Raw genomic sequence first — 226,282 nt, 5'->3', positions numbered from 1 at the left:
CCTCTACGATTCGGCGCTGACCAATCAGCCCTGGACCTGGGACAAGATTCGCTCGCTGCTGGGCCACCTGATCGTCCCGACCCTGGTGATCGGCCTCGGCGGGACGGCGGCAATGATCCGGCGGATGCGCGCCAACCTGCTGGACGAACTTGCCAAGCCCTACACGGTCACCGCCCGCGCCAAGGGCCTGCCGCCCGTGAAGGCGCTGCTGAAATATCCGTTTCGGATGTCGCTGAACCCGTTCGTGGCCGATATCGGCAACCTGCTGCCGCATCTGGTCTCGGGGTCGGTGCTGGTCTCGCTGGTGCTGAGCCTGCCCACTGTGGGGCCGCTGCTACTGGAGGCCCTGCGCAGCCAGGACCAGTTCATGGCGGGATTCATCCTGATGTTCGTCGCGGCCCTGACGCTCGTCGGGATGCTGATCTCCGACCTGACCCTGGTCTGGCTCGACCCGCGCATCCGCATGGGGCTGCGATGACGGACGCGCTCTCCGCAGAAAGCCACTTCGTCGACCCGGCACCCTTCGAGCCCGATTCCGGCCCTGAAGGCCGCGCGGAGAGTGCTTCGGCGTGGCGGCTGATCGTCCGGAAATTCCTGCACCACCGCCTCGCCGTGGCCTCGGCCGTGATCCTGCTCGCGCTCTACGCGATCGTGCCGTTCGTGGAGCTGCTCGCGCCCTACGGGCAGGCGCGCCGGAACGGCGACTTCCTCTATGCGCCGCCCCAGGGCGTTCATCTGTTCCACGACGGCCGCTTCGTCGGGCCGTTCGTCTATCCGTACCGGGCGCATCTCGACCTCGACACGTTCCGTCGGGACTATAAGGTCGACACGGCCGCCCCGCAGCCCCTACGCTTCCTGTGTCGGGGCGACGGCTACGACTGGCTGGGGCTGGTCCATACCGACCTGCACCTCGTCTGCCCGCCGGAGAACGGCACGCTGTTCCTGTTCGGCACCGACAAGCTCGGTCGCGACCTGTTTTCGCGCCTGATCTACGGCGCGCGGATCTCGCTCACCATCGGCCTCGTGGGCGTGGCGATCTCCTTCACGCTCGGTCTCTTCTTCGGCGGCATCGCCGGCTATTTCGGCGGCATCGTCGATGCCGGGGTACAGCGCCTGATCGAAGTCGTGCGCTCCCTGCCCGAGCTGCCGCTCTGGCTCGCCCTGTCGGCCGCCCTGCCGCCGAACTGGAGCCCGCTCCTGATCTTCTTCGGTATTACGGTGATCCTGGGCCTCCTCGACTGGCCGGGCCTTGCGCGGGCAGTGCGCGGCAAGCTCCTGGCCCTGCGCGAGGAGGATTTCGTCCAGGCCGCCGAGCTGATGGGCGCCTCGCCGGCTCGGGTGATCAGTCGGCACCTCATCCCGAATTTCATGAGCCATCTGATCGCCTCGGCGACTCTGTCGATCCCCACCATGATCCTCGGCGAGACCGCCCTCTCCTTCCTGGGACTGGGCCTGAGGCCGCCGGTGACGAGTTGGGGCGTGCTGCTCAACGAGGCGCAGAATCTGGCGGCGGTACAGCTCTATCCGTGGCTGCTGGTGCCGGTGCTGCCGGTGCTCGTCACGGTGCTGGCGTTCAACTTCCTGGGGGATGGGCTTCGGGACGCGGCTGACCCGTATCAATGACGAAGAGGCGGCAGCCTCCTCAACCCGCCAGCGGCAGCGGCGCGATGCGCGTCGGCGCGGCGGCCCCTTTGCGTTCGAGCAGACCCGGCGGCGGCACCGGCGCCTCGATGGTGCAGACGACGCCAAAGGGCTCGTAGCTCAGCGCGACCGCGCCGGCCAGCTCCCGGGCGAGGCTGCGTTCGATCAGCCGCGAGCCGAAACCGGTGCGCGTCGGCTTCTTGACCGGCGGCCCCCCGCGCTCCGACCATCGCAGGTAGAGGCGTGTCTCCGCCTCGCGCCGCACCGTCCAGCTGATATCGACGACGCCCCCCTCCTTCGAAAGGGCTCCGTACTTCACGGCGTTGGTTCCGAGTTCGTGAAGCGCCATGGCGATGGACAAAGCGAGCCGTGGCGCCAGGCGCAGGGGGGGACCCGCCACCCGGAAGCGCGAAGCGCGACCATCGCCCGATTCCAGCGGGCGGATCGCGTCCGCCACCACAGCGGAGAGTTCCGCGCCCTCCCAGCTTTCCCGGGTCAGCACGTCGTGAACCCGCGCCAGGGCGAGGAGGCGCGCCTCGAAGGCGGCCCGGGCAGCGTCGGCCTCAGGGCCCTCGAGGCCGCGCAGGGATTGCGCCGCGATCGACTGCACGGTGGCCAGGGTGTTCTTCACCCGGTGGTTCAACTCATGGATCAGGAGCAGCAGGTGCTCCTCGGCGTTCTTCGCGTCGGTGATGTCGATGTTGCAGCCGGTATAGCCGAGGAAGTTGTGATCATCGTCGAGGCGCGGCACGCCCTCGCAGCGCAGCCAGCGTGCGGCGCCATCCCGGTCGATGACACGGACCTCGATGTTGAACGGTGCGCGGTCCTCGAATGCCTCCGTGAATGCATCGCGAAAGGCATCGAGCTCGTCCGGATGGATGATGCGCTTCCAGCCTTGATGGGCGAGGTCCGCAGCCGGGATCCCGAACATGTGCTCGAAATGCAGGTTTGCGAAGCTTACCTCGCCGGTTTCATCGGTCATCCAGATCAAGGCCGGCGCCGAATCGGCCATGTGGCGGAAACGGGCCTCACTCTCGCTCAAGGCCGTGAGGCCGCGCCGCGTGTCGGCGAGCGCGCGGTCCCGCTCCTCTTCCCGGGTCCGCAGCCGGTGCGAGGCTTCCGACAGGACTGCACCGAGGCGCTGGATCTCGTGGACCGGCGAAGACACCCGCGGGATCGCCTCGCCCCGGGCAAGCGCCGGGCCGGAGGCCGCGAGCAATCGGAGCGGACGCGAGACCCGCGACCACAAATTGACGGCCAGCAGCGAGGATGTGGCGAGCACCAGCAGGCCAAAGCCCGTGAAGGCCCAGACCCAGCGCCGGACACGCGCATCGACGAGGACCTGCGGGATACTGGTCGCAACCATCCAGCCGGTCAGGCGGGAGCGCGCCTCGATCACCACCACCGGCTTGTGCTGACGGTCCTGGCCCTCCCAAACGCCGGGCGTTGCGGATTGGACCTGACGCAGGCTGGCCAAACGCGGTCGGCCGATCACCGATTCAGGGTCGGGCAAGCGGGCCAGCACGATGCCGTTGCGATCGCTGATGCCCGTCGTCCAGCCCGGCACGACCTCGCGGGACAGGATTCCCTGGAGACGCGACAGCGGGACGGTGAAGCTCAAAATGTAGGCGACCTCGCCGTCGATCATCACGGGCACGCCGACCGCATAGGTCGCCTCGGCCGTGGACGGGCCCGGCACGTAGCCACTGACCATGGCGCGCTGGGTGCCGCGCGCCAGTTCCTGATCGAAGGGCAGCGCCATGACCGGCAGCGGTGCCCCCCGCGGCACGCCGGTGTTCACGACCTCCTGACCGTTCGGCCGCCGAAGCAGAACGTCGAGGTCGATCGACTCGCGAACCAGCCGGGCCTGCGCGTCGAAGGCCTCAAATTCGCTCTGGCGGATCCGCGGTGACGTGGCCAATGTCTGCAGCACCGACACGAGACCGGCCGTATCGCGGTCTAGGGACAGGCCGATTCCGCGCACGTTCTCCCGCGCGTCCTGCTCGAACCGGGCCCGCTCCGCCGACGCGTAGCGCATCAGCAAAATGCCGGTGAACAGGAGGCCCGGGCCGATCAGCGCCACAACGAGCGCGATCAGATAGACCTGCGTCGAGAAACCGTTACCGGCAAAGCGGTGAAGCCGCCGCGACAGCCAGGATCGGCGCGCGGGGATCACCGCCGGGACGCCGCCGCCCTCGGCCTGATGATCCGGACTCAAACGGGGCCCGTCCCCGGCCCGCGGTGCCCCGCGGGCTCCTCGCCGTTCCCTCGCCTCATGACCGGTCGATATGGCCGAGATCGCGCTCGGGGTCGAGGTGATCCCGCACCCGCTGCTTCAACGCCTTCACGTCGGGGAAGCCGCCGTCGCGCACCCGCTCCCACAGCAGGACCGGACCGATCTCGATCCGGAACGCGCCGCCTGTAGCCGGAATCAGCGCGACCTCACCGAGATCGTCGCGGAAGGTCGAGAGCAGCTCCTGCGCCATCCAGGCAGATCGCAGCAGCCAGTTGCACTGCGTGCAGTAGGTGATCGCCACGCGTGGCCGCTGCGCTGGGATTGCGCTTTCCGTCGTCACGTCGCTACCGGGATTCACGCCCGCTGGCCCCTCGTGCATGGGGGCACAGCGCACCGGGGCGACGGACTTGTCAACCGTGAGGCGGTCCGTTCACGGCAAAATCAGCCACCGCGGGACAGACTCGCCGTCGACTCCATATCGCCACCGGGGCCTGTGCCGGGCCGCTGAAACGTCACGCAGCGCGCTTGACGCCGGGGCCAGCCACGCCCTAGAAGGCCCCCCACCGGGCCGCCATGCTTCCAGCGGCGGACGGCCATTTGGCCCAGAGCCATGGCGGTTTCCTCGGTACGGACGGTTAGCACAGCGGTAGTGCGTTCCCTTCACACGGGAAAGGTCGCAGGTTCGATCCCTGCACCGTCCACCAGCCTCTCCTTCCCCTAATGTCCGAATGCCCGTGACCGCGCGTCGGTTTGCCGCCCGGTAGGCCCGTGCTAAGGGCGCTCGATCGGTCAATGCATAAGCTTGGGCTGGCCCGATGCGGGTCGCAGTCCCCAGGCAGGGGAAGGGCGGACGTCAGCGATGAAGGATATCCTCGACAAGCTCGAAGAGCGCCGGGCGCAGGCCCGTCTCGGCGGCGGCGAGAGGCGCGTCGAGGCGCAGCACAAGCGCGGCAAGCTGACGGCGCGGGAGCGCATCGAGCTTCTCCTCGACCATGGGTCGTTCGAGGAGTTCGACATGTTCGTGCAGCACCGCTCCACGGATTTCGGCATGGAAGCCCAGAAGATCCCGGGCGACGGCGTCGTGACCGGCTGGGGCACGATCAACGGCCGGACGGTCTTCCTGTTCTCGAAGGACTTCACCGTGTTCGGCGGCTCCCTGTCGGAGGCGCACGCGCAAAAGATCGTGAAAGTCCAGGACATGGCGCTGAAGATGCGCGCGCCGATCATCGGCATCTTCGATGCCGGCGGCGCGCGCATCCAGGAGGGCGTCGCGGCGCTCGGCGGCTACGGTGAAGTGTTTCGCCGCAACGTCATGGCCTCGGGCGTGATCCCGCAGATCTCGGTGATTATGGGGCCGTGCGCTGGCGGCGACGTCTACTCGCCGGCCATGACCGACTTCATCTTCATGGTCCGCGATACGAGCTACATGTTCGTGACCGGTCCCGACGTGGTGAAAACGGTGACCAACGAGGTCGTGACCGCCGAGGAACTCGGCGGCGCCAAGGTTCACACCACCAAGTCATCGATCGCGGACGGCTCGTTCGAGAACGACGTCGAGGCGATTCTCCAGATCCGCCGGCTGCTCGATTTCCTGCCCGCCAACAACACCGACGGCGTGCCGGAACTCACGAGTTTCGACGATGTCGACCGGCTCGATTCCTCCCTCGACACGCTGATCCCCGACAACCCGAACAAGCCCTACGACATGGGCGAGCTGATCCGCCGTATCGTCGATGAGGGCGATTTCTTCGAGATCCAGGCGACCTACGCGCGCAACATCATCACGGGCTTCGGTCGGATCGAGGGGCGGACCGTCGGGTTCGTGGCCAATCAGCCGCTGGTCCTGGCGGGCGTGCTCGATTCGGACGCCTCCCGGAAGGCCGCGCGGTTCGTGCGCTACTGCGACGCCTTCGGCATCCCGATCGTGACCTTCGTGGATGTGCCGGGCTTCCTGCCGGGCACCGCGCAGGAATATGGCGGCCTGATCAAGCACGGCGCCAAGCTGCTGTTTGCCTATTCTCAGGCGACCGTCCCGCTGGTGACGATCATCACCCGAAAAGCCTTCGGCGGGGCCTATGATGTGATGGCCTCCAAGCATGTCGGCGCCGATCTGAATTACGCTTGGCCCACGGCGCAGATCGCCGTCATGGGTGCCAAGGGCGCGGTGGAGATCATCTTCCGCAGCGAGATGGGTGATCCTGAGAAGATCGCGGCGCGGACCGGCGAGTACGAGGACCGATTCCTGTCGCCGTTCGTGGCCGCTGAGCGCGGCTACATCGACGAGGTGATCATGCCGCACTCGACCCGGCGCCGCATCGCCCGGGCGCTCGGCATGCTCCGCACCAAGAAGATGGAGCAGCCCTGGAAGAAGCACGACAACATCCCGCTCTGAGGCGAGATGAGGGGCCGGCGGCGGGTGCCGCCGGCTTCAGCTCCGGTCGCTGTGCTCGATAACGGCGCAGAGGGTCAGCGGTCCCTTGTCGGGCGAGACCATGGCCGAGCACGTGATCCGGGCGCCGCCGAGATCGACGTTGCTGTGGCGGAGCCGGACTGAGGCCGCCTGAGCCTTGTGCGCAGCTTCGGAGATCACGCGGGCATCGATCCCGGTCACGGCGTGCCCCGCATGGCCGAACAGGTCGTAGTAGGTGTCGGGCGGGTTCGCGCCGCGAAACTGCGCGCCGACGGACGACAGGTCCGGGCCGCCGCAGGCGAGCGTCAGCGTCATATCCGGGCTGGCCGAGAAGCTCGCATAATCGCTGCGCCGCTCGGTCGCCTGAGCCGATGTCTCGGCCGTGACTCGGTCGATGAGAGTCTCGCAGGATTGGGCCTGGGCGGAACCGATGCCCGAGGCGAGGCAGGCGAGGGCGAGGAGAGGCAGAAGCGCGCGCATCCCGTGGCAGGTAGCGCGGTCGGGATCGGAAAACGAGCGGCGCGGCGTTCGGGCGCGGGATCGGTCTCGCCCGCCGTCAGGCGGACCTATTTTGCCGATCGTTCAGGCGATAAACCTCGCCGGCCATGAGTTTGCGCCGCAGGTGGGAGATACCCTCCCGCTGCAGCTGACTCGGTGCCGAATGTGCGCCGGCGACTTGGTTCAACATCGCGATGAGTTCCGTGCGCTCGGCGGGTGTCAGCGTCCGCCGGAGCAGCGGCACCAGCGGATCGGCCACCCGCGCAAACGGTAGACGCGCCTGGGTATAGGTCCAAGCCCACTCGAAGCTCGCAGAAATCCGTGCGATTTCCAGCGGCGTCTCCATGAATTCCAGGATCTGGGTCTTCTCGCTCGCCGTGAGCGGGCTGCCCGTGCGCACGAGTTGGATCATCAGGATCGTCGCCGCCAGACGCGGGTCGCGCACGCGCTCCAGCGGTGTACCAGCGATATCCTCGAACGCCGATCCAACCCGGCGCTGCGGTCCCCTGATGTCCCGATCGACATCCCGCAAAGTCTTGACGGTACCGCGAACCCGCAGGATCCAGAACAGAATTGCGACGGTGATGCCGATGAGGACGATGATGAGCGGCATGATCGCTCCCGCCGAGAATCGACGGGAAACGTTTTCATGCGATGCGCAGCAAGTCAAATGCTGCCGCGTGTTGTGACGCGGCCGAGAAGGATACAAGCCGTATTTTTCTAAAGCACAAGCTTTCCAGATCCGCATACGAAAAGATGATCGTTGCGATTCTAGTCAACGGCGACCTTGGGACCTACTCCACTCTTCCAGCTTATCCGGCTGAAAACCGCGATCTAAGACGATTCGGTGCAATCGCATGGAGAGCCCCGACCTCGTATGGTGATGCCGGCGCGGCACTCGAGTGCCTCTATATGACGGCGATGACCTTTCGTCGGCGAGTGCCGCTTCGATGAATCGAGGAAACGCGGCATCGTCTTCAGGCAGCGGGCGCGATCTCGTTCCGGCCGAGTTCGAGGAGGACGATCTCCGGCGGCACGCCGAGCCGCACCGGAATCCGGCTCACGCCAAAGCCCCCGGACACGATCATGTGGCGCCCATCCTGCACGATGTGGCCATAGGCATAATCCTGGCCCCGGACCTTCCGGATCGCGGGTGAGCGTCCGAACAGCCGGACCTGTCCGCCATGGGTATGGCCGGCGAGCGTAAGGGAGACCCGATCGGGCAGCATCGCGAAGATGTCGGGCTCGTGCGCCATCAGGATCACGGGGGCCGCATCCGTGATGGCACCGAGCGTGCGCGGAACATCTGCGTAGCTGAGGTCCTTCCAAGTGTCCTTGAAGGGCTGCTGGTCGGCGAGGCCGGCGAGCCAGAACGGTCGGCCGTCCTTCATCAGCCGCACCGCGGCGTTCTCCATCACGGGGATGCCGCGATCCTCCAACAGGCGTTTGACCGCCGGCGTCCCGCGCCGGGCCGACTGAACCGCCTCGTCGTCCCACCAATCGTGGTTGCCGAGGATCGCATGGGTGCCGAGGGGGGCCCTCAGCGTCTCCATCATCCGGGCGAACTGTCCGAGCGGCAGCTTCCGCCATGCGATCCGGCCTGCCGGGTAATCGCCAAGCAGAAGCACGAGATCGGGCTTAAGCGCGTTGGTGGCATCCACGATCTCGGCGACCCGGTCGAAGGGCATGTACGGCTCGCAGATATGGAAATCCGCCAGCACCGCCACGCGCAGCCGCAAGGCCGGATCCCAGCGCGGCAAAGCTGGTGCGTAGGATGTCACGATGAGGCGATGCATCGGCTCGACATCGAAGGCGTAGACGCCCGTCGCGGCCGTCAGGCCGGCGCTGGCGCCGAGACCCGTCAGGAACTGCCGCCGGCTCGGCAGGATCAGCATCGTTTCATCCGTTGACTGTGGATTTGCCCGGTGCGTCGCTAATCACGCAGTCCGGCAAAAGCGGGGCCGTGTCGCAGACCGCCGACCGTGACATGAGTCGGGTTCAACAAGTCTGAATTTGATGCCAGACCGTGCCCTGCCCTGAGCGCGGGTCTATAAGACCCTGCTTCGTCCAGCGAAAAGAACCCGGATCCCAATGTTGAACCGTCCCCTGCGCATCGGCACCCGCGGCTCGCCGATGGCGCTCGCGCAGACCGGAATGGTGCGCGACCGGATCGTTGCGGCCAATCCGGGCCTGGAGACCGAACTCGTCGTTGTCACGACGGTGGCCGACAAGATTCTGGACCGGCCGCTCTCCGAGATCGGCGGCAAAGGTCTGTTCACCAAGGAACTGGAGCAGGCCCTGTTCGCCGGGGAGGTGGATGTCGCAGTCCACTCGATGAAGGACGTGGAGACCTGGCTGCCCGACGGGCTCGCCATCGCGTGCATCTTGGAGCGCGACGATCCGCGGGACGCCTTCCTGTCACCGCATGCCGACGGGCTTGAGGGTCTACCGGTCGGTGCGCGGGTCGGCACCTCGTCCCTGCGACGGGGCGCCCAGGTCCTGATGCGCCGGCCGGATCTTCGCGTCGTGCCCCTGCGCGGCAACGCCAACACGCGGATGCGCAAGCTCGAAGCCGGCGAATGCGACGCGACGCTGCTCGCCCTGGCGGGCCTCCAGCGCCTCGGCCTGGAGGGCATGGCGCGCAGCGTCCTGTCCGTCGAGGATATGCTGCCCGCCGTGGCCCAAGGGGCCCTTGGCATCGAGTGCCGGGACTCGGACGAGGCGATCCGCGCGTTGCTGGCCCCGATCGCTTGCCCTCGGACGACCACGGCCATTTCAGCCGAGCGGGCGCTCCTGGCCGAGCTCGATGGCTCCTGCCGGACGCCGATCGCCGCCCTGGCCCGGATCGAGGGCGAGACCCTGTCGCTCGACGGCCTGCTGTTCCTTCCGGATGGCAGCCGCCATTGGTCTGTGTCGCGGCAGGGACTGGCCGCGGATGCGGAACGGATCGGGCGCGAGGCTGGGGCCGCCCTCAAGGCGGCGGCCGGCGACACGTATGTGCGCGACCTGAAGTAAGCCCACCACTCAGGCGTCGCCCGGTTTGCGTGGGCTCTGACCGGAGGCCTCGCGGTCGCGGCGGATGCTCCTGCGGACGGCCACCAGTTGCCAGACCCCCAGACCGAACACCACGGCGAAGGGCAGACCGAAATCGAGGGCGGCGAACAGATTCTCGCCCATCGCCGCGCCTCAGGAAGGCGCAGAACGGCCGAAGGCCTCCCGTTCGCGGATGCGTTCCACCAGATCGAGGACGTGAACGACACGGCCGGCGACATCCCACCAGGGCCGCAGGGCGGGCCGCTGACGCAAGGGAGGGAGCGGATGCGCCGTCACCGCATCGATCAGGAACTGCACCTGCGGCAGCGCCGGCGCGGCGAGATCCCCGCAGACAGCCGGAGCCCGGGTCGCCCGGGCGATCAGTGCGAGCTTGCGGACGCCGCCGACGCGAGCCCGGCGGGTGACCGGATCGTGCCCACGCGCCGCGATGACGCGTCCGATCTCGCCGTAGATCAGCCCGGCGGCCCGGATGGCCGGCCGGCAGCGCGGCGGCAGCACGGCGATACCGGCCTCCGCGCGGCGGTAGAGACCATCCGCCTCGGCGAGCAGTCGGGCGACGATGTCGGCGAGCGCAGGGCTCGGCCGCGGGTCGGCCAGGAACGCGTCCGGGTCGAGACCGGCCGCCCGCATCCAGTCGAGCGGCAGGTAGAGCCGGCCCATGCGCGCATCCTCGCCGACATCGCGGGCGATGTTGGTGAGCTGCATCGCCGCCCCGAGGTCGCAGGCGCGGGCGAGCGCGTCGGGACTGCGCACGCCCATGATGAGCGCCATCATCGCCCCGACAGAGCCGGCAACCCGGGCCGCATAGGCGTGCAGCGCGCCGAGGTCGTCGTAGCGCCTCCCCGCGGCATCCCAGGCGAAACCCTCGATGAGGGCCCGCGGCAAAGCTTCCGGGATCGCGCAGGCGGCGACGATTTCCGAGAAGGCCCGGTCGGCGGGGGTATCGGCCGGATCGCCGGCATAGGCCCGGCCGATCCGGCGATCGAGGCGCGCCACCGCGTCGTGGCAGGCGGCCGGGTCCTCAGCCTCGTCCACGAGATCGTCCGAGAGCCGGCAGAAGGCGTAGAGACCGTAGGCCGCCTCGCGGACATCGCCGGGCAGGAGCTGTCCGGCCGCGAAGAAGCTCCTCGACCCATGCCGGATGGCTGTCCGGCAAGCGGTCCGGTCGGCCGCGGCGGCGAATTCAGGCGGTAACGCGGGCATCAGGAACCACGCTGTCGAGGACGCGAGCGGAGGACAGCACGCCGGGCAGGCCAGCGCCGGGATGCGTGCCGGCGCCGACCAGATAGAGGTTGCGCACGTTGCCCGACCGATTGTGCGGCCGAAACCAGGCCGATTGCGTCAGCACGGGCTCCAGTCCGAATCCTGAGCCGCGATAGCTCAGGAAATCATCCTGGAAATCCTGTGGCGTCGTCACCTTCGACGTCACAGTCGCCTCCGACAGACCCGGTAGGACGCTGGATTCGAGAATCTGGGCGATCCGGCGCCGGTACGGCTCAGCCAGCGCGCCCCAATCCTGACCGCCCGCCAGATTCGGCACGGGCGCCAGCACATAGAAGGCGTCGCAACCCGGCGGCGCGAGGCTCGAATCGGTGGCGGTGGGGCGATGCAGGTACAGGCTCGCATCCTCTGCCAGGACCTTGCGGTCGAAGATGTCGGCGAGCAATCCGCGATAGCGCGGTCCCAGCAAGATCGTATGGTGATCGACCTCGGGATAACGCCGCTTCGTACCGAAATACCAGACGAAGAGGCCCATGGAGGAGCGGGCCCGGCGGAACCGACCCGCGCTCCAGCGTTGCGCCTCCGGCAGGAGACGCGCATGCGTCACGGCTGAATCGGCGTTCGAGACCACGAGGTCGGCCGGGATCGTCTCTCCGCTCTCGAGTTCGACCCCGGTGGCCGTTCCGCCCTCGACGCGGATACGCGCGACGTCGGCGCCGAGCCGGACCCGGCCGCCCTGGCTGCGGATCAGCTTCACCAGCCCATCGACCAGTTGTCCGGTGCCCCCCTTGGCGAAATGGACGCCCCAACGCCGCTCCAGATCCGCGATCAAGCAGTAGATTGCGCTGGCCCGGAAGGGATTTCCGCCGATCAGAAGCGGATGGAAGCTGAACACCGTGCGCAGCCGCTCGTCGCGGATGAAGCGCGCCACCACATCGTGGACGGAGCGATGCCCGGACAGGCGCAGGAGGTCCGGGGCGATCTTCATCATCGCGCCGACGCGCCCGAAGGACACATGGCCAAGCTGCTCGAATCCGATGCGGCACACGGCCCTGCTGTGGGCCATGAAACGCTGGTACCCATCCACGTCGTCGGGCGAGAAGCGGGCGACCTCGGCGCGCATGCGCTCGGGATCGCCGCTATAGGCGAAGGACGTGCCGTCGGCGAAACGGATCCGATAGAACGGATCCATCGGCACCAGGGTCACGTCGTCGGAGAGTTTCTGCCCCGCCAGCGTCCAAAGCTCTTCGAAGAGCTGGGGGGCGGTGACGATGGTCGGCCCAGCATCGAACGTAAAACCGTCCTGACGGTGGACCCGGGCACGTCCGCCTGCCTGTTCGAGGCGCTCGAGAACGGTGACCCTGTAGCCGCGGGAACCAAGCCGCACGGCCGCGGCGAGCCCGCCGAATCCCGAGCCGATAACGAGCGCATGCGGTCGCCGATCGTGCCCTGCTTCCAAGCGCTGATCGACCGCGAGTGTCAACATGGGTTGACACTAACAAGCCACCTCGGCAGCGCGCAAGATCGAATTGCGTCCCACAAACGGGATGCCAGCCCTTGGCAGCGGCGCGCCGGAGGGGGCCAGCCGTTGCACCGCAGCCATGCGGACCAGAATTTCTGCGCCTGCGCGGCGATTCTTCGGGCGGACGGCGCTATAGAGCCGTCATCAAATGCGGGACAGGCGAGAAACGAGGCGGGTGATGGACGGCCGGACTCAGACCATCTTTGTCGCGGGCCATCGTGGGATGGTCGGCTCAGCGATCGTGCGTCGCTTACAGGCGCAGGGCCATGCGCACATCCTCACCGCCGACCGGGCGAGCCTCGATCTGCTCGATCAGGCCGCGGTTCGCCGCTACCTCGCCGACAATCGGATCGATCAGGTCTACCTCGCCGCCGCGAAGGTCGGCGGCATCCACGCCAACAACACCTACCCGGCCGAGTTCATCCACGACAACCTCGTCATCCAGACCAACATCATTCACGCCGCCCACACGAGCGGCGTCGATCGGCTGCTGTTCCTCGGTTCGTCGTGCATCTACCCCAAGCTGGCCGAACAGCCCATGCGCGAGGACGCCCTGCTCACGGGCGTCCTGGAGCCGACCAACGAACCCTACGCCATTGCCAAGATCGCCGGCATCAAGATGTGCGAGAGTTACAACCGCCAGTACGGGCGGCGCTATCGCAGCGTGATGCCGACCAACCTCTACGGACCCAACGACAACTTCCACCCCGAGAACGCCCATGTCTTGCCGGCGCTGATGCGCCGCCTGCACGAGGCGAAGGAGGCGGCCCAGGCCAGCGTGACGGTGTGGGGGACCGGCCGGGCCATGCGCGAATTCCTGCATGTCGACGATATGGCGCGGGCCAGCGTGTTCGTGATGGAGATGGAGGATGCGGTCTACGCCGCGAACACGCGGCCGGACCTGTCGCATATCAACGTCGGCACCGGCGAGGATTGCACGATCCGCGAACTGGCCGAGGCGCTCGCACGGGTGATCGGCTACGAGGGCCGACTGGACTTCGACGCGACGAAGCCCGACGGCACGCCGCGCAAACTGATGGACGTGTCGCGGCTCGCGGCCATGGGCTGGCGTCCGGAGATCGGTCTGGAGGACGGTTTGCGCCAGACCTACCGCTGGTTCTTGGACAATCACGCCACCCTGCGTGGCTAACCTCATCCCTGCCGAGGTGCGCGCCGGCTTGCCGAAAGAGCGGACTTCGCAGCGATTGAGAGCCGTACCCGCTCGCGGGGCAAGCGAGCTCGACTCGAAGCCGGGGCGTGCCGTGGTGGCGCTGTCGTAGCGGCCGGAAGGAGAGAGGAATCATGGCTCAACGGCCGTATGACGCTGACGAGCACACGCGACGGCAGAGGTTCCTGAAGCTGTTCCAGAGCTTCGACGCCAACACGCGTTTCCCGGCGCCGTACGTGCAGTTCGCCGGCAAGCCGTTGGCGCCTCTGGCGGACAGGAATTGGCGTTACGACGTCCTGGGCTACCGCAACGACATCCACGCCGATACGCGTCCCGCCTCGGAGACGCTGCGCGTCTTCGTGGTTGGCGACAGCACCCTCGTCGACGGACAGGTCTTCGCCGACACGGTGCCTGGTCGACTCGAGAGTGGCTTGAAGCGCATCCACGGCGAAGGCGCGCGCGTCTACAATTTCGGCGCGATCTCCGCTTGCCTGAATCAAATGATCGCCCTGATCACCACCCGGCTCATGGATCTCCAGCCGGACGTGATCCTGATCGTCGGTGGCGGCACCGACATCTTCCAGCCCTGGAGTTTCGATCCGCGGGCGGGTTGTCCATACAATCACTTCGTCAGCGAATGCCTCCACGGCTTCTTTTTCGACCAGACGGGTGCGGAAACCGACGCGGAGGAGCTGTCCTACGACCGTCTGCAGGAGATGATCTTCAATCGTCTCGAGAACCTGCGCGCTTTGACGAACTGGCAATCGGACATCTGGGAATGGGAGGTGGTACGGCAGTTTGAAGTGTCGTTGAAGCGCCTCGCCCGGTTAGCGCCTGGCATCGGTGCACCGGTCCGGTTCTATCTGCAGCCCACGATCGTCCGTAAAACCGAGCTTGCGGCCGACGAGGAAACCGTCGCCTCCGGCCCCTTCCTGGCCTATCTCGATAGGCAGTACACGCGGTTCGCAGGCGTGCTCGACCGGCTCGACCTTGCCGGCGGCGGCCAAGCGCCCTTCGCGGTGCAAGACCTCAGCAAGCTGTTCGAGGGTGAGAGCCGTCACCTGTTCACCGACATCGTGCACGTGACGTCCGAGGGCCGTCAGATGGTGGCCGACCGGCTGCAGGCAGAGATCGCGGCTTTCCTGGATACTCGGACCGGGACTTCGGTCTGAGGTATGGTGGAGCCGATCGTCTTCATCGGAGACTCGATCACCGAGCAATGGGGTTTCCACCGTGCCGAGACCTTCGCGGCCTATGGTCTGATCCCCCGCGGGGGATCGGGCCAGACGGCGCGCTGGATCACCATGCGGTTCCGCCGCGACCTCGAAGAAACCGGCGCCCGGGGCGTCCACCTCCTGTGCGGCGTGAACGATATCGGCCGTAACGAGGGGTTCTTCGTTCCCGCCGATGAAATTGCCCGCACAATCGCCGGCATGCTCGACGAGGCGCGGGCGATGGGGGTGAAGGCCTGGGTGGGTTCTATCATGCCGGCCGCCCGGATCCCGTGGAATCCGGAGGTGCGGGATGCCCCAGCCATGATCATGGCGGTCAACACGTGGCTCCGGGAGCACGCGCACGAGCACGGGGCGACCTATATCGACTACTTCTCCATCCTGGCGGATTCATCCGGCGCCCTGCGGAAAGCGTACGGGACGGACGGGCTTCACCTCAGCCGGGCCGGCTATGCGGCGATCGAGCCGTTGATGCTGTCGTCGCTTGGGCGCGGTCCGACCGGCACCGAAGCCGTCGTCACGCCCGCGCCCTCCCCATGGCGTCGCCGCGCCGTGGGCTTCGTGATCGCTGCGGCGATGCTGGCCGCCATCGCTGCCCTGGTCCTCGCCAGCCGCTGATCAGAGGCGGCGCACCGCCCCGTGGGCGGCGCTCGTCGTCAGCATCGCGTAGGCGCGCAATGCCGCGCTGACCTTGCGCTTGCGCGGGCTCGCCGGCTGCCAGCCCGCCGCCGCTTGCGCGGCCCGCCGCCGCTGCAACTCCACCTCCTCCACGTCGAGGCGGATGCTGCGGTTCGGGATGTCGATGGCGATGGTGTCGCCGTCGCGCACGAGGCCGATCAGGCCGCCCTCGGCCGCCTCCGGCGAGACATGGCCGATCGACAGGCCGGAGGAACCGCCGGAGAACCGCCCGTCGGTGACCAGCGCGCAGGCTTTGCCGAGCCCCTTCGATTTGAGGTAGCTCGTCGGATAGAGCATCTCCTGCATGCCGGGACCACCGCGGGGGCCCTCGTAGCGGATCAGCACGACCTCGCCGGCCTTCACCTTGCCGTTGAGGATGCCATCGACGGCCGCATCCTGGCTCTCGAAGACCCTGGCCGTCCCTTCGAAGGTCAGGATCGAGGCATCGACGCCGGCCGTCTTCACGATGCAGCCCTGCTCGGCGAGGTTGCCGTACAGCACCGCGAGGCCGCCATCCTGCGAATAGGCGTGCGCGGCTTCGCGGATCACGCCACCCTCGCGGTCGAGATCCAGCGCGTCGAAGCGGGATTCCTGGCTGAACGCCACCTGGGTCGGCACGCCACCGGGCGCCGCCCGGTAAAAGGTTTGGACCGAGGCGGACGGTTCGCCGCGTACGTCCCAGCGGGCGAGCGCGCCGCCGAGCGTCCCGGCCGAGACGTTGCCGACCGTGGTGTCGATCAGGCCGGCCCGGTCGAGCTCGCCCAGGATGCCCATGATGCCGCCGGCCCGGTGCACGTCCTCCATGTGGACGTTGGCGACCGCCGGGGCGACCTTACACAGCACCGGCACCCGGCGGGATAGGCGGTCGATGTCGGCCATGGTGAACGGCACCTCGCCCTCGTGGGCGGCGGCGAGCAGATGCAGCACGGTGTTGGTCGAGCCGCCCATGGCGATGTCGAGGGTCATGGCGTTCTCGAACGCCTTGAAGCTCGCCACCGCCCGGGGCAGCACGCCGGCATCGTCCTGCTCGTAATGGCGCCGGGCGAGATCCACGATCAGATGCCCGGCCTCCACGAACAGCCGCTTGCGGTCAGCATGGGTGGCCAGCACCGAGCCGTTGCCGGGCAGCGCGAGGCCGAGGGCCTCGGTCAGGCAGTTCATCGAGTTCGCCGTGAACATGCCCGAGCACGAGCCGCAGGTCGGACAGGCCGAGCGCTCGATCACCGCGACGTCGTCATCGGAGATCCGGTCGTCGGCCGCCGCGATCATGGCATCGACCAGATCGACCTTCTTGGCGATGCCCGGCAGCTGCACCTTGCCGGCCTCCATGGGGCCGCCGGAGACGAACACGGTCGGGATGTTGAGGCGGAGCGTCGCCATCAGCATACCGGGGGTGATCTTGTCGCAGTTCGAGATGCACACCATCGCGTCGGCGCAGTGCGCGTTGACCATGTACTCGACCGAATCGGCGATCAGTTCCCGGGAGGGAAGCGAGTACAGCATCCCGTCATGGCCCATGGCGATGCCGTCATCGACCGCAATCGTGTTGAACTCCTTGGCGACGCCGCCGGCCGCCTCGATCTCGCGGGCCACGAGCTGGCCGAGATCCTTCAGGTGGACGTGGCCGGGCACGAACTGCGTGAAGGAGTTCACGACCGCGATGATCGGCTTGCCGAAATCGCCGTCCTTCATGCCGGTGGCGCGCCAGAGGCCACGGGCGCCGGCCATGTTGCGGCCATGGGTGGTGGTGCGGGAACGATAGGCGGGCATCGCGGGATTCGATCGGTTCGAAGGTGGAGGGCTTCTGCGCTCGCAACCGTCCGACCGCAAGCGTCGCCGAGGGCCACGCATCCGTGGCATGCTCGCGGCAGATACCGCAGGCGGCGAGGTGACGATGGACCAGGTAGACTTCCTGCGGCGGACGATCGACCAGGGCCAAGGGCGGAGCGAGGCCGACCTCGTGCTGAAGGGCGGCCGCTTCCTCGATCTCGTCACCGGCGACCTCGTCGCCTCCGACATCGCCATCTGCGGCGATCGGATCGTGGGCACCTTCGGCAGCTATCGTGGAAGGCGCGAGATCGACATCACCGGCCGGATCGTGGTGCCGGGCTTCATCGACACACATTTCCACGTCGAATCCTCGCTGATGCCGCCGCAGGAATTCGAGCGCTGCGTCCTGCCGCACGGGGTCACCACCGGGATCTGCGATCCGCACGAGATGGCCAACGTCCTCGGGACAGACGCCTTCACGTGGTTCCTCGAATCCGCCGGGACGCTCGCCATGGACCTGCGGGTGCAGCTCTCGGCCTGCGTCCCGGCCACCGATCACCTCGAGACCTCCGGCGCGCGGATCACGGCCGCCGACCTGCTGCCCTTCGCCCACCATCCGAAGGTGATCGGGCTGGCGGAGTTCATGAACTTTCCCGGCGTGCTGGCCGGCGATCCCACGGTCTTGGAGAAACTGGCGGCCTTCGCGGGCCGGCACATCGACGGTCACGCGCCGCTGCTGCGCGGCCACGCCCTCAACGGCTACATCGCGGCCGGCATCCGCACGGAGCACGAGGCGACGACGCCCGAGGAGGCGCTCGAAAAGCTCTCCAAGGGCATGACCGTGCTGATCCGCGAGGGCTCGGTGTCCAAGGATCTGCACGCCCTGGCGCCGATCCTGACCGAGCGCACGGCGCCGTTCCTGGCCTTCTGCACCGACGACCGGAACCCGCTCGACATCGCTGAGGAAGGCCACCTCGATTACGTCATCCGCACTGCCATCGCTCTGGGTGCGCCGCCGCTGGCAGCCTACCGGGCGGCCTCGTGGTCGGCCGCGCGGGCCTTCGGGCTGCACGACCGGGGCCTCGTCGCTCCGGGGCAGCGGGCCGACCTCGTGGTGCTGGATGACCTCGACACTTGCGCCGTGTCACAGGTCTTCAGAGCCGGACGCGCGGTGAACGCATCCCTGTTCGACGCCCGCCCGCCGGTCGCGCCGATCGGACGTGGCAGCCTGCGGGCGCGACACGTGACGGCCGCCGACTTCGCCGCGCCGGGCTCCGGACCGTCGACGCCGGTCATCGGCGTCGTCCCGGGTAAGATCATCACCCTCCGCCACGATCTCACCCTGCCCTATTCCGGGGGCGAGCGCCGGGTCGATCTCGACCAGGATGTCATCAAGGTGGCCGTGGTGGAGCGGCACGGCCGGACGGCGCCGGGGGAACGCGGCATCGGCGTCGCGTTCGTGAAGGGTTTCGGCCTGAAACGGGGGGCGATCGCCTCCTCGGTCGGGCATGACAGCCACAACATCACGGTGGTCGGGGTCGATGAGGCTGACATGGCGGTGGCCGTGAACCGCCTCGGCGCGATCGAAGGCGGCTTCGTCGTGGTGGAGGGTGAGCGTGTCCTCGCCGAAATCGCCCTACCCCTGGCCGGGCTGATGAGCCTCGCGCCGTTCGACGCGATTCGCGCCTCGCTCGTGACGCTGCGGGCCGCCGCGAAGGGCCTCGGCGTCGTGCTGCCCGAGCCGTTCCTGCAGGTGGCGTTCCTGCCCCTGCCCGTGATCCCGCACCTCAAGATCACCGACCGCGGCCTCGTGGACGTCGATCGCTTCGCGCTGATCGATCCCTGAAATTAAATTGCGCACAATCTATTTTGGACCTATACAGAGCGCTGCCGGCGCCTACACGCCGACTCCCATTCGTTGGACCGGAGATTGCCCATGTCCGTTGACGTGAAGTACCGCACCACCGCTACCGCCACCGGGGGCCGCGATGGCACCGCCCGGACGGCTGATGGCAGCTTCGAGGTCAAGCTCTCCACCCCGAAGGAACTCGGCGGCGCCGGTGGTTCGGGCGCGAACCCGGAGCAGCTCTTCGCCTCCGGTTACTCGGCTTGCTTCCTCGGCGCGATGAAGGCCGTCGCCCCCTCGCTGCAGCTGAAGGTCCCAACCGACACCAGCGTCACCGCCGAGGTCGGCATCGGCCCGCGCTCCGAGGGCGGCTTCGGCATCACCGCCGACCTGACGATCAGCCTGCCCGGCCTCGACCACGCAGACGCGCAGAAGCTCGTGGACGCCGCCCATCAGGTGTGCCCGTACTCGAACGCCACCCGTGGCAACGTCAACGTCGGGCTGAAGGTCGCCTGATCGGGCAGCGGGGGGCCTCGCCCGTCCGCGGCCCCCACGGTAGGTCGCGCTGAGCACGTAAATCGGGGGCGTTGCTGCGCCCCCGTCCTTGCCCGTGCAGCGCAGGCATCACATCGGAATGTGTGATGCCGGGGCTCATCGCGTCCCTGGGTCGCTGCGCTAGGCTCGCGATGATGGCGCGGGTCGATAAGTATCCGTCCCATCAAACGTGACGCCCTCGAACCCGCTCTCAGCCTGGACCAGCGGATTGCACGGCTTCATGGCGCTGTAGGCGTGGCCGGCTCCGTCGCCGGATATGTCGACGGTGATCAGGTGCGGATGACAGGCGCATAGGTCCGAAGCCGACGCATGCTCCAGCATCAGCAAGCCGCGCTGTGTGGTAGTTACGGCGACTGCCTGCTCCGGGGCGAGGACGGTCAGTCCGCGCAACGCCAGGGTCTGGCTGATCCACGTCCTCTGGTCCGGGGCCATGCGGGCCGGCCCGGGCTCAGTTGGTTCGGAGCCCGTTTTCGCCAGGCGGGGAAGAGTGCCGAGCGCGCCGCTCGCGCAAGCTTTCATGAGTCAGCGCGAGCGCAGAGAGGCAATCCAGGGCAGCGCCAAACTTCCATTGGCGGCGTCACACCGGGGTGCCCCCCCTGCGCAAGCAAGTACAGCGGGGATCCTCGATCACTCCGCGGCGCGAAGCGCGGGTGGTCCACGGACTTCTTCGATCGGCCCGGCCTCGGTCTCGTTGAGTACCGCGTCGACCGCCTGTGGCTTGTCCTTGAACGAGAAGCGGTGCGCCAGCCGGTCGAGATAGATGTAGATCACCGGCGTCGTGAACAGCGTCAGGATCTGGCTGACCGCGAGCCCACCCACCATGGCGTAACCCAGGGGCTGCCGGATCTCGGAGCCGGTCCCGTGCGCGAACATCAGCGGGATGCCGCCCAGCAGCGCCGCCATCGTGGTCATCAGGATCGGCCGGAAACGCAGCAGGGCGGCTTTCCGGATCGCCTCCTCGGGGCTGAGCCCCTCCTCACGCTCGGCGACAATCGCGAAATCGACCAGCATGATGCCGTTCTTCTTCACGATACCGATGAGCAGGATGATGCCGATCAGCGCGATCAGGCTGAAGTCGAACCCCGCCCACATCAGCACCGCCAGGGCGCCAACGCCAGCCGAGGGCAGCGTCGAGAGGATCGTGATGGGGTGGATGAAGCTTTCGTACAGGATGCCCAGGATCAGGTAGACCACGAACAGGGCCGCCAGGATCAGCAGCGGCACGGTCGAGAGCGACTGCTGGAACGCCTGTGCGGTGCCCTGGAAGCCGGTCGCCACCGTGGGGGGCACCTGCAATTCCCGCATCGCTCGGCCGATCGCCTCTGTCGCCTGACCGAGGGCGACATCGGGGGCGAGGTTGAAGCTGATCGTCACCGCCGGAAACTGGCCCTGGTGGTTCACCACGAGCGGCGCGACCGGGACGGTCGTCCAGTGGGCGAAGGCCGCGAGCGGCACCTGACCGCCGCCGTTCGGCGCCTTGATGTAGATCTTGTCGAGGCTCTCGACGCTGCCTTGCAGGGACGGCAGCACCTCCAGCACCACATGGTAGCTGTTGAGCTGGGTGAAGTACTGCGCGATCTGCCGCTGGCCGAACGCATCGTAGAGGGTGTCGTCGATGAGCTGGGGCGTGATGCCGTAGCGCGAGGCGGCGTCGCGGTCGATGGACAGCGTCAGGGTCGTGCCCCGGTCCTGCTGGTCGGTCGCGACGTCGCGCAGCTCCGGCAGGGTCTTCAGCTTGGCGAGGATCTTCGGCGCCCAGGTGCTCAGCTCAGTGAGATTGGGGTCCTGAAGCGTGTACTCGAACTGCGTTCGCGAGGTGCGCCCGCCGGTGCGCACGTCCTGCGTCGCCTGGATGTAGGTCCGGATCCCCTCGACCTGCTCGAGCTTCGGGCGAAGGCGGCCGATCACTTGGAACGCGTTGACGTCGCGATCATCCCGGGGTTTGAGCGTGATGTACATGCGCCCGGAATTCAGCGCCTGGCCGTTGCCACCGAGCGACATGCCGACCGTCGCCACCGCCGGGTCGGCCTGGACGATGGCGCCCACCTTCTCCTGCAACGCCTTCATCGCCGAGAAGGAGATGTCCTGCCCGGCTTCGGTCACGCCGATCATGAAGCCGGTGTCCTGCTGCGGGAAGAAGCCCTTCGGGATTGCCACGAACAGGTAGCCGGTCAGGGCCAGCGTCGCGAAGAAGACGAGCAGCGTGACTTTGCGGAACCGCAGGGCGACGTCGAGGGCGTCCTCGTAGACGGACAGGATCCAGTCGAACCCGGCCTCGCTCATCCGGTAGAGGCGGCCATGGCGCGCGGCGCCGTGCGGCTTGAGGAGCCGCGAGGCCATCATCGGCGTCAGAGTCAGCGAGACGAAGGCCGAAACCGCGATGGTCATCGACAGCACGACGGCGAACTCGCGGAACAGCCGACCAATGATGCCGCCCATCAGGAGGAGCGGGATCAGCACCGCGATCAACGACACCGAGATCGACACGATCGTGAAGCCGATCTCGCCCGCGCCCTTGAAGGCGGCCTCCATGGGCCGCATCCCGTCCTCGATATAGCGGCTGATATTCTCCAGGACGACGATGGCGTCGTCGACCACGAAGCCCACGGAGATCGTCAGCGCCATGAGCGAGAGATTGTCGAGGGTGTAGCCCGCCATCCACATCAGCGCGCAGGCGCCGAGCAGCGCGAGCGGCACCGTCACGCTCGGGATCACGGTCGCCCAGAAGCTGCGCAGGAACACGAAGATCACCGCCACCACCAGCACGATGGTGAGCAGCAGCGTGAACTGCACATCCTCTACGGAGGCGCGGATCGTCTGGGTGCGGTCGCTGAGGATGTCGATCTTGATGGCGGCCGGGAGCGTCGCGGTCAGCTGCGGCAGCTGGGCCTTGATGCTGTCCACCGTGTCGATCACGTTGGCGCCGGGCTGCTTGAACACGACGAGGAAGACGCCGCGCTTGCCGTTGGTCCAGCCGGCCTGCTTCATGTCCTCGGGCCCCGCGACCGCGCGGCCGATGTCGTGCACCCGCAGGGGCGCGCCGTTCTGGTAGGCGACGATCACGTCGTTCCAGTTCTTGGCCGCGGTGAGCTGGTCGTTGGCATAGATCGTGTAGCTGTGGCTGCCGCCGTCGATGCTGCCCTTGGGGTTATTGACGGTCGTCAGGGTCAGCTGCGTGCGCACGTCCTCCAGGGACAGGCCCTTGGCCACGAGCTTGGCGGGATCGAGCTGGATGCGGATGGCGGGCTTCTGCTGGCCGCCGATGAAGACCTGCGCGACGCCGGAAATCTGGCTGATGCGCTGGGCGAGCTGGATATCGACCGCGTCGTCCACGTCGATCAGCGGCATGCTGTCTGAGGTGGCGGAAAGCAGAAGGATCGGTGAGTCCGCCGGGTTGACCTTCCGGTATGTCGGCGGTGTCGGCAGGTTCTTCGGGAGCTGGCCGCTGGCGGCGTTGATCGCCGCCTGGATGTCGCTGGCGGCGCCGTCGATGTTGCGGTTCAGGTCGAACTGAACCGTGATCGAAGAGATCCCGAGGGAACTCTGCGACGTCATCTGCGACACGCCCGGGATCTGCGAGAATTGCCGTTCCAGGGGCTGCGCCACGGAGGACGCCATCGTCTCCGGGCTTGCACCAGGCAATTGCGCGGTCACCTGGATCGTCGGGAAATCCACCTGCGGCAGCGGCGCGACGCCGAGCAGCGGATAGGCGACGATCCCGATGAACAGGATGCCGACCATGATCAGCGTGGTCGCCACCGGGAACCGGATGAAGGGCGCGGAGATGCCGCCTTTCATCGCCAGCCCCGGCGGCCCGCCCGGGCTGTCCTCTCGTCAGACGCGGGCATCAGCGCTGAGCCTCCACCTGCCGCGTCGGCATTCCTGCCTGTCCCGCGCCGGAGGACTGCGCCGCCGCGACGAGGCTGCCGTCCTGGACCTTGTACTGGCCGGCGGTGATGACACGCGCACCCGGTTTCAGATCGCCGCTCAGGATTCGGGTCCGGCCCGCATCGGAGCGTCCCGCCTTCAAGGCGATCTGATGGGCGTGATCGGTGTCATCGACCACGAAGGCGAAGAGGCCGTCCGGCCCGTGCTGGATGGCGTTGTCCGGCACCGTCAGCGCGTCGGCAACGATGCCGACGCGCATCTTGGTGGAGACCGACAGGCCCGGCCAGAGCGCGTGGGTCTTGTTCTCGTACACGGCTTTGAGGCGGATCGTGCCGGTCGCCGTGTCCACTTGGTTGTTGAACAGGGCGAGCTTGCCATCCGCCAGCTTTGTGAGCCCGTCCGAACTCCAGGCCTCGACCGGAACATCGCCCTTGCGCAGGGCGGCGGTAATCGCGGGAAGCTGGTCCTCCGGAGCGGTGAACACCACGAAGATCGGCTCGACCTGGGCGATCGTGACGATGGGGGTCTGCCCGGCCGAGTTGACGATGTTGCCGATATCGACCTGCCGGAAGCCCGTAACGCCGTCGATCGGCGCGCGGATGGTGGCGTAGCCGAGCTGCGTCGTCGCGTTGTCGATAGCGGCTTGGTCGGATGCAACCTGCGCGGTCAGCTGCGCGACCAGCGCCGTCTGCGTCTCGGTCTGTTGCCGCGACGCATAGGCGCCGAGGCCGGTGTACCGGACGAGGTCGGCCTTGGCGTTGTTCAGGTTGGCGGTGTCCTGCTCCTTCTTGGCCTTGGCCTGATCCAGGGTCGCCTGATAGGGGCGCGGATCGACCTGAACGAGGATGTCACCCTTGTGCACGGTCTGGCCCTCACGGAAGGCGACCTGCTGAATCTCGCCGTCGACGCGGGTGCGCACCTGGACAGTGTTGTAGGCCTGGACCGTGCCAAGCCCATTCGACACGAGCGCGAACGCCCCCTGCTCCACCGTCCCCAGGGTCACGGGAACGGGGCGCGGCGCGGCAGCCTTGGGCTTCGCCTCGGGCTGATGAAGGCGCGTGTAGCCGTAAGCACCGCCGCCCGCGGCGGCAAGGATCACCAGGATCAGGCCGAAGGCGCGGGATCGCCGGGGCCGCAGCCCTGTCGACACCTGCCGCGAGTCGTTCCCGCCCGGCGCCGCGTCGCTCTCGTCGGATCGAGGTGCGGCCCGATCATCCGCGTCACCGCTCAGCATGCGCGCCATTCCAGCATCCGGTCCGGTCGTGCGACCGGCCGGAATATATTGCATCCATTAGCATACAAGCCGATTGCCCGACACCGATGCGATACACCGACCCAGGGAAACCGACGCCCGGCACGGGCGTGCAAGTTCCGAGGGCACGGAGTAGTTTCCGCCGCAGTGGGTCCGCCGTGCCCGTGCCCGTGCCCGTGCATCGGCCGGGGCGGCGTCGCGCCGCCCGATCTGCGGCGGGTCGAGATCCGCGCTGTCGTATTGTTCGCACGCCGCCGTTCCGGCGACGGGCCGTCGAAACCAGGACGCTGTATGGCCCCGACGCTGGAACTGGACGGATTGAATGAACTGCGGGATGCGCTGATTGAGGAGCGGCAGATCATCGTGGCCTCCGTGCGGAAGCTGCGTGAAGCGCGCCGGCAGAAGGGCACCTTCGTCCTCGGCGATGGCTCGGAGGCCGGGCCGCGGCTGGTGGCCGTGCAGCACCAAATCGATGTGGTCGAAGCTGTCATCGCCACGCTGACCCAACCCCGAGCTTGACGCACCGCATGCCCGAACCGTTCAGCGGGAGATAAGATCGCCACTCAGGGCAGCAAACGTACCGCGCAGTGGTGTCCAAAATGTTTCTATCACGCGATCAGCGGAACGCTCACACTGATCAGCCGGCGCATCGCGCGATACGATGTTGAGACGGATCTATCTTCTCTCTAAGCGAGCGCCGATATTTCGGCATGTCCGCCGCATCAAGACTTCGTCATCCGCAGACGTCATAATTGACGGCATCGCAGGGGACTGCGCGGCGCCCGGGATAACGGTCATTTGAGAGTTCGCCCTGGATGGCGGCAGATGCCCCGCCGGGACGGGACCGATTCATTGTCGCTGCGGGTCCGAACCCGTCGGCTGGACCGCTCGGCTGCCGCTCTTAGCCCTCGGCGACGCCGAAACGGATTCGCCCCGGCGGACGCTGTCGCACCGAGCACATGGACGCACGATGCAGACGTTGGACCTCAGCCTCGTCATGCTGCTTTGACGACCGCCCTGTGGGATGCCCTCAAGACAGACCGTCGGGTGCACGGCGCGGCTTGGCGCCATGCGTCTGATCGACAGCGACGAGTCCCGTCAGTCTTGGCCGTGTTCGGCGTCTGACAGGCGCGAGGCCAGCGCGTATCCGACCGCCATCGCCATGGCTTCGGCATGGGCGATGAGAGTGGGATCGTTTGCATCGCGCGCGGCCTGAAGGAGCGCGATCGCGTGGCGTCCCAGGCGCTGATCGACCTCCGCGTCACCCGCGTGCCCGGGGCCGATGCTGCTGTCGTTCTGGCTTCGCTTAGTCATTGGCGTGGGTTGATCTGGAGGAAAAGGCTGCCGCAGGGAAAGGCGAGGAAGCGGCAATCCAGCTTTGCGTGCTCATGACATCGCCGAAGGCACGCAGGACGGCACTGACCGAGCGATGAATGTCCTCCGCGGCGATACCGTCGAGGCCGTGGCTCGCGGAAGCGTCGCTGAGAAAGGTCACGTCCTGTCCGCGATGAAACGCATCGATCGCCGTAGCGAGACAGGCTGCCTCGCCGGCAAAGCCGGCGATGACTAGCGGCGGACTGCCCCGTTCCATCACGTCGGCGAAGGACGGGCTGGCAAAACAGGACGGCCTGTCCCGGTCGAAGATCATGTCACAGCCCTGCGGCTCGAAACCCTCGATCCAGCGGGCGAAGCGGGTGCCAGCCTGGAACAACGGCGTGCCGATCCAGCGCACATAGGCCAACTGGATGCCGCTCTCGCGCGCATGGCTGAGCGCGAGCCGGCAATTCTCCAGCGCCGGGCCGATCCGTGGGAGGGCCAGCGGCCGGCCGGCAACCTCGTACTCTTGCTGCATATCGACCAGCACTAGGACCGGGACGCTGCGCGGCCGCCGGTAGAGCGCCGGATTGATCTGGCGCATCACGGCGCGGCCTTTCTGTCGACCGAGGGACGGGTCACGGCACGGGTGCGCGAGCGGTCGAGCGCCCCAGCCCGATGCCAGCGGCCCTCGGGTCGGATGATCACGTAAGGATCCACCCCGAGCCCGATCGCCTGGGGATGCGGCTGGGCTTCCATCAGCATCTCGACGTAGTCGAAATCCGAGAAGACCAGTTCCTGCGCGCCCTCGAAGACCCGGAAGCCGAAGCGGCTCCAGAAGCCGACGAGCCGCTTCTGCGCATGTCCGTACAGGCGCCGGTAACCCTTCACCCGGGCGAGTTCGATGCCGGCGCGGACGAGCGCAAAGGCCATCCGGGTGTTGCGATGCTCGGCCCGGACCGCCAGCCGCTCGATCTTGGCGAAATCGGCGAAGAAGCGGATGCGCAGGCAGCCCGCGGGCTCGTCTCCGACATAGCCGATGAGGTGGGTGGCCGAGAGGTCGTTGCCGTCGAACTCCTCTTCGTACGGGCAGGCCTGCTCAGCCATGTAGACGGCCGCGCGCAGGGCGATGACGCGGGAGAGATCCTCCATGCTGCGTGCCACCGCGACGCTGGTCCCGGTCCCGCCAGGACGGTGGCTGTCGTAGGGGGGCGCGGCCTCGCGCTTCGACCCCCGGGCGAAGTGATACAGGCCGCCCTGCGCGACGCTCGGTGGTTCGAAGCCGAGGGTGGTCAGGAGCGAGGCGCCTTCGGGCGTCGCGGCCCGGGCGTAGAAATCCACCCCCTGGTAGTTCGGGCTGGACAGTCGATCGAAGACCAAGCCGACCCCACCGGCCAGCCGTCGGCGCGCATACACCGCCCAGACATAGATGCCCGCAGGACGTTCGTGCTGCCCGGCCAGCATGTCGACCGGCGGATCCGCCGCATCGAAGGTTCCGGCCTTCAGAGCCGCGAGGCCGCTTGCGTTCAGCATCAGGCATGCGACGAAACCCTCGCCGCTCGGCGCGGCGGCATCAAATCTGTGCCGCTGCGCGATTGCCATGACACTGTCAGGATTGTGCGACATCACCCGCTGCACAGTCTTGAGCGGCGCGAGATGGGGCAGATCGGCCCGAGCTGCTGTGATGAGGCTCTCGAGGTCTGCCGGCGCCGGCATGAAGATGACCAGATGGCGGGCGATCCGGTCGATCCGGATGGCGCCGAGTTCGTGCCGCTGTCGCGATGAGACTTGCGAAGACGCAAGTCGATTCATGTTCCCAGCATCGAATTGAGAGCGAGCGATGTGCACCGTCATCGGAGACCTGTCATTCGGCTGCGGATTGACGGTTCAGCACTTCGCATCTAGCGCTCTGCCTGTATGTGCAAAATTTGGAACAGGGGTGTTCCGGAAATGGAACGGGCAGATCCAGGCTTGATGCCCGACTGGCAGAGCATCCGGGTCTTCCTGGTCCTCGAGCGGTCCGGCAGCTTCCGGGCGGCGGCATCCAAGCTCGGCGTCTCGGTCAATTCGGTGCGGCGGCGGATCGACGATCTCGAAGCCCAGATCGGCACACCGCTTCTGACGCGTCACGTCGACGGCATCCGCCTGACGGCGGAGGGGCAAGCGATCCTCGAATCAGCTGGCCGCATGGAGGCTGCGGCATTCGGCCTGATCCGCACCAGCGAGACAGCCCCTTTCGCCGAGGCGGGTGAGGTGCGGATCGCCGTCACGGAGGGGCTCGGCGCCTTCTGGCTCGCACCCCGGCTCGTGGAGTTTCAAAGGGCCAACCCGCGCCTCACCATCGATCTGCGCTGCGCGATGGAATCCGCCGACGTCCTGCGGTTGGAAGCCGATGTCGCCATCCAGCTGACGCGCCCGACGAGCCCGGACTTGCGCGTGGTAAAGCTTGGCCGCATGCATCTGCTGCCTTACGCGGCACGGAACTACGAGCAGACTTACGGGCTGCCCGCCGCGCCCGACGAGCTCGCGCGACACAGGATCGTGGTTCAAGCCAGCGGTCAGACGATCCGTCTGGAGGATTACAGCCAGGCCGTGCCGGGCTTTCCGAGTACGATCCCGATAACCCTCAAGGTCAACGTCAGCAGCGCCTATTACTGGGCGATCGCCAAGGGTGCGGGAATCGGCCTCCTGCCGACCTATGCCAGCGCGATCGGGGCGCAGGTCGTCCCGGTGGACAATCTGGGACGTTTCAGCCGGGACATCTGGCTCACTTTTCATCCGGACGTCGAGCGGATCGACCGGGTACGCCGGACGATCGATTGGCTGCGTGCCGCCTTCGACGGCAGACGCTTTCCGTGGTTCCGGGACGAGTTTATCCATCCCCGCGATCTGCCAACGGCGATCAAGGGCGAACTCCTCCCCGACCTGTTTGCCGGCTTCACCGCGATGACACCCTGACATTCGATTCGGACCGCTCCAGGCGGCCTGCCTCGCCCTTGACCGCGCCGCGCGCATGATCCTTGCTCGGGCGGTCGCGACAACGAGGTTGCCCGTGCTGCTGACACCCCGAGAAAAGGACAAGCTGCTGATCGCCATGGCGGCGCAGGTGGCGCGCAACCGTCTGGCGCGCGGCGTCAAGCTCAACCACCCGGAAGCCGTGGCGCTGATCACGGACTTCGTGGTCGAGGGTGCCCGCGACGGCCGCACCGTCGCCGAGTTGATGCAGGCCGGCGCCGCCGTCCTCACGGCCGATCAGGTCATGGAGGGCGTGTCCGAGATGATCCCCGACATCCAGGTCGAGGCGACCTTCCCGGACGGCACCAAGCTCGTCACCGTGCATCACCCGATCCGCGGCGCAGCCTCCGCGGCCATACCCGGCACGGTGACGACGCAGCCGGGCGAGATCGTCTTCAATGCCGGCGCCGAGCGTACCGTGATCGAGGTGGCCAATACGGGCGACCGGCCGATCCAGGTCGGCTCCCACTACCACTTCTTCGAAGTCAATCCGGGCCTCGTCTTCGCGCGCGAGCAGGCCCGCGGCAAACGCCTCGACATCGCCCCCGGCACGGCCGTGCGCTTCGAGCCGGGCTCGACCCAGGAGGTCACGCTGGTGCCCCTCTCCGGCGGGCGCACCGTCTACGGTTTCCGCGGCGACGTGATGGGCAAGCTGTGACCATGTCCAACACCCAGAAACCTGCCAGCCTTCCACGATCCGCCTACGCCGACATGTTCGGCCCGACGGTCGGCGACCGCATTCGGCTCGCCGACACGAGCCTTGAAATCACGGTCGAACGGGATTTCACCACCTACGGAGAGGAGGTGAAGTTCGGCGGCGGCAAGGTCATCCGCGACGGCATGGGCCAAAGCCAGATCACGAATGCCGATGGCGCCGTCGACACGGTGATCACCAACGCCGTGGTGCTCGATCATTGGGGCATCGTGAAATGCGATGTCGGGATCGTGCGCGGCCGGATCGCCCGGCTCGGCAAGGCCGGCAATCCGGACGTGCAGCCGGGCGTCGACATCGTGGTCGGGCCGGGCACCGAGGTGATCGCCGGCGAGGGGAAGATCCTCACGGCCGGCGGCTTCGACAGCCACATCCACTTCATCTGCCCGCAGCAGATCGAGGAGGCTTTGTGCTCGGGCGTCACCACCATGCTCGGCGGCGGCACCGGACCGGCCCACGGCACCTTCGCGACCACCTGCACGCCCGGCCCCTGGCATATCGCCCGGATGATCGAGGCCGCCGATGCCTTCCCGATGAACCTCGCCTTCGCTGGCAAGGGCAATGCCGCCCGGCCTGAGAGCCTTGTCGAAATGGTGCGCGCCGGCGCCTGCGCGCTCAAGCTCCACGAGGATTGGGGGACGACGCCGGCCGCGATCGACACCTGCCTCACGGTCGCGGACGCGCATGACGTCCAGGTCATGATCCACACCGATACGCTCAACGAGTCGGGCTTCGTCGAGGATACGATCGCGGCGTTCAAGGGCCGGACCATCCACGCCTTTCACACGGAGGGCGCCGGCGGCGGCCATGCCCCCGACATCATCAAGGTCGCCGGGCTCCCGAACGTGCTGCCCTCCTCGACCAACCCGACGCGGCCCTACACCCGCAACACCATCGACGAGCATCTCGACATGCTGATGGTGTGCCATCACCTCGACCCATCGATCCCCGAAGATCTCGCCTTCGCCGAGAGCCGGATCCGGCGCGAAACCATCGCGGCCGAGGACATTCTGCACGATCTCGGCGCGCTCTCGATGATGTCGTCGGACAGCCAGGCCATGGGTCGGGTCGGCGAGGTCATCATCCGCACGTGGCAGACCGCCGACAAGATGAAGCGCCAGCGGGGCGCTTTGGCGGGCGACACCTCCGGCACCGACAACCTGCGCGCGCGCCGCTACGTGGCCAAATACACAATCAATCCGGCCATCGCGCACGGGATCTCCCGGCATGTCGGCTCCATCGAGCCGGGCAAGCTCGCCGACGTCGTCCTCTGGACGCCGGCTTTCTTCGGGGTGAAACCCGACCTCGTGCTCAAGGGCGGCAGCATCGCGGCGGCGCCGATGGGCGACCCCAATGCCTCGATCCCCACGCCCCAGCCGGTGCATTACCGTCCGATGTTCGGCGCCTACGGGCGCGTGCCCTTCGCCACCGCCCTCACCTTCGTGTCGAAGGCCGCCATCGCGGACGGCCTGCGGGACCGCCTCGGCGTTCAGAAGGAGTTGGTCGCCGTTGAGAACGTCCGGGGCGGCATTTCCAAGGCCAGCATGGTGCTGAACGATGCCACGCCGGTCATCGAGGTCGATCCCGAGACCTACGATGTCCGTGCCGACGGGGAGTTGCTGGTCTGCGAGCCAGCCGAGGTGCTGCCGATGGCGCAGCGCTACTTCCTATTTTGAAATACGATCCGGCCGCGTGACAGGAGGGCCGTCATCATGAAGGCCGTGCTCAAAGCCCGTGGTGTCGGCAGCCTGTATGAGATGGATCTGTGCGCCTGGACCGAGGCGCAGGCGCGGTTGCTGCGCGAGCGTCGCTTCAATCAACTCGATGTTCCGAACCTGATGGACGAGATCTTGAGCGTGGGAGGCAGCGAACGGCAGCAGATCGAGAGCCGTCTCGATAAATCGGATCGGGCATCTGCTCGAAAGGATGTATCAGCCTGTCAACCGGAACAGCCACTGGGTCGGCACGATCTTAGAAGAGCGCAAGCGGATCGCACGGGTCATCGAGGGCAGCCCAAGCCTGGAGCGCTATCCCGCTGTTGTGTTCGAGGAATGCCATCTCGCCGGTCGCCTGCTCGCGGCGAAGGAAACCGGCAGCGATCTGACGCTCTTCCCCAGGCGGCCGCCTTTCTCGAGCAAGCAGGTGCAGGACGTGGAGTACATGCCGCGCGAGCCGAGGTCCCTGGCTCGATGACCCGATGATCCGCGCCACACGCGTCCTCCGCAGGGACGACCTCTCCGGCGGCGAAATCGTCGATCGGGTGGTCCTCGACCATGGCGACCGGCATCGCCGCCGTGTCGCCATGCGTGGCCTCGGCGGGACCGGCTTCCTGCTCGATCTCCCGGAAGCGACCGTACTGGACGACGGCGACGCGTTGGTTCTGGAGGACGGCCGGCTCGTCTGGGTCGAGGCGGCGCCGGAGCGTCTCCTGGAGATCCGGGCACCGAGCGAGCACGCGCTCCGACGCCTCATCTGGCATATCGGCAACCGGCACATCCCCGCCGAAATCGGTGTAGATGCCGTCTGGATCGCCGACGACCACGTCCTGGCCGAGATGGTGCGCGGGCTCGGCGGCAGCGCCGAGGCGGTGGAGCGACCATTCCGGCCGGAAGGCGGCGCCTATGCCGGCGGCCATGCGCACGGGCACGGGCATGCGCACGACCACGACCATGCGCCGGGCGGTCATCACCATCATGCCGGCGCTTGACGCCCACGACGCACTCCGCCTGATGGCGTGGCTGTCCCCGGGCTATCCGGTCGGAGCCTATGCCTACTCGCATGGCCTCGAATGGGCGGTCGAAGCGGGCGATGTCCGCGACGAGGCGAGTCTGACGGATTGGCTCGGTGACGTCTGCGCGCGCGGCGCCCTGCGCAACGACCTGATCCTGGCAGCCCACGCTCATCGGGCGGCGCGGACCGGTGCGGTCGACACGGTGACCGAGGTCAACGACCTCGCCCTCGCCCTCGCCCCATCTCGCGAGTTGCACCTCGAGACCAGCCAGCAGGGGCGGAGCTTCCTCGACGCGACGCTCGGTGCGTGGCCCCATCCGGCGCTGGCCACCTTGGCGGAGCATCTTCCGGGCCCGGTTGCCTATCCCGTTGCCGTGGGGACGGCGGCAGGCGCCCATGGCATGAGCCTCCCGCCGGTCCTCGCAGGTTACGGCCTGGCTTTCGTGCAGAACCTCGTTTCTGCGGCCCTCCGGGCGGCCCCGGTCGGTCAGGCAGCCGGCACCCGAATCATCGCCACAATGACCGCACGCGTCGTGGCATTGGCAGAGGACGTCGGCGATGCCGATCTTGACGCGCTCGGCGCCGGCACTTTCCGTCTCGATCTCGGCTCGTTCCGGCACGAGACGCAGTATTCCCGCATCTTCCGATCCTGAGCGCGCAGCATGATCTCATCGAACGGCCCCCTCCGCGTCGGCATCGGCGGACCTGTCGGATCCGGCAAGACCGCCTTGATGGAACAGCTCTGCAAGCGCTTCCGGGATCGCTACGAAATCTGCGCGATCACCAACGACATCTACACCAAGGAGGATGCGCGGATCCTGACGGTGGCGGGGGCATTGCCGGAGGAGCGCATCCTCGGGGTCGAGACAGGGGGCTGCCCGCATACCGCGATCCGTGAGGACGCCTCGATCAACCTCGCGGCCGTCGCAGAGATGAGCCGGCGGTTTCCGAAGCTCGATCTGGTGCTGATTGAATCCGGCGGCGACAATCTCGCGGCAACCTTCTCGCCGGAACTGGCCGACATCACCCTCTACGTCATCGACGTGGCCGGTGGAGAGAAGATCCCGCGCAAGGGCGGCCCTGGCATCACCCGGTCGGACTTGCTGATCGTCAACAAGACCGACCTCGCGCCGCTCGTCGGAGCAGATCTCGCGATCATGGAGGCTGATACGCGGCGCATGCGTGCGACGCGCCCTTACGTGTTCGCCTCGCTTCGCGAAGGGACCGGCGCCGATACCGTGGCGCGGTTCATCGAGGAGGCGGGTGGGCTGGGCGGCGACCGGAGTGCTGGTTAGCGGCCGGCCTCCGCGGAACGCGCACGCGTCTTGGTGGCTGGCGAAACGCCCATGAGGGCATCCAGCCGGCTCATACGTGCGTTGAAATCGCGTAGCGCACCCTGGCGCGTTTTGATCGCGGCACTGAGTTCAGGCTTGGCCGGCGTCCGGGCCGGTCGAGCTTCGGCGATGGGGGCCGCGAGAAGGGTGGCCACTGTGAGCAGGGTCAGCGTGCGTGCCATGGGCAGATAGCCTCACGAACTTCCGTATGGATGACGGACCACACGAGACTATGATCGGGCCAAGCGTAACCGTGTGCGACAGCGCACAATGCGATCCCGGTTCCGATCCGTGACCGAAAACCGCCGGCCGTCACGGTCTGCGTCAGGCCCCGCCCCGGCGGGCGGTCAGCCACGAAGAAACGAGCACCACCACGCTCACGAGACCGACCAGCAGGGTCGAGGCGGCGTTGATCTCGGGATTCACACCGAGCCGGACCCGGCTGTAGAGGCGCATCGGCAGGGTCGTCGAGCCCGGCCCCGAGACGAAGCTCGCGATCACCAGATCGTCGAGCGACAGGGTGAAGGCGAGGAGCGCGCCGGCTATCACCGCCGGTGCGAGGAGCGGCAGCGTGATGGTCGTCAGCACCCGAAGCGGCGGGGCGCCGAGATCCGCCGCCGCCTCTTCGAGGGACCGGTCGAGGCCGCGCAGCCGCGCGGCGACCACCACGGCCACGAAGCCGGTGCAGAAGGTGGCGTGCGCGATGACGATGGTCAGCATGCCGCGGTCCAGGCCGATGCCGATGAACATCAGGAGGAGCGACAAGCCGATCATCACCTCGGGCATCACGATCGGTCCGAGGACGAGGCCGGTGAACAGCGCCCGGCCGCGGAAGCGGCGCTGCCGCTCCAGGACCAGTGCCGCCAGGGTGCCGAGCAGCGTGGCGATCAGGCTCGCCAGAATCGCGACCTCAAGCGACACCCACGCCGAGGCGAGCAGGGGAGCATCGGCCAGCAGGGTCGCGTACCAGCGGGTCGAGAATCCGCCCCAGACCGTCACGAGGGGCGAGGCGTTGAACGAGTAGCCGATCAGCACCACGATCGGCGCGTAGAGGAAGCCGAGCCCGACCACGAGGGCAGTCCGCGTCACCCAGGTCACCGCCCCTCCCCCGTTCCCTCGCCCACGCGCAGGCTGTCGCGGAACAGCACGACCGGGACGATCACGATGGCGAGGATCAACACGGCGACCGCAGAGGCGAGCGGCCAATCGCGGTTCGAGAAGAACTCGGTCCACAGCACGCGGCCGAGCATCAGGGTCTCCGAGCTGCCGAGCAGGTCGGGGATGATGAATTCACCCACCATCGGGATGAAGCACAGCGCGGCGCCGGCGGCGATACCGGGCAGGCTCAGCGGCAGCGTCACGCTCCAGAACACCCGCGTCGGCGAGGCCCCGAGATCTGCGGCGGCGTCCCGCAGCGTCGGATCGAGCCGGTTCATCACCGCGTAGAGCGGCAGCACCATGAACGGCAGGTAGGCGTAAACGAGGCCGATGATCACCGCCGCATCGGTGTTGAGGATCGTCAGCGGTCGCGCAATCAGCCCGAGCCGGAGCAGAACGAGGTTGAGCAGTCCCTCGGGCTTCAGGATCGCGATCCAGGCGTAAATCCGAATCAGGAAGCTCGTCCAGAACGGGACGATGACGAGCGCGAGCAGAAGCGGCTGCCAACGGGCCGGTGCCCGGGACAGCGCATAGGCCAACGGCGTCCCGACGGCGACGAGGATGAGGCTGGCAAGGGCCGCGTAACCCAGCGATCCCAATGCGGCGTCGCGGTAGAAGGGATCGGCGTAGAGGGTCGCGTAATTGTCGAGGTTCAGGGCTTCGAGAAAGCTGGACCAGCCATCGAGGCCACCCCGCCAATCGAGTACCGGCAGATAGGGCGGTATCGCCGTCGCCGGCTCCGACAGGCTGATCTTGAGGGTGATCGCGAAGGGCAGGAGGAAGAACGCCCCCAGCCATACGAAGGGCGGCAGGCGGATCAGCCGGTCGAACGAAAAGCGCGATCGACCGCTCATGCCGGGAAGATCGCCGCGGCGTCGGCGGAGAACGCTACGCGGGTCTCGGACCCAGCCGGCGGATCACCCTCGGCCGGGGGACCGCTGGCGCGCAGGAACGATCCGTCCGGCAGGCGCAGGGTCCGGCGCAGTCGATCACCCAGGAAGGTCGCCTCCGTCACCGTGGCCGGCAGTCCCTGCGCACCGAGGACCAGATCCTCCGGGCGCACCGCAACCACAACGGGCGTGCCCTCCGCCAGCGAAGTGGTACGTCCCTGGACGATCCCATGAGGCGTCTCCACGGTGCGGACCTCACCCGCCGCGTCAGGGCCGAGGCGCCCCGGAAGCAGGTTCACGTCACCCAGCAGCCCCGCGACGTAGCGGTTGACCGGTCGCCGGTAGAGCGCGATCGGCGGCGCGACCTGGACCAGCCGGCCCGCCTCCATGACGCCGATCCGGTCGGCCAGCATCATCGCCTCCTCCGGATCGTGGGTGACGACCACGAAGGCGGTGCCCAGGCGGCGTTGGATGGTGCGTAACTCGCCCTGCGTCTCCTCGCGCAGACCTCGGTCGAGGGCGCCCAGCGGCTCGTCGAGGAGGAGCAGTTGGGGTTCCCGCGCGAGCGCCCGGGCCAGGGCGACGCGCTGGCGCTGGCCGCCGGAGAGCGTCTCCGGACGGCGCTCGCCAAACCCTTCGAGGCGGACGAGCCGCAGCAACTCCGCCACCCGCACGGCAGCCGCAGTCCGGCCCATGTCCTTGAGGCCGTAGCCGATATTTCCGGCCACGCTCATGTGTGGGAACAGCGCGTAGGACTGGAACATCATGTTCACGGGCCGCCGATGCGGCGGAAGCCCCGTGAGATCCTGATCGCCCAACCGGATCTGCCCGGAGGTCGGTCGCTCGAAGCCAGCAATCAGGCGCAGCAGGGTGCTCTTGCCGCAGCCCGATGGGCCAAGCAGGCAGAAGAACTCGCCGGGCTCGAGATCGAGCGTCACGGCATCGACGGCGCGGTATGTGCCGAAGCTCTTGGTCAGTTCTCGAACGGTGAGACGCGGCGGCACGTCCGACAAGGCGTCAGGAATCCTCGCGCAGCGCCTCGGCAACGCGCGCTTCCAGGAGATCTGGTCGACGCAGCACGAGGGCACCGCGGGTGCGGTCGACAAGCCCCTCCGCGGCCATGGCGGTGAATTCCCGCGTCACCTGCTCCCGGCGGCATCCGATTCGGGCTGCCAGCACGTGATGGTAGGGTGGCGGCGAGACCACCCGCTCGCCCGAGGCACCCGTCCGCGGCACCGAGAGGCGCAGCAGCTCCGCGTAGAGCCGGTGCTTCAGATCGAGCAGCGCGTGCTCCATCAGCCGGGTGTTCAACTCGCGCACGCGCTTGGCGAGCAGGCGGAAGAGCCGGTCGGCAATCGCTTCCGAGGCGAAGACCATCTGCCGGAAGACTGGCGCCGGCACGACGCAGACTTCGCCGCGGGTCAGCGCCGTGACGTTGGCGGAACGGCCGATCCCGTCGATGGCCGCCAACTCGCCGAAGAACGCGCCGCCGCGCATCTCGCCGAGAATCACCTCCTTGCCGGACTGGGTCCGGTTCAGGATGCGCACCTCGCCGGTGGCGATGAAGTAGACGTCCGTGGAAATGTCGTCGAAGTCGACGAGCACCTCATTCTCATCGAATCGCCGCCAGTGGCAGCGGGACTCGTAGGTGCTGAGCTCGATGCCCGGATCCTTGAAGAAGGGTATCGTCCCCAGCCGCGCCATCGATGCTGTTCCCTCAACGCCAGTCCGGCCTCCGTCCCTGCCCATACGGGCGCCGGCCAGCAGATCTGGGGACGGGAGCAGCCCGCACGCTCATGTCGAAGGCCGCGGCAGCGGCGCTCCATCCGGCGGACCCAACCGATCGTGACTGCCGCGGGCTGGCCGGTCAAGCCAAGCCGGGGTGAACGCGAGTTTATTAGCGTGGATCAGGAAATTTGGGCTACATGCCGAGCCTGCCGCAGCGGGCGGTTTCGATGCACCACGACTTGTCGCCTACGCTTTTCACTTCCGACAGGGCCTCGCTGGTCCTCCGCCGCCAAGCGACCTTGACTGCCCCGTTCGAGCGATCCGGGAGCAGCTTGCATTCCGGCCGGCACGCCACGGTGCGCGTCTGCCCGGCGCCGGCGGACCACGGTATCGTCTTCCGCCGCCGATTGACGGACAGACACGCCGTCGATGTGCCGGCGCTCTGGCAATATCGGGAATCGCAGCCGCTCTCCTCAGCCCTCCGGCGCGAAGGCATCCTGGTCAGAACCATCGAGCACCTGATGGCGTCCCTGAACGCCCTCCGCATCGACAACGTCCTGATCGAGATCGATGCGGACGAACTCCCGATCTTCGATGGCAGTGCGAAGCCCTGGTGCGAGGCCATCTGCGCTGCCGGCCGGAGCGAGCAGGCTCAAATCCGCCGGCCGATCCGGATGCTTCGCCCCGTCTGCGTCACGCAGGGCCGGCGTCATATCCGGATCGAACCCGGAATGGGCCTGCACGTAACCGGACACATCGCGCTCGCGCATTTCGGCGCGATCGACTGGTCGGGGTACATTACGCCCGAGACGTTCGAGCGCGAGATCGCACCATCGCGCAGCTTCGGACGGTACATGCGTGCCATGGCGGGCCGTGCCTTCGGCTACGTGACGGGCAAGGACTTCCTCCAGGGCGTCTCCCGTCGCTCGGCCGCGCTCCTCGTCCGTGACCGTGTGCTCGGCGGCATGCGCCTCCCCGGCGAGCCGGTGCGCCACCGTGTGCTGGACTTGATCGGCGACCTGTACCTGACGGGCCATCCAATCGAGGGACGGGTTACCGCCCATCACACCGGGCACGAACTCAATCACGCCCTCGTCGCGGCCCTGATGCGAGACACGGCCGCCTGGGAACTGGCCTGATTCGGGCCTGCCGATCAGGCGGAGGCGCGGTACGGCAGTTCGCACGCCGCGGCGACGGCGGCGAAGGCCCGCACGAAATCGGCATCGAGCTTGCCGCCCATAGCTTTCAGGATCGCGTAGGCTTCCTGGGCAGGCTTCGGCGCCTTGTAGGGCCGCGCTTCGATGAGCGCCGCGAAGATGTCGGTGATCGTGATCAGCCGCACGAGGTCCGGGATCTCCTGACCGCGCAGGCCATCTGGGTAGCCCGAACCGTCGAGATACTCATGGTGCGAGCGGACGACCGCCAGCGTGAGGGCGTCGTAACCCTCGTTCACCAGCATGGCGTGGCCAATGACGGGATGGCGGTCCATCTCGCGCCGCTCGGCCAGCGTCAGGGGCGCCGGCTTGTTCAGGATGGCGCGCGAGATCTTCGCCTTGCCGATGTCATGGAGCAGCGCGCCCTTGATGAGGTAGCGCGCATCGTTCTCGTTGAGACCCAGCGTCCGAGCGAAGTCGGCGGCGAGTCCGGCGACGCTGAGGCAGTGGCGATGCGTGGCATCGTCGAAGTTCGCGACAACCAGGAGCCAGTCGCGAATCTTGGCCTCTCGGATCGCGCGGTTGACCAGATCCGCACCGGAACTGACCGTCGCCGATGCCGGCGGCTCATCGGGGCGGAAGATCGCGGCGAAGACATCGCGAGCCGCCGTGGCGTGTTGCTGAAGATCGCCCCGTACCGGTTGAATGGGACTGTCCGCCAAGGCCGAGACCGCATTGGCCAAGAGGGTCCTCGCAGCCGAGGCTGGCAGCACGCGGGTTGCTCCGAGGGCGGTCGCCTGGATCTCGCCGCGGCTCAGATTGCCGTGAATAAGAACCAGGAACGGGGTATCGGGGCCGCGCGCCGCAGCGAGGGCTCGTCGCAAACGCCGCACGGATTCGGATGTCAGAGCGCTGACGTCGCTGACGATCAGCGCGGCTCCCGGCGGCGGCAGCTCATCACCGTAGAGGTCGTGGAGACTGACACGTCCGTCCGAAGCGAGATCCCGCGCCAGACGTTCGCCGCGGCCGATTTCGTCGGTGAGGATCAGGATCCGGCGCAAGACTTGGCCCCTGTCATACCCGAGCTTGGCGCGAGGTCCCGGAGCCCCTGTGCGGCGACCGACAATCCTCCGCGGCGCGCTGCGGTCCGACACTTTCGACACGCGTACGCAAGACGCGATCCGTCGGCGTGGAACCCGCACGATACCGAACTGTGGCGCGGGAAGAATGCGAAACCGTTAAAGTCGTCCCGGCAACGCTGGTCCTGGGAGCGACACCCGATCCGACGGGCCAACTCGGCAAGCGAGCGCGTGTTCCGATCACGGAGGCGCTTGCCTCTGCGCCTTCGGGCGGCCAGAACGCCGCGATGCTGCGCGTCAACGACCTCTCCTACCGCATCGGCGACCGCCTGATCTTGGATTCGGCGAGCTTCACGATCCCCGAGGGCGCGCGGGTCGGCTTGGTTGGGCGCAATGGCGCCGGCAAGACCACGTTGTTCAAGGCCATCCTGGGCGATCTGCCGGTCGACGCCAAATCGGTCTCGCTGCCCAAGGGCATGCGGATCGGCGCCGTTGCACAGGAGGCGCCGGCCGGCCCCGAGACCTTGCACAGCGTCGTCCTCGCCGCCGACACCGAGCGCGCCCGGCTCATGGCGGAGGCCGAGCATGCCGACGGTCTGCGCCGGGCCGAGATCGAGACCCGGCTGGTGGATATCGGCGCCCATTCGGCACCGGCCCGGGCCGCCGCGATCCTGCACGGTCTCGGCTTCGATGCGGCCGCCCAGGCCCGTCCCTGTTCGGATTTCTCCGGCGGTTGGCGGATGCGGGTTGCGCTCGCCGCCGTGCTGTTCTCCGAGCCGGACCTGCTCCTCCTCGACGAGCCGACCAACTACCTTGACATCGAGGGAACGCTCTGGCTCTACGATTACCTGGAGCGCTACCCGCGCACCGCGATCATCATCAGCCACGACCGCGACCTGCTCGACACCAGCGTCGATCACATCCTGCACCTCGACCGGGGCAAGCTCTCGATCTATCGCGGCGGCTATACGAGCTTCGCCAAGCAACTCTCCGAGAAGCGCGTCCTCCAAGCGAAGGCGAAGGCCAAGCAGGACGTGGAGCGGGCGCATCTGCAGAGCTTCATCGACCGGTTCAAGGCCAAGGCCACCAAGGCCCGTCAGGCGCAGTCGCGCATGAAGCGGCTCGCCAAGATGGAACCGATCGCGGCCCTTCTCGAGGACGATGTGCCGGTCATCCACCTGCCGAGCCCGGAGAAGCCCCTCTCGCCGCCAATTGTCGCCATGGAGCGGGTCAAAGCCGGCTACGGGGACCGAACCGTGTTGACCGGCCTCAACCTCAGCCTGGCCCCCGACGACCGGGTGGCGCTGCTGGGCGCCAACGGCAACGGCAAATCGACCTTCTGCAAGCTGATCGGCGGCCGGATCGGACCGCTCTCGGGCGAGGTGAAGCGCTCTTCCAAGATGGAGGTCGCCTACTTCGCGCAGCACCAGCTCGACGAATTGCGCCCATCTGAGAGCGCCTACGCGCATGTCCGCAATCTGATGCCGGACGTGCCCGAGGCGCGCGTCCGCTCGGCCACCGCCCGCCTCGGCTTCGGTGCCAACAAGGCCGACACGCCGGTGGAGAAGCTCTCGGGCGGCGAGAAGGCGCGGCTGCTGATGGGCCTCGCCGCCTTCCACGGGCCACACCTCCTGATCCTCGACGAGCCCACCAACCACCTCGACATCGAGAGCCGGCAGGCGCTGGTGGAGGCGATCAACGATTACGAAGGCGCCGTCATCCTCGTCTCCCACGACCGCTTTCTGGTGGAAGCCTGTGCCGACCGGCTGTGGCTGGTCGCGGACGGCACGGTGAAGACCTTCGACGGCGACATGGACGATTACCGTCGCTTCGTCCTGTCGGGCCCGGAGCGCGAGGACGAGCGCGAGACCGAACCGGCGGGTGGACAGAAAGCCGAGGCGCGGCGTGCCGGCGTCGAGCGCCGCGCGGCCTTGGCACCGTTGCGCAAGCGGCTGGAGGCCATCGAGGCGCGCATGGCGAAGCTGACCGCGGCGATCCAGAAGATCGATGCGGCCCTGGAGGACGGGTCCGCCTTCCGGGAGAATGCCGCCAAGGCGGGCGAGATCGCCAAGATGCGCGCGGACGCCGCGAGCGCGCTCGCCGCCGCCGAAGAGGAGTGGCTGACGGTGAGTTCGGAGATCGAGGCGGCCTGAGAGCACCTACAGGCACGTTTCCAAGGCGCGTTCCAGGATCGAGACGCCGAGATCGATCTCGTCGTCGGTGGCGGTGAGCGGCGGCGCGATGCGGAACACGCCGCCCATGCCCGGCAACTGGACGATGTTCATGCTCAGCCCGAGTTCCAGGCATCGCCGGGTGACCGCATCCCCGAGTTCCGGGGCCGGGACCTTGGTGGCGCGGTCGGCCACGAGTTCCACGCCCTGCAGCAGGCCGCTGCCGCGCACGTCGCCGATGCAGGCGAAGCGCTGCTGAAGCCCGCGCAACCGTGCGGCGAGCCGAGCGCCGACCTCCTCGGCCCGGGCGACAAGCCCGTCGCGCTGGACAATCTCCAGCACCTTAAGACCGACCGCTGCGGGGAGCGGGTCGGAGACGTGGGTCGTGTAGAACAGGAATCCGCGGTCGTGGCAGAGATCCTCGATCTCCGGCGTGGTCATGACCGCCGCCAGCGGTAGGCCCGCTCCCAGCGTCTTCGACAAGGTCAGGATATCCGGCACAACTCCGTCGCGCTCGCAGGCGAACATGAGGCCCGTCCGGCCGATCCCCGTTTGCGCCTCGTCGAGGATGAGCAGCATGCCGCGCTCGGAACACTTGCGCTTCAACGCCGCGAGGTAGCCCGGTGGCAGCTCGATGATGCCGCCCGAACTCAGGATCGGTTCGGCCAGGAAGGCTGCGAGATTGCCGGTCGACTGCCGGTCGATCAGCGCGAAGGCGTAATCGAGCTCGGTTCGCCAATCCAAAGCGCCGTCCTTCTCGAAGGCGGGGCGATAGGCGTTCGGCGCAGGAATCGCGAAGGAGCCAGTCGGGGCCGGCCCGTAACCCTTCCGGCCGGCACTGTAGGTTGCGGAGGCCGCGCCGGCCGTCATGCCGTGCCAGGACTGCGCGAAGCTCACGACCTCCCAGCCGCCCGTTGCGAGCTTGGCCATGCGCAGAGCCGCCTCGTTGGCCTCAGCCCCCGTGGTGAGCAGCAGAGTGCGTTCGAGGCCGCCCGGGGCGAGGCGGGCGAGTTCCGTCGCGAGATCCACGACGGGCCGGCTCAGCATCCCGCTGAACAGGTGATCGAGCCGGCCGACGTGATGCGCCACCACGGCGGCGATCTCGTGATGGCCGTGCCCCAGGATGGCACTCATCTGACCGGAGGTGAAATCGAGGATCTTCCGGCCGTCGGCGTCGTAGACGAAGCTGCCCTCAGCACGCTCGATGATCACCGGCGCGAAGGTGCCGCCGTAGCGCACCAGGTGCCTGCGTGCCCGCCTCCAGAAATCCGGGTCGTCGTTCCGCACCATGGCCGCTCCTGCTTTTCAATTGGCCGGGACATGGTAAGGGCGCCTCCACCCCTGTGGCAGCTTATAGTTCTGAACGGAGCGTTCAGACTCGCTGATGGCTGGAAGCCTCGACATCGACCTGTTGCGCAGCTTCGTGATGGTTGCCGAGACCGGGGTGCTCAGCCGTGCCGCGGACAGGATTGGTCGCAGCCAAGCCGCGCTCAGCATGCAGATGAAACGGCTGGAGGATCTCGTCGGCCACCCGCTCCTGACGCGCACGGGCCGTGGTGTCCTGCTGACGGTGCAGGGGGATCGGCTGCTGGTCCATGCCCGGCGCATCCTGGCCACGCACGACGATGCCGTGGCGGAATTCTCCGGCGGCAGCTTGGGCGGCAGCCTGCGGTTCGGCTGTCCCGACGATTACGCGCAGGCCTTCCTGCCGCATCTGCTGCGCAGCTTCGCGCAGCTGCATCCGGCGGCGGCGATCGCGGTGGTCTGTGCCGCGACCCCGCGGCTCCAGGCACAACTCGACCGCGGAGGGCTCGATCTCGCCCTCCTCTCGGTCTCGCTCGGCGCTGAACGCGATATCTTGCGCCGCGAGGATCTGGTCTGGGTGGCATCGCGTGATCACGCGGGGATCTGGCCCGATCCCCTGCCGCTGGCCCTGGGCGATCCGGATACGCTCGACCATCGGGCGGCTCTCGCGACCCTGGACCGTGCTGGCCGTGCCTACCGGATCGCCTATGCAAGCGGCAGCTTATCCGGGCTCCTGGCCGTCGTCAGATCCGGTCAGGCCATCGCGGTTCTGACGCGTTCCGCCGTCTCCCCCGATCTGAAGATCCTGGCGCGCACCGGCGGTTTACCGCCGCTCGGACGAATCGGAATAACGATCCGAATCGCCGAGCGGCACGCCTCGCCCCTGGCGCGTGCCTTCGCCGGCCATGTCCGAGCGGTCCTCCCGGTTCTCTGACAGAGCCCGACGTGGCTTACGCCCCCCAATCATCCTGATCAGGATGCTGCATCGGACCGCTCAAGAGCTTGACGTCGCTATGGCCGTTGTCTTTCGGCCAGAACAGGACGATGTCGTCACTGTCGACAGAGATCCAGTTGATATGTGTATCCGGATGGTTTTTGCTGATCGCTTTAAAGTTGTCATCGCTGCATAGCAGGTAGATGTCTTTCTCCAGGAATGTCAGTCCGCTCTCGGCCTTCAGTCTTTCGAAATCCGGCTTTACGTTTGTATCCGCCTGCGTAAGACCACGATATTTCCGGCTGGCCACATCGGGAAACGCGGCGCGCCAAGCCGCCATGACCCGCGGATTGTCGTACTGAACGACCGTATCGGTCCCGATCTTCCGCGTCGGAATGTGATCCAGGCGGACATCCTCGTTCCAATTTCGATTCGCCGCGCTGACCGTTTTCGTCGGCTCCGGTGAAACGACAGGAGCCGCGACCGCCGCCGTCGTCACCTCTGCGACTCGTGAAGCGTAACCGTACCGGGTGTCGAACGCGACCGCGTCAGCTGTCTGCGTTCGCGAACCGGCGAGAGACAGCACCGCGTCGGCCGTTCCGGGCGCCAGCGCGTAGGCGGGCCGGGGGTCGAGCGCGGTCGGCACCGCGGGCGATACGGTATTCGTTGCCGGCGTGACCGCGTCAATGTGTGGAGACTTCTGTCCAGCTGCGGCGAGTGCCGCCAATGAGGGCACATAATCCATCTTGGAATCTCCTGCCTGCAGGCCCAACTGAAGAACCACCTCACGAACATAATTTTTCGTTTTCTTGCGACCTCCCAATAATTGAAGCACACGCCCAGAGACGCCGATCTGTTGGTCAACCAGTGTGTTGTCTCAATAACGTTGAAATCGTGTTCGTCGAACCTGACAAAGGCGCTGATCGTCAAAAGCGGCGCTTCAGCGCAGGCGCGCGATATCTGCCCTATCCGATCCCCACGACGAGACAGAACACTTCTGGGGACGGCTGGGACGCCCAATGTTCGAGCAGCAGTCTTCGATCGCGGACCGCCACGGGTGGGATCCGGCGCGCATTCGATAAGCGATCAGCGAACGCGCATGCGTGCTTTGGCCCTCTGTCACCCAGCGACCATCATGCCCGCGGGCACAGCAAACTAGAGCTTCATACTCTATCGGTGCCAATGTGCAGGGAAGTAAGTGGGCCTGTCAACAACCACGCTGACAGGAAGGCGGCTTTCCAGATCTTTGAGTCGATCACGAATAGATACTTTCTACACTTCGAAAGGACCATTTATGAGTAGTGAAATTTTTCCAAGAAAGTATCAATTCGATATCTTCAGAGTTCTGTGCGATCTGCAGCCGCCGGATGTAAGCGTCAGCGGCAGACCGGTTTTTTCAAGCCTTTGCCGTGTACGCGGCGTGGTTGCGTCCACGACCGAGGCCAAGGACCAGCAGGCAGCCTAACCCCGACAGGACGACCAGCGGGAGCAGCCCGAGCGGGTAGCTGCCCGTGGCATCCTTGATCACGCCGAGCAGATAGGTCCCCACGAAACCACCGATATTGCCGATGGCATTTATCTGCGCGATGCCGGCGGCGGCGGCGCCGGCCGACAGCCATTCGGTCGAGAGCGCCCAGAACGGACCCTTGACCGTATAGGTCGCCGTCACGGCCAGACACAGGACCAGAATCGTCGGGAGCAGCTGCGCGGTGGCGATCGAGGCCGCGAGGCTCACCGCCAGAAGCCCGAGGGGTAGCGCCGTGTGCCAGACCCGCTCTCGGTTCCGGTCGGAGGAACGCCCCCAGAGGATCATCAGCACCGAGGCGACACCGAACGGAATCGAGTTCAGCAATCCGGTCTGGAGGTTGGTCAACCCGAAGGACTTGATGATCTGCGGTTGCCACAAGGACAAGCACTGGCTCGCACCGGACGCACCCGCGTAGATCAGCGAGGCGGCCAACACGTAGCGGTTCCGCATGACCTGCCAGACTGAGAGATGGCGCGCCGGTGCCGACCCACCCTGCACCACGGACGCGCGCTCCGCCGCAAGACGCTCCTGGAGCCACGCGCTCTGCTGCGGCGTCAGCCACCGTGCCGAGCCCGGCCCATCGGGCAGCAGGAAGAAGGCGGCGAGCCCGAGCAGGACAGCCGGCGCCGCTTCGAGGATGAACAGCCATTGCCAGCCGCGTAGGCCCAGCATGCCGTCGGTGTTGAGGATCGCGGCCGAGATCGGCGACCCCAGGAAGCTTGAGATGGGGATCGCCACCATGAACACGGCCACGATCCGCCCGCGATAGGCCCTCGGGAACCAGTAGGTCAGGTAGAGGATCACGCCCGGAAAGAATCCGGCTTCCGCCGCGCCCAGGAGCAGCCGCACGGCGTAGAAGGAATACGGCCCGACCACGAAGGCCATGACGGCCGAGACGAGCCCCCAGGTGATCATGATCCGGGCGATCCAGATCCGGGCGCCGAACCGCTCCATGGCGAGGTTGCTGGGGACCTCGCACAACACGTACGAGACGTAGAACAGACCGCCGCCCAGCCCGAACTGCGCCGCCGAGAGGCCGATATCGTGGTTCATCTGCAGGGCGGCGAATCCGGCATTCACCCGGTCGACGAAAGCCACGAAGTAGGCGAGCATCAGGAACGGCAGGATGCGCCACGTGACCCGATGCAGGGTCGCACGCTCGATCTCCGGGATCGACTCCGGAAGTTGCGTCAGGGCCATGCCCGTTCTCCTCGCCTCACCACTCGGCATGGAACAGCTGTGCTTCTCAGGCCAGCCGGGACGGGCGACAGGACGGGCCCTCTGTCACTTGGAGCCCGGGCCATCGAGGCAGATGGGTTGCGCAACAGGATCGATCCTATCGGCGGCGGCAGTTTGCCCGCGGCTCACGGACATGCGAGAGAAGCGGCATGTTGACCGTCGATAGCCTCTGGCGGGCGCGGCACCGCCTCGCGCAACTCGGGAAGAAGCGGACGGGATCGCCAAGCATCCTCGTCATCGGCGTGTGCCAAGCGGGCGCGATCGCGAAGGCGATGCGCTACCTCCTGCCTGATGCGCGGGTCGATTTCGTGTCGGCGTTCACGGCGGCGCGACGCTTTCCACGGCTCGCCGACCTGATGGCCCATGCCGACGGGTACGATCACGTCTTCTCCAGCATCTATCTGCCACGATTCAAGGGCGGCGGCACGATCGACACCTTGCGGACGCATCCCAAGGTTCGGCTGATCCCGACGATCGTCTTCAGCGCCTATCACCCCGATCTTATCCATGTCGGCGTGCAGGATGCGGTAACCCTCAACGGGCTGATTTCGGGCCCGATGGGCCATTCGCATTCTGCCATCACGTTGTACGCCTACCTGTCCGGCTTCTCGCAGGCACAGGCTCTGCGCCTGTTCGCGGAACCTGTCTTCGAGCGCCTGGGCTATTTCGACCTGTGGGACGAGTCGGTGTCGTATCTCCGCGGCCTCGGCCGGCAGGCGGATTACGACCTCGACACGCACCTGACCCGCTGGGCGCGGCGCGGCTGCTTCATGCACTCGATCAACCACACGAAGCTCTACGTCGTCTCCGATCTTGCCCGGGGGCTGCTAACCAAGGCCGGCGTGCCGTTCGAAGCCTGCGACCTCGATGCCTTCCTGCCGGACGACCTTGGCGGCCAGGGCAGCTGGCCGGTCTATCCCGAGATCGCCCAGCATTATGGCATTCCCGGCAGTGCCCTGTTCTTCAAGGCCGAGACGCGGCGTTCCGGACCCGCCCGAACGATGAACCGGGCGGAATTCGTGGCGGCCTCATACGCGAATTATGATCGGCGTGAGCGCAGCCTTCTCGTCTCCCAGCGTGTCCAGGGCTGGCGAAACGACGCGCCGACGGTGGATTTCCTGCGCGAGGCTGCGGGCCGCGGCGATATTCCGGCCCGACCGGCGGCGCGGGTTCCCTCGGTGAGCGCTGGGGGATCCGGCAGCTTGGCCGGGCACGCTTCGTAGCATCGACAGCCTCCGATCGGCACTTCCCCGCTCCATCGGCGTTGTCGCGCATCGCCCGGGTAAACGGGCGCGACGTCGAGGTCACCCGATGCGCCCAGTATCCCGGCAACGCGCCGGTCGCTCCGCGGCTGGGGTCGCCCTGGCCCTCGGCGGCTCCGCCATCGGCGTGCTCGCCTGGAGCCGGCTCGCCGGCAGGCATCGCCAGCCCCTCCCACTCGCATTGCCCGGCCGTCACGAACGGATCGACACGCGGCGCGCCGGGGTGATCTCGCTCTACAGTTCGACCGAGGCCAAGGGCGTCCCGCTCCTGCTGATCCACTCGATCAACGCCGCCGCGAACGCCTACGAGGTGCGGCCGCTCTACCTACACTTACGCAGCAGGAGACCGGTCTACGCCCTGGAGCTACCGGGCTTCGGGTTCTCGGAGCGATCGCGCCGCCGCTATACGCCACGGCTGATGGTCGAGGCGATCCACGCCGCCGTCGACACGATCCGGCAGCGCCACGGCGCGATCGCAGTCGATGCCCTGGCCCTGTCACTCTCGGCATCGTTCCTGGCCCGTGCGAGCCTGGAACGATCCGACGCCTATCGCAGCCTCGCGCTCATCAGCCCCACGGGCTTCGACAAGCAGCTCTCCGGCGAGGGGCCGCCCGACGGTCATCGGGGGCGTGACTGGCTGCTCGATCTTCTCGACCGCCCACCCTTCGGCCGCCCCCTGTTCGACGCGCTGGCATCTCGGCCGAGCATGCGCTTCTTCCTGCAGAAGACGTTCGGCTCGTCCGAGATCGACGAGGGCCTCATGGCCTACGATCATATCTCCGCGCACCAGCCGGGGGCCGAACACGCACCCTACTGCTTCATTGCCGGCCACCTCTTCCCCACCGATACGACGCGACTCTACGAGCGGCTGCGCCTGCCGGTCTGGATGATCCATGGCGAGCGCGGGGACTTCGTCGATTACCGGCACGTTCCCCTCGTCGCCGGTCGTTCCAATTGGAGGATCGAGACCCTGCCGACCGGCGCCTTCCCGCATTTCGAGCGGCCCGGGACGGTCACCGCCGCCTATGAGGCGTTCCTCGCGAGCATCACGCGCAGTCCAGGAGATTGACTGGCCTGATCGCGACCAGTCGCCGGCCGACCGTGGGAGCCCCGGCGAACCGAACCGTGATCCGATGATGCGCTCCACCAAGCCTGCGGGCTCATCATCGGATATTCCCCGCTCCAGCCGCGGACGATCGCGCGGCGGGGGGATCCCATGACAGCTTCTGTGCGGGGCCTGAGTGCTGCCACCGCGCCATGCGCAGAGCCTTGGTTCGAGGCAGTGGACCGTCCGCAGTCAGTTCCCGTAAGGAGGATTGAGCCGCCCAATACGAAACGGCATCTGGAAACCGATGATCGACCTGACCCTCGAAGCTGCCCGCACCATCGTCGATACGGCCGTTCGGGAGGCCCGTGCCCGCAACCTTAAGCCGCTGGCCGTGGTGGTCTACGACGCCCGCGGGGCGCTGAAATCCGTCGCGGTCGAGGACGGCACATCCCTGCGCCGGGCCGAGATCGCCTGCGGCAAGGCCAACGGCGCGCTGGCGCTCGGGCTTGGCTCCCGGGCGATCCACGCGCGGGCGGAGGCGCAGCCGTACTTTGTGGCGGCCGTGACGCATCTGGCCGGCCCCGCCGCCCTGGTGCCCGTCCCCGGCGGCGTCCTGATCCGCTCCGGCGACGGGCGGCTTCTGGGCGCGGTCGGCATCTCGGGCGACACCTCCGACAACGACGAGATCTGCGCAATCGCCGGGATCGAGGCGGCCGGCCTCGTGCCGGAGACCGGCGCCTGACGATGCGGCGGCGCGACTGGCTCGCCGGAGCCGCCGCGCTCGCGACCGTACGGCCGGCCTCCGCGGCCGAGCCGACCTACCGCCGCGGTAACGACGCCGACCCCGAAACCCTCGACCCGCACCGGTCGTCCTCAGTGGCGGAGGCGCATATCCTGCGCGACCTCTGCGACGGCCTGCTTACCTACGACAATCTTGGCGCTCTCATCCCGGGCGCTGCCCGGGCCTGGACCGTCTCGGAGGACGGCCTGACGCTGCACTTCGCGCTGCGGCCTGACGGGCGCTGGTCGAACGGCGAGCCGGTCACGGCGGTGGACTTCGTCTACGCATTCCGTCGGATGCTCGATCCGGCTACCGGAGCCAAATACGCCGAGATCCTGGACCCGATCCGGAATGCCGGGGCGGTCAACCGCGGCGAGAAGCCGATCGATGCCCTCGGCGTTGTCGCTGACGGTCCGCTCAGCCTCACGATCGTGCTCGAACAGCCAACGCCCTACATCCTCGAACTGCTGACCCACCAGACCGCCCTGCCGGTGCATCGTGCGAGCGTTGAACGCTACGGCGAGTCGTTTACCCGGCCGGGCAACCTCGTCACGAACGGGCCCTACCGCTTGATCGATCGGGTGCCGGGCGGTGCCATCACCCTGGAAGCCAACCCGCATCACCCGGACGCGGCCAGTTTCGCGATCCGGCGCGTCGCATTCCTGCCGACACCCGACATCGCCTCGGCAGTGCGCCGCTACGCCGCCGGAGAGATCGACTCGCTCTCCGATCTGCCGGTCGATCAGATCGCAGATCTGCGTCGCCGGTTCGGTTCGCAGGTGGTGTTGGGTCCCTCGCTCGGGCTCGCAGCCCTCGTCGTGAACACCCGCAAGCCGCCGTTCTCGGACGTGCGCGTCCGGCAGGCCCTGTCGCTCGTCATCGACCGTGAGTACCTCGCCGACGGGCTGAACGGCGGCACCATGAGCCCGGCCTATTCGCTATGCCCGCCCGGCCTCGACAATTACCGGACGCCGCCCGAGACCGCGGGCCGGCAGGGGCTGCCGATCGATCACGAGGAGACCGCACGCCGGCTCCTCGCCGAGGCGGGCTTCGGCCCCGACAGGCCGCTGACCGTCGAGTACCGCTTCAACGTCAGCGACAACAACCGTACGATCGCGGTGGCTTTGGCCGAGATGTGGCGCGACCTCGGGATCGTGACGCGCTTCGTCTACACAGATGCCAAGACGCATTTCGCCTACCTACGCGATGGCGGCGATTTCGACATCGCCCGGGCCTCGTGGATCGCCGACTACAGCGACCCGCAGAACTTCCTGTTCCTGCTCCAGACCGGCAACGCGGCCGCCATCGCCACCACGTGGTCGGACGGCGCCTATGACGACCTGCTGGCGCGGGCCGCCGGGGAACGCGACCTCGGCCGCCGGGCCGACCTCCTCTACGAGGCCGAGCGAATCGCGCTGCGCGAGCTGCCCTGGATCCCGCTCATGTTCTACAAGTCGAAGGCGCTCATCGCGCCGCGGCTGCACGGCTACCATCCGAACCTGCGCAACGCCGCCCCGACGCGCTTCATGAGGCTCGACGCGTGATCCGCTTCATCCTGCGCCGCCTCGCGCAAGCAGTGCCGACGCTGCTCGTGGTCGTCACCGTCAGCTTCTTCCTGATGCGGCTCGCCCCCGGCGGCCCGTTCGACCTGGAACGCCCCCTGGCGCCGGCCGCCCTGGAGAACCTGCGCCGGGTCTATGGCCTCGACCGGCCTCTGATCGTGCAGTTCGGCAGCTACTTGGCCGCGCTGGCGCAGGGCGACCTCGGGCCGTCCTTCTCGTTCCGCGACATGAGCGTCCTCGATCTGATCGCCCGGGGATTGCCGGTCTCAGCCCTGCTCGGCACGCTCGCCCTGGTTCTGGCGACGGGCCTCGGCGTCGGGCTCGGCATCGCTGCTGCGCTTCGGCGCGGTGGTGTGATCGACCGCCTCCTCGGGATCGGCGCTGCGCTGACCCTTTCACTGCCGAGCTTCGTCGTCGCGCCGCTCCTTCAGATCGCCTTCGGGCTCACCCTGCGCTGGCTGCCGCTGAGCGGCTGGGCCGACGGCGCGCCGAGTCATCTCGTCCTGCCGGTCATCACCCTAGCGCTGCCGCAGGTCGGCGCCCTGGCACGGCTGACCCGGGCTTCGCTCGGGGAGATCCTGCGGACGCAGCCGGTGCGGACGATGCGCAGCCTCGGCCTGCCCCCGATCCGCGTGACTCGGCACGCGCTACGCGGCGCGCTGCTGCCCGTGGTGGCCTATCTCGGACCCCTGGCCGCGTCCCTGCTCACCGGATCGGTCGTGGTCGAGACGATCTTCGGCCTGCCAGGGATCGGCCGCTACTTCGTCGAGGGGGCACTCAACCGGGATTACACGCTGGTCATGGGCACGGTGCTGCTGGTCGCCGGGCTGGTGATGACCCTGAATCTCGCGGCCGATCTCGCCTGCGCATGGCTCGATCCGCGCCTTCGGGTGGCGACGTGAGCGCGGCGTCGGCCGGTCCCGCCGGCCGAGCCGTCATGCGCCTCGCCCGGATGCCCGGCGCCCTGGCGTCGCTCACCGTCCTGATCCTCATCGCCCTGGCCTGCCTGATCGGTCCCGCGCTGACGGGTCACGATTTCGAACGGGCCTATCCGGACTTACGCCAATTGCCGGCCGGTCTCCCGGCGCAACCGGATGCCGCGCATCTCGGTCCGGCGCTGGAACGGCTGGCCTTTCGGATGCGGGTTCGGCTCGACGCGGTAGAGCGCGAGGGCGACGCCCTGCGCCTGACGCTCGCCTCGGATGCGGGCGTGGACCGGCGCAGCCTCGTCTACCTGCCGCGCTCCGCGCTGTTCGGCGCGCCCATGATCGTGGAGGAGCGCGACGGTGGGCGGACCCTCGTGGTCGCGGTGCCGCTGCGGCGGCTGTACTTTCCCCTTGGCACCGACGTGCAAGGCCGCGATCTTCTGACACGCTGCCTCGCCGCCGGCCGCATCTCCCTGGCGATCGGGCTCGCGGCGAGCCTGGTGGCCCTGCTCATCGGCGTCGCCTACGGCGCGACGGCGGGCTTCCTGGGCGGGGCGGCGGATGCCGTGATGATGCGCTTCGTGGATGTGCTCTACGCCCTGCCCTTCGTGTTCTTCGTGATCCTGCTTCTCGTGTTTTTCCGCCCGAGCCTGACCTTGATGCTCGTCGCGATCGCGGCCGTGGAATGGCTCGACATGGCCCGCGTGGTCCGGGCTCAGACCCTGTCGCTGCGCGAGCGCGATTTCGTCCGCGCGGCGCACGCGCTGGGTGTCGGCGCCCCGGGCATCATCGCGCGTCACATCGTGCCGAACACGCTCGCGCCGGTCGCGGTTACCGCGACGCTGCTTGTCCCGCAGGTGATCCTGCTGGAGAGCTTCCTGTCGTTCCTCGGGCTCGGCGTGCAGGAGCCGCAGACGAGCTGGGGCGTGCTCGTCGCCGACGGCGCCCGCTCGATCGAGGCAGCCCCCCACATGCTCGCCGCCCCGGCGGCGTTCCTGATCGCCACCCTGGTGGCGCTGAACCTCTTCGGCGACGCCCTAGCCGACGCGCTGGACCCGAGCGCCGGCTGATCTCAGCTCAATTGCCGGATCGGCCTCCCGGCGAGCCACGCCTCGATGTCCTCCACCGCCTGGGTGAAGTAGGTCCGATAGTTGCCCTGCGTGACGTAGCCGAGATGCGGCAGCGCCAGGACGTTCGGCATGCTGCGGAACGGGTCGTCGGCGGGAAGCGGCTCGGTCTCGAAAACGTCGAGGCCGGCACCGGCGATCCAATTCTCCTCAAGTGCCCGCCGCAGAGCCGCCTGATCGACGATGGGCGCCCGCGCGGTGTTCACGAGGTAGGCGTTCGGCCGCATGCGGCGCAGCTCGGGCTCACCGAGGAGGCCGCGCGTCCGGTCGCCGAGCACGAGGTGGATCGTGACGACATCGCTCGCCTCCAGAAGCGCCTCCTTCGAGGTCGCCTGCTCGACCCCGGCAGCGTCTGCCCGTTCCGCCGTGAGGTTCGGGCTCCAGGCGATCACCCGCATGCCGAAGGCGCGTCCGACAGCAGCAACCCGCGTGCCGATCTTGCCCAGACCCACGATGCCGAGCGTCGTGCCCGCGAGGTCGGTCCCGACGCTGCTCTGCCAGGGACCACCGGTGCGGAGAGTCCGGTTCTCCCCCGGGAGATGACGGGCTAGGCCCAGGATCAGCGCCCAGGTCAGCTCGGTCGGCGGTGTCGGGCTCGACTCCGTCCCACAGACCGTGATGCCGCGTGCCCTGGCGGCCGCGATATCGATGGCCAGGTTGCGCATGCCGCTGGTGATCAGCAGCTTGAGCCGCGGCAACCGTTCCAGCAGCGAAGCCGGCAAAGGGGTGCGCTCGCGCATCACGACCAGGATCTCGGCCTGCGCGATCCGCTCCACCAGCGCATCCCGATCGGCGATATGCTCGGCGATGGACGCCACGGCGACTCGGTCGGAGAGGCGGTCCCAGTCGGCGAGCGCGAGGGCCGCCCGCTGGTAATCGTCGAGGATCAGGCAGGTCCGCATGACCCTGGCGTAGGCCGCAGCCTATCGAGCGTCAATCACGTGTCGCGGATCGTCCTTCGCCGATTCGAGGGGGACGAAAAGCCGGAGTTTGGCAGATATCGCGGTTTCGGCCTTCGATCTCGAGCGTACTAAGCCCGCGCCAATGCCGCGAAAGCAACCGCGACCCCGGCGGCCCCGGGGTCCTGCACCCCGGCGAGATCCCCCGCGGCGAGATAGCTGGAACGGCCGGCCCCGGCGCGATCCATCTCCGACGTCGCCTTCGCACCCGCGTCGGCCGCAGTTGCGGCGGCGTCGAGGTCGCCGCTCCGCAAGGCTTCCACGGCCGGGATCAGCGCGTCGAGGAGCGTGCGGTCTCCACGGCTGGCGCCGCCATAGCCCTGGACCCGGGCAACGCCCTTCTCCAGCGCGTCCGCCCAGTGTGCTCCGTCGGCGAGCGCGGCGGCGGTCGCGGCAAAGAAGATCGAGCCGAGAACACCGCTCGACCCGCCGACCGCCCGGCCGATCCGCTCGGCCAGTGCCCGGCACAAAGCGGCAGGATTGGCCTGCGGCAGCCGGTCGATATCGGCCAGGACCGCGCGTGCCGCGCCCGCGAAGGTCGTGCCGGCATCGCCATCGCCGACTTTGGCGTCGAGGGCGTTGAGTGGGCCTTCGGCGGCGATCAGGGCCCGCGCAACGGCGGCAATCCGCCCGGCCGTGCCCGTGTCCTGGGACGGCGTGAAGGGCTCTCCGACCAGTCCTGCTGGAACCGGCCGCAGAAGCGGCGGGGTGGGCCGTGTTGCGGCCGGCCAAGCCGGTACCGGCGTCGGCTCGGCCAGGGCCGCTTCGAGTGCGTCGTCGAGCGGCAGCACCGAGAGGGAGGCGCCGTGCATGTCGAGCGCGGTCATCATCGGCGCGGGCCCGAGCAGCAGGCGCACGCGCCGGCCAAGAGCGGTGGCGAGCACCGCCCGGGTCAGAATCTGCATCTCCAACGCCGAGGCCGAGCCCAGATTGTTCACGAGCAGCGCCAGACGGTCGGCGTCAGCGGTCGCCCCGGAGAGGCGCGCAGCGAACATACGGGCGAGTTCACCGGCCGGGGGCAGCGTGATCCGCTCGGCACCCGGTTCCCCGTGGATGCCGAGCCCCAACTCGGCCTGCCCCTCGACCAGACGCTCGCTGCGCGGCGAGCCGGGGATCGTGCAGGTGGAGACCGCGATGCCCAAAGACTTCGCCGAGCCCGCGGCCCGGCGCGCGAGATCCGCGACCTGCTCGAGCGGAGCCCCCGACTCGGCCGTATGGCCTGCAACCTTGTGGACGAAGAGCGTGCCGGCGACGCCGCGGGGCTGCTTGGCCGTCGGCAGGGCGATGTCGTCGGAGACGATCACGGTCTCGATCCTGTAGCCCATCGCCCGGGCGCGCTCGGCGGCGAGGCCGAAATTCAAGCGGTCGCCCGCGTAGTTCTTGACGACGAGCAGGCATCCGGCTGGCCCCGTCACCGCGAGAATCCCGGCCAGCACCGCATCCACGCTGGGTGAGGCGAAGACATCCCCGCAGACGGCCGCAGTGAGCAGTCCGGGTCCGACGAATCCGGCATGCGCCGGCTCGTGGCCGGACCCTCCACCCGACACAATCACCACCTTGCCCGGGTCGATCTCGCTGCGCAGCACGACGCGAATGCTCGGGTCGCCGTCGAGCCGGGCGAGGCGTCCGCCGCTTGCCGCGACCAAGCCGTCGAGGGCGTCGTTGACCAGGGTGGCGCGGGTGTCGATGAAATGGGCCATGGCGTGACCTCGGATGGGGCCGGTCCGCGATTCTGCGTTGGCGGCTCGAGACCCATTGTCCGCGCAATGACGCCGTGCTGGCAACGACCACCGTCTCTGGGAGCGCGGCGCAGTCGCCCAGGGAGCGCTACGATCCTCTGCAACCCGCAAACGCTTCGTTGCGCCCGCGATCACTGGCTGGCACGGCACGTGAACCCGTCGTTTATTCCTTCACGGCCCCAGTAAGTGCAGACACGTAGTACTCGACGAAGAACGAGTAGAGGATCACCAACGGCAGCGAGCCCAGCAGCGCACCGGCCATCAGCGAGCCCCACTTGTAGACGTCGCCATCCACGAACTCGCTCACCACGGCGATCGGCACCGTCTTGTTCTGCGTCGAGGACAGGAAGGTCAGCGCGTAGATGAACTCGTTCCAGCACAGCGTCAGGGAAAAGATCCCGGCTGAGATCAGCCCCGGGAAGGCGAGCGGCAGGATGATCTTGGTGAGGATCTGCCAGCGGCTCGCGCCGTCCATCAGGGCGCATTCCTCCAGCTCGTAGGGAATCGTCTTGAAGTAGCCCATCAGGAGCCAGGTCGAGAACGGGATCAGGATCGTCGGATAGGCCAGGATCAGGGCGATCGGCGAGTCGAACAGCCCGTAGGCCTGGACGATCGTGGCGAGCGGGATGAACAGGATCGAGGGCGGCACGAGATAGGCCAGGAAGATCGCCGCGCCGACCCAGCCCGCCCCCCGGTAGCGGACGCGGACGCAGGCATAGGCGGCGAGCACGCTGGCGAACAGCGACAGCACGGTCGCGGCCACCGACACGTACATCGTGTTCCAGAGCCAGCGCGGATACTGCGTCTCGAACAGCAGCTTATGGATGTGCTTGAACGTCGGCTGCACCACCCAGAACGGGTTGAAGTGCTCCATGTCGATCAATTGCTCATCCGGTTTGATGGCGGTGAGCGCCATCCAATAGAATGGGAACAGCAGGACAATCAGAATGACGAACAGCGGCAGGTAGGTGGTCACGAGCCGCCGGGGCAGGCGCTCGAGATAGGCCATGCCCTCCGAATTGTCGGTGAGGCCCGGGGGCTCGGCCGCCATCAGGGGCGTGCGCAGCGGGTCGGCATGGGCGGGCGGTGCGGGCGCGCTCATCGGTCGGACCCCCCGGCCTGCCAGGCCCGGCGTTGCAGGCCGAACCACGAGATCCCGATCGCGGCGAGGAGGAACGGCACCATGGCGGTGGCGATGGCGGCTCCCTCCCCCAGCGTCCCTGAGAGGATGCCGCGCTGATACGACAAGGTCGCCATCAGGTGGGTGGCGTTCACGGGGCCGCCGCGGGTCATGGCCCAGATCAGCTGGAAATCCGTGAAGGTGAACAGCACCGAGAAGGTCATCACCACGGCGATGATCGGCGTCAGTAGCGGCAGGGTGATCCGCCAGAAGATCTGCCAGTTCGAGGCGCCGTCGAGCGTCGCGGCTTCGTAGAGCGAGGGCGAGACCGTCTGGAGGCCGGCAAGCAGCGTGATCGCGATGAACGGCACGCCGCGCCAGATATTGGCGAAGATCACGCAGGCGCGGGCCATGGCTGGCTCGCCCAGGAAGTCGATGTTGCCGTCGATGATGCCGAGGTGGCGCAACGACCACGAGATGATCGAGAACTGGCTGTCGAAGATCCACCAGAATGCGATGGCTGAGAGCACCGTCGGCACGACGAAGGGGATCAGCACGATCGACCGGATGATCGCCTTGAACGGCATGTTCTTGTTGAGCAGCAGCGCGAGGTAGAGCCCCACCGCGAATTTAACAGCCGAAGCGACGGCCGTGTACAGGCAGGTGTTGAACACCGAGAGCCAGAACACGTCGTCGTCCCAGAGCCACTCGTAGTTCTCCAGGCCGATGAACACACCGTCCCGGCCGATCCGCGTATTGGTGAAGGACAGCCAGATGCCCTTCAGCAGCGGATAGGCCAGGAACAGGCCGAGGATCAGCGCGGTGGGCAGCATGAACCAGAAGCCGGCCCAGCCGCGGCTCGCCCGCAGGCGTTGCCAGCCTGAGCGGGTCGGGACCGCGACCAGCGCGGGTTGCGTCAGGGCCGTATGCGCCATGCTGTGGCCTCTCGCGCCGCGGGTCAGGTGTTCCGGAAGATGCGCTGGGCGGCGCGCTCGGCGTTCTTGATCGCGGTCTTCACGTCCTCGCGGCCAGTGCAGTGGCTCGCGAACATGTCGACCACCACGAAATCGGCCAACACCGCTGCGATGCGCTCGCTGACCGGCGCGAGGCCGCCGGCTGCCAGCGAGCGCCGTCCGGCCTCGGCAAAGACCGCGTTTTTCGGATCGGCCGACCAGATCGGGTTCTTGGGATAGTTGGAGAGCGGCTCGCACAGGTAGCCCTGCGCCTGTTCCAGCCAGGGATTGTAGTTCGACGCCTCCATCATGAAGGCGATGAACGCCTTGCAGGCGTTGGGCGCCTTCGAATACTTGAACGCCAGGATCGGGAAGGCGAGCTGGAATTCGGTCGGCTTGCCGACCGGGCCGACCGGCCAGACCGCATGGTCCATATCCTCGGCGAGCTTCGGGTTGTCCTTCTTGGCGGCGGCATAGATCGAGATGCCATTGTTGGTGAGATACAGGTCGCCGGCCAGGAACGCCTTGTTGTTCGAGCTGTCGTTCCACGAGACGGTGCCGGGCACGAAGGTCTCGTAGAGCGATTTCACGTATTCAAGCGCCTTGGCGGTCTCCGGCGAGTTGATGACGATCTTCTCGTTGGCGTCGACGAGGTTGCCGCCATGGGCCCAGAGCGCCCAGTGGCACCACGTGTTGCCGTCGCCTGTGGCGTGGCCGAGCGCGAATCCGGCCGGGGTGTTGTTCTTCTTCATGCCGCGGCACAGTTCGAGGAAGCCGGCGGTGTCGGTGGGGAACTTGTCGAACCCGGCCTTCTTCATCGCCGAGATCCGGTAGTTCGGGTATCCGCCGTTGAACGCGACGGGGATTGCGATCCACTTGCCTTTGACCTTGCCGTAGGCCTCCGCGGACGGGAACCACGGGCCGTACTTCTTGGCGAGGGAGTCGGCGACATCCTCCAGCGGCAGGCACTTGTCGGGGAAGAGCGCCGGGAACGAGAACAGGCCCCAGACCAGATCGGGCCCCTGGCCCGTATTGGCCGCCACCGAGGCCTTGGGCTGAATGTCGTCGTAGGATTCGTTGCTGACCGTGATCTTGACGCCGGTCGCTTGCGTGAACGCATCGACCAGCTTCAGGAAGGCCTCGTCCTCGCTCGGGACGAAGCGCTTCCAGCGCAACAGCGACAGGCTGGCCCCGGGCTCGGGCTTCCATTCGGCATTCTGCGCCCAGGCCTTGGCGAAGCCGAGGAGGTCGCCGCCGGCGGCGAGGCCGGCTGCGGCGGCACCGGCGAGGAGGGAGCGGCGATCGGGACCTTGCATGGGTGGCTTCTCCCTGGATGTTCTTGTTCGCGGGCCGGTTTGCCGACCTTCCCTTTGAGGGGCCGGCAGCCGTTCAGATCGGCAGCCGACGCCCGGTCGCGGCGTCGAACAGGTGGACGCGGTTCGGGCGCAGGGAGACGATCTCCCCCGGCCGCTCGGTCACGCGGTCGCGCAGCACGCAGGTGAGGTCCTGACCGACCGCACGCACCGCCAGCATGGTCTCCGAGCCGGTGGGTTCCACGACCACCACCTCGGCGGCGATCCCGTCCGGCGCGAGGTCGAAATGCTCGGGTCGGATTCCGAGGACGAGGGGCTTCCCCACGGCACCGGCCGGCGCGTCGGTCAGCGGAATCGTCAAGCCCGTGTCGCTGACGAAGGTCAGGCTGCCGTTCGCCCGGATCTGCCCGGACAAAAAGTTCATGGCCGGCGAGCCGATGAAACCGGCGACGAACAGGTTGTCGGGGCGATCGTAGAGGTCGAGCGGCGGGCCGATCTGCTCGACCACGCCATCGTGCATCACCACGATCCGGTCGGCCATGGTCATGGCCTCGATCTGGTCGTGCGTGACGTAGATGGTCGTGGTCTTCAGGCGCTGGTGCAGTTCCTTGATCTCGGTGCGCATCGCCACGCGCAGCTTCGCGTCGAGGTTCGAGAGCGGCTCGTCGAAGAGGAACACCTGCGGATCGCGCACGATCGCCCGCCCCATGGCGACGCGCTGGCGCTGCCCGCCGGAGAGCTGACGGGGGTAGCGGTCGAGGAGGTGCGTCAGCCCGAGGATCTGCGCGGCCCGGTTGACGCGCAGGTCGATCTCCGAGGCCGGGGCCTTCCGGATGCGCATCGAGAACGCCATGTTCTCGCGCACCGTGAGGTGCGGATAGAGCGCGTAGTTCTGGAACACCATCGCGATGTCCCGCTCCTTGGGCGGCACATCGTTTACGATGCGCTCGCCGATGCGGATCTCGCCCCCGGAGATATTCTCCAGCCCGGCGATCATCCGCAGGAGCGTTGATTTTCCGCAGCCCGACGGGCCGACCAGGATCACGAATTCCCCATCCCGGATGTCCACCGACACGCCGTGAAGGATATTCGTTGATCCGAAAGCCTTGCGTACCTCGCGGATTCCCACCGAGGCCATGCTTCCTCCCGATCAAGGCCGCTCTGTCGGCGGCTCTGTCAATACAGTACACGGGAGCGTGAGCAGGAAAGCAAGGCGTCACCTTCGCGATCCTGCGGAATATTCGAGTTCTGTCATTTTGCCGTGCGGGAAGCGGTGACGAGCTTGCCCGCGTGAAACACCGCGCAAGCCTCGCACGCGTCCCAGGATGCTAAAGCCTGCGCCGCCCCGGCCCGGAAGAAGGCCGCGGCTGTCCGAGACGGGAAAGGGAGCACCATGTCGTTGTCCGATCTGAACGCGCAGGCGATCCTCCCCGCCGACGGGTGCAGCGGCGCCCTCGTCGGCCGGGTCTGGCACCCGGACGCCCGGGGACCGAGTGTCGTGGCGATCCGCGCCGACGCCTCGGGCGAGCCGCGGGTGATCGACGTCACGCCCCGCCTGCCGACGGTCAGCGATCTGTGCGAGCAGCCCGACCCCGCCGCCGCCCTGCGTGCGGCGGACGGCGAGGATCTGGGAAGCCTCGATGCGATCCTGGGTAACACGCCGCCGGACGCCCGTGATTCGAGCCGGCCGTGGCTCCTCGCCCCGGTCGATCTGCAGGCCCTGAAGGCGGCGGGCGTCACCTTCGCAACCTCGATGCTGGAACGGGTGATCGAGGAGCGCGCCCGGGGCGATCTCGCCGCCGCGGCGGCGATCCGCGCCGAGGTCGTGCGCTTGGTCGGACAGGATCTGCGCCGGTTGAAGCCCGGCTCGGCCGAAGCGATGGCGCTCAAGGAGGTGCTGGTCGCGCAGGGCGCTTGGAGCCAGTACCTTGAGGTCGGCATCGGCCCGGACGCGGAGATCTTCACCAAGGCCCAGCCGATGTCGGCGGTCGGGTGCGGGGCGGATGCAGGTCTCCATCCGCACTCCCACTGGAACAATCCGGAGCCCGAGGTGGCGCTCGCCGTCGCCTCCGATCAGCGGATCGTTGGGGCGACGCTCGCCAACGACGTCAACCTGCGCGACTTCGAAGGCCGCTCGGCCCTTCTCCTCGGCAAGGCCAAGGACAACAACGCCTCCTGCGCGCTGGGGCCGTTCCTGCGCCTGTTCGACGAGACCTTCGATCTCGATGCCATCCGGCGCACCACCGTGACGCTGGAGGTGACCGGCACCGACGGCTTTCGCATGGAAGGCACCTCGCCGCTCGCCGAGATCAGCCGCGACCCCGACGAGCTGGTGGCGGCCCTGATGGGCCACACGCACCAATACCCGGACGGCGCGCTGCTGCTCCTCGGCACGATGTTCGCGCCGATCCAGGATCGGCACGGGCCCGGCCTCGGCTTCACCCATGTCGAGAACGATCGGGTCGTGGTGGCAAGCCCGGAACTCGGCAGTCTCGTCAACCGCATGCGCCCGTGCGATGCCTGCGAGCCCTGGACCTTCGGGGCTCGCGCGCTGATGCGCAATCTCGCGGCGCGCGGCTTCCTGTGACACAGCCTCGGGCGCGTGCCACAACCCTTTCCGCCACGCCCGTTCCCGCCGAGCCCCTGCCGATCGAGACCCTGCCGATGACGCACGCCGCCCTCCTCGACCGCCTTGGCGCGATCGTCGGACCGTCCGGTCTGGTTACCGGCGACGAGCTGCGCCAGCGCTCGGCGAACTGGACGCGGCCCGCAGAACCCTGCGCGGCCTTCGCCCTGGTCCGCCCCCGCAGCACGACCGAGACCAGCGCCGTCATGGCGGCCTGCCAAGCGGCGGGGGTCGCGGTGGTGCCGCGGGGCGGCGCCACGGGCCTCGTGGACGGAACGCTCTGCGCACCCGACGACATCACACTCTCGACCGAGCGGATGACCCAGATCGAACCGGTGGACCCACTCGGCATGACTGTGGTGGTCGGCACTGGCGCGACCCTCGAGAGCGTCCAGAACGCCGCGACCGAAAGCGGCCTGTTCTTCCCCCTCGACCTCGGCGCCCGCGGCTCGGCGACGGTTGGCGGCGCGATCTCGACGAATGCGGGCGGCCTGCGGGTGCTCCGCTACGGCATGATGCGCGAGATGGTGCTCGGGCTCGAGGCGGTGCTGGCCGACGGCACGGTGGTGTCGTCGATGCGCCCGCTCATCAAGAACAACACCGGGCTCGACCTGAAGCAGCTCTTCATCGGCACGGAGGGCACGCTCGGCATCGTCACGCGGGCGGTGCTGCGCCTGCGTCCGGCGCCGGCGGGCTACGCGACCGCGCTGATCGCCTGCCCCGGCGTCGATGACGGCGCGCGGGTGCTGCGCGCGGCGCAGAGCGCGTTTCAGGGCCGCGTCTCGTCCTTCGAGGGCCTGTGGCCGGATTTCTACCGGGTGATGACCGCCCCCGGCCGGGCCACGCCACCGCTCGGTTACGACTACCCGTTCTACGCCATCATCGAAATCGAGTGCATCCCGGAGGAGTCCGAGCGGTTCCTCGGCCTGCTGGAGGGCCTGATGGACGCAGGTACCATCCTGGACGCCGCCATCGCCTCCTCCGAGGAACAGCGCAGGGGCATGTGGCGCATCCGCGACCGCGTGGAGCACCTCAACGCCGACGGGATCGAACGTGCCTTCGACATCAGCGTGCCGCTCGCGAAGATGGACGGCTACGTGCGCGGCGCGCTCGAACGGCTCGCCGCGATCCCGGGGTGCCGGGCCGTGGTCTACGGACATATCGGCGACAACAACCTGCACTGGAATACCACCCGCCTCGATGCCGCGGGAAACGCCGCGATCGACGCCGCGCTCTATGAGCCGCTTGCCCACCTGAACGGTTCGGTCTCGGCCGAGCACGGGATCGGCCTGGAGAAGCGGGGCAAGCTGGCGCTGTCGCGCTCGCCCGAGGAGATCGCGGCGATGCGGCTGGTCAAGCGGGCGCTCGATCCGGACAACCGTCTGAACCCCGGCAAGATTTTCTGAGGGTTCCGCGATGACGGTTCGGCTGGCTGTGCGGCTGACGCCCCGCGGCGGGCGCAACGCGTCCGAGGGCTGGGCCCGCGACGAGAAGGGCCAGCCCTACCTCAAAGCCCGCGTCGCCGCTCCGCCAGTGGAAGGCGCCGCCAACGTGGCGCTGGAGACGATGATCGCCAAGGCGCTCAAGGTGAGCCGCGGTTCAGTGCGGATCGTGGCGGGGGACCAGAGCCGGCTGAAGATTCTGGAGATCGACGGCGTCGCACAGGACGACATCGATCGGGTATTTGGCCGGCCCACCTAAGTGCCTGGCCTGCGCCCAATCGGCGTCTCTCCCGGAGCCGGCAGGCCTCAGAACGCGACCTTGTCGCCGCCCTTCAGCGCCAGCATCTCCCGCGCCTCATCGGGTGAGGCCACCGCGAGCCCCAGTCCCTCGATGATCGACCGGACCCGCCGGACCTGTGCGGCGTTGGTCTCGGCGAGTTTGCCCGGCCCGTCCCAGAGGCTGTCCTCCAACCCGACACGCACGTTGCCGCCCATCGCAGCCGCCATGGCGGCGATGTTCATCTGGTTGCGGCCTGCGCCCAGAACCGACCATTGATACTGGTCGCCGAACAACCGGTCGGCGGTGCGCTTCATGTGCATCACATCGTCGGGATGGGCACCGATCCCGCCCTGAAGGCCGAACACGGTCTGGATGAACAGCGGCGCCTGCACCAGGCCGCGATCGAAGAAGTATTTCAGATTGTAGAGATGGGCGGTGTCATAGCACTCGAATTCGAACCTCGTGCCGTTCGGCCCGCAGGTCGTCAGGATGTGCTCGATTTGGCCGAATGTGTTGCGGAAGATGATATCCTTGTTGCCGAGATAGTCTCGCTCCCACGGGTGCTTCAGATCCTTGAACCGGTCCAGCATACCGAACAGGCCGAAGTTCATCGAGCCGAGGTTCAGCGAGGCGACCTCTGGTTTGAACGTGGCGGCCGGGCGCACCCGCTCCTCGATCGACATGGTCGGGGCGCCGCCGGTGGTCAGGTTCACCACGCAGGAGGAGCGCTGCTTGATGACGGGCAGAAATCTGGCGAAGGCCTCCGGCGACTGGTCCGGCTGGCCGGTCTCCGGATCGCGGGCATGCAGGTGCACGATGGCGGCCCCCGCCTCTGCGGCCCCGATAGCCGCGTCAGCGATCTGTTCGGGCGTTACGGGCAGGTGCGGCGACATGCTGGGCGTGTGGATCGCGCCCGTGACCGCGCAGGTGATGATGACTTTCCGCTGAAAGGCCATCGTCAGTCCTTCTGTGAAGCCTTGTGGGCCCGCAGCGCCGCAAGCCGCCTGTCACGGCGCTGCATGCGGGCGGGCCGGTCGGCGGGTGCCTGCCATTGGGCCAGGATCGTATGCGTGGCCGCCGCCTCATAGACCGAGGGCGGGACCGGATCGGCAGCGAGCCGTTTGTAGAACCCGGCGTAGCGCGCGCAGTAATCGGCAATACCGCCCGGCGCGTTCAGCTCGATCGTCTCGAACGGCCCCATGAAGCTCCAGCGCAGACCGAGCCCATCCGCCACCGTCCGATCGAGATCCTGCGGGGTGACGTAGCCCTCGGCGGCAAGGCGGAAGGCTTCTGCCAGCAGCGCGCCCTGCAGCCGATTGAGGATGAAGCCTTCGATCTCCTTCAGCACCGTGATCGGCACCTGACCGATCGCTTCGTAGACGGCCCGGGCCTTGGTTAGTGTATCCGGCGCGGTCCAGGGCGCCCCCGAGATTTCGACCAGCGGAATGAGATGCGGCGGATTCACGGGATGGCCGATCAGGCAGCGCGCCCGGCCCCTTAGCGCCTCGGTGAACAGGGAGCAGCGGATCGCCGAGGAGGACGACGCGAGGATGGCACTCGTCGGCGCCCGGGCGTCGAGCTCGGCAAAGAGGCGCTGCTTGACGTCAAGCTGTTCAGGCCCGTTCTCTTGAACGAAGGCGGCGCCGTCGAGGGCCGTATCGAGATCCGGCACGGGCCGGATGCGGGTTAGCGCGCCGTCTGGATCGGAACAGAGCCCGTTCGCCGCCAAGTTGCGCAGGCCTTCGGCGCAGAGTCTGAGGGCCGCCTCAGCGACACCGTCGCCGGTATCGAACAGGCGCACTTCCCAGCCGGCGCGGGCGAAGATCATTGCCCAGGCCCGACCGATCAGGCCAGCGCCGACGATCGCGACGCGCTCGGTCAAGGGCGCCCCCATGCACAAGCTGACCGCTCCCGTCAGCTGTGATCACAGATCACTAGCGGCAAAAGGCTGGTTGCGTCTAGTGTCCGGCATGCGATCCGTCACGGCGTTGGCCGATCTTCCGCAGCTGGAGCGGCAGACCCTGTCGGGAACCGCCTACGCGGCTCTCTCGGACCTTCTCGCCTCGGGCAGGCTGGCTCCGGGCGAGCGGCTGTCCCTGCGCCAGAGTGCGGCAGCTTTCGGCGTCTCGGTGATGCCGGTTCGCGAGGCGGTGAGCCGACTGGTGGCCGACGGCGTGCTGGAGGTCTCGCCAGCACGGGTCATCCGTGTGCCGATGATGTCGCAGGACGCCTTCCGGGCGCTGGCAGAGACGCGCATCGCCGTGGAGGGGATTGCCGCCGCCCGGACCGCGCTGCGCCACAGCGCCGAAGATCTGTCGGCGATCCGGAACGCCGAAGCCGCGTTTCGATCGGAGGCCGAGGCCACGCAGCCCGACCGCGCCCGGGCGATCCAGCTCAACCGCGACCTGCATTTCGCGATCTACGACGCCTGCGGGCTCGCACCCCTGCGGGAGATCATCGCGCGTCTTTGGCTGAAGGCAGGACCCGTCATCAACCTGGACCTCCGCGCCCACCCGGAGCGGCTACGCCAGGGTTTCGCGTTGAGACGCCACGCCGAGGCCTTGGCGGCCATCGAGGCTCGAGACGCCCCCGCGGCCGAACGCGCCATCGCGGCCGACATCCGCGAGGCGGCCGAGTTCATACTGGCCCGCGGCGGCCTGCAGGACCATAGCGGAGGGGATTGACCATGGATCTCAAGATCGCCGGGCTGCGCGTGCTGGTGACCGCGGGCGCCGCCGGCATCGGTCGCGGCATCGTGGATGCGTTCCTCGAGGAAGGTGCCCGGGTCTTCGCCTGCGACATCGACGCGGAGGCGCTGGCCACGCTGCCCGCCACCGTCGGGCGCAGCCGGACCGACGTGACCGACCGGACGGCGGTCGCCGCCATGATGGATCAGGCGGTGGAGCACCTCGGCGGCCTCGACGTGCTGGTCAACAATGCCGGCATCGCCGGTCCGACCGGACGGGTTGAGGAGATCGCCCCCGAAGAATGGGACCGGTGCCTGACGGTTTGCCTGACGAGCCAGTTCAATTGTGCCCGACTGGCGGTTCCGCATCTCCGACAAAGTGCGAACGCATCGATCGTCAACGTATCCTCGGCGGCGGGCAAGTTCGGCTTCGCCCTGCGCAGCCCCTACGCGGCAGCCAAATGGGGGGTAATCGGCTTCACAAAATCGCTCGCCATCAAACTCGGTGAGGCTGGCATCCGGGTGAACGCGATCCTCCCCGGGCTCGTCGCCGGCGACCGACAGCGCCGGGTTCTGGAAGCCAAGGCGCAGCAGCAGGGAACGAGCTTCGCTGAGATGGAGGCGCGTGCCTTCTCGTTCGTCTCCCTGAAGGAGTACGTCACCGCCCGGCAACTCGCCGATCAGGTGCTGCTGCTCTGCTCGCCCCGCGGTCGCACCGTCTCGGGCCAAGCAATCTCCATCGACGGTGACACGCGGATGCTGTCCTGACGGCCACCCAACGCGGTCGATGCCGCCAACCCCGCGCCGGAAGCGCGCAGCCCGCACGAGCCGATTCCCGTCGCGATGAATTTTGAATACAATTGGATCCGGTGACCCCAGATCACCGCGGGAGGAGGCGGACGTGAACGGAACGAGCGCGCACATCGCAACGGCGCCGCGCGCGGCGGCGCGCCTGGCTGCCGGGTTGGCCCGCAGGCTTGCGGAGCAACTCCAGGGCGAGGCACGTTTCGACGCCTTCACCCGCGGCCGCTACAGCACCGACGCTTCGATCTACCAGATCATGCCGGCCGGCGTGGTGCTGCCGCGCTCGGCCGCCGACATCGCTGCCACCCTGCGGATCGCAGCCGAGTACGGCGCGCCGGTGATCCTGCGCGGCGGCGGCACCTCGCAGAATGGCCAGCCCATCGGCTCGGGGCTCGTGGTCGATTGCTCGCGCCACTTCAACGACGTCCTGGCCTACGATCCGGAGGCCGGGACGATCACCGTCGAGCCCGGCATGGTCCTCGAACGCCTGAACGCGCGGGTGAAGGCCGATGGCTGGTTCTTCCCCGTGGAGCCTTCCACGGCGACCCGCTGCACCATCGGCGGCATGGCGGGTAACAATTCCTGCGGCGCCCGCTCGCTGCGCTACGGCAAGATGAGCGACAACGTCCTCGCCCTGGGGGCGCTGTTCCATGACGGCGAAGCCTTCGAATTCGGCCTCAGCGACAATGCGGTCTCTGGTGTGACCGGATCGAGCCGGGCCGAAGCCCTGGCTGGCCGCATGCGCGCACTGGCCCATACGCACCGGGACGAGATCGTCGCCCGGTACCCGCAGGTGCAGCGCCGCGTGGGAGGTTACAATCTCGACGCGCTGATCGAGGCACGTCCCAATCTCGCGCATCTGCTGGTCGGATCCGAGGGGACGTTGGCGGCCACGACCGCCGTGACGCTCAAGCTGTCGCGCCTGCCGAAGCACCGGGTCATGGGCGTCTGCCATTTCCCATCCTTTCGCGCCGCCATGGAGACCACGCAGCACATCGTGGCGCTGAATCCGGTGGCGGTGGAGCTGGTCGACAACAACGTTCTGGTGCTCGGCGCCGACATCCCGCTGTTCCGGACGACGCTCGCCGACATCACCCGCGGCAAGCCCAACTGCCTGCTGCTCGCGGAATTCGCCGGCGACGACCTCGCGAGCCTTGAGCGCGACCTCAAGCGGCTCGACGCCTGCATGGCCGACCACGGCTACGCGGACGCCGTCGTCGAGGTGGTCGAGCCGCTTCGCCAGAAATCCGTCTGGGAGGTGCGCGAGGCCTGCCTCAACATCATGATGTCGATGAAAGGCGACGCCAAGCCGGTGTCGTTCATCGAGGATTGTGCGGTGCCGCTGGAGCATCTCGCCGCCTACACCGATGCGGTCACCGAGGTCTTCACCAAGCACGGCACCCGCGGCACGTGGTACGCCCACGCCTCGGTCGGCTGCCTTCATGTCCGGCCGATCCTGAACATGAAGGAGGCGGGCGACGTCCGGCGGATGCGGGCGATCGCCGAAGAGACCTCCGAACTCGTGCGCCGCTACAAGGGCTCATATTCCGGGGAGCACGGGGACGGGATCTCGCGCTCGGAATACATCGCGCCCCTGTTCGGGCCAGTCCTGACCCGCGCCTTCGAGACCGTGAAGGACGACTTCGACCCGGAGAACCGGCTCAATCCCGGCAAGATCGTCCGCCCTCTGACGATGGACGACCGGTCGCTGTTCCGGTTCAAGCCGGACTATGCGGCGACCGAGCCCATGAAGACGGCCCTCGACTGGTCGGATTGGGGCGGTTTCGGCGCAGCCGTCGAGATGTGCAACAACAACGGCACCTGCCGGAAGCTCGTCGGCGGCGCGATGTGCCCGTCCTACCGGGCTACCCGGGAAGAGCAGCACCTTACGCGCGGACGCGCCAATTCACTGCGCCTCGCGATCTCGGGCCAGCTCGGCAAGGATGCCTTCACCAGCCCGGAGATGAAGCGGACCCTCGATCTCTGCGTATCCTGCAAGGCCTGCCGCCGGGAATGCCCGACCGGTGTCGACATGGCCAAGATGAAGATCGAGTTCCTGCACCACTACCACGCACGCCACGGCTTGCCCCTGCGGGAGCGGCTGATCGCCCAGATGCCAATCTACGCGGGCATTGCCGCGAAGCTCGCGCCGCTCCTCAACCTGCGAGATCGGTATCCGGCCCTGGCAGCCCTGTCGGAGCGCTTCGCCGGCCTCTCGGCCAAGCGGACGCTGCCGCGGTGGCGTCGCCCCTGGCGCGAGCAGGGCGAGGCCGCGCATCCGAGCGACGTTGTGGGCGATTTCCGCGACGTCATCTTGCTCGGTGACACCTTCAACCGCGCTTTCGAGCGGGAGAACCTCGAAGCGGCCGAGCGGGTCCTACGCGCGGCGGGCTATCGCCTGCATCGCGCCGATCCGATGCGCGGGCGCCGGCCCCTCTGCTGCGGCAGGACTTGGCTCGCCTCCGGCCAGACAGACCGAGCCCGGCAGGAGGCACAGCGGACCCTCGATACGCTCCTCCCCTTCCTGAAGGCCGGCGCGCGGGTGGTCGGCCTGGAGCCCTCTTGTCTCCTCACCTTCCGGGACGAGTTCGCAGCCCTCCTCCCCGGCGCAGAGTCCGCCCTTCTGGCCCAGCGATCGGTGCTGTTCGAGGAGTTGCTGGCCGGCGACCTTGCCGGGGGGCGGATCGAACTCCCGCTCGCCCATCAGGGTAACCGCGTGGCTCACCTGCACGGGCATTGCCATCAGAAATCCTTCGGCCTGATGGGCGCGGTGGAGACGGTTCTGCGTGCGGTTCCGGGCCTTGAGGTGCGCGTGATCGAGTCGAGTTGCTGCGGGATGGCGGGGGCCTTCGGCTACCGGCCGGAATCGATCGCGACCTCCTTCGCCATGGCCGAGCTGTCGCTGTTTCCGGCCCTGCGCGCCGCGGCGCCGGGCGATCTCGTGGTTGCCGACGGTACGAGCTGCCGGCATCAGATCCACGACGGGCTCGGGATACACGCGGAACATGTGGCCCGGGTCCTGGATCGGGCTCTGACGCCTCGACACTGATTAGACGGGCACCTACACAAGGATGACAGGCCAGCCAGACCTGCCGTGTGTCGGGGGACCATGAACAAGATCGAACCCGGGATCGGTATCAGCCGCCGCTACCTCCATGACGAAGTGGCGGAACGGATGCGCGCGTTGATCCGCTCAGGCGAAATGGAGCCGAAGGCGCGGATCAACGAGGGCGAGCTAACCGAGCGCTTCGGCATCTCGCGGACACCGCTGCGCGAAGCGATCAAGATCCTGGCGACGGAAGGTCTGCTCGAACTCCTGCCGAACCGCGGCGCCCGCGTCGCCAGCATCTCGGACACCGAACTTGAAGAGATGATGGAGGTTATCGCCGGCCTGGAGGCGACAGCCGGCGATCTCGCCTGCCGCACGATCAGCGACGGCGAGATCGACGCTATCGAGGTCGAGCACGTCGCAATGGTCGCCGCCTGGAAGGCCGGCGACGAGGCCGGATACTTCAGCCACAACCGGCGAATCCACGAAGCCATCATGGTGGCCAGCCGGAACACAGTGCTGGCCAATATATACGAGAGCTTGGCCGGCCGCATTCAGAGGTCGCGCTACTCCGCCCATCAGACGCCGGATCAATGGTCGCGCGCAGTGACCGAACACGAGCGCATGATCGAGCTGCTGCGCGCCAGGGACGGCACCGCGCTCTCGACCCTCATGCGCGAGCATATCCGGGGGAAGAAATCCGTGATCGCGGCCAATTACGGCGCTGTCGAGCCGCTTTGAGACCTGAGGCTGCAGGCGGCTGGGCGCTCATGCGGCATCGGGGGCCCTCAAGCCGGCGACGAGATCGGTAAAGCGGTCACCCTGCACGAGGACATGGTTGCGCAGCGCCTCGGCGGCCCCCGCTGCATCGCCAGCCAGGATGGCATCGACGATCGCCTCATGCTCGGCGAGGGATTGCGGCAGGCGCTGCCGGACCCGCAATTGCAGGCGGCGGAACGGCGCCAGACGCCGGTGCAACGAGAGGGCCTGATCGGCCAGGAAGGCGTTGTGGCTCGCCCGGTAGACGACCGTATGGAACACGTAGTTCTCGGCGTAGTACGCCTCCGCATCCTCGATCGTCATGGCGTCGCGGCAGCCTGACAGGGCTTCGCGCAGGGCGGCGGCGTCCTCGGGCGCGGAGCGTCGAGCGGCGAGCCGTCCGCAGGCCGCCTCGATCTCCGCCATCGTCTCGAACATCGCGAGCAGCAGATGCGGCTCGGGCGTGCTGACGACCGCGCCACGCCGCGGCTTGGTTTGCACGAGCCCCGTGACGGCGAGTTGCAGCAGCGCCTCGCGAATTGGCGTTCGCGAGACCCCGAAGCGCGCGGCGAGCTGATTCTCATCGAGCCGCGACCCCAGGGCGAGTTCGCCCGAGACGATCTCATCCTCGATCCGCTGTTTCAGGCGCTGGGCGTGATTCATCCCCACAATTCCCCCGAACGGCGCAGTTGAGCCCGCGCCGGCCCCATAGGCCAAGCGAACGACAATATGCTTGCGCATTGACAAAATATACAAGGCAGTCCTTCATGCATACACGGACGCCACGTATTTATGCGCTGCACAAAAAATTGATCCGCAATGTTTGCGGTGCGGGAGAGTTTCATGACGCCAACTCGTCGCTCGCTTGTCGCGGCAACACTCGCAACACCGGCCATCCTGAAATTTGGTCTTGGATCCGCTTACGCGGCCACGACGCTGAAACTGTCCCACCAGTTTCCCGGCGGCACGATCGACGAAGGCGATTTCCGCGATCGCATGTGCCGGAAGTTCGCCAAGACGGTCGCCGAGCGCTCCAAGGGCGCGCTGGAGGTCCAGGTCTATCCCGGATCCTCGCTGATGAAGACGAACGCCCAGTTCGGCGCCATGCGCAAGGGCGCCCTCGACATGTCGCTTTACCCGAGCCCCTACGCGGGCGGCGAGGTGCCGGAGATGAATATCGGTCTGATGCCGGCGCTGGTGACGTCCTACGCGCAGGCGGTCGCCTGGAAGAACGCGCCGGTGGGGCGCAAGCTGACCGAGATTTTGGACTCCAAGGGCATCATTCTCGTCTCCTGGGTCTGGCAGGCGGGCGGTGTCGCGAGCCGCGAGCGGCCGCTGGTCAGCCCGGCGGACGCCAAGGGCATGAAGGTCCGCGGCGGTTCGCGCGAGATGGACATGATGATGAAGGAGGCGGGTGCCGCCACCCTCTCCATCCCGTCGAACGAATCCTATGCGGCGATGCAGACCGGCGCCTGCGATGCGGTCATCACCTCCTCGACCAGCCTCATCTCCTTCCGTCTGGAGGAGCTGTCCAAGGCCCTGACGTCGGGCCGGGAGCGCTCCTACTGGTTCATGCTCGAACCCATCATGATGTCGAAGATCGTGTTCTCCGGCCTGCCGAAGGACCAGCAGGATCTGATCATGACGGTCGGGGCCGAACTGGAAGCCTTCGGCCAGGCCGGCGCCAAGGAGGACGACACCCGCGTCGAAGAGATTTTCTCAAAAGCCGGTGCCAAGGTCGTTCAGGTCGATGAGACATCCCTTGGCGCGTGGCGGGACATCGCCCGCAATACGGCTTGGAAGGACTACGCTGCCAAGAACGCCAATTGCGCGGAGCTGCTGAAGCTAGCGGAGCAGGTCGCGTGAGCCACGGCTTCGACGCCGCTACGGCCTCTCCCGATACCCGAGCCGCCGACGAGCCGCAGCTGCCCGGGCTTCTGGGCACCCTCGACCGGGCGATGCGCCTGCTGAACCGGGTGATCCTCGGGATCGGCGGCCTCTGCCTGGTGGCGGCCTGCCTCGTGCTGACCCACAGCGTCGTCGTCCGCTACCTCCTGAAGGAGCCGACCGAGTGGCAGGATGAGATGGCGGTGTTCCTGATCATCGGGGCCACCTTCCTGTCGGCCGCCGGGGTTCAGGCCAAGCGCGGCCATGTGGCGATCGAGGCGCTGACCGGCCTGCTGCCGCCGGCTGCCAACCGGGTCCGCCTGCTGCTCGCCGACGTGATCAGCCTCACCTTCTGTCTGTTCTTCGCCTGGAAGAGCTGGTCCCTCGACCACGAGGCCTGGACCGATGGGCAGATCTCGCAATCGACCTGGGGTCCGCCGCTCTGGATCCCCTACACGCTGATGGCAGCCGGGATGAGCCTCCTGTGCCTGCAATTCGCGCTGCAGATCGCCGAGGCGCTGGCTTACGGCCCCCGGGCGGCCGGCTGGGCGAAGCCGAAGATCGGGCTCGGCGCTGATCTGAACCGCAATCTCGCGCCGGAAGGCCCCGATCCGATGGGCCAGACGGTCAGCGCTAAGGGTAAGCGATGAGCACCGCCGCGATCGGCTTCCTCTACGCGGGCGCTACCCTCGGGGCCATGCTCTCCGGCATCCCCATCGCGTTCGCGCTGGGCTTCGTGGCGCTGGCCTTCATGGTCGCGTTCATGCCGGGCGCCTCCCTCGATACGGTGGCGCAGAACGTCTACGAGGAGATGGCCTCCATCACCCTGCTGTCGATCCCGCTCTTCATCCTGAAGGGCGCGGCGATCGGCCGGTCCCGGGCGGGCCAGGACCTCTACTCGGCCATGCATGCCTGGATGCACCGCATTCCCGGGGGTCTGGGCATTGCCAACGTCTTCGCCTGCGCCCTGTTCGCCGCCATGGCGGGTTCGAGCCCGGCGACCTGCTCGGCCATCGGCTCCGCCGGCATCCCGGAGATGCGCAAGCGCGGCTACTCGCCGGGCTTCGCGGCCGGCATCATCGCGGCCGGTGGCACGCTCGGCATCCTGCTGCCGCCCTCCATCACCATGATTCTGTACGCCGTGGCGGCCGAGCAGTCGCTCGGGCGGCTCTTTCTGGCCGGGATCGGGCCGGGGCTGCTGCTGGTCAGCCTGTTCGCTACCTGGTCGATGATCCGCTTCCGCTCCGAATACGCGACCGCCAAGGCGGCCTTGGAGCGTGGCGGTCCGGCCTCGCCGATCCTGGCGGACGAACAGTACAGCATGGCGCAGCGCTTCTCGACGCTGCCGCGGGTGCTGCCCTTCGTAGTCTTGCTGACCGGTGTGATGGTGGCGCTCTACGGCGGCTATTCCACGCCTTCGGAGACGGCGGGTCTCGGCGGCCTGTTGGCGCTGGCGCTGATCGCCGCGATCTACGGCGTCTGGCGGTTCCGGGACGTCAGCCCGATCCTGACCGCGACCCTGCGTGAATCGACCATGCTGATGCTGATCATCGGCATGTCGCTGCTCTACGCCTACGTGATGAGCTACCTGCACATCTCGCAATCGGCCGCGCAGGCGATCGTGGCGATGCAGCTCTCGCCCTGGGTTCTGCTGGTGACGATCCTGGCGCTGGTGATCGTGCTGGGCTTCTTCCTGCCCCCGGTCTCGATCATCCTGATGACGGCGCCGATCATCCTGCCGCCGCTCAAGGCCGCGGGATTCGATCTGGTGTGGTTCGGCGTGGTGATGACCATCACCATGGAGATGGGGCTGATCCACCCGCCGGTGGGCTTGAACATCTTCGTCATCAAGAACATCGCGCCCGACATCCCGCTCTCGGACATCATCTGGGGCACCCTGCCCTTCGTGCTTCTGATGGCGGTGGCGATCCTGATCCTGTGCCTCGTGCCGGGCATCGCGATGTGGCTACCGGATTGGCTGCTGGCGACGACGCGGTAGGTTGCTTGCGCTGTTGCCGTCCGTAGGCCGAGTCCTGCGTGCGTTCCCTCCCCCTCCGCGGGGGGAGGGAAAGGCGCGGCGCGGATCGCGCTCCGTATTCCAAGACGGCGTGCAGATCCGCGGCTCCCTTGCGCGAGGCGAAGCCATATCTTGGTCGCGCCTCGAACAGCGTTGGCGTAGGGGAACGCCCGCACAGTTCCGCGTTCCCAGGATCCATCATGAGTCTCGCCTCCGTTCGGGCCTTCTTCGCCGAAAAGGCGCCCGACATCGCGGTTCTGGAACTCGAAACCCGCACCGCCACCGTGGCGGAGGCCGCTGCAGCCCACGGCGTCGCGCCGGCGCAGATCGCCAAGACGCTCTCGCTCCGGGTCGGCGACCAGATCGTCCTGGTTGTCACCCGCGGAGATGCCCGGCTCGACAACAAGAAAGCCAAGGCGGTCCTCGGCGGCAAGGTGCGGATGCTCGATCTCGCGGAAGTCGAGGGGATCACCGGCCATCCGGTCGGTGGCGTGTGCCCCTTCGGCCTGATCGCGCCGCTGCCGGTCTATTGCGACGTGTCGCTCAAGGCCTTCGACGAGGTGGTGCCGGCCGCCGGCAGCACGCACAGTGCAGTCCGGATCGCCCCGGAGCGGATGGCCGCGCTGACCGCCGCCACCTGGGTCGATGTCTGCGCGGCGGCCGGCTGAGCCTCAGCGCCCGGACCAGTTCGGCGGGCGCTTGCCGAGGAACGCCTCCATCCCCTCGCGAAAGTCCTGGCTCATGTAGCACATGAGGATCAGGTCATCGCCCGGATGAGCGGCACCCTCCTCCGGCGCCTCCTCCTCGGCGAGGCGGCGTAGCCCCTCCTTGGTCGCCTGCATGGTCAGCGGTGCGTGGCCGGCGAGCAGCTGCGCGAGGGTGTCGACCCGCTCGGTGAGGGCAGCGCGATCCTCCACCACCTCGCCGACGAGCCCGATGGCCAGCGCCTCCTCGGCCCCGACGAGGCGCGCGGTGAAGATGATGTCCTTGACCCGGGCCGGGCCGATCAGCCCGGAGAGGCGTTTGAGGTTGCCCTGGCTCAGGCAATTGCCGAGCGTCCGGGCGATCGGGAAGCCGAACCGGGCGTCCCGCGTGGCGATGCGCAGGTCGCAGGCCGCCGCGATGGCCGCGCCCCCGCCCGTACAGGCGCCCGCGATCGCCGCGATGGTTGGGACCCGCAGCCGCTCCAGCGCGCCGAGCACCCGGTCCATGAATCGCTCGTAGCCCAGCGCGTCCTCGGCGGTCTTGAAGTCGCGGAACTGCGCGATGTCGGTGCCGGCCGCGAAGGCCTTCTCGCCGGCGCCCGTGATGATCAGCGCCTTCACGGCCGGGTTGTCGGCGACCGCCTCGCAGCAGGTGATCAGGCCCTGATACATCGCGAAGGTCAGGGCGTTGCGCGCCTGCGGCCGGTTGAGCACGATCCGGGCGATGCCAGCGTCGTCGATGGTGAACAGCAGTTCGTCCGTGGCGGGCGTGGCACTCATCGGATGCGTCTCCAGGGGTCGCGTCAGGCCACGGTCTCGCGGACGACGCCCCGCGCGATCAGGCTGTCGATCTCGTCCGGCGCGTAGCCGGCCTCGGCCAGGATCGCCCGGGAATGCTCGCCGAGCAACGGGGCCGGGCCGTGGACGCGGCCCGGGGTGTCCGAGAACTTCACCGGCAGGCCGAGCGTCTTCATGCGCCCGACCCGCGGATGATCGACCTCGACCACCATCGCGCGCGCCTGCGTTTGTGGATCCCGATGCATGGCGTTGACGTCCAGCACCGGCCCGGCCGGGACGCCGCCGGCTTCGAGCCGCGCCAGCCACTCGGCGGAGGAGTGTGCCCGGAAAATAGGTGCCAACGTCGCGGCAAGCTCCTGACGGTTGGCCATCCGGTCGCGATTGAGGGCGAAGCGCGGATCCTCGGCCAGGGCGTCGGCGCCGATCGCCTTGAGCAGGCGCAGCCAGTTGGTCTGGTTGGCCGCCCCAATGGTGATCCAGCCGTCGGCGGTCTCGAACGCCTCGTAGGGCGCGTTCAGCGGATGGGCCGAGCCCATCGGGCCCGGCGCGATCCCCGTCGCCATGGCGATGGCCGATTGCCAGTAGGTGTGGGTGATGCCGGCCTCGAACAGCGAGGTGTCGACCGCCTGCCCCCGGCCCGTCCGGAGCCGGTTGGAATAAGCTGCGAGCACGCCCATGGCGGCGAGGATGCCGGCGGTGATGTCGGTGACCGGCGGCCCGCACTTCATCGGCGGCCGCCCGGGCCCCTCCCCCGTCACCGACATGAGCCCGCTCATGCCCTGGGCGACGAGGTCGAATCCGGCGCGGTCGGCATAGGGCCCAGTGCGGCCGAAGCCGGAGAGCGAGCAGTAGACAAGCTCGGGAAACTCTTCGCGCAGCGTGTCGTAACCGATCCCGAGGCGCTCCATCGTGCCGCCGCGGTAATTCTCGATCAGGGCGTCGGCGCCCTTGAGCAGGCGGCGCAGCACCGCCACGCCATCCGGGTCCTTCAGGTCGAGGCTGATGCCGCGCTTGCCGCGGTTCATCATCATGTAGGCGGCGCTTTCGCCCTCCAGGGCAGGCGGGACGGTGCGACGGGTATCGTCGCCGTCCATCTTCTCGACCTTGATGACCTCCGCGCCCATGTCGGCCAGCATCAGCCCGCAGACTGGCCCAGCCATGATGTGCGCGAGTTCGATCACCCGCATCCCGACGAGCGGGCCGGATCGCCCTGTCGTCCCCGTCATCGTGAGACTACTCCCCGGCCGGGACCGTCGCAGCGGATCCGAGCGGCTTCTCCGCCGGCTCGACGAATTCCCGCTCGGGGTGCATCGTGAAGGCGAGGCCGGCGCCCAGCAAGCAGAGGCCGACCGAGCCAACGAACGGCAATGTCCAACTCCCCGTCAGATCGACGATCACACCGAACACGATCGGTGAGATGATCGCCGCCACGGCGGAGCCGGTGTTCATCAGACCGCTCGCGGTGCCGGCATATTTCGGCGCGATGTCCATCGGCACGGACCAGATCGGTCCGATCACCAACTCGGCGAAGAAGAAGCCCGAGGAAAGGAGCAGCGCCACGAACGTGAGGTCGTGGGTCATGAATACGCCTGCGAGGCTCGCGGCTGCGCCGAGGAAGCCGACCACGATCACCGACAGCCGGGCGAGCTTCACCTTCCCGGTGCGATGCAGGATGAAGTCGCTCATCATGCCACCGACCGTGTCGCCGACCACGCCCGCGAAGAATACACCCGAGGCAAACAGCGCCGAGTTCTTCAGATCCAGGCTGTAATTCTCCTTGAAGAAGCTCGGCAGCCAGCCGAGGAACAGCCACAGGGTCCAACCATAGCAGAAATACGTGATGGTCACCGGCAGCATCCGGCGGGTCAGCGCTCCCCACGGCACGGACTGTTTCGCGCCGACCTTGCGCGGCGGGGGCAAGGTTTCAAGTTCGGCCTGAGTGATCGCCGGATGATCGGAGGGGTCGTCGCGGAAATAGGTGTACCAGATCGCCACCCAGACGAAGCTGATCGCGCCCAGAATCACGAAGCTGGTGCGCCAGCCGAAATGCCAGATCAGGAAGGCGACGATCGGCGGCGCCACCGCGTTACCGAGACGCGCGAAGGCGTGGGTGATGCCCTGTGCGAAGCCGCGCCGGCCCGGGGCCGTCCAGTTCTGCATCGCCCGCGTCGCAGTCGGGAAGGTCGCGCCCTCACCAAAGCCGAGCAGGACCCTAGCGAGGAACAGGCTCACCAACCCCCCGACCATCCCGGTCAGAATGGTGGCCATGGCCCAGATCATTCCGCAGACCAGCAGCGTCCGCCGGGCGCCGAACTTGTCGCCGACGGACCCACCGATCACCTGGAAGATCGCATAGGGATAGGCGAAGGCCGAGAGGATCAGGCCGAAATCGGTCTTCGACATGCCGAAATCGCGGATGATCTCGGCGCCCGCCGTGGCGATGTTCACCCGGTCGAGATAGGTGATGAAATACATCACGCACAGCAGGCCGAGCACGCCATTCGTGGCGCTGAAGCGCTTCGACATCGACCGTTCCTTCCCATCGGGGCGCCGCCGCTGACGGCCACCTGGCGCCTCAACCTGCGGTTGGGCGCTCTCTCGTAATGCATTATTCAAACGCTTCGAGACGCGATTGGCAACCGGGAATTACGCGAAGACCGAGAAACGGTGATGGGAGCGCCAACGAAAACGGGGGCCGCGAGGGCCCCCGGTCCGTTATTCGATGCGGGTTGCCGGTTTAAGCGGTGGCCGGCTGCAACTGCCCGGTCTCGCCCTCGGTCGGCGTACCGAGTGCCTTGCCGCGTGGCCCGACCCAGCGGCCGACCCACTTGCGCTGCCACAGGGCGAGGCAGCCCAGGACCAGGGCGGTGAAGGCGGCATAGCCGATGAAGCCCAGCGAGAACGAGCCGGTATACTGCTTCGACAGGCCCATGACGTTCGGCAGGATCGCGCCGCCGAGCGCCCCGATCTCCCCGATCATCGAACCGGCCACTGCCGTGTTCGCCGGCCAGCGCAGGGGCACGAGCTGGAACAGCGCACCGTTGCCGGCGCCGAGCGCTGCGAAGCAGAGCATGAACAGGAGCGTCGTGAGCACCAGCGACGGGGTCGCGGTGAGCGAGAGGAACGTCGCGATCGCTGCGAGCAGCACCACCGACAGGACCGCGATGCCACCCATCCGATCCGCGAAATAGCCGCCGACGATCCGGATGCCTGAGCCCATGAAGGCCGCCAGCATGGTCAGCCGCCCGGCCTCGACCTTCGTGACGGCGAACTGCTCGTAGAAGAAGGTCGGCAGGAAGTTCGACAGGCCGACGAAGCCGCCGAAGGTGATGACGTAGATCAGCGAGAAGGCCCAGCCGTCCTTCGTGAACAGGCAGGAGATGTGCTCCTTGAACGACTGGTGCTCGCAATCCGGCGGTTCCTTGGCGAGCACGATCATGACCACCAGCGGCAGCAGCATGACGAGGCCCGCGAAGGCGTAGGTGGTCTGCCAGCCATAGGCCTGCGCCAGTGGCGGGGCGAAGAGCACGGCCAGCACCGTGCCGGAATTGCCCGCGCCCGCGATGCCCATGGCGAGGCCCTTGTGCTCCGGGGGGAACCAGCCGGAACCGAGCGAGAGTGCCACACCGAAGGACGCGCCCGCGATGCCGAGCAGCACACCCATCGCCAGCACGTCGTTGTAGGAGGAAACGAACAGATAGCCGTACGCCATCGCGAGCATGATCACGCTCATCTCGACGATCGCTGCGTTCTTGCGGCCGATATACTGGGCGAGGACACCGAGCGGGAAGCGCATGAGCGCACCCGCCAGGATCGGCAGCGAAATCATGAAGCCGGTTTGGGCCGGCGAGAGCTTGTACGTCTCGGTGATGAACGGGCCCATGGCGCCGTTCAGGACCCAGATGGCGAAGCAGAAATCGAAGTACAGGAAAGCGGCGAACAGCGTCGGGGGGTGACCCGACTTCATCACGGTCTTGAAGCTGGCCATAGCAGGTGCTCGTCTCAAGGGGGCGAACCGTCACGCGGTCGCGCGGGCCAAGGGATCCGGACTCACACCGTCCGCTGTTTGGAGCGTCGTTGCTCCCCCGCCGCAGCAGGCGCGGCACCTGATGCAATGCAGCAAGCGTGCCAGATCCTGGGGTTGCCGCTGCGCGGCGTTCGCATTCTGGACCGGCCACCGAGTGAGGCCCCCATGCCGATCCCGAAGGCAAGCCTGCCAAGCAAACGGGCGCCGCAGTGCGATCTCAAAGCTCTCTCTACGGTGGGCGCCGCTTCGACGCACACGGGTGCCCCTGAACATTGGGCCTAACCCGTTTCCAATTGTATCGCGGGCGGGCGCGGTTCCGGATGGACGACGTATGACTTGGCGGATGTTACCGGGGGCGATGATCTGGCTTATGGTAGCGCAGAACACGGGAGCGATAGCGGCACAACGGCAACACCATCCGCAGAAGGGCCCTGTGGGTCGTTCGTGCCCGCGTGCGCAACTTGGCGGCTGTACGCGATATTTGCTAAGTCTCGGACTGAGCTGGGCCGCATATTCGTGCTGGGCCGCTCGATTGCGAGCCGCCACGACAAGCGGTGTCGCTATCCAGGGAAATCTCGCATGTCCGCCCCGATCCGCCGCCTCATCCTGGCCGGCCTAGCCGGCCTCGCCTTCGTCGCGCCCGCTCATGCACAGAGTCGTGGCCCTGTCGCCGAGACCGGCATCGATGGGTTCGGCGACGACGGTCAACTCTATCAGGATCAGAACGGCGCGTTCTACGTGCGGCGCGGCGGCCGCTACCTGCCCTATACCGGGCGCACCGACTTCATCCGCCCTGCGCCCGCAGCGCCGTCGGCCCCGCCGCCCTCAGCCTCCCTTGAGGTCGATCCCACCGTTCCGGCCCGCCCCGGCAGCGCCGTCCCGCCGGCTGAGGGGCTCTCGCCCCTGGAGGCCGCGAAGGCCAAGGCGGTGCTGCGGGCGCCCGATAACGAGCCGATCGATTACGCGAAGGCCTACGGGCCCGTGACGGACGACGTGTTCCCGATCCAGGCCTTCAATTACAAGAAGATGAACCCAGCGTTCCTGCGCCAGGAGATCGCCTATCACGGCCCGTACGAGCCCGGCACGATCATCGTCGATCCGCGGGCGCACCAGCTCACGCTGGTTCAGGAGAACGGCCGGGCGCGCCGCTACGGCGTGGGGGTCGGCAAGCAGGGCTTCTCGTGGTCCGGCTCCGCGACCGTCAACTCGAAGCAGGCTTGGCCGGACTGGTATCCGCCCAAGGAGATGATCGCGCGCAGCCCCAAGCTCGCGAGCGAGGTCGACAAGCTGCAGAGCGGACTGGGCGTCGCGGGTGGCCTGCGCAATCCGCTCGGCGCCCGCGCCATGTACCTCTGGCAGGGCAACAAGGACACGCTGTTCCGCATCCACGGCACGCTCGAGCCGTTCTCGATCGGCAAGAGCGTCTCGTCGGGTTGTATCCGGATGATCAACCAGGACGCGATCGACCTGTTCAGCCGCGTCAACGTCGGCACCAAAGTGGTGGTGCTGAACTGACGGTTCACCGCGCCCGGTGATCCGGGCGCCTCAGGTCAGGCCGCGCCGATGCTCGCCGAGGATGCGGCGGACAGTGCCGGCCTCCGAGCGATAGACCACCGTCTCGGTCTGAATCCGGTCCGGACGGAAGCGGACGCCCCGCAGGAGCGCACCATCGGTAACGCCGGTGGCGGCCACGATCACGTCGCCGCTCGCGAGATCGGTGAGATCGTATTTCCGGTTATGATCCTCGATGCCCATCTCGGTGGCCCGGCGGCGGCGGTCTGCCGTGTCGAGGATCAGGCGCCCCTGCATCTGGCCGCCGATGCACCGCATCGCGGCCGCGGCGAGGACACCCTCGGGGGCCGCACCGATCCCGAGATAGATGTCGATACCAGTCTCCTCGGGGCTCGCCGTGAAGATGATACCGGCGATGTCGCCGTCTGAGATCAGGCGCACCGCGCCCCCGGCCGCCCGCACCTCGGCCACGAGCGCCGCGTGGCGCGGCCGGTCCAGGATCAGGGCGGTGATCTGCTGCGGATCGACCCCCTTGGCCCGGGCCAGCGCCAGGATGTTGTCGGTCGGGCTCGCGTCCAGATCGACGAGGCCTGGCGGGTAGCCCGGCCCGATTGCGATCTTCTGCATATAGACGTCGGGCGCCGCGAGCAGGGAGCCGCGCTCGGCCATCGCCATCACGGCGATCGCTCCCGGCATGTCCTTGGCGCAGAGCGTGGTACCTTCGAGGGGATCGACCGCGATATCGACCTCCGGGCCCTCGCCGCGCCCGAGGCGCTCACCGATGAACAGCATCGGCGCCTGGTCTCGCTCCCCTTCTCCGATCACCACGGTGCCACGGATCGGGAGGCCGTTGAGTTCGGCCCGCATGGCATCGACAGCCGCCTGGTCCGCGGCCTTCTCGTCGCCCTTGCCGCGCAGCCGGGCGGCGGCGATCGCGGCGCGCTCCGTCACGCGGGCGAGTTCCAGGGCGAGCATGCGCGGGACCCCCCGCGATGCGGAGGTGAAACCATCAGCCATCGTTTCCTGCCTTTTCCCGCGCCCGATCTTGAAGTCGGATCCCGGATTGAACGCCGTCGCGCCTCAGTCGTTCAGCCTACGCCTCGCTCGGGCAAGGCCTATAACCTGCATTGGCTTTGTGCGCCTTATGCTCAAGATCGCATCAGACGCCGAACCCGGTTCATCTGCCTCGCGAGCGATCAGGGCGGGGATCGTCGAATGGGCGCGATCGCTATTCCCGCTCGATACGGATCACCTGCGGCGGCTCGGCCAGCAACCCGTCCGCATCGATGGCGTCGAGGGCTGCGCGGATGTTGCCCTCGGTCGCTGCGTACGTGATCAGGACCAGCGGCACCGGGCGGCCCGAGCGCCCGCGAGGATCAGTGCCTGCGCCCTCGGTCCGGCGCTGCAGGATGCTCTCCAGGGAGATCTCACGCTCGGCCATCCGCTGCGCCACGCCAGCCGCGACACCGGGCCGGTCATGAACCGTGAGGCGGATATAGTAGCCGCCCTCGTGGCGCTGCATCTCGACGCGCTCGCTGGCACGCATGGCGGCGGCCGGGATGCCGAAAGTCGGCCGCACGATCCCGCGCGCCACGTCGGCGATGTCGGCGACCACAGCGGAGGCCGTCGCGTCGCCGCCGGCGCCAGGGCCGATCAGGGTCAACTCGCCGACCGCGTCCGCGTCGATGCTGACCGCGTTGGTAACGCCCATCACCTGCGCGATCGCAGAGGATTTCGGCACCATTGTGGGATGCACCCGCTGCTCGATCCCGGCCTCGGTGGCCTGCGCGACGCCGAGCAGCTTGATCCGGTAGCCGAGCTCGTCAGCCATGCGCAGATCGAGGGGCTGGACGCGCGAGATTCCCTCCACCGACACGCCTTCGGCATCGACCGCGGTGCCGAAGGCGAGTGCCGTGATGATGGCCAGCTTGTGCGCGGTGTCGAAGCCCTCGACATCGAAGGTCGGATCTGCCTCGGCATAGCCGAGTGCCTGCGCATCCTTCAGGCACGCCTCGAAGGTCAGGCCCTCGTGCTCCATCCGGCTGAGGATGTAGTTGCAGGTTCCGTTGAGGATCCCGGATACGCGGGTGATCGTGTTGCCCGGCAGCCCCTCCCGCAGGGTCTTGATCACCGGGATCCCGCCGGCCACCGCGGCCTCGTAGGCGAGCGCGACGCGACGCCCCTCGGCGAGCGCCGCGAGACTCGCGCCGTGGCGGGCGAGGAGGGCCTTGTTGGCGGTGACCACCGACTTGCCGGATTCGAGCGCCGCCTCGACCACCGCCTTAGCGGCGCCCTCGGATCCGCCGATCAGCTCGACGACGCAATCGACCTTTCCCGAACGCGCCATGGCGACCGGATCGTCGAACCACTCGATACCCGTCAGATCGAGACCGCGGTCGCGGCGGCGGTCGCGTGAGGAGACCGCAGTGACGCGCAGGTCGAGGCCCGCCGCTTCCATCGCCGTCCGGCGGCGCTCGACCATCCGGACCACCGACGCACCGACGGTGCCGAGGCCGGCGATCCCGAGGCGAAAGCTCACTGTCATAGCCTTTTCCATGCCCGTGCGCCCGAGACGATCCGGGTGTCCGATGCCGGGGACTTCTGCAAGAAAACCGTCCGCGCTGCAAGAAAATGGCCCTGCGGGACCGTTGCCTCAACCGCCGGTTTCACGGTGCCGGATCGCCGTCGCCACGAGGGCGTAGAGCACGGCGGCGTTGAGGATGTGCCAGACCGCATGCGTGCCGATCGGCAGAGCGGTACAGGCGGTCTGATCGGCGGTGCGAGCGACGAGCGAGATCAGGAACAGCACGCCGATCCCGGCAAGGCGCCGCCCGGTGCTGACACGGCCCTCCTCGGACCGCATGACGGTCGCCGCGACCATGCCGAACAGCGCAAGCAACGCCGGGAGATAATCGATCGACCCGTTGGTCAGCCGCGACACGTCGCGCCCGGTCAGGCCATCGACGAGCGGCGTGAGGACGAAGCTGAACAGGGCGAACCCAGCGGTGGACACGACGACGTTGACCGGAGCGAGCCGCAGATACCGGCTGAGGGCGAGCGCGAGTACGCGTCGACGAACACCGCGATCGGAATGACGTCGGCGAGCATCGCCCACGTGACCGCGAGCGTGTGGAACAGGAAGGAGCCGATGCCGACGACGGCGATCAACCCGGCGAGCGCGAGGGCGGCGCGGTCCGGCGGATCCGCTCGAGACCCGCGACGCGCCGCAGCGGCGGCCGCCAGCAGGAAACCAGCATTCGACAAGGCGTTGACGGGTTCAGCCCAGAAATCGGGGCCGGTCCTCTCACAATAGGCCCGCACCGGCGCGAACCAATCCATCCGGCGCTCCCCCCGCTTTCCGCACCTGAGACTGGCAAACCCATGCGCAAGTCCCCGGCCTTGCATCGGGACGGCCTTGCCAGCGCGACGCGAAGCGCGGATGACGGCCCTGCGGCGACCGGATGCGAGGCGATGCGGATCACGACCTGGAACGTCAACTCGATCAAGCAGCGCTTGCCTCACCTCCTGGGTTTCCTCGACGAGGCAAAGCCCGACGTGGTCTGCCTTCAAGAGCTGAAATGCCAGGATCCGGCGTTCCCCCGCGAGGAGGTCGAAGCCGCCGGCTACGCCGTCGAGACGCTGGGCCAGAAAGCCTATAACGGCGTCGCCCTGCTGGTCCGCGCGCCGCTGGCGATGCGCGATGTCCGGCGCGGACTGCCCGGGGATGCCGAGGACGAACAGGCCCGCTACATCGAGGCGCTGATCACCGGCGACGACTTACGGCCGGTGCGGGTCGCCTCGATCTATCTGCCGAACGGCAATCCCGTCGACAGCCCGAAATACCCCTACAAGCTCGCCTTCCTTGAACGACTGCGGCTCCACGCCTGCATGCTGATGGAGGACGAACACGCGGTGGTGCTGGCGGGCGACTACAACGTCATCCCCGAACCCGCCGACGCAGCCGATCCGGAGGCGTGGCGGTCCGACGCGCTGTTCCTCCCAGAGACCCGCATGGCGTTCCGCGCCTTGCTGGCCGAGGGCTACACGGACGGCCTGCGGGCCTGCGATCCGCGCGACGGGCTCTACACCTTCTGGGACTACCAGGCTGGCTGCTGGCAGCGGAATGCCGGGATTCGGATCGACCACCTGCTGCTCTCGCCCCAGGCCGCCGACCGGCTGGTCTCGGCCTCGGTGCAGAAGCACCTGCGCGGGCTCGATAAACCATCCGATCACGTCCCGGTCACGGTCGAATTGTCGGCAGGCTGACACAACGCCCTATGTAGTGAGTTGGCACGCGGCTCATCGCCTGCCGCGTCCGTCAGCATAGGAGTTCCGCTTGATCGTCTACGGTACCGGTTACTCGCCCTTCGTCCGCAAGGTTCTGGTCTCATTGATTGAGAAGGGCGTCTCGTACGAGCACAAGCCCGTCATGTTCCACGCGCCGGATGCGGACTTCCAGGCGGCAAGCCCGTTCGGCAAGATCCCGGCCCTTGAGGATGACGGTTTCCACCTCGCCGATTCCTCGGCCATCCTTTGGTATCTGGAGCGCAAGCACCCGACGCCGGCCCTGGTGCCGACCGATCCGAAGGCGCTCGGCCGCGCGGTCTGGTTCGACAAGTTCGGCGACACCGAGCTGTTCGGAAAGCTGATCGTGCCCTTCGTCGAGCGGGTGCTCAAGCCCAATATGATGAAGCAACCCACCAACGAGGACGCGGTGTCCAAGGCCCTCGACAAGGACCTGCCGCCGCTCTTCGACTATCTGGAGGGCGAGATCTCGGGTCCGTACCTGACAGGCGATGCCTTCAGCATTGCCGATATCTCGGTCGCCACCGGCTTCTACAACTTCCAACTGGCCGAGGCTCGGATCGATGCCGGACGCTGGCCGAAGCTCGCGGCCTATGTCGCCGACACGCTGGCGCGGCCGTCGTTCAAGATCGCCTTGGACGCCAAGAAGGGCTGAGCCAATCCGGCGGCGGTCAGTGCCGCCGCCGGATCGAGCCTACGGTCTGGAGCTGGGTCTGTGCCTCGGCACGGTCGTCCTCGGCAGCGGCGGCCCAGTTCTTGTCGTAGAGCGCCACGATCCAGTCGTCCTTGCGGCCCTCCGCGCCCTCCCGGGCGAGGGAGAGCCACATCAGGCCCTTCACGCGCTGGATCGGGACGCCGCCGAGACCATTGATCAGCATGTCGCCGAGCAGCGCCTGGGCGGGGTGATGCCCCTTCTCGGCCGCGAGGTTGAACCAGCGCGCCGCCTGCCGGGGATCGGACTCGACGCCCGTGCCGTCGAGGTAGAGGCGGGCCAGATTGTACTGCGCGTTCGGGTCGCCGTAGTAGGACGCCGCGTAGTTGAACATGTCGTAGGCGCGCTCGGGATTCGGGCGCACGTAGGTGCCCTTGATCCCCTCCAGGAAGTAGGTGCCGAGCGCTGTAAACGCGCTGCCGAGCACCGCGGAGTTCTGCGGATCGGGCCCGTCATCGGTGCTGGCATCGGCGATTCGGGAGAAGAACTCGAATGCCTTCAGGTCGTCGTGGGGTACGCCGTCACCATCGGCATACATCCGGCCGAGCTTCCACAGGGCCAGGGCATGGCCCTGACCGGCCGCGTATTCGAGCGCTCGGGCGGCGCCCTGCTTGTCGCCGGCATTGTACTCGCGCATGCCGGCCCGGAGCGCATCCTTGGCCGAGCGATAGCTCTTGTCGGCCACCGGCACCTGGACCGGCGTACGCACATTGGCGTCGAGGGCGCGCGGCGCGTCGGTCGGCAGGGCAAGAAGCACGAGTGCCCAAGCCGCCAGGGCGGCCCTGCCGGCAGACCGGAACCGACCGGGATCGGCCCCGGCCGGCGCCCTGCGCCGGCTGAGGTCAGTCCTAGACGTCCGCATAGCTCTGCGTCTCCTTGGTACCTCCGGGGTGCGTGACGGCGCCGTAGAGCGCCGGGCCGACGCCCTGCGCGTATTTCCAGAGATAGCCAGAGGTCGCGGTGTTGCCCCGCGGCGTCCAGGCCTTCCGCCGCTCGGCGAGTTCCTCGTCCGACAGGGCGACGTTGAGCGTGCCCTGGATCGCGTCGAGCGTGATCATGTCGCCGTCGCGGATCAGGCCGATCGGGCCTCCGACCGCTGCCTCGGGTCCGACATGGCCAACGCAGAAGCCGCGGGTCGCACCGGAGAAGCGCCCGTCGGTGATCAGCGCGACCTTGTCGCCCATGCCCTGGCCGTAGAGGGCCGCGGTGGTCGACAGCATCTCGCGCATGCCGGGGCCGCCGCGCGGACCCTCGTAGCGGATGACCAGAACCTCGCCTTGTTTATAGGTCCGCGACTGGACGGCCTCAAAGCAGGCCTCCTCGCCGTCGAACACGCGGGCCGGGCCGGTGAAGACCTGCTTCTCGGTCGGCATGCCGGCGACCTTCACGATCGCGCCCTCGGGGGCGAGGTTGCCCTTCAGGCCGACCACGCCGCCGGTCTGGGTGATCGGCTTGTTGGCCGGATAGACCACATCCTGATCCGGGTTCCAGGTCACCCGATCCATGTTCTCCGCGATGGTGCGGCCCGTGACTGTCATGCAGTCGCCGTGCATGAAGCCGTGGTCGAGCAGCGTCTTCATCAGCAGCGGGATCCCGCCGACCTCGAACATGTCCTTGGCGACGTAGCGTCCGCCCGGCTTCAGATCGGCGATGTAGGGCGTGCGCCGGAAGATCTCGGCGACGTCGAACAGCGTGAACTCGATGCCGCATTCATGCGCGATCGCCGGCAGGTGCAGCGCCGCGTTGGTCGAGCCGCCGGAGGCCGCCACCACCGTCGCGGCGTTCTCCAGGGCCTTGCGGGTGACGATGTCGCGCGGGCGGATCTGCTTCGCCAGGAGCTCCATCACCTTCTCGCCAGCGGTGGCGCAGAACTTGTCCCGGATCTCATAAGGAGCGGGGGCGCCGGCCGAGTAGGGCAGCGCGAGGCCGATCGCCTCGGAGACGGTCGCCATCGTGTTGGCGGTGAACTGCGCGCCGCAGGCGCCGGCCGAGGGGCAGGCGACCTGCTCCAGCTCGTCGAGATCCTCCAGGCTCATGTCGCCGACCGCGACCTTGCCGACCGCCTCGAACAGGTCCTGCACGGTCACCGCCTTGCCGCGGAACGAGCCCGGCAGGATCGAGCCGCCGTAGATGAAGATCGACGGCACGTTGAGGCGCACCATCGCCATCATCATGCCGGGCAGCGACTTGTCGCAGCCGGCCAAGCCCACCAGCGCGTCGTAGGCGTGGCCGCGCATGGTCAGCTCGACCGAATCGGCGATGACCTCGCGCGACGGCAGCGAGGCGCGCATGCCGCCATGGCCCATGGCGATGCCGTCGGTCACCGTGATGGTGCAGAACTCGCGCGGCGTGCCGTGGGCGGCCGCGACGCCCTTCTTTACCGCCTGCGCCTGCCGCATCAGCGAGATGTTGCAGGGGGCGGCCTCGTTCCAGCACGAGGCGACGCCGACCAGCGGCTGATGGATCTGCTCGCGAGTCAGACCCATGGCGTAGAGATAGGAGCGATGCGGAGCCCGGTCCGGCCCCTCGGTGACGTGACGGCTCGGCAGCTTCGACTTGTCGTTCAAACGCGTCACCATGAACCCGGACAAAGCCTTCGCGCCACCGATTCCGAGCGGGTGCGAAGGACCGCGGCGCCTCGCCATTCGCGATGCGCCAGAGCCATCATCCACGTGCTCGGAAAACCTCGTTCGTTAACGGTAAAGCGTTGTCGAAACTGCCGTTTACCGCGGATGTTGAGTTGGGCCCGGACTATGGCGGGATCGCGGCGTTTACGGGCAGGTCTCGGGGCGGATCCGGGATCGTTTTACGGTGTTGCGACCCCGCCACAGCCACGCTTCGGCGCATTTCGCGAACCGGCGAGAGGTTAAAGATTTTACCTGCACGGCGGATAGATTGGCGCAAAGAAGAAGATCTTCGTGCCCGCCCATGCGGCCGGGGCGTCGCATGCGCCAACAATTCGCCGCCAATAGACCTTCGATCAGAAGGCATACTTACTTATAACTAATGAGAGTTATTATTATTTTCACCTGATTACAGGCATATATATACCCTAGATAGAGCGGTTTGATAGGCCGAATGTAGGCGCCCGGCGGCAGGCCGCATGTCGTGACGCCCAGAGTCTAGGGGCGCTCCCGCCCTCCGCCACGCGCGATGCGCCCGAACACGGCTTCGGATTGCCCGAGCGCGCAGCCGGTGCAATCCGAGAACCGCGCGACGGCGGGTTGTCCTTGTCGCGTCAGGCCGCTCCCGCATGCGGTGCGGGAATCTCGGTCGAGATTGCGTCAACGGTGCGAGGCATGGGGCTGCCCTGCCCGTCCGTGCGCTGGATCCGCACCTGCTGGTTCACCGGCTGCATGTTGCCGAACGGCGTCGAAAACGCGATCTCGGCGGCATCGCGGCCGACGCCGATCCGCACCAGACCATCGAGGTCGGCCTGCCGTGTGGCATCGAACAGCCACCAGCGGCCTTCGAGATAGGCCTCGAACACCGCATGGAAGTCGCTCGGTACGAGGCCGTGGGCGTAGCAGCTCACGAACCGGGCGGGGATGCCCAGCGCCCGGCAGAAGGCCGTGCCGATATGCGCAAAGTCGCGGCAGACGCCGGCGCGCTTGAGCAGCGACTCGTCCGCGGTCGTCTCACCGTCGCTGGTGCCGGGCTGATAGGTGATGTGATCGTGGATCCAATTGCAGATCTGGTTCACGCGGGCATGGCCCTTGGGCAGGGCGCCGAACTCCGCCAGCGCGAAGGGCGTCAGCCGGTCCGACGAGACGAAGCGGCTCGGCAGCAGGAAGGGGAGGATGTCGAGGGGCAGTTGCCCGACCGGCGTCTCGTTGATGCTCGCTGGATCGGCCCGGTGCACCGTCAGGTCCACCTCCGCATTGTATTCCAGCGCGAACTGGCCCGTCGGGACGTTGAGGCCGAGATAGCGGTTCTGGAGATCGGGCGAGATGTAGATGTCGCGCTTCAGGTTGGGCGTCAGGACCAGGCTCTCGCTCAGGATCTCGACGCTCTTCAGCTTGGCCACCTCCAGATTGAAGATGAAGGTGGTGTCCGAGAGGATATTGTAGGACAGGCTGCAACCAAGCGTGTAGCGCATCGGATCTCCTTGCCGGACGACGACCTCTCCGTCGTCCAAGCAAGGGACGCGCCCGATTTGCGGTTCCAGCTCAAGCTATTTTCGGCTGCATGACGACCGTGAGCGAGCGCACCCCCTGCGCCCCGTGGATCAGCACGCCCTCAATATCGGCCGTAGCCGATGGGCCGGTGTGCAGCACCGCGTAGGCCGAGCGGCCGAATTCTGGCCGCCGATAGGCCGCCTGGACGTTGCGCAGGATGTCAGCCGGATCGAGCAGGACGACGAGGTGCTGCGCGAGGTAGGCAACGGCGTTCACGATCAACTGGTCCTGCGTGAACAGCACCGAGCCCGTCTCGGCGATGCCGAACACCGCCCGGACCACCGCCACGTCGACATCCTCGACCTCCTGCGGATAGCGCACCGCCCGCAGGTCGCGGTTGCCCGTCAGCTCCGGGACCGCCGAGGCGATCACCTTCGCGCCGTCGAGCCGCTCGCGCACGCCCGCGAAGATGTCGCCTGCCTGGGGCTCGGCCACCCGGCCGCCCATGCGCTTCAACCGCTCGCCGAATTCGGCCACGAGATCGTCGCCGACGAGCGGCGTGAACAGCGGCACGTCCGGCAGCGGAAATTCGCCCGCCGGCCGGTTCCGGCGGATCTCGGCCAGGATCGCGTCGCGCGCGCTCATGGCTGCGTCCCCTTCATGCGGTTCTGCTTGTACCAAGCGTGGAAGGTCTGGCGCGGGGCGTCGGGCATCTCGCGCTTCTTCCCCCAGGTGTTGAGCGGGTTGTAGACCGCGAAGCGCGGCAGCACCTTCAGGGCGGAATCGGCAGCGCCGATCGCCGCCCGGTAGGCGGCGGGCCGCGACAGCACCGCGCCCGCGGCCTTCATCATGCCCTGCTTAAGCGCCGGGATCTGGTGCTCCTCGACCAGCACCTTGCGCCACGCAAAAATCTGCTCGTGGATGTTGATCTTCACCGGGCAGACGTTGGTGCAGGAGCCGTTCATCGTCGAGGAGAACGGCAGCGTCGAGTATTTCCGCTTGTTGAAGGTCGGGTCGATGATAAGGCCGATCGGGCCCGAATAGGTCGCCCCGTAGGAGAGGCCGCCCGAGCGCCGGTAGACCGGGCAGGTGTTCATGCAGGCGCCGCAGCGGATGCACTTCAGGGAGGTCCAGAACTCCTCCATGCCGAGCCGTTCGGAGCGGCCGTTATCGACCAGCACCATGTGCATCTCGGTGCCCTTGCGGGGCGCGCGGAAATGCGAGGTGTACTGGGTGATCGGCGAGCCGAGCGCCGAGCGCGACAGCAGCCGGATGAAGACGCCGAGATGCTCGACCTTCGGGATGATCTTCTCGATGCCGATCGAGTGGATCTGCAAAGGTGGGACGTTGCCGGAGAGGTCGGCATTGCCCTCGTTGGTGCAGGTGACGACCGAGCCGGTCTCCACGATGGCGAAGTTGCACCCGGTCATGCCGGCATCGGCCTTGAGGATGTAGGGCCGGGTCGTCTCGCGCTGGCTTTCGGCGAGGTAATGGGCGTCGTCGTTGTCGGGGTCGGTACCGAGCGTCTTCGCAAACACCTCGGCCACGTCCATCCGGGTCTTGTGGACCGCCGGGGCGACGACGTGGCTCGGCTCCTCGTTGTCGAGCTGCTGGATCCGCTCGCCGAGATCGGTCTCGATGATCTCGATGCCGTTGGCCGCCATGTGATGACGGAAGCCGCACTCCTCGGTGAGCATCGACTTCGACTTCACCAGGGTCTTGGCCCCGTGGCTCCGCAGGATCTCCAGCACGATGCGGTTGTGATCCGCCCCGTCCTTCGCCCAGTGGACGTGGACGCCGTTGGCCTTCGCGGCGGCCTCGAACTGCTCAAGGTAGCGGTCGAGGTGACTCAGCGTGTGCGTCTTGATCTGGGAGGCCAGCTCGCGCAACTCCTCCCACTCGGGGATACCGTGCGCAGAGGTGTCGCGCTTCTTGCGCAAATCCCACAGGCGCTCGTCGTGGGCCGCCTGATGGAGGGGCGCGGCGAGGAAGCGCTCGGCGGCCTCGGACTGATTGATCGGCCGGTCGCCGCGGATCTTGGCGCCGCGGGGCTGGGGCTCGCGGACCTGCGGAGCGCGGATCGGCTTCGAGGCGGCCTCGGCGTGCTGGAGCCGGACGCCGTCCTGCGAGCGCTCGCTCTCGTCGTTCGGGGCACGCACCTCCGGGTGGATGACGCCCTCGCGCTCGCGCGGGTTCAGATCCTCGACGCTCATGCGGCGGCTCCGTTCAGCACCTGCGCGATGTGGATGTACTTGAGCGGCAGCCCAAGGCGCTCGGCGCAGCCCTTCTGATGCATCAGGCAGGAGGAATCCGCCGAGACGACGTATTCGGCGCCGGCGCGGTTCTGATCGGCCACCTTGTCGTAGCCCATCTTGGCCGAGACCGCGGGCTCGAACACCGAGAAGGTCCCGCCGAAGCCGCAGCACTCGTCCGGCCGGGCCAGATCGACCAACTCGACGCCGTCGACGAGGCGCAGAAGGTCGAGGGGCTTCGAGTAATAGGGCTTCACCAGCTCCGAGGGCCGGGCATGGTGGATGCCGCGCAGGGCGTTGCAGTTGGTGTGGTAGGCGACCTTGTGGGGGAAGCTCGCCCAGGGCAGCGCCTCGACCTTGAGCACGTCGTGCAGGAATTCCACCAGCTCGTAGGTGCTGGCGCGGACGTGGCGAACTTCATCGGTCTGCGGAATCGCGGTCAGGTGCTCGCGGACCTGATGGACGCAGGAGCCGGAGGGCGCCACCACATAGTCGAAGCCCGAGAAGTTCTTGACGAACAGGGCTTCGGTGGCCGCGGCCTCGGCGTGGCAGCCGGTGTTGGTCATCGGCTGCCCGCAGCAGGTCTGGTCGAATGGATACTCCACCGTGCAGCCGAGCCGCTCCAGCAGCTCCAGCGTGGCGATTCCGACCTCCGGTTCGAAGGCGTCGACGTAGCACGGCACGAACAGGCCGACCCGCATGGTCCGGCTTCTCCCTGGATCGCCGCCCCCGGTGGTCTGGAACGGTTCGAGACTGATACTCAGGGTCTACCGGATGAGGTTGGTCTTGGCGAGGTCGAGGACCGCGTCACCGCGTCCGTCCATCACGGCGCGCAGGACATACAGGCTGAATCCTTTCACCTGCTGCCCGTCGACCTTGGGCGGCATCGACAGCTCGTTGCGGGCCGTGCGGACGTCGAGGAGCGATGGACCGTCGAAGGCCAGGAACTCGCGCATGGCGCCCGGCAGCTCGGCGGGGTCTTCGACCCGCAGGGCGAAGATGCCGGCCGCCCGCGACATCGCGGCGAAGTCGGGGTTGTCGAGGGCGACGCCCGTCTCAAGGTAGCCGGCCGCCTTCATCTCCAACTCGACGAAGCCGAGCGTGCCGTTGTTGAAGATCACGACCTTTAACGGCAGGCGGTGCTGCCGCAACGTCAGAAAATCGCCCATCAGCATCGCGAAGCCGCCGTCGCCGCACAGCGCGATCACCTGCCGGTCGGGCTGGCAGGCCTGCGCGCCGATCCCCTGCGACAGGGCGTTGGCCATGGAGCCGTGCACCCAGGAGCCGAGGAGCCGCCGCTTCCCGTTCATCGCGAGGTAGCGCGCCGCCCAGATGGTCGGCGTGCCGACATCGGCGGTGAAGATCGCGTCGTCCGCGGCCGCCTCGCTGATGGTGCGGGCGAGATATTGCGGGTGCAGCGGCCCGCCTTGCTTGCCGGTGGCGAGGTCGTCGAGCCCGGTGCGCGCCTTGGCATAGTGCTTCAGGCTGGCCTCCAGGAAAGACCGATCGGCCTTGGGCTTGAGGCGCGGCAGCAGCGCTCGGAGGGTCGCCCCGACATCGCCGACGAGCCCCAGCTCGATCCGGCAGCGCCGGCCGAGCTCCGACGGGCGCAGGTCGATCTGCGCGACCTTCGCGTCCTGCGGGTAGAACTGCTTGTAGGGGAAGCCCGTGCCGAGCATCAGCAGGGTGTCGCACGCCATCATGGCGGCGTAGCCCGACGCGTAGCCGATCAGGCCGGTCATGCCGACATCGTAGGGGTTGTCGAACTCGACGAATTCCTTGCCGCCGAGCGCGTGGACGATCGGGCTTTTGAGCGCCTCGGCGAGTTGCAGCAGCTCGGCATGCGCGCCGGCGCAGCCGCGCCCGCACAGCAGCGTCACGCGCTGGCCGGCATTGAGCATCGCGGCCAGCGCGTCGAGTTCCGGATCTGCCGGCCGGACCACCGGCTTGGCGGGGATCAGCCCGGCACGCGGCGCCAGGGCGCGCTTGGGTGCCTCGCGGAGCGCCACATCGCCCGGCAGGACGATCACCGCCACGCCGCCCTCGCCCACGGCGGCGCGGATCGCGTTCTCCAGCACGAACGGCATCTGCGCCGGGTCCGAGATCAGCTCGCAATAGTGGCTGCAGTCGCGGAACAGCTCGGTCGGCTTGGTCTCCTGAAAATAGCCCGAGCCGATCTCGGGCGACGGGATGTGGGCAGCGATCGCCAGCACCGGCGTGCGGCTGCGATGCGCGTCGTAGAGCCCGTTGATCAGGTGCAGGTTGCCCGGGCCGCAGGAGCCGGCGCAGACCGCGAGCCGGCCGGTAACCTGCGCCTCGCCGGCGGCCGCGAACGCCGCGGTTTCCTCGTGGCGCGTGTGGATCCAGTCGATCCGGCCGCGCGCCCGCAGCGCCTCGGTGATCCCGTTGAGGCTGTCGCCGACCACCCCGTAGATGCGGGCGACACCCGCTTCCTGAAGGGTCTCGGCGACGACGTCGGCAACGTTGCTGATGCGCATGATCCAGCTCCCGGTTCGGCCTCGGGCTGGAATCTGGAACCCGGAGCCCGGAAGTCACCCCAGACCTGCGCGCGCCGGCGTCTGTCCCCGGCAACCCGGCACGCGCGCTTGATTTCCGGCGTCCCAGAGTCGAAGGACGACTGGAAACGTTCCGAAGAGATCATCACCATGGAAGAACTGCTCGCCCGCGTGACCGCCCGTACCGGCCTCGACGCCGCGACGGCCCAGACCGCGATCGGCCACATCCTCGCCTTCCTGCAGAAGGAGGGGCCCGAGACGGAGGTGAACCAGCTTCTGGCGGCGCTGCCGGGATCCGAATCGCTGATCGCCGAATCGAATGCCGGCGAGGGTGGCGGAGGCGGCCTGATGGGCATGCTCGGCGGCATGATGGGTGGCGGCGGCGTGATGGCGCTCGGCCAGAAGCTGATGGCGGCCGGCGTTCCAATGGGCCAGATGCAGCCGCTCGGTCAGGAGCTGTTCGCCTTCGGCCGCGAGAAGGTCGGTGAGGACGCGATGGGACCGATCATCGGTTCGATCCCAGGTCTCAACCAGTTCGTCTGATCTCGCGCTGCGGGTGCGCGGCCACACAGAATTCGGGGCCGGCCTGAACGATCGTGAAAAAACAGTTTCCGGGCGAAAGCTTGACGGAACCTGTCACCACGATCCCCGTTATTGGGGGTGTGGTCGGAATCGGCGCCATCGGCGACGTTCGCGACCGCAATCCAACAGGCCGGCCATGCCCGTCTTCGAAGCGAAGAACCTGGACTCTGCGTTCGAGGGCCAAGCCCTCCTCGCCGCGATCCTGCATCCGACGCGCGCGGCCCAGACCCGCGCGCTGCGCCACGGCCGGCGCCGCGCCGAGCGTGCGGCTGCGATGGCCGATCCGCTGACCCTGGAACCGCGATTCCCGGTCACCGTCGACAGCCTGGCCCCGACGCCTTACCCGTCGCGCTGAACCTTCGGACCGCGCTACCAGGGCTGCGGCGTGACGAGGCCCTGACGGGTCACCACGACCCAATCCCGTCCGCGGCGCTCGATGCCCTCGACGCGACCGAAGCCCGGTAGGGTCTCGCCCGGCCCGATTTCGAGGAGCCGGTGACGGCGGTTCTCCAGGATCGCCATCCCATCGTAGACCTCGCGGACCGCCCAGGCGTCGATCACCGGCGGCTTGTCGCTCAACGAAGCCTTTTTCACGTCGGCCGGCCTGGCATCGGAGAGCTTCGCCTCGGTGATCTTGGCGTCCGTAACCTTGGGCTCCGCTGCCTTCGGCTCGACGGCGCGGGTCTCGGCGAGGCTTCCCGTCTGGGTCGGCTCGGGCTTCACGACCGTCGCGGCCCGGCGGTCGATCTGGGAAGCGAGACCAGAGATCCGGGCGTTCTGCTCCCGCTCCACCTGCTCCAGCCGTTCGCCGAGGGCCGCGGTCTTGGCGCTCAGATTCTTGTCGAGCTGCGCGAGGCGCTCGCCGAGCGCGCCGCTGCGGGTCGATGCCTCCCTGCGGGCGGTGTCGGTGGAGGCGCGCAGGTCGGCCAGAACCTGATGGAGCTGGGCGATATCGCTGCCGAGACGCGCGGTCTCGGTCCGGCCAGCATCGAGCGTCGTGCTGAGCGCTGCGACGGCGTCGCTCGACAGGGCGGACGAGCGCGTCATCGCGATGACGCCGCCACCGAGCAGGGCACCGAGCGCGAGGCAGGCGCCGGGGATCGCCAGGGTCCGCCGGTCGATCCCTTTCAGCGAACGCAGCACCGCAAGCGTCGGTGCGGCGGCCTCCGGCGCCTCGGCATCGGCTGCGGATTCGGCCTGGCCGGTCACAACGGCCTTCAGCAGATCGTCCGGCGAGACGGCCGGCTTGGTCTCGGTCTTGGTCATCGCCCCCAACTCCGGTGCAGGACGTCACTGCAAGCCTTCGTTAAGGACGTTTGTTTACGAAACCCTTACCGGCCGTCTGGGCTCACGCCGCGAGTCCGCGCTTCTTGAGCAAGGGCTCGATGCTCGGCATTCTACCGCGGAAGGCCGTGTAGGCCTCGCGCGGGTCGCGCAGGTTGCCGGCGCCGTACACGAAGGTGCGCAGGCGCTTCGCTGTCTCCGGATCGAAGATGTCGCCCGCCTCACGGAAGGCGTCGAACGCGTCGGCATCCAGCACCTCCGACCAGAGATAGCTGTAATAGCCGGCCGCGTAGCCGTCCCCCGAGAAGATGTGGGCAAAGTGCGGCGTCCGGTGCCGCATGCCGATCTCGGCCGGCATGCTGATCCGCCGCAACGCCTCGGCTTCGAAGGCCGGCACGTCGAGCCCCGCCTCGCCCTCGGCGGAGAGGTGGAGCGTCATGTCGACGATCGCGGAAGCCGTGTACTCCACGGTGGCAAAGCCCTGGTTGAAGGTACGGGCCGCGAGCAGCTTCTGAAGCAGCGCGTCCGGCATCGCCTCGCCAGTCTGGTGATGGCGCGCGTGGGTCCGCAGGACCTCCGGCTGCTCCAGCCAGTGCTCGTAGAGCTGCGAGGGCAGCTCCACGAAGTCCCGGGCCACCGCGGTGCCAGAGAGCAGCGGATAGGTCACGTCCGACAGGAGGCCGTGCAGGGCGTGGCCGAACTCGTGGAACAGGGTGCGCGCGTCGTCGAAGGACAGCAGCGTGCTCTCCCCCTCTGGCGCCTTGGCGAAGTTCATCACGTTGACGATGATCGGCGTGATCGGGCCGTTCAGGCGCTCCTGTGAGCGGAAGGCGCTCATCCAGGCGCCGGAGCGCTTGGTGGCCCGGGCGAAGTAATCGCCCAGGAACAGCCCGACCTCCGACCCGTCCGGGTTGCCGACCCGCCAGACCCGCACGTCGGGGTGGTAGCGCGGCACGTCGGCCAATTCCTCGAAGGTCAGGCCGAACAGTCGGGAGGCCGTGTCGAACGCCGCCTGGATCATCCGCTCCAGGGGCAGGTAAGCCTTGATCTCGCTCTCATCGAGATCGTGCTCGGCGCGCCGCACCTTCTCGGCGTAGTGGCGCCAATCGTGCGCCTGGAGGGTGAAGTTGTGGCCCTCGTCCTGGATCGCCGCCTGGAGGCGGTCGCGCTCGTCGCCCGCCCGCGCCCGGGCCGGGGTCCAGACGTCGCGCAGGAGCCCGGTGGCCGCGTCAGGGCTTGCCGCCATCGTGTCATCGAGAGCGAAATGCGCGAAGCTGTCGAATCCCAGCAGGCGGGCCCGCTCGGCGCGCAGCTGGATGATCTCGGCCGCGATCGCGCGGTTGTCGGTCTCGCCGCCATTCTCCCCACGCCGGGTCCAGGCCGCGTAGGCGCGCTCGCGCAGATCGCGGCGGGTGGAGAAGACAAGGAAGGGCTCGATCAGCGAGCGGGACAGGGTGATGACGTGACCTTCGAGCCCCCGTTCCTCCGCGGCGCTCCGGGCGGCGGCGCGCAGGAACGGCGGAAGCCCGGCGAGATCATCCTCGGTCTCCAAGGGAAGCGTGAAGCTGCTCTCGTCGGCGAGGAGATTCTGGCTGAACTTGGTGCCGAGTTCCGACATTCGCGCCGCGATCTCGGCGATGCGCGTTTTGGCGTCCGGTTCGAGCGTCGCGCCGGCCCGGCGGAAGCGGATGCGGTAGCGGTCGAGGACGCGCCGCTCCTCCGGACCGAGCCCCTCGGCCTCAGCGTCGACCGCCGAGATCCGCGCCCAGAGCTGTGGGTTCAGGTAGATCGCGCTGCCGTGGCGGGCGAGCTTCGGCCCGATCTCGCGCTCGATCGCCTGCAACTCCGGGTTCGTGTGGCTGCCGGTCAGGTTGTAGAACACGCCAGCGACCCGTTCGAGGGCTTGCCCCGCCCGCTCCATGGCCGCCACCGTGTTGGCGAAGGTTGCGGGCGCCGTTTCGGCTGCGATCGCATCGATCTCGGTGGCATGGGCGGCGAGCGCCGCCTCGAAGGCTGGCTGATAATGCTCCGGCGCAATCTGCTCGAAGGGCGGGATGCCGAAGGGCGTGCTCCAGCGCGCCTCGCGGAAGGAGTTGTCCTGCGGCAGGCTCGGGAGCCCGGCTTCAGCTGCGTCCGGCATTCGGTCCTCAAAAATCCATCTCGGCGGTGACGCGTCGGCTCGGCGACGGTGTCCGCGCTTGCGCAGAGAGTGTCCGGTTCGCGGCATCCGTCAACCGCGGTGGCGATCCGAATGGCCGCTCGCTCGTTTGTGTGAACCAACGCCCACGCTTCGAGGCCCTATGCCGGGACGTCCTTTGCAGATCCGCCGCCCGATGCCAGCCCTGGCGTACGGTGCCCTCACCCTGGTTCTCGCGGCAATCCCCGTCGCGCCGGGTCAGGCGGCCGAGACCCCGGCAACCAGTGTTCCCGTCCCCCCACCCCTGCCGCCGGAGCGACCCGACACGTTGAAGCCGCCGTCCGAGCCGGCAACACCACCTCCGACGCCACCGGCCCGACCGGCGGAGCTCACGCCAACCTCACCTGCGCCTAAGGAAGCACCCGCCGCCGAGAAGGCCGCCGAGCCTGGCAAACCCGAGATCCCGGTGCCGCCGCCCACGCCGCCGGGGCGACCGCCGGAACTCTCCGGCGACGCCGCGCTCTCCCTCAAGGTTACGCCTCCGGACGACACCGCCTGTCGGACCCGCCTCAAGCGGCTCGGGGTCGATTTCGAGCCGCTGCCGCCGATCGCGGAGGGCCAATGTACGGCGCCCTTGCCGCTCAAGGTCACCAAGCTCGCCGACGGCGTCGGGCTACCGCAGGGGGCGACACTCACCTGCCGAACGGCGGAGGCGCTGGCGCGCTGGGTGACGGAGGTTCAGACCGAGGCCGAACGGGTGCTCAAGCACGGCCTGACGGGTCTCGAACTCGGCGGTACATACGTGTGCCGCGGTCAGAACCATGACGTCGATGCCAAATTGAGCGAGCACGCCTTTGCGAACGCCGTCGATGTAATGGGCTTCTCGTTCTCGGGCCACGCCACCATACCGGTGAAGGCGATGCCAGAGGGCTCCGACGAAGCCGACTTCCTCAATGCTGTCCGCGGCAAGGCTTGCGGCTTCTTCCGCACGGTCCTGGGGCCGGGCACGAACGCCGCCCACGCCAACCACTTCCACCTCGACGAACGTGAGCGCACGGCCGGTCATCGCCTCTGTGAGTAGCGCCCGTGGAACGTTCCTGGGCGCATGGGCTTTGTGGGTGCGAAGCGCCCCCGCTTCCGGAGACGACGACGGCGATGAGCGCGAGACCCCTGCGGCCGGTTTACGCGGCTCTCCTGGCGAGTTGCCTCGCCGCACAGGTGGCCGCGGCCCGTCCGGGTCCGAAGGCGGCCGAGCACGAGGCTCAACCACCTGCCCTGACGGCCGAGGTCGTCAATGGGGCGTCCCTGTCATCGCAGGGGCAAGACACGTCGAAGAAGACGGACGGCGATCGGAAGCGCGAAGCCGGCAAGGGCGATGAGAAGCCCGATCCGTTGATCGTCAAGGCTCAGATCCTGCTGGACCGCGCTCACTTCTACCCCGGTGCGATCGACGGCCTATTGGGCGAGAACTACAAGCGTGCGCTGTCCGCCTTTGCGGTGGCGCAGGGGCTCCCGGCCACTCAAACGCTGACGCCGGAGGTCTGGGACAAGCTTCAGGCGACGAGCGATAAGCCGGCGGTGACGGATTACACGATCACCGATGCCGACACCGCGGGACCCTACGTCGACAAGATCCCGCCGAAGATGGAACAGCAGGCCGACCTGAAGGCGATGGACTACACCAATCCGCGTGAGATGCTGGCCGAACGCTTCCACATGAGCCGCGCCCTCGTCACCGCGCTCAACCCCGACAAGCCTCTCGATAAGGCCGGCACCAGCATCACGGTCGCGGCCGTGGATCCCATGGGGACCGACAAGCCGAAGGCGAAGGACTTGCCCTACGATCCCAAGGTCGAGCGCATCGAGGTCGACAAGACCAGCCGGGATGTCCGAGCGTTCGGGGCCGATGGGAAGCTGTTGGCCTATTACCCCGCCTCGATCGGCAGTACGGAAAAGCCGGCACCGAGCGGCGACACGAAGGTCAAGGGTGTCGCGTTCGACCCGGATTATACCTACAACCCGAAATACGCGTTTAAAGGCGTGAAGACCAAGCACAAGTTCACCATCCAGGCTGGGCCGAACAACCCGGTCGGACTAGTCTGGATTGATCTCGCGATCCCAAGCTACGGCATTCACGGAACTCCTGAGCCCGAGAAAGTTGGGAAAACCGAATCGCACGGCTGCATCCGTCTGACCAACTGGAACGCTCGCGACCTCGCAGCCCACGTGGCGCGCGGCGCCAAAGTCAGCTTCAAGGACGACTGAAACCGTGTTCGGCGGTCGAGCCGTCACCCGACGAAAATGTTTCATCCGTTAACATTCCGCTCCGTGCCGGTGCTGGAACGGCTGGCGAACGCTTGACACATTGCCCGTTCCGGGCGACGCCAAAGGCTGCCTCGTGAACCGTTCTTCGTAGCCGCACCCGGCGTTCTGGTGTGCCGAGTAAACGGTTTCCGAGCATCGATTATCGGACGGTTAGGTCCCCGGTTCGGGGGCACTCGAAGGGAAGACGGCCCGGCGTGATTGCTGACCCCAACGATGACGTCCTGAACGGCGTCCGCGTGCTCGTCGTCGAGGATGAGGCCGCGATCTCGATGCTGCTTGAGGACATGCTGCTCGACTTCGGCTGTGCCGTCGTCGGACCGGCGGCTCGTCTGTCTTCCGCCCTCGAGATGGCGGCTCAGGAGACGTTCGAGGTCGCGATCCTCGACGTGAACGTGGCGGGAGAACCGATCTACCCGGTGGCCGAGGCCATCGCGAAGCGCGATCTGCCGCTGGTCTTCTCCACCGGCTACGGCGGGGCCGGCATCCGCGAGCCATTCCGCGACCGGCCGGTGGTGCAGAAGCCGTTCAGCCAGGCCGAGTTGAAGCGGACGTTGATCGGCGCGATCCGCGCCGCGCGCGCCTGACCCGGCTGCGCCCGGCATCGGAGCCGGGCGGTGGTCGCGTCACAGGCCCTCGATCGGGAACGCATCGACGACATGCGCGGGCCAGCCGCGCGCCCCAATAAACACGGCGTCCGCCCGATAGGTCATGCCGGCGCTCCAGGCGTTGCGGCCGATCCAGGATCTGACTGCCCGTGAGAAGCGCCGCCGCTTGGCGGCATCGATCGCCTCCCGGGCATCATCGCGCCGGGGACGCGCCTTCACCTCCACGAACGCAATGGTGTTCCAGCGCTGGACCACCAAATCGATCTCGCCCCCGGCGAGGCTGACGCGCCGGCCGACCGGCCAGTAGCCCTTGAACATCAGCGCCACCAGAGCCAGCCATTCGGCGCGATAGCCGCGCCGATAGGCGGCCCGGCGCTGTTCGGTCCGGGCGGGCCGAATGCCGGTCATCCCTCGCTCCGCGCCAGGGCGAGCGCCCGCGTGTAGACCAGACGCCGCGGCTGACCTGTCTCGTCGGCCACGAGGCTCGCGGCGTCCTTGATCGAGTGACGTTCCATCGCCGTCTTGAGCAGTGCGTCGAGGGCGGCATCGCCCTCGACGGTTCGCTCCTGCACCGGGGCCGCGCCGATGATGACCACGATCTCACCCTTCGGCGGGCCGTCCTCGGCGAACCGCGCGCTCAGGGCGCCCAGCGTGTCGCGGCGGATGGTCTCGTACAGCTTCGTGAGTTCACGGGTCACCGCCGCAGGGCGATCGGCGCCGAGAATGGCGGCCGCGTCGGCCAGCATCTCCGGAAGCCGGTGCGGCGACTCGAACAACACCTGTGTGCCCGCGACCTGAACCAGAGCTTCGAGGCGGTTGCGCCTTGCACCCGCCTTCTGCGGCAGGAAGCCCTCGAAGAAGAAGCGGTCCGTGGGCAGGCCCGCCGCCACCAGAGCGGTCATCACGGCCGAGGGACCGGGGACGGGCGTGATCGGGATGCCGGCCTCGATCGCGGACTGCACCAACTTGTAGCCCGGGTCCGACACCAGGGGGGTACCCGCATCCGACACCAGGGCCAGCGCCTCGCCAGCGCGCAATCGGCCGACCATCCGCTCACGGACCGCGTCGTTGGAATGCTCGTGGTAGGCAAGGAGCGGCGTCGTGATCCCGTAATGCGCGAGAAGGGTCCGGGTCACCCGCGTATCCTCCGCGAGCACCGCATCCGCCGCGGCCAACGTCGCCAGGGCGCGGATCGTGATGTCGCGCAGGTTGCCAATCGGTGTCGCCACGATGTGGAGGCCGGGTGCGAGCGGTTCGGCCTCGCTCGCGAGCCCGAACGCCGTGAAGGTTGCGGTCCGTGGGCGCTCCCCGGCGGGCTTGCGCGGCGAGGGGGTCGTCGGGGCGTCGAATCGGCGGGTCATCGTTGACGATCTTGCCACACTGGCCGGCTCTCGTCGCGCCGAAGCCTTGCCGCGGGGGGCAAGTGCCGATCCCTGCGTTTACATTTTCTGACCGCGCTATCACGCTGCTGGGGCCAGCCCGAAGGAGACCGCGTCATGGCGCGCCCGACCGGCGCGCCGGTCGGGCGCGTCACTGCCCTGAGTGCCGTCCTCTGTTCCGCCCTCCTGTCGTTGGGCGGCTGCATCGGCGGCGACGTTGCCCGGCGGGGGCCGTCGCCCCGGGCCGCGATCGCACCCCCTACGGATGTCCCGCGCGACGCCCCGAGCTTGGCGCCTTCGACGCCCATGGCGGCGTCCAACCAGCGGATCGGTTCCGGATCGGTGAAGGTCGCTCTGGTGTTGCCGCTGACCGGACAGGGCGCAGCCGTGGGGACGGCGATGCGCAACGCCGCGCAACTCGCCTTCGACGAGTCACAGCAGCTGGATCTCACGATAGTGGTCGAAGATGACCACGGCAGTCCGGACGGCGCCCGGGAGGCGGCCCAGGAAGCTGTACGCAAGGGCGCCGAGATCATCCTCGGGCCTGTCTTCGCCGGCAGCGTCCAGGCCGCTGCCAGCGTGGCCAAGGCGGCGGGCAAGCCGGTCATCGGCTTCTCCACCGACGCGACCGTGGCGGCTCCGAACGTCTATCTGCTGAGCTTCCTGCCGCAGCCGGAGGTGGACCGGGCGGTCGAGGACTCGGTAGTGGGTGGCAAGCGCTCCTTCGCAGCCCTGATTCCCGAGACCGCCTACGGCAATGCCGTCGAGGCAGCTTTCCGCGAGACCGTGGCACGCCGGGGCGCCCGCGTGGCAGCGGTCGAGCGGTACCCGGCGGGCAATCCGGGTCCGGCGGTCGAGCGGCTGGCGCGCGTCGTCAACGGCCCGGGCGCGACGGCCGACGCGCTGTTCATCCCAGAAACCGCCGAAGCACTGCCGGCCGTCGCGGCGGCACTGACGAAGACCGGCTTTTCGCCGGCTCGCGTCCGGCCGATCGGGACGGCCTTGTGGAACGAGCCCTCGCTCTTCGCCCTGCCCGCGCTCCAGGGCGGCCGCTTCGCCGCGCCCGACCGCGGCGGCTTCTCGAGCTTCAGCGGACGCTACCAAGCGCGTTTCGGCGCGGTGCCGCCGCGGGTCGCCTCCCTCGCCTACGACGCGGTGATGCTGGCCGCGGCCCTGGCGCGCCAGTACGGCTCACAGCGCTTCGCCGAGCCCACACTGACCAACCCGGCGGGCTTCGCCGGCGTCGATGGGACCTTTCGCTTCCGCCCGGACGGGCAGAGCGAGCGGTCGCTGGCGGTCTTTGAGATCCGCAACAACGCCGCGACCGTCGTAAGCCCGGCCCCGCGCGTGCTGGGCAAGCCGGGGATCTGATCAGGCGGCGAGTTCGGCGACGATCGCGTTGAGGACCGGCGCGCCGCGCGCCGTCGCGGCGATGCGGCCGTCGCCGCGCCGCTCCAGCAGGCCGTCGCCGATCAGCATGCCGATCCGGTTGCCGTTCAGCGGCCGGCCCTTCAGCGCGGCATAACGGGTCGGATCGATCCCTTCGCGCAGCCGCAGCCCCATCACGAGGAACTCGTCGGCCTGATCGGCGGGCGCGAGGGACTCGATCTCCGTGATGCCATGGCCATCGCGCTCGACCCGGGTGAGCCATGCCTCGGGTCCACGCTCCGTCACGGTGCCGATCCGCTCAGTTGTCGTCACGAGCCGCCCATGCGCACCGGGCCCGATCCCGGCATACTCGCCGTAACGCCAGTAGAGCAGGTTGTGGCGCGACTCTGCGCCGGGGCGCGCGTGATTGGAAATCTCGTAGGGCGGCAGGCCGGCTCCTGTGCAGAGTTCCTGCGTCACGTCGTAAAGGGCTCGGCCCACATCGTCGTCGGGGATCACGAGCTTGCCCGCGTGGGCAAGGCCGTGGAACGGCGTACCGGGCTCGATGGTCAACTGATAGAGGGACAGGTGCTCGCCCGCGAGATCTAGGGCTGCGCCGAGTTCCCCCCGCCACTGCACGGGAGTCTGGCCGGGCCGCGCGTAGATCAGATCGAAGGAGGTCCGCGCGAAGGTGGCCTGCGCGACGCGGATCGCGTCGAGCGCCTGCGCCACGTCGTGGAGACGGCCGAGCACGCGCAGCGATGCGTCGTCGAGCGCCTGCACGCCCAGCGAGACCCGGTTGACCCCCGCCGTGCGATAGTCGCGGAAGCGGGAAGCCTCGACGCTCGACGGGTTGGCCTCCAGGGTGATCTCCGCGTCCGGCGCCACCGGCCAGCGCGCCGCCACGGCGTCGAGGAGCCCGGCCACCGTGGCGGGCTGCATCAGCGAGGGCGTGCCGCCCCCGAGGAAGATACTGGTGACGGTGCGGCCGGGTGTCCGCGCCGCGACGTGATCGATCTCGGCCCGGAAAGCGGCCAGGAAGCGCGGCTCGTCCACGCCACCATGGCGGACGTGGCTGTTGAAGTCGCAATACGGGCACTTCGCCGCGCAGAAGGGCCAGTGCAGGTAGACGCCGAAACCCGCATCGCGGGTCGGGTGGTTCGGGCCGGTCTCGTCCATGATGGGGGTGATGTGAGCGGCCGCGCCCGGTTTGGCAATCAGGCTTCGGACGCGAGGCAGGCGCGGCTTAGCTCCACGAAGGCCCGGGCGCGGTGCGACAGCCCCTGCCCTCGCTGCCAATCGACCCCGTGCTTCTCGTCGGCCGTCATCTCCCCGAAGGTGCGGTCGTGCCCGTCCGGTCGGAAGATTGGATCGTAGCCGAAGCCGGCCGAACCGCGGGCCGCCACGAGGTCTCCGAACACCCGGCCCTCGAACAGCTCGGTGTGACCGTCCGGCCAAGCGAGCACCAGGGCCGAGACGAAATGCGCCCGGCGATCCCGCGCGCCGCGCCGGTCGAGCTCGGAAAAGATCCGCGCCATCGCACCCGAAAAATCCTTGGTCGGCCCGGCCCAGCGCGCGGAAAAAATGCCCGGCGCGCCGTCGAGGGCGTCGACGCACAGGCCGGAATCGTCCGCGAAGGCGGGCAGGCCCGTGGCCTCGGTGGCGGCCCGGGCCTTGATCGCAGCGTTCTCGGCGAACATCGTGCCGGTCTCGTCCGGCTCGGGCAGGCCGAGATCCCCGGCCGACACCGCCTCGATCCCGAACGGCGCCAGCAGCGCGCGCATCTCGGCGAGTTTGCCGGCATTGTGGGTGGCGATGACCACCTTGCCCGTCAGCCGCCGGCTCACGCGATGGCCTCCCTCTGAAGGGCGACCAGCCGGTCGGTGCCGGCGCGCGCGAGTCGCAGCAGTTCCAGCAACTGATCCTGCGAGAACGGCTCCATCTCGGCGGTCCCCTGAACTTCGACGATGCCGCCCCGGCCAGTGAGGACGAAGTTGGCGTCGGTCTCGGCCGCCGAATCCTCGGCATAGTCGAGGTCGAGCACCGGCGTGCCCTTGTAGAGGCCGCAGGAGACGGCCGCGACGTGGTCGCGCAGCGGATCGACCGAGATGATGGAGCGCGTCCGCATCCAGGCGAAGCAATCGTGCAGCGCCACCCAGGCGCCCGTGATGGCGGCGGTGCGGGTGCCGCCATCCGCTTGGATCACGTCGCAATCGACCGTCACCTGTCGCTCGCCGAGCGCCGGCAGGTTGGTCACCGCCCGCAGGGAGCGCCCGATCAGCCGCTGGATCTCCTGCGTCCGCCCCGACGGCTTGCCGGAACCGATCTCACGGCGGGTGCGTTCGTGCGTCGCACGCGGCAGCATGGCGTATTCGGCCGTGACCCAGCCCTTGCCCGAACCGCGCAGCCACGGGGGCCCGCGCTCCTCCAGCGATGCGGTGCAGAGCACCCGGGTGTTGCCGAAGCTGACGAGGCAGGAGCCCTCGGCGTAGCGCGAAACCGCGCGCTCCAGGCTCACGGGCCGCAACTCGTCGGCGGCACGCTTGGAAGGCCGCATCGCGGGCCCTTTCTATGAGGAACGTCGAGGGCCGGGCTCTTAGGCCGCCGCGCCCGCGCGGGCAAGCAGCGCCGGCCTGCGGCATCGGACGGATTGATCCCGCCGGAACGCTTGGACATGATCGGACCACAGGATGACCCCGTGACAGACCCGACCCCCCGATTTTCCAACGGCCAATCGATGCAGGCGCTCGCCGCGCTCAATGAGCGGGCCAGGGAGATCTTTCGGCAGATCGTCGAGAGCTATCTGACCACGGGCGAGCCGGTGGGATCGCGCAACCTGGCGCGGATCCTACCCATGGCGCTGTCGCCGGCCTCGATCCGCAACGTGATGGCGGATCTTGAGCATTCCGGCTTGATCTTCGCGCCGCACACCTCGGCGGGCCGCCTCCCGACCGAGCTCGGCCTGCGCTTCTTCGTCGACGCCATGCTGGAACTGGGTGATGTCAGCCAGGACGAGCAGACCCGGATCGAGGCGCAGATGCGGGCCGCCGCCTCGGGCCACACCTTCGACTCGGCGCTGACCGAGGCCTCGACCATGCTGTCGGGGATCTCGCGCGGGGCCGGCGTGGTGCTCACCACCAAGGCCAACGTGAACCTGAAACACATCGAGTTCGTGCGCCTCGACCCGGCCCGGGCCCTAGTCGTGCTGGTCTCGGATGACGGCTCCGTCGAGAATCGCCTGGTGGATCTGCCGCCGGGCCTGCCCGCCGGCGCGCTTCAGGAAGCGACGAACTTCCTCAATGCCCGCCTGCACGGCCGGACGCTCGGCTCGCTGCGGGCGGAGATCGAGGCCAGCCGCACGGCGATGAAGCGCGAACTCGATGCCCTGACCGAGCGCCTCGTGGATGCGGGGCTCGCGACGCCGGTGGGCCCGAGCGAGGCCCGCCAGCTGATCGTGCGCGGACAGGCCAATCTGCTCGACGACCTGAGGGCCGCCGAGGATCTCGACCGCATCCGCCTGCTGTTCAACGACCTGGAGACCCAGAAGGACGTCATCGACCTCCTGGCCCGCGCCGAGGGCGGCGACGGCGTGCGGATCTTCATCGGGTCGGAGAACAAGTTGTTCTCGCTGTCGGGCTCATCGCTCATCGCGGCGCCGTTCCGGGACGGGGCCCAGAAGATCGTCGGCGTGGTGGGCGTAATAGGCCCGACGCGACTGAACTATGCCCGGATCGTGCCGATGGTCGATTACACGGCCCGCGTCGTGACGAAGCTCTTGGATGGGGGGCGGTGATGCGACCGCCGCCGTGTTAGGTGCGGCGCGACGGCCGCCGAGGCGCATCGCCGATCGCCTCGGCGCGGTATGGCATTGTCAGGCGGCTCTGACCGACTCTAGGAAGCGGGCGACCTCGTCCCCGAGATGGTCGGATTGCCGGGACAGCTCCGCGGCGGAATCCAGGACCTGGTACGCCGCCTGACCGGTCTGTGCCGCGGCTCCGGCGACGCCGGCGATGTTCGTCGTCACCTCGTCGGTCCCGGTCGAGGCCTGACTGACGTTGCGCGCGATCTCCTGCGTGGCCGCATCCTGCTGGCTCACTGCGGCAGCGACCGCCGTCGCCACGTCGTTGATGTCGCGGATGCGTGCCACGATCCCGTCGAGCGCCCGGGCGGCCTCGTCGGTCGAGCCCTGGACCCGCGCGATGTGGCCGGTGATCTCCTCGGTGGCCCGGGCGGTCTGGGCCGCCAGTTCCTTCACCTCGGCGGCCACGACGGCGAAGCCGCGCCCCGCCTCGCCCGCGCGTGCCGCTTCAATCGTGGCATTCAGCGCGAGGAGGTTGGTCTGTGCCGCGATGGAGGAGATCAGCCCGGCCGCATCGCCGATCTTGGACACGGCCTCGGATAGGTCCTGCACCCGGCGCCCGGTCTCGTCGGCCTCGTCGACCGCCGTTCGGGCGAGGCGTGACGAGCCGGCGACCTGCCCAGCCACCTCCTGCACGCTTGCGCCGAGCTGCTCGGTCGCCGCCGCGACGGTGCGGACATTGGCGGATGCCTCCTCGGCCGCGGCCGCCACACCGCTGGACTGCGCCGCCCCCTGCGTGGCGGTGACCGTCAGTGTTTCCGCGGTCGCCTGGAGATCGGCGGCGGCGGACGAAACCGAACTCACGATGGTGCCGACGACCCGCTCGAATCCATCGGCCAGTTCGGTCATGGTGCGCCTGCGCTCGGCCGCGGCCGCCGCATCGGCAAGGCGGCGCGCCTCGGCCTGCTCGTGCGCCTTCTCCGCCACGATGGTCTTGATACCCTCGACGGCCCGCCCGACCATGCCGATCTCGTCCTTCCGGCGGGCCTCCGTGATCTCGGTGTCCAATTCACCCTGTTGCATCCGTTCGAGCACGCCCACCAGTCGATTCAGGGGACGCGCCACCGTGGTCGCCATCGTCCGGCTGACCGCGATCGCCAGCGCCAGCAGCATGACGACGGTCGCAACCGCCATGTCCCGTGTCAGGTGGTCGATCGGTGCGACTGCCGCCGCGCGATCGAAGGACAGCGCGACGTACCAGTCGAGGGTGGGCGGCAGGTCCGGCACACGGGCGAAGACCGTCAGGGTCGCTCGCCCAGCCTCATGGGTCTCGATCTCGCGGCCGGCGGCGATTTCCGGTTTCGGATCGCCGGTCAGGTCCGAGAGGGGCTTGCCGACCAAATCCGCCGTGGGATGGATCAGGATCTTGCCGGCGCCGGACACGAGGTAGGCATAGCCATTGCCCCCGGGCACCACGTCGGCGATCATCCGGGCCAGGGCTGCCACATCGAAATCGCCGGCAGCCACGCCGGCAAGCTGGTGCTGTGCATCCTCAATCGGTGCGGCGGCCGTCAGGACCATGCTGCCGCGGCTGGCGGACTTGTAGGGCTCAGTCAGGATCGCGCCCTTCGTCGCCGCAACCTCCTTGAACCACGGCCGCTGCCGCGGATCGTAGCCCGACGGGATCGGAGACTTGGGCATCTTCGTGTAGAATCCATCGACGCGTCCAAGGTAGCTGACGTAGAATCCCCGTCGGACGATCGGCGCGTCGAGCACGCGGTCGGCCTCCGGCCCGACCCCGGTGCCGGCGATCTCCTCCGCCGCGAGCTGCATGAGATCGAGCTTCCCGCGCAGCCAATTACCGATGCTCCGCGCGGCGGCACCGCTCAGGTTCGACATGCTGGTGTTGATGTCTTTCCGCAGCAGCGCGGTCTGCGAGGTATGGATGTAAACGGAGCACGCGAGGAAGGCGGCAAACGCGATCGCCAGCGTCAGGAGCGTTGCACGACCCGCTATCCCAAGGCGCAGGCGCATGACCCGTGCGGATGCACGCAAACCAGAAGTCTCTGTCGACATACCACTCTCCAAACGGAGGCGATGCCTGAAGATCCCTTATTCGTATCGGACATTCACGGTCTGTGGCGTTTGGTTTTATTGTAGATCCAGACAGGTCATTCAATAGAACAGAGGTTTTTCTTATCGCCGACGCCCTTCATGCCTGGATCCAGAGATTTCTGGATCCAGGCACCCGTGTTTCTACGACATTTCTCTTACGCTTTCTTTGCACAAGTTGGCCGGATGCGCGAGAAATTCGCGCTGTCGTTCGCCCGGCATGATGACGGCGCAGATCAGGCGGGGATCACGTCGACGATCTCGTAGGTGTCGGGATCGATGATGACGATGTCGTCGCGGACCAGGATGAAGTCATAGCCTTCGTATTCCGGCACGATCTCGACGATCGCCGGCGGCAGGCGGTGCAGGGATACCGAACGCGGTATTGCGGTGCCCACCGCGAGGCCGAAGGCGACATCCCTGAGCGGCGAGACACCGAGTCGGGTGATCGAGGACCGGAACTCCGTGCGCTGCCGGGTATCGAGCCGACCCACCGCACCGCGAACGGAACGGCCATCCCGCGCACCCGGGCGGCCATCGCGCCCGCCTGCAGGCCCGCGCTCGCCGTGATTCGGTCCCGCGGCATCGCGATTGCCGCGTTCACCACCTGGGCCGGGCTCCCGCCCACCGCGCTCGCCGGGGCCGGTATTGCCCCCCGGAGCGCCGCGCTCGGCTGCCCCACCCCGCTCGGCGCCACCAGGACGGCTTGGGCCTTCGGCACCGCGGCCGCCGGGACCGCCCGGCTCGGCGCCGCGTGCACCGCCCTCACCGCCAGGCCCTCGCATCGCACCGCCCTCGGGACCGCCGGCACCACCCCGCATGCCGCCGCCGGCTCCCGGACCAGCCCCGGCGCCCGGACCAGCACCTGCACCAGCACCAGCACCAGCACCAGCACCTGGACCACCCGGGCCGCCGCCCGGCCCGCCTGGGCCGCCCTGCGCGAACGCGGTCGCCGCTCCGGCGACGACGATGGCGGCCGCGACCGTATCTCTCAGAACTCGCTTCATGGCATCTCCTCCTGGTGACGTCGGAGCGCCATCGACGCCCGCGCCGGGCCGCAACGGACCCCTGGGGCAAACCGTTCCGCGCGGGTATCGGCTCAGACGTCGCGGATGACAGGTCCGGCTCTCGTCCTCCGGAAAGCCTCTTCACGGACTTGCGATCACGATGATCACCTGTAACGTCGGACGGTACGAAGAAGAGGCCGGCCATCGCCGGCCCGATAAGTGATCGACGGAGACGCCATGTCCGCCTTGCGAAACGATACGATCGGCATCGCACCGGGCACCCACGCCGACGCGGCGGACCGCAAGCGACGCATTTGGGCGATCGTCGGTTCGTCCTCGGGCAATCTGGTCGAGTGGTACGACTTCTACTGCTACGCCTTCTTCGCGCTCTATTTCGCGCCGGCGTTCTTCCCCAAGGGCGATTCCACCAGCCAGTTGCTGCAGACCGCCGGCATCTTCGCGGTCGGCTTCTTCATGCGTCCGGTGGGCGGCTGGCTGTTCGGGCGGATCGCCGACCGGGTCGGGCGGCGGACCTCCATGGTCATCTCCGTCCTGATGATGTGCTTCGGCTCGCTGCTGATCGGCATCCTGCCGACCTACGAGCATGTCGGCACCCTGGCGCCCGTGCTCCTGCTTCTCGCCCGCATGTTGCAGGGCCTCTCCGTCGGCGGCGAGTACGGCACCTCGGCGACCTACATGAGCGAGGTCGCGATCAAGGGGAAACGGGGCTTCTTCGCCTCGTTCCAGTACGTGACGCTGATCGGCGGCCAGCTCCTCGCCTCGTTGGTCCTCGTGCTGCTCCAGACGGTGATGACCGGCCCTGAGCTGACGGCCTGGGGCTGGCGGATCCCGTTCTTCATCGGCGCCGGGCTCGCCATCGTGGCGCTGTACCTCCGGCGCTCGCTGGCCGAGACCAAGGACAGCAGCGACAAGGAGACGGCCGGCACCCTCGCCGAGCTATCCAAGCACTGGCGGGCGTTTCTGGTGGTCGTGGCCTACACGGCCGGCGGCTCGTTGAGCTTCTACACCTTCACGACCTACATGCAGAAGTATCTGGTTAACACGGCCGGGATGCCGAAGACCTCGGCCTCGCAGGTGATGACCGTGGTTCTGTTCGTCTACATGGCGATCCAGCCGATCTTCGGCGCCCTGTCCGACAGAATCGGCCGCAAGGCCAACATGCTGCTCTACAGCGGCCTCGGCACGCTCATGGTGGTGCCGCTGATGACGGCGCTCGGCACCAACAAGGATCCCTACCTCGCCTTCGCCTTGATCACGCTCGGGCTCGCCGTGGTGTCGTTCTACACGGGCATCAGCGGCATCGTGAAAGCGGAGCTGTTTCCCACCAACGTGCGGGCGCTCGGCGTCGGCCTGTCCTACGCGGTGGCCAACGCCACCTTCGGCGGCACCGCCGAGTTCGTCGCGCTGTGGTTCAAGGACAACGGTATGGAGAGTACGTTCTTCTGGTACGTGACCGTGCTCATGGCGATTGCATTCGTAGCCTCGCTGATCATGCCGAACCCCAAGGTCCACGGCTATCTCGACGGTGCCGGCACCGTCGAGGAAGCGCTCGGCAAGAAGCCGCGCTTCGCGCACGCCTGAGCGCCGCGCAACGGTTTGGGCGGCCATGAGGGCCGCCCTTAACCGGCTGCTTACCCTGCCCCGGCGAGGATGCCCCCGTCATCCGACGAGGGACTGCATGACCGATATGACCGACTCCGTGGGCGTCGCGGGCGACCGGATCCGCTCGATCATCGAGCGCGTGGAACGGCTCGAGGAAGAGATCAAGGACCTGATGGAAGCCAAGAAGGAGGTCTTCGCCGAGGCCAAGGGCGAGGGCCTCGACGTCAAGATCCTCAAGGAGATCCTGAAGATCCGCAAACAGGACAAGGACGAGCGCGACGAGCACGAGACGCTGCTCGACGTCTACCTACGGGCGATGGACGCCCCCTCCCCGGCTCCGCTGGCGGCCGCCGCCTGAATCTTTTCTGCTGGAACGATGGCATGGGGGCGGCGCCGAACGCGCCGCCCGTCAGCGCTGGGGATGGCCGGCGAGATATGCCTCGATGTTGCGGCTCACACGGTCGAGCGGCACCTCGGCCGGATCCGGCAGCGCGAAGGTTGCGCCGGTGATCGTCTCGTAGGCGCGGATATAAACCGCCGCCGTCTCGAGGATCACGTCCGCGGGGATCTCCGGGATCGCATCCTTGTAGGGGTCGCAGCGGGCGACGACCCAGTTGCGCACGAAATCCTTGTCGAAGCTTTCCGGCGCTGCACCCGCCGCGAAGCGCTCGGGATAGCTCTGTGCGAACCAGTACCGGCTGCTGTCCGGCGTGTGGATCTCGTCCGCGAGGACGATGCGGCCATCGGGATCGGTACCGAACTCGTACTTTGTATCGGCCAGGATCAAGCCGCGCTCGGCCGCCAGGGTCTGGCCGCGGGCGAACAGGGCCAGGGCGGCCGCCGATACCGTGCGCCATTGCTCTGCGGTCAGCAGGTCACGGCCGAGGATCTCGGCCTCGGTCAGGGGCTCGTCGTGGCCGCCGTCGAACGCCTTGGTGGTCGGGGTGATGATGGCCTGCGGCAGGCGCTCGTTCGGGCGCATCCCCTCGGGGAAACGATGTCCGTACATCTCCCGCTCCCCGGCCCGGTAACGGGTCAGCACGGAGGTCGAGGTGGTGCCCGCGAGGTAGCCGCGCACGACCACCTCGACCGGCAGGATATCCAGGCGCCGCCCCACGACCACGTTCGGGTCCGGATAGGCGAGGACGTGGTTCGGGCAGAGATCGGCGGTTCGCTCGAACCAGTAGCGGGCGGTCTGGGTCAGAACCTGGCCCTTGAACGGGATCGCGGCGAGTGGCCGGTCGAAGGCGCTGATCCGATCAGTGGTGATCAGGATGCGCCGGCCATCGGCGAGATCGTAATTATCGCGGACCTTGCCGCGGTAATGGTTCGGCAGCCCGGGCAGCGTCGCTTCCGACAGGATCTGATGCGCATGCGGGGCGAGAGCGGCCGAGTTCATCCGAGCGTTCCGTCAAGGTGAGCGGCGAGGCCGCGGCGAGCCCTCTGTGCGCGGACGGGCGCGAGATTTCCAGCCCCGTCCCGGGCGCCATGCTGGCCGTGGGCCCCGTCGGCAACTGTTTTGAGGAGACAATGGCAATTCGGGATCCGTCCGCTATCGGACAGTACCGGCGCCTCCGGCATCGCGATCATCCCCGGCTCGACGCGCCCCGTGCGAAGCAGGATCGGTCCGGTACACCGCGAGATCCTCCCTTCGCCGAAGGGTTTCTTGGGGGATTTGTCCGGTATGTTCTTGTCCAAGCCCTTGTCCTAGAGCGGCCGTCCCATCGATTGTTGCTATCCGCGCAGCGGGGGACATGTGAGAACGTTGCGTCAACGTCCCGTGCGGGACGGTGCAACTGGCCGGCCGAGGAGCGATGACCGGGACACACCCTCCTGCGAACAGGCATCCGTTCCTGCGCAAGACCATCAGTATAGCTCGCTTCGAGCTGACATCCGAGGAACGCGCGGCGCTCGAAGCCCTGCCGATGCAGGTGACCCAGATCGATGCCAATCAGGACATCGTGCGCGAGGGGGACCGGCCGAGCCGCTGCTTCGCTCTGCTGTCGGGCATCGCCGCCACCTACAAATCGACCCGGGCCGGCAAGCGGCAGGTGATGAGCTACCATGTCCCCGGCGATGTGCCCGATTTTCAGAGCCTCCACCTCGGCGTTCTCGACATCTCCATTGCCACGGTGAACCCCTGTCGTGTCGGCTTCGTCCAGCATGAGGCCGTGCGCGCGCTCCTGCGCGCGCAGCCGCGGCTCGTCGATGTATTCTGGCGGGCAACGCTGATCGACGCCACCGCCGTGCGCGAGTGGATGCTCAACACCGGCCGGCGGGAGGCCTACGCCCGGATGGCCCATCTCTTCTGCGAGCTGGTCACGCGGCTCGACGCAGTCGGCCTAGCGCCGGATCTGAGCTGTGAATGGCCGATGACCCAGCCCGAACTCGCGGATGCCCTCGGGATCACACCGGTCCACGTCAACCGCACCATTCGGGAGCTGAAGACCGCCGGCCTGATAACGCTGCGCAGCCGCCGGCTGACCGTGCACGATTGGAACGGGCTGGTTGCGGCCGCGGATTTCGATCCGACCTATCTGCACCTGCGAAGCTACGAGCCAACGAGCACATCGATCTTCGGTGTCAATTGAGACGCGTGCGCGCCTCGTTCGCTTCCTGGGTGGCGAGCTTGCGACCTATCTCGAACAGGAGCGCCTCGACTCGGGCCGTGAGCCCCGGGTCGTTCAGAGGAACGATGGCCTGGAACGCCGTGATGGCCGCTGCGGCCGCCTGATCTAAGGGCGTCTGGACGGGCTCCTCCGCCTGGTCTCCGAACGCCTCGTCCCCGTCGCGGGCCTGAAGGTCGGTGATGTCGACGATGATGCCATGCGCGCGGAGGGGCCGGCCAACGCTGTCGTAGGAGTACCGGCCGCGCGATAACACCCAGCGTACGATCCCGTCGGCCGAGCAGACGCGATACTCGACCACCGCAGGTCCGCTGTCTGGACTGCGATTACGAAATGCCGTCAGGACGCGAGTCCGGTCCGTGGGATGGATGCCGGCCGCATAGGCGGAAAGCGGAAGACCCGCCTCGGCTTCCTCCGGATCGACGTTGAACACCAAGGCCACGAACGTATCGGAGCGGACGTGATCCGTCCCGGCATCCCAGCTCCAATTGCCGACCACGTCGCAGGCATCGAGCGCAACCTGAAACTCTTTTAACCGGCTCGGACCAACGAGCGTCTTGAGCTTTGGCATTGGCCGATCTGCGTTTCACCCTCAAGTTGATGCATGTTAGATTGATTTCCGGGCACATCAAGGATCCCGGCATTACGATTATATGTTGTTGCCGATCCGCAACTGTACGACATTCGACGACATGGATTGACGAGGGTAATCAATCTCAAATCGATTGCTGTATTAAAAAGACGCCTCGCCGTTCGCGGGAAGACAGCGTCCGGGTTCCTGATTTCCATCGCTGCACTTAGACTGGTGCAGGCATCAATCGATGGAGTGCAGAACCGACCCAACAAGCGATTTTATCGCTTTACCGGCGGATCGACCTTGTTCGGTGATGTTGGAAACGTCTCGCCTGCGTGATCAGCGAGGAGATGGTGCCCAGGGGCGGAATCGAACCACCGACACTGCGATTTTCAGTCGCATGCTCTACCAACTGAGCTACCTGGGCATCGCCCGCGGCTGCGTGCGCCTCGGACGCCGCGGGGTATAGTCAGTGCGTGGCGGCCTGTCCAGCCTTGCCGTGACATCGACGTGACGGAAACGCAGCAAAAAGTGTCAGTGCTCCGGATCCGGGGGCGGCGGAGGGGGATCGTCGGTGTCGATCTCCTCTGGGATGGCGTAGCGTTCGTTCAGCCAGCGCCCGAGATCGACATCGGCGCAACGCTGCGAGCAGAACGGGCGGTACTCGGGGGTGGATGGCTGTCGGCAGATCGGGCAGCCCGGGCGCCGCTCCCGGTTCACGCGAGGCCGCCCCAGCCGGCCCGGATAGGATAGCCCTCACCGTCCAAGAGGCTCATGGTCTCGTAGAGGGGCAGCCCGACCACGGCGCTGTAGGAGCCGACGAGCTTCACCACGAAGGCGCCGGCGAGACCCTGGATCGCGTAGCCTCCGGCCTTGCCCCGCCACTCGCCCGAGGCAACGTAGCCCTGGATGTCGCGCCCCGACAGGCGCTTGAATCGCACCCGCGTCTCGACGATCCGCTCGCGACGGCCGCGCGGCGAGAGCAGGCAGATCGCCGTGAACACCCGGTGCTGACGGCCCGATAGGAGACGCAGGCAATCCGCCGCCTCGTCCGGGATCTCGGCCTTGGGAAGCACCCGCCGGCCAACCGCCACCACCGTATCGGCCGAGAGCAGCCATGTCGGCGCCCCCTTGTCCTCCATGTGCAGGGCCGCCTCTGCGGTGGCGAGCTTTGTGCGCGCCAGGCGGCGGGCGAGATCGCGGGGCGGCTCGGCCTTGCGGGGGGTCTCATCGATCTCGGCCGGCAGCAGGGCGGCCGGCTCGATGCCGATCTGCTGCAGCAGCGCGAGCCGGCGCGGCGAAGCGGAGGCGAGCACGAGGCGGGCGGTCGGCCCCTGAGTCGCGCCGATCGCGTGTGGTTTGGCGTCCATGATGTTCCGCTCGCACGATCGGCATGAAGGCGCGCGCCGCCTCGGCCTAGCCCTGCCCGGCCTCGATCCGCCAGCCTGATAAGGGATGGGTTGGTGCTTGTGAACCGGAAGCGGCCAGCCCGAATGCCGACAAACGATTCGCGGGAGACCCACGACCGCGCTTCGGATCCCCCGACATCAGGAACGCGGACCACTGCTCAAGATTGTCCAATCCAATTCAACTTCGCACAGAAATAGCGACGGCAAGATTTCCGAAGACGTTCGCAAGGTCTGGCCCTGCGCGGTAACCGGACGTTAACCACAGTGGCAGGAGGTTATGCCCACCGCAAAGGAGCGTAGCCGATGCTTAACGCCGATCCACTGCTGCAACGTCCGAAGCTGCTGAATACGGCCCTGGTGGCCCGGGCTCTCGACAGCCTGAAGCCTCAAGCTGGCTCACCCGTCGAGATGTGGCGCATGCTGACGGAGCATTACGTGGTCGATCTCGACGCCGTTGCGAAGCTTCTGCCGCCCAAGGAGCCGGAGACCCATTGGCTGCCGGCGCGCGAATGACTGACGGCACTTCTACCGGTCGGCACAACTGGCATACGGTGTGCTTACACCTCTCAACACCTTCGAGGAACACCCAGGCAACGACAACGCGGCGGCTCGCACGCCAGAGCAATCCGCGGACCTTTCGATCGCGCAAAGCCGAGGTCCGTCATGTCCGAACTGCTCTCCGTCGCCCTGGTCTGCGCCGGCACGCTGCTGGCCCAGGATTGCTCCCGTGATACCGCGCTCGACGTCATTGTCGCCCCGGCCCACACGCCGATGGAGTGTCTGATGCACGCGCAGGCCATGGCCGCGCAGGCCGGCTTGCCCGGGGGCGGTGACCGATATCTCAAGATCGCCTGCGAGCATCGCCGGACCGAGATCGACACCGGGGCCGAAGTTCACCGGGCGTCCTGACCCTCATCGACGGGCGCCTGGACGAACCGGCCGCAGTATCGACCGGAGATTAGGCGGGGCGCGCGTCCATCCGCACCAATGCACCGTTCGGGTCCCGAATGATGCATCAAAGCCACGTCGGTAGTCTTCTTCGCGGCTTTCGCTCCCCGACAGTTGCGGGACTTGGGAACCGCAACCATCCTGCCCGGCCAAGCTGATGCAAGTCTGATCCCGGCATCCGCCAACATTTCTGCCCCGTGAGCCCGCGTGCCGGGCAGGGCGCCGCGAGTGTCTGCCCGATGCTGTACGATGCGTTCGACCTGCAGACCGACATCGCCGCCCAGACGCGAGCTTGGGGCAAAGTGCTCAACGACGTCTGGTCGCCTTGGGTCGGCCTGGGCGAGCCGATCACGTGGATGTCGGCGGGCGCCCGGATGATGATGCGGGCCGGCCTGACCTTCGCGCGGCCGCCCTTCGGCATCGACGCGGTCGATGTCGGCAACCGGAGCGTCCCGGTCACCGAGGAGCCGGTGGTGGTCACGCCGTTCGCCACGCTCATGCACTTCAAGAAGGACATTCACGCCGAGCAGCCCAAGGTGCTGATGGTCGCGCCCATGTCGGGCCATTTCGCCACGCTGTTGCGCGCGACGGTGCGCACGATGCTGCCGGACCACGACGTCTACATCACCGACTGGCACAACGCCCGCGACGTGCCCCTTGCGGAGGGGCGGTTCGGCTTCGACGATTATGTCGGCCACCTCGTCCACTTCCTGCAGACGATCGGCGAAGGTGCCCACATGGTGGCGGTCTGCCAGCCCGCGGTACAGGCGCTGGTCGCCGCCGCCGCGATGGCGCAGGCCAAGGACGCGGCCGCGCCGCGCAGCATGACCCTGATGGCCGGCCCGGTGGATTGCCGGATCAATCCCACCGGGGTCAACGAACTCGCGACCTCGAAGCCGATCGCGTGGTTCGAGCAGAACCTGATCGCCACGGTCCCGAACCGCCACAAGGGTGCCGGTCGCAAGGTGTATCCCGGATTCATGCAGGTCTCGGCCTTCATGTCGATGAATGCCAAGCGCCATATCCAGGGCCACGCCGACCTGTTCTGGCACATGGCCAACGGCGAGCACGCGAAGGCCGAGGCGATCGAGACCTTCTACGACGAATATTTCGCCGTGCTCGACCTCGCGGCCGAGTTCTACCTGGAGACCGTCAAGACGGTGTTCCAGGATCACGCCCTGGCCCAGAATGCGGTGCGCTATCGCGGCGAGCCGATCGATCTCGGGTCGATCCGCCGCACGGCCCTGATGACCGTGGAGGGCGAGCGGGACGATATCTGCGCGGTCGGCCAAACCATGGCGGCCCACGACCTCTGTACCGGCCTCCCCCCGTACATGCGCAGCCACCACCTTCAGCCCGGAGTCGGCCATTACGGCGTCTTCGCGGGCCGGCGGTGGGAGACGCAGATCTACCCGCAGGTGCGCAACTTCATCCAGGCGCACAACTGAGCGTCACCCAGCGCCGATTTGACCCGCCGACCGGGCCGGCCCACCATGATAGCCTCACAGGGTTGGCGCCGGGATTGCCCCCGATGCCGGGACGCGAGGCGGAACGATCGGCGTGATCGGTAAAGGCGGCTTCGAGAGCGATAGCGGCGAGAACGGCCCGCGGACGGAGAGCGACGGCGCAGCCGCGCGGCTCGACCGTCTGGTCGCCCAGGCCCGCGCGGCGGCGTTGTGGGAGCAGGCCTGGCCCTTGCTCTGGCGCGGCCTCGGGGTCGTTCTGCTGTTCCTGATCCTGTCCTGGGCGGGTGTCTGGCTCGATCTGCCACCCCTCTGGCGGCAGCTGGGTCTAGCCGTCCTGGCCGTGCTGCTGGTTGCCGCCCTCCTACCACTCGTCCACGTCAGAAGGATCGAGCGGCGCTCGGCGCTGACCCGGCTCGACCGAGAGGCTTCGGCGCGCGATCCGGCCCTGCGTCACGGGCCGGCTTCGACCGCCCAGGACACCCTGGCGGTGGGTGCAGCCGATTCCGGCAGCCGGGCACTCTGGGCCCTCCACCAGAGTCGCGCCGCGCGGGCCGTGGCGGCCTTGCGGGTCGGCCCGCCCCGGCCGGGCATGACCCGGCACGATCCCTTCGCGCTCCGTGCGGGGCTGGTGGTTGCGGCGGTGGCCAGCCTGTTTGCGGCCGGCCCCGAATGGCGCGAGCGGATCGCCGCCGCGTTCGATTGGCAGGAGCCGGCAGCGCCGGGACCGAACTTCCGCGTCGATGGCTGGATCGATCCGCCGCTCTATACGCGGCTGCCGCCCCTGCTGATCGCCATGGACGGGACCGACCAGCACCTACGGGCCCCGGTCAACGCGCAGCTCATCGTGCGCATCGCCGGCCAGGGCAAGGCCGCGGCCAACACCACGCTGACGCCCAATGCCGGGCTCGTCCCGGTCCCAGGTCAGGAGCAGCGCCCAGACCTGCGCGAGGAGCGCTACCGGATCGTCGGCGCCGCGGAGCTGACGATTGTGACCCCGGCCGGCCGGCAACGCCTGACCGTGGATGCGATTCCCGACCGGCCGCCGGAGGTGACGGCCGTCGGCGGACCGGAGGTGAACGGTCGCGGGACCTTCAACCTCACCTACCGTGCCAAGGACGATTACGGGATCAGCTCGGCCGAAGCCGAGATCGCACCGATCAAGCCTGGCCGCTCGCTGGTGCCGCTGCCGCACATCAACCTCGCGCTCCCGGCCGACGCCTCGGGGGAAACCGACACCAAGACCCTGGTCGATCTGACCGACAATGCATGGTCGGGCGCCCGGGTGCGCTACCGCATCACCGTCAAGGACGAGGCCGGGCAGGAAGCCCGGACGCCGGAGACCGAGATCACGCTGCCGGCGCGGCCGTTCCGCGACCCGCTGGCGCGTGCGCTGGCCGAGGATCGTCGCCGCCTCGTCACAGCACCCGATTCGGACCGCCCCTGGGTCCAGGCGGCGCTCGATGCGCTGCTGGTCGCCCCCGAGATGTTCACGCCGCAACCCGCGGTGTTCCTGGGGCTGAAGACCGCCACCGAGCGCCTGCGCCGCGCGCGTTCCGATTCCGAGCTCGTCGCGGTCGCGGACCTGCTCTGGGAAATGGCGCTGAAGATCGAGGACGGCGACCTGTCGGACGCCGAGAAGCAACTGCGTCAGGCGCAGGACCGGCTGAAGGAGGCCATCGACCGCAACGCGCCCGACGACGAGATCAAGCGCCTGACCCAGGATCTGAAGCAGGCGCTGGACAAATTCCTGTCCGAGATGGCCCAGAAGCAGGGGCGCGACCCCGGCAAGACCGGCGAGCGCCAGCAACAGAACGGCCAGCAATCCAAGACCGTCACGCCCCAGGATCTCGACAAGATGATCCAGGACATGGCGGACGCGATGAAGCGCGGCGATACCGCCGAGGCGCAGCGCCTGATGGATCAGTTGCGCAACGTTCTGGAGAACCTCCAGACCGCCGAACGCGGCAGCCGCTCGGATCAGAGTTCCCGCGAGATGCAGAAGCAGATGCGCGACCTCGATGCGATGGCCAAGGAGCAGCAGGGCCTGCGCGACCAGACCTACAAGGATGGTCAGGAACAACGCGGCGGCCAGCGTCAGCCCAAGAGCGGGCAGCAGCAGGGCCAGCGCGGACAGCAGCCGGGTCAGAAGCAGCAGGGGCAGCAGGGCCAGGGGCAGCAGGGCCAGAGTCAGCAGGGCGATGCCGGCGAGCGGCAGCAGGCGCTCCGGCAGCGCCTGGAAGAGCTGGAACAGCGCATGAAGGAGAACGGCATGCGCGGTGAGCAGGGTCTGTCCGACGCCGAGGATGCCATGCGCGAGGCCGAGAACGCCCTCAAGCAGGGCGATTCGGGCGAGGCCGTGGATGCGCAGGGTCGCGCCCTCGACGGGCTGAAAAAGGGCGCCGAAGGCATGGCGCAGCAGATGCAGGAGATGGCCGAAGGACAGGGCCAGGGCGAGGGTCAGCAGGAAGGCGGCCAGCAGCCGGGGCAGCAGGGTCAGGCCGGCGCCCGCGACGACGACCCCCTCGGGCGTCCCACCCGCGGCCGCGACATGAGCGACGGTCGGGTCCGCGTGCCCACCGCCGACGAGTCCGCTGTCCAGCGGGCCCGGCGCATCATGGAGGAGTTGCGGCGCAAGCTCGGCGACCCGTCGCGGCCCCGCGAGGAACTCGACTATTTCGAGCGCCTGCTCCGCCGCAACTGAGCCCGCCCTCACTCACCCAGCGATGTGGAACCGGTTCGCGGTTCCCATCACGCCCGGAACGCCGTCCCCATGTCGTCGAACACCCTCGTTCTCCTGGCCTGCCTGGCCGTCGCCTTCGTTCTGTTCTTCGGCCTCACCAACATGATGCGCGGCGGCAGCGCCAACCTCTCGCAGAAATTGATGCGGTTGCGGGTCCTGCTGCAGTTCGTCGCCATCGTGATCATCATGGGCGTGGTCTGGTGGCGCTCCGCCTGAGACAAGCGTCGCGGGTGTGACCGGGCTGCCGCACCCCGCGGCTTTCGCCGCCGCCGCGGATGAATAGGCGGCGTGAGCCGGAAGCCGCGTGCTACGCTCGGTAGCAACGAAAAACGAAGACTCTTCGGCCGAGCCCCCATGACCGCCCCTTTCCGCACCTGTCTCGTGGGCCTGATGACCGCCGCCGCGGTCCTGCCCGTCTCGGCTGCGGATCTTGCGCCGCCCCCGGCGGCCTACGTGGCCCCGGCCCAGCCGCTCAGCATCGTCTCCGAGGTCCGCATCGGCGGCTCGGTTCAGGATCCCGGCAGCGCCGAGGGCAAGCTTCCGGGCTTCAGCAAGGCGAACGTCAACGGCGAGATTCTCTTCGCCAAGCCGGTCATCAGCGCCGACCCGTTCTGGCAGGCCTTCGTGCCGCGGCCGACGGTGGGCGGCAGCTACAACACCGGCGGCCGGACCAGCTACGCCTATCTCGGCGCGACCTGGACGCTGGAGGTTTTCCCGGAGACCTTCAACCGTCGCGTCTTCCTCGACGGGTTCTTCGGCGGCGTGGCCCACAATGGCTATACCGGACCGAAGGACCAGACGCCCTACGGCTTCAACACGCTCGGATGCTCGCCGATGTTCCGCGAGGCCGCCGCCCTGGGCTTCCGCCTGACCGAACACTGGAGCATCATGGCGACCGTCGAACACATGTCGAATGCGGGCCTCTGCGCGAACAACCGCGGATTGACCAATTTCGGTGGTAAGATCGGCTACACGTTCTGAGGCGCCCCGCTGCGTGGTCAAGCTCAACAAGATCTACACGCGCACCGGCGATAACGGCACGACCGCGCTGGCGGACGGCCAACGCCGCTCCAAGGCGAATCTGCGGGTCGAGACCTACGGCACCGTCGATGAGACCAATGCCTGCATCGGCCTCGTCCGCCTTCACACGACGGGTGTGCTCGACGGGATGCTCGGCGCGATCCAGAATGATCTCTTCGACCTGGGTGCGGACCTCGCGACGCCGCCGAGTCCGGAACCCCTCCCCTACGAGCCGCTGCGGATCGTCGCGAGCCAAGTGGACCGCCTGGAGCGGGATATCGACAGCCTCAACGCGGTGATCCCGCCGCTGAAATCCTTCGTTCTGCCCGGCGGCTCGGCGGCCTCCGCGGCCTTGCACCTCGCCCGCACCGTCTGCCGGCGCGCCGAGCGTCTGGCCGTCAGCCTCGCCGCGCAGGAGGACGAAACCGTCTCGCCCGAGGCGCTGCGTTACCTGAACCGCCTGTCGGATTTCCTGTTCGTGGCGAGCCGTACGGCCAACGCGGATGGCGCGGACGACGTCCTCTGGGTGCCCGGCGCCAACCGCTGAGGCGCCGGCGGCCTTTTCCCGCGCCCTTCACTGCGCCGCGTTGACAAGGCGGAAATGTGGCCGCTACGGTCCGGCCGCGCTGTAAGTCCTCGCGTTGCCCGTGTGGCATCTGCGCGAACTGGACTGCACGACGACAAGAATCCTTTGGGGAAGGATCGGAACCGCCATGAAGGTGCTGGTGCCCGTCAAGCGGGTTGTGGACTACAACGTCAAGATCCGCGTCAAAGCCGACGGCTCCGGCGTCGAACTGGCCAACGTCAAGATGTCCATGAACCCCTTCGACGAGATCGCCGTCGAGGAGGCGATCCGCCTGAAGGAAAAGGGCAAAATTACCGAGATCGTGGCGGTCTCGATCGGCCCGCAGCAGGCGCAGGAGACGCTCCGGACCGCGCTGGCCATGGGTGCCGACCGCGCCATTCTGGTGAAGACCGACGTCAATTGCGAGCCTCTGGCCGTCGCCAAGCTGCTGAAGGCCGTGGTCGAGAAGGAGAGCCCGCAGCTCGTCATCCTGGGCAAGCAGGCGATCGACGACGATTCGAACCAGACCGGCCAGATGCTCGGCGCGCTGCTCGGCTGGCCGCAGGGCACCTTCGCCTTCAGGATCGAGGTCGGCGAGAGCAGCCTTGACGTGACCCGGGAGGTCGATGGCGGCCTTCAGACGGTAAGCCTCAAGCTGCCGGCGATCGTCACCACGGATCTGCGCCTGAACGAGCCGCGCTACGCGAGCCTGCCCAACATCATGAAGGCCAAGAAGAAGCCGCTGGAGGAGCTGGCCCCCGACGCGCTCGGCGTCGACGTCACCCCGAAGCTCACGGTGCTCAAGACCGCTGAGCCGCCGGGGCGCTCGGCCGGTGTGAAGGTCGGCTCCGCGGCCGAACTCGTGCAGAAGCTCAAGGTCGAGGCCGGCGTCATCTGATCAGTAGGCGCGGCTCCCCGCCACGGGTCGAGCCGCGCGTCTTCAAACCCGAGGATTCGAGACGATCATGACGACACTCCTCTTCGTCGAGCACGGCAACGGCCAGATCAAGGACGGGACGCTGAAGGCGCTGACGGCCGCCAAGGATATCGGCGCGCCGGTCCACGCCCTGGTCCTCGGCTCGGGATCGCGGCCGGTTGCCGAAGCGGCGGCCAAGCTCGACGGCGTCGAGAAGGTGCTGGTTGCTGAAGACGCCATCTACGACCACGATCTCGCCGAGCCGGTCGGAGCGCTGATCGCGTCGATCGCCGAGCCCTACGAGACGATCATCGCCTCGGCCTCGACCACGGGCAAGAATGTGCTGCCGCGGGCGGCGGCCCTGCTCGACGTGGCTCAGGTCTCCGACATCATCAAGGTGGTGTCGCCCGACACGTTCGAGCGGCCGATCTACGCCGGCAACGCCATCCAGACCGTGCAGGCCCCCGCGGGCAAGAAGGTGATCACCGTGCGCACGGCGGCCTTCAAGGCTGCGGGCGAAGGCGGCTCCGCTGCGCCGGTCGAGCCCCTGTCGGCCTCTGCGCCGGAAGCGGGCGGTTCGAGCTTCAAGGGTGAGGAAATCGCCAAGTCCGACCGGCCTGAGCTAGCCTCGGCGCGGATCATCGTCTCGGGCGGCCGTTCGCTCGGTTCGTCGGACAAGTTCCACGAGCTGATCGAGCCCCTGGCCGATACCCTCGGCGCGGCGGTAGGCGCCTCCCGCGCGGCCGTGGACGCGGGATACGCGCCGAACGACTGGCAGGTCGGCCAGACTGGCAAGGTGGTGGCCCCCGACCTCTACGTCGCGGTGGGCATCTCCGGCGCGATCCAGCACCTCGCGGGGATGAAGGACTCGAAGGTCATCGTCGCGATCAACAAGGACGAAGACGCCCCAATCTTCCAGGTCGCCGATTACGGGCTCGTCGGCGACCTATTCCAGGTTGTGCCGGAACTGCAATCTGAGATCGGAAAGGCGAAGGGTCAGTAACGGGTGGGGTTTCCCGTGGCCAAGCGCGACGTGCACTTTCGCGACGTGCGGCCCGGCGGGTTCCTTCCACGCCGGTGATTGGTCTAGAAGGCGGGCGACGGCGATACTGCGTGCCGTCGTCGGGCACAGTCCGTTGAGTCGGGCCGCCGGGCATCGGTATCAGGGGCACAGGTCGACAGATGGACATGGAGATCAAGCGGGTCGGCATCATCGGCGCGGGCCAGATGGGCAGCGGCATCGCGCAGGTCTGCGCTTCGGCCGGTCTCGATGTCCTGCTGAATGATCGCGACGCAGCCCGCCTCGAGAACGGTCTGGGTGCGATCGAGGGCAACCTCAATCGGCTCGTCAGCAAAGGCACTCTGTCGGAAGAAGACAGCCGCACAGCCCGCGCGCGTATCGCCCCGGCCCGCGATTTCGATGCCTTGGGACCGTGTGACCTCGTGATCGAGGCCGCGACCGAGAACGAGGCCACGAAGCGCGAGATCTTCTCAAGTCTATGCGCCTCGCTCCGCCCGGAGGCATTGGTCGCGACCAACACCTCGTCGATCTCGATCACCCGGCTGGCCGCGGCGACGGACCGGCCGGAGAAGTTCATCGGCATCCACTTCATGAATCCAGTGCCGCTGATGCAGCTCGTCGAGCTGATCCGCGGCATCGCCACCGAGGATACGACCTACGAGGCGGCCAAGGCGTTCATCGCCAAGCTGGGCAAGACCTCGACGATGTCGGAGGATTTTCCGGCCTTCATCGTCAACCGCATTCTGCTGCCGATGATCAATGAGGCGATCTACACGCTGTACGAGGGCGTGGGCTCGGTGGAATCGATCGACACCGCCATGAAGCTCGGAGCGAACCACCCGATGGGCCCGCTCCAGCTCGCCGACTTTATCGGTCTCGATACCTGCCTTTCGGTGATGCAGGTCCTGTATGAGGGGCTTGCGGATTCGAAGTACCGCCCCTGCCCGCTCCTGGTGAAGTATGTCGAGGCGGGCTGGCTCGGCCGGAAGGCGAAGCGCGGCTTCTACGATTACCGCGGACCGACGCCGGTTCCGACCCGCTGATCGTCGGCACCGGGGGCGGCACGATCGCCGCCCCGCATACGATTACTTGGCAGCTCCGCCATTCGCATTCTGCTGCGACGGCTGCGGATAGGACGGGTTGCCGCCCGGAACGCCCGTGCTGTTCGACGTCGAGGCGCCACCGGTCTGGCCGTTGACCGAGCCGGTGATCTCGCGGCCCGACACGTTCCCCACCTGGCTGTCGTAAGTCTTCGGCGCATTCGCGCCGTTCCATGTCAGCAACCCGACGGTGGCGATCGCCAAGAGGACGAGGCTCGCCACCAGGACCCAGAGTACGGGCTTGCCGCGCTCGCCCTGCCGTCCCTCCTGCGGGTTCAATTTCTCGACCATTGGCACAAACCCTCGTCTGCCGGACGCAACACGCGAAGGCGCGGTCTGCGACACGATTCCGTTACCGGCCGCCAACGCGGCTCCGACGAAGCAGGTTCCTGCCTACGCGCCGGTCAGCGCCCTGTGGTCAGCAGGATCTTGCCGAGATGGGCGCTGGATTCCATCAGCGCATGCGCGTCCCGGGCCTGCTCCAGGGGAAAGGTGGCGTGGGTGACAGTGCGGATACGCCCGGCTTCGAGCGCAGGCCAAATATCTCGGCGCAGCCCCTCCGCGATCGCGGCCTTGTCGGCCTTGGGACGAGGCCGGAGCGTCGAGCCGGTGAAGGTCAGGCGGTTGCGCATGATCGGCGTGATGTTGAGGCCGTCGACCTTGTAGCCGCCCATGAGGGCGATCATCACCAGGCGCCCGTCCGGAGCCAGGGACTTGAGGTTCCGGGCCAGGTAGCTGGCCCCGATCATGTCGAGGATGACGTCGACGCCGCGGCCCTCCGTCAGACGCTTCACCTCTTCGGCGAAATCCGACTGCTTGTAGTCGATCGCGGCATCCGCACCGAGCTCCTCACAGAAGCGGCATTTCTCGGCCGATCCGGCCGTGGCGAAGACCCGGGCGCCGACATGCTTCGCGATCTGGATCGCGGTGGCGCCGATCCCGCTGGACCCGCCATGGACGAGGAAGCTCTCGCCCGCGGCCAGCCGGCCGCGCTGGACCACGTTCGAGTAGACGGTGAAGAAGGTCTCCGGCAGCCCCCCCGCATCGGTCAAGGAAACCGCCTTCGGGCGCGGCAGGCAATGCGCAGCTTCGGCGACCGCGAACTCGGCGTAACCGCCGCTGATCACCAGCGCGCAGACCTCGTCGCCAACGGACAGGCCACCGACCCCGTTGCCCAGCGACGCGACGCGGCCGGCGACCTCGAGTCCCGGAATCTCGGTCGCTCCCGGGGGTGGCGGATACAATCCGGCGCGCTGCATCACGTCCGGACGGTTCACACCGGCGGCGACCACTTCGATCAGCACCTGATCCGGTCCCGGCTGCGGAAGCGGCGCGATCTCGACCGCGATCACCTCCGGGCCGCCGGGGCCGGTGAAATGGATCCGGCGCATGGTCTCGGGCAGGGCGGTGCTAGCCATCGACGTGTCCTCAACGCATGCGTCTTCCGGGCCGCGTCCGGCCTCGGGGGCCCCTTACTTGCGGCAACGGTGCCGCTTGGCAAGCACCGTCGCCGGGCGGACTCTACCGCGCGGCCGCCTTCACGGCGGCGGGCAACACGATCTGACCCTGCGCCAGGGCCTTCGGCCAGATCGCGACCTGCTTGCCATCCTGCCACTGCGCCATCAGGCCGGTCACGAAACCAGGACCGTACTTGATCGAGTGGGTGAACGGGTCGTCCTTGCCGTAGAACTGGGTTCGGCCGACCGTGCCCTCCCAGTCGGTCTTCTCCAGGGCCTCGACCAGCTTGTCGGCCTCGGTCGAGCCGGCGCGCTTCACGGCGTCTGCGGCGTAGTAGACCTGATCGTAGGCCATGTAGCCCGCGTAGGACGGGTCGCTGTTGAATCGTTTCTTGAATGCCTCGCTGAAGGCGACCGACTTGCCGGTGATGGCCGCCCCAGGCACCGCGATGCTCTGGAAGATCACCCCTTGCGTCGCACCGTTGGTGTTCGACCAGAAGGTCGAGGAGGTGGCCTGCGAGTTCATGCCGGTCATGGCAAGCGGAACCTGCTGGTTCTGCCACTGCACGGTCGGCTGTACGCCGACATGGGAGATGCCGGTGACGATGAGATCCGGCTTGGCCGCCTCGATCTTGTTGTAGATCGGGGTGAAGTCACCGGTGTCCGGCGAGAAGCGGATGTGATCGACGACCTTCACGCCAATCTCGGGCAGGCATTTCTCGTAGCCGACGTCGAGGGGACGCGTCCAAGCGGCGTCTTCGCTCATGATGGCTGCGGTCTTCACCTTCATAAGGTCGATCAGCATGTCCTTGGTGGAATCGCAGATCGATTGGGCCAGGGCCGCCGAGGTCAGGTAGCCGTGGAAGGTATACTTGTTGCGCGCGTAGTCCTTGTGGACGGCGAGGCTGATCTCGTTCGAGGCCGCGCCGGGGGTGATCATCGGCGTCTTAAGCCGGGCCGCCCACGGCATCAGCGCCAGCACGACTTCGGAAATGTAGCTGGCGATGACGAGATTGACCTTGTCCTCGGATACGGCCCGCTGGAACGCGCGGACCGCGTCGGAAGCGGAACTCTTGTCGTCGTAGGTGACGACCTGGATCTGCCGGCCGTCAACACCACCCTTGGCGTTGATCTCGTCGGCGGCGAGCTGCACCGCCTGCGGGATCGAGGCCCCGACGACGGACTGCGCCTCGGCGATCACCCCGATCTTGATCGGGTCCGCGGCTCGCGCCGGCCCGGCTCCGACCATTCCGGCCACGGCAATTAGGGCCAAGGCCCGGCTCGAAACGCTACGTTCCATCGGCATGGGCTTCCTCCTGCGGCCCCCGCGGCTTTTGCCGCCGCATCGGGCTCGCGGCGGAATTCTGCACCGCGCGATTGGATGAATTCAATGTGCAATCGTATCGAGGAGTGACGAATATCGCGTCAGGCTCTCGCGCGCCGGAAGATCAGGGTCAGATTATTGGCCGGCATTGCCATGCGCTCGGTCAGGACCAGTCCGCGCTGAGCCGCCTCGGCCGCCACGGCTTCACGATCGCGGACACCCCAAACCGGATCACGGGCGCGCAGGGATGCATCGAAGGCGCCGTTGCTGTCGGCACTGTGCCGGCCGCCTTCCCGGAATGGCCCGTAGAGGATCAGGATTCCGCCCTCGCTTAGGGCGTGTCCCGCCCCGGTCATGAGCCCTACGGTCGCAGCCCAGGGCGCGATATGGATCATGTTGATGCAGACGATGGCGTCCACGCGATCGACCGCCCATGGGACCACGCGGGCGTCGAGATCCAACGGGGTCAGGATGTTGGTCAGCCCCGCCCGGAGGGTATGGGCTCGGATGCTGCGCCGGGCCTCCAGATCGGGATCGCTTGGAAGCCACGTGAGATCCGGCAGCGCCCCCGCGATATGCACCGCATGCTCGCCGGAGCCGCTGGCGATCTCGAGCACGGTTCCCCGGGCCGGCAAGACACGCCGCAGCACGTCGAGAATTGCGTCGCGGTTTCGCGCTACGGCGGGCGCCGTCAGGGCATCCCGGTCGATCTCCCAACCCAGCATGCGACCACACTCCGAAATCCGCGCCGGCTTCTGCCGCACACCAACCATAAGATGTCGAAGCCGGTACGCGCCGCCGGCATATTGCGCTGCTGGCGGCGTTGCCATACCCGGTCCGGGCCGACATTCCACCCGGCCTGTGGGTCATCGGCGACGTGTGGGACATTTCAAAATTGCCGCCGCCGGGTCAACGCGGTGGCGATCCCCACCGCGGCGCCCCAAGCCCAGCTTTCGACAGTGACGCCCAGGACAGCCCGTATCGTGCCTGACAACCGCGCCGCCCCGACGTTGCCCAAGACGCCCACGGGTATCGCGGGGTTCGACGATCTGACCTTCGGCGGTCTTCCGGCCGGGCGGCCGTCCCTGATCTGCGGCGCGGCCGGCTGCGGCAAGACCCTGTTCGCGACGACCTTTCTGGTCAACGGCGCGACCCGGTACGACGAGCCCGGCGTATTCATGAGCTTCGAGGAGCGAGCCGAGGATCTGGCCGCCAACGTCGCCTCGCTGGGCTACGACCTCGACGGCCTCGTCGCGGCGGGTAAGCTCGCCATTGACCATGTCCGGGTCGAGCCGAGCGAGATTGAGGAGACCGGCGCCTTCGACCTCGAAGGCCTGTTCATCCGCCTCGGCTTCGCGGTGGATGGCATCGGCGCCAAACGCGTGGTCCTCGACACGATCGAAACCCTGTTTGCGGGGTTCACCGACCTGTCGCTGCTGCGCGCGGAGCTGCGCAGGCTGTTCGGTTGGATCAAGGATCGGGGTCTCACCGCGATCATCACCGGCGAGCGCGGCGAGGGACAGCTCACCCGGCAGGGGCTGGAGGAATACGTCTCGGATTGCGTGATCCTGCTCGACCATCGCGTGACGGACCAGATCACCACCCGGCGATTGCGCGTGGTCAAGTATCGGGGCTCGGCTCACGGCACCAACGAATACCCGTTCCTGATCGATCACGCGGGGATCAGCGTCCTCCCGGTGACCTCGGCCGAACTCGACTATGCAGTGCCGACCGGCGTCATCGCGACCGGCATCCCGGACCTCGACAGCATGCTTGGTCCGGGCGGCTTCTATCGCGGCTCCAGCATCCTCGTCTCCGGCGCGTCGGGCACCGGAAAGACCATGCTGGTCGCGACCATTGTCGATGCGGCCTGCCGGCGCGGCGAGCGTTGCCTCGTCTTCGCCTTCGAGGAGAGCGGCGCGCAGATCATCCGCAACGCGGCCTCGATCGGGCTCGATCTCGAATCACACCGCGCGCGCGGGCTGCTGCGCTTCGAGGCGGCGCGGCCCAGCCTGTACGGCCTCGAGACGCACCTCGCCCGGATGCATCGGGACCTCGACGGGTTCGAGCCGCGGATGGTCGTGATCGACCCGATCTCTGCCCTGCGCGGGCCCGCCGGCGAGTTGCAGGGCATGCTGCTGCGCATGATCGATCTGATCAAGGCCCGCGGGATCACGGCCATCTTCACCACCCTGCGGAGCGACGGCTCCCTGGTCCAGGATGACGATCTCGGCGTGTCCTCCCTCATGGACTCCTGGATCAAGCTTCAGAACATGGAGGCGAACGGCGAACGGACGCGCACGCTCTACGTTATCAAGGCACGTGGCATGAGCCACTCGAACCAGATCCGCGAATTTCTCATGTCATCCAGCGGAATCCAGCTGGTCGATGCCTATATCGGGCCCTCTGGCGTGCTGACGGGAACGGCCCGCATCGTTCAGGAGGCCCAGGAGCGGAGCGAGGCGCGGCGGCGCATCCAGGAGAGCGAGCGGCAGCTGCGTGAGGTGGCGCGTCGCCGGTCGGCCATCGACCGCCAGCTCGAGGAATTGCGGGCGAGCCTGGAAGCCGCGGAGGCCGAAGAGGCGTGCCTGCGCGCGGAGACCGCGTCTCGGACGGCGGACGACGCGGACGAGCGGCGGGCGTTGATGGCACGGCGGAGTGCTGCGGAATGAGCGAAATCACGTCGGACGGCCCGATGCCAGAGACGGATCCCGACCGCGATCCGGGCCATTACCATCTACGCCTGTACGTTGCCGGGCAGACGGCGAAATCCGTGGCCGCCATGAGCAACCTGAAGCGCTTCTGCGAGGAACACCTCGCGGGTCGCTACGACATCGAAGTCATCGATCTGATGCAGAATCCCCAGCTCGCCGCAGGCGATCAGATCCTGGCCATCCCGACCCTCGTCCGACGGCTTCCGTCCCCGCTCAAGCGGATCATCGGCGATCTGTCGAACACCGACAAGGTTCTGGTCGGCCTCGATATTCGCCGGAGGGCGGACGAGCTTTGAACCGAATGATACCCCCCTCTGAGGCGAGGGAACACTACCGCTTCCGCCTGTTCGTGGCCGGGACGGCGCCACGGTCGCTGCGGGCGGTCGAGTCCGTTCGGCGGCTTTGCGAACGGCACCTGTGCAATCGATACGAACTGGAGATCATCGACATCTACCAGCAGCCCGATCTCGCCGAGCGCGACAGAATTTTGGCTGCGCCGATCCTCCTCAGGGTGACCCCGGCGCCGGAACGACGGATCGCGGGCGACCTGCTGGACGAAGACCGGATCCTGCGCAGCCTTCAGATCCTGCCGGCCGCCGAGGCGCACCGATGAACGTCGATGCGCTGCGGCCCGAAGACGAGCCGAGCCCGGAGGCCTACCGCGCCCATATCCGGGAACTCGAAGCGCGCCTGGAGGAGAGCGAGGAGACGCTGGCGGCCATCCGGCGCGGCGATTTCGACGCCGTGGTGGTCGAGGGCCCGAACCATGAACGCCTCGTCTACACCCTGGAGAACGCGGACCGGCCATACCGCGTGCTCATCGAGCAGATCCAGGAGGGCGCCTTCACCCTCGGGCTGGACGGCACCCTGCTCTACTGCAATCGGCGCCTGGCCATCATGCTGGGCGAGCCGCAGGAACGCTTGATCGGACGCTGCCTGCGCGATTTCGTGCGAGAGGACACCAACCTCGATGCATTGGTGCAGCGAGCGATGTCAGCGCCCGTACGGGATGAGATTGAGCTCGTCGCGCCGGACGGCGCACAGCGCGCGACGGTCCTGTCGCTGAGCCACTTCGAAGGCCAGGGCGAGCAGCCCCTTCTCTGCGGTATCCTGACCGACCTCACCGAGCAGCGGCGCAACATGCGCGCCCTCGCGGACGCGCATGCGCGCCTCCAATCCGAGAGCGTCGAGCGAGAGCGCGTCGAGGAGGCCCTGCGCCAATCGCAGAAGTTGGAGGCGGTCGGCCAGCTCACCGGGGGCGTGGCCCATGACTTCAACAACCTCCTGACGGTCATCAAGTCGTCCACCGATCTGCTCAAGCGACCGGAGCTGCCCGAGGAGCGGCGCCGACGCTACGTCGAGGCGATCTCCGATACGGTAGATCGGGCGGCCAAGCTTACCGGGCAACTCCTTGCGTTCGCCCGACGGCAGGCCCTTCGGCCCGAGGTGTTCGACGTCGGCACGTCGCTGCTGGCCGTCGCGGAGATGCTCGACTCGGTCACGGGAGCGCGGATTATCGTCGATGCTCAGATCCCGGACGCGCCCTGCTACATCCGGGCAGATCTCAGCCAGTTCGAGACCGCGTTGATCAATATGGCGGTCAACGCCCGCGATGCGATGGGCGGGCAAGGCACCCTGACGCTCAGGCTCCTGGGCGGGCGGCCGATGCCGGCGATCCGCGGTCACGCAGGCTCGCGCTGCACCTTCGCGGCCGTCTCGCTGTCCGATACGGGGATCGGCATCGCCCCCGACGTGCTGCCGCGCATCTTCGAGCCGTTCTTCACCACCAAGGAGATCGGCAAGGGCACCGGGCTCGGGCTATCGCAGGTGTTCGGCTTTGCCAAGCAATCCGGCGGCGACGTCGATGTGGCGAGCAAGCCCGGCGCGGGCACCACGTTCACCCTGTACCTGCCGCAGGTCGAGCGGGCGCCCGAGAAGGCTGATGCCGGCGCGCGCGACGAGCGCCACCTCGAAGGCGCCAGCCTGTGCATCCTCGTCGTGGAGGATAACCTGGATGTCGGCCGGTTCGCCACGCAGATCCTGGAGGATCTCGGCCACAGCACGGTCTGGGCGACGAACGCCGAGGAGGCGCTCGTCGAGATCGAGAAGGTCCCGTTCCGCTTCGATGCCGTGTTCTCCGACGTGGTGATGCCCGGCATGGGCGGGATCGCCCTGGCCCGGGCGTTGGAGCAGCGCCTGCCGGATCTGCCCGTCGTCCTCACCTCGGGCTACAGCCATGTGCTCGCCCAGGAGGGCGTCCACGGCTTCGATTTGATCCAGAAGCCCTACTCGGTCGAAGAACTCTCGCGGGTGCTCGGCAAGGTGGCGGGACGGGCGCGGATCGGGGCCCGAACGCGATAAGGCCAAGCGGCATCGCGTCGGTCGGACGGGATCGAGGTCACCGGGTCCCGTACATCCGGTCTCCGGCATCGCCCAGACCGGGCACGATGTAGCCATGATCATTCAGGTGGCTGTCGATCGCCGCTGTCCAGATCGGGACGTCAGGATGGGCCGCCTGGAACTTGGCGAGCCCCTCCGGTGCGGCCAGGAGGCACACGAATCGCAGGTCGGACGCGCCCCGGGCCTTCAGAAGGTCGAGGGCTGCAATCGCCGAGTTCGCGGTGGCGAGCATCGGGTCAAGCACGAGCACAGTCCGGTCGGCGAGGTCCGACGGGGCCTTGAAATAGTACTCGACCGCCTCGAGTGTGTCTGGATCCCGGTAGAGGCCGACATGGGCGACCCGTGCCGAGGGAACGAGCGACAGCATGCCATCGAGGAACCCGACGCCGGCGCGCAGAATCGGCGCGAGGACCAGCTTCTTGCCCTGGATCTGCCGGCCTTCCATCGGCTGCAGCGGCGTCTCGATCGTCACGGGCTCCAACGGCAGATCACGCGTCACCTCGTAGGCCAGGAGCATCCCGATCTCATTCAGGATTTGCCGGAAACCTTTGGTCGAGCGATTCTTGTCCCGCAGGTATGTCAGCTTGTGCTGCACAAGCGGGTGATCCACCACGGTGACCCGACCCATCGGCATGGTCCAACTTCTCCGCTCAAGCCTGCGTAGCAATGCAGGACCCCAAGCGTGTGCGCAACTTTCGAGCGACCAGCTAGATCGCAACCTCGACGAGAATCGGTTGGGCTACGGGCAGGGTCCACGCAGCTGTGTCGCGCCATGCCGTCAGCTGGACAGCCGGAGGCGCGATCCCGCTCCAAGGCGCCAGATACATCCCAATATTTCTCCGTTTAGATGCACAAAAATCCGGAACGTCATCTCGAGAACGATTTTCAATCCAATCTGAGATACTTTTCGCTGCTGCGTGGCGCAAAAATTTTTTCATTCGCGCGCAGGAGAAAAGATATTTTATAAACTTAAAACACCGATAAACCGAAATATTGCGCGTTTGAATCTTCTATAGACACGCCGTTTGTCGAATTTATTCAGTACAACACCTGCAATAGGCGCTAAATATAGTGTTTCGCGGCGGCACGATGTCTGCACAAATCAACGTTCATGGCTTGCTGAATGCGGGCGTTGTTCTAAGTGGGGTCCGTCGCTTCATCGCTTGCCGAAAGCATCCCGCATTCCTCTGGATCAGCACGAGCTATGCGCCTCCATCTATCACTCAAAGCTACTCTGACGATTCTGTTCGGTATTCTTGCGCTGATCTCGGCGGCACAGGGCATCCTATCCCTCCTCGACGTAGGCGCCATACGCCGATCGACGACAACGCTTGCCACCAACTGGTTACCGTCCGTCCAGAGGATCGGCGCGATCGAGGTGGCCGCCTCCGAGGTCCGCATCAAGCAATACCGGCTGATCCTGTTGTCGACCACGCCGGAGAAGCGGGCGGAGAATGATGTCAACCTCGCCGCGACGCACGCACAGCTTCGCGAGGCACGAAACGCCTATGAACCTCTGATCGTCACGCCGGAGGAGCGGGCCTTATACGACGCCTTCGCGCTGTCCTGGAGCAAATTCGAACAGGTGGACAACGAGGCGCGGCGCCTCATGGAGGCGGGGCGCCAACAGGATGCCATAGCGATCTTGGTCAAGGCCGAATCCGTGGCGGTCTACGACGATGCCCGCAAAACGCTGGCGCGCCTCGTGAGCCACGACGAGGTGATCGCATCGCGGGACGCCGGAGCGGCGATGGACAAGGCAAACTCAGCCACCCTGACAGCGGTCGTCGGCATCACGCTCGCCATCGCGTCGGCCCTGGGTGCCGCGATCTTCGGCTTGCTCCACATCTCACGGCCGATCCAGACCATGACCCAGACCATGTCGAAGCTCGCGGATGGCGAGGCCGATACGGAGGTCCCTTACCGCAACCGCCATGACGAAATCGGCGCGATGGCAGCGGCCGTGCAGGTCTTCAAGGATAATCTGCTCCGCAACCGGCGGCTGGAGACGGAAGCGGCCGAGGCACGCCAAGCGGTCGAGGAACAGCGTAAGCTCGCCATGCGCCAGATGGCCGACCAGTTCGCCGAGGCAGTCGGCGACATCGTCGGCCAAGTCTCGGCCTCTGCCACCGAGTTGCAGGCTACAGCAGGCTCGATGTCAGCCATGGCCAGGCAGACCTCGGCCCAATCCACCACCGTGGCGGCGGCCGCGGAGGAAGCCGGCTCCAACGTCAACACGGTGGCGGCCGCTGCGGAACAGCTCGGCTCCTCCGTCCAGGAGATTGGTCGCCAGGTCGATGGTTCGACCAAGCTCGCCCAGATCGCGGCAGGCGAGGCCGATCACACCGGCGCACTTGTCCAGGAACTGAGCGGTGCCGTGGCGCGCATCGGGGATATCGTCGGGATAATCTCGTCGATCGCCGGGCAGACCAACTTGTTGGCGCTCAATGCCACCATCGAGGCGGCTCGCGCCGGCACGGCTGGCCGGGGCTTCGCGGTGGTAGCCAGCGAGGTCAAGGCTTTGGCCGAACAGACCGCCAAGGCGACTGAAGAGATCTCCGACCAGATCGGGCGGGTTCAGGCCTCGACGGGGCAGGCGGTCAGCGCGATCGGCACGATCACGGCCCGCATCCGCGAGATTAACGGTGTGGCGACCTCGATCGCCGCCGCCGTCGAGCAGCAGGGGGCGGCCACGCAGGAGATCGTCCGCAACGTCACCCAGGCAGCGGCTGGCACGGAAGAGGTGACGAGCAACATCGTCCGCGTCGCCGGCGCGGCCGAGGAGACCGGGCACGCGGCGGATCAGGTTCTGACCGCGGCCTCCGAGCTGTCACGCCAGTCGGAGCATCTCACCGCGGAGGTCGATCGCTTCCTGGCCGGCATTCGCGCCGCCTGACGCAGTGACCGCCGGGCGGGTCACTCTGCCCGGCGGTCGTTTGGGACGTGCATCCCAACTCTCAAGGCCGAAACGCTGCGTCAGACAGAACGGCTTTCGCCCCCCTCGCTCCGGCGCTTCGCCATGAAGGCATCGAACTGCTCACGGTCCTTGGCCCGGCGCAGCTCCTCCACGAACGCCGCGAAGGCCCGGCTCTCCTCTTCGAGCGCACGCCGTTGAGCGTCCAGCCGGTCGAGCTCCGCGCGACGGTAGTCATCGAAGGCCGCGTTGCCGGTGCTGTCGCGCCGGTTCGCCGCCTCGAAGGCCCGGGCGAAGCGCGAGACCGGCCGCGCGCCTTCGAAATCGGACAGTGTCCGGCGCGCCGTGTCGCGCAGCTCGGCGAAGGCCGGATAGCCGGCGAGCTTCCAGGCGACCAGAGCGAGGCCAACGGGCCACCAATAGATGAAGCCGACGACGATCGCGCCGATTTCCAGCGAGCGGCGCGGGAAGGGACCGGATCGGCGGAGCCGGCCGGTCGCCCAGGGGGAGGATGTTTGAGAGGTCACGGCAGTGCTCCGCTGTTCATGTGAACGCGGTTAACATGCGGGTGTCGGTGGCACCTTTCAAGGCCGGCTGGAACCGGACCCATGCTCCCCAGGCCGGGCCACCCCGTGGACGAGGGCGAGGACGCCCGCACGCAGCAACTCGTACTTGTCCGGGAAGCCCGGGCCACGCGGCAGATGGCCCGCCGCCGAGAGGGTCGCGAGCCCGTGGGCGAGTGCCCAGACCTCGAGGGCGATGAAGCGGGGCGCGACACCGCCGAACCCGTCGGCAAAGGTTGCCTGAAGAGCCTCGACGAGGAGGTCAAACGGGCTCGGCCGCGGGGTCGAACCCGGCGCCGGCTCGCTGTCGGTGAGTTCGGCCGCCAAGCCACGGGTTTCAAAGATGGCGGCGTAGTAGGCCGGCTCCTCTTCGGCGAAAGCGAGGTAAGTCTCACCCATGCGGGTGAACCGCTCCAGCGGCGTGCCGCGCGATGTCAGCGCCCGCGCCAGTCGTGCGGCGAGTTCGGCAAAGCCGCGCCCGGCGAGTTCCTCCAGCAGCGCCTCGCGCCCGCGGAAATGCCGGTACAGCGCCGCCGGCGTCACCCCAACCAGGCGTGCGGCATCCACCAACGTGAAGCCGCCGATCCCACGCTCGGCGATGAAGCGACGCGCGGCCTCGATGAGCGCCTCCTTCAGATTGCCGTGATGGTAATTCCGCCGGTCGTTCGGTCCGTCCCGCCAGGGTCGCAAGATCCCATATCCTCTGTGCACGCCGGCACACCTCACAGAACGTCCGCTACGCTGTCGAGTCGGCAGACCGCTGGGACGGCCGAATCTTGCGAGGTGCCGCACTGCATGACCATCGAGCACGGATTTGGTTTCAGGACAGGCTTGCGCGACCGCGCTTGACCGTCATTTGCTGCCGCAACACTCTGGATCGCACGGGCTGGGCGCAGGCGCCGCGGTCCGATGCGGCGCGGATACGGAGAAACGCACCCGACATGGCCTTCGTGAGCCTCAAGGCGTGGCGGACCCGCTCGGCGGAGCGCGCCGAGACCGCCGCGCGCCTGAAGCAGGCGTTGCGTGCAGCGCTTGATCTCGATGAAGCCGACACCCTCGCGGTGAACGAGATGGCGTGCGCCGATCCCGGCTGCCCCGACATGGAGACCATCGTGCTGGTGATGCGCGTGGGCGCTCCGACCCGGGCGTTACGGATCCGCCGGCCGATGGAGGCGGTCGATGCCGCGGACATCGCGACCCTCGTGGCCGAGGACCGGGATAGCGGCCCGTCTCGATGATGTGATGGGCTTACAACGCTTTCCGGTTTTCGGATCGACGGAACGGCACAACTTTTCCGGCATGATCGGTTATCGGGGTTGGAAAGCCCGCCGCCTCCACGGAACGGGTCGTCCGGGAGGACACGCCATGAAAACCCGCCGCCACATCATCGTTCTGGCCGCTGTAGCCGCGTTCGGCCCACTCCTGACCGCCCGCCTCGCCCCGGCGATCGCGGCCGCAGCGCTGCCGTTCTCGAATGCCGCCTTCGAGGCCGCACAGCAGAGTGGCCGACCGATCCTGATCGTGGTCAGCGCGCCCTGGTGTCCGATCTGCCGGACGCAGAAGCCGATTCTCGCCAAGCTGGCGGATGAGCCGCGTTTCAAGGACCTGCAGATCTTCGATATCGACTTCGACAGTCAGAAGTCGCTCCTCAAACGCCTGGATGTCCGCACCCAGAGCACCCTGATTGCCTACAAGGGTGCGAAGGAGGTCGGTCGTTCCGTGGGTGAGACCCAGCCGGAATGGATCGAGGGTCTGGTCGAGAAAACTCTCTGAAGGCCCCACCGGGAAACGCTTCCGGATTCGTTCAGCCAGCGCCCGCCATATCGCTCCGTGGACCGTGACGAACCGACCCGGTCCGAAGGAGTGGGCTGGTGACACGCGTTCCAAACCTTGCCGCAGCGACGCCTGACGCGGTTATCGCCGTGCCGGTGCGCAATGAGGAGGAGCGGATCGCCGCCTGTCTCCGCGCGATCGACGCGCAAGTCGGCCACGTCCCGGGAAGCCTCGGGCTCGTCCTATTCCTCAACAACTGCACGGATCGGACAGTCGAGATCGTCACCGCGCTGGTGCCGAGCCTGTCGCTCCCGGTGCGCGTCCTGGTCGAAAACTTCGCGGGTGCGCATGCCGGCTGGGCCCGACGGCGTGCGATGGATGCCGCCGCCGCCTGGCTCGAAGATGCGGGACAGGCGGGGATCATCCTGTCGACCGATGCCGACAGCCGAGTGCCGACGGATTGGGTCGCCCGGAACCGGGCCGCGATCCGGGCCGGCGCTGATGCGGTCGCGGGACGCGTCGAACTCGACGCCGCCGAGGCGGCGCTGCTGCCGCCGTCCCTCCCCGCGCGCGGTCGCCTAGAGGATCTCTATGACGCGCTCATCACCGAGGCCGAGGCCCGGATCGATCCGGACCCGCACGATCCCTGGCCCTGTCATCGCACCGCCATCGGCGCGACGCTGGCGGTGACGCGCTCGGCCTATCGCGCGGTGGGCGGCATGCCCGAGATCCCCCTCGGCGAGGACGGCGCCTTCATCGCGCGGCTCATCACGCAGGGCTTGCGGGTCCGCCATGCCACCGACGTTTGCGTCACCATCTCGGCTCGCCTCGCAGGCCGGGCCCCCGGCGGCGTCGCCGATACGATCCGCGCCCGATGCGAGGAGCCCGACGCGCTCTGCGACGCGCGCATGGAAGCCTTCCCACGGGCGGTGCGCCGTTACTTGTGGCGGCGGCGGTTTCGGCGCCTGCACAACCATGGCCTGCTCGACCGGAGTCACGCTTGGGCGCGCAGCCTTCGGATCGGTGCGGACGACGCGAGTCGTATTGCGGCTCTCCCTCTCGGCCACGCGATCGCGGAAGCCGAGCGCATCAGCCCCCGTCTTGCCTATCGGCCCATAGGCCCCAGCCGGTTGCCACGGGAAATCCGCATCGCGCGGGTCGGCGTCGCGGTGATTCGCCTGTGGGAGACGCTGTCGCAGTCGCTCAGCAGAACGATCGATACGGCACCGGCCCAGCGTTCCGTGATCGATGCGGGGAGCGGGCGAGGCTGAAGCGGTCAGTTCCCATTCTGGGCGAGGAAGTCCCTGGGCGACAAGCCGAACCGCTGGCGGAAGGCGCGGCTGAAGGCAGCGGTATCCGTGAAGCCGCAACTGGCCATAATCGGTGCGATCTTGAGCCCCGGCTTCCGCACGCGGACAATCCGGTCATGCGCACGGTCGAGACGCGCGTTCCGGATCGTGGCCGCGATCCCCTCCCCTCCGGCGAAGGCTGCGTAGAGCCGGCTGCGCGAGACGCGAAGATCCGCCGCCAAGCTCGCCGGCCCGAACTCGGGATCGTGGAGGCAACGCTCAATCCGGGCCAGTGCCAGAGAGCGCAACGCATTCGATGACAGCTCGTTGTCGGCCCGCGATGAATGTCCATGGATGAGGCCGCGCAGCAAGTGAAGCGCGCTCTCGATGGCGATACCGGTCTCCGCTTCGGTCATGTTGGGGACCGAAGCCGCGAAGGCTCGCATATAGGCGCCATAGAGGTCGTTGAGCGGACCCGCCGCGATCTTGCTCCCGGCAAAATCCGGAAGGTTTCCGATCTGCGAGACGAACGTGGCGCGTGGCACGGTCAGTCGGATCTCCTCGAAATCGCTCAATCCCCCGCCACCGCCCGGCCGCGCCCAGGTCTGGAACGAGATGTCGCCCGCGCCGAGCAGGGACCCGTTGTAGCCCTGCTCGATGTAGCCGCGACCTTTCAGCACCAGCAAGATGCCGACGTCGTCGCGACCATCACGGCGGACATGATTGGGCGTGCGCTCCAGGCTATAGGGCCGGCTGACCGTGTGGAAGACACCCCCATGCGGTGATGTCGCGATCATACGGCTCGCGGTGAACGGCCGATCCAGATCGAGGCGCTCCAGGTCCGCAGCCGCCATGACGGTGCTACGCCAGAAATCGAACGCCCGCTTTTCCTCCACGACTTCGGTTGTTCCGAAGAAGACCGGAATGGTTGTCTTGGCGCTCACGGCAGATCAGCTTTACGCATCTCGATCTCAGGCGCATGGCCTTTCGGCGATACGTCAGCAGCAGGAGCGTTTCAGATCCAGCGGCTAGAATCAATAGATTATAAATTCGTTCATAAGATGTAAGATCAATACAACAGCCAAGTCACCATAATTCGCAAACCTTCGATCGGGTTCTCATGGTATTGCCACTCAATGGAATTGCATGGGACATATGATAGTCGTCTCCCGGCGGATTTATCCACAAATTATATTTGCTTTGATCCAATGATTATTATACCGCAAGATACCTACAATACTGTTGAACAAAACTAGTATTTATCGAATATGCGCCTCCTAAGACGCTGTTTATATTTATCTCCCGATCTATTTCGTCTGTGATTATCTTGTCATTCGATTTGCAGCTTCGAGAACAAGGCTTCCTAAACGCATGTATAGCTTACATGCCTGTTAAAAGACAAAAATATCTGTCCTTTACGTGTCGGTCGAGTTCCGCGACGTGCTCAGCGCTGATCGACTGCAAGTCGGGCCTCCCTCCGGTTGGGCTCGGCACTGGCGAACCGCACGACGATCGCGCGTCCGTCGGCGGGCGGATTTGCCAAGCTGCCGCGAAAGCGGGCGGCCTCGGCTTGCCCGAGGACTGCCCGCGGCGCAGGAACGGAAAAGGTCCGGAGAACGCGACCGGCTGCATCACGAATCTCGGCGTTGAGCGCTCCGACCGGAACGTCGGAGCGCGCGATCCCGACGAGATCGCCTTCGACCACGAGCTCCGCCGTCTGGCCTTCTTCAGCGGGGTTGCTGAACGCCACGACGTCGCGGATCTCGATGCCGCGTACGTTCACCGGAAGGCCGATGCGCGCGAACAACGCGGCGGCCTGCGGGACCATCCGAACCACGCTGGCGCGGGCCAGACAGGCGAGCGGCAACGCTGCCAGGAGTGCAAGTCCGAAAGCGAGGGATGGGGACAGGCCAGCCGAGGGTCGGATCTTCGCGCGCGGGAACGGTCGCAGAGGGATCGCGGGAATCGGGAGATCGGAGGCTTGCCGCACAGCGGCCGCAGCCTCCTCCCAGGCTGTGTCCGAGACCGGATCCGCCTCTTCCTTGGCGGCGAGTTCGGACTCGTGTCCGGCGAGCACGTCGGCCGGGGTAAGGAACCACGTCTCGCGGCACGCCGCACACCGGACCGAGCGGCCCTCCAGCCCGACCTTTCCGGCCTCGATCTGATAGGCGCTCGCGCAGCTCGGGCAGACGATCAGCATACGCGCCATACTCGCATCAGCCGGCTGAACCTGAGCCGGAAAGTGAATTCGCTTGAGAAAGTGTGGCCGAACAGGGTTAAGCGGCGGTGAAATCGCGCTGGCCTTGAAAACGCCCTCCGATCCGGCGATGCCGGGAAGCGGGATCGGCGAGACACGGCACGGCCTTGAACCTACAGGCGAACATGAAGAGCCTGCTGCCCGGCGCTGAACGGCCGGTGGTGCAGTTCGAGAATGTCGGCATGCGCTACGGCCTCGGGCCGGAGGTACTGTCGGACGTGAGCTTCCGCATTGCCCCGCGCTCGTTCCAGTTCCTCACGGGGCCGTCGGGCGCCGGCAAGACGACGCTGCTGCGCCTGATCCTGCTCTCGGTGCGGCCGACCCGCGGCCTCGTCTCGGTGTTCGGCGAGGAAGTGAGCGGCATCTCCGCGAAGGCGCTCACGGGGCTGCGCCGGCGGATGGGCGTCGTCTTCCAGGATTTTCGCCTGCTCGACCATCTGACAACCTACGAGAACGTGGCGCTGCCGCTGCGCGTGCAGGGCCGCGCGGAGACGAGCTATCGGGCCGAGGTGGTGGAGCTACTGCGCTGGGTCGGCCTCGGCGAGCGCATGCACGCGCTGCCGCCGCTCCTCTCCGGCGGCGAGAAGCAACGCGCCGCCATCGCGCGGGCGCTGATCGCCCGGCCCGACCTGCTGCTCGCCGACGAGCCGACCGGCAACGTCGATCCGGGGCTCGGGCGGCGGTTGCTGCGGCTGTTCCTGGAGCTGAACAAGCTCGGAACCTCGGTCATCATCGCCACCCACGATTTCGGCATCATGGACACGGTCGACGCCCGCCGGATGGTGCTGGGCGACGGGCGCCTTCGGATCGAGGAATGAGCACACAGGCGATCCCGCGGGCGCGACCCGAGCCCTTGACCGGCGCCCCGGTCCCGGCGGTCCCGGCGAACCTTCGCCGCAACGCCCCGCTGGTGCCCACCGACACGGCGGCCGGGCGCTCCCTGGCGGCGGTCATCGCCATCCTGACCTTCTTGGCGGGCCTCTGCGCCGGGGCGGCCGAGATGGTGGCAGCGAATGCCAGCCAGTGGCAGGGCGACGTCGCCCAGGAAGTCACGATCCAGATCCGTCCGGGGCCGGGGCGCGACGTCGATGGCGACGTGGCCAGGGCCGCGGGCATCGCCAGGGCGGAGCCGGGCATCGCCGAGACGCGGGTCTTCTCCAAAGCCGAAGCCGAGCGGCTGCTCGAGCCGTGGCTCGGCAGCGGGCTCGACCTCTCGGACCTGCCGGTGCCGCGGCTCATCGCGCTCAAGCTCGGCAACGGCCAGGGCGCCGACTTGAAGCGGCTGCGCACACGGCTTCTGGAAGCGCTGCCGGGGGTCGCGAGCCTCGATGATCACGCCCTCTGGCTCCAGCGGCTTTCGACCGCGGCCAGCGCCTTCGTGGGCATCGGGATCGGACTCGTGATTCTCGTCCTCGTGGCGACGGGCCTCGCCGTTACCTTCGCGACCCGGGGCGCGATGGCCAGCAACCGGGAAGTGGTGGAGGTGCTGCATTTCGTCGGCGCCGACGACGACTACATCGCCCGGGCCTTCCAGCGCCGTTTCTTCGGCCTCGGCCTACGTGGCGGCGCCATCGGAGCGGGGCTCGCGATCCTGTTCTTCGTCGTCGGGGGATTGCTGGCCCGGGCGGCGCGATCGGGCCCGGCGGGTCAGGAGGTCGAAGCCCTGTTCGGCGCCTTCCAGATCGGGCTGCGCGGCTACGCCAGCGTCCTCCTGATCGGCGTCATCGCCTCGCTCGTCACGGGTGTCGTCTCGCGCATCACCGTGCGACGTTTCCTCGCCTGACGCTTGCCGCATCCTCTCCGACAGCGTGGACATTGCGGATCCGACGCACGGATTTACAATCCGGAAACCTTATCGTTGCGGTGTGGATTCGGATTTTCGCGCCGCCTCCGGGCCGCCGCAATCGAAGCCGATCCTCCGGAGGATGAGCACGCGTATGCTGCGCGCATCGGATCCGCTGACGACCGACGTCGTCGGCTGGGCCTGGCACCAGCGGGACTGCCCCCGCCCGTCGCCGCCACGCAAGCGGCGACGCGTGGCGCTCGGCATCTGCGGTCTCGGAGCGGGTCTCGCGACCTTGACCTTGTTCGCCGGCTTCCTGATCTTCGTCGGCACCCTGGCCCGGCACGAGCGGACACCGACCGACCGGGTCGATGGAATCGTGGCGCTGACCGGCGGGGCGCAGCGGGTCGGCGACGCGATCGACCTCCTGGCCAACGGCTACGGACGGCGCCTCCTCATCACGGGGGTCAATGAGCGCACCAGCCGCGACGAGATCGCCCGGCTGAATCCGTCGCAGCGCGCCCTCATCGCCTGCTGCGTCGACCTCGACTACCGGGCGCGCAACACGATCGGCAACGCCATCGAGACGCGCCGCTGGATGCGGGCCCATCGCTTCAACACCGTCGCGGTGGTCACCTCGAACTACCATATGCCGCGCACGCTGATCGAGCTGGATCACGCCCTGCTGGACAGCGACCGCATCCTGCCCCACCCGGTCGTCACCGAAGCGTTCGATGCCGACCGCTGGTGGCAAAGCCCGCCCGCGGCCAAGCTTGTCGCGTCCGAGTATGTGAAGTTCCTGGCCAGTTGGGTTCGCACGCGGTTCGAGGCGGATCCGGAACGGTCGCGGGCAGCGATCCTGATCGGGCGCGGCAAGCCCGTGAAGATGGTCGCCGAGCCCCTGGCGATGCGCGGCGTGGACTGAGGTCGCGCATGCCGGTGGGGCGCTACTGACCGCGGCACCGCGCCTTGATGGCCGCCGAGAACTCGCGATCCGAACCTTGGACCTGGGCGAGGCGCTCTGCGCGTTCCGATCCGGAGAGACAGCGGCCATAGACGCCCGAGACCCGGCGCATCGTCTCGACGTGCCGCCGCCAGACCCGGCAGTTCTTGGCATCGTCCCCGTCGGCCTGTTCGAGCTGGTCGATCGCCTGCCGCTGCATCGACTGCGCGACGAGCAGGTCGCGGGCGCAGGTCGTCTCGCCCTGCGCCCGGGCCGAACCCGCCAGGCCGCACACGAGGGCCAGAGGTACGGCGATTCGATAGGGCGACATCAGGCGGCCTGCGGCGCCGTGGAGCGGGTCAGGAGGGCGTACAGCGCACCCGCATCCCGGGCCGCACGGATATGCGCCAACATGCCTGGCTCCCGGAGGACCCGGGCGACCTGCGCGAGGGCCTTGAGGTGATCGGCACCGGCGCCCTCGGGGGCCAGCAGCAGGAACGCGATATCCACTGGTTGGCCGTCCAGCGCCTCGAAATCCACCGGCCGGTCGAATCGTGCGAACAGGCCGAAGAGCCGGTCGAGACCGGGGAGCTTACCGTGGGGAATCGCCACGCCGTCGCCGATGCCGGTCGATCCCAGCCGCTCCCGCTGGAGCAGCGTATCGAAGATGGGGCGCTCGCCGAGCGCGGGCAGGCGACGCGCGGCGTGGGCAGCGAGATCCTGGAGGACCTGCTTCTTGGCCCGCGCGCGCAGCGACGGCACGACCGACTCGGGGTCGAGGAATTCCAGAATTGGCATCGAACGACCGTTGCCCCGTCGCCCGCCCGGTAGGGACGGGCCTCGTTGCGGGGGCGCCGACGGCCGCTCGGCCGCGCCCCTGCCCACCAATCGACCGGGAAACAGGCCGGTTCCGGCTCTGTTCCTCCCGACCCGTCAATCGACGGCGTTCGGCGGGTCCACCCAGCCGATCGCGCCATCGCTGCGCCGGTATACGACGTTGACGCGCCCGGTGCCAGCGTGGACGAACACGAGCACTGGCGATCCTGTCATGTCGAGGGCCGTCACAGCCTCGCCGATGGTGCGGCGCTGCAGCGTGCGGGTGCTCTCCGCCACGATCGGCGGGTGGGCGTCCTCGTCGGCCGGCTCATCGTCCTCGTCGTCCGGAGCCGCCAGAACCGCGTAGGCGGCCTCGACCGCCGCATCGTCGCCGGGCCCGGTAGCGTGCTGCTTCAGGCGGTGCTTGTACCGGCGCAGCCGGGTCTCCAAGCGCTCCGCCGTCTGCTCGAAGCTCGACCGCGCGTCGTGCGCGAACCCGTTCGCCTCGATGGTCAGTCCAGACACGAGATGCAGCACACAATCCGTCCGGAAGGCGCTCCCATCCCGCCGCAGCGTCACATGGCCGGTACAAGCATCGCTCATATGCGAGTCGAGATATTTGGACTGTATCGCGGACATCCGCTCCTCGACGCGACCGCGCAGACTCTCGCCGAGATCCACGCCGTGGCCCGTGACTCGCAACGACCCCATGCTGCCTCCCCCGCTTCCATACGGTCAGCCGAATTAGAGAGCCGGCTTGCGGTAAGTCAACGGAGCGGCTTGCAGTTCGATCGCCTGCTTAACCCTGGGTTCAGACGGCCCGCCCGTATACACACCCGTCTGGAACGCCGCCGCGCCGGTCGCGGAGCGCGCATCGGACCCTGATCCGGGAACCCGCCCCGACGACCGCAGGATCGGGAACGGCGAGAGATACGAGAGAACGACGGCCGTATGATGAACCCGATCCGCCAGCCCGCTGCCCTGACACGCCGCGTCGTCCTCGCCGGCGCGCTGGGTGCGGCCGCGGGATCCTGGTCCCCGGTGGCGATGGCAGCCGATGCGGAGAAGGTCCCCACGCTTCCAGGCGCCGGCGAGGCGTTCGAGGCGAACACGCTCACAGATTTGGCCCGCGCACGCGCCAAGGCCCCCTATACCGGCCCGAAGACCGCAGATCTCCCGGCCGTCCTGAAGAATCTCTCGCGTGACGCCTATGAGGCGATCCATCCGGTCGAAGGGCGGGCGATCTGGGCCGATCAAGGGATCGGCTACAGCCTCGAGCCGCTGCTGCGAGGCTCGATCTTCGATACCCCGGTTTCGCTATTCCTGGTGGAGAACGGGCTCGTAACGCCGATCTCCTACGACAAGGCATCGTTCTCGGCCCCCGGCATCGACCTGCCGGACCTCGACGCCGAGACCGCCTTCTCTGGGCTCCGGTTGCGCGCACGGTTCTCCGATGGGGGCGCGCTGGCGGATTTCGCGTTGCTCCAGGGCGGCTCCTTCTTCCGACTCGTGGCAGAGGGACAGGATTTCGGGATCAACGCCCGGGCGCTGGCCCTGCGACCGGCCGATGCGCGGGGGGAAGAGTTCCCCCTGTTCCGGGCCCTGTTCATCGAGACGCCAGCGCCCGGACAGCCGATCATCGTCCACGCACTGGCCGAATCGGAATCCGCCACGGCGGCATTCAAGTTGACCCTGACCCCGGGCCGCGAGGCCTCGGTGGCTGGGATCGACGGCACGGTCTTCGCCCGGGCCGACCTCGACCATATCGGGCTCGGCGGCATGCAGGGGAGCTATCTGTTCGGACCGCTCGACCGGCGCCGTGTCGACGATTTGCGGGCCGCAGCCTTCTCGGTGGAGGGTTTGGCGATCCACAATGGCTATGGCGAGCCGATCTGGCGCCCGGTGCACAATCCCGAGACGCTACAGGTCTCGGCCTTCGTTGACCGGGCACCCAAGGGCTTCGGCCTGATGCAGCGGGCCCGGGCATACCACGATTTCGACGACGACCGGCGCCATTGGGAGCAGCGCCCGTCCCTGTGGCTGGAGCCGCTGGACGATTGGAACGAGGGCGCCGTGACGCTGCTCGAGATCCCGAGCGATTCCGAACTCAACGAAAACATCTTCGCCTATTGGCGTCCCAAGGCGAAGCTCGCCAAGGGCGGGGAGATGCGGTTCCTCTGCCGCCAGCATTGGTCGAAGGGATGGCCTGATCCATTGCCGCCCGAAATCGCGCGGGTCATCGACAGCCGATGCGGCCACGGCAGTGCCGGCAACCGGCGCCTCTTCGCGGTCGATTTCCAGGGTGACACGCTGTTCGGGCCGGGCGACATCGACGTCGATCTCAGCGCCTCGGCCGGTACGATCACCCGGCAGGACCAATACCGCTACCCCGATCGCAGGACCCTGCGGATCCTGTTCGAGCTCGATCCCGGCAACGAACGGGCGAGTGAATTGCGTCTCGCGCTCCGGCGCGGACAAGCCCGGGCCAGCGAGACATGGCTGTTCCGGTGGACACCCTGACGCCTTCGCCACGACGTTACCGAGGTTCAGCCAGCGCCGTGAAATCGGACGAGACGATCTCCCACTCCCAGGTCCTATCCGAGGCGGAGCCCGAGACGGCCGCACCGGCATCCGCTTTCGGGCTGCCGCCCGAGGCTCCGCTGGCGATGCCGGTCCAGAACCTCGCGCATTGGGATCCGGCCGCGCGCCATAGGCCTTCGCGCCCGGCGCGGACGCCCTGGCTCGCACGCCTCTGGGTCTTCGGCGGCGCGCTGGCGCTCACCGCCTATGGCGGCTGGCAGATGGTCGAGACCGTGTCGGTCTCCGGCAGTCCGACCGGGCTCCAGCTCGCCCTGGTGGTCCTGTTCTGCCTGACCTTCTCGTGGATCGCCTTGGCCTTCACGAGCGCGCTGCTCGGCTTCGCGGTGTTGCTGCGCCGCGAGCGGGCGCCGGCGATACCGGCCGGGCTTTCAACCCGGACCGCCATCCTCATGCCGGTCTACAATGAGGCCACCGCCCGCACCTTCGCCGGCGTCGAGGCGATGCAGGAGGCGGTCGAGGCCACCGGTCTTGGACGGCACTTCGACTGGTTCGTGCTGTCGGACTCGACGCAGCCCGATGCCTGGATCGCGGAAGAGCGCGCATTCCTGGACCTGCGCGCGCGGCTCGGGCCGGATGCGCGCCTCTACTATCGTCACCGACTTAAGAACCATCACCGGAAGGCCGGAAACATCGGCGACTTCGTCACGCGCTGGGGCGGACGCTACGACCATATGCTCGTGCTCGACGCCGACAGCCTGATGAGCGGGCCGGCCATCGTGGCACTCGCCGCCGCCATGGAGGCGGATCCGGATGCCGGCATCATCCAAACGTTGCCCCTGATTATCAATCGCAACACGTTGTTTGCCCGCCTCCAACAATTCGCCGCGCGGATCTACGGACCTGTGATCGCCGCTGGCCTCGCCGCATGGTCCGGCCGGGACGGCAATTACTGGGGCCACAACGCCATCATCCGGACCCGCGCCTTTGCCGGGTCCTGCGGCCTGCCCGATCTGCCGGGTAAACCGCCCTTCGGCGGCCACATCCTCTCCCACGACTTCGTGGAAGCGGCGTTGATCCGCCGGGCCGGCTGGGCCGTCTACATGCTGCACCGCCTTGAGGGTTCCTACGAGGAGAGCCCGCCCTCGCTGATCGACGTGGCGGTCCGCGACCGGCGCTGGGCGCAGGGCAACCTGCAGCACGCGCGGGTGATCGGCGCGGCCGGGCTGCACCCGGCGACCCGCCAGCACTTCGCCACTGGCATCGCCGGTTACCTCGCGTCGCCGCTCTGGCTGCTCCAACTCGTGGTCGGTATCCTGCTGGTCCTCCAGACCGCCACGGAGCGGCCGGACTATTTCGGCGGCGCCGGCTTCTCGCCGGTCTTCCCACGGTTCGACCCGGTGCGCGCTCTGCAACTGTTCGGGCTGACCATGGCGGTGCTGCTGGCCCCGAAACTCCTCGGCCTGATCGTCGCCCTGCGCCACGGCGCGGCGCGGCTGGCCTGCGGCGGCACAGGACGGGTGATCCTGTCCAGCCTGGTCGAAATCCTGCTCTCCGCGCTGGTGGCCCCGGTGGCGATGGTGATTCAGTCCAGCTCGGTCATGGATATCCTGCTGGGGCGCGACACCGGCTGGAACCCGCAGCGGCGCGACGACGGCTCGATCCCGCTGCGCGATATCGTGTCCCGGCACGGCTGGCACATGGTTCTGGGGCTGGTGGCCGGAGGCGCGGCCTTCGCGATCGCCACGTCGCTGTTCCTCTGGATGAGCCCCACCATCCTGGGCTTGGTTCTGGCCATCCCGATCTCCTGGGCCAGCGGCCAACTCGGCCTCGGCCTCGCGCTCAAGCGGCGGCGCCTGCTGGCCACACCGGAAGAGGCCACGCCCCCGGCGATCGCTGTCCGCGCCGGAGCCCTGACCGCCCGCAACACCGCACGGGGCTTCGACGGGTCGGATGCCCTCTCCGCGCTTCATGCCGACCCCGATCTCGCGGATGCCCATACCCGGATGCTCCCGCCGGGCCGCGACCGGCCGCGCGGTGCGATCGACCCGGACCGGACGCTGGCGGCTGCCAAGATCGCCGAGGCCGAGACGGTCGAAGAGGTGCGGATGTGGCTGACACCGCGCGAGCGCATGGCGTTGCTGAATGATCGGACGCTGGTCGACCGGTTGGTCCGGCTCGCCTGACGTGCCGCGCTCATCGGCGCCTGCCGGACGCGGTCGGGCCGCAACGTCCTGCTGCCGCTCGCCATCGTGGCGGCGATTGGCTTCGGCGCCGGCCGCGCATCGCGGCGACGCAGGGGGGTGCGCCGCGTCAGATCCGATTAACCAGTCCGGGCCTAGACTCCGCGGCGTCGATCGGACCTCGCGCTCCGGAACACGCCATGACCCTGCTGCTCGGCTTCCTCCTCCTGCCCCTCGCGGTCGCCATCGTGCTGGCCCGCGGTGAACCGGTTCGCACCATCAGCTGTCTCGGCGCCATGGGCGTCGGCTGCGCCATCGCCTGCCTGAGCGTGGTGAGCCTGATCCGCCACCGGGCCTGACCGGTCTCAGGCGTCTACAGGAAACCAATTTGCCGCGCGCCGCCCGTCAGCGTGCGCCCGGCCCGCGCGACCAATTGCGAGAAGGCCAGTGCGGCCGCGGTTGCCTGCGCCCGCGACGGAAAACTTCGCCGGGATTCCAAGACGGTCTCGGCGGTCTCGTTCAAGAGAATTCAGGACCATAGTGACCGGCTGGTCTCGCGTATCTCAAACTGCACGAGGCGCCTGCCTTTCTCAGCATGCGGCGGTCAAAACTTCCATCCACGGGTGACATCCGGATGACACGCCTCGCGCGGCGTCAAGATCCGGTGCGCACCATAGCACGCGGCGCAAGTTCAGCAGCACGTCGGGACAAACATCCGAACGATCAGGCTGTCCCGCTCCCGGGCATTATTCATTGATCGACCTGAAATATTCATCAGGCCCGGTAGTGTAGCGAGCGCCCGGCGGCCACGCGGCGCTTGTCCACAGCCTTGTCACTCACGCCGGGCCCCGATCGCTCGGCGCGCGGCAGGTTGCCCGCCCGCACGGATGCCATGTTTCCGACGGCTTGGCGCGGCAGGCAGTCCCCATCCGAGCATCAGCCTGTCAGCTGGAGACTGCATGAAAGCCGTGAACGCGCTGATCGCCGAGGAACTCGGCGTCCGGGAGGCGCAGGTCTCCGCAGCGGTGGCGCTCATCGACGGTGGCGCGACCGTTCCCTTCATCGCGCGCTACCGCAAGGAAAACACGGGCGGCCTCGACGACACGCAGCTGCGCAAGCTCGAGGAGCGTTTATCCTATCTGCGCGATCTCAACGACCGGCGCCGCGCCATCGTGGAGAGCATCGAGGCCCAGGGTCGGATGGACCCGGCCCTCGCGGCGGCCCTGGCGGCGGCGGATACGAAAGCGCGCCTCGAAGATCTCTATCTGCCGTTCAAGCCGAAGCGACGCTCAAAGGCACAGGCCGCCCGTGAGTCCGGCCTGGGGCCGCTGGCCGAGTCGCTCCTGGCACATCCCGAACGTTCCCCCGAGCAGGCGGCCGCATCCTTCGTGGCGGCCGAGCGTGGCATCGCGGACGTGGCGGCGGCACTGGAGGGCGCCCGGGCGATCCTGATCGAGCGTTTCGCCGAGGATGCCGACCTGATCGGGCGCCTGCGCGCGGATTACTGGCGCAGCGGCCAGCTCGTCTCTCACTGCCGCAAGGGCAAGGACAAGGACGGGGCCAAATACGCGGACTACTTCGCCTGGACCGAGCGCCTGGACCGGATGCCCTCGCACCGCATCCTGGCGATTTTTCGTGGCGAGCGCGAAGAGGTGCTCGACATCGCCTTCACGGCGGAGGGCGAGGACTCCACGGCCGGCATTCCTGGGCCGTTCGAGACGGCGATCTGCCGGCGTTTCGGTGTCGCCGCACTCGGCCGGCCGGGTGATTCGTGGCTGCTCGACACCGTGCGCACTGCCTGGCGCACGAAGATCCGCACCGGGATCAGGCAGGATATGCGCTCCCGGCTGTTCGAGCGCGCCGAGGACGAGGCCGTGAAGGTCTTCGCCGGAAACCTGAAGGACCTGCTCCTGGCGGCACCCGCCGGCGGACGGGCGACGTTGGGGCTCGACCCGGGCTATCGCAACGGCGTGAAGATCGCGGTGGCCGACCGGACCGGCCGGATCGTCGCGGTCGAGACGACTTATCCGCACGAGCCGCAGCGCCGCTGGCGTGAAGCCGTGACCACGCTCGGGCGGCTCTGCCGTCTCCACGGCGTCGAGCTGCTCGCCATCGGCAATGGGACCGCCTCCCGCGAGACCGACCGGCTCGCGGCCGAGATCATCGCGGAGAATCCCGATCTGAAGCTCGCCAAGGTCGTCGTTTCGGAGGCCGGTGCCTCGATCTACTCCGCCTCAGAGATCGCCGCCCGGGAATTGCCGGAGCTCGACGTCTCCCATCGCGGCGCCGCCTCGATCGCCCGGCGGCTGCAGGATCCCCTGGCCGAGCTGGTGAAGATCGATCCGAAATCTATCGGCGTCGGCCAGTACCAGCACGACGTCAGTGAGGCGAAGCTGTCACGCTCGCTCTCGGCGGTCGTGGAGGATGCCGTGAACGCCGTCGGCGTCGACGTGAACACGGCCTCCCCTGCCCTGCTGGCGCAGGTGTCCGGCCTCGGCACCGCCCTGGCCGAACGGATCGTGACGCACCGGGACGCACACGGGCCGTTCCGCGCGCGGTCGGCACTCAAAGCCGTGGCGGGCCTCGGCCCGAAGACCTTCGAGCTCTCCGCCGGATTCCTGCGGATCCGTGACGGCGACGACCCGCTCGACGCGTCCGGCGTCCACCCGGAGGCCTACCCGGTTGTGCGCCGAATCCTGCAGGCGACCCAAAGCGATATCCGCGTCCTGCTCGGCAATGCAGAAGCGCTCGCGAAGCTGAAGCCCGAGAACTTCGTCGATCCGCGTTTCGGCCTGCCAACCGTGCGCGATATCTTCGCCGAGTTGGAGAAACCCGGTCGCGATCCGCGCCCGATGTTCAAGACCGCGCTCTTCCAGGAGGGCGTCGAAACGATCGGCGACTTGAAGCCGGGCATGCAGCTCGAAGGTGTTGTGACCAACGTCGCGGCGTTCGGCGCCTTCGTGGATATCGGCGTGCATCAGGACGGGCTCGTCCACATCTCGGCGATGGCCCGCCGCCGGATCGCGTCCCCCAACGAGATCGTACGGATCGGCGAGGTGATCCGCGTCCTGGTGCTGAGCGTCGATGTCCCGCGCAAACGGATTGCGCTGTCGATGCGCCTCGACGATGCGATCGAGCCGCCGGCGCGGCGCCCGGAGGAAGCGCGGACGCAACCGCGCCCGGCCCGTCCGCAGCCGTCAGCGAACGCAGCTTCGGGCGGGGCCCTCGCGGACGCGTTCCGGCGGGCGGCACCGTCCTCGCGGCGCAGCTGACGGGCGGTCCAGGCTTGATGTTCCGAGCGGACCGCCGCATCCGCTCGGTTGTCGTGTGATCCTTCCTCGCGCTTCGGGCTGGTCCACACGCGTCCTGCAGGCAACGGCGTGACGCCTCTACGGACATGCATGCCATCGGCCGGAGTGATCTGATGTCCTTACCAGCCATGGGGCGAGCGACCCCCAGTCCGATGATCGGACCAGCCCGCCTCATCCGGGCGGCCTTTGAGGGTGCGGATATGGCCGCCCGGGCTAGTGCGATCCTAGCCCGATCCGAGAATGGCGCGTTGGAAGCCGGAACGGCCCTCGATTTGGCGACCATCCTGTTGCTGATGCACCGCTTCGACGAAGCCTCGCAGCTTCAAGGCGAAGTTCTGCGCAGCGTTCGACACTTCGCACTGTTGAGCAACAGACCGGAGGCCACGACGCGAATCCTCGTGATCGTCACCGCCGGCGATCTCATGGCGAACACACCGGTGGATTTCCTGCTGGACGATCCGATTTTTCGGGTCGAATACCTGTTCGTGCTGCCGGGCGAGGCCGTTCCGCATCCCCTGCCGGCGCACGACGTGTGCATCGTCGCCGTCGCCTATGCCACCGCGAATGAGCCCGCGCTGGAAGCCTTGGCCTCTGCGGCCCGGCTCTGGGATCGACCGGTCATCAACCAGCCGCGCAACGTCCTCAAGACCTCGCGGCACGGCGTGTCAGACGCGCTTCGCGGCGCGAATGGCGTTGTGATCCCGCCCATCGCGCGGCTGACGAAATCAGATCTTATCGCCGGAGGATACGGATTGCCGGAGGGCTTGAACCACCCGGTCCTCATCCGCCCCATCGATACGCATGCCGGCAATGCGCTGCAGAAGGTCGATCGACTCGAAGACCTGAGGGACTATTGCACGGGCACCGACGCGGCGGCGTTCTACGTCACGCAGTTCTGCGACTATAGCGGCGCGGATGGCCTCTTCAGGAAACTCAGGATCGTCCTCGTCGACGGTGCCCCGTACCTGTGCCACCTAGCCCTGCGCGATCACTGGATGATCCATTACCTGAACGCAGGCATGGCCGACGATCCCGCCAAGCGGAACGCGGAGGCCGCGGCGATGGCAGCCTTCGATGACGATTTCGTGCCCCGACACCGGGAAGCCTTCGCCGAGATCCACCGCCGTATGGGCCTCGACTACCTCATCCTCGATTGCGCGGAGGATCGGGATGGAAGGCTTTTAATCTTCGAGGCCGATACGGGCATGATCATCCACGACATGGATCCCGTGGACCTCTTTCCCTACAAGCAGCCGCAGATGCGGAGAATCTTTGCCGCGTTTCACCGGGCCGTCATCACGCGAGCGAAGCAAGAAGCCCAGGACGAGAACGGCCCCGGGGGGTGAGGGCCACAGCACCGCCACCGGTTTGGTGCCTCACCAGGGGATATGGCCGTACTGATCGATGAGGCGCTGGTATTCGGCCTCGCTTTCCTGCTTCGCGGTTCCGCCCTGGCCGACATGCGTCGTGCCGGACCCCGGATGGACCAATCGGCTCACGAGGGGCAGAACGAAGTTGTGGCGCACGAGATGCACGTTGGGTCCACCGAAACGTAGGACATTGGCCAACCAAGGCCGGACCTGGAATGCATCCTGCAGAGTCCACGGGGCGGTCGCCTCGACGAGGTGGCCGCGCCGCAATCCGGACCGGGACAGACGGCCCAGCCATTCGTTGTCGTAGTGCCATTTGGACGCCGGGCTGATCTCACCAACCTGCACGAAGGTGCGGCGCCGCATGAGCCACCCGGACGGTGTCGGGAAATCGTTGATGCGCACGACCTGGAGTGCTTGATCAACCTCAAGCTGTGTAGAAGAAACGAAGTCAAAGTCTTCGAGGGCGCGAAGGGCTACGTCGAGATACTGTGGCAGCCAACGGTCGTCGTCCTCGAGAAACCCGACATAGTCCCAACTCGCATCCACCGCCCGCAGGGCCGCATTGAGCGCCGGAATTTGCCCCTTCCGGTCACTGCGCACGAATGTGAGATCCGCGCGATCTGCAAGGTGTTTGGGGAGTTCGATGTCTGCGTCAACGCCGACGAAGAAATGAACCGTGTGCTTAAGCTCGATCTGCTGCGCTTTGATGCTTTGGATCGCGTGTTCCAGAAAATATTCGCCCGCGTTCCCAACAAGTGTCGAACGATGCAGTCGCGACGGTGTAATGATGGCGATCTTCACTGTCTCAAAACCTCAGCACGCGACTCCGCTGACCAGCATCGACGATTCAGCACCGGCGCTCCTCGGCGTTGGGATCTCGCATGGATTGGAGACACCCACAAGCAGCCGAGTCGAAAGCCTTTCCCGTCCCTGCGGATCACTGAACTGAGGTCAATGATGTCCCTGAACCCTATGTCCGAAATCTGTCCGATGACAGTCCAGGATCGGCCAACATCCGCACAAGATGTCTCTTGTTAACTCTTGAAGTACCGGTCAGAGCTTGAACGATTGCTCACCAATATGCCCGATTTCCTTGCTGAGGAGCGGGTCACACCAGATCCGGAAGCCTAATCCGCGGACCCGGTCGCTGAAATCATAATCCTCGCCGATGTTGACACCGGCTTCCTCATCAACCCGGAAACGGAAATAGGGACGCCGGAGCTGCTCGAAGACTGTAGCTTTGACCAACAGGAACCCCGTGGGAATACGTGCCATCTCGAGCAATCCCTTCGGAGCGTCGGCTGGCTGCTCGGGCAGAATATCGCCTAGGAAGTGAAACGGCGCGGTGCGCCGGGAGTATGTCGCTCCAATGATATCGACGTTACGGACCAGGAGTTTCAGCAGTGCATCACGCGGGAATGTCATATCGCTGTCGATGAACAGTATGTAATCCGCCTTGTGCTTCTGTGCGAAATCCAGGCCCATGTTGCGTGCATCCGCAACGATCGAGGATTTCCCGACGACGATCGACATCGGCATCTCGCCCAGCGCGTGCATCATCGAGCCGAGGCTGACGGCAAAATCCGCATGGACCATCGTCCCGCATGGGATTGCCACCGCGACGTGCGGGAACGTGTCCGGCGCGCGATGGGGCGGGGGGCTAACCTCGACAGGCGCTTCAACGATCACGGTCGAGCTCCAAACGGAATGCGGTGATGCCTTCGTACATCGGGGCCCGTTGGATCGCCTCCAAACAGGCTTCACAGATGCCAGACAGCTCAGACCGTCATGTCGCCAGATGGTTAATAGATCCTCAACATCATCGGAAACCGCGATCATTTAGATTTCAGCAGCAATGATCAATTAAGGATCTGGACGCATACTCGGGAAAAGCGTACCGCCTTAACCACCGGGAAACTTCTGCGGCGCGATTACTGCCGTACCCGAGAAACGGGTGGCACAAATCAGAAAGATATAAGATCATGTCCTCGATCACCCTGTCGGCCGCCACGCGTCAGAACCTGCTTTCGCTGCAGGACACCGCAAGCCTGATGGCGACGACGCAGAACCGTCTTGCGACGGGCAAGACGGTCAACTCAGCGCTCGACAACCCGACGAACTTCTTCACCTCGCAGGCCCTCGACTCCCGCTCGTCGTCCCTGAACACCTTGCTCGATGGCGTGTCGAACGGCGTGCAGGCGATTCAGGCGGCCAACCAGGGCATCACCTCGATCCAGAAACTCGTCGATCAGGCCAAGTCGATCGCCAACCAAGCGCTCTCGACCCAGCTCTCGACCGCCGGAACTGCGACGAACGCGTACAGCACGGCCTCGACCGGCAACGTGACCTTCTTCGTCAACGGCACGTCGGTTTCCGCCGCGGTGTCCAGCAGCATCACCGCGACGGTTTCGGCGCTCAACGCGGCCGTCTCCTCGGCGAGCACGACCTCGGCTGGATCGTTCGGTGCCGGCGCCATCTTCTCCCTCGACAGCACCGGTACGAAGATCGTCCTGAATGCGCAGGCGGACGTCGAGTTCAACACGGCGGCCGATGAGACGAAGCTTGGCTTCGCGTCTTCGTCGACGCAGCAGTCGAACTATGGCTCGGCCGGCACGTCGGTCGTCAGCAGCGACCTCGCCGTCTCCGGTGTTTCGCAGCGTAAGTCGCTGGCTACTCAGTACAACAACCTTCTGAACCAGATCTCTCAGCTTGCCAGCGACGCGAGCTACAATGGTGTGAACCTCATCGCCGGTACGGGCAACAACCTGACCGTCAAGTTCAACGACACCGGCAGCTCCAAGCTGGATGTCGCCTCGGTGGACGCCACCGCCAGCGGCCTGGGTCTGAGCGCGATCACGGGTTCGAACAGCACGGCCAGCGCGAACGGTCTGGGCAACTTCCTGCTCAATTCCGACGTGAACAGCACGCTGACGGCACTGACCGGCGCGGGCAACGCACTCAATTCGGCGGCGAGCACCCTCGGCTCGAACCTCTCGGTGGTGCAGAATCGTCAGGACTTTTCGAAGCAGCTCATCAACGTGCTGCAGACCGGTTCTGCGAACCTCACCAACGCCGACCTGAACCAGGAAGCGGCCAACTCGCAGGCGCTGTCGACCCGTCAGTCGATGGGCATCTCGGCCCTGTCACTGGCCAACTCCGCCCAGCAGGGCGTGTTGCAGCTCCTGCGCTAAGCCGGATCTGATACGCGGCGAGGCCGGTCGGGATTCGTCCCGGCCGGCCTCTTTTTTTGGATTCTCACGGTAAGTCAGCGGCGCGGAATCGTAGCGGCTTCGAGGGCCGCCTGCTGACCTCCGTCCCCCAGGCGGCCCTTGTCCGAAGCGCAGCGCAGGTGTTGATTCCGCGGGACCGGCATCGTTCAGACGAGTCCGTTCTTACGGTCGAGGGCGCTCAAACGCCCGCGCGGGCCTTCCGTCGCGCGCTTCGGCGGCAACTGAGATCAGGCGGCCGGATCGTTACTCGGCAGCCCTCCGAACGGCTGCGGGGTTACCCACGTTCGTCCGCACGAGCTCAAGCAGACGCTGACGCGTTCGAAGATCGCGGTGCATACCGCATACGCGAATCAACGCGCGGCTCATGCCCATATTTTGGATCTCGTCGAGTCCGACGAGCGTCCCCACCGGGCATCTCAGGACGCCGACAATCTTGGTCGAACGCGCGGCGGCAGGGCCGCCGACGGGATCGTCGCCCTGGCTCAGCACCGAGTCGTTACTCGATCTTCGCATTCATTGAACGAGATTTGCCAATGGATTAACCAAGCACCCATAGGAAGACACGGCGACCCCGCTTAAGTGGTTATCGTCCGTAGAAGTGAGGTTCCAATGATCGTTCTGTTGACGGTCGCGATCGGCACAGGGATCATCAGCGCCATCATCCTGATTCCGTACGGAGCTCTTCTTGCGCTGACGCTCTCCCCACTTGCGGCGAGCCTGTCGGCGGCCCTTGCGGGGTTCCTGCTGGCTTGGCGAGCAACCCGGTATGACCGCAGCCAGCGTTCGCTCGAATCGCAGACCGGGCTCATGGTTGCGGCACTTCGAAACGCGGTTCGCCGCAGGGAAAGCCCATCGCCCGCGCCGAGGGTACGTCAGCGTCGACACGGCGCGTGAGGCGCCACCCTATCGCTGCCATTCGACATCGCGGACTGGCGCTGCCGAGTCCGGTGCTAGAACCGGCCGGTCCAGTACGGACCCGGGCATGTGATACGGCCCCAGGAGCCCGCGCAGGAAGCATGCGGACGGGCGAACCGTTTTCGCGCGGCACCTAGGCCCGAAAAGCCACGAGCACCCGGTTGTGGGGCCTGATCGCAGCCCCCCGTGGCGTGCGAACCTAAGCGGGATGCTGGCGGAAGGGGTGGGATTCGAACCCACGGTGGAGTTGCCCCCACGGCGGTTTTCAAGACCGCTGCCTTAAACCACTCGGCCACCCTTCCCGACGGCATCCGCGACCCCACGGTTACGGCCGCGGCCGTAACCGCGTCAACCGGCGAACAATCGGTTGACCTGAGAGTTCAATCCGCCTATCTCACCGCCCACGCCTGACGCCGCTGACAGCAGCGCGGCTGGTCCGAGCCGTCGACGAGACGGGAGGATCCGGCCTCTGGCCGATTGGGGGATAGTTTAACGGTAGAACGGTGGACTCTGACTCCTCTAGTCCTGGTTCGAATCCAGGTCCCCCAGCCACCGAAAATCCGGCCTCTTATGACCGCTCGCCAAGGTAGGCGAACACGCCGCCCGGCCGGGCACGCATTCACCACGGTTTGACAGCGGCAGACGGAACATCCCCTCGGAGGAATCGGTCGTCTCCTGCCCGGCCCTCGGTTCGCGCAACGGACCTGGGCAAGTGTCGTCCCGTGGCCTCCGGCTTGAGCCAGGGCCCGTTCAAGCCGATCACATAGACACCGCACGTGATCAGGGCCGTGGCTGCCGCGCCGCGGACATCTGTCACGATCTGCGCGGCGCGGATCGGACGAACTCGGGGGTTCTGCGGATCGGACGTGTGGAGCGTGCGCGGATCGGTGATCGGTCCTGTGAGCGCCACGGCCGCCGCCGTCTCCGCACAGCGGGGACTCGCGCTGTCCTCGCGGGTGCCGAGCGACCGAGACTGTTGTGCAGCACCGTCCGCAGGGAGTTGCGCCGCGAGGCCGGCGCTTGCCCCCACCCACCAGCCGCCGATCACGCAGAGAAACGCGTATCGGGACGGTCTGCATGTCGCCGGCGCATTGACGGGCGGCGACACCGCCGCCTAGATCGCCGGATGCGCAGGCGCCTGCCCCGGATGGTCGAAGGCCGCGCGATCATGGGTGTGATCGCGCTCTACGCGCTGCTGCTCCAAGCCTTCCTGGGTTTTGCTGCGCCCGCGCGCCTGCTGCCAAGCCCTGAGACCGTGCTCTGTGCGGACCATGTGGCGGGTGAGCCCGATACGCCAGCCGTGCCCGTCCATGTGCACGCCTGCTGCACGCTCGTGCAGGCCGTTGCCCTGACGCAGTCGGACACGGCCTGGACCGGCGTGCCCCTGCCCGCCCCCGCGGCGGCGCGCCTCGTCTGGCGGCCAGAAGCTGAGATCCTGAGGACCGGCCCGCCGCCGCGCCCCAGCACCGCCCGAGGGCCGCCCGGCGCCTGACGATCCCGTTCTCGATCGTTCAGCACCGGACCCGTTCGATGTCAGTTCTTCTTACCGGCAGCGCCCCCGCCAACCGGGCGGCCGGCGCGCTGCGCGCGTCCACCGCGGCCATCTATCGGGCCGTGTGGCGGTGGCACTTCTACGCGGGCCTCCTGTGCCTGCCGTTCCTGATCACCCTTTCGGTGACAGGATCGATCTACCTGTTCAAGGACGAGATCAACGGCAGCCTGTTCGCCTACCGCACACGCGTGCCCATTCAGGTGACGCCGCCCCTGGGGCCGGATCGCCTGATCTTCAACGCCGGGCAGGCCGTGCCGAACGGAACGCCGGTGGCCTACACCGATCCGGCGACGCCCGAGACATCCGCCACGGTCACCATGGCCGAGGGCGAGGAAAGGATTCTCGTCTACCTCGACCCCTATACCGGCGACGTGCTGGACCGCCTGCGCCGGGACCAGGAGTTCATGGTCGTCATCCGCGGGCTGCACAGCCTCGCCTATCTCGGCCCCCTGGCGAACGCGCTGATCGAGGTGGTGGCGGGCTTTGCCATCATCCTTGTTCTGACCGGCGCGTACCTTTGGTGGCCGCGCGGCCAGAATGGCGGCGTGATCAGCCTGCGCGGGACGCCCCGGCGCCGGGTCTGGTGGCGCGACCTCCACGCCGTCACCGGCCTCCTGGCGGGGGCTGGACTGTTCTTCCTGGCACTCACCGGTCTGCCCTGGTCGATCTGGTGGGGCCAACAGCTGCGCGCTTGGTCGAACGCCGCCGGACTCGGCCAGCCCGCCGCCCTCTGGGCGCACCGCCCGGTCTCGACCATCCCGCTGCGCGACCGGCTCTCCGATCCGGGCTGGGCGCTGCAGGATGCCCCGGTCCCCCGCTCCGAGCCGGCCGCCGCGGCGGAGACAATCGGGATCGACCGTGCCGCCGCGATCCTGGCGCAAAGCGGGATGCCCCGAGGCTACGAACTGTCACTGCCGGTCGGGGCTGAGGGGGTCTACGCCGCCGCGGTCTACCCCCGCGACGTCACGCGGCAACGGGTGATCGCCCTCGATCAATACACCGGCGCGCCGCTGCTCGATGTGCGCTTGGCCGATCTTGGCCCGGTCGGCCAAGCCATCCAATACGGAATCGGCATCCACAAGGGCGAGCATTGGGGCCGTGTGAACCAGCTCGCCATGCTGGCCTTCTGCCTCGGCACGATTCTGTTCGCCGTCACCGCCGGCACCATGTGGTGGAAGCGGCGTCCCGCGGGCGGGCTTGGGGTCCCGCCCTGGCCGCGGGACCGGCACACCGCCATCACGGTCACCGTCCTGATCTGCCTCCTCGGTGCCCTATTCCCGCTGACCGGTCTCGCGATCCTGGGCATGCTCGGGCTCGACCTCGCCGCGCAACGCCTGCGACGACGGGTGGGACCCTGAAGCCGGACCGACGGGCTCGATGCCCATGGCACCGCTTACGTTCGGGTCCGCCCGCCGGCCAACGGGTCTCTTCGGCGCCGCGCTGATCGCGCTCGCCCTCTGGGTCCAGGTGCTGGCGCCGGTTGGTGCGCTGCGGACGATGCTGGCCGGGCCCGAGGGCCTGTCCGGCGCGGTCCTGTGCGGGCACGCGCCGGATCGCGTCGCGACCGACGCTTCGGACGCGCAATCCGCGCCCGCCGCGCTAGGCTGCGCCCTGTGCCAGCTCTGCCGTGCCGGCCTCGCGCTGCCCCAGGTGCCGCTGGCGCCGGAACTCGCGCGCAGCCTCCGCTGGCACGTCGTCGCGTGGCCGATCCCGCCGCCGGCTGGCTTCGCGCGCGCAAACCGCATTGCCGCCCGTCCGCGGGCACCACCCCTCAGCGCCTGATCGCGTCCCCAACCACGCGCGGCCGCCCCGCCGGCCAAAATGCCACCGATCAGACGAGTCTACGCCATGTCCATCGATCCGACCGCCCTGCGCCGCGGCACCCTCGCCTTGCTGCTGGCCGGCAGCCCCGTCCCCGCGCTGGGGGAAACCTCTGTGACGCTGGAGGAGCTCTCCGTCGAAGGTGAGGCCGCCCCCGGGGGAACCACGCTCTCCGCCTTCGGCGTGGCAGCACCGCCCGGCTCGGCCTCCGCGGTCATCGAGCACCCGGTCGGCGAGGTCGTGACCGCCATCGGCCGCGCCAACACCATCGCCGATAGGCCGGCGACCAGTATCGGCTCCGTGCTGGTCAACAGCCCGGGCGTCAGCGTGCGACAGGGCAATGGCGGCCGCGACGTGATCATCTCGATCCGCGGCAACAACGCCCGCTCCACCGGGGTGATCAAGAACACCGTTGTGCTGGAGGACGGCTTCATCCTCACTCAGCCGGACGGCGCCTCGCGCTTCGACCTCACCGACCCGCACGCCTACAGCCGGATCGACGTGTTCCGCGGGCCGCAATCGCCCCTGTTCGGCAATTATGCCACCGGCGGCGCCATCGCATTCCGCACCCGGACCGGCCGGGAGATCGACGGCTACGAGATCGGAGTCGATGCCGGCAGCTTCGGCTATCTCAGCAACTTTTTTACGGTCGGCGGCGTCAGCGGTCCGTTCGAGATCAGCTTGTTCGCGAGCGATGTGCGCGCCAACGGCTACCAGGACCACGCGAGCTACGACACACAGACCCTCAACCTGCTGGCCAGCTATACCCCGACACCGGACAACCGCTTCACCTTGAAGGTGATCAACAACACCCTCGACGCCAACATTCCGTCCCGATCATCGCTGGCGCAGTACCGGGTCAACCCGTACCAGCGGGGCTGCGCTGCGGCGGCCATCGCGGCGCCGGGCTGCACGACCTTCAACCTGTTCCGGAACGGCGCCTTCGGGGCCACCGTGCCGGTCACCGCCGACGAGGGCGGATTCGGCCGCAACGACCGGCGGACGGTCGTGGCGGCGCGTTGGGAACACGATCTCGACGCCTTCACCACATGGCGCACGCAGCTTGGCTTCGACGAGCGCAACTTCAACCAGCCCGTCTTCACGAACGCCTACAGGGGCTCGTTTCCGTCCGTGAATGTCCTCACCGATGTGACGCAGCGGGGCGATCTGTTCGGGCTGCCGGCGACGGGCTACGTGGCGCTTGCGTACAGCGCCCTCGATTCGCACACCACCACCTACAATCTCGCACCCTATGGCGGCCCGCGGCTCGGAGCCCTGATCGGCGATCAGGCGGCGGTGCAATCGAACCTCGGCGGTCGGGCGCGGCTCGAACTCGCTCTGTCAGACCGATGGACAGGCGTCCTCGGCTTCAGCGCCGAGAACACCACCATCACCGGCCGCAATCTCGCCTACAGCTACGCGGCGCGCGGTGCGACCCGGACCGTGGCGGATGCCGACAGGTCCTTCCTCAACGTCGCCCCCGAGCTGGCGCTGGTCTATCGGCCGGACGAGACCTGGGCGCTACGCGGGCGGGTCGCGACCGGATACGCGACTCCGGCAGCCTCGAACCTGTTCGTCACGCCGGCCGGCCTCCCGGGCAACAACACTCAGCTCCAGACCCAGGAAAACCTCGGCTTCGATCTCGGGCTCGACTGGACGCCGACCGAGACCCTGCGCCTCTCCGTCACCGGCTTCTACGAATTCTTCCGCAACGAGCTGGTCTCGCAATCGCCCGGAGCCGGCCTGCAATCCTATACCTTCAACGCGCCCGCCTCCGAGCATCGCGGCATCGAGGTCGGTGCCGATTGGGCCTTCGCGCCGGGCTGGCGCGGCACCTTGGCCTATGGCCTCGATGACCAAATTTACACCCGCTACTCCGAGCAGCTGAGCGCCGGCAGCCTGACGCGACGGTTCGACCGCGCGGGCAACCACATCCCTGGAGTCCCGGCTCACCAGCTCCTAGCGCGGATCGGCTACGATGTGCCGGCCGGCCCGCTCGCGGGTCTAGGGGCCTTCGTGGAGACCGTGGCCCAGGGAGATTTCTACCTCGACAACGCCAACCAGTTGAAGGCGCCCGGATACGTCGTCGTCAATGCCAATATCCACTATGCCACCGATTTGACTGCCGGATACGCCAAACGTCTCAGCGTCTATCTTGAGGTCCGCAACGTATTCGATACCACATACGTCGGCTCAGCTCAGACTCTCGCCAATTCGATGAACGCCACGACGGGTGCCCAGAACAACGCAGCTGTCCTGGCGAGCACGACCGGTTCGGTGTTTGCAGGTGCGCCACGTAACATCGTGGGTGGAATGCGGCTCTCGTTTTAAGAGATATCCGCCGATCCCGGCGTGGTCTTAAGGCTGAGCCTAAACTAAGCTACGTCCCGGGCATTTGGTTCGCGCTGTGCGCGGTCCGTCCGGTCCCAGGGACCGGGCGACGGGGCAGCTCAGGGTCGGGGATCGGATGAAGCGGAGAACCGTCATAGCCGGGTTGCCCTTCCTCCTCGCGGGGCACCCGCTGGCGGCCCGGGCCCAACCCCAGGCCCGCGTGGTGGCGCTCTGGCCATTCGGTGAGAACGACGCGGAGGGCCAAGCGCTGTCGGCAGGATTCAACGCAGCTCTGCTCGACCGCGGTCAGAGGGAAGTCCTGATCCAGCATCGCTGGGGGGGAGCCGATGGTGCGCGCACGCGAGCGCTGGCTGTCGAGGCGATTCGTTCTCAGCCGCAGGTGATCTTCACGTATCTCAACGCGCAGCTCCGCGCGGTGACGGCGCTGTCCCACACGATCCCGCTCGTCTTCGTCGGGGCCTCCGATCCGGCCGGCTTCGGTCTGATCGAGAACCTCAGTCGACCGGGCGGCCATGTCACGGGCTTCACCCTGTACGAATCGTCCCTGGGCGGTAAGTGGCTGGCGGCTCTCCAGGAGGCCGTCCCGGCGATCAAGTGGGCCACCCTCCTGCTGACTCCGAGCGCGGCGACCCGTGACGGGCACCTCTACGCGGAGGCGTTCTTGGGGACCGCCGCCGCCCTTTCCATCGAACCCGCCGTCGTGATGGCCGACAAAGCCGCCGACATCGATCCGATCGTCGCAGATCTCGCGCAGTGCGGGAATGCGGGCCTCATCGTAGCGCCCGGCACCTTGAGCGAAGCGCAGGGGGATCGCATCGTCGCGATGACCGCCGCCGCGCGGATACCGACCCTCTTCGCGATTCGGCGGTTCGCCCGCCGGGGCGGCCTGATGTCGTATGGGCCCAACCCGGACGAACTCGTCCGTCGGGCGGCCGTCTACGTCGACCGTATCCTCCGCGGCGCCGATCCGGGGAGCCTACCGATTCAGGCTCCAACGAAATACGACCTCATCATCAATCTCAACGCCGCACGCAGCCTGGGCTACGACATATCGTCCGCCCTCCTCGCGCAGGCGGACGAGGTCGTCGAATGACGGCGTCTCCCCCGTTGGACGCGCCCGGGCCTTCCGCCCGCAAGCCGTTTCGCTTGCCCCTCTCGGGGAAGTTCGCGGTCGCCTTCGTCGGCTTGGTGAGCCTCGTGTTGCTGATCAATGGCGCAGTCGACCTGTCGCTGAACTTTCAGGAGGCCAAGCTCAACGCCATTACGGTGCAGCGCGAGAAAGCACAGGGCGCCGCCGAGCGCGTCGAAGCCTTCGTCTCCGAGATTGGGAACCAGATCGGCTGGACGACTCGGGCCGAGTGGCGCCGCGTCCCCCCGGACCAGCAGCGCTACGACTTCATCCGCCTGATGCGTCAGGCGCCCGCCATCACCGAAGCGGCCTATATCGATCCGAGCGGACGGGAACAGCTGCGCGTCTCGCGGCTGGAACCGGACGTCATCGCCAGCGGGAAGGATTTCTCGACGTCGCCGCGCTTCACAGAAGCGCTGAAAGACAAGGTCTGGTTCGGCCCGGTCTACTTCCGGCGTGGCTCCGAGCCATACATGACCGTGGCGGTCGCGCATGCCGGCCGTGACCCCGGGGTGACGGTCGCGGAAGTCAACCTGAAGTTGATCTGGGACGTAGTCAGCAGCATTCGCAACGGGGAGACGGGCTACGCCTTCGTGACGACCTCCACCGGGCGCCTGATCGCTCACCCGGATCTCAGCCTCGTCCTGCGCGACACGGATCTATCTGGCCTGCCCGAAGTCGCGGCGGCCCTGCCGGGGAATGGCAGCGCGCAGGATTACGAGATCACGACCGGTCTCGGCGGCGGCCTTGTCCTGGCGGCCCATGCCGCCATCCCCCGGGTCGGGTGGATCGTCTTCGTGCAACTTCCCCTGCGGGAAGCGATGGATCCGCTCATCGAGTCGGTGATCCAGACCGTCGCGCTGATGGGCCTCGGCGTGCTGCTCGCCTCGGTGGCGGGTACCTTCCTGGCACGGCGCATGGTCGTGCCGATCCGCCAGCTTCAGGATGGGGCTGAGCGGTTCGGTGCGGGAGACCTGTCGGAGCGCATCGTGATCCGCACCGGTGATGAGATCGAGACGCTCGCGCATCGGTTCAACCTGATGGCCGGCCGGATTCAGGAATCGTACGAGACCCTGGAGGCCAAGGTCGAGGAACGGACCCGCGATCTCAACAGATCGCTCGACGATCTTCAGAAGGCGCAAAGCCGTCTCGTGCAATCCGAGAAGCTCGCCTCGCTGGGTCAGCTCACGGCGGGGATTGCCCACGAGATCAAGAATCCCTTGAACTTTGTCAACAATTTCGCATCCCTCTCGAAGGAACTGGTCGATGAGCTCATCGAGGTGCTGAAACAGGCATCCCTCGATCCGAACACCCGCGCGGATGCGGAGGAAACCGCCGAACTTCTTAAAAGCAACCTCGATAGGGTCGTCCAGCACGGTAAGCGGGCCGACTCGATCGTCAAGAACATGTTGCTGCACTCGCGCACCGGATCCGGCGAGCACCGCCCCGTCGACGTCAACGCGCTCGTCGAGGAGAGCCTGAATCTAGCCTACCACGGCGCTCGTGCGGCCAAACCCACCTTCAACGTGACCCTGGAGCGCGACTTCGACCCGGCCGCCGGCGTTGCCGACATATTTCCCCAGGAGATCACGCGCGTTCTGCTGAACCTGATGTCCAATGGGTTCTACGCCACAGAGAAGAAGGTCGAGGGAGGTGAGCTGGGCTATGCGCCGACCTTGGCGGTGGCGACCCGCGACCGGGGCGACCGGATCGAGATCCGGGTGCGGGACAACGGCACGGGTATCCCGGACAGCGTCAAGGCGAAGATGTTCGACCCGTTCTTCACCACCAAGCCCGCCGGCGAGGGAACGGGCCTCGGGCTGTCCCTGAGCCACGACATCCTGGTGAAACAGCATGGCGGATCGGTCGATGTCGCCACGGAACCAGGCGAGTTCACCGAATTCACGATCACGCTGCCGCGCGCGGGCGCGGCGACGGCCGAGTCCGCCACGGCGGGCAGCCCGGCGAATGACCCGAAGAGCCCATGATGAACGTCCTGATCCTCGTCGTCGATGACGAACCCGACATCGCCGAGTTGTTCCGGCAGCAGTTCCGCCGCGAACTGCGCGCGCACCGGTTCGAGATGGCGTTCGCCCATTCGGCTGCGGAAGCATTGGACCGCATCCAAGACACACACGGGCCGAACTTGGTCTTGATGTTCTCCGACATCAACATGCCCGGGATGACCGGGTTGGAGTTGCTGCCGCTCGTGCGTACGGCGCGGCCTGAAGTGCCGGTGATCGTCATCACCGCCTATGGTGATACCGAGACCCGGGAGCGCGCCGAGGCGGCTGGCGCGGTCGGCCTGATCACCAAGCCCATCGACTTTGCCGCCCTGCGCGCCGAAATCGACCGGCGCCTCTCCCTGCGCGCGGGGACGGAATGAGCGAGACTCTGCCCAGCGCCAAGATCCTGGTCGTCGATGACGAACCGGATCTCGAGGCCTTGATCACACAGAAATTCCGCCGTCAGATCCGCCAGGGCGTGGTGACGTTCCTGTTCGCGCATGACGGGCAGGAGGCGCTCGACAGCCTCTCCGTACATCACGACATCGACATGGTGTTGTCCGACATCAACATGCCGCGCATGGATGGCCTCACCCTGCTCGCCAAGCTGCAGGACCTCGCCGACCGGCCGTCGACCATCATCGTGTCCGCCTACGGGGACATGGCGAATATCCGCACCGCGATGAACCGCGGCGCTTTCGACTTCCTGATGAAGCCGATCGACTTCGCCGACCTCGAGACGACGATCGACCGGACCCTGCGGCATGTCGAGGCCCTGCGCGAGGGTCGGCGGCGGCAATCGATGGCCGAACGCGCCCACGCCTCGCTGGCGCGCTATTTCTCGCCGAACGTTGCGGAGCGCCTGGCCGGGGATGCGTCGGGGCTGGAACTCGGCGGACATCGGCGCGATCTGGCTACCCTCTTCACCGACATCGCGGGTTTCACCAGCCTCGTCGAGAGCCTCGATCCGGCGCTCCTTGCCGAGATCCTGAACGGGTACCTCGCCGAGATGACGGATATCGTCTTCGCGCACGAAGGAACGGTCGCCAAGATCGTCGGCGACGCACTCCACGTCCTGTTCGGGGCGCCTGGGGATCAGCCGGACCATGCCGCCCGGGCGGTCGCATGCGCGCTGGCCCTGGACCAGGCCGCCGAGGATTTCCGGACGCGTTGGCGCGTTCGCGGCATCGAGTTCGGAGTGACGCGGATCGGCGTGCATGCCGGTCCCGCCATCGTGGGCAACTTCGGCGGTGGCCGCTACTTCGACTACACGGCCTACGGCGACACCATCAACACCGCGGCCCGGCTTGAGAACGCCAACAAGGCATTCGGGACACGGATCTGCGTCAGCGAGACCGCGGTGGTCCGGGCCGGGGCCTTCCGGGGCCGGCCCCTCGGCGATCTGCTCCTGCGGGGCAAGCAGGAATCGCTGCGGGCGTTCGAGCCCTTGACCGTTGCGACGTACGACGATGTCGCGTTGAGCCAGTATGGGGATGCCTTCAAGAAACTCGAAGCCGGTGAGGCGAGTGCCCTGCCGGCCTTCGCCGCCCTGGTAGGGCTGCGGCCCGATGATGGTGTGGCGGCGTTCCATCTGAAGCGCCTCCTCAACGGATCGAGCGGTACGCGGATCGAGGTCCGCTGACGCCCCACCCGGCCCCGGCTGAGAGCGCTTCCGCCGATGGGGACGCCGGCTCGGCGCAGCGCGGGTCGAAACGAAGGCTTGGAACCGCCCCGATGGCAACGTGATCGGCAACGGCTCCGGGCGGGATGAGATCACGCGATCCGGCAATGTAGACCACGCTCACTGGCCGTTCTTGGCGACCGGGGGATCTCCGGAGGCAAGGGACGGTCTGACGGGCTTTGACGAAGGCCGGCCGTCATCTCATGACAGCGCAAATCCGCCCCGGGCAGATCTCATCCGTCCAGGCGGGTTCGGTATCATCGTAGGCGGGAGTGCGGCGCATGAGACGGCGCGATGTCATGGCGGGCTTGGGCAGCGCTGCGGTTTGGCCGGCGGCCGGCTGGGCCCAGACCAAGGGACAGCGCCGGCTCGCGATCCTTCTGGTCTATGGCGAGGCGCATCCCGACACGCCCTTGATCGTCGAGACGTTGCGAGCGAGCCTTCACCGGGCCGGGTGGGATTGGGGTCAGAACCTCGCGGTCGATCTGCAGTACGGCGATGGCGACACCGAGAAGATGCGCCGTCAGACGGACGCCATGCTCGCGCGAAAGCCCGATATCGTCCTCGCGCAGGGTATCGTCGGCGCAAACGTGCTGCAGCAGGCGACGAAGGTCACACCGGTCGTGTTCATGATGCTGCAGGATCCGGTGGGCGCAGGCTTCGTGACGAGCCTGTCGCATCCGGGCGGCAACCTCACCGGCTTCACGAACTTCGACTTCACCTTCGTCGGGAAATGGCTTCAGCTCCTCAAGGAGCTCAGCCCGAACGTCGTCCGGGCGCTCGCCCTGATCAACCCGGACTATCCCGCGCGCCTTGCCGGCTACACAGCCGAACTCGCCCGGATCGGCCCGGAGATCGGCATCGAGGCCCGGATCGCCGGCATTCACGATATGGCCGAGATCGACACGGCGGTCACCGCCTTCGCCAAGGAATCACAGGGCGGGCTGCTCGTACTGCCGGACGCGGTGACGGGGGTGTATGGCCCACAGATCATCGCGCTGGCCTCGACACATCGTCTGCCCGCCGTCTACGCGTACGAGGCGCAGGTGCGTCTCGGCGGTTTGGCCGCTTACACGACCAGCATCGTGCAAGATGTCCAACGGGCGGCCGGCTACATCGACAGGATCCTGCGCGGCGCATCGGCCAGCGATCTGCCGGTTCAGGCTGCCGAGCGGTTCCTCACCGTGATCAACCTCACGACCGCCTCTGCCCTGGGTTTGACGATCGCACCGGCGCTGATGGCCAAGGTTGATGAGCTGATCGATTAGCGGCCGAACGCGGTGGAGCAGTCGCGCTAGGCAGAACCGCTTCAAGGGTAGGACTTTTTCCGATCGAAAAGCCCGTTACATCGACGGGGTCAACCCGCAGCGTTGGCCTGACCGTCGCTGCGACAGGCCAAGACCGCGTACGGTCCCTCGTGGCTTGGCGCGCGACACGGGGAGGAGTGGCGTCTTATATCGGTCAGGCCGCGGGCATCGCATCGTACACGGCGCCCTGGCAGCCCGAACCGCGGGGCGTCCGCGAGAGGGGCTGATCTTCCCGGTGATCGCCCACACCAAGCGTAGGGTGCAACGCACGGCTCCGAAGCTCCCGGCAAACGGAACAGCAACGCCGGCGGCGGGCCGAGGATCGCCAGGGCCGCGCGTATCCTGGCGCGGATGAAATGCCATGGTCGCAGTCGCGCTCATGCCCGGTCATACCGACGGTACCGGCGACGTCGCCATCCGCCCCTTACGGCAGCCCCCGGGGGCGGCTCTGCAGACACTCTGGTCCGCGTCGGTCCGCGCCGATGAGGGCGGCAATCCGATTTTCCGTAGCCCAATCCTGCCTGCGGTTTGAACCGATCGGGGTTGATCTCTTTGCGTTGCGCGACGGGGAGCAGCGCACTCGACGCCCGATCGGTACCGCCCGTTGGCGAGACCGGGCCTGCCTCAGGCTCTTGCACCTGCGGGTCGGCGGGCTCCACGACGTATCGGCAAAACTGCGCGTCGTACGACCGGCGACTGGGATGCACGGTGCGCCCTGATAAAGCTCAAGGGCGCTTCTCCGAAGCTGCGTGGTCCGCCCCAAGATGGACGTTGCGTCCTATGCCTGGCGAGACCTTGATCGGATTGAGGAAAATGCGCCGGTGGCGCTCCCAAGGGGAATCGAACCCCTGTTTTCGCCGTGAGAGGGCGACGTCCTAGACCGCTAGACGATGGGAGCTTTCCGGCGGCGCGGGGGTGCTATAGCCACGACCCGCCGGGGGAGCAAGGGCCTTCCGCGGGAAATCGTGTCGGCGGATCGGATTGGGCAGCGGATCGGAAGCGTGGTGGACAGCGAGAACGAGGAACGCGCCGGAATCGTCGCCGAGGGCGGCCTGCGGCTCGACCGCGCCCTTGTGGCGCTCTTTCCGGACCTGTCCCGGGCCCGATTGCAGGATCTCATCCGCACAGGGCACGTGAACCGGGACGGCACGACGCTGCGCGACCCAGCCCTGAAGGTCGCAGCCGGGAGCCGCATCATCCTGTCGCTGCCCCCGCCGGAGCCGGCGGTGCCAGTCGCGGAGGCGGCCGACCTGCCGATCGTCTACGAGGATGGCGACCTAATCGTCATCGACAAGCCGGCCGGCTTGGTGGTGCACCCGGCGCCCGGTCATGAGAGCGGGACCCTGGTCAACGCCCTGATCGCCCACTGCGGGGCGAGCCTGTCGGGAATTGGCGGCGTACGCCGTCCCGGCATCGTTCACCGCCTCGACAAGGATACGAGCGGCCTGATCGTCGTGGCCAAGAACGATGCCACCCACCAAGGCCTCACCGCCCAATTCGCCGATCACGGGCGCACCGGGCCGCTGGAGCGCGCCTACGCAGCCTTGGTCTGGGGCCTGCCCCAGCCCCGCGCCGGCACGATCCGCGCGAACCTCGCCCGCTCCCGCTTCCATCGTGAGAAGATCGCTGTGGTCTCCGACGAGTCCGGCCGACATGCGGTCACCCATTACGCCGTCAGCGAGGTTTACCCGGAGGCCGCGCTGGTCCGCTGCGAGCTGGAGACGGGGCGCACGCATCAGATCCGCGTGCACCTGGCTCATTTGGGCCATCCGCTCCTCGGCGATCCGGTTTATGGCGGCGCGTTCCGGACCAAGGCCGCCCGCCTTCCGCCGGAGGCACGAGAGGCCCTGACGAGCCTCGGGCGGCAGGCCCTCCACGCCACCCTGCTCGGGTTCAGCCATCCCCGCACGGGGAAGACGCTACGGTTCGAGAGCCCGTTGCCGGTCGATCTGGCCACGCTCGTCACGCATTTGCGCGCCGGCATGGCCGAGGGACGCGGGCTGTAACCGGTCCGCGCGAGCGTGCGAAAAATCACCCCGTACCGCGTCACTTCGTGCCATGGTACGACCCAACCGGCCGGTTGCGCGTTGTTGACGACGTAGGTGTCCTCAACCGCGACCGGCTCCCGGCGACCCCTGTGAGATGGGTTGTCGGAAGGGTCGGCTCAAGAGCGGCCCGAGTGGACGGCACTTTTGCCCGTCGCGTCCGCCCGATAGGGGGACTAGGTCCAGGAGATTGCCATGGCCGGTACGCTGCCCGTGCTCGCCAACGAAGGTGGGCTTTCGCGCTACCTCGATGAGATTCGTAAGTTCCCGATGCTGGAGCCGACGGAGGAGTTCACGCTGGCGAAAGCCTGGCGGGACGCCGGCGACCGTGAGGCCGCGCATCGGCTGGTGACGTCGCACCTGCGCCTCGTGGCGAAGATCGCCATGGGCTACCGCGGTTATGGCCTGCCGATCGGCGAGGTGGTGTCCGAGGGCAATGTCGGCCTGATGCAAGCGGTCAAGCGCTTCGATCCCGACAAGGGCTTCCGGCTCGCCACCTATGCCATGTGGTGGATCAAGGCCGCGATCCAGGAATACATCCTGCGCTCCTGGTCGCTGGTGAAGATGGGCACCACGGCGAACCAGAAGAAGCTATTCTTCAACCTGCGCAAGGCCAAGGGCAAGATCTCGGCCCTCGACGAGGGCGACCTCAAGCCGGATCAGGTCAAGCAGATCGCCACCCGCCTCGGCGTGCCGGAGCAGGACGTGATCGACATGAATCGCCGCCTGTCCGGCGATACGTCGCTCAACGCGCCCCTGCGCGAGGAAGGCGAAGGCGAGTGGCAGGACTGGTTGGTGGATAATTCGCCGAGCCAGGAGACCGTGCTGGCCCGCGAGCAGGAGGGGCAGAACCGTCTCTCAGCGCTCCGCGATGCCCTGGGCGTTCTGAACCCGCGCGAGCGCCGGATCTTCGAGGCGCGGCGGCTTGCGGAGGATCCGATCACCCTGGAGGATCTCTCGGGTGAGTTCGGTGTCTCGCGCGAGCGCGTGCGGCAGATCGAGGTCCGGGCCTTCGAGAAGGTGCAGGAAGCGGTCAAGCGCAACATCGCGAGAAGCGAAGCGCCCCGGGCGGGCATCGAAGCCCATTGACGCCGGCGCATCGTCCCGACGGGCAAGTTCGGCCCTCGGGACGAAGGGACGGTTCCGGCAGGCGCAGCGCGTGCGCCTTGCCGGGGCTGACGGTTACTGCCAGGCGTCGAACGCGTTCTGCATCACCTGCGCGCCCGTTGCGCCCTTCTCGAAGGTCAGGACGGCACGACGGCCCGACGTGTAGCGCAGGGCCAGATCGAACCAGTTCTTGTGGAGCAGCAGATCCGTGTTGCGCTCGATATCGTTCGGGAGCGACGACAAGCCGATGAGGAAGAGGTTGTCGCGGACACGGACCGGAAGACCCGAAACCGGCGAGCCGCGGGCGTTCTGATCGTCCTTGGCCTGCAGCAGGCCGACATCCTGGATCGTGCGGCCTCCGTCACCGGTCTGGGTGAACGCCAGATTCACGGTGTGCGACGCCGGCAAGGTCGTATCGAGATTGCGTTGAATCGTCATCACCAGCGTGAGGTTCGCCTCCGGAATGGTGACAGTGGCCACGACCGCGGTCTGGAGGGGCTGTCCCTGCTCGCCGTTCACCGTATCGAGCCGCCACGTGACCCGGCCCTGCAACAAGGTCGGCTGCGCGTTCTCGCCTCCCCCGACCTCCTCGATCAGCTCAGCCCGCTGGGCGACCGAGACCGTCGATTCATTCGCGGGTGCTGCCGCGCGCATCGAGGTACCACTGTCGGCACGCGGAGCGGATGCCGCATCGCCACCGACGCGGTCGCCGAACTTTGCCTCGCCTTCGGGTTGTCGCGTCTCCGCCGTATCGACGCCGTTCGACGGAAGGATCTGGGGCCGGTCGCGCAGCAGGAAGGCCGCCACGGCGATCGCAGCGATCACCACCGCGAGGACGCCGCCGACGAAGGCGTTGCGCAACACCCGCGAGCGACCGGTATGCGGCGGCACCACATCGATGCGCGGGCGCTGGCGGCCGGCGGCGACATCGCCCGCGGCGAGTTCGGGATCCTCAGCCGGAGGCAGCGCGGGGGCCAGCACGCTCGGCTCGGGCGGGGCGGGCTGGGTCGCGCCGGGGCGCGGCGGCGCGATGGCGATCGGCGCCTCGCGGGGCTCCGCCTCCGCCTCCGGCGAACGGACCGCCGCCACGAAGGGCGGGTTGGCGGCTGGAAGCGCGGGCTCGGCGCCTGCCGGGCCGGGCGGCAGCGGCTCCGGAACCGCGGGCTCCGCGATCGGCTGTGGGGCGGGCTCCGGCGCCTGCGCCGCGTCGTTCGCGGGGGCCGGAAGTCCGCCATGATCCACTTCGAGACGCTCGATCGCCGCATCGAGGGCCCGACGCTCGAGATCGATATCGGCTTCGGACAGGGGCGGGTCGAGCGAGCGGAGCTGGCTGATCAGGGCGTTGCGCGCGCGGTCATAGACCGCCTTGCGCAGGGCGGGGGTTCGATCCGGCAGCGCGTCGAGCGCGCGTGCCAGAAGCGGGTAGTAATCGGCCATGTGCCCCTGATCCGCCCCTACAGCCGCCCTCCGACGACGCCGGTCGGTGGCTGGGAGCCGATGCCCGTGCCCGTTCTCGCAGAACCGGGCGCGGCCACCGGCCGGTGATGTCGTGCTCCCACAGCGCGAAGCCACGGCCGAACGCTGGTCGTTCCATCGACGGCCCCCGTCCCTGGGACGGGCGTCCTGCCGCGTGCCCGTTTTAGATCACGCCGGCGCTGCGTGGATACGGGCCGGACGATCAAAAAGATGCGCCGTCAACGGGATAGCGTGCGCCGCGTCAGTCCTCGAACGGGTTGTGCATCAGGATCGTGTCGTCGCGCTCGGGCGAGGTCGACAGCAGCGCCACGGGCGCACCGATCAGTTCCTCGATCCGGCGGACATACTTGATCGCCTGAGCCGGCAGGTCCGCCCAGGACCGCGCGCCCGCCGTGGTCTCGGACCATCCGGGGATCACCTCGTAGATGGGCTCCACACGCGCCTGCGCGGCTTGGCTCGCCGGCAGGTGATCGATGGTCTGCCCGTCCAGCCGGTAGCCCGTGCAGACGCGGATTTCCTCGAACCCGTCGAGGATGTCGAGCTTCGTCAGCGCGATCCCGTGGATGCCGGAGGTCCGCACCGTCTGGCGCACCAGCACGGCGTCGAACCAGCCGCAGCGGCGCTTGCGCCCGGTGTTGACGCCGAATTCACGGCCGCGGCTGCCGATGGTCTCACCGATCTCGTCGAACAGTTCGGTCGGGAACGGCCCCTCCCCCACCCGGGTGGTGTAGGCCTTGGCGATGCCGAGCACGTAGCCGATCGCCCCCGGGCCGAGGCCCGAGCCCGTCGCGGCCTGCGCGGCCACGATGTTGGACGAGGTGACGAACGGATAGGTGCCGTGATCGACATCGAGCAGCGCGCCCTGCGCGCCCTCGAACAGGATGCGCTTGCCGGCGCGGCGCTCCTCGTCGAGCAGCGCCCAGACGGTGTCGGCGTAGGGCAGAATCTTCGGGGCGATCGCCTTCAGCTCGCCGAGCAGGGCCTCGGCGTTCACCTCGTCGATCCCGAGGCCGCGGCGCAGGGCGTTGTGGTGGGTCAGCACCCGCTCGATCTTGGCGGGCAGCGCGTCGGGGTCTGCAAGATCGACCACGCGGATCGCCCGGCGGCCGACCTTGTCCTCATAGGCCGGCCCGATGCCGCGCTTGGTCGTGCCGATCTTGAGGCCGGCGTTGGCGGTCTCACGGAAATGGTCGAGCTCGCGGTGCAGCGGCAGGATCAGCGTGGCGTTATCGGCGATGCGCAGGGAGGCCGGCGAGACCTCGACGCCCTGCGCCTTGATCCGTTCGATCTCATCGACGAGGTGCCAGGGATCGACCACGACGCCGTTGCCGATCACCGACAGCTTGCCGCCGCGCACCACGCCCGACGGCAGCAGCGCCAGCTTGTAGGTGACGCCGTCGATGACCAGCGTGTGGCCGGCATTGTGCCCGCCCTGGAACCGGACCACGATGTCGGCCTGCTCGGAGAGCCAGTCGACAATCTTCCCCTTGCCCTCGTCGCCCCACTGGGCGCCCACAACGACGACGTTGGCCATGTCTGCCTGCTTACCCGCGACGGAAACCGGGACGACGCCACCCACGGGTGCAGGCGACGTACGTCGTGAGCCGTTTCCGCGATCCGGGCAGCGAAATCAAGCAATCCGCCCGCATGGGGCTCCGGCGCCCACTGGTAGCAGGCTACTTTGCCTCTGTTCCCGGCGCCCGCCCCGGCAGTTCATTCGGCTTGATCACCGGCATGGAACCGGACTGATCGGGTTTCACGACGGTTCCCGTCGTACCATTCTCAGGCGGCTTGATGACGCCGTCGTTCTGCTGGAGCTTGTCGCTGAGGGATTGATCCTTCGGCGGGGCATCCGCATTCGGGCGGACGCGCTCGGCCGGCATCTGAGTCGCCGGAGGCAAGGCCGGATCGGTATCGCGGCCTTTCAGCGGGGCGTCGGGGTTCTGGGCATAGGCGGGTACCGACAGCAAAGTCGCCGCCAACGTCGCGAGCAGAACGAGTCTTGGCACGATCAGCCTCCCCTCTGGGCTAAGATTTCGGGGAGGAACAGCCGGGGGCGGGATCCGTTCCTGCGCGGGTCTCGCGCCCCGAGGCTGGGCGTCGCCTCGGTATCTTACGGAGGTGCTGTCGCGGCCCACCCGGTTGCGGGGGTCCGGATCGCGTTCCACCGGCACTGCAGCCGCCCGGAAAAGCGCATTCGTCCGGCGCTACTCATGTCCCGGACACGTCGCGTGCAGCGGTACCGGATGAGGGGATCCCGCCCCCGAACAGCCGCGCGCGCCGCCCTGTACCAGGGCCGAGCGCCGCGTCCTTTCGCTGTCGTCCCTCAACCCTGCCGGGCCGCCTCGATGTACAACGCGCGCATGCGCCGGGTGATCGGACCGGGGCGCCCCTCGCCGATCGTCCGGTTGTCGATCTCCACCACCGGCATCACGAAGGCCGACGCGCTGGTGTAGAACGCCTCCTGGGCCTCGTAGGCCTCGGCGACCGGGATCAGGCGCTCCTCGATTCGCAGATCCGCCTCCTGGGCGAGGCGCAGCACCGCGGCACGGGTGATGCCGGGCAGGAGCGCCGTCGAGAGCGGCCGGGTCACCAGCACGCGCTCCCGGCTGACGATGAAGGCCGTGGACGAAGACCCCTCGGTCACAGCGCCGTCCTCGACCATCCAGGCCTCCGCGACCCCGGCCTCGGCCGCCTGCTGCTTGGCGAGCACCTGGGCCAGCAGGGCCACCGACTTGATGTCCCGACGCTTCCAACGCAGATCCTCGACGGTGATGATCCGCGCGCCCGTCTCGGCCAGCGGGTTCGCCAGCACGGACTTAGCCTGCGTGAACATCATCACGGTGGGGGCGACGTCGCCCTTCGGGAAGGCGAAATCCCGCTCGGCCACGCCCCGGGTCACCTGCATGTAGACCAGGCCTTCGGTGACGCCGTTGCGGGCGACCAGCTCGGTCTGGAGGCGTTCCCAACCCGCCGCGTCGTGTGGGTTGCGGATGCCGATCTCGCCGAGCGACCGGTCGAGCCGCGCGAGATGGGCGGCGTTGTCGACGAGCTTGCCGTCGAGGATCGCCGAGACCTCGTAGATCCCGTCGGCGAACAGGAAGCCGCGATCCATGATCGGCACGCGGGCCTGCTCGAAGGGGACGAATTCGCCGTTGAGGTAGACGATGCGGGGAGCGGTCACGGGCAGCCTTCCTGGTGGTGATGGCCGATCAAGCAGGAATCGTGCGGTGCGGTCAGGCCGCGCCGAAAACCCGCGAAAAGATCGTATCCACGTGCTTGAAGTGATAGCCGAGATCGAAGCACTCCTCGATCTGCTCCGGCGAAAGCGCCGCCGTGACCTCCGGGTCCGCCTTCAGCAAGGCGAGGAAGTCGCCCTCCCCGCGCCAGACCGGCATCGCGTTGCGCTGGACGAGTCGGTAGGAATCCTCCCGCGAGACACCCGCCTGCGTGAGCGCCAGGAGAACCCGCTGCGAGTGGACGAGGCCGCCCAGCCGGTCGAGGTTCTTCTGCATATGGGCCGGGTAGATCAGCAGCTTTTCGATGACCCCGGTCATGCGGGCGAGCGCGAAATCGAGGGTGACCGTGGCGTCGGGGCCGATCATCCGCTCCACGGAGGAATGCGAGATATCGCGCTCATGCCAGAGGGCGACATTCTCCAAGGCAGGCGTGACGTAGCCGCGGACCATGCGGGCGAGGCCCGTGATGTTCTCGGTGAGCACCGGGTTGCGCTTGTGCGGCATGGCCGAGGAGCCCTTCTGCCCCTCGGAGAAGAACTCCTCCGCCTCCAGCACCTCGGTGCGCTGAAGGTGACGGATCTCGATGGCCAGACGTTCCAGCGACGAGGCGACGACGCCGAGCGTCGCGAAGAACTGCGCGTGGCGATCCCGCGGGATGACCTGGGTGGAGACCGGCTCGGGCGTCAGGCCCATCTTCTCGGCAACATAGACCTCGACCCGCGGATCGATGTTGGCAAAGGTGCCGACCGCGCCGGAGATCGCGCAGGTTGCGACCTCCTCCCGGGCCGCGACCAGACGGCGCCGGTTGCGCGCGAACTCGGCATGGGCCTGGGCGAGCTTCAGGCCGAAGGTCACCGGCTCGGCATGGATACCGTGCGAGCGGCCGATGGTCGGGGTGAGCTTGTGCTCGAAGGCCCGGGCCTTCAGGGCGTCGAGCAGGGCATCGACATCGGCGATCAGGATGTCGGCGGCGCGCACGAGTTGCACGTTGAGGCAGGTGTCGAGGACGTCCGAGGAAGTCATGCCCTGGTGGACGAACCGCGCCTCGGGCCCGACGATCTCGGCGAGATGGGTGAGGAATGCGATCACGTCGTGCTTGGTCACGGCTTCGATCGCGTCGATGCGGGCCACGTCGAACACGGCGTCCCGACCCTTGGCCCAGACGGTCTCGGCGGCGGCCTTCGGCACGACCCCGATCTGGGCCAGCGCAGTGGTGGCGTGGGCTTCGATCTCGAACCAGATCCGGAAACGCGTCTCGGGCGACCAGATCGCCGTCATAGCGGGGCGGCTGTAGCGGGGGATCATGGGGCCTCGGCACGGTCCGGAATACGTGCGAGGCCGGTAGCACGCGCCACCCCGGCCGCTCAATGCGGATCGGGCATGCCCGTGTGGCAACCGTTAAGGGGACGTCATTCTACCCGGACCCAGCCCTGGCCCATCAGGCGCTCCTGCGGCAGGAAGCGGGACTTGTAGTCCATCTTGCGCGACCCCTCGACCCAGTAGCCAAGATACAGGTACGGCAGGCCGAGGCGCTGGGCCCGTCTGATATGGTCTAGGATCATGAAGGTGCCCGGCGAGCGCCCGGCCTCCTGCGGATCGTAGAACGAGTAGACCATCGACAGGCCGTCGGCGAGGACGTCTGTCAGGCAGAAGGCCAGCGGCGGCCCCGAGCCCCGCCCGGTGATCGCCGTGTCGGGGCCATGCCGGCGGTAGGCCACGAGATGCGTGTCGACGTGGCTGTCCTCGACCATCATGGCGTAGTCGAGCACCGTCATATCGACCATGCCGCCATCGCCGTGGCGGGCATCCAGGTAGCGGCGGAACAAGGCGTACTGCTCAGAGGCCGGCCGATTCGGCTCCGGCGTACCCACCCAGTCGGCGTTGCGGGCGAGAATGCGCCGCTGGCTCGCGCTCGGTGCGAACTCATCGACCACGACGCGCACCGAGATGCACGCCCGGCAGGTCTCGCAGGCGGGCCGGTACGCGATGGTCTGCGAGCGACGGAAGCCGCCCTGCGTCAGGATCTCGTTCAGGTCGCGGGCCCGACGGCCAACGAGGTGGGTGAATACCTTCCGCTCCTCCTGGCCCGGCAGGTAAGGGCACGGCGAGGGCGCGGTGAGATAGAATTGCGGTGTGTCGCGCGGATGGCTGGTCACGCTCTGCCTAGACCCTGCGCCGGATACATCGCCTCAGCGCCGGCATACCAGTGTACAGGCGCGGCGGTCCGGCTCAATGCCCTGGACCGCCGACGGACGAGATTTTCACCGCGACACGGAGGTCTCAGCGGGCGTGGACCACGGCGAGGCCGAGCAGAAGGTCGTGCCCGAGGCGCCGGTCGGACCGCACCAGCCCGAAGGCGATGTCGACACACCAGAGAAGGAAGGTCGAGATCGCCACGTAGAACAGCAGAGCGTGAACGGCCGCCGAGATGATATCGACCCGCGCGCCACTCTCCGGGGCCACGACCCGCAAGCCCATCAGCCTTTGCCCGATCGTACTCTGGCGCGAGCCGCCGACCGTGATCGCGCTGTAGATGATGCCGCTCGCCGGCAGGACGGCGAACAGAGTCCAGCCCAGCCCGAAGGTCACGACGCCCACAACCGTGATCAGCAGCGTCAGGAGCACGGTGAAGCCGAAGATGAACAGGATGTCGAGGAGATAGGCCACCGCGCGGGCGCCAAGGCTGGCGCGCACGAAGGGTACCGGGAGCGATGTGGCGTAGCCCGGCGCATCGAAGCGCGGCGCGTAACCGGGTTGAGGGTTCTGCATGATGTCGCGTCCAGCAAGCGAGGCTGCGTGCGAAAAATGGGTGCGGCCTGCGGAGGCCGCAAGAGGACACAGCTGCCCGCGAGGCGCCTCAATGGTCGGCCGGATCGCCGGCGGCGGCGTCGGGCGTGTCGAGGTAGAAGCGCTTCAGCATGTAGAGCGCGGGACCCGAGAGGTTGCTGCCCTCCGTGGCGAGCGCCAGGAGTGTCGAGCCCGCATCGAAGCGGCAGGTCAGCCAGTGCTGGCGGTTCCCTTCGGCGTAATCGACTCGGACCGTGTCGGTCGCCGGTCCGGGGGCCGCCCGCAGCAGGCGGATCCCGGGCTGCGACGCGACCGCCGGCAGGGCCCGGCGGCAGATGGCGACCCGCTCGCGCTGCAAGGTGTCCTGGCAGGCGGCGAGCCCGCCGAGGAAGCCGGCCGTGACCGCCGCCGCGAGCAGCCAGCGTTGCGCCGGCCTCACGAACGGTTGCGCAGGCGCTCGGCGACCCGGGGGGCGTGATAGGTGAGGATGCCGTCCGCGCCCGCCCGCTTGAAGGCCAGCAGCGCCTCGACCATCGCGCGGTCGCCGTCGAGCCAGCCGTTCCGGGCGGCCGCTTCGATCATCGCGTACTCGCCCGACACCTGGTAGGCGAAGGTCGGGACCTGGAACTCGTCCCGGACGCGGCGGATGATGTCGAGATAGGGCAGGCCCGGCTTCACCATCACCGAGTCGGCCCCCTCGTCGAGATCGAGGCGCACCTCGCGCAGGGCCTCGGCGGAATTGCCCGGATCCATCTGGTAGGTGCGCTTGTCGCCGACCAAAGCCGCCTTGGTGCCGATCGCGTCGCGGAACGGACCGTAGAAGGCGCTCGCGTATTTCGCCGCGTACGCCATGATCTGCACGTCGAGGAAACCCGCCTTGTCGAGTCCGGCACGGATCGCGCCGACACGCCCGTCCATCATGTCTGAGGGGGCGATGATGTCGGTCCCGGCCTCGGCCTGGATCAGGCTCTGCTCGACCAGGACGGCCACGGTCTCGTCGTTGAGAATCGCCCCGTCCCGCAACAGGCCGTCATGGCCGTGGCTGGTGTAGGGATCGAGGGCGACGTCGGTCATGATCCCGACCTCGGGCACCGCCCGCTTCACGGCGCGCACCGCCTGACAGACGAGGTTGTTGGCATTGAGCGCTTCCGAGCCCGTCGGGTCGCGCAGCGTCACCTCGGTGAACGGGAAGAAGGCCACCGCCGGGATGCCGAGCCGCGCGGCGCGCTCGGCATCGCGGACGATCTCGTCCACCGACAGCCGCTCCACCCCGGGCATCGACGCGATGGGCTCGCGCCGTCCGCTGCCGTCGATGACGAACATCGGCCAGATCAGGTCATCGACGGTGAGCGTGTGCTCGCGGACCAGACGACGCGACCAATCGGCCTTCCGGTTGCGGCGCGGGCGCTGGGTGATCTTCAGCCCCTCCACGCGTGCGCCCTCCCGGGCGGCCTCGCGGGCGATGGGACGCGGCTCGGGCGATGAGTCTGACATGGCGCTTCGCTACAATTCGCGCGGCCGCGCCGCGGATCGCACGGCGCCGACGCGCCGGAGGCGCCGGACTAGCATACCGGACCGAGCCGGTGAAACCCGACCGTTGACGCCGAGTCGCCAAACCGCTTCAACCCGGCCCAGCCCTGCGTTCATCCCTCAGGATCCGGCTCCCACCATGCAGCCCCTCCCCTTCGCGAGCGCGTCTTAGTGCCCGGCTACCTTCCAATCCGGCGCAAGACCGCGCGGCCCGGCGAGATCCCGATCGACCGGATCGAGCGTACCCAGGGGCCGGCACCCGGCACCTGGGATACGGTGCTGATCTGGTTCATGCGGCTCACGGCCCTGCTCTGGCTCATCAAGAGCATCGCCGCCTGGGCAACCATTCTCGACGTCATCCCGGGCGCGCGTGCCTTCGAGACCGAGCCGTTCGGCCGGCAGGCGGCGATCGTCTACTTCGCGGTGGTCGATGCCGCGGCGGCAATCGGGCTGTGGCTGACCAGCGCCTGGGGCGGCGTCATCTGGCTGCTGGCCGTCACCTCCGCCATGACGCTTGCGGTCCTCACGCCGCAACTCCTGCCGATGCCGGTGCCGCTGCTCGTATTCGGCGGCTGCGTGGTGACGATGTACTTCCTGCTGTCCTGGCTGGCCGCGCAGGAAGCACGGTGAACGAACCGTTCTGATCTTCGCTTCAGTTTGTCTTTACCGCAAAGCGTAAATCGGCAATTCATCCTGTCGCTTAAATCGCCTTTCATTCCCGAGCGGTAGCTTAGCCATCATCAGCGGTGCCGCATTGTACGGACACCGCAGCATCAGACGGCGAGGCAGAGATGAAGACGCAGAGCGCCCGGGCCACGACGATCGAGACCGCCGACGAGGCCTCCCCCGGGAAGGGCTCGTACCTGGAGGCCCTGCACCTCGTGGAGCGGCTGCACCGCCGGTTGCTCGACGTGATCAAGGATGAGTTCGAGCGCCGCGGCCGCGAGGACGTCAACAGCGTCCAGGCGCTGCTGCTGTACAACATCGGCGACAAGGAACTCACCGCGAGCGAACTCAGGACCAAGGGCTATTATCTCGGCTCCAACGTCTCCTACAACGTCAAGAAGCTGGTCGAGGCCGGCTACCTGCACCACGCCCGCTCGAAGACCGACCGCCGCTCGGTCCGGATCAGCCTGACCGACAAGGGCCGTCAGGTCCACGAGATCATCCAGGGCCTCTACGACAAGCACGCCCGCACGATCGCGCCGATCGGCGGCATCTCCGACGACGATTTCGGCCGGCTCAATCAGGCCCTCGGCCGCCTGGAGCGCTTCTGGACCGACCAGATCCGCTACCGCCTCTGATCGGGACCGCGCACGGATCCCGCGTTGGCCGCGAGGCGGGAATCACCGCTGCCGCCGCTGAAGCGGACTACCAGAGGTTCAGGAGGCCCAGGATCCCGGCGATGACCGCGTAGGCGAAGCCGGCGTTGATGGCGACGCCGAACAGGCCGATGACGAGGCCGACCAAGACCAGGACGCCGTCCCGCTCAACGAGGCCGAGGCCCACGAGGCAGACGGCGAGGCCGAGCGGTATCTGCCCGACGATCGGCGCGGCCACGATCAGGGCCAGCGCCAGGGCGAGCAGGGCGATGCCCATGCCGCGCATCCCGATCGCGGTCTCGAACACGCTCATCCGCGGGCGCGACCAGCGCTCCAGACGCCGCAGCACCGGCACCGCGCGGGTGACCGCACGGCGGACATCGGTCAAGGCGATCGACCGCCCCAGGAGCATCCGCGGAAGCCAGGGCGCCGACATGCCGGCCGCGATCTGAATGGCCACGAGCAGGAGCAACAGGCCGCAGATCAGCGGGATCGGCGGCGGCATCGGCAGGCAGTTCGGCAAGCCGAGCAGCACCACGAGCAATGCGAAAGCGCGATCCCGCAGGACCGCGACGATGTCCCCTACCGTAAGGCGTTCGCCTTCCTGGCTCGCCAACACGGTAAGGACGTCCGACGTTCGTGCACCGGAGGTCAAGGATCCGCCAACCTTCGCTGTCCCGCGGGGGCTCTAACCGAGAACCGGTAACACGCCAAGCACGGCAGCCGTGCGACAGGTCCGCCCCGATTCGCCCGTGAGCCGCCGACGTCGGCCCAGGACGGGTATGCGCCGAACAGACACACCGTCATTCCAAATGTTCTGGCGCCACACCTGAGCGCATTCGCCGTATCGGTCAGCGCAGCGGAAGCTTTTTCGCGGTGATCTGCCGAGATCCTGCATCGACTCGCTCGGAAAATTCAGGGATCGTCTGCCTCCGGGAGGCCGATCCGTGCCAGACTTGCCTGCATTCTGGAGGTTCCGCGAAGCTTCGACTTACGCCGTCGCCGCGTTCTTCTACGGCGCCGCTTCGTTCACGGCACCGCGCGCCGAAGAGCTCGACACGCTTCTCTTCGGCAGCCTCGACGCGGCGGCCGCGACCTTCGTGACCGCCGGCGCGAAGATCGGCCTGACGAGCCTGGACCACGACGGCGCCGTGGCGCTGGCAAGCCTCGGCGGCGGCCGGCAGAGCGAGCACAGCTCTGACGGTACGCATCACCGTTACACGGCGATCGGGGCCGTCGTTCTGGGTTACCAATGGTTTTTCGATTGGGGGGTGATCGCGGCTTTCACCGGCCCGGACATCACAGCCCAGATGCTGGCGGGGCGCCAGTCCGCGGGCTCGGCACCCATCCATCTCGGTTTTCGGTTGCACGGCGAAATCTGGGCCCGTCCGACTGAAACAACGCTCCTTCAGGCGACCGTGATCGCGGGAACGGCCCTGGAGAGCGTGTGGGCCCGCGCGGCCTGGGGCTACCGCTGTTGGGGCGCTTATCTCGGCCCGGAACTGAGCCTGTACACGGACGCCACCGGTTATCGAAAGTGGAACGTCGGCCTGCATGGGACGGATTTCGACCTGGGCCGATACAGCTTCCGGGTCTCCGCCGGCCTTCAGACCGAGACCGGCCGGCGCACGGCCGGTCCCTATGTGGCGCTCTCGGTCTGGTCGCCCTGGTAATCCGCATCGGGCAGGCTCTGCAGGGAGGCTAGGAAGGACGCCGCATCGCGCGCGATCTCCGCGCGCCTCTGATCCGCGAGACCCCGCAACGTCCTGTACGGCATTGCCATGCGCGGATTGTCGGCCAGCCGGTCCTCATTCTCGATCAAGAAATTCCAGTACAGATAGTTGAACGGGCAGGCCGCCGGGCCAGCCTTGACCTTCACATCATACGCGCAGGATCGACAGTAATCCGACATCCGGTCGATATAGGCGCCGGAGGCCGCGTAGGGCTTCGAGCCCATCACGCCGCCATCCGCCCACAAGACCATCCCGTGAACATTGGGCAATTCGACCCATTCGTAGGCGTCGGCGAAGACGATCAGATACCATTCCTCCACCTGCGCCGGATCCAAGCCGGCGATCAGGGCGAAGTTGCCGGTCACCATCAACCGTTGGATATGGTGGGCGTAGGCGTGGGCGCGCGTGTCGGCGACAACCTGCGCGATGCAGTTGAGCTTGGTCTCGCCTGACCAGTAGAACCACGGCAACGCCCGGCCTGCGCCGAGCGCGTTGGTCTCGCGGTAGTCGGGCATCCGCGCCCAGTAGAGGCCGCGCACATATTCCCGCCAGCCGAGGATCTGCCGGATGAAACCTTCGACGCAGTGGAGCGGCGCCGCCCCGTCCCGATAAGCGCGCTCGGCGGCCCAACAGACCTCCTCGGCGGTCAGCAGGCCGGCATTGAGGGCCGGCGAGATCAGTGCGTGATACAGGAACGGCGCGCCCGCTTTCATGGCGTCTTGGTAATCGCCGAAGGTCGGCAAACAGCCGGCAATGAAGTGCCGGAGGGCGGCAAGCGCATCGTCCCGCGTCACCGGCCAGGAGAAGGTGACGAGGTCGCCGAAATGGTCTCCGAACTCGCGCTCCACCAGGGCGATGACCTCCCGGGTCACGGCGTCCGGCTGGAAACCGATCCGGTCCGGCAGACGATGCCCCTTGGGCAGGCGCTTGCGGTTCTCGGCATCGAAGTTCCACTGCCCCCCGACCGGCTCGCCGCCCTCCATCAGAAGGCCGGTGCGGCGGCGCATGCCGCGGTAGAAGGTCTCCATCCGCAGGTGATGCCGGCCCTCCGCCCAGCGCGCGAAATCCTCGCGCGGACACAGGAAGCGGTTGTCGGCCCGGATCTCCACCGGCACGCCGAGGATCTCGCGCCAGTCCTGCATCATCTGCCAGACGCGCCATTCGCCGGGCTCGGTGGCGATCACGCGCTCGGGCTTATGCCGCGCCACCGCGCGCTCCAATTCGCCGGTGAAGCTGCCGGTATTGCCGGCATCGGTCAGGCGCACGTAGTCGACCGCGACACCCTCGGCTTCGAGCTGCGCCGCGAAATGGCGCATGGCGGCGAACAGGAACGCGATCTTCTGCTTGTGGTGGCGGACGTAGGTGGCCTCGTCCCGCACCTCGACCATCAGCACGATGTCGCGTTCGGGGTCGAGGTCGGTCAGGCTCGACACGCGGCGGGTGAGCTGGTCGCCCAGAACGAAGCGCAGCGTTCCGCAGGATCCGGCGCAACGCTGGGTTCTCACCGGCTCAGCCCTTCGTCCGCAGGGCCGAGCGGCCGCCATCGACGCCGATCACCTGCCCGGTGATCCAGGCCGCCTCGTCGGAGATCAGGAAGGCCGCCAGCGCGCCGACATCCTCAGGCCGGCCGAGACGCGGGAGCGCGTGCATCGCCGCGATGCCCTGCGCCAGGGTCTCGTTGCTGGTAATCGAAGTGGCGAGCGGCGTCCGCGTCAGTGACGGCGCCACCGCGTTGACACGGATCTGCGGCGCCAGCTCCGCGGCCAGCGTCAGCGCCAAGCCCTCGACCGCACCCTTCGCCATCGCCACGGAGGCATGCGCCGCGAACCCCTGGGCGACCGCGACCGTGGAGAACAGGACGATCCCGGCACCGCCCTCCCCGGCCCCGCGCTTCAGCGCCCCGGCGGCGGCCTGCACCGCCGAGAAGGCCCCCAGCGCGTTGATCCGGAAGTCGTTCTCCACATCGGCCCGCGTGAGCCGGCCCAGGGGCCGCAGGTTGATCGTCCCGACCGCGTAGACCAGCCCAGCGAGTTCGGGACCCGCCGCCTCGGTCGCGGCCGCGAAGAATTCGGGATCGGTGATGTCGCCCGCGCTGAACGTGGTCTCGCCGAGCCGCCCGGCGGCATCGGCCAGCCGGTCGCCCCCCCGGGCGGCGAGATGCAGGGCGTAGCCGCGGGCGCGCAGGGCCCCGGCCGTCGCCAGCCCGATCCCACCGGTCCCGCCGTAGATGATCACCCGACGCACGCGGATCCCCCTCGCTACACAAGCCGCCGGGTTCAAGGTAAGGCCGGAGGCGACGTCGGGCAGGCGGCAGGCCCGCGCCCTCCACGTGCACAAGGTCGCAGGCGGGACACATGAAGTTTGCGTTCGCCGGCATCGACTTCCTGGGTGGCGTCTTCGAGGGGCTCCTGGAGGCCGGCTGGACGCCGGTGAAGCTGTTCACCCGCCCCTGCGACGGGATCTACGACCACAACGACGTGATCGTCGCCCGCGCCCGGACCCTGCGCATCCCGATCCAGCTGTCGCGAATCCGCGAACGCGACATCGAGGCGATTCAGGCCGACCACGGCAAGGACTGGGCTCTCGTGGTGGCGGGCTATCCGTGGCTGGTGCGCGGCTGGCGCGGGCGCGCCGCGTATGGCTTCAACATCCACCCCTCGCCACTTCCGATCGGACGCGGCCCCTATCCGCTGTTCCGTGCCGTGCTCGACCGCTACGAGACCTGGGGCGTCACCGCGCATGTCCTCGCGGACGGGTTCGACACCGGTGACATCCTCGCTCAGGACATGTTCCCGCTGAGCCCGCAGGAATGCCACGAGACCCTCCTGGCCAAATGCCAGATGTCGGCCCGGCGCCTCGTCACGGGCCCGCTCGGCCGCGACCTGCCGGGCCGCTGGCGCTGGGCCGAGCCGCAGGGCGACGGGTCCTACTGGCCCCGCGCCACCGACGGCGACCGGACGCTCGACTTCAAGCAGGACGTCGCCACGATCCTGCGCCGGGTGCGGGCGTTCGGCACCGTCGAGACCATCGCCCGCCTGGGCGATGCGCGCGTCTACGTGGCGGAGGCCAAGGGCTGGCAGGAACGGCACACCCACGGTGCCGGCGCGGTGGTGCATCGCCATCGCCGCCACATCGTGGTGGCGGCGCTCGATGGGTACGTGCAGATCACCCGTTGGTCGCCGGTGCCGCTGATCGAGGCCAGTCAGATCGGTCGCTGACGCGCCGGGCGGGGGAACTGATCGGGGTCCGCCGCTGTTTCCGGCAGCCTCGCTGGTCACGGAGCCCGCCATGTCGACACGTGCAAGCCTCGCCGCTGCTCTCGGCTTCGCCGCCCTCTTCTCGGGGTCCGCCTTCGCGCAGGCAGTCATCGTGGCGCCGGACGATTTCGGCCCGGACGACGATGTCGTCGTGCGCGACTACATCGTGCGCCGCCCGGTCGGACCGGGCCCGATCGTCGGGTCGATCCCGCTGCGCCCCGGCAGCATCGTGCCCGAGGATGTGCGGCTCGCGCCGTTCACCGATGCCCCGAATCCGCGTCTGCGCCGCTTCGGATACTTCGTGGCCCCGGGCGACAAGATCGTGGTGGTCGATCCCGCCACGCGCGCGGTCGTACGCATTCTCGACCGCTGAGCGCGGACCGCCGGCCGGTTACCAGTCGCTCAGCATCGCGCGCTTCCAATGGTTCGGGGCGATGCATCGATATTCGTAAGCCGTGTCCCAGGCGTGGTCGCCCGGGAGACAAGCATCGTGGCTGCTCACCGGCGGCCGGGGCTGCACCTCGCGGAAGGAGGCCGCCTCGACCTGCCCGGTATCGCCGACCCGAAACACCGGGTCCGTGCCCCCGTAGACGAGGGTGCGTCCGTCGAAGCCCAACTTGCGCGAGAATGCTCCGTCTTTCGTTCCATCGAGGCCGATCATCTGGCCCGACGCGAGCAGGAGCGGCACGCCGGTGAACCGAGCCGCAGCGGCATCGATCCCGATGCCGTAGGCGCCCTCACCCTGGAACGAGACCCCACGATCCGTCACCGATCCGGGCAGATTGCCCATCAGGATACCGTATCCCGTATGTGCGCCCGGCACCCCGCCGGTGGAGATCTGGAGGCCCACCCTCTGACGGTTCCGGTCGGTGGTGGGTGATTGCGCGGACACGTCGATCTCAGCGCCGATGCAGGAGGCGACCGGGTCCGCCTCGCCGGTCGTGTCCACACAATTGAAATTACCGGCCCAGGACGGGCCGACCGGGCCGATCCCGTTCGGCTCCTTGAATACAGTTCCGTTCACCGCAACGTTCTGCGCGCCCGTGCTGGCGAGTGTCCGGTTGTGCAGCTCACCGGTGATCGTCCACTCGTACCCGGCATTGTTGGGCCCGGATGTGCCGAGCGCCCAGAGGGCCTTGTAGGTGTGACCGGGCTCGCCCGACCCCTCCGGGATGTGCCGATCGACCCGCAAGGTCGAGACCGGATCGAAGCCCGGCGGCCGGTTCCACAGGAACGCATGCCCGCCGTCGATCCCGGGGAGACCGCTGCCCTGAACGTTGCGCGAGAAGGTCGGCGGCCAAGCCGGCGCGGCGACCGGCGGCTGGTTGGGCGCCTCAGCCTCCGCGACGAGGGGCACGCCGCCGGCAAGGCCGAGGAGGCTCGGCAGGACCATCAGACCGATTCGAATCCGCATAGGTACCCCCGTTGATGGCCGCCGGGCCATTCCGCCACGAACCGGTCAGATGTTCGATACAATGGGGTTGGCCACGATCGTCGCCGAGCCGCAAGAATGCCCCTCCGCCGTGAAGCGATCCGGCCTCCGCAGCGTTGGTGTCGTACGGGGCTTGCTTCTCAGGGTGCTGTCCATTGCAAGCCAGGGAGCGGATGACGATGAAGGTGTTGCGAGTCCTCAGGACGTGGTTCCTGGTCTCCATCCCGCTCGGCCTGCTCATCGGAAAGTTCATCAAAGCCGGGAAGGGACCGCCCATGCGTGGCGATGAGTGACGCTGACGAAGAGAGATCTGGCGCACCGCACCGCAAATCGCAGTGCCGTCAATTACATATTAGTAAATCCTGCGCATTTTTATTGAACTCGCGCCATGTTGGCCGACATGGGCAGGACGATCGGCCATGTCTCGCAATGCCAAGCTCAGCAGCAGATCCGTAGAAAGACGTGGGACGACGCGGCAGCCTACGGCGCTTCTGGCTTTCGCGCTGCATCCGGATGGTACGCGTTTTCCGTGTCAGGTCAGAAATATCTCGGACCGCGGCGCGATGCTGGAATTTCTCGGCTCGCACGCCCCCGTGGTGGAGAATGCCTTCGACCTCGTGCTGACGGACGCGAAGGTGCGCTACGCCGTCAAAGTCGTCTGGCGGAAGGAGAAAACGGCCGGCGTGCTGTTTTGCCTCGAGGAATAGGGCCGGACGCCTCGGATCTAATTGGGTTCGCGTGGGGCGGAGACGACGCTTCACCGTGGCCGACCACCCCCATTCACGTAGCGAGCGTCGCCATCAGCATGAGGCCGGCTGCAGGCAGCGTCTGCACGCGTAAGGCGAACGCATCGGGACGTGCGCACATGGATGCCCGCGTCCTTGAAGGGTCGCGCGGCGATCCGCGCCCGTTTGCAGGACGCGGCGCCATGGTCCACCGGCTGGCATCGCATGAGCGGGAACCGGTCAGCGGACCGCGCTCGGACTTGCAATCCGGTGCGGATCCGTCGAGGCCATGGCCGAGGGGCGCCGGCAGCGTTGGCCGGCGAAGCACGAAGCGCGCGGATCGTTCATGAAGAAGGGCAACGGCGTGGCCGTGGGGAACGACGGCTGGTTGTATTGGGTGGGGCGGACCAACGAAGTCGAAGCCTTCTACGGCGACACCGCCCTCTCGCGGCGGATCCTCAAGCGTTGGGCGCGTCTGATCGCCAAGCGGGCCCGGCGCCTCGACGCGCTCGGGATCCACCACGTGCACGCGGTCGTGCCCGACAAGCTGGCAGTCTATCCCGACATGCTCGGCCGCGCGTTTCCGGGCCTCGACGAGCCCCCGTGCCAGCGCCTCGCCCAATGCGTGGCCGAGGTCAGCGATGCCCCGATGATCGATCTCCTTCCACCGCTGCGTGCGGCCCGGTCCGATGAGCCGGTCTACCTGCGAACGGACACGCATTGGACCTATCGCGGTTATCTCGCGGCCTATCGGACTCTCTGCGAAGCCCTCCATGCACCGGTAGCCGAGCATGTGTTCACCGGGACTCAACTGCGCGAGCGCTTCACCTTCGATCTCGGCGAGAAGCTTCACCCTCCTGTGGATGAGGAATACGTCGCCTATGACTTCCCGCGTGGTGCGGAGCGAATCGATGTGAACGCGCTCGTCCGGCTGCGTGAAAGCCGTCGGGCGGTCCGGCCGCGCGGCCTGTTCGTCGGTTCGCGGGTCGTGATGCGGAATGCCGCCGCCGCTGACCCGCGTCGCGTTGTGATCTTCGGCGATTCCTACATCTACAGTCCGGGCGCACGCCTTACCGCGATGCTGTCGGAGACGTTCGGTGAGGTGCACGCGATCTGGTCGGCCAATCTCGACTGGTCGTATATCGAAGCGATCCGGCCCGACATTTTCATTTTCGAGATTGCCGAACGCTTCCTTCGCAAGGTCCCAACGGATCGAATCGACATCGATACCTTCGCGAAGAGGCGGGCGAAGCGAGCCCTCCGGCCAACATTGAGCAAATGGATCCGGCAGCAGCTGAACCGGATGGGGTGACGAGCGCGGTCAGAGCTGTCTCGATTGGGGGCCTGCCGCATCTCAACGGCAAGCCCCCCCCCAGCTCACATCCGGGATGTATCAGTAGCCGCGGCCGTAATAACCCGGGCCGCCGCGATCGAAAGCCCCTGCCGCCGCAGCGCCCGCTGCAGCCCCAGCGATCCCCAGACCAACCGCAGCTCCGGTCGAGAGCCCACGGTGGCGGCGATAGCCGTAATCGCGGTGGCGGCCGTAGGCGCGATCATAGCCTCGGCCATAACCATCTCGATAACCACCCCCGTAGCCATAACCTTGTGCCTGAGCGCCACTCGCACCAACTCCACCAAGGCACAGCGTCAAGGCGGTGATAAAGGCCAGCTTTCGCATCAAAAAACCCTCGCGGTTGCGTTGGAATAGCAACCCGAGCCGTGTGGTTGAGTTCCGATCCACCCCGATAAGATTATCGCCATGATGCCCCGGCCGTTCCATCGGGCCGAAGAGCCAATCCGGTGCCGCACAGACATTTTCTTTACATGGGTGATCTTCCAAAAACATCCTACGAAGCGCAGAGACGCCCTGTTGGGCGCGTCGATCGTTCGCGGAGGAACTAGTGAATTATCGTCGCCGGGTAGCTGCATCAAACGACGGTGCACGCTCCGCAATTGCGACGTGGTATCCAACGTCATCAAATGAGATCACGTCTCTGCTAAAAACTTGTGCCGCTTCAGTTCATTGGACCGGATGGAGCAACCAACATGTCGACGCTGTTTGCGAATCCACTTAGTCGGACCTTGCTGATCGTTCTAACGACTGATCACGCGTTGCCGGGCGCGCCGAAGCGAAGAATCCTGCTGCAGGCTCTTCAGGGTCTCCGGGTTGAAGCCGAGCAGAGAGGGGGCATCGCACCAAGTCAAGGACGCGATCCGCTCGGCCCTTTGGCCCTTAAGCCCAGAATTTCGAACCGCATGCGCCTCTGTGCCTGTTGTCCAGACGGTGTAAGTAACCCTTTTCATTGTGTCTTGACACAGGGCAGGAGCGCTGGTTCCGGTTGAGGTAAGCCTCGGTCTGATGCCCGACCTTCGATAAACCATGAAGGCTCGCGCTCCGTATTGCCGCGCAACCCAAAAGGGATACGATTCAGCACCGCTCCTGACCCGCAATGCTGAATCTTACCTTGGAACAACGGTCGGAGACCGATTCGGCATCAAGATCTTTAAGATTACTCATGTCAGGGGTTTGCATGAATATCAAGTTAAACATTTACGACTAGAGGAGCAGGCTGCGAAGGTTGGCAGGCGCTATGAAAAATCATCAGCAAAGGGGCTGCCCCACTTCGAACGGGGGAAGGTATCTATTATTCTCTTCGTCGAGCGGGATGGCGCCGCTGGAGCAGGCGATAGTTCGTCAGAAGCCTTCGCTGACATTCGGCATGTGACGGCCCTCATAAGCGCACACCGTCTTCCTTTTCCATGGACAAGCCGTTCGCCAGCGTCGCCGTCACCGAGTGGCATGCGAGCGGCGAGCCGCTTAAGCATCATGAAGGGGCCGGCGACTTCAAATCGCCAAAAACGCCTGCTACGTCATGGCTTATGAGCGTCGGCTTCTATTACCCCACAGCGAGCGATGCGATCGCAGCACACCGCGCGCGTGCTCCGACTGAGCATCAGCGACCATTCGGTGCGCTGGCCAGCAATAGCACTGCAGATGCCTTTATGACACGGATATTTCAAGCAGACCCTTCAACTTTCAAATCAAGCATGGCCCTTGGGCAACGTATCAGATCCAAAAACTCAATCGTGAATCCGCGAAACGTCAGGAAGTGTCATAACACTTCGTTACAAATGCGCCCCGCCAAATCGGTGACGAATCAATGATGAATATAGAAGCTAACGAAAGTAAGCAACGAAGTGGCTTGGAGTCGTATTTGCACGTCCTTCATGCCCTTATGCTGCGCGATATGCGCACTCGCTTCGGAGCTTCGCTCTGGGGTTATGGCGTGGTGGTTTTATGGCCCTGCATCCATATCTTTATGTTGATTGCTATTTACACGTTCCAGAAAATTCCAGCGCCGCTCGGCGACAATCGCGCATTGTTTTTCGCAACCGGAGCTGTCCCCGTTCTAGTCTTCCAATATATATCTCGTGAGGTTATGAAGGCGGTTATTATGAATCGGCCGTTGACTTATTACCCTCAGGTAAAATTGTTTGATCTGGTTTTCTCGCGCATACTCGTCGAGATCGTAACAGGCTTCCTCGCATTGCTGGTCGTGACATCGGTTCTCATAATTATCGGATCCGACCCAGTTCCGACGCATCCGATTGTTGCCGTCACTGGCTATATAGGATCGATCATTTTAGGTATCGGCATTGGGACAATCAATGTCGCAATTGTCGGGTTTTTCCCGGGCTGGTTGATAGGTTATGCGCTGTTCAGCATCCTCATGTATCTTTCGAGTGGAATAATATTTCTACCAAGTTTTATGCCCGACCAAATTTATTACTGGATGAAATTTAATCCTGCACTTCAATGCGCCGAATGGGTCCGGTCTGCATACTACCCAAATGCCGGCATTCAAGTTGACTACTTATATGTGATCATGTTTGGCTTAACCGCCATAAGTATCGGCCTTTTAGGTATCAAGCACATCGTCAGCAAGATGCAGTGATCTGCTGCGATCAAGCGACGTTGGTTTAATCTTATGGTCCTTCGGTGTGGGGCACAAATGCCACCACACCAACGACCACGCTTGGGGATCTATCCTTCACAACCGCACAATAAAAATCTCTAAGCTAACTTATGGCGCCTTCAAACCGCCGAGTTACAGCGTTTGGGAACGCGTAGATCACTACGAGAGTCAGGCGTTTTCTAAAGTCGAGTTCCAGTCCCCATGCTCGCACCTGAAGCTTCACCGGTGCAGAGCCCGCCGAACATGCTGTCATTCCAAGTTAGGCTAGATTATCACCGGGGCGGTCGCTAAACGCCATGAACCTCCGGGTTCGATGGCTTCGCGACGACCTATTGATATGGGCCGCGCCTATTGCTCCCATCCTGCCAGCGCTCCGGCGCGAGACCCTGTTCAAACGCAGCCTTAACCCTGCCATCTCACCAGCCATTGTTACGGGCAGTGTCTCAGAGCCTACCCGCCGGGCGAGATAAGCGAGGGGCCAATGTATTGCCTACGCTCCTGTAAGCGCCAAGCCGGTCTGATCGCAACGGTAAATCAACGAAGTCAATGAAGCTCTTAGCCACAGCAAGCCCGCTGTTACCGCAGGAAGTGATCGCCTGGTCGATACGATCCAGCAAAAGGGAAACCGATCCAGCTGCTTGGATCAGAATGGCCAGAGCGCAGCCTTGACGATCACCACACGCCTGGCGGCGTGAATCCGACCCATCCCAATATCGGACCGCGGCTGAATTTTTGGACTGAAACTCGAGTTCTCATTTCGCATAATAGAATATATTTGATTTGTGCCAGCCGAACGTTGGAACATCATTGATCCTGACCGATCCTTCATACCTAGCAGATATCCAGAAAAGCTGGATGGATGTCTGAGCCTGTACAAGTCGAACCGCTTGCGGCTCATGCCCCCTTATGATAGCCGGCAGCCGTACCGTAGTCCCAGGCATCTGCACCAAGATTGGCGCAAAAACTTTTCGAAGCCTTTCATACGAACCGCTAAATATCAACGCAGCGTATATTTAGTATTTGTAGCTGCTTTCGGCAAAGGTGATGGGTGAAGCTAAGAAGTAGATGTAGAAGTCTCCATTCACGAGAACAGCTCGCGCGGAAGCGTTTGAATGCGACGTGAATAAGCACAGGATGCGCGGCGACCAATCGTCTGCCACCAGCGGCTGAAAACTACCCAAAGGTGCTCGACGAATAAGCTGGAGCACCTCTCACGACGACAACGAGTAAATGACAGCTGTTTCAGAGGAATAATTATGATTGAAATGCCCTTACAGTATTTTGGTTGCGCAATTGGCGCCTCGATCACCGCGGATTCCACAACGATATCGTTTCCCGGTAATGACCACGGAATCGCGATCTATGGACCATATGTGAAATTGCGTGCAGGTTATTATAAATTTCGCTTATTATTGAATATACCTATGACTGCGATGATGCCTCGATTAAAGGTAGAAATTTACGCTGGTTCGACGGTGTATGCGGAACGTGAGATTACCACTCATTGCGAGCGATTCTATATCATCGCCTACTTCGATCATGAGGTAGCTGTCGAGATAAGAATTTTCAGCAATTGGACTAAATTCGATCTCAACGGCGTGTCCTATGAACCAATCGAAGGGGCAGTGCGAAGCTCAGAGAAATCTCGTTCCTCAATACATAAGTCGCTGATTTCGCTCCTCAAGAGCCAAACAGACCAAATTTCTAGTAATTGGAACACCGTTGAGAGCGCAAAGGATGCGATCTTCGGTGACAGTTCGGTATTTGCGTTCCTCGTCGAGGATCTGCATCGACATACTGTCATGCTGCAACGCCTCGGGATCGACGCGGCAGCCGTACGAGCGTTGTTTAACCAGCCTGAAACGGCTGCGAAAAATGCCACACAGAGTGGATTCCCGATCGACCAAAATTCGGATGATGTTCGCGCGCTTTCCGACGGACACCCACAGGTATCAAATTCCTTTCAAGAAAAGGCCATTCTAAACGGCGGCTTGGAAATAATATCTCCGTTCAGCGGAGAAGTCGTGAAATCTGTCGACTCGATACCTGTCCCGCTGTTCGATACCATCGCTCCAGTGATGTATGAATTCATCGAACACAACCCGTTCGTCGTCGGCGCGAGTTGCGGTTGGGTGGGCAGTCTATCGTTCATCTGGTTTATCGAGCAAGATATCATCATCGTATCGAATCCTGGCGAGGCGATGTGGGCCAACCCGGAACAAGCGATCGCATTCTATATTTCTTTCAGCGTGAATAATGTTGAACTGCTAAGATCATACCGTGGGAAAAACCGTACAGTGGCGCTTTCCGCGGGCTTTATCGGCAACATGGGGCATTATTTCTGGAATGAAGTTGCCGGTATTGAGCGAATGATACGTGCAACCGATCTCCTCAATGTGACGAAGATCTATTGCCGCAAGACCAATTGGATCCAAATCGCAGATATTTTTGACGAGACGATTGAGTCAAGAGCATCGTTGACAGCAGAAGTTCTTCCATCGATTAACGACCTACCGTTTTCTGTTCTGAGAAACAATGAGTTCCTGGTCCGCCCAACCGCTACGTCAATCGACGCGAAATTGGCAGAAAAAATTCAACGCAAAAGCGTCGAGTTATTCAAATCATCGCAACCACAGAGATACGAGAAGGCCTGTACTCTGCTGTCAAATTCCGGATTTGTATTGTTCTCGAACCTTAGAGCGCACAACAAATGCTGGAAAGAGCAGCGTGAGGGCATCATCGCGATCGCCAATGTCGTCGATGACTACTTCAAGCAACCGAGATCGCGGCTAGCAGCCGATGGCGATTGGAAAGACGCTGGAGCCTGCAAAGGACCAGTTGTCATATTTCTTGATGGGTTTCATGACTGTGCGGATGAAGCGCAAGCTATTATGAAGAACGCCCCCGGCAGCGTCATCTTCGTCGATGGGACGAAAGTCACCTTTGCTGAAACTCTTTTCTGGGCCTTCAACTGTAATGCCTTCACCGCTGTCGTTGGGAGCGGGCTGGTGCCCGTTACGTGGCTGGCAGATAAATCAGGTGTTTGTTACAGTGAGAGACAACATCTCAGGCAAATGGCTTGGTGGCGATCGGTCAGAAAATTATCAGGGACGATCTTGCATCCGCAATTCGATGATATCACGGATGACGTGGATCAACTGTATGCTAATTTCAGCATCAGTCCAAAAGTTATCTCGGATCTTATGAGGCTGGTGCTGATCAAACAGGACGCAGATCGGCTAAACAGTTAGATCAACGGCGGCGTTGAAGGCGCGGGTCTTATAGAGGGTTACATGAGCGAAAAATACGCGGTTGTCATCACCACCATAAATTCGCCAACTCGTGCGATTGTCGAGATTGCTCGCGATGCTCCGCAGCTTAACGCGCAGTTCGTGATCGTTGGCGACTCCAAAAGTCCCGCCGGCTTCCACCAAGACGGCGCGCTGTACCTTGACCTTGAGGCACAACGGCATTCGGGATTCCGATACGGCGCTGTTGCCCCGGCTAAACACTACGCTCGGAAGAACGTCGGCTATCTTCGTGCTATTGCAGATGGTGCGACGGTTTTAATCGAGACCGATGATGACAACATTCCGCGGCCAGAGTTCTGGGCTCCGCGAAGTGCGACCGTCAAAGCTCGGATCCACGAAGCCGCTGAGTGGACGAACGTCTACGCATGGTTCTCGGGCCAACCCATCTGGCCACGTGGCTTGCCCCTCGACAAGGTTCGCGTTTCGCCTCCCGCAATCGATACCCTCTCGGAGGTTGAGGTTTACTGCCCGATACAGCAGGGCTTGGCTGATGAAAATCCCGACGTCGATGCGATCTATCGATTGGTGTTGCCCCTTCCTTTAGACTTCGAGCAACGCGAGCCCGTGGCACTCCGTCATTCTTGGTGCCCATTCAATAGTCAGAATACCACATTTTTTAAACCTGCTTTTCCATTACTCTATCTTCCTTATTATTGCTCGTTCCGGATGACGGATATCTGGCGTAGCTTTGTTGCGCAGAGGATTGCCTACGCAAACGACTGGGGCGTGTTGTTCCATTCCGCGACGGTGTTTCAGGAACGCAACGAACATGATTTGATGCGTGACTTTGAAGAAGAAATTCCGGGCTACCTCCACAACACCCGCATCCGCAACACGCTGTGCGGACTCGATATTCCAATCGGCGAAGCGGAGATCCCTGCTGCGATGCGGTTGTGTTATCAAGCACTGATAGATATTGGGGTCGTTGGAGCTGAAGAGATGGGCCTTCTCGAGGCTTGGCTTGAGGATCTTTCGCGTCTTTGATTTCCGCTAGGAGGCTGTTGCGGAAGTCGCAAGTAAGCCGCGGCAATGGTTTTCATCGCCTGGGCGCGTTTGTCGAAGCGATGTTGGCCAGAGCCTGGATCACGGACTGTCGTGGTGGCGCGCGTCGATGTCAGATCAAGTGATGAGCAGCGCCACCGACTTGGACATGCGTCGGCGGTCGTCATCAACTGATCCCAAAAATGGAAACGCGCCCCGGCCTCGGTCTTCCTACGGTAGCAGGCTTGTCTCAGCTCGGCCGGTGTGCTGATCCACCCAAACGCAACCTCAATCTCCACACGACGACACGGGCTGACCGTCTCGCCGTGGCGGCTTCTTGCGCGAAGTTGAGCTTCTAAGCTTATTCAACGAACTGCTGGCTTTTATCAGACAGCGGTCATCATCAAGCGTTGACGGTCTGCAGCTGTGCGGATGGGAGCCAATCAGCGCCTGTGCCAGTGCATTGGATGGTTGGCCATAACGACGGGCGTAGTCTGCGGACGTTGCGAGAATGGTTCGTCCCGTATCGGTGCGCCGGAGGGGCCATCGGCCAGCGCCACGTGGCCATCCGAACGACTGCGGTGGAGCGCCTATCGGCCATCCGGCGCCGCAAAGCGCTCGGACGCTCGGCGCTGGCTGATCAACAACCAAGCCTCGGCTGGACAGGCGTTGCCAAGCGGAGCGGAACCGCCGAGCGGTCGCGCTTGTGGTTGCCGCGGAGGCTTTGCGGTTGAAGGCGATACGCCCTTCAGCCCCCGGCAAACAGGCTTGAGGGCTGCCCTCAGACCGCACCGGACGATACGGACGCCAGCGCCCGAAACACGCGGCTAGACGTGTCGTGGCCGGGAGCGCGGTGCTGAAATCTAAGCGCCGACCGCGGCAGTTCGAGTTTGGCCGACGCAAGGAGCACCTGCCGGTGCACGACTGAGCCCGGCACAGCATCACCCCCAGGGTGATGAAAATCATGTCTCAAGGCTGGTACCGCGCACTGACGGCCCGCGGGCCGCTACCCCCAGTGACAGGATCGAACGCCCCGCTCGTCGCGGCACCACCACCCGATCGAATCAGCCCTGAAATCCGATCGGCCTCAACCCAAAAACCATATGCGATCGCTCGGCCGCACGCCGCCCAAAGTCGATCGTCAGCGAGCCTCGCGGAGAACTCGGCGCGCTTCCTGGTTCAAAACGGTATGGCGGACCGAAGCCGGGCCTTCGTCGGGCGTATCCTGGCCTTCCTCGAAGACGCAGCGCTTGAACCGCTTCTTATCGAAGCCGAACGGGCGCAGGCTCGCAATCAGCGCCCGCAGCACCATCCGAACGGCTTCCTCGCGCTGCTCGGCGACTGCTAAACGGGCTTGGAGCGTCTCCAGGTCGCTCAAGGGCTCCGGAACTACCATCGGCAAGCCAGATCGCACTTCGTCGGTCACGTTCAATCTCCAAGTCCGCAAGGATCCTTTGACCCGCGCATCCGCAATTGTCGAGTTTGCGGCAGGCTTAAAGCTTTGCCGGGCAGATGAGGCCACAGGCGCGTGTCGTGAGGGGATGGTGGATGTCGGCGCGTCGGTCGTAACGTATGGTCGGTCGGTGGATGCAAGCGAGCCATACCAGGGCGCGCTCCACGATCCCGCGATAGCCGCCGAGATGCTGGCTGTCGCGGCGCAGTCGGTATCGCTGCCACGGAGAAGCCGATCCATCAGCGCGTCCGGATGGACCCGCCCACGTTTCAGAGGCCATAACGAACACAGGAGGATCCCATTGTTGGGTCGAGGAAGCCAACAGATGCCAGGGAGACCCAGTATCCGGAATGGAGGCGGCAGGTTGACGGCCGGCCGCGTATGTCCAATCCTCGCTGCAGTCCGTCGCGCCTGCGGGATAAAACGCCCCTCCGGGCAGCGCGTTGACACATTCGACCTCGCGGCACCTAGCGCGAGGCAGGATGCCTGGTGCACGATCCCGACGGTTCGTTGGGCCACGCCCGTTTGACCAACCAGCAGTGAAGGGTCGTATCAGTGCCGAATACCCGGCAGCCGCTGCAATCTGTCCCCGCCGCCAGCACACCGCTTGCGAGCCTCAGGCCTGGTGCAGACCAACTGTTCGAGACCGAACGGCGCCTCAATGCCGTGCTCAACAACGCCTCGGTCTCCATCTTCCTGATGGATGACCGCCAACATTGCATCTACATGAATCGCGCCGCCGAGCAGCTGACAGGCTGGACGCTCCCCGAAGTCCTCGCCCGCGACTGCCCGCTGCATGACATCGTGCATCACACCTATCCGGACGGCCGTCCATTCCCACTGGCGGAATGCGCGATCGACCGTGCCTTTCCGGAAAACAATCAGGAACGCGGCGAAGAGGTTTTCGTCCACCGGGACGGACACTTCTATGCCGTGGGTTTCACGGCCAGCCCAATCCGGGACGACGCGGCCAACATCATCGGCACGATCATCGAGGTCCGCGACATCACCGAGGAGAAGGCCGCCGCCCAGCGCCAGCGCCTGCTGATCAACGAGCTGAACCATAGGGTCAAAAATACCCTGGCCACGGTGCAGTCGATTGCCGCGCAGACGTTCCGTGGCCAGACCGATCAGGCTGCGCGGGCAGTGTTCGACTCCCGCATGGCGGCGCTGTCGACCGCCCATAACGTGCTCGTCGAGGACAACTGGGAAAGCGCCAGCCTGCGCAGCGTGGTCGAGCGCGCGCTTGCACCGCACCGCCTGGCAGAGGTCGACGTAACCCGCTTCGTGCTAGACGGACCGGATGCGCGCCTGCACCCCAAAGTTGCTGTAACCCTGGGCATGGCGCTGCACGAGCTGATGACCAACGCCGCCAAATACGGCTCCCTGTCGATCCCGGAAGGTCGCGTTGCAGTGTCATGGGCCCTGCATGCTCTGGATGACGGCCGGCAGCAGCTCGCCCTCAGCTGGGAAGAGCACGATGGGCCGCCGGTCACTCGCCCCACACGCAGAGGCTTCGGATCCCGGCTGATTGAGCGGCAACTTCCGATGGAGTTCGATGGCAGAGCCGCAATCACCTACGCGCCGGACGGCGTCGTCTGCCAGCTCGAGGTCCCATTGACCCAGCTCGGCTGGGTCGGGCAGGAGACACTTGACGGGCATCCTGCCCGATGAATTTGCTGGAAGGGCGTCGCGTTCTGCTCGTCGAGGACGAGAGCCTCGTGGCCATGATGGCCGAGGATATGCTGCTCGACCTTGGCTGCGAGGTCATCGTTGCCATGCGCCTCGACAAGGCCGTGGATTATGTTCACGCTGAGACTTTCGACTTGGCCGTGCTGGACGTCAATCTCGGCGACGCTTTGAGCTATCCGGTAGCCAATCTGCTGCGCGAGCGCTGCACACCTTTCCTGTTCGCGACCGGCTATGGCGCGCGGGGCCTGGAGGAAACTTATCGGTCTGTTCCGGTGCTGCAGAAACCCTATCAAGCTGCGCTGATGGCGCACTTGCTGAACCAGCTCCTGGCCGGCGGTGCGCCCACGTGGGGCGGTTCTGGTCCAGAACCGGCGACGTGCGCATGCCATCGCTCTACGGAAGCCCCCTCTGCAGACGGATCATTCCAAGCCGACCTTGCCCGCTGATAAGCTATGCCGGTCATGCCCACCGCCGGTGCGAGGCCAGGACGCTGCCATTCGTCGGCGGCGTGCCGCTCATCGCCGCGAAGGCCGTATCAATGCCGAAGGACGGCGCGGTCAGCCTCATCAGCTGCCTTGCTTCCGGCGCATCGGATCCGCCGCACCGGCGCAAGGCTGGCGAATCCTGCCCCCTGACGATCTAGCCGGACCACATGGCAGCGCGCGCTGATCGCGAGGAACGCCAGCAGCCAGCATACCGAAGCGTCGACGGCGAAAGTGGCGGCCCTGAAACGGATCCGGGACGCTGGCCTCGTCTTCGCGAGCTTGCGCAAGAACGCGGTGGATACGCCGCTGGAAATCCGCTGCCCTGAAGCGGAAGCCTCGGCGATCGTCGATAGGCTCGAACAGATGGTGCGCCCCGACGCCAGCGACATAGACGGGCGGCTTGCCCGAAGCGACACGGCAAAGAGGAAGGCGGGTTGGTCGGAGACCTGGAAATGGGTCTTTGGGTTGGCCCTTGAGCGACGGGTCTCCTACGGACTTAGGAAACCGGTAGGTCGTTCTTTTAAACGCAGGTGCCCGGGAAACCCCCGGCCAATCCGAAAACCACCCTGCTGATAGCGAGTTGATGGTGAGCGCGCTGGGACTCGAACCCAGGACCTACAGATTAAAAGTCCGTTGCTCTACCAGCTGAGCTACGCGCTCGCGTCCCGGGTGTGCCTGTGGCCGGTCGCCGGGGACGGCGCGTCCGCAATAGGTGAGCCGAACCGGGGGGTCAACAAGGCCTGGGCAAGATCGCTCCGGGGGACGATCGTTCAGCGGGCGCTGCCCCGCGTCCGTTCCACGATCCCCCGCGCCTCGTCGAAGGCGGCATCGGCATCCAACTCCGTCGTGTCGAGGCGCACCGCGTCGCCAGCCATTCGGAGGGGCGCAGCCGCCCGTCCGGCGTCGCGGGCATCACGCGCCTCGATATCCGCCAGGATAGCCGCGAAACTCGCCGTCTCGCCGCGGCCGGCGAGTTCCCGATGGCGGCGGCGGGCCCGCTCCTCCGACGACGCCGTGATGAACAGCTTCACCTCGGCCTCGGGACAGACCACCGTGCCGATGTCGCGCCCATCGAGCACGGCGCCCTGCGGATCGGCGGCGAAGCGACGCTGCCATAGAAGCAGCCCCGCGCGGACCTCCGGGACCGCCGAGACCCGTGAGGCGGCCTCGCCCATGGCCCGCTCGCGCAGGCGCGGGTCATCGAGCTTCTCCGGATCCAGGGCCTCGGCCGCCCGGGCCGCCGCCTCGCGGTCGTCGAGCGAGAGACCGGCATCGAGCAGCGCCAGAGCGACGGCACGGTAGAGCAGACCGGTATCGAGATGCGGCAGGCCGTAATGGTCGGCCAGGCGCTTGGCCAGCGTGCCCTTGCCCGAGGCGGCCGGGCCGTCGATCGCAATGACGAGCGGCATGTCGTTCACCCTCCGATCCGGGCGCCGAGGGCCTGCATGGTCGGAAGGAAGCTCGGGAAGCTGGTGGCGATCATGGCGCCATCATCTACCGTAACGGGAAACCGGGTGGCGAGCCCCATGACCAAGAACGCCATGGCGATGCGGTGGTCGAGATGGGTTGCCACCGTGCCGCCGCCGGCCGGGGCCGTCCCGTCGCCGTCGACGATCAGGTCGTCGCCCACGACCGTGTGACGGACGCCGTTGGCCGCCAGACCCGCCGCTACGGCGGCGAGACGATCGGATTCCTTCACGCGCAGCTCGTGCAGACCGTTCATCCGTGTCCGGCCCGTGGCGAAGCTCGCCGCCACCGCCAGCACGGGATACTCGTCGATCATCGCCGGCGCCCGCTCGGCCGGGACATCGACACCGCTCAGACGGCTCGCGCGCACCCACAGGTCCGCGACGGTTTCGCCGCCTTCGTCGCGCTCGGCGACGCGCTCGATCTGCGCGCCCATCTCCAGCAGGGTGGTGATGAGGCCGGTGCGGAGCGGATTCATCATCACGCCCTCGATCACGACGTCGGAGCCGGGCACGATCAGCGCGGCCACCAGCGGGAACGCCGCCGACGACGGATCGGCCGGCACAACCACATCAGTCCCGCGCAGGGTCGGCTGCCCGGTGAGCGCGATGCGGCGGCCGTGGCCCTCGGGCCCGTGCGGCGCGACCTCGACCGCGGCGCCGAACAGCCGCAGCATCCGCTCCGTGTGATCGCGGGTCGCCGCCGCCTCGATCACCGTCGTCGTTCCCGGAGCGTTGAGACCGGCGAGCAGCACCGCCGACTTGATCTGCGCCGAGGCGGCCGGCGTCTCGTAGGTGATCGGAATCGCCTCCTGCGGCCCGCGCAGGGTCAACGGCACACGCCCGCCCTCGGCCTCGGAGAGGACCTGCGTCCCCATGCGGGTGAGCGGATCGAGGATGCGGCGCATCGGGCGCGAACGCAGGGAGGCATCGCCGTCGAAGGTCGCGGTGACGGGCTGCCCGCCGACCACGCCCATCATCAATCGGGAGCCGGTCCCGGCATTGCCGAAATCGAGGACCTCGGCCGGATCGCTCAAGCCCCCGATGCCGACCCCGGACACGCGCCAGCGCCCCTCGCCGAGGCGCTCGACGCCGGCGCCCAGAGCCTTGGCCGCGGCCGCGGTGCGCAGCACGTCGTCGCCTTCCAACAGGCCCTCGACCCGGGTCTCACCCTCGCTCAGCAGGCCGAGAATCATCGCCCGGTGCGAGATCGACTTGTCGCCCGGCGGGCGCAGCCGCCCCCTCAGGGGCGTGCCCGGCGCGGCGGTCAGGGGTTCGGGGGGCAGATCGTGCGACACGGAACGTCCGTTCGGTCTCGATGGGGTGGGCCGGGATCCGGCGCGTCGCGCGGGCTCGCCGCGCCGCTGCATTCGGACCATGGAATCGGGGTGCGGTTAACATGCGGGCCGACTTACGTCATCCACCGGATCCCTCGGAGAGACGCCGCCCGGCGATGCCGTCCTGCCGGGTCGCCCGCGGGGTCGATTGACAGGGGCGGCGCCCACGACTAACGGGGCCCCTCCCCAAAGATAGTAGTGACGACGAGGTGTCCGCCCGTGGCCCGACCGGAACTTGGCTTGAAGCGCCAGTGCATGAGCTGCGGCGCGAAGTTCTACGACCTCGCCCGCGATCCCGCCGTCTGCCCGAAATGCGGTGCGGTCTACCAGGCGGTCGCCACATCGAGCCGCGCGGCGCCTCCGGCGCTGTCGCGGGCCTCGAACACCAACGACGATGAGGACGAGACGGACGAGAAGGGGCCGGAGCTGGTCTCCCTCGACGAGGTCGAGGCCGCCGAGGACGAGGCGGATCCGACACCCGACGACGAGACCGTCGAAGACGGGGATTCGGCCGAGGACGACACCTTCCTCGAGGAGGAGGATACCGGCGACGACGATGTCTCCGACCTGATCGACGGCGATATCGAGAACGACGAGGAGGGCTGAGGCGGTCTCCGTCTCGCCTTCAAGACCCCTGACGAGAACGAAAAAAGGGGTTGAGTCCGCGGTGCGAGCCGCCTATAGAACCGGCCTCGCCGGACGCAAGCCGGACGGCGAGACCCCGCGGGACCCAAACCGCGGGGGATGAAAAAGTGGGGCCTTAGCTCAGCTGGGAGAGCGCTTCCATGGCATGGAAGAGGTCATCGGTTCGATCCCGTTAGGCTCCACCATCCTACCTCGCGTGACGCGGCCCTGTTCGGGACGAGAAGCGCTGTTAAAACATTTGGGGCCTTAGCTCAGCTGGGAGAGCGCTTCCATGGCATGGAAGAGGTCATCGGTTCGATCCCGTTAGGCTCCACCATCCTCCCCTCGTACAGTGCGGCTAGAGCCCGCGCTCGAGGCGCAAGACATCCGAACGCTTCCGATCTGAGTTCGCCCGGCCGGCAACCATGTGCCGCCACTGAGCGACCCGGCTTACCTCGTCAGGTGGCCGAGCGGCAGCGCGGTCGTGTATTTCACCTGCCCCAGCGCGAAACTCGAGCGGATGTTCGCGACCCCGGGGATCCGGGTCAGGTGATCGAGCACGAGCTTCTGGTACTGGCTCAGATCCTCCACCACGACGCGCAGCATGTAATCGGCCTCGCCGCTCATCAGATAGCACTCCATCACCTCCGGGCGGTTGCGCACCGCCTCGTCGAAGGCTTGGAGCGCCGCCTGGGTCTGTTTCTCCAGCGAGACATGCACGAAGACGTTGACCGCGAGCCCTAGGCTCAGCGGATCCACCACCGCGACGCAGCCGCGGATCACGCCGGCCTCCTTCAGATCGTTCACCCGCCGCCAGCACGGGGAGGTCGAGAGCCCGATCTGCTCGGCCAGCTCGGCGATGCTGATCTCGCTGTCCTGTTGCAGCCGTTCGAGGATGCGCAAGGAGGCAGCATCGAGCGGGGTCGGTCGCGGTGCCATTCGATCCTCCTCCCGTAGGCCGCCAACGCGTTCCTCGACCGGACGAGGTCGAATTAACCGCCAATTTGCAGTTTACAGGATGAACCATCCTGTAAACGGCCGCCAGTGCAATTATTGGGCATGTCCAGCCACCGCTCGGCCGGTATCATCCAGGCCGACGAGGAAGGCTGCGCCCATGAACGCCATACCGCCGAAGGCCACGATCGCGCGGTCCGCCGAGGTCGATCACGACCCGGCCGAGACGCAGGATTGGCTGGCGGCTCTGGAATCGCTGTTCCGCACCGAAGGTGCCGCCCGGGCCCGCTTCATCCTCGACCGCCTGGAGCGGCGCTCGAAGGAGATCGGCATCCTCGACGAGGCCCTGCCCTATTCGCCCTACCGGAACACGATCGCGCTGGAGCAGCAGCCGCGCTATCCGGGTGAACTCGACATCGAGGAGCGCCTGACCTCGATCATGCGCTGGAACGCCCTCGCCATGGTGGTGCGCGCCAACATGGCCTACGGCGAACTCGGCGGCCACGTGGCAAGCTACGCCTCGGCGGCCGAGCTGTTCGAGGTGGGATTCAACCACTTCTTCAAGGGCGGGGTGGATGGCGACCTCGTCTACTTCCAGCCGCATTCGGCGCCAGGCGTCTACGCCCGGGCCTTCCTCGAAGGACGCCTCTCCGAAGAGCAGCTGAAGCACTACCGCCAGGAGATCGCCGGCGACGGCCTGTGCTCCTACCCGCATCCCTGGCTGATGCCGGATTTCTGGCAGGTCCCGACCGGCTCGATGGGCATCGGACCCATCCACGCAATCTATCAGGCGCGCTTCATGCGCTATCTCGGCCATCGCGGCCTTGCCGATACGGCGGGCCGGCACGTCTGGGGCGTGTTCGGCGACGGCGAGATGGACGAGCCGGAATCGATCGGCGGATTGGCGCTCGCTGCACGCGAGAACCTCGACAACCTGACCTTCGTCATCAACTGCAATCTCCAGCGACTCGACGGGCCGGTGCGCGGCAACGGCCAGATCATTCAGGAGCTGGAGAGCCTGTTCCGGGGCGCGGGCTGGAACGTCCTCAAGGTGCTGTGGGGCTCGGAGTGGGACGGGATCTTCGCCCGCGACACCAATCACGCCCTGCTGCGCCGCTTCGCCGAGACGGTCGACGGCAAGTACCAGACGCTCGGCGCGAAGGACGGCGCCTACAACCTCGCCCACTTCTTCGGCGAGGATCCGGAGGTGCGCGCACTCGTCGCCCACATGTCGGATGCCGACGTCGACCGGCTGAAGCGCGGCGGCCATGATTTCCGCAAGCTTCACGCGGCCTTCGCGGCCGCCAAGGCCGCGAAGGGCAGGCCCACGGTCATCCTGGCCAAGACCAAGAAGGGCTACGGCATGGGCGGCGCGGGCGAATCGCGCATGACCGCCCACCAAGCCAAGAAGCTCGACATCGACGCGCTGCGCGCCTTCCGCGACCGCTTCGCCCTGCCGCTCACCGACGCCCAGGTGGAAGGCCTGGCCTTCTACAAGCCGGCCGAGGACGGCGCCGAGATGCGCTACCTGCGCGAGCGCCGCGAGACGCTCGGCGGCGTCCTGCCGGCCCGCCGCCGCACGGCGCCGACCGTCGCGGTTCCGGCGATCTCCACGTATGCGGGCTTCGCGCTCGAGGCCGGCGGCAAGGAGATGTCGACGACCACGGCGGTGGTGCGCCTGTTCGGCAACCTTCTGAAGCACAAGGATCTCGGTCCGCGCGTCGTGCCGATCGTGGCCGACGAGGCGCGGACCTTCGGCATGGCCAACCTGTTCCGGCAGGTCGGGATCTACGCGCCGGAAGGCCAGCTCTACGAGCCGGAGGATGCCGGCTCGATGTTGTACTATCGCGAGGCCCGGGACGGGCAGCTTCTGGAGGAGGGCATCACCGAGGCCGGGGCGATCTCGTCCTGGACGGCGGCGGCCACGGCCTACAGCGTCCATGGCCTGTCGATGCTGCCGTTCTACATCTACTACTCGATGTTCGGCTTCCAGCGGGTCGGCGACCTGATCTGGGCGGCGGCCGACCAGCGCGCCCGCGGCTTCCTGATCGGCGCCACGGCGGGTCGTACGACACTGGGCGGCGAGGGCCTGCAGCATCAGGACGGGTCGAGCCACATGCAGGCGGCCGCGATCCCGAACTGCCGGGCCTACGACCCGGCCTTCGCGTACGAGATGGCGGTGATCGTCGACCGGGGCGCCCGGGCGATGATGGAGGAGGGCGAGGACGCCTTCTACTATCTCACCGCGATGAACGAGAACTACGCTCAGCCGTCCATGCCGCAGGGGGCGGAGGCCGGTATCCTGAAGGGCATGTACCGCCTGTCGGGGCCGGAGGACGGAGCGGGTGCGGTCCGCCTCCTCGGCTCCGGCGCGATTCTCCCGGAGGTGATCGCGGCCGCGGATCTGCTCGCGCAGGATTTCGGCATCGCGGCCGAGGTGTTCAGCGTGACGAGCTTCAGCGAGCTGGCCCGCGATGCCCGCGAGGCCGAGCGGCAAGCGATGCTCAACCCTGAGACCGAGGCGCCGGTCAGCCACGTGGCGGCGCTGCTGCCCGGCACGACGCCTATCGTTGCAGCGAGCGACTATGTCCGGGCCTATCCGCAGTTGATCGCCTCCTATGTCGGCGCACGCTTCGTGGCCCTTGGCACCGACGGCTTCGGCCGCAGCGACACCCGCAACGCCCTCCGCCGGTTCTTCGAGGTCGACCGGCAGCACGTGGTGATTGCGGCGCTGCACGCCCTCGCAGAGGCCGGCACGGTGCCGCGGACCGCGGTGGCGGAAGCGATCCGCCGGTACGGCATCGCGGCAAACGCGCCTGCGCCCTGGACCGTCTGAGGCCGGGTACCCCTGAGGGGTACCCCACCTCCCCCTTCTCCGAACGCCCGACCTACGGAAATCCGCCCGCATGAGCGCCGCGCTGCAGATCGCCCTCCCGGATATCGGCGACTACCGGGACGTGCCTGTCATCGAGCTTCTCGTGAAGCCGGGTGACCGGCTCGCCGTCGACGACCTGGTTCTCAGCATCGAATCCGACAAGGCCACCATGGAGGTCCCCTCCCCGGTCGCCGGCATCGTGCGCGAGCTGCTGGTGGGCGTGGGCTCGAAGGTCTCGGAGGGGACACCGATCCTGCTGGTGGATCCCGCGGAGGAAGGTGGAACGGCACCGGTCATGGATCCGCCGCTCGCTCTTGCACAGTCGGATCCCGGACGGGACGCTGCTCCTTTACCCCTTGCGGAAGAAAGGGCTTCTCGCGCCGAACCGGAGACCACGCAGCCTCAACCGCTTCCGGCATCGATTGGCAGTGTGCACGCCAGCCCGTCCGTGCGCCAGCTCGCCCGCGAGCTCGGCGTGGCCTTGGACCGCGTTCCGGCCACCGGTCCAAAAGGACGGATCCTGCGCGAAGACATCCACGCCTTCGTCAAGTCAGCCCTCGCCGCCCCGTCCGTTCGACCGAGCGTCCCGGCCACGGGCATCGGGGCCGGCCTGCCGCCCTGGCCGGAGGTCGATTTCGCCAAGTACGGCCCCGTCCGGCGGGAGCCACTGTCGCGGATACAGACGCTCTCGGGTGCCAATCTCAGCCGCAACTGGCTGACGATCCCACACGTCACCAATTTCGACCGGGCCGACGTCACCGAGATCGAGCCGTTCCGCACCGGCCTGAACACGCAGACGCGCACGCCGCCCGCGAAGGTGACCATGGTGGCCTTCCTGATCAAAGCCGCGGCCTCGGCATTGCGGGCCTATCCGCGCTTCAATGCCTCCCTGGAGGGCAGCGACCTCGTCCTGAAGGACTACGTGCATGTCGGCTTCGCGGTGGACACGCCGAAGGGCCTGATGGTTCCGGTGGTGCGCGACTGCGACCGCAAGGGCATCATAGAAATCGCCACCGAGATGGCCGCGATGGCCACCAAGGCCCGGGCCGGGACCCTGCCGGGCTCCGACATGCAGGGCGGCTGTTTCTCGGTATCGTCGCTCGGTGGCATCGGCGGCGACGGCTTCACTCCGATCATCAACGCTCCCGAAGTGGCGATCCTGGGTGCCGCGCGCGCGCGCATGGAGGCGGTCTGGGACGGAACAGCGTTCCAGCCGCGCCTGATCCTGCCGCTCAGCCTCTCCTGGGACCACCGCGTGGTGGACGGCGTCGCAGCCGCCCGCTTCCTCGGACACGTCGCGTCGGTCCTGTCGGACCTACGCCGCGCCCTGCTGTAACGGTCCGCGCCATGCCCGAGATCCACGAGATCCGCGTCCCCGATCTGGGGGATTATGCCGACGTGCCGGTGATCGAGATTTCGGTCGAAGCCGGTCAAGCGATCGCCCGCGACCAGACGCTGCTGATGGTCGAGTCCGACAAGGCGACCCTGGACATCCCGTCCCCGGTGGCGGGGCGCCTCGTGGAGATGCTGGTCGGCCTCGGCGACACGGTTTCAGCCGGGACGTTGATCGCCCGCGTCGCCGCGGACCAGCCCGCGGATACGCCGCCTGTCCCTGTCCCTGCCCCCGCGCCCGCCGCGCCGATCACCACCGAGCGCTCGGGCATTGACTGTGACGTGCTGGTGATCGGCGCCGGTCCCGGCGGCTATTCTGCCGCCTTCCGGGCCGCCGATCTCGGGCAACGCGTGATCTTGGTGGAGCGCAACGCGACGCTGGGCGGTGTCTGTCTGAATGTCGGCTGCATCCCGTCCAAGGCGCTCCTGCACGTGGCGGCCGTCACCGAGGAGGCCCAGCGCCTCGCCGCCCATGGCGTCAGCTTCGGCGCGCCGGCGATCGACCTGGAGAAGCTGCGGACCTTCAAGGCCGGCACCGTGCGCCGTCTCACCGACGGGCTGACCCAGATGGCACGCCAGCGCAAAGTCACCGTCATCCGCGGGACCGCACGCTTCACCGGCCCGAAGACGGCCGCGGTGGCGCTCCACGACGGGGTGACACGGGATCTGGCCTTCACCCGAGCGATCGTGGCGGCCGGCTCGTCCCCCGTGGCGCTCCCGATGCTGCCGGAGGATCCGCGTATCGTGAACTCGACCGGCGCGCTGGAATTGCCCTGCGTGCCGGGCCGGCTGCTGGTGATCGGCGGCGGGATCATCGGCCTGGAGATGGCCACCGTCTACAGCGCTCTGGGCGCCCGGGTCGATGTCGTCGAGCGGCTGCCGAACCTGCTGGAGGGCGTGGACCGCGATCTTGTGGCGATCTGGACCAAGCGCAACGCGCACCGCTTCGAGCGCCTGCTCACGGGGACCGAGGTGACCTCCGCGATGGCTGACCCGAAGGGTATCGCCGTCACCCTGTCGGGCGAGGCGCAGGCCACGACCTACGATCTCGTGCTCCAGGCGGCCGGCCGACGGCCGAACGGGGCCGCCCTCGGCCTGGAGGCGGCGGGTGTGAGCGTGGAGAACGGCTTTGTGTCGGTCGATGCCCAGATGCGCACGAACGTGCCGCATATCTTCGCCATCGGCGATCTCGTGGGTCAGCCGATGCTCGCCCACAAGGCTGTCCACCAGGGCCATGTCGCCGCCGAGGTGGCCGCCGGCCACAGGGCCGGATTCGATGCCGCGGTGATCCCGTCCGTGGCCTATACCGACCCCGAGATCGCCTGGGTCGGCCTCACCGAGACGGCGGCGAAGGCAGCCGGCCGCGTCGTCGAGGTGGCGCGCTTCCCCTGGGCCGCGTCGGGCCGGGCCATCGCCAACGGTGCGGATTACGGCCTGACCAAGCTGCTGTTCGAGGCCGGGACCAAGCGTGTCGTAGGTGGCGCCATCGTCGGTCCGAGCGCGGGCGACCTGATTGGCGAGGTCGCGCTCGCGATCGAGATGGGGGCGGATGCCACCGATATCGGTCGTACGATCCATCCGCACCCAACGCTGGGGGAGACGGTCGGCCTCGCCGCCGAGGCGGCGCTCGGCCTCTGCACCGATCTGCCGCCGGCGGCGCAGCGCGCGCGCTGAAAGACGCCTCCTTTCGGCGATGCGCGCAACCGGGATGGACTCCGGAAGGGAGCCGGCGTTTAACCGCCGACGCAATCTGGTCCGTCCCCGAGGAGTTGACGTGTGGAGATGCCGTTACCGGGCCAACCCGATGTCGGGCCGACGAACTGCATCGCGCATCCCCTCGCTCGTGGCGCCCAGGCCATCATCCTGCTGGCAGGGCTGGCCGCGCTGTTGATGAGTGGCTCGGGCAACGCCCGGGCCGAGGCTCCGGCGGCCATCGAGCGGGGCACGCGTACCGAGGCCCTCGTCGCGGATCTGCGCAGCCGCATTCTCGCTTCGCACAGCGCGACACTCGCCCTCGAAAGCTGGTGCGCCGAGCACAGGCTGGCAGCCGATCCGCATCTCGTGGCCCAGCGGCTTCCAGGTCCCGACAAACCGCTCAGCGTCGTGCAGCGCGCCCGACTGGATATCGGGCCGGACGAACCGGTACGCTACCGCCGGGTGCGCCTCGTCTGCGGCGATCACGTGATGTCCGAGGCGGACAACTGGTACGTCCCGGCCCGGCTGACGCCCGAGATGAACGCCGCGCTGGACCAGACCCGCACGCCGTTCGGCCGGGTCGTCCGTGCGCTCGCCCCGGTGCGCCGGACCGTCGAGGTTCGGGCCCCCGCCCCGAATATCGGCCCGGGACCGGGTGATCCGCTGTTCGAGGTCGATGCCGTGCTCACAACGGGCGCGGGCCAACCCTTCTGCGAAGTCGTAGAAACCTATCTCGGCACTGCGCTGCCGCCAACGCCACGTTGACGAAGCGCTTCGGTGGCGAGCGTCACGCTTTCGTACGATAATTCATCAGGAGGAATGACGATGCGTTCGTGGCTTGGTCGTTTCGGGTTCGCGATGCTTGCGGCTGGCGCGGTGAGCAGCCCGGCGCGGGCGGCCGATCCGGCCGGGCTGTGGCTCACGGAGACCGGCAGTTCGCGCATTCGCATCGCTCCCTGCGGCGGCGGCTTCTGCGGGACGATCGTCAGCGCCCCCGGCAAAGGTCTGGACGCCAAGAATCCCGATCCCGCCCTGCGCGGCCGCAGCGTCGTCGGCGTGCAGATCCTCGACGCGCGCCAGCCGGACGGTTCGGGCTATTCAGGCTCGCTCTACAACCCGAACGACGGCAAGACCTATTCCGGATCGCTGCGCCTGACCGGCCCCAACAGCTTGGAGGTCTCAGGTTGCGTCATGAGCGTTTTCTGCAAGCGGCAGATGTGGACGCGGGTCAACTAGGCCACGGAGTCATCGCCCGGCGAAGGCCGCGGCGAATCCATCCCGCGTCGCAACATCGCAGGATCGATAGCGCGCGATCAAAGTTGCCTGGGTCGGACAGCCTTAGGAATTTGTCATGACCCGGACACTACTCGCCACCGTTCTTGCTATCGGCGTCATCGCGCCCGCGACCGCTCAAGTCATCGAGACGCCGACCGGCACGACCCTGGTCGGACCGCCCGGCTCGCGGGGTGTCGTCAGCACGCAGTCCGACACCACGGGCAGCGACCCGGCGGTCACGTACTCGCCGACCGGCCAGCCGGCCGACACGATCTCCGCCGACTCGGCCGCAGCCGGCAACGCCAACCAGCCGTCGCGGGTCGCACCTCAGGGCGGCGCGGGCGGCGGCGGCAAGTAATCCGCACCGCGATATCGACCGTGATACGGGGCCGCGCCGAAACACGTGCGGCCCCGCCCGAAACCAGTCTCAGGCAGCCTCGACGAGAGCCTGCGCGACGGCATTGAGGGCGGCCTCGGCCCCGGCGCCATTGGGCCCACCGGCCTGGGCCATATCACGGCGGCCGCCGCCGCCCTTTCCGCCGAGGGCGCCGGCACCGGCCCGCACCAGCCCGACCGCGTCGTAGCGCGCGGTCAGGTCGTCGGTGACGCCGACCACCAGACCGGCCTTGCCGTCGGGCCCCACGCCGACAATTGCGACGATCCCGGAGCCTAGTCGCTTCTTCTCCTCATCGACGATCGGTTTGAGGTCGCGCATGTCGAGGCCCTCGATCACCGAGCGCCGGAAGGCCACGCCGCCGACCTCGCTCTGGCTGGAGGACCGCCCGGACCCGGGCTCGGAAGCGCCCATGGCCAGCTTGCGCCGGGTCTCGGCCAACTCACGCTCCAGACGCCGCCGGTCCTCCACCAGCGCCGAAAGCCGGTCCGGTGCCTCAGAGACCGGGGCCTTGAGGATTCCCGCGAGAGCCGCCAGCGTCCGGGCCTCCGTAGCCCGGTGATGGCGCGCCGCGTCGGCCGTCAGCGCCTCGATCCGGCGCACGCCCGCACCCACCGCGCTCTCGCCCACGATGGTGATCGCGCCGATATCGCCGGTGCGGGCCGCATGGGTGCCGCCGCAAAGCTCCACGGAGAAGTTTTTGGACTTCACCGCCTCGGCCTGCGCGTCGACCGGCAGTCCCATCGAGACCACTCGCACCTCATCGCCATATTTCTCGCCGAACAGCGCCCGGGCCCCCGACGCGATGGCGTCGTCCACGGCCATGAGCTTGGTCACGACGGGTGCGTTCTGGAGCAGCACCGCGTTGGCGATATCCTCCACCCGGGCGAGTTCGTCCGCCTCAATCGGCTTCGGATGGCTGATGTCGAAACGCAGCCGCTCGGGGCTCACCAGCGATCCCTTCTGGGCGACATGGTCGCCCAGCACCTGCCTCAAAGCCTCGTGCAGCAGGTGGGTCGCCGAGTGGTTGGCACGGATCGCCTTCCGGCGGGCGTGATCGACCTTCAGCTCCACCGCCTGATCGAGACTCAGGGTGCCCTCCCTCACGGTGACGTGGTGGACGAACACATCGCCGAGCTTCTTCTGCGTGTCGGTGACCTGCGCCCGCACCCCTGGCGCCAGGATCAGGCCGGTATCGCCGACCTGACCGCCCGATTCCCCGTAGAACGGCGTCTGGTTGACGAGGACGAGGCCGGTCTGGCCGGCCTCCAGACTCTTCACCTCGGCGCCATCACGCAGCAGCGCAGTGACGATGCCCTCGGCGCTTTCGGTCTCGTAACCCAGGAATTCGGTGGCGCCGACGCGCTCGCGAAGACCGAACCACACGGTCTCGGTGGCCGCCTCGCCCGAGCCCTTCCAGGCCTCGCGGGCCGCCTGCTTCTGGCGCTGCATCGCCGCCGCGAAAGCGTCGGTATCGACGCCGATCCCGCGCGCCTTGAGGGCATCCTGAGTCAGGTCGAGGGGAAAGCCGTAGGTGTCGTAGAGCGTGAAGGCGGTCTCGCCGGAGAGCTTGTCGCCCTCCCTGAGATCGCGACTCTCGGCATCCAGGATCGACAGGCCCCGCTCTAAGGTGCGGCGGAACCGGGTCTCCTCCAGCTTCAGGGTCTCGGCGATCAGGCTCTCGGCCCGCATCAGCTCGGGATAGGCTTGGCCCATCTCGCGCACCAGGGTCGGCACGAGGCGGAACATGGTGGGCTCGCGCGCGCCCAGGATCTCGGCATGACGCATGGCCCGGCGCATGATCCGGCGCAGCACGTAACCGCGGCCCTCGTTGCCCGGCAGCACGCCGTCGGCCACCAGGAAGGATGAGGCCCGCAGGTGATCGGCGATCACCCGGTAGGAGGCCATTGTCGCGGGCTCGGGGGCCCGCGAGACCGCGTGCGCTACCGCATCGATGAGCGCCCGGAACAGGTCCGTGTCGTAGTTCGAGTGAACGCCTTGAAGGATCGCCGCCATGCGCTCCAGGCCCATGCCGGTATCGATCGAGGGCCGCGGCAGCGGGTTGCGCGAGCCCGGCTCCAGCTGCTCGTACTGCATGAACACGAGGTTCCAGAATTCCAGGAACCGGTCGCCATCCTCGTCCGGGGAGCCGGGCGGTCCACCCCGAAGCGCCGGTCCCTGGTCGATGAAGATCTCCGAGCACGGGCCGCAGGGACCGGTATCGCCCATTTGCCAAAAATTGTCGGATGTCCCGATGCGGATGATCTTCTCGTCGGACAGGCCAGCGATCTTCTTCCACAGTCCGGCCGCCTCATCGTCGTCGGCGTAGACGGTGACGAGTAGCTTGTCGGGTTTCAGGCCGAATTCCTTGGTGATCAGCGTCCAGGCCAGCTCGATCGCGCGGTCCTTGAAATAGTCGCCGAACGAGAAGTTGCCGAGCATCTCGAAGAACGTGTGGTGGCGCGCGGTGTAGCCGACATTGTCGAGGTCGTTGTGTTTGCCGCCGGCTCGCACGACCTTCTGCGCCGTCGTCGCCCGGCTGTAGGCGCGTTTCTCGACGCCCGTGAACAGGTTCTTGAACTGCACCATGCCGGCGTTGGTGAACATCAGCGTCGGATCGTTCTTCGGCACGAGGCTCGAAGAGGGCACGACCTCGTGTCCCGCCTTGGCGAAGTAGTCGAGGAAGGTCGACCGGATCTCGTTGACGCCGCTCATCGGGGCTGACTCTGGCAGGAACACGGGACCGGGCAGCGCTCACCTTCGAGCGGAACCCGCATGGCGCCCTCTTAGAGCCGTTCCCGATCGCGTTGCAATCGGCGCGGGGACCTAAGTCCTTGCCGTCCCGCGGCTCCCTAGCGGGCCGGTGATCGCCGAAGACCGTTACGATTCGCGCGTGGGGCCGGGCTCCGGGGTCAGGGGATGCTGGATGCGTGCCCCTCGATGTGCGCACCCTGTGGTTTCCAGGGGGCGGTCGCAAATTCACCGCGATCCGCCCCACAGCCGCCATATGGGCGGCCGTGTTCTCGCCACATCTGTCAAGCGATGTTCAATCCAGGCGCCATCACCGGCGCGCGAGGATTCGGATCAACGATGCAGGGCCGCTCGGTGGGAACGTCGAAGACCACTACAGGCAAGCCGGTTTCCGCGCCCGGGCATTTCGGCGCCGGCCGCGCCGACGTGATCGCCGCGCAGCCGATGCTCGGTCGCGCCCATGGCAGCCGTCCGGCCCTTCTGCGGTCCGTAATGACCGTGGCGCTCATCGCCGGCGGCCTCAGCGCGGCCCTGATCGGGTCGGGGGTCGATCTCGGCAAAGTCGGCCTGTCGCCGGCCGTGTCGGTCGCTGAAGCCGCCACCGAGATTCCGATGCCGCGTCCGCGCATCCACACCGTCGCGCTCGAGGACGAGCTGGAGCGCACGCCCCTGCGCGCCTCATCGAGCTTCGCTGCCGTGCACGACCTCGACACCGAGATCGGTTCCAACACGGTCGATCGCGTCTCCTACGACTTCCTGCTCTCCGAAAGCGCGGCGGGCGATCCGAACGACATCCTCGAATTCGGCCCGATGAAGATCCGGCGCCACCTCGTCCAGACGATCGTGCGCGCCGCCCAGGCGGTCCAGACGGATCCGGTCCTTCTCATGGCTGTGGCCGACAAGGAGTCGAGCTTCGTCACCGCGGTCCAGGCCAAGACCTCCTCGGCGACCGGCCTCTACCAATTCATCGAGCGCACGTGGCTCGGCGTCGTCCGCGACTTCGGCGCCAAGTACGGGCTGGAGAAGGAGGCCGCGCTGATCACGGCCGATTCGAACGACCGGCCCGTCATTCTCGATCCGGCCGAGCGTGCCCGGGTGCTCGAACTCCGCCGCGACCCTTATCTCTCGGCGCTGATGGCCGGTGAGATGCTCAAGCGCGACGCGGCCCGCATCGCCCTGCGCATCGGGCGCGACCTCACCCTGGGCGAGGTCTACCTCGCCCACTTCCTCGGACCGGACGACGCCGAGGAATTCCTCGCCAATGTCGTGAACAAGCCGGCCGCCGCCGCCGCCGCGCTGCTCCCCGGCCCGGCCCGGGCAAACCGCTCGATCTTCTTCGCCGCGGGCCGGTTCGTCGGCCGGGGCCGGCACCGCAAGCCCCTGAGCCTGTCGGTGGCGCAGGTTCACGAGAAGTTCGAGGCGATGATGAGCAGCCGCGGCTCGCGTTACCAGAACGTGCGGGCCGTGTCGGGCATCATGGCGTATGCCGACGCGGAGACCGCCACGCAGTAACGGCTCGGGGAGCGTCGGCGCGATTCGATCAGCCGCGCGCAACCACCGGCGGATTGCCGACTTTCCTCCCTGTGCGCCGCGTTTTCGTCGGGCGCATCGGCAGACTTCGGGGGGAGTCCTTGAGGAAGCACCAGACGAGCGCACCCCTGCCGCTTACCGATACGCTGTCACCGAGTATTCCGCTCGATCAGATCGGTCGGACACTCGCGTCATTCTACGACAATTTGGTTTCCGAGGGCATGCCGGAGCATCTTGCGGCCCTCGTGCGCCGCGTCCGGCAGACGGAGGCCGACGAGGCCGCGCAGGAAAACTCCACCGTCGCCCCCGCGGCGGAGACGCATCCGCGGGTCGCCCTTGTGGTCGAGGACGACCGGGAGATCCGCGCGCTGGCGGAGACGCTGCTCGAAGAGACCGAACTCGACGTCGTCGGTTGCGATAGCGCGGAGGCGGCCCTCGCGGTGTTGCAGGCTCGCGGTGGCGATGTCGCTTTGGTCTTCGCCGATATCCGGCTGGCTGGCCAGATGGATGGCCTGCAACTCGCCCGAGCGGTCGCAACGCTCTGGCCTCGGGCCCGGCTGGTGGTCACGTCGGGCCACGATCTGCCCCGCCCTGAGCTACCGCGCGAGGCGGTCTTCATCGCCAAGCCATGGCGGCCCCTCGACGTTCTGGTCGAAGCCGAGCGCGCCGCGGCGGAGCCGGCACCGCCGGTGCTCTGATAGCCCCCTGAATGCCGGATTCCCGCCGCGACCCTCTACGGGACGTAGCGCGCGGCTTGAGGCCGCTCAGCGACGTCGGAATCCGGCCTCCCGGCCACGATTTGGTCTTGGGGTGAAGGATTGGCTGGTTCCGGGCCCAGCCCTTGCATCGTGTGTCGAGCTTCGTTGGAGACCCTGTCGGCACGCGCCGGGAGAGAGCCGATTTGCCGATCCTGTCCGTCCATCATCGCACGGTCTACCAGTATCGGCGTCCCGTCTCTTTCGGTGAGCACCGGATCATGTTCCGGCCGCGGGACAGTTACGACCAGAGGCTGATCGAGGCGACCCTCGACATCACCCCGGAGCCAGCCGCCTTGCGCTGGATGTTCGACGTCTTCGGCAATTGCGTGGCTGTGGCGACGTTCGCGACCCGGGCGGAGAGGCTGACTTTTGCCTGCGGCATCACCCTCGAACATACGCCCGAACACGCGCCGGTCTTTCCGCTCGCCCCGCACGCGACTCACTACCCGTTCGGCTACGGCGCCGAGGACATGCCCGATCTCGCGCGCTCCATCGAGCGGCAATGGCCGGATCCGCGTCACGAGGTCGACGCCTGGGCCCGGAGCTTCCTGCCGGAGCAGGGCCGAATCCCGACGCAGGAGTTGCTCGCCGCCATGACCCGCAGCGTGCGGGCCAACTTCACTTATCTCGCACGCTCCGAGAAGGGGGTGCAGGATCCGCTCACGACCCTGCGTGGCAGGCGCGGCTCGTGCCGCGATTTCGCGGTGCTGATGATGGAGGCGGTACGGGCCCTCGGCATGGCCGCGCGATTCGTATCCGGCTACCTCTACAATCCTCGCAACGACCGGGCGCGCCATGTCGGCGGCGGATCCACACATGCGTGGCTACAGGTCTACCTACCTGGTGCCGGCTGGGTCGAGTTCGACCCGACCAACGGCATCGTGGGGAACCGCGATCTGATCCGCGTGGCGGTCGCTCGCGACCCAGCCCAGGCCGTGCCGCTGCACGGCTCCTTCTACGGCTTGGCCAGCGACGACCTCGGCATGCGTGTCGAGGTCGATGTGGTCGAGCTTACCGAGACACCCGCAACCGGGCAGACCGAGCGTCCTGGCCATGGGTCCGACCCGGTCCCGGCGCGTTGAGTCGAACCCGGAACGAGCGTGCGTGGCGACCCCGCGCGGATGACGACAGAGTGAGGTGGCCGCGATGAAGATCAAGACGGGTTTCGAGATCGCCTTCACGATGGCCCAACCAACCCCGATGATCCTGATGCTGACCGTCCACCCATCGCGGATGCCGGACGTGCTGACGCCCCACACGATCACCTTCGATCCGCCGCTCCAGGCCCACGAGTATCGGGATACCTACGACAATATCTGCCACCGCATCGTCGCGCCGCCGGGGCAGTTGACGATCGCAGTCGACATCACGGTGGAGGATACTGGCGTTCCGGACGCGGTGGTGCCGGAGGCGCGTCAGATCCCGGTGCAGGATCTGCCGGACGACGTGCTGATGTTCCTGCTCGGCTCGCGCTACTGCGACACCGACAAGCTGTCGCAGACCGCTTGGTCGCTGTTCGGCACCACCCCGGAGGGCTGGGCCCGTGTCCAGGCGATCGTCGACTATACCCATGAGCGCCTGCGCTTCGACTACCAGCGCGCCGACGCCACCCGCACCGCCCATGACGGCTTCATGCAGCGCGAGGGCGTCTGCCGGGACTTCGCACACTTGGCGATTACCCTGTGCCGGTGCATGAACATCCCGGCCCGCTACGCCACCGGCTATCTCGGCGACATCGGCGTGCCCAAGGACCCGGCGCCGATGGACTTCTCCGCATGGTTCGAGGTCTTCCTCGAAGGCCCCGAAGGACCGCGCTGGTACACGTTCGACGCCCGCCACAACCGACCCCGCATCGGACGTATCGTCATGGCCCGCGGACGCGACGCGACAGACTG

206 protein-coding genes, 8 tRNA genes and 2 pseudogenes (1 of these 216 cut by a window edge) are annotated in these 226,282 nt (G+C 67.1%); 119 read left to right on the top strand and 97 right to left on the bottom strand.

The genetic code is table 11. The annotated features are described in order from the left end of the window. Together BLQ49_RS11735 and BLQ49_RS11730 are read left to right on the top strand one after the other, a co-directional pair. Positions 1-478, top strand: partial view of an ABC transporter permease gene (locus tag BLQ49_RS11735; protein ID WP_091716006.1) — the 3' end only. 539 nt of this gene lie to the left of the window's left edge; the window shows 478 of its 1,017 coding nt (coding positions 540-1,017); the start codon falls outside the window, past its left edge; its stop codon occupies positions 476-478. Further along, positions 475-1,623, top strand: a complete 1,149-nt coding sequence (locus BLQ49_RS11730) for an ABC transporter permease (protein ID WP_091716005.1) — start codon at positions 475-477, stop codon at positions 1,621-1,623. The genes BLQ49_RS11735 and BLQ49_RS11730 overlap by 4 nt, the downstream gene beginning before the upstream one ends. A 19-nt stretch (positions 1,624-1,642) precedes the next feature. On the opposite strand, the gene BLQ49_RS11725 is transcribed toward BLQ49_RS11730, so the two are convergent. Together BLQ49_RS11725 and BLQ49_RS11720 are read right to left on the bottom strand one after the other, a co-directional pair. Beyond that, positions 1,643-3,859 carry a sensor histidine kinase gene (locus BLQ49_RS11725; protein ID WP_091716003.1) on the bottom strand — a complete coding sequence of 739 codons (2,217 nt, stop codon included), beginning with the start codon at positions 3,857-3,859 and terminating at the stop codon, positions 1,643-1,645. A 55-nt stretch (positions 3,860-3,914) separates the two neighbouring features. Next, positions 3,915-4,178: an Rdx family protein gene (locus BLQ49_RS11720; RefSeq protein ID WP_244507550.1), complete on the bottom strand. Its 264-nt coding sequence runs from the start codon at positions 4,176-4,178 to the stop codon at positions 3,915-3,917. 328 nt (positions 4,179-4,506) lie between these two features. On the opposite strand from BLQ49_RS11720, the gene BLQ49_RS11715 reads away from it, so the two are divergent. Continuing rightward, positions 4,507-4,581, top strand: a tRNA-Val gene (locus BLQ49_RS11715). 155 nt (positions 4,582-4,736) lie between these two features. Further along, positions 4,737-6,269 carry an acyl-CoA carboxylase subunit beta gene (locus BLQ49_RS11710; protein ID WP_091716001.1) on the top strand — a complete coding sequence of 511 codons (1,533 nt, stop codon included), beginning with the start codon at positions 4,737-4,739 and terminating at the stop codon, positions 6,267-6,269. Positions 6,270-6,305: 36 nt separating this feature from the next. Here BLQ49_RS11710 and BLQ49_RS11705 read toward each other — a convergent pair whose 3' ends face one another. The 3 genes from BLQ49_RS11705 to BLQ49_RS11695 form a co-directional block, all read right to left on the bottom strand. Then, the gene (locus BLQ49_RS11705) at positions 6,306-6,767 is read right to left on the bottom strand and encodes an ABC transporter ATPase (protein ID WP_091715999.1); all 462 of its coding nucleotides are present in this window, start codon (positions 6,765-6,767) and stop codon (positions 6,306-6,308) included. Between the two features lie 76 nt (positions 6,768-6,843). After that, entirely contained in the window at positions 6,844-7,398 is a 555-nt protein-coding gene (locus BLQ49_RS11700) for a hypothetical protein (RefSeq protein WP_091715998.1), read from the bottom strand. Between the two features lie 364 nt (positions 7,399-7,762). Then, positions 7,763-8,680 (bottom strand): metallophosphoesterase, encoded by a 918-nt coding sequence (locus BLQ49_RS11695; RefSeq protein ID WP_091715996.1) that lies wholly within the window; start codon positions 8,678-8,680, stop codon positions 7,763-7,765. A gap of 196 nt (positions 8,681-8,876) precedes the next feature. On the opposite strand from BLQ49_RS11695, the gene hemC reads away from it, so the two are divergent. Beyond that, positions 8,877-9,800, top strand: coding sequence for a hydroxymethylbilane synthase (hemC, locus tag BLQ49_RS11690; RefSeq protein ID WP_091715995.1), 924 nt, complete (start codon positions 8,877-8,879; stop codon positions 9,798-9,800). Positions 9,801-9,809: 9 nt separating this feature from the next. Here the strand turns inward: hemC and BLQ49_RS29665 are convergent, their stop codons facing one another. From BLQ49_RS29665 to BLQ49_RS11680, 3 genes are read right to left on the bottom strand one after another with little or no spacing between them, the layout of a single operon-like run. After that, positions 9,810-9,962 (bottom strand): hypothetical protein, encoded by a 153-nt coding sequence (locus BLQ49_RS29665; RefSeq protein ID WP_167627691.1) that lies wholly within the window; start codon positions 9,960-9,962, stop codon positions 9,810-9,812. Positions 9,963-9,971: 9 nt separating this feature from the next. Continuing rightward, positions 9,972-11,042: a phytoene/squalene synthase family protein gene (locus tag BLQ49_RS11685; protein WP_091715993.1), complete on the bottom strand. Its 1,071-nt coding sequence runs from the start codon at positions 11,040-11,042 to the stop codon at positions 9,972-9,974. Beyond that, positions 11,023-12,546, bottom strand: a complete 1,524-nt coding sequence (locus BLQ49_RS11680; RefSeq protein ID WP_091715992.1) for a phytoene desaturase — start codon at positions 12,544-12,546, stop codon at positions 11,023-11,025. The genes BLQ49_RS11685 and BLQ49_RS11680 overlap by 20 nt, the downstream gene beginning before the upstream one ends. 214 nt (positions 12,547-12,760) lie before the next feature. Between BLQ49_RS11680 and fcl the strand changes: the two genes are divergently transcribed. The 3 genes from fcl to BLQ49_RS11665 all read left to right on the top strand — a co-directional run bounded on the left by fcl (position 12,761) and on the right by BLQ49_RS11665 (position 15,600). Next, the gene (gene fcl / locus BLQ49_RS11675; protein ID WP_091715990.1) at positions 12,761-13,732 is read left to right on the top strand and encodes a GDP-L-fucose synthase; all 972 of its coding nucleotides are present in this window, start codon (positions 12,761-12,763) and stop codon (positions 13,730-13,732) included. Positions 13,733-13,884: 152 nt separating this feature from the next. Beyond that, positions 13,885-14,922 carry an SGNH/GDSL hydrolase family protein gene (locus BLQ49_RS11670; protein WP_091715988.1) on the top strand — a complete coding sequence of 346 codons (1,038 nt, stop codon included), beginning with the start codon at positions 13,885-13,887 and terminating at the stop codon, positions 14,920-14,922. A 3-nt stretch (positions 14,923-14,925) separates the two neighbouring features. Beyond that, on the top strand, positions 14,926-15,600 hold the full coding sequence (locus BLQ49_RS11665; protein ID WP_091715986.1) for a GDSL-type esterase/lipase family protein: 675 nt from the start codon (positions 14,926-14,928) through the stop codon (positions 15,598-15,600). On the opposite strand, the gene ilvD (BLQ49_RS11660) is transcribed toward BLQ49_RS11665, so the two are convergent. After that, positions 15,601-17,430 carry a dihydroxy-acid dehydratase gene (gene ilvD, locus BLQ49_RS11660; protein WP_091715985.1) on the bottom strand — a complete coding sequence of 610 codons (1,830 nt, stop codon included), beginning with the start codon at positions 17,428-17,430 and terminating at the stop codon, positions 15,601-15,603. A gap of 124 nt (positions 17,431-17,554) precedes the next feature. Here ilvD (BLQ49_RS11660) and ade point away from each other — a divergent pair, with 124 nt between their 5' ends. Together ade and BLQ49_RS11650 are read left to right on the top strand one after the other, a co-directional pair. Next, entirely contained in the window at positions 17,555-19,276 is a 1,722-nt protein-coding gene (gene ade / locus BLQ49_RS11655; RefSeq protein ID WP_091716202.1) for an adenine deaminase, read from the top strand. 90 nt (positions 19,277-19,366) lie between these two features. Next, entirely contained in the window at positions 19,367-19,792 is a 426-nt protein-coding gene (locus BLQ49_RS11650; protein WP_091715984.1) for an organic hydroperoxide resistance protein, read from the top strand. 159 nt (positions 19,793-19,951) lie between these two features. Here the strand turns inward: BLQ49_RS11650 and BLQ49_RS30770 are convergent, their stop codons facing one another. The 3 genes from BLQ49_RS30770 to BLQ49_RS11635 all read right to left on the bottom strand — a co-directional run bounded on the left by BLQ49_RS30770 (position 19,952) and on the right by BLQ49_RS11635 (position 24,953). After that, positions 19,952-20,263: a hypothetical protein gene (locus BLQ49_RS30770; RefSeq protein ID WP_091715982.1), complete on the bottom strand. Its 312-nt coding sequence runs from the start codon at positions 20,261-20,263 to the stop codon at positions 19,952-19,954. A 195-nt stretch (positions 20,264-20,458) separates the two neighbouring features. After that, complete coding sequence (locus BLQ49_RS11640; RefSeq protein WP_091715981.1) at positions 20,459-23,629, bottom strand: efflux RND transporter permease subunit; 3,171 nt, start codon at positions 23,627-23,629, stop codon at positions 20,459-20,461. 49 nt (positions 23,630-23,678) lie between these two features. Beyond that, the gene (locus tag BLQ49_RS11635) at positions 23,679-24,953 is read right to left on the bottom strand and encodes an efflux RND transporter periplasmic adaptor subunit (protein ID WP_091716201.1); all 1,275 of its coding nucleotides are present in this window, start codon (positions 24,951-24,953) and stop codon (positions 23,679-23,681) included. A gap of 309 nt (positions 24,954-25,262) precedes the next feature. On the opposite strand from BLQ49_RS11635, the gene BLQ49_RS11630 reads away from it, so the two are divergent. Further along, the gene (locus BLQ49_RS11630) at positions 25,263-25,490 is read left to right on the top strand and encodes an HOOK family protein (RefSeq protein ID WP_091715980.1); all 228 of its coding nucleotides are present in this window, start codon (positions 25,263-25,265) and stop codon (positions 25,488-25,490) included. Between the two features lie 579 nt (positions 25,491-26,069). On the opposite strand, the gene BLQ49_RS11625 is transcribed toward BLQ49_RS11630, so the two are convergent. The 3 genes from BLQ49_RS11625 to BLQ49_RS30765 are packed head-to-tail and all read right to left on the bottom strand — an operon-like array spanning position 26,070 to position 28,097. After that, positions 26,070-26,285, bottom strand: coding sequence for a hypothetical protein (locus BLQ49_RS11625; protein WP_091715978.1), 216 nt, complete (start codon positions 26,283-26,285; stop codon positions 26,070-26,072). After that, the gene (locus BLQ49_RS11620; protein ID WP_244507556.1) at positions 26,278-26,889 is read right to left on the bottom strand and encodes a cysteine hydrolase family protein; all 612 of its coding nucleotides are present in this window, start codon (positions 26,887-26,889) and stop codon (positions 26,278-26,280) included. Before BLQ49_RS11620 ends, BLQ49_RS11625 begins: the two co-directional genes overlap by 8 nt. Further along, a complete protein-coding gene (locus BLQ49_RS30765) occupies positions 26,889-28,097 on the bottom strand; it encodes a GNAT family N-acetyltransferase (protein ID WP_342028175.1) in 1,209 nt (402 codons plus the stop codon). Before BLQ49_RS30765 ends, BLQ49_RS11620 begins: the two co-directional genes overlap by 1 nt. A gap of 162 nt (positions 28,098-28,259) precedes the next feature. On the opposite strand from BLQ49_RS30765, the gene BLQ49_RS11610 reads away from it, so the two are divergent. The 8 genes and pseudogenes from BLQ49_RS11610 (at position 28,260) to ureG (ending at position 34,037) form a co-directional block, all read left to right on the top strand. Continuing rightward, positions 28,260-29,243, top strand: a complete 984-nt coding sequence (locus BLQ49_RS11610) for a LysR family transcriptional regulator (protein WP_244507549.1) — start codon at positions 28,260-28,262, stop codon at positions 29,241-29,243. Between the two features lie 94 nt (positions 29,244-29,337). Then, positions 29,338-29,958 carry an urease subunit gamma gene (locus BLQ49_RS11605; RefSeq protein ID WP_091715971.1) on the top strand — a complete coding sequence of 207 codons (621 nt, stop codon included), beginning with the start codon at positions 29,338-29,340 and terminating at the stop codon, positions 29,956-29,958. Between the two features lie 2 nt (positions 29,959-29,960). Next, a complete protein-coding gene (ureC, locus tag BLQ49_RS11600) occupies positions 29,961-31,688 on the top strand; it encodes an urease subunit alpha (RefSeq protein ID WP_091715970.1) in 1,728 nt (575 codons plus the stop codon). A 36-nt stretch (positions 31,689-31,724) separates the two neighbouring features. Further along, positions 31,725-31,850, top strand: a pseudogene (locus tag BLQ49_RS30760) (DUF29 family protein); the annotation flags it as partial. A gap of 88 nt (positions 31,851-31,938) precedes the next feature. Beyond that, positions 31,939-32,205 (top strand): DUF29 domain-containing protein, encoded by a 267-nt coding sequence (locus BLQ49_RS30605; RefSeq protein WP_280140970.1) that lies wholly within the window; start codon positions 31,939-31,941, stop codon positions 32,203-32,205. 4 nt (positions 32,206-32,209) lie between these two features. Beyond that, on the top strand, positions 32,210-32,719 hold the full coding sequence (locus BLQ49_RS11590) for an urease accessory protein UreE (protein WP_091715968.1): 510 nt from the start codon (positions 32,210-32,212) through the stop codon (positions 32,717-32,719). Further along, entirely contained in the window at positions 32,664-33,395 is a 732-nt protein-coding gene (locus BLQ49_RS11585) for an urease accessory protein UreF (protein ID WP_425283990.1), read from the top strand. Before BLQ49_RS11590 ends, BLQ49_RS11585 begins: the two co-directional genes overlap by 56 nt. 9 nt (positions 33,396-33,404) lie before the next feature. Further along, entirely contained in the window at positions 33,405-34,037 is a 633-nt protein-coding gene (ureG, locus tag BLQ49_RS11580) for an urease accessory protein UreG (protein ID WP_091715966.1), read from the top strand. Here the strand turns inward: ureG and BLQ49_RS11575 are convergent. The 5 genes from BLQ49_RS11575 to BLQ49_RS11555 all read right to left on the bottom strand — a co-directional run bounded on the left by BLQ49_RS11575 (position 34,034) and on the right by BLQ49_RS11555 (position 37,828). After that, a complete protein-coding gene (locus BLQ49_RS11575; RefSeq protein ID WP_091715964.1) occupies positions 34,034-34,258 on the bottom strand; it encodes a hypothetical protein in 225 nt (74 codons plus the stop codon). The genes ureG and BLQ49_RS11575 overlap by 4 nt on opposite strands. Positions 34,259-34,400: 142 nt before the next feature. After that, a complete protein-coding gene (locus BLQ49_RS11570; protein ID WP_091715962.1) occupies positions 34,401-35,174 on the bottom strand; it encodes an ABC transporter permease in 774 nt (257 codons plus the stop codon). Beyond that, positions 35,171-36,088, bottom strand: coding sequence for an ABC transporter permease (locus BLQ49_RS11565; protein WP_091715960.1), 918 nt, complete (start codon positions 36,086-36,088; stop codon positions 35,171-35,173). The genes BLQ49_RS11570 and BLQ49_RS11565 overlap by 4 nt, the downstream gene beginning before the upstream one ends. Next, on the bottom strand, positions 36,085-37,137 hold the full coding sequence (locus tag BLQ49_RS11560; protein ID WP_091715959.1) for an ABC transporter ATP-binding protein: 1,053 nt from the start codon (positions 37,135-37,137) through the stop codon (positions 36,085-36,087). Before BLQ49_RS11560 ends, BLQ49_RS11565 begins: the two co-directional genes overlap by 4 nt. A 4-nt stretch (positions 37,138-37,141) precedes the next feature. Beyond that, positions 37,142-37,828 carry a Crp/Fnr family transcriptional regulator gene (locus BLQ49_RS11555; RefSeq protein WP_091715957.1) on the bottom strand — a complete coding sequence of 229 codons (687 nt, stop codon included), beginning with the start codon at positions 37,826-37,828 and terminating at the stop codon, positions 37,142-37,144. 221 nt (positions 37,829-38,049) lie between these two features. Between BLQ49_RS11555 and BLQ49_RS11550 the strand changes: the two genes are divergently transcribed. Beyond that, on the top strand, positions 38,050-38,991 hold the full coding sequence (locus BLQ49_RS11550; RefSeq protein ID WP_244507548.1) for a UDP-3-O-acyl-N-acetylglucosamine deacetylase: 942 nt from the start codon (positions 38,050-38,052) through the stop codon (positions 38,989-38,991). A gap of 14 nt (positions 38,992-39,005) precedes the next feature. On the opposite strand, the gene BLQ49_RS11545 is transcribed toward BLQ49_RS11550, so the two are convergent. Beyond that, positions 39,006-40,067 carry an HD-GYP domain-containing protein gene (locus BLQ49_RS11545; protein WP_091715956.1) on the bottom strand — a complete coding sequence of 354 codons (1,062 nt, stop codon included), beginning with the start codon at positions 40,065-40,067 and terminating at the stop codon, positions 39,006-39,008. A 305-nt stretch (positions 40,068-40,372) separates the two neighbouring features. Here BLQ49_RS11545 and BLQ49_RS11540 point away from each other — a divergent pair, with 305 nt between their 5' ends. After that, on the top strand, positions 40,373-42,238 hold the full coding sequence (locus BLQ49_RS11540) for an ABC-F family ATP-binding cassette domain-containing protein (protein WP_091715954.1): 1,866 nt from the start codon (positions 40,373-40,375) through the stop codon (positions 42,236-42,238). Between the two features lie 6 nt (positions 42,239-42,244). On the opposite strand, the gene BLQ49_RS11535 is transcribed toward BLQ49_RS11540, so the two are convergent. Further along, positions 42,245-43,546 (bottom strand): aspartate aminotransferase family protein, encoded by a 1,302-nt coding sequence (locus BLQ49_RS11535; RefSeq protein WP_091715953.1) that lies wholly within the window; start codon positions 43,544-43,546, stop codon positions 42,245-42,247. Positions 43,547-43,640: 94 nt separating this feature from the next. Here BLQ49_RS11535 and BLQ49_RS11530 point away from each other — a divergent pair, with 94 nt between their 5' ends. Beyond that, the gene (locus tag BLQ49_RS11530) at positions 43,641-44,495 is read left to right on the top strand and encodes a LysR family transcriptional regulator (protein WP_091715951.1); all 855 of its coding nucleotides are present in this window, start codon (positions 43,641-43,643) and stop codon (positions 44,493-44,495) included. A gap of 16 nt (positions 44,496-44,511) precedes the next feature. Here BLQ49_RS11530 and BLQ49_RS11525 read toward each other — a convergent pair whose 3' ends face one another. Then, on the bottom strand, positions 44,512-45,240 hold the full coding sequence (locus BLQ49_RS11525) for a hypothetical protein (RefSeq protein ID WP_208859041.1): 729 nt from the start codon (positions 45,238-45,240) through the stop codon (positions 44,512-44,514). A gap of 651 nt (positions 45,241-45,891) precedes the next feature. After that, a complete protein-coding gene (locus BLQ49_RS11520; protein WP_091715950.1) occupies positions 45,892-47,223 on the bottom strand; it encodes an MFS transporter in 1,332 nt (443 codons plus the stop codon). Positions 47,224-47,411: 188 nt separating this feature from the next. Here BLQ49_RS11520 and BLQ49_RS11515 point away from each other — a divergent pair, with 188 nt between their 5' ends. The 6 genes from BLQ49_RS11515 to BLQ49_RS11490 all read left to right on the top strand — a co-directional run bounded on the left by BLQ49_RS11515 (position 47,412) and on the right by BLQ49_RS11490 (position 53,911). Beyond that, positions 47,412-48,485, top strand: a complete 1,074-nt coding sequence (locus BLQ49_RS11515; RefSeq protein WP_091715948.1) for a WcbI family polysaccharide biosynthesis putative acetyltransferase — start codon at positions 47,412-47,414, stop codon at positions 48,483-48,485. An 88-nt stretch (positions 48,486-48,573) separates the two neighbouring features. After that, the gene (locus BLQ49_RS11510; protein WP_091715946.1) at positions 48,574-49,593 is read left to right on the top strand and encodes an alpha/beta fold hydrolase; all 1,020 of its coding nucleotides are present in this window, start codon (positions 48,574-48,576) and stop codon (positions 49,591-49,593) included. A 283-nt stretch (positions 49,594-49,876) separates the two neighbouring features. After that, a complete protein-coding gene (locus tag BLQ49_RS11505; protein ID WP_091715945.1) occupies positions 49,877-50,314 on the top strand; it encodes a GlcG/HbpS family heme-binding protein in 438 nt (145 codons plus the stop codon). Positions 50,315-50,316: 2 nt separating this feature from the next. Continuing rightward, a complete protein-coding gene (locus tag BLQ49_RS11500; protein WP_091715943.1) occupies positions 50,317-51,897 on the top strand; it encodes a peptide ABC transporter substrate-binding protein in 1,581 nt (526 codons plus the stop codon). After that, positions 51,894-52,817, top strand: coding sequence for an ABC transporter permease (locus BLQ49_RS11495; protein ID WP_091715942.1), 924 nt, complete (start codon positions 51,894-51,896; stop codon positions 52,815-52,817). The genes BLQ49_RS11500 and BLQ49_RS11495 overlap by 4 nt, the downstream gene beginning before the upstream one ends. A gap of 35 nt (positions 52,818-52,852) precedes the next feature. Beyond that, on the top strand, positions 52,853-53,911 hold the full coding sequence (locus BLQ49_RS11490; protein ID WP_244507547.1) for an ABC transporter permease: 1,059 nt from the start codon (positions 52,853-52,855) through the stop codon (positions 53,909-53,911). Positions 53,912-53,913: 2 nt separating this feature from the next. Here the strand turns inward: BLQ49_RS11490 and BLQ49_RS11485 are convergent, their stop codons facing one another. The 6 genes from BLQ49_RS11485 to BLQ49_RS11460 all read right to left on the bottom strand — a co-directional run bounded on the left by BLQ49_RS11485 (position 53,914) and on the right by BLQ49_RS11460 (position 61,190). Next, a complete protein-coding gene (locus BLQ49_RS11485) occupies positions 53,914-54,870 on the bottom strand; it encodes a D-2-hydroxyacid dehydrogenase family protein (protein WP_208859040.1) in 957 nt (318 codons plus the stop codon). Between the two features lie 128 nt (positions 54,871-54,998). Further along, the gene (locus BLQ49_RS11480; RefSeq protein ID WP_091715938.1) at positions 54,999-56,627 is read right to left on the bottom strand and encodes a dihydroxyacetone kinase subunit DhaK; all 1,629 of its coding nucleotides are present in this window, start codon (positions 56,625-56,627) and stop codon (positions 54,999-55,001) included. Between the two features lie 202 nt (positions 56,628-56,829). Continuing rightward, the gene (locus BLQ49_RS11475) at positions 56,830-57,717 is read right to left on the bottom strand and encodes a carbohydrate ABC transporter permease (RefSeq protein ID WP_091716194.1); all 888 of its coding nucleotides are present in this window, start codon (positions 57,715-57,717) and stop codon (positions 56,830-56,832) included. A 47-nt stretch (positions 57,718-57,764) separates the two neighbouring features. Further along, entirely contained in the window at positions 57,765-58,721 is a 957-nt protein-coding gene (locus BLQ49_RS11470; RefSeq protein ID WP_091715936.1) for a carbohydrate ABC transporter permease, read from the bottom strand. A gap of 23 nt (positions 58,722-58,744) precedes the next feature. Next, a complete protein-coding gene (locus tag BLQ49_RS11465; RefSeq protein ID WP_091715935.1) occupies positions 58,745-60,055 on the bottom strand; it encodes an ABC transporter substrate-binding protein in 1,311 nt (436 codons plus the stop codon). A gap of 73 nt (positions 60,056-60,128) precedes the next feature. After that, a complete protein-coding gene (locus BLQ49_RS11460) occupies positions 60,129-61,190 on the bottom strand; it encodes an ABC transporter ATP-binding protein (protein WP_091715933.1) in 1,062 nt (353 codons plus the stop codon). 255 nt (positions 61,191-61,445) lie between these two features. Between BLQ49_RS11460 and BLQ49_RS11455 the strand changes: the two genes are divergently transcribed. The 3 genes from BLQ49_RS11455 (at position 61,446) to BLQ49_RS11445 (ending at position 64,379) form a co-directional block, all read left to right on the top strand. Then, the gene (locus tag BLQ49_RS11455; RefSeq protein ID WP_091715931.1) at positions 61,446-62,639 is read left to right on the top strand and encodes a fumarylacetoacetate hydrolase family protein; all 1,194 of its coding nucleotides are present in this window, start codon (positions 61,446-61,448) and stop codon (positions 62,637-62,639) included. A gap of 77 nt (positions 62,640-62,716) precedes the next feature. After that, positions 62,717-64,084, top strand: coding sequence for an FAD-binding oxidoreductase (locus BLQ49_RS11450; protein ID WP_091715930.1), 1,368 nt, complete (start codon positions 62,717-62,719; stop codon positions 64,082-64,084). Between the two features lie 10 nt (positions 64,085-64,094). After that, complete coding sequence (locus BLQ49_RS11445) at positions 64,095-64,379, top strand: DUF167 family protein (RefSeq protein ID WP_091715928.1); 285 nt, start codon at positions 64,095-64,097, stop codon at positions 64,377-64,379. A gap of 47 nt (positions 64,380-64,426) precedes the next feature. Here BLQ49_RS11445 and kce read toward each other — a convergent pair whose 3' ends face one another. Together kce and BLQ49_RS11435 are read right to left on the bottom strand one after the other, a co-directional pair. Further along, positions 64,427-65,356: a 3,5-dioxohexanoate:acetyl-CoA acetone transferase gene (gene kce, locus BLQ49_RS11440; protein WP_091715927.1), complete on the bottom strand. Its 930-nt coding sequence runs from the start codon at positions 65,354-65,356 to the stop codon at positions 64,427-64,429. A 2-nt stretch (positions 65,357-65,358) separates the two neighbouring features. Further along, a complete protein-coding gene (locus BLQ49_RS11435; RefSeq protein ID WP_091715925.1) occupies positions 65,359-66,294 on the bottom strand; it encodes a 3-hydroxyacyl-CoA dehydrogenase in 936 nt (311 codons plus the stop codon). 76 nt (positions 66,295-66,370) lie between these two features. Between BLQ49_RS11435 and BLQ49_RS11430 the strand changes: the two genes are divergently transcribed. From BLQ49_RS11430 to BLQ49_RS11415, 4 genes are all read left to right on the top strand, one after another. Continuing rightward, positions 66,371-67,084 (top strand): GntR family transcriptional regulator, encoded by a 714-nt coding sequence (locus BLQ49_RS11430; RefSeq protein ID WP_091716193.1) that lies wholly within the window; start codon positions 66,371-66,373, stop codon positions 67,082-67,084. A 2-nt stretch (positions 67,085-67,086) separates the two neighbouring features. Continuing rightward, the gene (locus tag BLQ49_RS11425; RefSeq protein WP_091715923.1) at positions 67,087-67,854 is read left to right on the top strand and encodes an SDR family oxidoreductase; all 768 of its coding nucleotides are present in this window, start codon (positions 67,087-67,089) and stop codon (positions 67,852-67,854) included. Between the two features lie 133 nt (positions 67,855-67,987). Beyond that, positions 67,988-70,939: an FAD-binding and (Fe-S)-binding domain-containing protein gene (locus BLQ49_RS11420; RefSeq protein WP_091715922.1), complete on the top strand. Its 2,952-nt coding sequence runs from the start codon at positions 67,988-67,990 to the stop codon at positions 70,937-70,939. Between the two features lie 60 nt (positions 70,940-70,999). After that, entirely contained in the window at positions 71,000-71,680 is a 681-nt protein-coding gene (locus tag BLQ49_RS11415; RefSeq protein ID WP_091715920.1) for a GntR family transcriptional regulator, read from the top strand. A 27-nt stretch (positions 71,681-71,707) separates the two neighbouring features. Here the strand turns inward: BLQ49_RS11415 and BLQ49_RS11410 are convergent, their stop codons facing one another. Next, a complete protein-coding gene (locus BLQ49_RS11410) occupies positions 71,708-72,361 on the bottom strand; it encodes a GntR family transcriptional regulator (RefSeq protein WP_091715918.1) in 654 nt (217 codons plus the stop codon). 180 nt (positions 72,362-72,541) lie between these two features. Between BLQ49_RS11410 and dctP the strand changes: the two genes are divergently transcribed. The 4 genes from dctP to BLQ49_RS11390 all read left to right on the top strand — a co-directional run bounded on the left by dctP (position 72,542) and on the right by BLQ49_RS11390 (position 76,270). Further along, positions 72,542-73,564: a TRAP transporter substrate-binding protein DctP gene (gene dctP / locus BLQ49_RS11405; protein ID WP_091716191.1), complete on the top strand. Its 1,023-nt coding sequence runs from the start codon at positions 72,542-72,544 to the stop codon at positions 73,562-73,564. After that, entirely contained in the window at positions 73,561-74,235 is a 675-nt protein-coding gene (locus BLQ49_RS11400) for a TRAP transporter small permease (RefSeq protein WP_091715917.1), read from the top strand. The genes dctP and BLQ49_RS11400 overlap by 4 nt, the downstream gene beginning before the upstream one ends. Then, entirely contained in the window at positions 74,232-75,584 is a 1,353-nt protein-coding gene (locus BLQ49_RS11395; protein ID WP_091715915.1) for a TRAP transporter large permease, read from the top strand. Before BLQ49_RS11400 ends, BLQ49_RS11395 begins: the two co-directional genes overlap by 4 nt. Before the next feature lie 218 nt (positions 75,585-75,802). Next, entirely contained in the window at positions 75,803-76,270 is a 468-nt protein-coding gene (locus tag BLQ49_RS11390; protein ID WP_091715914.1) for a YbaK/EbsC family protein, read from the top strand. A gap of 3 nt (positions 76,271-76,273) precedes the next feature. Here BLQ49_RS11390 and BLQ49_RS11385 read toward each other — a convergent pair whose 3' ends face one another. The 4 genes from BLQ49_RS11385 to BLQ49_RS11370 all read right to left on the bottom strand — a co-directional run bounded on the left by BLQ49_RS11385 (position 76,274) and on the right by BLQ49_RS11370 (position 81,092). Next, complete coding sequence (locus BLQ49_RS11385) at positions 76,274-77,086, bottom strand: enoyl-CoA hydratase/isomerase family protein (protein WP_091715912.1); 813 nt, start codon at positions 77,084-77,086, stop codon at positions 76,274-76,276. 23 nt (positions 77,087-77,109) lie between these two features. Continuing rightward, positions 77,110-78,330, bottom strand: coding sequence for a CaiB/BaiF CoA transferase family protein (locus tag BLQ49_RS11380; RefSeq protein ID WP_091715911.1), 1,221 nt, complete (start codon positions 78,328-78,330; stop codon positions 77,110-77,112). A 7-nt stretch (positions 78,331-78,337) separates the two neighbouring features. After that, the gene (locus tag BLQ49_RS11375) at positions 78,338-79,630 is read right to left on the bottom strand and encodes an MFS transporter (RefSeq protein ID WP_091715909.1); all 1,293 of its coding nucleotides are present in this window, start codon (positions 79,628-79,630) and stop codon (positions 78,338-78,340) included. A 211-nt stretch (positions 79,631-79,841) separates the two neighbouring features. Then, a complete protein-coding gene (locus BLQ49_RS11370; RefSeq protein WP_091715908.1) occupies positions 79,842-81,092 on the bottom strand; it encodes a nitrate/nitrite transporter in 1,251 nt (416 codons plus the stop codon). 618 nt (positions 81,093-81,710) lie between these two features. Here BLQ49_RS11370 and BLQ49_RS11365 point away from each other — a divergent pair. After that, positions 81,711-82,646: a L,D-transpeptidase gene (locus tag BLQ49_RS11365; protein ID WP_091715907.1), complete on the top strand. Its 936-nt coding sequence runs from the start codon at positions 81,711-81,713 to the stop codon at positions 82,644-82,646. A 30-nt stretch (positions 82,647-82,676) separates the two neighbouring features. On the opposite strand, the gene glpX is transcribed toward BLQ49_RS11365, so the two are convergent. From glpX to BLQ49_RS11350, 3 genes and pseudogenes are all read right to left on the bottom strand, one after another. Then, complete coding sequence (glpX, locus tag BLQ49_RS11360; protein WP_091715905.1) at positions 82,677-83,660, bottom strand: class II fructose-bisphosphatase; 984 nt, start codon at positions 83,658-83,660, stop codon at positions 82,677-82,679. A gap of 211 nt (positions 83,661-83,871) precedes the next feature. After that, a complete protein-coding gene (locus BLQ49_RS11355; protein ID WP_091715904.1) occupies positions 83,872-85,188 on the bottom strand; it encodes a homoserine dehydrogenase in 1,317 nt (438 codons plus the stop codon). A gap of 108 nt (positions 85,189-85,296) precedes the next feature. Further along, positions 85,297-85,982: pseudogene (locus BLQ49_RS11350) on the bottom strand (ceramidase domain-containing protein). A gap of 132 nt (positions 85,983-86,114) precedes the next feature. Between BLQ49_RS11350 and xth the strand changes: the two are divergent. Both xth and BLQ49_RS11340 read left to right on the top strand, forming a co-directional pair. Then, positions 86,115-86,909: an exodeoxyribonuclease III gene (gene xth / locus BLQ49_RS11345; protein ID WP_091716189.1), complete on the top strand. Its 795-nt coding sequence runs from the start codon at positions 86,115-86,117 to the stop codon at positions 86,907-86,909. Between the two features lie 70 nt (positions 86,910-86,979). Beyond that, positions 86,980-87,603: a glutathione S-transferase family protein gene (locus tag BLQ49_RS11340; RefSeq protein ID WP_091715902.1), complete on the top strand. Its 624-nt coding sequence runs from the start codon at positions 86,980-86,982 to the stop codon at positions 87,601-87,603. A gap of 16 nt (positions 87,604-87,619) precedes the next feature. On the opposite strand, the gene BLQ49_RS11335 is transcribed toward BLQ49_RS11340, so the two are convergent. The 7 genes from BLQ49_RS11335 to poxB all read right to left on the bottom strand — a co-directional run bounded on the left by BLQ49_RS11335 (position 87,620) and on the right by poxB (position 96,528). Continuing rightward, entirely contained in the window at positions 87,620-88,522 is a 903-nt protein-coding gene (locus BLQ49_RS11335; protein WP_091715900.1) for a tetratricopeptide repeat protein, read from the bottom strand. Continuing rightward, positions 88,509-90,239: a dihydroxy-acid dehydratase gene (ilvD, locus tag BLQ49_RS11330; protein ID WP_091715899.1), complete on the bottom strand. Its 1,731-nt coding sequence runs from the start codon at positions 90,237-90,239 to the stop codon at positions 88,509-88,511. Before ilvD (BLQ49_RS11330) ends, BLQ49_RS11335 begins: the two co-directional genes overlap by 14 nt. 659 nt (positions 90,240-90,898) lie before the next feature. After that, positions 90,899-91,759 carry a transglutaminase-like domain-containing protein gene (locus tag BLQ49_RS11325; RefSeq protein ID WP_091715897.1) on the bottom strand — a complete coding sequence of 287 codons (861 nt, stop codon included), beginning with the start codon at positions 91,757-91,759 and terminating at the stop codon, positions 90,899-90,901. A gap of 70 nt (positions 91,760-91,829) precedes the next feature. Next, entirely contained in the window at positions 91,830-92,423 is a 594-nt protein-coding gene (locus BLQ49_RS11320; protein ID WP_091715896.1) for a LutC/YkgG family protein, read from the bottom strand. Further along, complete coding sequence (locus BLQ49_RS11315) at positions 92,420-93,991, bottom strand: lactate utilization protein B (RefSeq protein WP_091715894.1); 1,572 nt, start codon at positions 93,989-93,991, stop codon at positions 92,420-92,422. The genes BLQ49_RS11320 and BLQ49_RS11315 overlap by 4 nt, the downstream gene beginning before the upstream one ends. Then, the gene (locus BLQ49_RS11310; RefSeq protein ID WP_091715893.1) at positions 93,988-94,731 is read right to left on the bottom strand and encodes a (Fe-S)-binding protein; all 744 of its coding nucleotides are present in this window, start codon (positions 94,729-94,731) and stop codon (positions 93,988-93,990) included. The genes BLQ49_RS11315 and BLQ49_RS11310 overlap by 4 nt, the downstream gene beginning before the upstream one ends. Positions 94,732-94,797: 66 nt before the next feature. Then, entirely contained in the window at positions 94,798-96,528 is a 1,731-nt protein-coding gene (poxB, locus tag BLQ49_RS11305) for a ubiquinone-dependent pyruvate dehydrogenase (protein ID WP_091715891.1), read from the bottom strand. Positions 96,529-96,696: 168 nt separating this feature from the next. Here poxB and BLQ49_RS11300 point away from each other — a divergent pair, with 168 nt between their 5' ends. Both BLQ49_RS11300 and BLQ49_RS11295 read left to right on the top strand, forming a co-directional pair. Beyond that, complete coding sequence (locus BLQ49_RS11300) at positions 96,697-97,089, top strand: DUF2267 domain-containing protein (protein ID WP_091715889.1); 393 nt, start codon at positions 96,697-96,699, stop codon at positions 97,087-97,089. Between the two features lie 175 nt (positions 97,090-97,264). After that, positions 97,265-97,483, top strand: a complete 219-nt coding sequence (locus tag BLQ49_RS11295) for a hypothetical protein (protein WP_091715887.1) — start codon at positions 97,265-97,267, stop codon at positions 97,481-97,483. A gap of 14 nt (positions 97,484-97,497) precedes the next feature. On the opposite strand, the gene BLQ49_RS11290 is transcribed toward BLQ49_RS11295, so the two are convergent. Both BLQ49_RS11290 and BLQ49_RS11285 read right to left on the bottom strand, forming a co-directional pair. Next, positions 97,498-98,394: a hypothetical protein gene (locus BLQ49_RS11290; protein ID WP_091715885.1), complete on the bottom strand. Its 897-nt coding sequence runs from the start codon at positions 98,392-98,394 to the stop codon at positions 97,498-97,500. An 82-nt stretch (positions 98,395-98,476) separates the two neighbouring features. Next, positions 98,477-100,552: a M3 family metallopeptidase gene (locus tag BLQ49_RS11285; RefSeq protein ID WP_208859039.1), complete on the bottom strand. Its 2,076-nt coding sequence runs from the start codon at positions 100,550-100,552 to the stop codon at positions 98,477-98,479. 193 nt (positions 100,553-100,745) lie between these two features. Between BLQ49_RS11285 and BLQ49_RS11280 the strand changes: the two genes are divergently transcribed. The 3 genes from BLQ49_RS11280 (at position 100,746) to BLQ49_RS11270 (ending at position 103,458) form a co-directional block, all read left to right on the top strand. Beyond that, entirely contained in the window at positions 100,746-101,630 is an 885-nt protein-coding gene (locus BLQ49_RS11280) for an extensin-like domain-containing protein (protein WP_244507546.1), read from the top strand. Positions 101,631-101,704: 74 nt separating this feature from the next. Next, positions 101,705-102,814: a L,D-transpeptidase family protein gene (locus tag BLQ49_RS11275; protein WP_091715881.1), complete on the top strand. Its 1,110-nt coding sequence runs from the start codon at positions 101,705-101,707 to the stop codon at positions 102,812-102,814. Between the two features lie 254 nt (positions 102,815-103,068). After that, entirely contained in the window at positions 103,069-103,458 is a 390-nt protein-coding gene (locus BLQ49_RS11270) for a response regulator (protein WP_091715880.1), read from the top strand. Positions 103,459-103,497: 39 nt separating this feature from the next. Here BLQ49_RS11270 and BLQ49_RS11265 read toward each other — a convergent pair whose 3' ends face one another. Both BLQ49_RS11265 and rsmI read right to left on the bottom strand, forming a co-directional pair. Continuing rightward, complete coding sequence (locus BLQ49_RS11265) at positions 103,498-103,887, bottom strand: YraN family protein (protein ID WP_091715878.1); 390 nt, start codon at positions 103,885-103,887, stop codon at positions 103,498-103,500. Next, positions 103,884-104,840, bottom strand: coding sequence for a 16S rRNA (cytidine(1402)-2'-O)-methyltransferase (rsmI, locus tag BLQ49_RS11260; RefSeq protein WP_091715877.1), 957 nt, complete (start codon positions 104,838-104,840; stop codon positions 103,884-103,886). Before rsmI ends, BLQ49_RS11265 begins: the two co-directional genes overlap by 4 nt. Positions 104,841-104,975: 135 nt before the next feature. Between rsmI and BLQ49_RS11255 the strand changes: the two genes are divergently transcribed. Next, positions 104,976-106,229 carry a penicillin-binding protein activator gene (locus tag BLQ49_RS11255; protein ID WP_208859038.1) on the top strand — a complete coding sequence of 418 codons (1,254 nt, stop codon included), beginning with the start codon at positions 104,976-104,978 and terminating at the stop codon, positions 106,227-106,229. On the opposite strand, the gene hemW is transcribed toward BLQ49_RS11255, so the two are convergent. Genes hemW through rph form a run of 3 tightly spaced genes read right to left on the bottom strand, consistent with a single transcriptional unit; the run spans position 106,230 to position 108,783 of the window. Next, positions 106,230-107,405, bottom strand: a complete 1,176-nt coding sequence (hemW, locus tag BLQ49_RS11250) for a radical SAM family heme chaperone HemW (RefSeq protein WP_091715875.1) — start codon at positions 107,403-107,405, stop codon at positions 106,230-106,232. It abuts the gene before it with no gap. Between the two features lie 38 nt (positions 107,406-107,443). Continuing rightward, positions 107,444-108,073 (bottom strand): RdgB/HAM1 family non-canonical purine NTP pyrophosphatase, encoded by a 630-nt coding sequence (gene rdgB / locus BLQ49_RS11245; RefSeq protein WP_091715874.1) that lies wholly within the window; start codon positions 108,071-108,073, stop codon positions 107,444-107,446. Continuing rightward, positions 108,070-108,783, bottom strand: a complete 714-nt coding sequence (gene rph, locus BLQ49_RS11240) for a ribonuclease PH (protein WP_091715872.1) — start codon at positions 108,781-108,783, stop codon at positions 108,070-108,072. Before rph ends, rdgB begins: the two co-directional genes overlap by 4 nt. Positions 108,784-108,963: 180 nt before the next feature. Between rph and hrcA the strand changes: the two genes are divergently transcribed. Continuing rightward, entirely contained in the window at positions 108,964-110,019 is a 1,056-nt protein-coding gene (gene hrcA, locus BLQ49_RS11235; protein ID WP_091715870.1) for a heat-inducible transcriptional repressor HrcA, read from the top strand. Between the two features lie 78 nt (positions 110,020-110,097). On the opposite strand, the gene BLQ49_RS11230 is transcribed toward hrcA, so the two are convergent. Both BLQ49_RS11230 and BLQ49_RS30755 read right to left on the bottom strand, forming a co-directional pair. Then, positions 110,098-112,101 (bottom strand): methyl-accepting chemotaxis protein, encoded by a 2,004-nt coding sequence (locus BLQ49_RS11230; RefSeq protein WP_425283989.1) that lies wholly within the window; start codon positions 112,099-112,101, stop codon positions 110,098-110,100. Positions 112,102-112,373: 272 nt separating this feature from the next. Continuing rightward, positions 112,374-112,631, bottom strand: a complete 258-nt coding sequence (locus tag BLQ49_RS30755) for a DUF1236 domain-containing protein (RefSeq protein WP_342028174.1) — start codon at positions 112,629-112,631, stop codon at positions 112,374-112,376. A gap of 72 nt (positions 112,632-112,703) precedes the next feature. Here BLQ49_RS30755 and BLQ49_RS30750 point away from each other — a divergent pair, with 72 nt between their 5' ends. From BLQ49_RS30750 to BLQ49_RS11215, 3 genes are all read left to right on the top strand, one after another. Further along, a complete protein-coding gene (locus BLQ49_RS30750; RefSeq protein WP_342028173.1) occupies positions 112,704-113,162 on the top strand; it encodes a hypothetical protein in 459 nt (152 codons plus the stop codon). Between the two features lie 219 nt (positions 113,163-113,381). Beyond that, a complete protein-coding gene (locus BLQ49_RS11220) occupies positions 113,382-114,746 on the top strand; it encodes an MFS family transporter (RefSeq protein ID WP_091715866.1) in 1,365 nt (454 codons plus the stop codon). Positions 114,747-114,843: 97 nt separating this feature from the next. Next, on the top strand, positions 114,844-115,125 hold the full coding sequence (locus tag BLQ49_RS11215; protein ID WP_091715864.1) for a DUF2312 domain-containing protein: 282 nt from the start codon (positions 114,844-114,846) through the stop codon (positions 115,123-115,125). A 51-nt stretch (positions 115,126-115,176) separates the two neighbouring features. Here BLQ49_RS11215 and BLQ49_RS11210 read toward each other — a convergent pair whose 3' ends face one another. Next, positions 115,177-116,166: a phosphoribosylaminoimidazolesuccinocarboxamide synthase gene (locus BLQ49_RS11210; protein WP_091715862.1), complete on the bottom strand. Its 990-nt coding sequence runs from the start codon at positions 116,164-116,166 to the stop codon at positions 115,177-115,179. Positions 116,167-116,581: 415 nt separating this feature from the next. Here BLQ49_RS11210 and BLQ49_RS11205 point away from each other — a divergent pair, with 415 nt between their 5' ends. Beyond that, complete coding sequence (locus BLQ49_RS11205; protein ID WP_091715861.1) at positions 116,582-117,358, top strand: Crp/Fnr family transcriptional regulator; 777 nt, start codon at positions 116,582-116,584, stop codon at positions 117,356-117,358. Here BLQ49_RS11205 and BLQ49_RS11200 read toward each other — a convergent pair. The 4 genes from BLQ49_RS11200 to BLQ49_RS11185 form a co-directional block, all read right to left on the bottom strand. Then, on the bottom strand, positions 117,351-117,965 hold the full coding sequence (locus BLQ49_RS11200; protein ID WP_091715859.1) for a PAS domain-containing protein: 615 nt from the start codon (positions 117,963-117,965) through the stop codon (positions 117,351-117,353). The genes BLQ49_RS11205 and BLQ49_RS11200 overlap by 8 nt on opposite strands. 354 nt (positions 117,966-118,319) lie before the next feature. Continuing rightward, positions 118,320-118,395, bottom strand: a tRNA-Phe gene (locus BLQ49_RS11195). A 107-nt stretch (positions 118,396-118,502) separates the two neighbouring features. Next, positions 118,503-118,688 carry a DNA gyrase inhibitor YacG gene (locus BLQ49_RS11190; RefSeq protein WP_091715857.1) on the bottom strand — a complete coding sequence of 62 codons (186 nt, stop codon included), beginning with the start codon at positions 118,686-118,688 and terminating at the stop codon, positions 118,503-118,505. After that, on the bottom strand, positions 118,685-119,338 hold the full coding sequence (locus BLQ49_RS11185) for a Maf-like protein (RefSeq protein WP_091715856.1): 654 nt from the start codon (positions 119,336-119,338) through the stop codon (positions 118,685-118,687). Before BLQ49_RS11185 ends, BLQ49_RS11190 begins: the two co-directional genes overlap by 4 nt. A 342-nt stretch (positions 119,339-119,680) precedes the next feature. Between BLQ49_RS11185 and BLQ49_RS11180 the strand changes: the two genes are divergently transcribed. From BLQ49_RS11180 to BLQ49_RS11135, 10 genes are all read left to right on the top strand, one after another. Continuing rightward, positions 119,681-119,890, top strand: a complete 210-nt coding sequence (locus tag BLQ49_RS11180) for a hypothetical protein (protein WP_091715854.1) — start codon at positions 119,681-119,683, stop codon at positions 119,888-119,890. Positions 119,891-120,040: 150 nt separating this feature from the next. Then, a complete protein-coding gene (locus BLQ49_RS11175; protein ID WP_091715852.1) occupies positions 120,041-120,286 on the top strand; it encodes a hypothetical protein in 246 nt (81 codons plus the stop codon). A gap of 278 nt (positions 120,287-120,564) precedes the next feature. Further along, complete coding sequence (locus tag BLQ49_RS11170) at positions 120,565-121,773, top strand: polyhydroxyalkanoate depolymerase (RefSeq protein ID WP_091715851.1); 1,209 nt, start codon at positions 120,565-120,567, stop codon at positions 121,771-121,773. Positions 121,774-121,885: 112 nt separating this feature from the next. Further along, complete coding sequence (locus BLQ49_RS11165; RefSeq protein ID WP_091715849.1) at positions 121,886-124,492, top strand: TIGR02302 family protein; 2,607 nt, start codon at positions 121,886-121,888, stop codon at positions 124,490-124,492. A 69-nt stretch (positions 124,493-124,561) separates the two neighbouring features. Beyond that, positions 124,562-124,747, top strand: coding sequence for a twin transmembrane helix small protein (locus BLQ49_RS11160; protein ID WP_091715848.1), 186 nt, complete (start codon positions 124,562-124,564; stop codon positions 124,745-124,747). Positions 124,748-124,885: 138 nt separating this feature from the next. Next, complete coding sequence (locus BLQ49_RS11155; protein WP_091715846.1) at positions 124,886-125,512, top strand: acyloxyacyl hydrolase; 627 nt, start codon at positions 124,886-124,888, stop codon at positions 125,510-125,512. A gap of 13 nt (positions 125,513-125,525) precedes the next feature. After that, a complete protein-coding gene (locus tag BLQ49_RS11150) occupies positions 125,526-126,098 on the top strand; it encodes a cob(I)yrinic acid a,c-diamide adenosyltransferase (RefSeq protein ID WP_091715845.1) in 573 nt (190 codons plus the stop codon). Between the two features lie 166 nt (positions 126,099-126,264). Next, positions 126,265-127,014, top strand: a complete 750-nt coding sequence (locus BLQ49_RS11145) for an electron transfer flavoprotein subunit beta/FixA family protein (protein WP_091715843.1) — start codon at positions 126,265-126,267, stop codon at positions 127,012-127,014. Positions 127,015-127,081: 67 nt separating this feature from the next. Continuing rightward, positions 127,082-128,035 (top strand): electron transfer flavoprotein subunit alpha/FixB family protein, encoded by a 954-nt coding sequence (locus BLQ49_RS11140; protein ID WP_091715841.1) that lies wholly within the window; start codon positions 127,082-127,084, stop codon positions 128,033-128,035. Between the two features lie 179 nt (positions 128,036-128,214). Next, positions 128,215-129,096, top strand: a complete 882-nt coding sequence (locus tag BLQ49_RS11135; RefSeq protein WP_091715839.1) for a 3-hydroxybutyryl-CoA dehydrogenase — start codon at positions 128,215-128,217, stop codon at positions 129,094-129,096. Between the two features lie 42 nt (positions 129,097-129,138). On the opposite strand, the gene BLQ49_RS11130 is transcribed toward BLQ49_RS11135, so the two are convergent. The 4 genes from BLQ49_RS11130 to BLQ49_RS11115 form a co-directional block, all read right to left on the bottom strand. Beyond that, the gene (locus BLQ49_RS11130) at positions 129,139-129,444 is read right to left on the bottom strand and encodes a hypothetical protein (protein ID WP_091715837.1); all 306 of its coding nucleotides are present in this window, start codon (positions 129,442-129,444) and stop codon (positions 129,139-129,141) included. 113 nt (positions 129,445-129,557) lie between these two features. Next, positions 129,558-130,571 carry an NAD(P)H-quinone oxidoreductase gene (locus tag BLQ49_RS11125; protein WP_091715836.1) on the bottom strand — a complete coding sequence of 338 codons (1,014 nt, stop codon included), beginning with the start codon at positions 130,569-130,571 and terminating at the stop codon, positions 129,558-129,560. Between the two features lie 103 nt (positions 130,572-130,674). Then, positions 130,675-131,916, bottom strand: a complete 1,242-nt coding sequence (locus BLQ49_RS11120; RefSeq protein WP_091715834.1) for an ABC transporter substrate-binding protein — start codon at positions 131,914-131,916, stop codon at positions 130,675-130,677. A 119-nt stretch (positions 131,917-132,035) separates the two neighbouring features. Beyond that, positions 132,036-132,659, bottom strand: a complete 624-nt coding sequence (locus BLQ49_RS11115; RefSeq protein ID WP_091715833.1) for a DUF938 domain-containing protein — start codon at positions 132,657-132,659, stop codon at positions 132,036-132,038. Between the two features lie 258 nt (positions 132,660-132,917). Here BLQ49_RS11115 and kaiC point away from each other — a divergent pair, with 258 nt between their 5' ends. Genes kaiC through BLQ49_RS11095 form a run of 4 tightly spaced genes read left to right on the top strand, consistent with a single transcriptional unit; the run spans position 132,918 to position 137,009 of the window. Continuing rightward, positions 132,918-134,606, top strand: coding sequence for a circadian clock protein KaiC (kaiC, locus tag BLQ49_RS11110; protein ID WP_091715831.1), 1,689 nt, complete (start codon positions 132,918-132,920; stop codon positions 134,604-134,606). Next, positions 134,603-134,944 (top strand): circadian clock KaiB family protein, encoded by a 342-nt coding sequence (locus BLQ49_RS11105; protein WP_091715829.1) that lies wholly within the window; start codon positions 134,603-134,605, stop codon positions 134,942-134,944. The genes kaiC and BLQ49_RS11105 overlap by 4 nt, the downstream gene beginning before the upstream one ends. Before the next feature lie 5 nt (positions 134,945-134,949). Next, positions 134,950-135,261 carry a circadian clock KaiB family protein gene (locus tag BLQ49_RS11100; protein ID WP_091715828.1) on the top strand — a complete coding sequence of 104 codons (312 nt, stop codon included), beginning with the start codon at positions 134,950-134,952 and terminating at the stop codon, positions 135,259-135,261. Next, entirely contained in the window at positions 135,258-137,009 is a 1,752-nt protein-coding gene (locus tag BLQ49_RS11095) for a PAS domain-containing sensor histidine kinase (RefSeq protein WP_091715826.1), read from the top strand. Before BLQ49_RS11100 ends, BLQ49_RS11095 begins: the two co-directional genes overlap by 4 nt. Before the next feature lie 37 nt (positions 137,010-137,046). Here the strand turns inward: BLQ49_RS11095 and upp are convergent, their stop codons facing one another. Further along, entirely contained in the window at positions 137,047-137,682 is a 636-nt protein-coding gene (upp, locus tag BLQ49_RS11090) for a uracil phosphoribosyltransferase (RefSeq protein WP_091715825.1), read from the bottom strand. A gap of 570 nt (positions 137,683-138,252) precedes the next feature. On the opposite strand from upp, the gene BLQ49_RS11085 reads away from it, so the two are divergent. Then, positions 138,253-139,944: a methyl-accepting chemotaxis protein gene (locus tag BLQ49_RS11085; RefSeq protein WP_091715823.1), complete on the top strand. Its 1,692-nt coding sequence runs from the start codon at positions 138,253-138,255 to the stop codon at positions 139,942-139,944. An 80-nt stretch (positions 139,945-140,024) separates the two neighbouring features. Here BLQ49_RS11085 and BLQ49_RS11080 read toward each other — a convergent pair whose 3' ends face one another. Both BLQ49_RS11080 and BLQ49_RS11075 read right to left on the bottom strand, forming a co-directional pair. Beyond that, a complete protein-coding gene (locus BLQ49_RS11080) occupies positions 140,025-140,489 on the bottom strand; it encodes a DUF2852 domain-containing protein (RefSeq protein WP_091715822.1) in 465 nt (154 codons plus the stop codon). Positions 140,490-140,546: 57 nt separating this feature from the next. After that, on the bottom strand, positions 140,547-141,215 hold the full coding sequence (locus BLQ49_RS11075; protein WP_091715820.1) for a TetR/AcrR family transcriptional regulator: 669 nt from the start codon (positions 141,213-141,215) through the stop codon (positions 140,547-140,549). Between the two features lie 251 nt (positions 141,216-141,466). Here BLQ49_RS11075 and BLQ49_RS11070 point away from each other — a divergent pair, with 251 nt between their 5' ends. The 3 genes from BLQ49_RS11070 (at position 141,467) to BLQ49_RS11060 (ending at position 143,569) form a co-directional block, all read left to right on the top strand. Then, a complete protein-coding gene (locus BLQ49_RS11070) occupies positions 141,467-141,763 on the top strand; it encodes a hypothetical protein (protein ID WP_091715818.1) in 297 nt (98 codons plus the stop codon). 127 nt (positions 141,764-141,890) lie between these two features. Further along, the gene (locus BLQ49_RS11065) at positions 141,891-142,298 is read left to right on the top strand and encodes a thioredoxin family protein (RefSeq protein ID WP_091715816.1); all 408 of its coding nucleotides are present in this window, start codon (positions 141,891-141,893) and stop codon (positions 142,296-142,298) included. Between the two features lie 98 nt (positions 142,299-142,396). Next, the gene (locus BLQ49_RS11060; RefSeq protein ID WP_091715815.1) at positions 142,397-143,569 is read left to right on the top strand and encodes a glycosyltransferase family 2 protein; all 1,173 of its coding nucleotides are present in this window, start codon (positions 142,397-142,399) and stop codon (positions 143,567-143,569) included. A gap of 5 nt (positions 143,570-143,574) precedes the next feature. Here the strand turns inward: BLQ49_RS11060 and BLQ49_RS11055 are convergent, their stop codons facing one another. Both BLQ49_RS11055 and BLQ49_RS11050 read right to left on the bottom strand, forming a co-directional pair. Beyond that, entirely contained in the window at positions 143,575-144,531 is a 957-nt protein-coding gene (locus BLQ49_RS11055; RefSeq protein ID WP_091715814.1) for a helix-turn-helix domain-containing protein, read from the bottom strand. A gap of 500 nt (positions 144,532-145,031) precedes the next feature. Next, a complete protein-coding gene (locus BLQ49_RS11050; protein ID WP_425283988.1) occupies positions 145,032-145,796 on the bottom strand; it encodes a zinc-ribbon domain-containing protein in 765 nt (254 codons plus the stop codon). Positions 145,797-145,969: 173 nt separating this feature from the next. Between BLQ49_RS11050 and ftsE the strand changes: the two genes are divergently transcribed. From ftsE to BLQ49_RS11035, 3 genes are all read left to right on the top strand, one after another. After that, positions 145,970-146,662, top strand: coding sequence for a cell division ATP-binding protein FtsE (gene ftsE, locus BLQ49_RS11045; RefSeq protein WP_091715810.1), 693 nt, complete (start codon positions 145,970-145,972; stop codon positions 146,660-146,662). After that, positions 146,659-147,627 carry a cell division protein FtsX gene (locus tag BLQ49_RS11040; protein WP_091715809.1) on the top strand — a complete coding sequence of 323 codons (969 nt, stop codon included), beginning with the start codon at positions 146,659-146,661 and terminating at the stop codon, positions 147,625-147,627. The genes ftsE and BLQ49_RS11040 overlap by 4 nt, the downstream gene beginning before the upstream one ends. A gap of 154 nt (positions 147,628-147,781) precedes the next feature. Continuing rightward, positions 147,782-148,552 (top strand): YdcF family protein, encoded by a 771-nt coding sequence (locus BLQ49_RS11035; RefSeq protein WP_091716184.1) that lies wholly within the window; start codon positions 147,782-147,784, stop codon positions 148,550-148,552. A gap of 22 nt (positions 148,553-148,574) precedes the next feature. Here the strand turns inward: BLQ49_RS11035 and BLQ49_RS11030 are convergent, their stop codons facing one another. The 3 genes from BLQ49_RS11030 to BLQ49_RS11020 form a co-directional block, all read right to left on the bottom strand. After that, a complete protein-coding gene (locus BLQ49_RS11030) occupies positions 148,575-148,901 on the bottom strand; it encodes a hypothetical protein (RefSeq protein WP_091715807.1) in 327 nt (108 codons plus the stop codon). Beyond that, the gene (gene ptsN, locus BLQ49_RS11025) at positions 148,901-149,368 is read right to left on the bottom strand and encodes a PTS IIA-like nitrogen regulatory protein PtsN (protein WP_091715806.1); all 468 of its coding nucleotides are present in this window, start codon (positions 149,366-149,368) and stop codon (positions 148,901-148,903) included. Before ptsN ends, BLQ49_RS11030 begins: the two co-directional genes overlap by 1 nt. 135 nt (positions 149,369-149,503) lie before the next feature. Then, complete coding sequence (locus tag BLQ49_RS11020) at positions 149,504-150,097, bottom strand: ribosome hibernation promotion factor (protein WP_091715804.1); 594 nt, start codon at positions 150,095-150,097, stop codon at positions 149,504-149,506. A gap of 240 nt (positions 150,098-150,337) precedes the next feature. On the opposite strand from BLQ49_RS11020, the gene BLQ49_RS11015 reads away from it, so the two are divergent. The 3 genes from BLQ49_RS11015 (at position 150,338) to BLQ49_RS29660 (ending at position 154,466) form a co-directional block, all read left to right on the top strand. Then, positions 150,338-151,906: a glucan biosynthesis protein D gene (locus BLQ49_RS11015; RefSeq protein ID WP_091715803.1), complete on the top strand. Its 1,569-nt coding sequence runs from the start codon at positions 150,338-150,340 to the stop codon at positions 151,904-151,906. Positions 151,907-151,944: 38 nt separating this feature from the next. Next, positions 151,945-154,110 carry a glucans biosynthesis glucosyltransferase MdoH gene (mdoH, locus tag BLQ49_RS11010; RefSeq protein WP_425283987.1) on the top strand — a complete coding sequence of 722 codons (2,166 nt, stop codon included), beginning with the start codon at positions 151,945-151,947 and terminating at the stop codon, positions 154,108-154,110. Positions 154,111-154,307: 197 nt separating this feature from the next. Continuing rightward, complete coding sequence (locus tag BLQ49_RS29660) at positions 154,308-154,466, top strand: hypothetical protein (RefSeq protein ID WP_167627689.1); 159 nt, start codon at positions 154,308-154,310, stop codon at positions 154,464-154,466. A gap of 14 nt (positions 154,467-154,480) precedes the next feature. On the opposite strand, the gene BLQ49_RS11005 is transcribed toward BLQ49_RS29660, so the two are convergent. Then, positions 154,481-154,630 carry a hypothetical protein gene (locus BLQ49_RS11005; protein ID WP_244507545.1) on the bottom strand — a complete coding sequence of 50 codons (150 nt, stop codon included), beginning with the start codon at positions 154,628-154,630 and terminating at the stop codon, positions 154,481-154,483. Positions 154,631-155,066: 436 nt separating this feature from the next. On the opposite strand from BLQ49_RS11005, the gene BLQ49_RS11000 reads away from it, so the two are divergent. Further along, entirely contained in the window at positions 155,067-157,379 is a 2,313-nt protein-coding gene (locus tag BLQ49_RS11000; protein ID WP_091715799.1) for a Tex family protein, read from the top strand. Between the two features lie 311 nt (positions 157,380-157,690). Beyond that, positions 157,691-158,764 carry an ATP-grasp domain-containing protein gene (locus tag BLQ49_RS10995; RefSeq protein ID WP_244507544.1) on the top strand — a complete coding sequence of 358 codons (1,074 nt, stop codon included), beginning with the start codon at positions 157,691-157,693 and terminating at the stop codon, positions 158,762-158,764. A gap of 30 nt (positions 158,765-158,794) precedes the next feature. On the opposite strand, the gene BLQ49_RS10990 is transcribed toward BLQ49_RS10995, so the two are convergent. Together BLQ49_RS10990 and BLQ49_RS10985 are read right to left on the bottom strand one after the other, a co-directional pair. Then, entirely contained in the window at positions 158,795-159,592 is a 798-nt protein-coding gene (locus BLQ49_RS10990) for a glycosyltransferase family A protein (RefSeq protein WP_091715796.1), read from the bottom strand. Positions 159,593-159,844: 252 nt separating this feature from the next. After that, positions 159,845-160,480, bottom strand: coding sequence for a glycosyltransferase family 2 protein (locus tag BLQ49_RS10985; RefSeq protein WP_244507543.1), 636 nt, complete (start codon positions 160,478-160,480; stop codon positions 159,845-159,847). 293 nt (positions 160,481-160,773) lie between these two features. Between BLQ49_RS10985 and BLQ49_RS10980 the strand changes: the two genes are divergently transcribed. Both BLQ49_RS10980 and BLQ49_RS28955 read left to right on the top strand, forming a co-directional pair. Next, complete coding sequence (locus BLQ49_RS10980) at positions 160,774-161,982, top strand: flagellin N-terminal helical domain-containing protein (RefSeq protein WP_091715793.1); 1,209 nt, start codon at positions 160,774-160,776, stop codon at positions 161,980-161,982. A 648-nt stretch (positions 161,983-162,630) separates the two neighbouring features. Further along, the gene (locus tag BLQ49_RS28955) at positions 162,631-162,915 is read left to right on the top strand and encodes a hypothetical protein (protein ID WP_143012247.1); all 285 of its coding nucleotides are present in this window, start codon (positions 162,631-162,633) and stop codon (positions 162,913-162,915) included. A gap of 233 nt (positions 162,916-163,148) precedes the next feature. On the opposite strand, the gene BLQ49_RS10975 is transcribed toward BLQ49_RS28955, so the two are convergent. Continuing rightward, a tRNA-Ser gene (locus BLQ49_RS10975) sits at positions 163,149-163,238 on the bottom strand. Between the two features lie 176 nt (positions 163,239-163,414). Between BLQ49_RS10975 and BLQ49_RS10970 the strand changes: the two genes are divergently transcribed. From BLQ49_RS10970 to BLQ49_RS10925, 10 genes are all read left to right on the top strand, one after another. Next, a tRNA-Gln gene (locus BLQ49_RS10970) sits at positions 163,415-163,488 on the top strand. A 574-nt stretch (positions 163,489-164,062) separates the two neighbouring features. Beyond that, entirely contained in the window at positions 164,063-164,428 is a 366-nt protein-coding gene (locus BLQ49_RS10965; RefSeq protein WP_091715791.1) for a hypothetical protein, read from the top strand. A 38-nt stretch (positions 164,429-164,466) separates the two neighbouring features. Beyond that, positions 164,467-165,846 (top strand): PepSY-associated TM helix domain-containing protein, encoded by a 1,380-nt coding sequence (locus BLQ49_RS10960; RefSeq protein ID WP_091715789.1) that lies wholly within the window; start codon positions 164,467-164,469, stop codon positions 165,844-165,846. A gap of 25 nt (positions 165,847-165,871) precedes the next feature. Continuing rightward, the gene (locus BLQ49_RS10955) at positions 165,872-166,270 is read left to right on the top strand and encodes a DUF2946 family protein (protein WP_091715787.1); all 399 of its coding nucleotides are present in this window, start codon (positions 165,872-165,874) and stop codon (positions 166,268-166,270) included. A 66-nt stretch (positions 166,271-166,336) separates the two neighbouring features. Continuing rightward, a complete protein-coding gene (locus BLQ49_RS10950) occupies positions 166,337-168,640 on the top strand; it encodes a TonB-dependent receptor family protein (RefSeq protein ID WP_091715785.1) in 2,304 nt (767 codons plus the stop codon). A 136-nt stretch (positions 168,641-168,776) separates the two neighbouring features. After that, a complete protein-coding gene (locus BLQ49_RS10945) occupies positions 168,777-169,754 on the top strand; it encodes an ABC transporter substrate-binding protein (protein ID WP_091715783.1) in 978 nt (325 codons plus the stop codon). Then, positions 169,751-171,778, top strand: coding sequence for a sensor histidine kinase (locus BLQ49_RS10940; RefSeq protein WP_091715781.1), 2,028 nt, complete (start codon positions 169,751-169,753; stop codon positions 171,776-171,778). The genes BLQ49_RS10945 and BLQ49_RS10940 overlap by 4 nt, the downstream gene beginning before the upstream one ends. Next, entirely contained in the window at positions 171,778-172,176 is a 399-nt protein-coding gene (locus BLQ49_RS10935; RefSeq protein WP_091716183.1) for a response regulator, read from the top strand. The genes BLQ49_RS10940 and BLQ49_RS10935 overlap by 1 nt, the downstream gene beginning before the upstream one ends. Beyond that, positions 172,173-173,438 carry an adenylate/guanylate cyclase domain-containing protein gene (locus BLQ49_RS10930; RefSeq protein WP_091715779.1) on the top strand — a complete coding sequence of 422 codons (1,266 nt, stop codon included), beginning with the start codon at positions 172,173-172,175 and terminating at the stop codon, positions 173,436-173,438. The genes BLQ49_RS10935 and BLQ49_RS10930 overlap by 4 nt, the downstream gene beginning before the upstream one ends. Before the next feature lie 320 nt (positions 173,439-173,758). After that, positions 173,759-174,745: an ABC transporter substrate-binding protein gene (locus BLQ49_RS10925; RefSeq protein ID WP_091715777.1), complete on the top strand. Its 987-nt coding sequence runs from the start codon at positions 173,759-173,761 to the stop codon at positions 174,743-174,745. Positions 174,746-175,606: 861 nt separating this feature from the next. On the opposite strand, the gene BLQ49_RS10920 is transcribed toward BLQ49_RS10925, so the two are convergent. Next, positions 175,607-175,682: transfer RNA gene (locus BLQ49_RS10920), tRNA-Glu, on the bottom strand. A 103-nt stretch (positions 175,683-175,785) separates the two neighbouring features. Between BLQ49_RS10920 and BLQ49_RS10915 the strand changes: the two genes are divergently transcribed. Beyond that, positions 175,786-176,790: an RluA family pseudouridine synthase gene (locus BLQ49_RS10915; protein WP_244507542.1), complete on the top strand. Its 1,005-nt coding sequence runs from the start codon at positions 175,786-175,788 to the stop codon at positions 176,788-176,790. A gap of 234 nt (positions 176,791-177,024) precedes the next feature. Next, positions 177,025-177,918 carry an RNA polymerase sigma factor RpoH gene (rpoH, locus tag BLQ49_RS10910; protein ID WP_091715774.1) on the top strand — a complete coding sequence of 298 codons (894 nt, stop codon included), beginning with the start codon at positions 177,025-177,027 and terminating at the stop codon, positions 177,916-177,918. A 93-nt stretch (positions 177,919-178,011) separates the two neighbouring features. On the opposite strand, the gene BLQ49_RS10905 is transcribed toward rpoH, so the two are convergent. From BLQ49_RS10905 to hemB, 9 genes are all read right to left on the bottom strand, one after another. Continuing rightward, complete coding sequence (locus BLQ49_RS10905) at positions 178,012-179,373, bottom strand: serine/threonine-protein kinase (protein WP_091715773.1); 1,362 nt, start codon at positions 179,371-179,373, stop codon at positions 178,012-178,014. A gap of 280 nt (positions 179,374-179,653) precedes the next feature. Beyond that, a complete protein-coding gene (locus BLQ49_RS10900; RefSeq protein ID WP_091715772.1) occupies positions 179,654-180,946 on the bottom strand; it encodes an adenylosuccinate synthase in 1,293 nt (430 codons plus the stop codon). Positions 180,947-181,088: 142 nt separating this feature from the next. Then, positions 181,089-181,421 (bottom strand): hypothetical protein, encoded by a 333-nt coding sequence (locus tag BLQ49_RS10895; RefSeq protein WP_091715770.1) that lies wholly within the window; start codon positions 181,419-181,421, stop codon positions 181,089-181,091. Between the two features lie 317 nt (positions 181,422-181,738). Continuing rightward, positions 181,739-182,596 (bottom strand): D-amino-acid transaminase, encoded by an 858-nt coding sequence (locus tag BLQ49_RS10890; RefSeq protein WP_091715769.1) that lies wholly within the window; start codon positions 182,594-182,596, stop codon positions 181,739-181,741. A gap of 52 nt (positions 182,597-182,648) precedes the next feature. Beyond that, positions 182,649-183,956: an adenylosuccinate lyase gene (gene purB / locus BLQ49_RS10885; protein WP_091715767.1), complete on the bottom strand. Its 1,308-nt coding sequence runs from the start codon at positions 183,954-183,956 to the stop codon at positions 182,649-182,651. Positions 183,957-184,060: 104 nt separating this feature from the next. Next, complete coding sequence (locus BLQ49_RS10880) at positions 184,061-184,807, bottom strand: arginyltransferase (protein WP_091715765.1); 747 nt, start codon at positions 184,805-184,807, stop codon at positions 184,061-184,063. Between the two features lie 124 nt (positions 184,808-184,931). Continuing rightward, positions 184,932-185,420: an RDD family protein gene (locus BLQ49_RS10875; protein ID WP_091715763.1), complete on the bottom strand. Its 489-nt coding sequence runs from the start codon at positions 185,418-185,420 to the stop codon at positions 184,932-184,934. 88 nt (positions 185,421-185,508) lie between these two features. After that, a complete protein-coding gene (locus tag BLQ49_RS10870; protein ID WP_091715761.1) occupies positions 185,509-185,877 on the bottom strand; it encodes a hypothetical protein in 369 nt (122 codons plus the stop codon). Next, entirely contained in the window at positions 185,874-186,932 is a 1,059-nt protein-coding gene (gene hemB, locus BLQ49_RS10865; protein ID WP_091715760.1) for a porphobilinogen synthase, read from the bottom strand. Before hemB ends, BLQ49_RS10870 begins: the two co-directional genes overlap by 4 nt. Before the next feature lie 207 nt (positions 186,933-187,139). Between hemB and BLQ49_RS10860 the strand changes: the two genes are divergently transcribed. Next, positions 187,140-187,598, top strand: coding sequence for a DUF6163 family protein (locus tag BLQ49_RS10860; RefSeq protein WP_091715758.1), 459 nt, complete (start codon positions 187,140-187,142; stop codon positions 187,596-187,598). Positions 187,599-187,759: 161 nt separating this feature from the next. Then, positions 187,760-188,272: a transcriptional regulator LdtR gene (gene ldtR, locus BLQ49_RS10855; RefSeq protein WP_091715757.1), complete on the top strand. Its 513-nt coding sequence runs from the start codon at positions 187,760-187,762 to the stop codon at positions 188,270-188,272. Between the two features lie 67 nt (positions 188,273-188,339). On the opposite strand, the gene BLQ49_RS10850 is transcribed toward ldtR, so the two are convergent. Further along, entirely contained in the window at positions 188,340-188,945 is a 606-nt protein-coding gene (locus BLQ49_RS10850; RefSeq protein ID WP_280140967.1) for an exopolysaccharide biosynthesis protein, read from the bottom strand. Between the two features lie 292 nt (positions 188,946-189,237). Between BLQ49_RS10850 and bcsS the strand changes: the two genes are divergently transcribed. Next, complete coding sequence (gene bcsS / locus BLQ49_RS10845) at positions 189,238-189,963, top strand: cellulose biosynthesis protein BcsS (protein WP_244507541.1); 726 nt, start codon at positions 189,238-189,240, stop codon at positions 189,961-189,963. Here the strand turns inward: bcsS and BLQ49_RS10840 are convergent. Together BLQ49_RS10840 and BLQ49_RS10835 are read right to left on the bottom strand one after the other, a co-directional pair. Next, positions 189,930-191,528, bottom strand: coding sequence for a cryptochrome/photolyase family protein (locus BLQ49_RS10840; RefSeq protein ID WP_244507540.1), 1,599 nt, complete (start codon positions 191,526-191,528; stop codon positions 189,930-189,932). The genes bcsS and BLQ49_RS10840 overlap by 34 nt on opposite strands. Positions 191,529-191,532: 4 nt before the next feature. Further along, positions 191,533-192,267, bottom strand: a complete 735-nt coding sequence (locus BLQ49_RS10835; protein WP_091715751.1) for an SDR family NAD(P)-dependent oxidoreductase — start codon at positions 192,265-192,267, stop codon at positions 191,533-191,535. Between the two features lie 110 nt (positions 192,268-192,377). On the opposite strand from BLQ49_RS10835, the gene BLQ49_RS10830 reads away from it, so the two are divergent. Both BLQ49_RS10830 and BLQ49_RS10825 read left to right on the top strand, forming a co-directional pair. Further along, complete coding sequence (locus BLQ49_RS10830) at positions 192,378-193,241, top strand: formyltransferase family protein (RefSeq protein ID WP_091715749.1); 864 nt, start codon at positions 192,378-192,380, stop codon at positions 193,239-193,241. A 70-nt stretch (positions 193,242-193,311) separates the two neighbouring features. Then, positions 193,312-193,653 carry a DUF1236 domain-containing protein gene (locus tag BLQ49_RS10825; protein ID WP_091715747.1) on the top strand — a complete coding sequence of 114 codons (342 nt, stop codon included), beginning with the start codon at positions 193,312-193,314 and terminating at the stop codon, positions 193,651-193,653. Between the two features lie 18 nt (positions 193,654-193,671). On the opposite strand, the gene BLQ49_RS10820 is transcribed toward BLQ49_RS10825, so the two are convergent. Further along, on the bottom strand, positions 193,672-194,673 hold the full coding sequence (locus BLQ49_RS10820; protein WP_244507539.1) for a hypothetical protein: 1,002 nt from the start codon (positions 194,671-194,673) through the stop codon (positions 193,672-193,674). A 458-nt stretch (positions 194,674-195,131) separates the two neighbouring features. On the opposite strand from BLQ49_RS10820, the gene BLQ49_RS10815 reads away from it, so the two are divergent. The 6 genes from BLQ49_RS10815 (at position 195,132) to BLQ49_RS10795 (ending at position 203,709) form a co-directional block, all read left to right on the top strand. Next, the gene (locus BLQ49_RS10815; protein WP_091715744.1) at positions 195,132-195,419 is read left to right on the top strand and encodes a PilZ domain-containing protein; all 288 of its coding nucleotides are present in this window, start codon (positions 195,132-195,134) and stop codon (positions 195,417-195,419) included. 307 nt (positions 195,420-195,726) lie between these two features. Beyond that, positions 195,727-196,749, top strand: a complete 1,023-nt coding sequence (locus BLQ49_RS10810; protein ID WP_244507538.1) for an alginate O-acetyltransferase AlgX-related protein — start codon at positions 195,727-195,729, stop codon at positions 196,747-196,749. Between the two features lie 1,448 nt (positions 196,750-198,197). Then, the gene (locus BLQ49_RS28950; RefSeq protein ID WP_143012246.1) at positions 198,198-198,602 is read left to right on the top strand and encodes a hypothetical protein; all 405 of its coding nucleotides are present in this window, start codon (positions 198,198-198,200) and stop codon (positions 198,600-198,602) included. Next, positions 198,602-199,393, top strand: a complete 792-nt coding sequence (locus tag BLQ49_RS10800; RefSeq protein WP_091716178.1) for an ABC transporter permease — start codon at positions 198,602-198,604, stop codon at positions 199,391-199,393. Before BLQ49_RS28950 ends, BLQ49_RS10800 begins: the two co-directional genes overlap by 1 nt. A gap of 1,277 nt (positions 199,394-200,670) precedes the next feature. Continuing rightward, entirely contained in the window at positions 200,671-202,665 is a 1,995-nt protein-coding gene (locus tag BLQ49_RS28945) for a hypothetical protein (RefSeq protein ID WP_143012245.1), read from the top strand. A 42-nt stretch (positions 202,666-202,707) separates the two neighbouring features. Next, the gene (locus tag BLQ49_RS10795) at positions 202,708-203,709 is read left to right on the top strand and encodes an STELLO glycosyltransferase family protein (RefSeq protein WP_091715742.1); all 1,002 of its coding nucleotides are present in this window, start codon (positions 202,708-202,710) and stop codon (positions 203,707-203,709) included. Positions 203,710-204,847: 1,138 nt separating this feature from the next. On the opposite strand, the gene BLQ49_RS28940 is transcribed toward BLQ49_RS10795, so the two are convergent. After that, positions 204,848-205,132: a hypothetical protein gene (locus BLQ49_RS28940; protein ID WP_143012244.1), complete on the bottom strand. Its 285-nt coding sequence runs from the start codon at positions 205,130-205,132 to the stop codon at positions 204,848-204,850. A gap of 582 nt (positions 205,133-205,714) precedes the next feature. Between BLQ49_RS28940 and BLQ49_RS10790 the strand changes: the two genes are divergently transcribed. Together BLQ49_RS10790 and BLQ49_RS10785 are read left to right on the top strand one after the other, a co-directional pair. After that, complete coding sequence (locus BLQ49_RS10790; protein WP_091715741.1) at positions 205,715-206,833, top strand: sensor histidine kinase; 1,119 nt, start codon at positions 205,715-205,717, stop codon at positions 206,831-206,833. Next, complete coding sequence (locus BLQ49_RS10785; RefSeq protein ID WP_091715739.1) at positions 206,830-207,297, top strand: response regulator; 468 nt, start codon at positions 206,830-206,832, stop codon at positions 207,295-207,297. Before BLQ49_RS10790 ends, BLQ49_RS10785 begins: the two co-directional genes overlap by 4 nt. A 623-nt stretch (positions 207,298-207,920) precedes the next feature. Here the strand turns inward: BLQ49_RS10785 and BLQ49_RS10780 are convergent. The 3 genes from BLQ49_RS10780 to aroA all read right to left on the bottom strand — a co-directional run bounded on the left by BLQ49_RS10780 (position 207,921) and on the right by aroA (position 210,100). Next, positions 207,921-207,996: transfer RNA gene (locus BLQ49_RS10780), tRNA-Lys, on the bottom strand. A gap of 110 nt (positions 207,997-208,106) precedes the next feature. Continuing rightward, positions 208,107-208,745 (bottom strand): (d)CMP kinase, encoded by a 639-nt coding sequence (gene cmk, locus BLQ49_RS10775; RefSeq protein WP_091716177.1) that lies wholly within the window; start codon positions 208,743-208,745, stop codon positions 208,107-208,109. Positions 208,746-208,750: 5 nt separating this feature from the next. Next, positions 208,751-210,100 carry a 3-phosphoshikimate 1-carboxyvinyltransferase gene (gene aroA, locus BLQ49_RS10770; protein WP_091715738.1) on the bottom strand — a complete coding sequence of 450 codons (1,350 nt, stop codon included), beginning with the start codon at positions 210,098-210,100 and terminating at the stop codon, positions 208,751-208,753. 258 nt (positions 210,101-210,358) lie between these two features. Here aroA and BLQ49_RS10765 point away from each other — a divergent pair, with 258 nt between their 5' ends. From BLQ49_RS10765 to BLQ49_RS10755, 3 genes are all read left to right on the top strand, one after another. Next, positions 210,359-210,745, top strand: a complete 387-nt coding sequence (locus BLQ49_RS10765; protein ID WP_091715736.1) for a TIGR02300 family protein — start codon at positions 210,359-210,361, stop codon at positions 210,743-210,745. 148 nt (positions 210,746-210,893) lie between these two features. Further along, positions 210,894-210,969: transfer RNA gene (locus BLQ49_RS10760), tRNA-Ala, on the top strand. A gap of 55 nt (positions 210,970-211,024) precedes the next feature. Next, a tRNA-Ala gene (locus BLQ49_RS10755) sits at positions 211,025-211,100 on the top strand. Between the two features lie 113 nt (positions 211,101-211,213). Here BLQ49_RS10755 and BLQ49_RS10750 read toward each other — a convergent pair. Next, on the bottom strand, positions 211,214-211,702 hold the full coding sequence (locus tag BLQ49_RS10750; protein ID WP_091715735.1) for an Lrp/AsnC family transcriptional regulator: 489 nt from the start codon (positions 211,700-211,702) through the stop codon (positions 211,214-211,216). A 175-nt stretch (positions 211,703-211,877) separates the two neighbouring features. Here BLQ49_RS10750 and mdeB point away from each other — a divergent pair, with 175 nt between their 5' ends. The 6 genes from mdeB (at position 211,878) to BLQ49_RS10720 (ending at position 219,312) form a co-directional block, all read left to right on the top strand. Further along, on the top strand, positions 211,878-214,553 hold the full coding sequence (gene mdeB, locus BLQ49_RS10745; protein WP_091715733.1) for an alpha-ketoglutarate dehydrogenase: 2,676 nt from the start codon (positions 211,878-211,880) through the stop codon (positions 214,551-214,553). A 70-nt stretch (positions 214,554-214,623) separates the two neighbouring features. Then, complete coding sequence (locus BLQ49_RS10740; protein WP_091715732.1) at positions 214,624-215,928, top strand: 2-oxo acid dehydrogenase subunit E2; 1,305 nt, start codon at positions 214,624-214,626, stop codon at positions 215,926-215,928. An 11-nt stretch (positions 215,929-215,939) separates the two neighbouring features. Further along, entirely contained in the window at positions 215,940-217,658 is a 1,719-nt protein-coding gene (gene lpdA, locus BLQ49_RS10735; RefSeq protein ID WP_091715731.1) for a dihydrolipoyl dehydrogenase, read from the top strand. Positions 217,659-217,874: 216 nt separating this feature from the next. Continuing rightward, positions 217,875-218,444: a hypothetical protein gene (locus tag BLQ49_RS10730; RefSeq protein WP_425283993.1), complete on the top strand. Its 570-nt coding sequence runs from the start codon at positions 217,875-217,877 to the stop codon at positions 218,442-218,444. A gap of 60 nt (positions 218,445-218,504) precedes the next feature. Beyond that, complete coding sequence (locus BLQ49_RS10725; RefSeq protein ID WP_091716175.1) at positions 218,505-218,915, top strand: DUF2147 domain-containing protein; 411 nt, start codon at positions 218,505-218,507, stop codon at positions 218,913-218,915. Positions 218,916-219,030: 115 nt separating this feature from the next. Continuing rightward, the gene (locus BLQ49_RS10720; protein ID WP_091715729.1) at positions 219,031-219,312 is read left to right on the top strand and encodes a hypothetical protein; all 282 of its coding nucleotides are present in this window, start codon (positions 219,031-219,033) and stop codon (positions 219,310-219,312) included. 69 nt (positions 219,313-219,381) lie between these two features. Here the strand turns inward: BLQ49_RS10720 and alaS are convergent, their stop codons facing one another. Then, complete coding sequence (gene alaS, locus BLQ49_RS10715) at positions 219,382-222,063, bottom strand: alanine--tRNA ligase (protein ID WP_091715727.1); 2,682 nt, start codon at positions 222,061-222,063, stop codon at positions 219,382-219,384. A 375-nt stretch (positions 222,064-222,438) separates the two neighbouring features. Between alaS and BLQ49_RS10710 the strand changes: the two genes are divergently transcribed. The 4 genes from BLQ49_RS10710 to BLQ49_RS10695 form a co-directional block, all read left to right on the top strand. Continuing rightward, positions 222,439-223,611: a transglycosylase SLT domain-containing protein gene (locus BLQ49_RS10710; RefSeq protein ID WP_091715725.1), complete on the top strand. Its 1,173-nt coding sequence runs from the start codon at positions 222,439-222,441 to the stop codon at positions 223,609-223,611. Positions 223,612-223,787: 176 nt separating this feature from the next. After that, positions 223,788-224,327: a response regulator gene (locus tag BLQ49_RS10705; protein WP_091716173.1), complete on the top strand. Its 540-nt coding sequence runs from the start codon at positions 223,788-223,790 to the stop codon at positions 224,325-224,327. A gap of 203 nt (positions 224,328-224,530) precedes the next feature. Beyond that, positions 224,531-225,469 (top strand): transglutaminase family protein, encoded by a 939-nt coding sequence (locus BLQ49_RS10700; protein WP_091715724.1) that lies wholly within the window; start codon positions 224,531-224,533, stop codon positions 225,467-225,469. A gap of 64 nt (positions 225,470-225,533) precedes the next feature. Continuing rightward, positions 225,534-226,282 (top strand): transglutaminase-like domain-containing protein (locus tag BLQ49_RS10695; protein WP_091715722.1); only part of this gene is annotated, 749 nt, incomplete at its 3' end.

The sequence above is a fragment of the Methylobacterium phyllostachyos genome (genome assembly GCF_900103445.1).
In the GTDB taxonomy this organism is placed as follows: Bacteria; Pseudomonadota; Alphaproteobacteria; order Rhizobiales; family Beijerinckiaceae; genus Methylobacterium; species Methylobacterium phyllostachyos.
This window is presented reverse-complemented; position numbering and strand designations above follow the sequence as displayed.

Excerpts from the sequence above, each read along its gene's own strand:
- BLQ49_RS11730 (WP_091716005.1), top strand. The coding sequence starts at position 475 with ATGACGGACGCGCTCTCCGCAGAAAGCCACTTCGTCGACCCGGCACCC.
- BLQ49_RS11710 (WP_091716001.1), top strand. The coding sequence starts at position 4,737 with ATGAAGGATATCCTCGACAAGCTCGAAGAGCGCCGGGCGCAGGCCCGT.
- BLQ49_RS11705 (WP_091715999.1), bottom strand. The coding sequence starts at position 6,767 with ATGCGCGCGCTTCTGCCTCTCCTCGCCCTCGCCTGCCTCGCCTCGGGC.
- BLQ49_RS11700 (WP_091715998.1), bottom strand. The coding sequence starts at position 7,398 with ATGCCGCTCATCATCGTCCTCATCGGCATCACCGTCGCAATTCTGTTC.
- BLQ49_RS11695 (WP_091715996.1), bottom strand. The coding sequence starts at position 8,680 with ATGCTGATCCTGCCGAGCCGGCGGCAGTTCCTGACGGGTCTCGGCGCC.
- hemC (WP_091715995.1), top strand. The coding sequence starts at position 8,877 with ATGTTGAACCGTCCCCTGCGCATCGGCACCCGCGGCTCGCCGATGGCG.
- BLQ49_RS29665 (WP_167627691.1), bottom strand. The coding sequence starts at position 9,962 with ATGGGCGAGAATCTGTTCGCCGCCCTCGATTTCGGTCTGCCCTTCGCC.
- BLQ49_RS11685 (WP_091715993.1), bottom strand. The coding sequence starts at position 11,042 with ATGCCCGCGTTACCGCCTGAATTCGCCGCCGCGGCCGACCGGACCGCT.
- BLQ49_RS11680 (WP_091715992.1), bottom strand. The coding sequence starts at position 12,546 with ATGTTGACACTCGCGGTCGATCAGCGCTTGGAAGCAGGGCACGATCGG.
- fcl (WP_091715990.1), top strand. The coding sequence starts at position 12,761 with ATGGACGGCCGGACTCAGACCATCTTTGTCGCGGGCCATCGTGGGATG.
- BLQ49_RS11670 (WP_091715988.1), top strand. The coding sequence starts at position 13,885 with ATGGCTCAACGGCCGTATGACGCTGACGAGCACACGCGACGGCAGAGG.
- BLQ49_RS11665 (WP_091715986.1), top strand. The coding sequence starts at position 14,926 with ATGGTGGAGCCGATCGTCTTCATCGGAGACTCGATCACCGAGCAATGG.
- ilvD (WP_091715985.1), bottom strand. The coding sequence starts at position 17,430 with ATGCCCGCCTATCGTTCCCGCACCACCACCCATGGCCGCAACATGGCC.
- ade (WP_091716202.1), top strand. The coding sequence starts at position 17,555 with ATGGACCAGGTAGACTTCCTGCGGCGGACGATCGACCAGGGCCAAGGG.
- BLQ49_RS11650 (WP_091715984.1), top strand. The coding sequence starts at position 19,367 with ATGTCCGTTGACGTGAAGTACCGCACCACCGCTACCGCCACCGGGGGC.
- BLQ49_RS30770 (WP_091715982.1), bottom strand. The coding sequence starts at position 20,263 with ATGGCCCCGGACCAGAGGACGTGGATCAGCCAGACCCTGGCGTTGCGC.
- BLQ49_RS11640 (WP_091715981.1), bottom strand. The coding sequence starts at position 23,629 with ATGAAAGGCGGCATCTCCGCGCCCTTCATCCGGTTCCCGGTGGCGACC.
- BLQ49_RS11635 (WP_091716201.1), bottom strand. The coding sequence starts at position 24,953 with ATGCTGAGCGGTGACGCGGATGATCGGGCCGCACCTCGATCCGACGAG.
- BLQ49_RS11630 (WP_091715980.1), top strand. The coding sequence starts at position 25,263 with ATGGCCCCGACGCTGGAACTGGACGGATTGAATGAACTGCGGGATGCG.
- BLQ49_RS11625 (WP_091715978.1), bottom strand. The coding sequence starts at position 26,285 with ATGACTAAGCGAAGCCAGAACGACAGCAGCATCGGCCCCGGGCACGCG.
- BLQ49_RS11620 (WP_244507556.1), bottom strand. The coding sequence starts at position 26,889 with ATGCGCCAGATCAATCCGGCGCTCTACCGGCGGCCGCGCAGCGTCCCG.
- BLQ49_RS30765 (WP_342028175.1), bottom strand. The coding sequence starts at position 28,097 with ATGAATCGACTTGCGTCTTCGCAAGTCTCATCGCGACAGCGGCACGAA.
- BLQ49_RS11610 (WP_244507549.1), top strand. The coding sequence starts at position 28,260 with ATGCCCGACTGGCAGAGCATCCGGGTCTTCCTGGTCCTCGAGCGGTCC.
- ureC (WP_091715970.1), top strand. The coding sequence starts at position 29,961 with ATGTCCAACACCCAGAAACCTGCCAGCCTTCCACGATCCGCCTACGCC.
- BLQ49_RS30605 (WP_280140970.1), top strand. The coding sequence starts at position 31,939 with ATGTATCAGCCTGTCAACCGGAACAGCCACTGGGTCGGCACGATCTTA.
- BLQ49_RS11590 (WP_091715968.1), top strand. The coding sequence starts at position 32,210 with ATGATCCGCGCCACACGCGTCCTCCGCAGGGACGACCTCTCCGGCGGC.
- BLQ49_RS11585 (WP_425283990.1), top strand. The coding sequence starts at position 32,664 with ATGCGCACGACCACGACCATGCGCCGGGCGGTCATCACCATCATGCCG.
- ureG (WP_091715966.1), top strand. The coding sequence starts at position 33,405 with ATGATCTCATCGAACGGCCCCCTCCGCGTCGGCATCGGCGGACCTGTC.
- BLQ49_RS11575 (WP_091715964.1), bottom strand. The coding sequence starts at position 34,258 with ATGGCACGCACGCTGACCCTGCTCACAGTGGCCACCCTTCTCGCGGCC.
- BLQ49_RS11565 (WP_091715960.1), bottom strand. The coding sequence starts at position 36,088 with ATGAGCGGTCGATCGCGCTTTTCGTTCGACCGGCTGATCCGCCTGCCG.
- BLQ49_RS11555 (WP_091715957.1), bottom strand. The coding sequence starts at position 37,828 with ATGGCGCGGCTGGGGACGATACCCTTCTTCAAGGATCCGGGCATCGAG.
- BLQ49_RS11550 (WP_244507548.1), top strand. The coding sequence starts at position 38,050 with ATGCCGAGCCTGCCGCAGCGGGCGGTTTCGATGCACCACGACTTGTCG.
- BLQ49_RS11540 (WP_091715954.1), top strand. The coding sequence starts at position 40,373 with ATGCTGCGCGTCAACGACCTCTCCTACCGCATCGGCGACCGCCTGATC.
- BLQ49_RS11535 (WP_091715953.1), bottom strand. The coding sequence starts at position 43,546 with ATGGTGCGGAACGACGACCCGGATTTCTGGAGGCGGGCACGCAGGCAC.
- BLQ49_RS11530 (WP_091715951.1), top strand. The coding sequence starts at position 43,641 with ATGGCTGGAAGCCTCGACATCGACCTGTTGCGCAGCTTCGTGATGGTT.
- BLQ49_RS11525 (WP_208859041.1), bottom strand. The coding sequence starts at position 45,240 with ATGGATTATGTGCCCTCATTGGCGGCACTCGCCGCAGCTGGACAGAAG.
- BLQ49_RS11520 (WP_091715950.1), bottom strand. The coding sequence starts at position 47,223 with ATGGCCCTGACGCAACTTCCGGAGTCGATCCCGGAGATCGAGCGTGCG.
- BLQ49_RS11515 (WP_091715948.1), top strand. The coding sequence starts at position 47,412 with ATGTTGACCGTCGATAGCCTCTGGCGGGCGCGGCACCGCCTCGCGCAA.
- BLQ49_RS11510 (WP_091715946.1), top strand. The coding sequence starts at position 48,574 with ATGCGCCCAGTATCCCGGCAACGCGCCGGTCGCTCCGCGGCTGGGGTC.
- BLQ49_RS11505 (WP_091715945.1), top strand. The coding sequence starts at position 49,877 with ATGATCGACCTGACCCTCGAAGCTGCCCGCACCATCGTCGATACGGCC.
- BLQ49_RS11500 (WP_091715943.1), top strand. The coding sequence starts at position 50,317 with ATGCGGCGGCGCGACTGGCTCGCCGGAGCCGCCGCGCTCGCGACCGTA.
- BLQ49_RS11490 (WP_244507547.1), top strand. The coding sequence starts at position 52,853 with ATGCGCCTCGCCCGGATGCCCGGCGCCCTGGCGTCGCTCACCGTCCTG.
- BLQ49_RS11485 (WP_208859040.1), bottom strand. The coding sequence starts at position 54,870 with ATGCGGACCTGCCTGATCCTCGACGATTACCAGCGGGCGGCCCTCGCG.
- BLQ49_RS11480 (WP_091715938.1), bottom strand. The coding sequence starts at position 56,627 with ATGGCCCATTTCATCGACACCCGCGCCACCCTGGTCAACGACGCCCTC.
- BLQ49_RS11475 (WP_091716194.1), bottom strand. The coding sequence starts at position 57,717 with ATGGCGGCCGAGCCCCCGGGCCTCACCGACAATTCGGAGGGCATGGCC.
- BLQ49_RS11470 (WP_091715936.1), bottom strand. The coding sequence starts at position 58,721 with ATGGCGCATACGGCCCTGACGCAACCCGCGCTGGTCGCGGTCCCGACC.
- BLQ49_RS11465 (WP_091715935.1), bottom strand. The coding sequence starts at position 60,055 with ATGCAAGGTCCCGATCGCCGCTCCCTCCTCGCCGGTGCCGCCGCAGCC.
- BLQ49_RS11460 (WP_091715933.1), bottom strand. The coding sequence starts at position 61,190 with ATGGCCTCGGTGGGAATCCGCGAGGTACGCAAGGCTTTCGGATCAACG.
- BLQ49_RS11455 (WP_091715931.1), top strand. The coding sequence starts at position 61,446 with ATGTCGTTGTCCGATCTGAACGCGCAGGCGATCCTCCCCGCCGACGGG.
- BLQ49_RS11450 (WP_091715930.1), top strand. The coding sequence starts at position 62,717 with ATGACGCACGCCGCCCTCCTCGACCGCCTTGGCGCGATCGTCGGACCG.
- BLQ49_RS11445 (WP_091715928.1), top strand. The coding sequence starts at position 64,095 with ATGACGGTTCGGCTGGCTGTGCGGCTGACGCCCCGCGGCGGGCGCAAC.
- kce (WP_091715927.1), bottom strand. The coding sequence starts at position 65,356 with ATGGCCTTTCAGCGGAAAGTCATCATCACCTGCGCGGTCACGGGCGCG.
- BLQ49_RS11435 (WP_091715925.1), bottom strand. The coding sequence starts at position 66,294 with ATGGGGGCGCCCTTGACCGAGCGCGTCGCGATCGTCGGCGCTGGCCTG.
- BLQ49_RS11430 (WP_091716193.1), top strand. The coding sequence starts at position 66,371 with ATGCGATCCGTCACGGCGTTGGCCGATCTTCCGCAGCTGGAGCGGCAG.
- BLQ49_RS11425 (WP_091715923.1), top strand. The coding sequence starts at position 67,087 with ATGGATCTCAAGATCGCCGGGCTGCGCGTGCTGGTGACCGCGGGCGCC.
- BLQ49_RS11415 (WP_091715920.1), top strand. The coding sequence starts at position 71,000 with ATGAACAAGATCGAACCCGGGATCGGTATCAGCCGCCGCTACCTCCAT.
- BLQ49_RS11410 (WP_091715918.1), bottom strand. The coding sequence starts at position 72,361 with ATGAATCACGCCCAGCGCCTGAAACAGCGGATCGAGGATGAGATCGTC.
- dctP (WP_091716191.1), top strand. The coding sequence starts at position 72,542 with ATGACGCCAACTCGTCGCTCGCTTGTCGCGGCAACACTCGCAACACCG.
- BLQ49_RS11395 (WP_091715915.1), top strand. The coding sequence starts at position 74,232 with ATGAGCACCGCCGCGATCGGCTTCCTCTACGCGGGCGCTACCCTCGGG.
- BLQ49_RS11390 (WP_091715914.1), top strand. The coding sequence starts at position 75,803 with ATGAGTCTCGCCTCCGTTCGGGCCTTCTTCGCCGAAAAGGCGCCCGAC.
- BLQ49_RS11385 (WP_091715912.1), bottom strand. The coding sequence starts at position 77,086 with ATGAGTGCCACGCCCGCCACGGACGAACTGCTGTTCACCATCGACGAC.
- BLQ49_RS11380 (WP_091715911.1), bottom strand. The coding sequence starts at position 78,330 with ATGACGGGGACGACAGGGCGATCCGGCCCGCTCGTCGGGATGCGGGTG.
- BLQ49_RS11375 (WP_091715909.1), bottom strand. The coding sequence starts at position 79,630 with ATGTCGAAGCGCTTCAGCGCCACGAATGGCGTGCTCGGCCTGCTGTGC.
- BLQ49_RS11370 (WP_091715908.1), bottom strand. The coding sequence starts at position 81,092 with ATGGCCAGCTTCAAGACCGTGATGAAGTCGGGTCACCCCCCGACGCTG.
- BLQ49_RS11365 (WP_091715907.1), top strand. The coding sequence starts at position 81,711 with ATGTCCGCCCCGATCCGCCGCCTCATCCTGGCCGGCCTAGCCGGCCTC.
- glpX (WP_091715905.1), bottom strand. The coding sequence starts at position 83,660 with ATGGCTGATGGTTTCACCTCCGCATCGCGGGGGGTCCCGCGCATGCTC.
- BLQ49_RS11355 (WP_091715904.1), bottom strand. The coding sequence starts at position 85,188 with ATGACAGTGAGCTTTCGCCTCGGGATCGCCGGCCTCGGCACCGTCGGT.
- xth (WP_091716189.1), top strand. The coding sequence starts at position 86,115 with ATGCGGATCACGACCTGGAACGTCAACTCGATCAAGCAGCGCTTGCCT.
- BLQ49_RS11335 (WP_091715900.1), bottom strand. The coding sequence starts at position 88,522 with ATGCGGACGTCTAGGACTGACCTCAGCCGGCGCAGGGCGCCGGCCGGG.
- ilvD (WP_091715899.1), bottom strand. The coding sequence starts at position 90,239 with ATGGTGACGCGTTTGAACGACAAGTCGAAGCTGCCGAGCCGTCACGTC.
- BLQ49_RS11325 (WP_091715897.1), bottom strand. The coding sequence starts at position 91,759 with ATGCGCTACACGCTTGGTTGCAGCCTGTCCTACAATATCCTCTCGGAC.
- BLQ49_RS11320 (WP_091715896.1), bottom strand. The coding sequence starts at position 92,423 with ATGAGCGCGCGCGACGCGATCCTGGCCGAGATCCGCCGGAACCGGCCG.
- BLQ49_RS11315 (WP_091715894.1), bottom strand. The coding sequence starts at position 93,991 with ATGAGCGTCGAGGATCTGAACCCGCGCGAGCGCGAGGGCGTCATCCAC.
- BLQ49_RS11310 (WP_091715893.1), bottom strand. The coding sequence starts at position 94,731 with ATGCGGGTCGGCCTGTTCGTGCCGTGCTACGTCGACGCCTTCGAACCG.
- poxB (WP_091715891.1), bottom strand. The coding sequence starts at position 96,528 with ATGCGCATCAGCAACGTTGCCGACGTCGTCGCCGAGACCCTTCAGGAA.
- BLQ49_RS11300 (WP_091715889.1), top strand. The coding sequence starts at position 96,697 with ATGGAAGAACTGCTCGCCCGCGTGACCGCCCGTACCGGCCTCGACGCC.
- BLQ49_RS11295 (WP_091715887.1), top strand. The coding sequence starts at position 97,265 with ATGCCCGTCTTCGAAGCGAAGAACCTGGACTCTGCGTTCGAGGGCCAA.
- BLQ49_RS11290 (WP_091715885.1), bottom strand. The coding sequence starts at position 98,394 with ATGACCAAGACCGAGACCAAGCCGGCCGTCTCGCCGGACGATCTGCTG.
- BLQ49_RS11285 (WP_208859039.1), bottom strand. The coding sequence starts at position 100,552 with ATGCCGGACGCAGCTGAAGCCGGGCTCCCGAGCCTGCCGCAGGACAAC.
- BLQ49_RS11280 (WP_244507546.1), top strand. The coding sequence starts at position 100,746 with ATGCCAGCCCTGGCGTACGGTGCCCTCACCCTGGTTCTCGCGGCAATC.
- BLQ49_RS11275 (WP_091715881.1), top strand. The coding sequence starts at position 101,705 with ATGAGCGCGAGACCCCTGCGGCCGGTTTACGCGGCTCTCCTGGCGAGT.
- BLQ49_RS11265 (WP_091715878.1), bottom strand. The coding sequence starts at position 103,887 with ATGACCGGCATTCGGCCCGCCCGGACCGAACAGCGCCGGGCCGCCTAT.
- rsmI (WP_091715877.1), bottom strand. The coding sequence starts at position 104,840 with ATGACCCGCCGATTCGACGCCCCGACGACCCCCTCGCCGCGCAAGCCC.
- BLQ49_RS11255 (WP_208859038.1), top strand. The coding sequence starts at position 104,976 with ATGGCGCGCCCGACCGGCGCGCCGGTCGGGCGCGTCACTGCCCTGAGT.
- hemW (WP_091715875.1), bottom strand. The coding sequence starts at position 107,405 with ATGGACGAGACCGGCCCGAACCACCCGACCCGCGATGCGGGTTTCGGC.
- rph (WP_091715872.1), bottom strand. The coding sequence starts at position 108,783 with ATGCGGCCTTCCAAGCGTGCCGCCGACGAGTTGCGGCCCGTGAGCCTG.
- hrcA (WP_091715870.1), top strand. The coding sequence starts at position 108,964 with ATGCAGGCGCTCGCCGCGCTCAATGAGCGGGCCAGGGAGATCTTTCGG.
- BLQ49_RS11230 (WP_425283989.1), bottom strand. The coding sequence starts at position 112,101 with ATGTCGACAGAGACTTCTGGTTTGCGTGCATCCGCACGGGTCATGCGC.
- BLQ49_RS11220 (WP_091715866.1), top strand. The coding sequence starts at position 113,382 with ATGTCCGCCTTGCGAAACGATACGATCGGCATCGCACCGGGCACCCAC.
- BLQ49_RS11215 (WP_091715864.1), top strand. The coding sequence starts at position 114,844 with ATGACCGATATGACCGACTCCGTGGGCGTCGCGGGCGACCGGATCCGC.
- BLQ49_RS11210 (WP_091715862.1), bottom strand. The coding sequence starts at position 116,166 with ATGAACTCGGCCGCTCTCGCCCCGCATGCGCATCAGATCCTGTCGGAA.
- BLQ49_RS11205 (WP_091715861.1), top strand. The coding sequence starts at position 116,582 with ATGACCGGGACACACCCTCCTGCGAACAGGCATCCGTTCCTGCGCAAG.
- BLQ49_RS11200 (WP_091715859.1), bottom strand. The coding sequence starts at position 117,965 with ATGCCAAAGCTCAAGACGCTCGTTGGTCCGAGCCGGTTAAAAGAGTTT.
- BLQ49_RS11185 (WP_091715856.1), bottom strand. The coding sequence starts at position 119,338 with ATGGACGCCAAACCACACGCGATCGGCGCGACTCAGGGGCCGACCGCC.
- BLQ49_RS11180 (WP_091715854.1), top strand. The coding sequence starts at position 119,681 with ATGCTTAACGCCGATCCACTGCTGCAACGTCCGAAGCTGCTGAATACG.
- BLQ49_RS11175 (WP_091715852.1), top strand. The coding sequence starts at position 120,041 with ATGTCCGAACTGCTCTCCGTCGCCCTGGTCTGCGCCGGCACGCTGCTG.
- BLQ49_RS11170 (WP_091715851.1), top strand. The coding sequence starts at position 120,565 with ATGCTGTACGATGCGTTCGACCTGCAGACCGACATCGCCGCCCAGACG.
- BLQ49_RS11160 (WP_091715848.1), top strand. The coding sequence starts at position 124,562 with ATGTCGTCGAACACCCTCGTTCTCCTGGCCTGCCTGGCCGTCGCCTTC.
- BLQ49_RS11155 (WP_091715846.1), top strand. The coding sequence starts at position 124,886 with ATGACCGCCCCTTTCCGCACCTGTCTCGTGGGCCTGATGACCGCCGCC.
- BLQ49_RS11145 (WP_091715843.1), top strand. The coding sequence starts at position 126,265 with ATGAAGGTGCTGGTGCCCGTCAAGCGGGTTGTGGACTACAACGTCAAG.
- BLQ49_RS11140 (WP_091715841.1), top strand. The coding sequence starts at position 127,082 with ATGACGACACTCCTCTTCGTCGAGCACGGCAACGGCCAGATCAAGGAC.
- BLQ49_RS11135 (WP_091715839.1), top strand. The coding sequence starts at position 128,215 with ATGGACATGGAGATCAAGCGGGTCGGCATCATCGGCGCGGGCCAGATG.
- BLQ49_RS11130 (WP_091715837.1), bottom strand. The coding sequence starts at position 129,444 with ATGGTCGAGAAATTGAACCCGCAGGAGGGACGGCAGGGCGAGCGCGGC.
- BLQ49_RS11125 (WP_091715836.1), bottom strand. The coding sequence starts at position 130,571 with ATGGCTAGCACCGCCCTGCCCGAGACCATGCGCCGGATCCATTTCACC.
- BLQ49_RS11120 (WP_091715834.1), bottom strand. The coding sequence starts at position 131,916 with ATGCCGATGGAACGTAGCGTTTCGAGCCGGGCCTTGGCCCTAATTGCC.
- BLQ49_RS11115 (WP_091715833.1), bottom strand. The coding sequence starts at position 132,659 with ATGCTGGGTTGGGAGATCGACCGGGATGCCCTGACGGCGCCCGCCGTA.
- BLQ49_RS11105 (WP_091715829.1), top strand. The coding sequence starts at position 134,603 with ATGAGCGAAATCACGTCGGACGGCCCGATGCCAGAGACGGATCCCGAC.
- BLQ49_RS11100 (WP_091715828.1), top strand. The coding sequence starts at position 134,950 with ATGATACCCCCCTCTGAGGCGAGGGAACACTACCGCTTCCGCCTGTTC.
- BLQ49_RS11095 (WP_091715826.1), top strand. The coding sequence starts at position 135,258 with ATGAACGTCGATGCGCTGCGGCCCGAAGACGAGCCGAGCCCGGAGGCC.
- upp (WP_091715825.1), bottom strand. The coding sequence starts at position 137,682 with ATGCCGATGGGTCGGGTCACCGTGGTGGATCACCCGCTTGTGCAGCAC.
- BLQ49_RS11085 (WP_091715823.1), top strand. The coding sequence starts at position 138,253 with ATGCGCCTCCATCTATCACTCAAAGCTACTCTGACGATTCTGTTCGGT.
- BLQ49_RS11070 (WP_091715818.1), top strand. The coding sequence starts at position 141,467 with ATGGCCTTCGTGAGCCTCAAGGCGTGGCGGACCCGCTCGGCGGAGCGC.
- BLQ49_RS11065 (WP_091715816.1), top strand. The coding sequence starts at position 141,891 with ATGAAAACCCGCCGCCACATCATCGTTCTGGCCGCTGTAGCCGCGTTC.
- BLQ49_RS11050 (WP_425283988.1), bottom strand. The coding sequence starts at position 145,796 with ATGGCGCGTATGCTGATCGTCTGCCCGAGCTGCGCGAGCGCCTATCAG.
- ftsE (WP_091715810.1), top strand. The coding sequence starts at position 145,970 with ATGAAGAGCCTGCTGCCCGGCGCTGAACGGCCGGTGGTGCAGTTCGAG.
- BLQ49_RS11040 (WP_091715809.1), top strand. The coding sequence starts at position 146,659 with ATGAGCACACAGGCGATCCCGCGGGCGCGACCCGAGCCCTTGACCGGC.
- BLQ49_RS11035 (WP_091716184.1), top strand. The coding sequence starts at position 147,782 with ATGCTGCGCGCATCGGATCCGCTGACGACCGACGTCGTCGGCTGGGCC.
- BLQ49_RS11030 (WP_091715807.1), bottom strand. The coding sequence starts at position 148,901 with ATGTCGCCCTATCGAATCGCCGTACCTCTGGCCCTCGTGTGCGGCCTG.
- ptsN (WP_091715806.1), bottom strand. The coding sequence starts at position 149,368 with ATGCCAATTCTGGAATTCCTCGACCCCGAGTCGGTCGTGCCGTCGCTG.
- BLQ49_RS11020 (WP_091715804.1), bottom strand. The coding sequence starts at position 150,097 with ATGGGGTCGTTGCGAGTCACGGGCCACGGCGTGGATCTCGGCGAGAGT.
- BLQ49_RS11015 (WP_091715803.1), top strand. The coding sequence starts at position 150,338 with ATGATGAACCCGATCCGCCAGCCCGCTGCCCTGACACGCCGCGTCGTC.
- BLQ49_RS29660 (WP_167627689.1), top strand. The coding sequence starts at position 154,308 with ATGACCCTGCTGCTCGGCTTCCTCCTCCTGCCCCTCGCGGTCGCCATC.
- BLQ49_RS11000 (WP_091715799.1), top strand. The coding sequence starts at position 155,067 with ATGAAAGCCGTGAACGCGCTGATCGCCGAGGAACTCGGCGTCCGGGAG.
- BLQ49_RS10980 (WP_091715793.1), top strand. The coding sequence starts at position 160,774 with ATGTCCTCGATCACCCTGTCGGCCGCCACGCGTCAGAACCTGCTTTCG.
- BLQ49_RS28955 (WP_143012247.1), top strand. The coding sequence starts at position 162,631 with ATGATCGTTCTGTTGACGGTCGCGATCGGCACAGGGATCATCAGCGCC.
- BLQ49_RS10965 (WP_091715791.1), top strand. The coding sequence starts at position 164,063 with ATGCGCAGGCGCCTGCCCCGGATGGTCGAAGGCCGCGCGATCATGGGT.
- BLQ49_RS10960 (WP_091715789.1), top strand. The coding sequence starts at position 164,467 with ATGTCAGTTCTTCTTACCGGCAGCGCCCCCGCCAACCGGGCGGCCGGC.
- BLQ49_RS10955 (WP_091715787.1), top strand. The coding sequence starts at position 165,872 with ATGGCACCGCTTACGTTCGGGTCCGCCCGCCGGCCAACGGGTCTCTTC.
- BLQ49_RS10950 (WP_091715785.1), top strand. The coding sequence starts at position 166,337 with ATGTCCATCGATCCGACCGCCCTGCGCCGCGGCACCCTCGCCTTGCTG.
- BLQ49_RS10945 (WP_091715783.1), top strand. The coding sequence starts at position 168,777 with ATGAAGCGGAGAACCGTCATAGCCGGGTTGCCCTTCCTCCTCGCGGGG.
- BLQ49_RS10940 (WP_091715781.1), top strand. The coding sequence starts at position 169,751 with ATGACGGCGTCTCCCCCGTTGGACGCGCCCGGGCCTTCCGCCCGCAAG.
- BLQ49_RS10935 (WP_091716183.1), top strand. The coding sequence starts at position 171,778 with ATGAACGTCCTGATCCTCGTCGTCGATGACGAACCCGACATCGCCGAG.
- BLQ49_RS10930 (WP_091715779.1), top strand. The coding sequence starts at position 172,173 with ATGAGCGAGACTCTGCCCAGCGCCAAGATCCTGGTCGTCGATGACGAA.
- BLQ49_RS10925 (WP_091715777.1), top strand. The coding sequence starts at position 173,759 with ATGAGACGGCGCGATGTCATGGCGGGCTTGGGCAGCGCTGCGGTTTGG.
- rpoH (WP_091715774.1), top strand. The coding sequence starts at position 177,025 with ATGGCCGGTACGCTGCCCGTGCTCGCCAACGAAGGTGGGCTTTCGCGC.
- BLQ49_RS10905 (WP_091715773.1), bottom strand. The coding sequence starts at position 179,373 with ATGGCCGATTACTACCCGCTTCTGGCACGCGCGCTCGACGCGCTGCCG.
- BLQ49_RS10900 (WP_091715772.1), bottom strand. The coding sequence starts at position 180,946 with ATGGCCAACGTCGTCGTTGTGGGCGCCCAGTGGGGCGACGAGGGCAAG.
- purB (WP_091715767.1), bottom strand. The coding sequence starts at position 183,956 with ATGATCCCCCGCTACAGCCGCCCCGCTATGACGGCGATCTGGTCGCCC.
- BLQ49_RS10875 (WP_091715763.1), bottom strand. The coding sequence starts at position 185,420 with ATGCAGAACCCTCAACCCGGTTACGCGCCGCGCTTCGATGCGCCGGGC.
- hemB (WP_091715760.1), bottom strand. The coding sequence starts at position 186,932 with ATGTCAGACTCATCGCCCGAGCCGCGTCCCATCGCCCGCGAGGCCGCC.
- ldtR (WP_091715757.1), top strand. The coding sequence starts at position 187,760 with ATGAAGACGCAGAGCGCCCGGGCCACGACGATCGAGACCGCCGACGAG.
- BLQ49_RS10830 (WP_091715749.1), top strand. The coding sequence starts at position 192,378 with ATGAAGTTTGCGTTCGCCGGCATCGACTTCCTGGGTGGCGTCTTCGAG.
- BLQ49_RS10825 (WP_091715747.1), top strand. The coding sequence starts at position 193,312 with ATGTCGACACGTGCAAGCCTCGCCGCTGCTCTCGGCTTCGCCGCCCTC.
- BLQ49_RS10820 (WP_244507539.1), bottom strand. The coding sequence starts at position 194,673 with ATGGTCCTGCCGAGCCTCCTCGGCCTTGCCGGCGGCGTGCCCCTCGTC.
- BLQ49_RS10815 (WP_091715744.1), top strand. The coding sequence starts at position 195,132 with ATGTCTCGCAATGCCAAGCTCAGCAGCAGATCCGTAGAAAGACGTGGG.
- BLQ49_RS10810 (WP_244507538.1), top strand. The coding sequence starts at position 195,727 with ATGGCCGAGGGGCGCCGGCAGCGTTGGCCGGCGAAGCACGAAGCGCGC.
- BLQ49_RS28950 (WP_143012246.1), top strand. The coding sequence starts at position 198,198 with ATGGACAAGCCGTTCGCCAGCGTCGCCGTCACCGAGTGGCATGCGAGC.
- BLQ49_RS10800 (WP_091716178.1), top strand. The coding sequence starts at position 198,602 with ATGAATATAGAAGCTAACGAAAGTAAGCAACGAAGTGGCTTGGAGTCG.
- BLQ49_RS28945 (WP_143012245.1), top strand. The coding sequence starts at position 200,671 with ATGATTGAAATGCCCTTACAGTATTTTGGTTGCGCAATTGGCGCCTCG.
- BLQ49_RS10795 (WP_091715742.1), top strand. The coding sequence starts at position 202,708 with ATGAGCGAAAAATACGCGGTTGTCATCACCACCATAAATTCGCCAACT.
- BLQ49_RS10785 (WP_091715739.1), top strand. The coding sequence starts at position 206,830 with ATGAATTTGCTGGAAGGGCGTCGCGTTCTGCTCGTCGAGGACGAGAGC.
- cmk (WP_091716177.1), bottom strand. The coding sequence starts at position 208,745 with ATGCCGCTCGTCATTGCGATCGACGGCCCGGCCGCCTCGGGCAAGGGC.
- BLQ49_RS10750 (WP_091715735.1), bottom strand. The coding sequence starts at position 211,702 with ATGGCACCGCGACCGACCCCGCTCGATGCTGCCTCCTTGCGCATCCTC.
- mdeB (WP_091715733.1), top strand. The coding sequence starts at position 211,878 with ATGAACGCCATACCGCCGAAGGCCACGATCGCGCGGTCCGCCGAGGTC.
- BLQ49_RS10740 (WP_091715732.1), top strand. The coding sequence starts at position 214,624 with ATGAGCGCCGCGCTGCAGATCGCCCTCCCGGATATCGGCGACTACCGG.
- lpdA (WP_091715731.1), top strand. The coding sequence starts at position 215,940 with ATGCCCGAGATCCACGAGATCCGCGTCCCCGATCTGGGGGATTATGCC.
- BLQ49_RS10730 (WP_425283993.1), top strand. The coding sequence starts at position 217,875 with ATGAGTGGCTCGGGCAACGCCCGGGCCGAGGCTCCGGCGGCCATCGAG.
- BLQ49_RS10725 (WP_091716175.1), top strand. The coding sequence starts at position 218,505 with ATGCGTTCGTGGCTTGGTCGTTTCGGGTTCGCGATGCTTGCGGCTGGC.
- BLQ49_RS10720 (WP_091715729.1), top strand. The coding sequence starts at position 219,031 with ATGACCCGGACACTACTCGCCACCGTTCTTGCTATCGGCGTCATCGCG.
- alaS (WP_091715727.1), bottom strand. The coding sequence starts at position 222,063 with ATGAGCGGCGTCAACGAGATCCGGTCGACCTTCCTCGACTACTTCGCC.
- BLQ49_RS10710 (WP_091715725.1), top strand. The coding sequence starts at position 222,439 with ATGCAGGGCCGCTCGGTGGGAACGTCGAAGACCACTACAGGCAAGCCG.